The following is a 230686-nucleotide window of genomic DNA, read 5'->3' as shown; positions in this document are numbered from 1 at the left end:
GCTGCTGCTGATCATCGCGGCGATGGCGCTGTTCTTCTTCACCGCCCTCGCCGGCCGGCTGTTCTGCGGCTACGCCTGCCCGCAGACCGTGTGGACCGAAGTGTTCCTGTGGATGGAGAGCGCCATCGAGGGCGACCGCCACAAGCGCATGAAGCTCGACGCCGGTCCGTGGACCCGCGAGAAGGTCCTGCGCAAGGGCAGCAAGCATGTGGCCTGGCTGCTGTTCGCGCTGTGGACCGGCTTCACCTTCGTCGGCTTCTTCACCCCCATCAAGGACCTGGCCGCGCGCGCGCCGGCGGGCTGGGGCGGCTGGGAAACCTTCTGGGTGTTCTTCTACGCGCTGGCCACGTGGGGCAACGCCGGCTTCCTGCGCGAGCAGGTATGCAAGTACATGTGCCCGTACGCGCGCTTCCAGAGCGCGATGTTCGACCGCAACACGCTGATCATTGCGTATGACCCCATGCGCGGCGAGCCGCGTGGCCCGCGCAAGCGCGGCCTGGTGGCCAGCGTGCTGGAGCGCGGCCGCGGCCTGCTCGACCAGATCACGGCCTACGACTACGTGTTCCGCGCCAGCCGCCACCCCAGTGCGGCCGACCAGCAGGCGCAGGCTCGCGGCACCATCACCCTGGCCGGTGCCGGCGCCGAAGCAGTGCCATTGCCCAAGTTCGCTCCCGATGAACTGGGCGACTGCATCGACTGCACCATGTGCGTGCAGGTGTGCCCCACCGGCATCGACATCCGCAATGGTCTGCAGTACGAGTGCATCGCCTGCGGCGCCTGCATCGACGCCTGTGACGAGATCATGGACAAGATGGGTTACCCGCACGGGCTGATCCGCTACTCCACGCAGAACGCGATCGATGGCAAGCGCACCCGCGTGCTGCGCCCGCGCATCTTCATCTACGGCACCCTGCTGCTGGGCCTGATCGTGGCCTGGGCCTGGGGCGTGGGCACCCGCAGCCCGCTGATCGCCGAAGTGCTGCGCGATCGCAACGCCTTGTTCCGCACCGTCGGCGAGCAGACCGAGAACGGCTACACGCTCAAGGTGATCAACAAGACCGACCAGCCGCAGACCTACACGCTGACGCTGGAAACCGACACCGCCGGCATCGCCCTGCCGGGTGCGCCGGTGGCCATCACCGCCGCGCCGCAGCAGATCGTTTCGCGGGCGGTGACGCTCTCCGCGCCCGCCAGCATCCATGGCCGGCACGACGTGCGCTTCGTGGTCACGGATACCGACGACGACACCCGTGAAGTCGTCGCTTCCACTTTCTTCGGACCCCTGCAATGAGTGACAAGCGTTCCCCGTGGCGTGAGCCGATGATGTGGCTGGTGGTCGCGTTGCCCGCGGTCGCGGTCATTGGCGGCATCACGATGGTTGTCGTCTCCAACCGCGCCGGCAGCATCGACGCCGTGCCGGATGACGTGCAACGCACGGCGCAAATCCAGACGACTGACCTGAGTCCCGACGAGAATGCCCGGAAGCTGGGGCTGGGCGCGGTGTTCCGCATTGCCAAGGACGGGGTGCAGGTGTTCCCCGCCAGCGGCACCTTCGACCGCTCGCAGACCTTGCACCTGGTGTTGCAGCATCCCAACCGCAGTGAGGAAGACCTCAAGGTCGACCTCAAGCCCGACGAACTGGGCTGGAGCGCACCGCTGGAAGTGGATGCGCGGCACGACTGGCGCCTGCAGCTGACCAGCGCCAGCGGTGACTGGCGCCTGCGCGGCCGCCTGCCCCGTGGCCAGCAGGCCGCGCATTTGGGCTCCGCGCTCGCCGAGCAGTGAACGTACCCGGCAGTACCGCCTGCTACCACTGCGGTGAACCCCTTCCCCACGACGCCATCCACCAACCGGTAGCGGGCGTCGAGCGGCTGTTCTGCTGCACCGGTTGCAGCGCCGCCGCCGCGTGGATCGAAGACGCCGACCTGGGCGACTACTACCGCCTGCGCAGCGACGCGGCCTCGCGCGTGGACGCCGACGCGGCCGACTACCGCATCTGGGACCGCGACGATGTGGTCGGCGGGCACACCCGCGACGTCGCCGGTGGGCGCGAGATCACCGTACTGACCGACGGCATGCGCTGCGCCGCGTGTGCGTGGCTGATCGACCGTGCGCTGCAGCGCCAGCCCGGCGTGCTGGACGCCGGCGCCAACGCCGTGACCGGCCGCATCCGCATTGGCTGGGACCCGGCACGCACGACTTTGTCAGCACTGCTGGCCAAGCTCGCGGCCCTCGGCTACCGCCCGTTCCTTGCCTCGGGTGAGGAAAGCGAACGCCAGCGCCGCCGCGAGCGCAACCGCTGGCTGGTGCGCATCGGCCTCGCCGGACTCGGCTCGATGCAGGCGATGATGCTGGCCGAGGCGCTGTACCTGGACACCGCCAACCAGATGAGCGTGCCCACCCGCGACTTCTTCCGCTGGGTGACGTTCCTGGTGTCCACGCCGGTGGTCTTCTACTCCGGCTGGCCGTTCATCAGCGGCATGTGGCACGAGTGGCGCGGCCGCCGCCTGGGCATGGACACACTGATCGCCAGCGCCACCCTGCTCGCCTACGCCGCCAGCGTGATCGAAACCGTCCGCGGTGGCCCGCACGTCTGGTACGACGCAGCGGTGATGTTCGTGTTCCTGCTGCTGGTCGCCCGCCTGCTGGAGCAGCGGGGCCGAAACATCGCCAGCGCGCAGGTGGATGCCCTCGCCCGCGCGCGGCCCACCCTCGCCACGCGCGAGGACGCCCATGGCCATCCGGAGCAGGTGCCGGTCAACGCGCTCCAGGTCGGGGACGTGGTGCGCATCGGCGCCGGTGAGGCGGTGCCAGCTGATGGCGTGGTCCTCGACCACGTGGCCACGGTGGATGAGTCCCTGTTGACCGGCGAATCCACGCCCGTTGCCAAAGCCGTGGACGACAGCGTGTACGCCGGCAGCTATTGCCGCGACACCGCCGCACGCGTCCGAGTGTCGGCCGTGGGCGCGCAGACGCGCCTGTCGCAGCTCACGCGCCTGGTGGAGCGCGCGCAGGGCGAGCGTCCGCCGCTGGCCCGTACAGCTGACCGCATCGCCTCGTGGTTCGTCGCCGCGTTGCTGCTGGTGGCGGCGGTGGTGTACGCCGGCTGGCGCGTATATGACCCGTCGCGCGCCTTTGAAGTGCTGCTGGCGCTGCTGGTGATCAGTTGCCCCTGCGCGCTGTCGCTGGCGATCCCGGCGGCGCTGGCCACCGCCCACGGCGCGCTGGCGCGAATGGGCGTGTTGGCGCTGCGCCCCGGCGCGCTGGACACCCTGGCGCGGGTGGACCACGTGGTCTTCGACAAGACCGGGACGCTCAGCGATGGCCAGCCGGCCATCGAGCGCGTCGAGCCGCTGGCCGATGTTCCGGCGGAAGCCGCACTGCGGATTGCCGCCGCGTTGGAGCAAGGCAGCCGCCACCCCATCGCGCGGGCGTTCGACGGCGTGCCAATTCCATTGAACGCACAGCAGGTGCGCAGCGTGCCGGGCCAAGGCGTGAGTGGCCTGGTCGACGGTCGCGAATGGCGACTGGGCCGCGCCGGCTTCGCCGCCGGTGCGGCGGACGATGACGCGGTGTGGCTGGGCGATGGCCACCAGGCCGTGGCCCGCTTCCACCTGCGCGAACGCCCGCGTGCTGATGCCGCGGCCGCCTTGGCCCAACTGCGGGCGCAAGGCCTGACCGTGGGCCTGTGCAGCGGCGATGCCGCGCCCCCCGTGCAACGATTCGCGGACGCCTTGGGCATCACCCAGCCGCTGGCACGGCAGACGCCCGAGCAGAAGCTGGCCCACGCGCGCGCCCTGCAGCAGGACGGCCATGTGGTCGCCATGGTGGGCGATGGCCTGAATGACGCGCCGGTCCTCGCGGGCGCCGACGTGTCCCTGGCCATGGCCGACGGCGCCGCGCTGGCGCAGCGTGCCGCCGACCTGGTCATCACCGGCGGGGCCCTGCAGCGCATTCCACAGGCGATCGAACTGGCACGCCGCACGCGCCGCATCATCCGCCAGAACCTGGCGTGGGCCATCGGCTATAACCTGCTCGCCCTGCCCCTGGCTGCCGCGGGCATGGTGACGCCGTGGATCGCCGCACTCGGCATGGCGCTATCCTCGCTGCTGGTGACCCTCAACGCGCTGCGGCTGGCCCGCGGAGTCCGGCAATGACCATCCTCCTCCTGCTGATCCCCATCAGCCTGGCGCTCCTTGGCGTGGCCGTGTGGGCCTTTGTGTGGGCGGTGCGCCGCGGCCAGTTCGATGACCTGGACAGTGCCGCACTGGACATCCTGGCCGATGACCGGGCGCCCACGCCCGTCTCGACCCCGCGCGCACCCACCCCGTCACCTTCCGTACCGCCGCCCGCGGTTTCGACGTCTGACAACCATGCCGATTGACTGGCTGGCGGTAGGTGCCGCCTTCCTCACCGGTCTGCTCGGCAGCGGCCACTGCGCGGCCATGTGCGGGGGCATCGCGACAGGCTTCTCGGCCACGGCCAAGCGTGCCAGCTGGCCTCACGCCCTGCAGACCAACCTGGGGCGAGTGCTTGGCTATGTCGTGGCCGGCATGGTCGCGGGCGGCATCGGCCACGGCATCGTCCGGGTGTTTCGCATCGAGTGGCTGGCCACCGGTCTGCGCATGGCGGTGGGCGCGGTGCTGGTGCTCGCCGCCCTGCGCCTGCTGGATCGGCAGGGCAAGCTCGCGTTCCTGTCACGCCCGGGGGCTGCAGTGTGGCAACGCCTGCGCCCACTGCAACAGCGGCTGCTGCCGGCCAACAGCGCCCCCAAGCGCGTTGGCCTCGGCATGCTCTGGGGCTGGTTGCCGTGTGGCCTGAGCGGCACGCTGCTCGCGGCGGCTTGGCTGCAATCCAGCGCACTGCACGGCGGGCTGACCATGGCCGCCTTCGGGCTCGGCACGCTGCCGATGATGGTGCCGCTGACCTGGTCCGGCGCTCGGTTGGGCGGCTGGCTGGCCCGGCCGGGCGTGCGTTACGGCGCTGCGCTGCTGGTACTCACGGCAGGCGTGTTGACGCTGGCCGCGCCTTGGCTGATGCAGGTGCCGCAATTGCACGGTCTGCTGTCCGCGCTCGGGTGCCGGAGCCTGCCCGGCTGATCGCCCCGCTGCGGGCAGGGCGCCAACTCAGCGGCGCCCTGTGGTCCTGATCCCATGCACCTGTTGCCTCCGCGCGCGGACCGATGCGGGTGCCGCGTCTCAACCCTGCGAGCGCGCCGCACACCGGCGGCCCGCGGACGGCGGGGTCTGCTCGCCATGGGCACACGCATCCAGCGCATCGGCATTCAGCACTTCAATGCTGCGCCCATGCACGTGGATGATGCCGTCGTCCTGCAAGCGACCGAACGCGCGGCTGACGGTTTCCAGCGCCAGGCCGAGATACGCCGCAATGTCCTCGCGGCTCATCGGCAGGCGGAAGACGTCGTTGCGCTGGCCCAGGATCTCCAGGCGCTCGCGCAGGCCCATCAGGAACATCGCAAGCCGCTCGTGCGCCTGCCGGCGCAGCAGCATGGCCATGTGGTCCTGGTCGCGGCTCACGCTCTGGCCGATGACACGCATCAGCTGGAACTGCAGGCCGGGGATGTGGCTGGCGATCTCGGTCAGGCGGTCGAACGGGATCTCGCACACGCTGGAATCCACCAGCGCTATAGCCTCGCAGCGGTGGTGGCCATCGCCCAGCGCATCCAGCCCGATCAATTCACCGGGCATGTGGAAACCCACGACGGTCTCATCGCCTTCGCGCGAGATGCTGATGGTCTTGAAGGCGCCTTCGCGGGCGACGAACACGCAGTCGAGCTTGTCGCCGTGGTGGAACAGGCGCTCGTTGCGGCTCAGTGGCCGGCGGCGACGCATGATGCTGTCGAGCTCGGCCAGCTCGTCACCGGTAATACCTGCCGGCAGGCACAACTCCTGCAGCGAACAGTGCGCGCAACTGCGGCGCAGGCGCGCCAGGTCGACGACGTCGGATTGGCTCATGCGTTGCGGTCGCCCGATGCGACCCTTCTCCGTCATGGATGCGTGATTTGGTTCCCGGGCATTTTGCCGGGATTGCGTGACAAATGCCCGCCGAAGTCTCATTGGCCAGGCAAGTGCTTGATTTTCAATGTTCAGCCAGCCCAATACGCGCCGTCAATCCGGCTTTGGTGCGATACCAGTTGGGCCGTTGGCGCAGGTCAGCCCTGCAAGGCGGCCACGACTTCCGCATCCCCGACCGACTCGAACTGTTCATAAAAGGCGCCCACGGCATAGAACGGGCTGGGCTGGGCCAGGCACACCACCTCGTCGGTCAGCGGTGTTATGGCGGCGAGGCTCTCGCGGGCCGCCACGGGCACGGCGCATACAAGACGCGCGGGGGCCGCCTGCCGCGCCGCCTGCAGGGCCGCAGCCATCGTGGCGCCAGTCGCGAGCCCGTCGTCGACCACGATGACCGTACGGCCGGCCATCGGCATGGGGGGACGGCCGCCGCAGTAGGTCCGCCGGCGTTCACGGATCACGGCCAGCTGACGTTGGATCTCGGCGTCCAGATAGCCCTTGTCGACGCCTTCCATCAACATCCCCTCGTGAGCCGGGGTCACGTGCCCGGCCTCGTCCACCGCGCCGACCGCCAGTTCGGGGTTGTAGGGGGCGCCCAGCTTGCGCACCAGCACCACGTCCAGATCGCCGCCGAGCGCAGTCGCGATCAGCCGCCCCATCGGCACCGCGCCGCGAGGAATCGCAAGCACCAGCGGTTGCGCGTGGGCAAAACGCGCCAAGGCCGTCGCCAGCCGGCGCGCGGCGTCCTCCCGGTCACGGAACGGTAGCCTGCCCATGGTGTGATCTTGCACCTCTTGGGGGTGCCGTGCATTGATGCCCATCAAGCGGCCCGCCCGGACGTCGTGGATACTGCAGACACCAGGACCATGACTGAGGCCATGCCGGGACTGACCGCCACCGAAGCGGCCGCGCGCCTCAAGCGCGACGGGCCCAACGCCCTACCCGAGCCTGCGCGCAAACGGCGCTGGGCGATCCTCGTGGACGTGCTCCGCGAGCCGATGCTGCTGCTGCTCGTGGCGGCCGCCGGCATTTACCTGTTCCTGGGCGACCCGCAGGAAGCCGCACTGCTGGCTTCGTCGGTGGTGCTGGTGATCGGCCTGACCGCCTACCAGGAGTACAAGTCCGAGCGCGCCCTGCAGGCGTTGCGCGACCTCAGCAGTCCGCGCGCGCACGTGCTGCGCGACGGGGTCGCCACGGTGGTGCCGGCCCGCGAGTTGGTGGTGGGCGACGTCATCCTGGTTGCCGAAGGCGACCGCGTGCCCGCTGACGCATCCGTGCTGGAAGGCGCCGACCTGCACGTCGACGAATCACTGCTGACCGGCGAATCCGTGCCGGTCGCGCGCACCGCCGGCGGCGATGCACTGCTGCATGCCAGCACCCTGGTCGTACGCGGGCGCGGCAGCGCCGAAGTCGTGGCCATCGGCGCGCAGACCGCCGTGGGCCGGATAGGAACGACGCTGGCCACGCTGCAGGTCGAGCGCACGCCGCTGCAGCGCGAGATGCGCCACACCGTGGCCGTGTTCGCGCTGCTCAGCCTGGCGACCTGCGTGCTGATGGTGGTGCTGTACGGGCTGTTGCGCGGCGACTGGCTGCAAGCGGTGCTGGCCGGCATCACCCTCGCGATGGCCAACATCCCCGAGGAGTTCCCGGTGGTATTGACCGTGTTCCTCGCACTGGGCGCCTGGCGCATGGCCAAGCACAACGCACTGGTCCGGCGCGCCCCCGCCATCGAAGCGCTGGGCGCGATCACCGTGCTGTGCACCGACAAGACCGGCACGTTGACCGAGAACCGCATGGCCGTCGCCGAACTGGACGACATGGCCTCCGGTGATCTGCTGCTCACGGCGGCGCTGGCGTGCCCACCGATGTCGCACGACCCTGTCGATCGCGCGGTACTCGACGCTGCGCAGCGCGCCTCCGTGGCCAGCGAGCCTACCGGGTGGCACCGGCTTCGCGAATACCCGCTGTCGAGCCGTATGCCGGCCTACGTGCAGGCATGGCACACCGACGACGGGCGCCGGGTGGTGGCCGCCAAGGGGGCCCCGGAAACCATCGCCCAGTTGTGTGGGCTCGATGACGCGGGCCGCGCCGCGTTGCACGCCCGGATGGAGGCGATGACCGCCCGGGGCCTGCGCGTGCTGGCCGCGGCGGTGGACGACCGCGCGGCATCCGGCGCGCCCGATTTGCCAGACAGTGCGGAAAACCTGCGCCTGCAATGGCAGGGGCTGATCGCCTTCGCCGATCCGCTGCGCGACGCCGTGCCCGAGGCCGTGGCAGAAGCGCAGGCGGCCGGCGTGCGCGTGGTGATGATGACCGGCGACCATGCGGGCACGGCGCGCGCCATCGCGGCGCAGGCAGGCATCTCGCAGGGCGATGGTGTGGTCCGCGGCAGCGATGTCGACGAATGGGATGACGGCACCGTGGCCGAGCGCCTAGCGGGCGCGCCGGTATTCGCGCGCGTACGCCCCGAACACAAGCTGCGCCTGGTGCAGGCACTGAAGCAGCGGGGCGATGTGGTGGCCATGACAGGCGATGGCGTCAACGACGCGCCCGCGCTGATGGCGGCGCATGTCGGCATCGCCATGGGCGGCCGCGGCACCGACGTGGCCCGTGAAGCGGCATCCATCGTGCTGCTGGACGACAATTTTGTCAGCGTGGTCCGTGCCATCCGCCTGGGTCGAAGCATCTACGACAACATCGCGCGTGCGGTTCGCTACATCCTCGCGGTGCACGTTCCCATCACGGGATTGGCCTTGCTGCCGCTGCTGTCGGGAGGCCCGCCCGTGCTGCTGCCGCTGCACGTGGTCTTTCTCGAACTGATCATCGACCCCGCCTGCACGATCGTGCTTGAACGCGAACCGCCGGCCGGCAACCTGATGAGACGACCGCCCCGCCCGCCCGGGCAACGGCTGCTGGATCGAGCCACGTTGCTTGGCGCACTGGGCCACGGCGCGGTGATGTTTGCCACGGTGGCGGCGACATACGCGATTGCCGCGCGCGCCGGCGCGCCACACACGGAGGTGTCTGCGTTGGCGTTCACGTCCATTGTCGTGGGCAACCTGGGTCTGATCCTGCTGCACCGCTCCAGTGGATCGCTTTGGCGAGCATTGCGCACGCCCAACCCGGCGTTCTGGCTGGTGTGCGTGGCGGCCAGCGCGCTGCTGGCGTTGGCCATCCTGCATCCCGTCGCTGCGGGCTGGTTCCGATTCGCGCCGCCGCGCGGCGACCTGCTTGCCGTGGCCATCGCCCTGCCGCTCGTGGCCGTGGCGGTGTTGGACTGGCTGCAACAGTTCGCGCCACGCCAACGCACGGGCACCGTGTCAGTGGATGCCGGTTCCACTTGAGCCATCCACTTCGACGCGGTCGCGCCCCAGGCGCTTGGCCTGGTAAAGCGCCGCATCCGCCCGGTGCAACTGGCTGCCCAATGTCTCGCCAGGAAGGCGATACGCCACGCCGGCACTGAGCGTGGCGCCCACGTCGGCCGCGACCTCGGCGAACTCGTCGCGGACACGATGACAAAAGCGTTCGACCGCCTCGGGCTGTGCGTCCAGCAGCAGCACGACAAACTCTTCGCCGCCCATCCGCGCCGCCCAGACGCGGTCATCCTGACGGGCAAACAACACGCGACCCAGCGCCTGCAGCACTTCATCGCCCCGCTCGTGGCCCCACGTGTCGTTGATGCGCTTGAAGTGGTCCACGTCGAAGAACACCAGCGACACGTTACGTTTGGCCTCGACGGCGGCGTGGTAATGCGCAATCACCTGCCGGTTCCAGCCCGCGCGGTTGAACACGCCGGTCAGTGCGTCGGTGTTCGCCTGCTCCCACAGTTGGTGGCGCACGCGGTTGGCATCAATGGCGAATCCCGTGCGGTAGCCACGCAACATCAGCCCAAACGCCACGATGGCGGCGATATAGATCCAGTACAACCACGGACCGCCCTCTGGCGTGCCGTGCAGCACCACGCGCAGCAATGCCACCAGCAGCACCACCCCAACCAGCGCCCATGTGGCCAACGGCCGGACAATCAGCGCCAGCAGCGTGATGGGCAGCAGGTTGAACAGCCCGATGCGCGAATGCGGATCAACGTCCGAGCCCGGCAGGGGCACGGATAGGAAAATGCCGGTGAGGAACGTTGCAAGCAGCGCCAGCGACAGCCGAAGGGGCCACGCCTGAAGCCGCCACAAGGCCACGGATATCGCCCACACGGCGCCAGCGGCGCCCATTGTCAAACCGGGGCCATAACCGATCCCGGGTGTCGCGCCCGCGGCCTCCAGCAGCCCTGCCAGGAACAGGATCACCCCGCTGATGCCCACCACCGCCGTAAAGGCCGGTCGCGTGGCCTCGACCTGGGCCGCGATCAGCGCGTCGCGCATGTCTGGCGTCAGGGCACCCAATCCGCCGCCAAACCAGAACCGCCGCGGCTGGCGCAACGCCGCCCAGAACGTCTGGCGCCCCGTATCCTCCCACCAACGGTCGCGTCGGCTGTCACGACTGGGCATGGATGTGGGCCATCACGGCATGCCGGCAATGACCGGCAAGACAAGAGTACACACGCGCGGGGGCACGTCCACTACCCTGCGTGCAGATGGATCGGCGACCAGCCCGGGGTTACCGGTCGGGGTCGACGTCGCGCGGAGGGCCTCCCGCCCTTGGCAGGCTCCAGCCACGCCAGATCGCCATGAACCGCAGGCCAAAGGTCAGCAGTGCGCCGACCAACAGCACCGGGGCGCTGGGCCAGGCCAGCCAGTGTCCGATCACCACCACCGATGCACCGGCAATGGCGGCCACCGCATACAGTTCCGAGTGCAGCACCACCGGCGTGCGCGCCACCAGGACATCGCGCGCGATGCCCCCGCCGATCCCCGAAAGCGTGCCGAGCAATACGGCAGACACCGCGCCCAATCCATACGTCAACGCCTTCTCCGCACCCAGCACGGCAAACAGGGCCAGGCCCGCGGCATCAAACAGGCGGACCGGATTACGCAGTCGCTCAATCACCCCGAGGCGGTAGAACGTCACCAGCCCGGCGAGGCCGCAAACGGCCACGTAACGCCAGTCCGCCAGTGCCGCAGGCGGATGCGCGCCAATCAGCGCGTCGCGCATCAGGCCGCCCGACGTGGCCGCGGCGAACGACAGCACCATCACGCCGAAAAGATCCAGCCGATGGCGCACACCGACCGTCGCGCCGCTGAGCGCGAACACGAAGGTGCCGAACAGATCGAGGATGAGGATCAGGTCCATGTTACCGGGGCATTGCGCGTTGGGGATGGCAAGCAAAGGCGAAAAATGCAACGCGTCGAGATTGCGATGGTACGAGCGCACTCGCATGGTGCGCAAAAAGCAAAAAGCGCGGCAGGTTCCCTTCGCACGCCCTCCTCTCTGACTTCCGCTCTTTGCACTTGGGCATGGATTTGCTGACGCAGTCCCAAGCCGCGGGACCATTTTTCCTCACTCACGGATATCCGGCCCCCGGGCCCCGGGCCCCGGGCCAGTTGTCCCACTGGCCGTGGCCACTTGCAACCGGCAGCCCGACGAATAAGATAGTAATTGGTTACTCACCTTCAAGATCATGACGAGCCTCTCAAAACACCTGCCCGCGGAAGAGCGCCGTGCCGCCACCGTGGAGGCCGTCGTCCAGCTGGCGGCAGAGCAGAACCCGAGCGACATCACGACTGCGGCCATTGCCAGCCGCATGGGCCTCACCCAGGGCGCCCTGTTCCGCCACTTTCCCAGCAAGGAAGCGATCCTGCAGGCCGTGATGTCCTGGGTGGCCGACCGCTTGCTTGCCCGCATCGACCGGGTGTCCCAAGGTACGGCGTCGCCGCTCGCAGCGCTGGAAGCGGTCTTCCTGGCCCATGCCGAGTTCGTAGCCGAGCATCCAGGCGTGCCTCGGATGCTGTTTGGCGAACTGCAACGGCCCGGCGACACCCTGCCCAAGCAGATTGTGCAGGCCATGATCGGCCAGTACGGTCAACGCCTGCGCGAGCTGTTCGTCGCCGGAAAGGACTGCGGCGAACTGGATCCCGCACTCGACGTGGATGCCGCAACCGTGCAGTTCATCGGCACCATCCAGGGCCTGGTCATGCAATCACTGCTGTCGGGCGAGGTGGACAACATCCGGCGAAATGCGCCCCGCGTGTTCGCCATCCTTCGACGCGGTATCCGGAGCGCGCCATGAAGGTTCCCACGATGCAGCGCCGGACGCTTGCACTGATCGCAGTGGTCACGCCCCTGGCAGTGCTGTTCGCCTATGTCGCGCTGCGCTCGGGACCGCTGGCACCGGTGTCGGTGACGACGACGACGGTGGAGTCACGAGCGCTGACCCCCGCGTTGGCGGGCATTGGGACGGTCCAAGCGCGCTTTTCGTATCGCATCGGGCCGACCTACGCCGGGCGCGTCCGTCAGCTAGAGGTCCACGTCGGGGATGCGGTGAACGCCGGGCAGGTGCTCGGGGCCATGGACCCGGTCGATCTGGACGAACGCATCGGTGCGGCACAGGCCGCCCTGCGCAGCGCCGAAGCCGGCCTGCGCCAAGCCCAGGCACGGCAGGCCTTTGCACAGACGCAGGCACGTCGCTACGAACAACTGCTCGCCGCGCGCGGCGTCAGCGAAGAAAGCGTCGGCGCCAAGCGCCAGGAGCGGGACGTGGCCGACGCCGCCCTCGGCGCCGCTCGCGAGGACATGCATCGCCTGCAATCCGAACTGCAGGCGCTTCGGGCACAGCGCGGCAACCTGCAGCTGGTCGCGCCCGTCAACGGGCTGGTGGCGGCGCGCCACGTTGACCCCGGCACCACGGTGGTGGCCGGCCAAGCGGTGGTCGAACTCATTGATCCGGCCAGCCTGTGGGTCGATACCCGTTTCGACCAGGTCAGCGCCACCGGGCTCGCTGCCGGGCTGCCCGCGCAACTGGTCCTCCGCTCACGACAGGACAGTCCCATGGAAGGTCGCGTTCTGCGAACCGAACCGGTCGCCGATGCCGTGACCGAGGAAATCCTTGCGAAGATCGTCTTCTCGACCGCCCCCTCGCCGCTGCCACCGATTGGCGAGCTCACCGAGGTCACGGTACAACTCCCACCGCTGCCACCCGCCCCCACCATCCCCAATGCCGCCATCCGCACCGTCAATGGACAGCGCGGCGTGTGGAAACTGTCCGACGGCGATCTTGAGTTCGTGGCGCTCACGATTGGCCGAAGCGACCTCGGCGGCCACGTGCAGGTCAAGAAAGGCCTAAGCGCGGGCGACCGCGTCGTCGTCTACAGCGAGAAGGCACTGACCGCCCGCAGCCGCATCCACGTGGTCGATCGCTTGCCCGGAGCCGCGCGATGATCAGCCTCGCCGGGCGCGACATCCTGCATGCCTGGGGCAAGTTCATGTTCACAGGCATCGGGCTGGGCCTGCTGATCGGCGTGACGCTGACCATGGCCGGCGTCTACCGTGGCATGGTCAGCGACGGCAAGGTCCTGCTCGACAACAGCGGCGCAGACCTGTGGGTGGTGCAGCGCGACACCCTCGGCCCCTATGCCGAGTCCTCCAGCATCCCCGACGACCTGTGGCGTGGCATCCGCACGATGGACGGCGTGGCCGAGGCGGCCAACGTCACCTACCTGACCATGCAGGTTCGAAGGGGTGACCAGGACGTGCGCGCCATGGTGGTCGGCATGGCTGCCGGCGGGCCGGGCACCCCGGGCTGGCCCCCCCAGCTGATCGAAGGGCGCCAGGTGACCCGCAGTCATTACGAGGCCGTGGTCGATGTGGCCACCGGATTCAAGATCGGCGACGTGGTCAAGGTCCGCCGCAACCACTATGCCGTGGTCGGACTGACCCGTCGCATGGTGTCCTCAAGCGGCGACCCCATGGTGTTCATCCCCCTGAAGGACGCGCAGGAAGCGCAGTTCCTGAAGGACAACGACGCCATCCTCATGCAACGCCGCCGCACCGCGGCCAACCCGGCGTTCAACCGCCCCGCCGTACCCGGCCTGCTGGAGGCCGTCACGGCCGCCCAGACCACCAACAGTGCGGTGAATGCCGTGCTGGTGCGCCTGCAGCCGGGCTCCGCCTCCGAGGACGTGGCGACCTCAATCGCACGCTGGAAACGGCTCACGGTCTACGACCGGGCGCAGATGGAACGCATTCTGGTCGGCAAATTGATCGCGACGTCAGCCAAGCAGATTGGCATGTTCCTGGTGATCCTCGCCGCCGTCAGCGCTGCCATCGTCGCCTTCATCATCTACACGCTGACCATGGACAAGATCCGCGAGATCGCCGTGCTGAAGCTCATCGGCACCCGCAACCGCACCATCGCCGCGATGATCCTGCAGCAGGCGCTCGCGCTGGGCGTGATTGGCTTCGTGGTCGGCAAGATCACCGCCACGTTCGCGGCGCCGCTGTTCCCGAAGTACGTGCTGCTGGTTCCGGGCGATTCGGTGCTGGGCTTCTTCGCCGTACTGGCGCTGTGCGTGCTTTCCAGCGTGGTTGCGATCCGCATGGCACTCAAGGTCGATCCGGCCGAAGCGATCGGGGGTTGAGGTGGCCGGCAATGGCATCCGCATCGAGGGGCTGCGCAAGTGCTACGGCAAGGGTGACACCGCCGTTGATGCGCTCAAGGGCGTGGACATGCACGTCGCGCCGGGCGAGGTAGTGGGCCTTATCGGCCCCTCAGGCTCGGGCAAGAGCACCCTGCTCAAGTGCCTGGGGGCTGTCATCGACCCGACCGGTGGGCGCATGGCACTCGGCGACGAGGTGATTTTCGACGAAGGCTGGAAAGTGCGCGACCTGCGCGCCCTGCGCCGCGACAGGATCGGGTTCGTGTTCCAGGCGCCTTATCTGATTCCGTTCCTGGACGTGACCGACAATGTGGCGTTGCTGCCGATGCTGGCAGGCATGGCCAACGACGAAGCACGCCGGCGTGCGCATGAGTTGCTCACCGCTCTCGACGTGCAGCACCGCGCGCGGGCAATGCCGTCCCAGCTGTCGGGCGGGGAACAGCAGCGCGTTGCGATTGCGCGTGGCTTGGTCAACCGTCCCCCCGTGATCCTCGCGGACGAGCCCACTGCCCCGCTGGACTCGGAGCGCGCGATGGCGGTCATCCGCATCCTCAACGACATGGCACGGCGCTTTGAGACCGCGGTGATCGTGGTCACCCACGATGAGAAGATCATTCCGACGTTCAAGCGCATCTACCATATACGCGACGGCGTGACCCACGAGGAAGCTGGCGAGGGACGCGGCTTCGACTGAGTCCATCGCTTCCAGCCCACGCCGGTGGGCGCGCATCCGATGTCCGCGGCGAGTCCCACACAAGGCGCAGCTGCGCCGGAACCGTTGGATCTCCCGTATCCGAAGTTCATCGACTTCGCCGTCCCCGGTGTCCGCGCGTGGGGGGGGTAGGCCGAATCTCTCCTGAAGGCGTCGCGAGGTTACTGCCCGCAAATGGCAGAAAGCTCCCACGGCTGACAGGGGTCTTCCCGCGACACACCCAACAGAGGGATGTTGGGCCCCTACTCGTCTTGCGCGCGGCTTGGCACGCCCCCCAAGGGCTGGATTTCTTGGTTGCCGTACAAAGCGGCCGGGAGCGGAGTGAGCAGGTGAACCCCCGTCATGTCGGGTTGGGCGGGTCCCTTTGCAAGGTTATCCGCCACGACCGAGCAGGCGTCGCGCACCGCATCGTCATGTCCATGGATGACAGCGACTGCTTCCACATCGAAGCTACCAACCCGTTTCGGCTGGCGCGCGTACCAGTATCCAGCTATGCGGTACTGGCCATCGGGCTTAAGTGGCTGCCAGTCCTGCCGACCAAATTGCTGCACCTGCACGTTCGACACGCGCCCCCCTTTGGACCCGGAAGGATCAAGGTCGAAGCGCAAACCGGCATACGCGTCTAGCCAGCCGCCCGTCCATGAGAACGGGTCAGGATTGAAGACGCCGTCCGCACTACGTTCCAGGTCGCGGGAAATCGCTGCGCCTGTTGCGACGCCCGTTGCCAGTTGCGGGCCGACGGGCATGAAGTGGTACAGGTCCTCCAGTCGGACGGGGCCGGGGGCAACATGGGTGCCATAGCGGAATCCGCGCATGTGGCCCACGTCGGCACGGCCCTGCTGCCGGAAGGCCTCTGCCAAGTACTGGCTGGACGTGCCGTGCACCACCGCCGGAACGGGCTCGTGGGCGAAGCCGCTTCGATGCAATCCGGTGCAGGCATGCCCCACCACGGTGTCGATGGGCGTACCCAGGGTGGCCCCACTGATCGGATCCACGTGCGGTCGGAACCCCGGTCCGGACACGAAGGGGCGGCGCACGTGGGCCACCTGTGCAGCGATTGCTTCATCCTCGTCGATGGTGTCATCCACCGTATGCAACCGATAGCGCCAGTCGCGAACGCGCCCGTGCTCCAGCACCAAGTCGAACTGGCCCAGGCGGGTCCCGTCCTGTCCGACCTCCGAGACCAGGACACCCTGGGCGGTGACCACCGGTTCGCGGGTCTCCTCGTGCATGTCCGAGGAGAGCACCATCGAGAGCTCAGGATGACGTTGTGCGATCAGGACGTTCTTGGCCAGCCCGAATTCGGAGAGCAGGACGATTGCATCCGGCCTGCCATTCGCGCAAACCTCCTCGATCAAAGGCCCGATTTCCGCCGCGTCGCTGCTGAAGCGGATCCCTTCCGTGACCCATGCGCCCAGCGCATTGATCGCGCGCTCGCTCGACAGCGCGAGTACGGCGATGCGCGCCCCACCGATCTCCAGCAGGCGCGAACCTGGCAACAGTCGCTTGCCTGTGTCCGCGTCGTACACGTTTGCGGCCATGGCACCCCAGCGGCAGCCTTGGACGCCGTCGCTGCCAGGACCGAAGAGTTCGAGGAACCGGGCCTTGCCGTACAGGTAGTCCCAATTCCCGGGCGCAAAGCCGTCGATGTCGAAACGGTCGAGCACGTCCACGAGGGCCTGACCCTTCGTGAACAATGCTTCGGCGCTGCCCTGCACGGTGTCGCCGGTGTTGAACAACAGGGCGTGCGGCGCCTGCTGCCGCAGGCGCCGCACGAGGGTATACAGGCGTGCCAGTCCGCCCTCCGGCCGGCCGGTGCCATCGCTGCGCAAGTGGGCTCGGGGCATCAGGTGACCGTGGAGATCACCCATGTGAAGAACGCGCAGTTGCATGCAATGCCTCGTCGGTTCGGGGGGCGCGTGGCGTACGCGCAGCGAACTCCGCGTGTAGCAGTTCCAGGATCAGGGTTGGATCAAGGCGCCGCGGCAGGCTTATCGAGGGCCGAGCACGGTCGGCAGGTCGCTGGCCGAGGGCATGCCCGAACGGCGCTGGACCAGCCCCTTGGCATCGCGGAACAGGATGCCCGGGGTGCCCTGGAATCCCAGCTCGACCATCAGGCGCTCATTCGCGTCCAGCTTGGCGCGCACTTCGGGCGGTACTGCCGCCGATCCGGGTATCCCTCCCGTGGCGTAGGCCCGTTCGTTGCGCGCCAGCATGTCTCCCGGTGACGCCGCCGTCAGGATCGCCGCCGCCTTGTTCGCGCTGTCCTCGCGAATCACGCCGACCAGAACATGGCGAAGTTGCACCTTGCCCGCCTCTACCCACGGGCGGGCCGCCTGCCAGAAGCGGTTGCAGAACGGGCAGTTCGGGTCGCTGAAGGTGTAAATGATGCGCTGGGCGTCGTCGCGACCGTCCCCGACCCAATGGCTCTTCTCCAACTGGGCCCAGGTGCGCTGGGAAACGGGTTCAGCGACCAGGCGTTGCAGATGGGCGTCGCCCACATCCTTGCCGCGTGCGTCCACGAGCATGCCCACGACCGCGTGCTCGCCGTCGGGCGTCACGTAAACCGCCATCGGACGCTGCCCCGCAAGCCCCGCGAATCCGCGCAACCCGCCGGGCGCCTGGAACTCGCCGAATACCTCCAGCCCTTGGGCCTGGACCGCCTTGATGACCTCTGGACGTGCCTTGTCGGGCTTGACTGCCGGCTCCTCGGCGCGGGTGCAGGCGGTCATCCCGCCGAGCGCCAGCGTGAGCGCCAGGAGCGTGGGAGTGGATGCTTTCATCGGCTTCTCTCTTCTGTGGGGAATGGATTCAGGCCCGCTGCGCGTGCGGAGCCCAGACGCTGCAGCTTTTGTGCAAGACCGGCGCGGGTGAGCTCGCCCATGTGAACGTCGGCAAGTCGCCCCTCGGCATCGAAGAACAGGGTGGTCGGCAGGCCACGGGCCCCAGTCGCCTGGGACACACCCGAAAAGGGATCGAGCACGACGTTGCGCAGTTGCAGCCCGCCTTTTTCCAGGTAATCGCGGACCACCTGTTCGCCCTCGCCCTGGTTGACGAACACGAACTCGACGGACGGGTTTCGCGCCTGGCCGTCGGCCAGGACGGGCATCTCGCGCCGGCACGGGGGGCACCAGGTCGCCCACAGGTTCACGACCATGGGCCGACCCGTCATCTCCGACAGCCGCACCGTGCCGCCTTCCAGACGGTTCAACTCAGTGGTGGGCAGTTGCACTGCGGCGCGCTGCATCAGCAGCATCGATCCGGCAAGCAGTGCCCAACTGGCAAGACCAGCCGCCGCCCCCGACAACAGGGGGCGGCGCAGCGCTGGCGTACGCCGCGCCCGCCAGATGCCGAAGGCCAGGCCCCCGAGCACCGCCGCCCAGATGGAGTAGCCGCCATCGCCCGGCCGCAGGATTGACCAGGGGTCCGCCGCGTACTGCGGCCACCACTGCAGCACGAACACCAGACGGCCGGCGAGGAGCGCGACCAGTAGCATGTCGAGAAACGTGCCTGCGACAGCGATGCGGGGCTCATCGCCCCGGGGTGCCGCCGCCCACCGACCGACGCCTGCGGCGATGAGCAGTGCGATCAGAATCAGCACCACTGGCATGGGAACGGGACCGATACTGGCCATCAGGACCTTCCGGCGCGTGCGCGCTCGAGGCGTTCGAGGAACTGCGCCGGGCCGATCTCGCCCGTCGTGCGCAATGCCCTGCGCTCACGGCCGTCGGGCCCGATCAGCAGCAGGGTTGGCGGGCCGACGACCTGCCATGCGTGCATCAAGGCCTGGTCGGTCGCATCGTTCGCGGTCACGTCGGGCCTCAGGACCTGCATGCGCGCGAGCGCGGCCGCCACCGCCGGGTCGCCGAACACCTCGCGCTCGATCACGTGGCAGGACACGCACCAGTCGGCATAGAAGTCCACCAGCGTCCACTGCCCGCGCTTGCCGGCTTCCGCCAGCCGAATGGCAACGTCCTGCTTCGACTTGACGTCCACGTAGACGGGGGCCGGCTGCGTGGTCGCTGCGCTTGCGGCGCGTCCACCCCATCCCTGCAGGGGACGCCACGGATCTTGGGCCCCGGCTGCGCCTCCGAGCATCAGCGCCATCGCCCAGACGGACACCATCGCCGCCAGCGAGCGCGGCGCCCAGCGCCAGAGTGGACTGTGGCCGTCGGTGGCGGCCATCGCCAACAATCCCGCTGCAACGGTGAACAGCCAGGCGCCCCACAGGGCCAGCGTCATCGGTGCAGGCAAGGCCCGCCCCGCCATCGAGACGGCCAGCGCGAGCAACAGGAAGCCGAACCCCGCCTTCACCCGCGTCATCCACGGGCCCGGCTTGGGCAGGATGCGCGCCCCGAATACCGCGATCAGCAGCAGCGGCACCCCCATGCCCAGGCCAAGCGCAAACAGCGCCAGTCCGCCGGTCAACGGGTCGCCGGACTGGCCAATGAAGAGCAGCGCACCTGCCAGGGGCGCCGTCATGCACGGCCCCACGAGCAGGGCCGACAGCAGGCCCATCGCCGCCGCGCTCGCCAACGTGCCGCCAGATCGGTTGCGCCCGGCGCGGTCCAAGCGGTTTCGCAGCCATGCCGGCAGTTGCAGCTCGAACGCGCCGAACATCGCCAATGCCAAGACGACGAACAACCCTGCGAAGCTTCCCAGCAACCACGGCTGCTGGAGCATCGCCTGCAAGTTGGCACCGCTGACGCCGGCCGCCACGCCCAGTCCGGCATAGGTCATCGCCATGGGCAACACGTAGGCCACGGACAACGCCAGCGCGCGACGTGGCGAGGGGCGACCGCCCAGCACGAGGCTGGAGATGATCGGGACCATGGGCAACGTGCATGGGGTGAACGCCAGCAACAGACCCAGGCCAAAGAACACGGCGACCGCTGCAGGGAGTCCGCTGCCGGCCAGGCGACGTGCGAGGGCTTCGTCGTCCGCCAGCGTCGGCTGCGTGCGCTCGGCTGGCGGCAACGCCGGTGCTTCGGCGCGAGGCGCGGGTGTCGGGGACACCGAAGCGGATGGCGTCTGGGCCAAGGGCCGCGCGATCTGTCCCGGGTCCGTGTTTCGGGCAGCGCCCACCACCGGTTCTGATGGTTGTGCGGCCATGGCCGCCAGTGGCGCGGCCGCCGCAGGCACAGTGGGCACGGCGACCGCAGCCCGCGGCGCCGGCGCGGATGCCGCGGCGGGCAGCGATAACGCCAGCTTCTGCGGCGGGTAGCAGATGCCGGCGTCCGCGCAGCCCTGCCAGTGCAGCGTGACTGTCGTCGCGCCGGCGGGGCGCGCGTCGAACTCGACCGCGTCGCGGTAGACCTCCGTCGTACCGAAAAACTCATCCGTCTTGGACTGCCCCCGTGGCAGGTCCAGGGGGATCGCGGTGCCGCCCGCCTCCAGCTTCAGGCGGTGGCGGTATACGTAATAGCCAGGCGCGATGTTCGCGCGCATGCGGACCGCGTCGCCCGTGACGCCTGCTACTTCGACACGGAACACGTCCCGCGCCTCCAGGAACTCAGGCTCGTCTCCGAAAATGCCTCCGGCTGCGTGAGCCGGCATTCCGAAAGGAAGAATCGCGCAGGCAATCAGCAATGCGCTCAGCAGTGTCTTTCGCATGGCCCACAGGCTGACGGCGCCGGATTAAGTGGGAATTAAGAGCGGCGCCCCGCCCAGCGACGATAAAGCTCGCATACAGGCGCGCAGGCGCGTGTTCTGCTCGCGCCAGTATTCAGGTCCGACGCTCTGATGCTGGACCCGCTGCCCGCACCCGGACTTTTGCCCCGGGTGTCAGCAATGCATTGGGCGACAACACCACACGCTCGCCCGGTGCGATCCCCGACAGCACCTCGGTCCGAGTCCCCAGGTCGCGGCCTAGGGCAACGTCCCGGAACTCAACCCGCTCAGCTTCGACGACGGCCAGGCGGCTGCGGCCCGCGTCGCGAATCAGCGCGGTGTTCGGGACCAGCGCGGCCGGCCGTGTGCGTGGAATGCGCAGGATCATCGTGCCCGCCATGCCCGCCGGGATTCGCGCCTGTGGGTTGGGCAGGCGCAGTTCGGCGCGCATGCTCCCCGCCCCGGCCGAGATCGTGCCCGACGTCCGCTCTACCAGCGCGTACATGGTTTGCCCAGGCAATTCGGGCAAGGTCACATCCGCCTTCATCCCGGACCGCACCTGCAAGGCCACGCTCTGCGGAAGATCAACGACCACTCGCAGCGGGTCGATCGCCTGGAGTTCGAACAGCGGCGACCCGGCTGCCGCATCGCCTGTCACGCGATCACCGCGCTCGATATTGCGTGCCACGATCCGGCCTGAAAACGGCGCGCGGATCGTCAGAAACGACTGCCGTTCGCGGGCCGCTGCCAATCGCGCGCTTGCCGCTGCGCGGCTCGCGGCGGCAACCTCCAGGTTCGCCCTGCGATCGTCGTACATCTGCCTGGACACCGCGCCCGACTCCACCAGTGCCCGCGCACGGTCGTGATTCGAGCGAGCCAAGGCTTCGTCGGCCTGCGCCTTCGCTAATTGCGCCCGCGCCTCCCGCACGGCCTCGTCTACTTCGGGGCTCGAGATCACCGCGAGCACGGCACCGGCCTCCACCGGGTCGCCGATGTCCACATGGCGACGCTCCACGAAACCGGTCGCGCGTGAATGGATTCGAGCCGATTCACGCGGCTGCGTGAACGCGGGCAGACGCAGCAGTTGGACAGCTTCGGCGGGGGCTATTCGCACCGTCAGGACTTCCGGAACAGCCTCAACAGATACGCCGTCGCCGCCATCGGCCCCACAGGCAGCAAGCGCGGCCGCCACGACGAATTTCGCGGTAACGCGGCCGGGAGTGGCAGGGAAATGCTTCATCGGGAAACTCCTTTAGGAAAACTCTCGCTGGGTTGACGGCCTTTGGCATCGCTCACGGGCAAGCCATCACCGAACGCGGCCGACAAACGTCGTCCGCGAAGCGCGAAGAGGGTCGGAACCACCAACAACGTGGCCGGCGTGCCGAACAACAAGCCGCCAATCACTGCTCGACCCAAAGGTGCGTTCTGCTCTCCCCCTTCCCCAAGGCCAAGCGCCATGGGGACGATGCCGAGCATCATCGCCACGGCCGTCATCAGCACCGGGCGAAGACGCACGGACGCGGACTCGTAGGCCGCTTGCGCGGCCGACCGTCCCTCGGCCACGAGATCTCGCGCGAAGCTGGTGACCAGCACGCTGTTCGCCGTCGACACGCCGATCACCATCATCACGCCCATCAGTGCGGGCACGCTGAGGGGCGTACCGGTTACCGCCAAGCCTGCAGCTGCCCCGGCGATTGCGAACGGCAGTCCGGACATTGCGATCAAGGGCTGGGTCCACGACTGGAAATTGATCACCAGCACCAGGAACACGAGGACCGCTGACATCACCAACCCCGCAGCCAGTTCGCCGTAGGCGCGCTGCATTTCGCCGGCCTGCCCGCCGATCTCGATACGGTTTCCGGGCTTCAGTCGGACTGAGAGCTTCTCGGTGAGCAACTGGAGACGATCGTGGACTGCGCCCAGGTCGGTGCCCTGGACGTTCGCCAACACACTGAACGTCGGCGCCAGCGTGGTCCGCGCCAGGCTGGCGGGAACCTTGCGCAGCGTGACAGTGGCGATGTTGCGTAGCAGGACGGCCTGGCCGCCCTCGCCGATGCGAAGCGGCATGTTGAGCAGCGCCTCTACGGAGGTCACCCGGTCAACCGGCGCCTGCACCTGCACCGTGTATGCCAGCGCGCTGGCGGTGTCGGTCCAATACACCGGAGTCACGGTGCCGGCCGCGCCCAGCACGGTCAGCACCGCCCGCGCGGCTTCGCGCGAATCAAGGCCGAGCTGGGCGGCGCGCGTGCGGTCGATGCTGACGCGATACTCAGGCAAGTCGAGCACCTGACGCAGCGCCACGTCCACGGCCCCTGGCACCTCCCGCAGTCGCGCTTCGAGCTCGCGTGCCAAGGCGAGGTTCCCGGCGCGGTCCCGGCCAATGAAGCGCACCTCGAAGGTAGCGGCCGCCGAACCGGCAAGCGTTCGACTGGTGGCGTCCGGCGGGCGCTCGAACAACTGCACGTCAGGAAAGCGCTCGGCGATGCGCTGCCGGATGTGCGCCAGGTACTCCGCGCTTGGAAGATGCGGCGCCCGCAGCTGCAGCATGAGCTCCGCTTCAAACCCTCCCACCACGGCGCTGTCGACCTGGGCCAGGTTCGGCGCATCGGGCACCCCGACCTGCTCGTAGACGGTTTCCAGTTCCTGCGCCGGGATGATCCGCCGAATTTCCCGCTGGATATCGGTGAGGCGTGAGGTGGTTTCCTCCAGTCGCGTGCCGGCAGGCATCCGAACCTGCAGCCGGAGCTGGCCCGCATCGACCTGCGGGAAGTACTCCCGACCCAACGACAGCGCCGACAGCGCGCCGATCACCAAGACCGCCGACGCCGCCAGAACCAGTAGGGCGCGGCGTTGCCCGATTCTCGCCAGCAGCCGCTCGTGCCGCTCGCGTAGCCCGTCCAGCGCGTGTTCGAGCCCATGGTTGACGGCCATCAACCGCCGCTCTGCTGCCCAACGCGGCGCCTGTCGGCTCCGCATGTCCGCGGGCAAAAGCAGGTAGCAGAGCACGGGCACCAACGTACGCGACAGCAGGAACGAAGCCAGCATCGCGAAGATCACCGCAAGCGCGAGTGGCGTGAACACCCAGCCCGACAGGCCCGTCATCAGCAGGATCGGCGTCAGCACGATGCAGATGGAAACCGTGGAGACGAGCTCTGGAAACACGACCTCACGTGCGCTGTCGATAATCGCGGTATGCACGGGCTTGCCCATGGCCAAGTGCCGGTGGGTGTTTTCCACGTCGACCAGTGCGTTGTCGACGAGAATCCCGATCGCCAGCGCCAGTCCGCCCAGGGTCATCACGTTGAACGTGTACCCAAGCAGGTCGAGCATCGTGATCGACGCGAGCAACGCCAGCGGGATGGCCGAGAGCACGATCAGGCTTGACCGCCAGGAGCCGAGGAAGAGCAGCACCACCAGTGCCACGAGCAAGCCGACGATCAGTACCTCGTGCTGGATCGAACCGATGGCGTTGTCCACGAACACGGACTGGTCAAACAAGGCCGTCACGCGCGTCCCCGGGGGCGCGGACGCCTCGATCTCGGGCAGTCGCGCCCGCACCGCACGCACGATGTCCACTGCCGAGGCGCCGCCAAGCTTGATCAGCGCCACGGCCACCGCGCTCGACCCGTTGGTCCGCGCCATGTTGGTCTGTAGCGCGTCACCGTCGCGCACCGAGGCCACGTCACGCACGAAGACCGTCGTCCCGCCACGGGATGCGATCGGCAGGTCCAGGAAGGCCTCCACCGACTCCGGACTGGTCTCCAGCGACACCTGCATTTCACGCGCGTTTTCGCGAATCGACCCGGACGGCAGCGTCGAGCTTCCGCGTTCAAGCGCGGCGGCAACGTCGGCAGGCGTCAGGCCGTAGGTCTGCAATGCCACGGGTTCCAGGTCCACCATGATCTGCCGCGGCGCTCCCCCGTAGGGCAGCGTCATGCGGATTCCCGGAATCGTCTGGATCTGCGAGCGAAGCTGGAGCCGCGCATAGTCGTAGAGCTGGGCCTGCGAAAGCGTGTCCGATGACAGGGCCAGCATCAGTACCGGCGTACTCGACGGGTTATTGCGGACCACAAGCGGGGGCGACGTGCCGGGCGGCATGCGCCGGAGGATCGTCTGCGACACGGCCGTGACCTGCCCCAGCGCGCGATCGAGGCTCACCGAAGGCTGGAAGTCGATCTGGATCAGGCTCACTCCGTTGAGCGTGGTCGAACGCACCTCCTTGAGGTCGTCGACGCTGTTCATGATCGCGACTTCGGAAAACGACGTCAGTTTGGCGGCCATGTCGGCGGCCGGCAGGCCGTTGTAGGTCCAAACCAGGTTGATCGAAGGGATACCTACCTCAGGCAGGATATCGGTGGGCATGCGGCGGGAGGCGAGCACGCCGAACAGCAGGATCAGGACCGCGAGCACGCCGATCGTGTAGCGGCGGCTCAGGGCGTACTGGACAATCCACATCGTAGTTTCGACCGGCTCAGGAGAAAGTGGGCGTCGATGACGGGCATCGCCAAGCGGACGGGCAGGCCCGTCCACACGCGTCCTTTCGGCATCGGGCAGGCACCGTAACCGGCATGGATTAAGCGAGAATTAAGCGATGTCGCGCGCAGCCATGAGGCGTCTTTGCAGTATCGTTCCGCTCCTGATCCCGCTTACCGGAACCACTGCGGAGCACCAATGCGCATCCTGGTTGTTGAAGACGATGAGCTCATTGCACGTGGCATCGTCGCCGGGCTTCGCGCTTACGGCTTGACCGCCGACACCGTGCCGACGGCTGCCCAGGCCGAGCTCGCCCTCGCGCACGCGGACTGCGACGCGGTCGTGCTCGACCGCGGACTGCCCGACGGCGACGGCCTGGACCTGCTCTCGCGTCTTCGCAAACAGGGCAACACGGTTCCTGTGTTGCTGCTGACGGCAAGGGACGCCGTGGGTGATCGCATCCAAGGCCTGCAGACCGGCGCCGACGACTATCTGGTCAAGCCGTTCGACCTGGGCGAGCTCGTTGCACGCCTGCATGCCCTGATGCGACGCTCCAGCGGGCGTGGCTCCAACATCGTCGAGGCCGGCGCACTGCGCTTCGACCCGACCAGCGCAGAGGCGTGGTTGGGCGACGAAGTCGTGGAATTGTCGCGGCGCGAGGCCACGTTGCTTGCCAGCCTGATCCAGGCCGATGGCCGGTGCCTGACCGGCGAACAGATCAAGGACAGGCTGTACGGCCTGGACCAGGACGTGGGAAGCAACGCGATCAACGTCCACATCCACAACCTGCGTCGCAAACTCGGTGCAGACGTCATCATCACCGTCCGTGGGCTCGGCTATCGCTTCGGCTGGGCCAATCCATGAGCCTGCGCCTTCGCCTGCTTCTCGCGATCGGACTGTCGGTGGCGGTGCTATGGACCGGCGCGGCACTGTGGATGCTGCGTGACCTCGACCGCGGCCTGCAGCGGACACTGGACGATCGCCTGGCGATGTCGGCGCGGATGGTGGCTGGCCTCCTGGTGCAATCGGGCGGCGGCAGTGGCTCGCTGATCTCCACGCAAGGAGCACTGTCCGTTCCCGGCTCGCGCGGCATGGCCTGCCAGATCCGCTCATTGCGTGGTGAGGTCATCGCCACGACCCGCGGGGGCGACCGTGCTCCGATCTCGACATCGGCCCCGGGCTACCGCACCACGGTGGTGGATGGGCAGGCATGGCGGACCTACACGCTGCGTACCGACAATTTCGACATCACCACGGCCGATCGACTCGACGAGCGCGCCCTGCTGCGAAAGCGGGTCGCCTTGGCCGCCGGCGTTCCCTTCCTGATCGCGGCCGTGGGCGGTCTGCTCGCACTGTGGCTCGGCGCGGGCCGCGCCCTCGCGCCGCTGGCCGGGTTGAGGCGCTCGTTGTCAGCCAGGAGTCCGGAGGCGACAGACCCGATTGACGGTAGTCGCCTGCCGGCCGAGCTGCAGCCTCTCATTGCGGCGTTGAACGACCTGCTCGAAAGGATGTGCCAGGCCCTGGAGCGAGAACGCAACTTCACGAACGACGCCGCGCATGAACTGCGCACGCCGCTCACGATCATCGACACACACCTCCAGGTCGCAAGACTTTCCGCCGGCGATGCCGCGCTTGGCTCAATTGCCGATGCCACCACCGGCGTGGCGCGCATGCGGGCCACGCTTGAACAGTTGCTGATGCTCGCACGGGTGGAAGCGCACGTATCGTTCGACGACGGGACTCATGCCACGGCCGACGAGGCCTTGGCACGCGCGGTGGATTTGTGCGGCGAAGCCGCTTCCCAGCGGGTGAAGAGCTACTGGGACGGAGGCGGAGCCATGGTCCTCGAAGTGCCGCCCCCACTTGCCGTCGCCGCCCTGCGGAACCTTATCGACAATGCCCTTCGCTACTCACCACCTGATCACAGCGTCGAGATCAGCACGCAATGCGATGGACGGCACGTGTCGTTTATCGTCTCTGATCATGGGCCAGGCATGACGGACCTACAGATTCAGTCGGCCACGCGAAGATTCTGGCGGGGTCGTGAAGCCCAAAGTGGCAGCGGCTTGGGCTTGGCGATTGCCGACGCGATCGCGCGTCGCTTTGGTGGCTCGCTCGCCCTCCAATCTAGCGAGCGCCGAGGCCTGCGCGCGACCCTGCGGCTGCCGGTCCGATGAACACGGAACAGTTGATTTCTGCAGCCATGCAATCATGGTAATTCAGTGGGCGCATCAGCTGGAATAACGCCAGCTCCACCGTGGACACTTGAATGGCGAAGGCTTGAACAAATGCCTGTCTCGCCACGTCCTCGCTAGCCTTCGGCGTGCAATGGTCGCCATGACTGCCTTAGGCGACCGAGATTTGGATTGATACCGTGGCGCCCTACGTAGCGCCTCCTATCCCTCACAGGTGTATGTCCGCGTCCTGCACTCGCAGGGGCTATCCGAGGAACAGCCCAGAATCAAAATGCAAAAAAGCCGCTGAGGTCAGCGGCTTTTCTGCTTTATATGGCGCGCCCGGAAGGAGCCAAGCGTAGGAATCCTTAGTCGGCATTAGCAGGGGTAACTGGCAATTTACGCCTTTATTTTCCGTGACTTACGGCGCGCAACCCGACTAGCGCCGCCTAACCCAAACCAATACAATCCAGCTCATGTAGGGGGGTTTTTAGGGGGGTAGAAATGCCGAGGATCCCAACACGCCTAGGCTCGGACCTGGCGATCAGAAAACTGAAGCCAGCTGCAGGGCAGAAGCACCCTGTTCGCTTCGCTGTGGCAGGGGAGCCGTCGGGGCTTTACATCCAAGTTACCCCAAACGGGGCGAAGTCATGGCTGCTGCGAGTCACCACCGGGACGAAGCCCCATGCCACGATCCCCGGGGCGACGATCCAGGTCCGTCGTGAGTTCGGGCTAGGCAAGTATCCAACCGTTGGCCTGCAGGCAGCTCGCGAGAGGGCCGCAGACTACCTTTCGAGGACGTCACAGGGGATAGACCCGAAAGCGGAGCGTAAAGCAGCCCTCAGCGCGGCCATTGCCGCTCAGGCAAAGTTGCGCACGTTCAGAGACTGCGAGAAGGAGGCGATTGACGCAAAGGCCGCTGGATACAAGAACGAGACAAAGTCGAAAGGCGGCTGGCGAACCCGGATGGATCTGTATGTCCTACCCGTTATAGGTGACCGCCTAATCTCGGACCTGACCGCAGAAGACGTCGCCGCGGTGCTGGAACCCATTTGGCGCACGAAATACCCGACGGCAAAAAAGCTGCTTCACGACCTCGCCGCGGTGTTCCGCTATGCCAAGGTCAAGAAGCTCATTACTGGCGACAACCCAGCCCAAAGTGAGACGCTGGAGCCTCTCTTGGGCAAAGCAAGCCACAGCAAGCGTCACTTCCCCTCACTCCCCTATCAACGCATGGGCAGCTTCATGAAAGCCCTTCGGGCCCAGGAGGCCGAGGCTGCACGTGCCTTGGAGTTTGTGATCCTGACCGCCGCGCGATCCGATGAGGTGCGTAGCGCATCCTGGACCGAGTTCGACCTGAAGAAGAAGATTTGGACGATTCCGGCCATCCGGATGAAACGGGGCCGTGATCACTCGGTTCCTTTGTCCGACCGAGCGCTGGAACTGCTGAAACACCAACAATCCAATGGCCATCCCTACCCATTCACCAACAAGAGCGGCGCACCGCTAAGTGACATGGCACTCAGCGCTCTGGTGAAACGAATGCATGAATCGAGCATTCGAAACGGCGGCAAAGGCTTTCTCGACCCTGTCTATAGGAAAATCGCCGTGCCGCACGGGTTCCGCAGCAGCTTCAAGGATTGGGCTCGAAATCTCACGCTCCACCCAGATGAGGTATCCGAACTGGCCTTGGCGCACGTAAACAGTGACTCGACCCGAGCGGCTTACGCCCGCGACGCACTACTCGGACCACGGAAGCTGCTCATGCAGGAATGGGCAGATTACTGCCATTAACCACGTGAGCACAGATCACTTCCTGCGTGCCTTACCGCCCGCTGACCCAGGCGCTACCGACCGCTCAGTACTCGCATGCCGCCCGGTCGCCTTTTCCCCAGTAATGATGCGCCTGAGATGTTTCACCTGATTTTTTCTGAAACCCAATTCCTCGAGATACGCATCCAACCCAGAAGGCATATAGAGCCGTCCCCGAATGGACTCACGCTCAGCCATTTCAAGTTGGAGCAACTCTTTCTCAAGTTGCGTTATACGACTAGGACGCGTCTTGGGGTCTTTACGAGCGACTTCCAACTCAGCACGCTTGTTGACCGAGCCCGTTTTCGCTTGGTCACGCAAGGCACGATCATGAATCCAACAATCTGTCGCTAGCAGGAGCAAGCTCATGCGTTTTGACAGAGACGCATCTGAATAGTCTTTTCCAACCTCGTTGTTCGTTATCTTCTTGACCGCAATACCCTTCACCGCATTGCCGCGCACATCCTGCTTGATGATCATTGCGGAGGCTTCCGCACCTGCTTTGGTGAACACGCCGCTTTGATCCTTCAGTAGCTCAATTTGAATAGCCTCCGAATCGTACTCACGCTGCGAGCACTGATAAACGCGAAACACGCTCGGCGCCTCTACTTTGTGCCCCCATTTATCCGGGACCTCAGATTGCAGAAGGCTACGAAGCGCGGCCCCGTCTTCGGCCGTCACGAGCACGTCCTTCAATCGAATATTCTGGACAACAGGGTAAACCAGCCCTTCCAACAGGCGCTCGCGAAGCATTCGGCTGCCCGCGACAAATGGATTGTGGCGATCCCTTTGAATGACGCAATACTTGATTGGCCAGGGGAACAGTCCTGCGTTCCAGCTAGCGAAGCCGTCATTGATAAATGCTTCAATGACGGCTTCGCCAGAGTCTCGCACTTCGCGAAGATCCGCCTTGTCCAAACCGACGTACTTGACCTGTCTATCAATGGCCGGGCCGCTCTTGTACGTGATCACAGTGCGCTCAGGCTCAAACAGCGCTCGTTCGGATTGCTTGTTTACGTGCTCGTACACTACTGCCACATGGCCTGGAGGGACACGCGCAAAGCCATGGACTGATCTTTCAATACAGAGCGCCAACAACCGGTCGTTGACTTCACGGTCGTCTACGCCCTCTCCCGCACTAACCAATGGCACCAACCGGATTGGGCCCTGGTCCTTATCCTGCGTCATGTCTTCACCCAACTAGCGCTGGCCCAGCCAAAGGGCCGCCACATGCAGCGTCTAGTTAAGCAGATGTGGTCTCTGCGCCCAATCCCGGAGAAAGATCGAAGCCTGAGAAAGGTTCCGGGTCGCCTGCGACCCGTCGCCCCCCCTATGATTGGCGCTATGGCCCAGCACTAGTGGGGCCGGCGGCGGGGAGCCGCCTCGAAACCAACCGAAAGGGCAAAATGAGCAAGAACAAGCACGTGACCTTGTCGCGGAGCGAGCGGACTCGGCAAGCCGAGGCCCCCAAACCCAGCGACACCACCTTGGCAGCCTTTATCTGGAAGAACGCCGAAGACCTTTGGGGCGATTTCCGACACACCGACTTCGGCAAGATCATCCTGCCCTTCACCCTGCTCCGGCGACTGGAATGTGTACTGGAGCCCACCCGGGAGTCAGTCCGGGCCATGCACGCGAAGGTCAAGGACAAGGGGATGGACATCGACTTGGTCCTGCGCCAGACCGCGGGCCTGCCCTTCTACAACACGTCGCAGTACTCGCTGGCGACCCTGGGCGCGACCAAGACCAAGTCCAACCTGGAGGCCTACATTGCCGGCTTCTCAGACAATGCCCGCGTCATTTTCGATCAGTTCAACTTTTCTGACACGATTGCGCGCCTTGCCCGCGCAGACAACTTGTTCAAGATCTGTCAGAACTTCGCTGGCACCAACCTGCACCCCGACGTAGTCCCGGACCGCGTCATGTCCAACATCTACGAGCACCTGATCCGCCGCTTCGGTTCGGAGGTCAACGAAGCGGCCGAAGACTTCATGACGCCGCGCGACGTGGTCCACTTGGCCACGACCCTGCTGCTCGACCCGGACGACGCGTTGTTCCGTAACAACCCTGGACTGATCCGTACGCTCTACGACCCCACCTGCGGCACGGGCGGCTTCCTCACGGACGCGATGAACCACGTCGATGCGCTGCGTTCCCGCGACAAGGCGCCACCGGTCCTCATCCCCTTCGGCCAGGAGCTGGAGCCTGAGACCCATGCGGTCGCCTTGGCCAACATGCTGCTGCGGCGCCTGGAAACTGAACCCGCGCGCGACTTGTCGGCCAACATTGCCGGCCCCGCGTCCACGCTGTCCAAGGACGCCTTCGCGGGCAAGCACTTTCATTACTGCCTTTCCAACCCGCCCTTCGGCAAGAAGTGGGAGAAGGACCAGGCTTTTGTCGAGCGCGAGGCTAAGGAAAAAGGCTTCGAAGGTCGCTTTGGTGCAGGCACGCCGCGCGTGTCCGACGGCTCCATGCTCTTCATCCAGCACCTGGTCGACAAGTTGGAACGCCCCGCCAAAGGCGGAGGCCGCGCGGCCATCATTCTGTCGGGCTCACCCCTGTTCACGGGCAACGCAGGTCAGGGCGAAACCGAAATCCGTCGCTGGCTCCTGGAAAACGACCTGATCGACGCCATCGTCGCCCTTCCCACCGACATCTTCTTCCGCACGGGCATCGGCACCTACATCTGGCTGCTGTCCAACAACAAGCCAGAAGTCCGCAAGGGCAAGGTCCAGCTGATCGACGCCACGGGTATCCACACGCCCATGCGCAAGTCCGAGGGCAACAAGCGACGTTTCATCAACGATGATCAGATCCACGACATCGCCCGCCTTTATGCCGACTTCCAGGAAGGCGAGACCGTCCGGATCGTCGACTACCGTGATTTCGGGTACCGCAGGATCAAGGTCCAGCGCCCACTGCGTCTGGTCGCCAAGGTCACCGAGGAAGGGTTGGCAACGTTGCAGGCCAGCAGGGCATTCGCCAAGTTGGACGACACCGAGCAAGCCAATTGGCTCTCCCTGCTGCGCAAGGGTCTGGGCCAGACCCACCCCTACTCCTGGTTCGGCTCCTTGGCCGCTGTTGCCAAGAAGGTGGGTCTACCCAAGATCGCCAAGCCGCTTGCCACAGCCCTTGAGGCTGCATTCGGCGTTCGCGACCCCGACGCCCCGGAAGTGCGCGACGCCGACGGAAACCTGATCCCTGACAAGGAACTCGAAGACTTCGAGAGCGTCCCCTTGGACCAATCAATCGACGCCTACATGGCCGCCGAAGTCCTCCCCCATGTAGCCGACGCTTGGGTAGACGCCAGCTTCGTGGACGACCAGGACGGCGAGCGCGGCAAGGTTGGCTACGAGATCAACTTCAATCGCTATTTCTACAAGTACGTGCCACCACGCGACTTGCACGATATCGATGCGGAGCTGAAGGCTGTGGAAAAGGAAATCGCCGCTCTACTGGATGAGGTTGCGGAGTGAGTAGGCAGATGAAGGACAGCGGGGTCGAGTGGCTGGGCAAAGTGCCAGCACACTGGAAGATAGTCCCTCCTGGAGTTCTCTTCACGGACAGCAAAGAGCGCGCCCATTGTGGAGACCAGATGCTGTCTGCGACGCAGAAGTACGGGGTCATTCCTCTTGCAGAATTTGAGTCTTTAGAGCAACGACAGGTTACGAAGGCCTCCACGAATTTCGACATGCGCAAGCACGTAGAGATCGGTGATTTCGTTATCAGCATGCGGAGCATGGATGGAGGACTTGAACGTTCCCACGCTGTTGGCAGCGTGCGCTCGTCCTATTCTGTATTGAAGGCAAGCCAACAAGTGCATGGCCCATACTTCGGGGCACTCATGAAATGCAGCCTCTACGTACAAGCTCTGCGACTGACCTCAAGCTTCATACGCGACGGACAGGATCTAAGTTTCAACCACGTCAAGAAAATCAAGCTGCCGCTGCCTGACTTGGAAGAACAGGTTGCCATTGCCGAGTATCTCGACCGCGCTATGGCACGCATTGACGCCTTGGTCGCGAAGAAGACTCACTTCATCAATCTTCTACGCGAAAAGCGTCAGGCAACGATCACGCATGCAGTGACCAAAGGACTGGATGCTCGTGTTGCGATGAAGGACAGCGGGGTCAAATGGCTGGGATACGTGCCGAAAAACTGGTCCGTAGCAAAGCTAAATTTCAGATTCTCTGTTGATTTGGGGAAAATGCTCGACGAGAAACGTATGAGTGGGAAACATCCGGTTCCCTACCTGAGAAACAGGGACGTCCAGTGGACGGGCATAAATACACAAGACCTGCCCGTTATGGATATTCATCCGAATGAGATTGAACGGTATACCGCGATTCGCGAGGATCTGCTCGTATGCGAGGGCGGCGAGGTGGGAAGATCCGCAGTTTGGATGGGTGAGCGAATTGGGTATCAAAAAGCACTTCACCGGCTCCGCCCGCGAATCGGCGACTCCCCCAAATTCATGTATTACGCCCTCATGGCTGCCTCTGCGTCCGGCGCATTCAACGAGGGTGATACGAAATCGACGATATCCCATCTTCCTGCAGAAAAGTTTCGGACCTACAGATTTGCATTCCCCCCGAAGCATGAGCAAATAGTCATTGTTGCGCACCTCGATCGGGCCACTTCGCGTATCGACGCCTTGATTGCTAATACGGAACGATCCATCGAGCTGCTACGCGAACACCGCACCGCCCTCATCACCGCTGCCGTCACCGGCAAGATCGACCTGCGCGACGCGGCCTAAGGACACGCCATGCACCCTGCCTTCACCGACACTGCCCACCGCGAGCGCTACTTCGAGGAGTACATCGTTAAGCAGCTTGCCGCGCGTGGCTGGCGGGTAGGCGAGACCTCCGGCTACGACCAGAACCACGCGCTCTACCCCGCGGATCTGGTTGAGTGGGTGAAGGCGACCCAGCCCAAGCGCTGGGAGAAGCTGGTCGCCAGCAATGGCGACAAGGCCACGGCAACGCTCATGGACCGCGTGGCCCAGGCCCTGGAACGCGAGAGCACGGTCAACGTTCTGCGCAAGGGCATCAAGGTGGCAGGTGCAGGCGAGATTGCCCTGAGCGAAGGCCTGCCTGAGGATGAGCGCGATCCATCGGCGTGGGAGCGCTACAACGCGAACATCCTTCGTGTGGTGCCGCAACTCATGTACCGCCCTGGCAGCAAGCTGGCCATCGACCTAGTGTTCTTCATCAATGGCTTGGCCGTGGCAACCGTCGAGGTCAAGACCGACTTCACCCAGTCCGCGGACGCCGCCGTCGAGCAGTATAAGAACGACCGGCTGCCAAAGGACCCGACCACCCGGCGCGTCGAGCCGTTGCTGACCTTCAAGCGCGGCGCGGTCGTCCACTTCGCGATGTCAGACAGTGACATCCAGATGGCCACGAAGCTGGACGGCACAAACACCTACTTTCTGCCTTTCAACATGGGGCGCGACGGCCACGCCGGAAACCCGATCCGTGAGGACGGGGAGTATCCGGTTGCCTACTTCTGGGAGCAGGTCTGCCAGCGAGACAACTGGCTGCGCATCTTCCACAGCTTTGTGTACACCGAAAAGAAGGACGTGGTGGACCTGGCCGGCAACCACCACCGCAAGGAAACGCAGATCTTCCCGCGCTTCCACCAGTGGGACGCCGTTACCCGGATGATTGCCGATGCTAATGCGAACGGTCCTGGCATGACCTACCTCTGCGAGCACTCTGCAGGTTCCGGCAAGACCAGCACCATCGCATGGACCGCTCATGACCTGATCCGGCTGCGCACGCCGGATAACGGCGATCCCTACTTCCACTCGGTCATTGTGGTCACCGACCGCACGGTGCTGGACAAGCAACTCCAGGATGCCATTCAGCAGATCGACCACCAGCAGGACCTGATTGCCGCCATCGGCGACAAGGACACGGGCCGCAGCAAGTCTGCGGAGCTGGCGGAGGCCATGGAGCGCGGCACACCCATCATTGTGGTCACGTTGCAAACGTTTCCCTACGCCATGGAGCAGGTGCTGACCAATGGCAAGCTGAAAGACCGCAACTTCGCCGTGATCATCGACGAGGCCCATACCAGCCAGACCGGCTCAGCCGCCTCCAAGCTGCAGGCCACGCTGGCCCTGCGCGATGCCAAGGAGATGGAAGGCCTCACAGTGGAGGAGCTGCTGGAAAAGATCCAGTCCTCGCGCGTGCGCCCAAACAACGTCAGCTATTTTGCGTTCACGGCCACGCCTAAGCACGCCACCATGACCCTGTTCGGTCGTCCCGCCGACCCCACCCGACCGGCCAGCAAGGACAACCTGCCGCAGTCCTTCCACAAGTACCCCATGCGCCAGGCGATCGAGGAAGGCTTCATCCTCGATGTGATGCAGGGGTACTTGCCCTACAAGACCGCATTCAACCTCGCTGAGCCCGTGAAGGACGGCAAGCGTGTCTCGCAGAAGGCCGCCAAGCGCGCCTTGGCCAAATGGCTCAACCTGCACGCCACCAACGTCACCCAGAAGGTCGAGTTCATCGTCGAGCACTTCGCAGCCAACGTGGCGCCGCTTCTGGGCGGTACGGCCAAGGCCATGATCGTGACCTCGTCGCGTGCGTCCGCGGTCCGCTACAAGCGCGCCTTCGACGCCTACATCGCCGCTCACCCCCAGCACAAGGCCTATCAGGCCCTGGTGGCGTTCTCGGGCGCGCTGTCGGGCAAGGAAGTCGTCCATACCTCCGACGATAAGCTGAAGGACGATCCATTCGTTGCCCAGGACGACGAGCAGTTCACCGAAGCCTCGATGAACCCGCGCCAGTACGGTACCGATCTGCGCAAGGTTTTTGACCGGCCTGAGTTCCGCGTGATGATCGTGGCCAACAAGTTCCAAACCGGCTTCGACCAGCCCAAGCTGTGCGCGATGTACCTGGACAAGAAGATCGCCAACCCGGTCGAGATCGTTCAAACACTGTCTCGCCTCAATCGCACAGCGCCCGGCAAGGACACCACCTTCGTCGTCGACTTCGTCAACGAGCCCCAGGCCATATTGGACGCCTTCGCCAAATACGACGCTGGCGCTCGCATCGTCGATGTCCAGAACCCCAACGTCATCTACGACCTGCAGGCCGACCTGGACAAGGCCGGGATCTACACGCCGGAAGAGGTGACCGACTACACCGCCGTGCGCTTCAAGTCCGCCGCGGCCTATGCGGCGGGGGAGCAGGCGCTGCACAAGGAGCTGTACGCCGCAACAAGCTTCCCAACACAGCGCTTCAATGACAGGGTCAAGGCCGAGCGTGCCGCCATCCAGGCAGCGGAAGCTGCGTTCGAGGTAGCCAAGGTTCAAGGCAACGAGGCCGGCATGAAACAGGCCGACGCGACCCGGACGGCGCACGCCGAAAGCCTGCAGCATTTGCTGGACTTCAAGTCCGGCCTAACCCGCTTCGGTTCGCTCTACACCTACATCGCCCAGACCATCGACCTGGGCGATGCGGGCCTGGAAGCCTTCGCCAGCTTCGCTCGCTTGCTGGCCAAGCGGCTACACGGCGTGCCACCCGAGCAAGTCGATGTATCTGCGCTGGTCCTGACCGGCTTCGACCTTAAGGCACAGAACATGCCCGGTTCGGATGAGCCGCCGAAGGACACCTCGGTCATCCTCAAGCCCGTCGGCCCCGGCGGTGGGGGGCAGGCCCCGCTGCCCGTCTACCTGCGTCAGGTGATCGCCCGCCTCAATTCGATCTTCGGCGAGGCCACTCCGCTCGCCGACCAGGTGGCCATGGCCAACCAAGTCGCCGATATCGCGCGTGAGGACGTCAACACCATGGCGCAAGTTGCCAACAATCCCCGCGACGTTGCCATGAATGGCAACATCCAAGGGACGGTCCAGGCAGCCGTCGTTCGGGCAATGCTTTCGCACCAAGCCCAGGCCGAACATCTGTTGAAGCAGGACCATCAGGCCTTGGCCCCCTTCACCGCATTGATCTACGAAATGCTCAAGTCTGGGAAAAACATTGACCTGTCTGGCCTCAGTGGCTAGCCCGTCTTTGTCGGCTTCACTGCCGTAGTGGGACGCACCTGCCCCAGAAGTACCTGGCGAGCCAGCGACAGATCGTCATCCTTCAGGCGTGGGGCCCCTAGGCGGACGTAGTTCTTATCCTCGACCCCGCGTCGAAAGTTGCGTGAACGCTCCCCTGTCGCAATGAGTTGCACTTCGTCTTTGCACAAGTAGCGCGTTGCGTAGTACAGACCGAGCAGCTTCTCGCCATCGGTGAAATGAATGATGCCGATGCCCAGGTGCTTGTACTTGTCCGCCAAGGCAAAGCAGTTGAAATAGCTACCGAGCTTGTCGGATCCGACACACTCGTTGACCCAGTACTCGCCGAGCATGCGGGTGAGGTTCGCGCCCGCGTGGTGCTTGTGACCGTCCAGCACCGCTAGCACGTGGTAATGCCGACCGCGCTCTGCCCCGTTTTCACGGGCGCTCATCCATCCAATCACGTCAGGGACGATTTGGCTGCTGGACAGCGCCGCAGCGAACTTGTCGAACGCTTCATCAGCCTCCTCCGAGTAGCTCCATGCCCTGCCTTCTTCCCGGACGTACAGGTCGACCCGGAGCACCAGCAAGCGGGATCGCTTCTTGAACAGGCTCAAAAGGTAGCGCAACGCCCTCGCCAGCTTTGCCTCGGCGTTGCGAACGAAGTTCTTGACCTCCGCCTTGAATCGCGGGTCCTTGCACCGTGTCCGGATGGCCACAGCCAACTGATTTATTTCCTTAGCCAAGGCCTCGTAGTCCTTGAAGGCCGCGGCGTCATTCACAGTCGCTTCTACGCCCGAAATCGCCTCAGCAGCGACGTCCAGGTACGGGTGGAGCCTGTGCTCCCTGTACCTGGACCGCTCGTCAGCCCCGAGACCAACGTGGAAGAATTCACGATAACCTTTGCAGGCTAGGAGTAACTCCTCGCCTAGACGAGTCAGACGGGGAACCTGATGCCCTCCCCTGGCCTTCACAAGGGTTGACACGTCCTCCTGCGAGGACGCGATCTTTTTGGCAATAGCCATCAGTCGCTCAAGGTAAAGAGCCGAGTCGAACTCCCTGGTAATCACCCGCGTCCCATCGGGATAGTGGGTACAACGGTTTGCGATGAGCTCGTGCACGCGCTCAGCTTTCTTCGCCATCTTGATATCTTCTTCGGTAATCGTGTTCACGTAACGCCTCTACTTTGGCCTTGCTAAAGCAATCCAATTGATTGAATGGAAATGTAAAAACATAAGAACCGGAACTACTCGCCACACGCACCGTATGTATCGATCAAGTTCAGGTGGGCATACTGGGCTCAGCCCCAGATCGGCCTCCTGATATTTCCCAATAACCACTGATCTGCATGTCGACTGAGTTAGTGTTCAAACCAGCCATCAGCGCGACGGGACGCCTTCCAGCCAATCGGCGATGCCGACGGTGCGAAAGATCACTGGAACACCGTTCTCGGCGTCGCCCTCGATTGCCACTTGGGCTTCCACCAGGCGACGATCAAAGCTGCGGTGCCGTGGGTTGCGCATGTTGTCGATCGTGGCCCTGCTCTTCTTGGCCTCGAAGCAAACCTCCTTCTTGTTCATCCGGAGGCCATAGCGGCTGAGCAGGTACCCCCTGCTGTCGAACGTGTCCATTTTCGTCTTGCTCAATACGTTGGCGCGGTGCTGGGTGATGTGGTCCGGGCTCCGTAACTTCGGAGCGCCGCCAGCTTGCCGCCAGCGCCCAGGGTGGCGCGAAGGTTCTTTTGGAAGTGAATTGCTTCGCGGCTGCCTGCCGTGCGGCTCGTGCCGACCGCACTGCCAGCATCAGGGCAGAATCAAGAAGAGGACAGGCGCGTCGGCGTAACGCCCTGCATTGCTGCGGGAATATTTTTTTCGACGCAAGTGATTGATTTCATTAAGTGCGAACTAAGTCCCTGCAAAAAAAAATCCGCAGGGACGCATTGCAATGCGCAGAACCGAGCCAAGAAGTCGCAAGGCCCGACCGACAGCCCGTTAGCGAGGCCCCAGACGCTGCCGTCCCATATCGGGGTGTGAAGGGAAAGTAATTGGCTTCCAAGAGAAGCAATGCGCCGCGCAAGAAATTGCCCCAGGCTCGCGCCGGTCGAATGAGCTACTGCTGCTCAACGACCCACCAGTGCCAACGGGCGCCGGTGCGCATGACACGACGGCAGAGGGAGCCACCTGGCTGCCGAAACCCGTGCGACCTAATCAACTGCGAGCCCTTCTATGCAAACCTTCAACTCTCAATTTTCCAGTGCACCACACCTTGGCGTCGCGCCTTCGTTCCAGCCCATGTGGGGCGCGAACCATACGCAGGGATATACCCTCCCTGACGTCCTCGCGGGTCTCCCGGATTTCCTCCGGACGTGGGTGAACGCAATTGCCATCAAGCTTGACGTGGATCCGGGCATGGCCCTTGGAACGCTTCTTTCTGGAATGAGCGCAGGCCTCAACGGCGGCGCGGTGATCAAGCGACCCGACGATGGGGTGGAGCCGCTTGCTTGCTTCACGGTCGTGCTGGGTGGCCCGACGACGGGCAAGACCCGGACGCACAAGCTGGTGCACTTTGCCCACAACCAGCACGACATCCACTGCTATACCAACTACCAGCAGCGCAAGAAGCGGATGGTACGAGAGTACGGGGCGGAGGAAGATTGCTCGGCCCATTCCATGGGTGTCCGCCGACTGCGGTCCGTCATTCTGCAAGACACCAGCAACCGTGGATTGCTGGAAGCCCTGGAAGGCGTAGGCGAATCCACTGCCATCTCGGTTCACGAGGGGCAGAAGGTGCTGGAGAGTGTCCTGTTCCGCAAGCATCTGGATACGCTGAACGTGCTCCATGATGGAGAAGGCAGGGCGATGATCACGCGAGGGAAGGGCGACCGCGTGATTGCACACAACGCCATGCTGACGGCCCTCATCATGGTCCAGCCCGACATCTTCGGGACCTACATTGAAAAGTACGGTGACATGGCACGGTCAATCGGGTTCCTCGCTCGCTGCCTCTTCGTCGTGGTTCCCACGTTTCGCGGCGCCGTTGACTACTCGATAAACGATCCGGACGAGCACCTGAAGGCGTACCACGCCAAAGTCGAGTCTTTCCTCAGGGAACGGCACGAGCGGCTTGAGCGCGGGGAAACCGATCCAGAAACCTTGGCTTTCTCACCAAAGGCAATTCAACTGTGGCACGAGTTCACCGCCGAGCACCGCAATTTGACCTTCCGTACGTACTGGCCGGTGCAGGACGCCGCGAATCGCGCAATGCAGAATGTCGCGCGCATCTCGGGAATCATCCATTCCTACAGCGACGAGGTAGGAGAGGTTTCTGAGCGCACCTTGGAAGCGGCGTGGATGATCGTGCAATGGCACATGGCCCAGTTCGCGGAACTGTTCCCTCCCAAGCCTCTCCCCGCCCCTCCGCCCATTCGCCTCACGACCCAGCAAAAGCAGCTCCAGCGGGAGATCGAGGACGGAAAGGCCATCGTCCATTGCATCAGCGAGATGTGCTGGCGCAACCAGGAGCCCGACGCTTTGAAGGCTAAGGTATTTGTCCGCAGCGGCCTCTATAACGCGCGCTTCCGGACCGCCTTGATGCGATTGGTGGATGAGGGCGTGGTACTTGAATCAGGTGAGGGGGCGCAGATGCGACTCAGCATGGTTCCTGTGCGTGAGGCTATCTCGCCGGTTCAACAAGCTTGGAACGACGGGTTCCAAGGTCGGATTTGACCAGGGAGGTTGTCTGGTTGGGCGACCTACCCAAAAGAAAAAATGACGAACGGCGTCCATCCCGCCAGCCCGCCATCGAGCGGGCTGGCGGGTTTCTTCATTGCCGTTCAGTTCGTCCACGGCTGACGTGTACACGGTGCAGATATACGCCCAAGCCGAACATCGCGAACCCGTAGACGACGATCCCGCCCACGATCGTCAGCATTGTGACCCCCTCGGGCCGAGGCGAAGCGGCCCCTCGCCTTTGCGGATTATCCGGGTCAAATAGTCGCCACGGTGGTGGATGACCGACTGGGCCTGCATCCGCGTCAGTCCACCGCGGATGAAGTACCTGACCAGTTCGTGGTCGTCGCTGTTCTCATCGTTGGACATCACGTCTTCAACCCAATCTGCCTCTTCCGAGGTCAGCCCGTACCTGATGGCCTTCATCAGCCCTCCTTTAGCCATGTGCCAGGCGGCTGACCTTTCCCGCCAGCTTTTCCCGCAGCTCGCCGGGTCCCCCAATGGTCGACGGGCTCTGGCCTGCAGGCACTTCCTCCTGGGGGAAGAACTCCTCCACGACGGCCGGCACGTCTTCAGCCAGATCCTCGAACGCGCCGTTGGCGAACCCCTGTCGGGCCGCCTCATCCAAGGCCGCCTGGTCCACCCCGGCCTCCTCCGACGCCCCACCCTTTTCAATCGCCTGGCCAACGGCCTGCTCCAACGTGAGTCCGGTCCGAACGACCAGGTCCACGTAGTAGATGGCCGCCCGGTGGCTCATGGCGGTCGACTTGCCACGGAGCTTGAGTTCCAGCGGCATGTGGGCGAGCCGTCCGCCGGAGACCGCACTAAAGTACTGGAGACGGGCGGCCAAGGTCCGGATAGTGTTGTACGACGTGGTCCGGAGCACGAAACTGCCCAACGCGTCCTCCTCCCCGTCGCCGACCAGGACATTCAGTCGGGCGTACGCCTTACAGTCACCCATGGCGTACGCGCAGGTATCCGGCCCCGGACAGGGATGCTGCACCACGCCCTCCTTCTCCAAGCGCCGGCACGATTCCCCATTGCCCACACAGCGCGGCCGACCGCTGTTCCGATCGAACAGTGAATAGTCCGCCCGCAGGTTCAGTGACGGATCGTTGAACAGCATCCGCACGGGGATCGATCGCAGCTTCTGCCCGTCCGCCGCCCGCCTCAACTGTTCATCGAGCGGGTGCAGCACCCAGCCCTCCCGGTTCTGGACCTGCGAGGTCAGGGTGAACTGGTCGTCCTTTTCCGGCAGGCGCTTCCCGTTGCGCTCTACCACCCGCCCAATCGAGATGCGTCCGACTACCGGCGGGGTTATCACGAGGCCCTTCAGCACGTTGCGCTCCTTGGGGTAGTTGGCGGTTGTGGGGACAGGACAAAGCGGCGGCTACCCGGCGTTGTGACGGTGTAGCGAGTCGCCAGATCCGGATGGTCGGCGGCCAGTGCCTTGGTATCGATCCGGGAGCCGTCCTTGGATCGCCTGAAAGTGACCAGGCCGTTGGCAAAGGTGGCTTTCGAGGCATCCCCCATGGCCTGTTGCAGGGTTTGCTTCAGCCGCTCGGCCTCACGTGTCTTGGCTGCGAGCTCCTCATCCAGCGCCGCCAGGGCATCGAAGGTGTTGCCCAGCACCGCATCCTCGGTGAGGTCCAGGGTCGTGTCATTGCCCCGGTACAGATGGCGCAACGTCTTGGCAGCGGACTCGCTGCCGTCGGCCGGCGGCGGAGTATCGGACTCCACGTAGCTCCAGAAGTGGCTTTCCAGCACCATCAGCCGGGCGATGACGTCGTCGTCGCGCTCAATCCGGTGGATCTCCAGCTTCTGGCCGCAGAGCAACACAGCCACGTCGGCTGCGCCCTTGCCGGTCACCGCCAGCTGGTGCTGCACCTGGAGGTGGACGTACTCCGGCACCCCGCCTTTCCAGAGCCGTGAGCCGAACTCCCCCGCGGTTTTGCACTCCAGAATCTGGACCTCGGGGCTGCCGACTACTTCCCTGTCGATGTTGGCCAGCATGAACGGCAACGTCGGGTGCTGGAGCACGGCGTTGAGTTTCCTGACCCTGCGGCTGGTCATTTGCTGGTACGCCACCGCCACGTAGGGCTCCAGCAGCGTGCCCCAGAAGCGAGGATCGTTCATGCCCTGGTGCTCTCCGGTCGCCTCGGTGCGACCGGTTTTCTCCAGCCACAGTTCCAGTTGGCTCTTGTAGGGGTTGAGCCCTACCGCCGCAGCCGCGTCCGAACTGCCGATGCCACCTTTGCGAACTTCCAGCCATTGCTCACGGTCAAGCGCCCGGGTGTCAGCCAGGCGCAATGCGCTTTGCGTCTTCATCTCAATTCTCCAAAAGCAAACGCCCGGCCGAAGGGCCGGGCGTTATGGCGCGTTGGTCAATGTCGGGAGCCTCAGGACACCAGTTCGAGAACCTCTTCCCAGGCCTTCTGTTTGATCTGGGCACCTTGCCCAAACCACGCCGCGTCACGGCGGTGGTCGTCGCTGCGTGCCCGACGATGGTGGTCCACGAACTCCGTGACGCTGTTGAGCAGACCCCACGCCGTTCCTCGGCTGGAAGCCCACATCGCGCCACGACCGCCGCCCTCGTACAGCGCACGAACGTTCGCAAACGCCTGCTCGTTGACCACGTTGGCCTTGCCGTCCTGAACCTGATACGTCAGCACACGACGCAGCAGCCCCTCAACGGTATCCGGGTCGACTGGACATTCCACCAACGCCTTCATCCGGGCAACGAAGCCATCCCACGACGAGACCGTGATCCCGAGCTGGCGTTTCACGATGTCAGCGTCGAAGCGGCTGCGGTGAGGCACCTTGATCGCACCGCTGGCGCCGCCCAACGCAACCCGCAACGTGTTGTTGCAGACCACCCGAACGGACGTGAACTGAGCCGTGGTGGCCAGCGTGCCGTCGCACGCCGTGGCCAAGAGGAGATAACCATCCACCCGGTCACGGCCCTTGAGCACCGTGCTTTGCCCGGTCTTGGCCAGGGCCCAGAACTTGCGCCCCTCACGCAGCACTCCGGCCGTTTCCAACTCGAAACCGCTATGGGCCGTCAGGTCCCGGTAGAACTCCAGAATCTCCCCAGGCTGGACGACCTTGAAGCGCTTGCTGACCACCGCCAAGGGGGCCTTGGTATCCGAGCGATAGAGCACTTTGTTATCAGGGTAGGCGTTGATGATGCCGAGGTTGTTGCTGCCTGTGATGTAGCGGACCTCCGACTCTTCAATCGTCCAGTCCATACCCGCCTGTTCCTTCCAGCTCTCAATCGGCTGCTGGGGGGCCAATTTGTTGCCAAGGCCGTGCCAAGCCTTCTCCCCGGTATAGGCCATCGTTTGTACCAAGTGCATGTCGAACTTCCTCGATTGACGGCATAAACGCAGAAGGCCCGCCGGTGAGGGCGGGCCTTCTGTGATGCCAACTAACTGGCTACGGCAGACGAGGATCGCGCTTTGTCAGCAGGCTAGCTAGAACAACAGCCGCCAGTGTCAGAAGCTGGATAATCGTCTCCTTGGTGTCATCGCGCATGGCTCTGACCTTGCCGTGAGCGCTTGGGACGTAGCGCTCGGCCGTGAAGCGAAGGACTCCCCCGCTTCAGGTAGGTATTAAGGGTTTGAAAGATATTCGGATCGTGGCGGCCGGCTGCCGGTGGCGGTGGACTTCCGCCGGATTGGCTCTTTTCCGGGTCCGCCAGCAGCCGCATACAACCAGTTGCCCCCGATTTGATCTGTGTCAAAATCCGTCCGGGTCCCGGGTGTAGAGTCTGACCCAATGCTCCGCTCTCTCCGCCCCCGTTGGCGTACCCGGATCGCGCTGGTCGCGGTAGCGGCCCTGCTCTGGTCGCAGGTCGCGCTGGCTGGGCATGCGGGTTGCTTGAGGATGCTGGCACACGCCGCCCCGGCAGAAGTCGCGGCCATGGACCACGATTGCGGGGCCAACATGCCCGCTCCCGATCAACCGGTCTGCGCCGCTCATTGCAGCCAAGGTGACGCGTCCGCCGAAAGTGGGCGCATTCCGCCGGTGCCGCCGATGTTGGCCGCACCCGCGATTCCGTTTATCTCGATCGTCGTGATTGCACACGGGGTGGATAGTGGCGTGCCAGCCCGCAACGACTGGTCTCCGCCGCCTTCCTGGCACCGACCTACCGCCCACCCAGCGGCTCTGCTGTTGATCTGATGCCCGAGCACCTGCTGCCCGCACCCACCGGTGCGGCGCAGTGCTGCGTGTTCGCGCCGTGCCTCTTGCACGGGATCCCCCTTGCCCTTGTGCTGCCGCGCTGTCGCTGCAGCCGAAGCAGATCCGACATGGCATTCCCCTCAGATGAATCGCGGGCCGGGCGCCTGCCTTACCGACTCGCTCTTGGCTGGCGAGGCCTCCCGTCACGCCGAGGCCTGCTGCTTGCCGGGGTCTTGTGCCTATGCGCCAACCCCGTGCTCGCGGCCGAAACCTTGCCGGGGCGAAGTGTCGAATCGATCCGTACCTGGCTGGTGGAGCACAACCAGGAACTGCGCGCGCTAGGGCTCGAAGCCGAGGCCGCACGGGCGCGGATCCTCCCGGCGGGGGCCCTGCCGGACCCATCCGCTGGGATCGCACTTCGTGGCTTGGACCCAGGGCGGCCTTGGCGTGGCGCCGAGATGGGCAGCGAGATTATCTACTCCCTGCGTCAGCAGTTTCCCCTTTGGGGCAAGCGGGATCTTGCGCGGACCGGGGCTCGCGAGGAGGCCCATGCCAGCGAACTCGACCGCGATGCCGCGGCGCGCGACCTCATCGCCGAGGCGGAGTCGGCCTACGTACGCTATTGGCACGCCGACCAAGCGGTGGCGGTGCTTGATCGCCGCATCGCGCTCCTGCGCCAGGTCGAGGAGATGGCCGGCGTCCGCTATGCGCTGGGCGCGGCGGCCCAGCAGGACGCGATCCGTGCGCAGGTCGAGCAGACGAACATGCAGCGCGAACGCATCGAGCGACTGGCAGCCAAGCGCGAAGCGATGGCGATGCTCAACACGGTGCTCGGCCGCCCGAGCGACGCGTCCCTGGCGGCACCCGAGGCCGCCCCGCTACTGCCTGTGTCCGCGGTTGCACGGCCCGACTCGCAGCAGATCGCAGATCACCCCGCCGTGCTCGCGCAGCAGGCGCGCGCCGATGCCGCACGCACCAACGCCGTGCTTCAGCGTCGCAAGCGCCTTCCGGACGTGACGCTCGGGGTCGGCGTGATGCAGCGAGGCGGCGGGCTCGACAGCGTGGAACTCATGCTCGAGGTCGAGATCCCGTTCCAGCGGCGCGCCCGACGCGAACGCGAGCGTGAGGCCAATCTGCTCCAGGAGGCAGCGCTAGCCAGGGTGGAGGCAACGCGCCGCACCCTGGATGGTCGCGGCGCCGCGGCCCGCGCGCAGTGGACCGGTGCGCGCGAGCGCCGCCAGCTCACCGAAAAAACCCTGCTGCCACAGGCCGATGCGGCCTACCAATCGGCGCTCGCCAGCTACCAGGTCGGGGAAGTCGACTTCGGCACGCTGCTCGAAGCGCTCAACGAATGGCAAGGTGCGAACCTCGCGCGGGTCGACGCATTGCGTGACGAATTGCTCGGCGCTGCCACCGTGCGCGCCATTGAAGGAGAAGCACCATGACGCGTAACCAGACCCTGTCGTTGGCGATTGCCGCCACACTGGTCGCCTTGGCCGTTGGCTGGATGCTCGGTCGCGGCACGCGCAGCGAAGCGCCAGCTACCGAAGCTGTAGCGGCGCAGGGCGAGCGCAAGGTGCTGTACTACCGCAACCCCATGGGCCTGCCCGACACCTCGCCGGTGCCGAAGAAGGACTCGATGGGGATGGACTACATCCCCGTCTATGCAGGCGAGGAACCTTCAGCGACTCCTGGCACGGTGGTTCTACCGCCGGACAAGGTGCAGGCCTTGGGCGTGCGCACAGAACTTGTCCGTCGCGAGCCGCTGGCCAGCGTCGTACGAGCCAGCGGCACCGTCGAGGTCGACGAGACCCGGCAGTACGTCATCGCGCCGCGCTTCGAAGGCTGGGTGGAACGGCTGTATGCGAACCAGACCGGTATGCGCGTGCGCGCCGGACAACCGTTGCTGGCGGTGTACAGCCCGCAGCTGGCCGCCGCGCAGAAGGAGTACCGGCTCGCCGATGCGGCCGCGCGCAAGTTGGCGCAGTCGGACCCGGCCAGTGCCGCGTCGATGGCCCGCCTGCGGGATGCGGCCCGCGCGCGCCTGCGCAACTGGGAGATCAGCGACGCGCAGTTAGCGCGCTTGGGACGCGACGACGGCACCCACAATCTGGTATTGACCTCGCCTGCCAACGCGGTTGTCATCGAAAAACCGGTCATCCAGGGCGCCCGGTTCGAGCCGGGCGATACCATCCTGCGTCTGGCCGACCTGTCCACCGTGTGGGTGATGGCGAAGGTGCCGGTGGCGCAAGCGGCCGGGATTGCCACCGGGCAACCCGCACGCTTCGAGTCCGTGGCCCTGCCGGGTCAGTCGTTCAGCGGTGAGGTGACGTTTGTGCAGCCGGTCGTGGATGCCGAGACCCGCACGATCGACGTCCGGATTGCGTTGCCCAATCGCGAAGGCGATCTGCGTCCTGGCCTGTTCGGCACGGTGCTGCTCGCGCAGCCGGCCGCACAACCGGCCCTCGCCATTCCGCGCTCGGCCGTGCTCGACACCGGCACCCGCCAGATGGTGCTGGTGCAGACCGCACCCGGCCGGTTCGCGCCGCGCGAGGTCACGCTGGGTCGCCGGGCCGGTGATCGCATCGAGGTGCTGACGGGACTTTCCGACGGGGAAGCGGTGGTTGTCGCCGCGAACTTCCTGATCGATGCCGAAAGCAACCTGCAGTCGGCGTTGCAGGGGTTGAGTGGGCACGCGGACCATCCCGCGCCGGCCGCCGATGCCACCCCCACGTCCAACCCAGACGCCACCGGGGATGCGCAAGCCGGCCACGATGCATCCACTGCGCCGGATCCGCATGCGGATCACGGGGCCGCGCCGGCAGCCCCTGTCCCAGCGCAACGCCCGACCGCGCGGCCCCCACCCGGAACCAAGCCCAAGCCAGAGCCGATTGATCCGCACGCCGGACACGGTCCGATGCCCGCAGCACTAGCCGACCCCGCGACGCCGACAGTCGACGACGCCCACGAGAACCACGACCGCCACGAGGGACACTGACATGCTTGGCCGCCTCATCGAATGGTCGGTCCGCAACGTCTTCCTGGTTCTGGTGATGACGCTCGCCATCGTCGCCGGCGGCATCTATGCGGTGATGCGGACCCCGCTCGACGCCCAGCCGGACCTGTCCGACGTGCAGGTGATCGTGTTCACCGAGTACCCCGGCCAGGCCCCGCAGGTGGTCGAGGACCAGGTCACCTACCCGCTGACCAGCGCGCTGCTGTCGGTGCCCAAGTCCAAAGTGGTGCGCGGGTTCTCCTTCTTCGGCGCCTCGTTCGTCTACGTGATCTTCGAGGACGGAACCGACCTGTATTGGGCGCGTTCGCGCGTTCTCGAAAACCTCAACTTCGCGGCAAAGAACCTGCCGGCTGGCGTGACGCCGGCGCTTGGCCCCGACGCCACTGGCGTGGGCTGGGTCTACCAGTACGTCCTCAAGAGCGGCAAGCACTCGCTCGACGAGCTGCGCGTGATGCAGGACTGGTACCTGCGCTTCCAGCTGACCAAGGCGCCTGGCGTCGCGGAGGTCGCGAGCGTGGGCGGCTTCGTGCGCCAGTACTCGGTCACGGTCGACCCGGTGCGACTGCGCGAGTTTGGCATTCCGCTATCGCGGGTTTCGGAAGTCATCGCCACCAGCAATCGCGACGTCGGCGGCCGCGTGATCGAAATGGCCGAAACCGAGTACATGGTGCGTGGCCGCGGCTACCTGCGCGGAATCGAGGACATCGCGAATCTGGTGCTGCGCGCCGAGGGTGGCGCGCCAGTCCTGATCGGAGACATCGCCCAGGTGGAACTGGTGCCCGACGAGCGGCGCGGCCTGACTGACCTCGACGGCGAGGGTGACGTCGTCGCAGGCATCGCGGTGGCGCGCTACGGCGAGAATGCGCTATCGGTCATCCATGGACTGAAGGAGAAGCTCGCCGAGATCGCCAGTGGGCTGCCCGAAGGCGTCAGCGTCCAGGCGGTCTACGACCGCTCCGATCTCATCCACCGCGCAATCAAGACCCTGCGCACGACGCTGCTCGAGGAAAGCCTCATCGTCGCTCTGGTGTGCCTGGTGTTCCTGTTCCACGCCCGCAGCGCCCTGGTGGCGATCGTAATGCTACCAGTGGGCGTACTGATCGCGTTCGGCGCGATGCGCCTCCTGGGCATGAACTCGAACATCATGAGCCTGGGCGGCATCGCCATCGCGATCGGCGCGATGGTGGATGCGGCGATCGTGATGATCGAGAACGCCCACAAGCACATCGAGCGCGACGACGGTTCGCGCAGCCGCACCCAGCTGATCATCGATGCCTGCCGCGAAGTCGGCCCGGCACTGTTCTTCAGCCTGATGATCATCACCGTCTCGTTCCTGCCGGTGTTCGTGCTGGAGGCGCAGGAGGGTCGCCTGTTCAAGCCGCTGGCGTTCACCAAGACGTTTGCGATGGCCGGCGCCGCGCTGCTGTCGGTCACGCTGGTGCCTGTATTGATGCTGCTGTTCGTGCGCGGCAAGATCGTTCCGGAACAGAAGAACCCGGTGAACCGCTTCCTAATCGCCGCCTACCGGCCGGTGATCGACGTAGTGCTGCGTCACAAGCTCGCCACGATGGCGTTTGCGCTCATCGTCCTGCTCATGACGCTTTGGCCGGCTTCGCGTCTGGGCAGCGAGTTCATGCCGACGCTCAACGAGGGCACGCTGCTGTACATGCCGGCGTCACTGCCGGGCATGTCGGTGACCAAGGCCTCCGAGTTGCTGCAGCAGCAAGACCGGATCATCAAGGGCTTTCCGGAGGTCGAGTCGGTATTCGGTAAGGCCGGCCGCGCATTGACCGCGACCGATCCGGCGCCACTGGAGATGTTCGAGACTGTCATCAACCTCAAGCCGGAAGACCAATGGCGCAGGGGCATGACCACCGACAAGCTAATCGCGGAGATGGATGCTGCACTGAAGTTCCCAGGCGTCGCCAACTCCTGGACGATGCCGATCAAGGCGCGCACCGACATGCTCGCGACCGGCATCCGCACGCCGGTGGGCGTCAAGGTGTTCGGCCGCGACCTGACGCAACTGGAAACGCTGGCCAAGCAGATCGAAGCCGCCGTGCGCGAGGTGCCCGGGACGGCGAGTGCGTACGCCGAACGCCTGACCGGTGGTTATTACCTGGACATCGATCCCGACCTGCCGCGCCTCGCCCAGTACGGCATCACGCTGGGCGAACTGCAGGATGTCGTGGCAGCCGCGCTCGGCGGCGAGATGGTCACGACGATGGTCGAAGGCCGGGAGCGTTTCGGAGTGATCGTGCGCTACCCGCGCGAGCTGCGTGACGACCCGCAGCGGATTGCCACGCAGGTGCTGGTTCCCACGCCGGACGGCGCCCAGGTGCCGCTGGGCGAACTCGCGAATGTCCAGGTCCGAAAAGGCGCGCCAAGCATCCGTACTGAGAATGCAATGCTGGCTGCGTACATCTACGTCGATACCCGCGAGAGCGACCTCGGCCGCTACGTGCGCACCGCGCAGGACGCGGTCGACCAGCAGGTGCGGTTTCCGCCCGGTTACTACGCCACTTGGAGCGGGCAGTACGAATACATGCAACGCGCAGCCGCGAAGATGCGCATCGTCGTGCCGGTGACGCTGGCGATCATCTTCCTGCTGCTGTATCTGAACTTCCGGCGCGTCACCGAGTCGCTGATCGTGATGTTGTCGGTACCGTTCGCGCTGGTCGGTGGCGTCTGGTTGCTGTGGCTTCTCGACTACAACGTCAGTGTCGCGGTGGCCGTCGGCTTCATCGCGCTGGCGGGCGTCGCGGCGGAAACCGGCGTGGTCATGCTGATCTACCTCGACCACGCGCTCGAGGAGCGCGCGGCACTACGCAGCACGGAAGGACGGGCGCTCGACGCCCGGGACCTGCAGGAAGCCATCATCGAAGGCGCGGTCGAGCGCGTGCGGCCGAAGATGATGACGGTGGTCGCGATCATGGCCGGCCTGCTGCCGATCATGTGGAGCACGGGCACGGGCTCGGAAGTGATGCGCCGTATCGCCGCGCCGATGGTGGGGGGAATGGTGTCGTCCACCGTGCTCACGCTGATAGTGATCCCGGCCCTTTATGCCCTCGTGAAACAGCGCGCCCTGGCAAGGAAAACCTTCGGAACGTCGCCATTACGTGAGAGCCGGCCGTGATTCCGCGCAGTCCGCGATCACGATGGAACTCTCTCTTCCGGCTGGCTCATCCGGATCAAAGCAGAGCGTCGGACAGGCGCCTACGGTCTGGATACGAGCATTGCCGGCAATGGTTCTCCCCGTGGAACCACTCCTCCCGGTCGCTGGCGGCGCGACCAGGAGCTATCCCGCCGCCATTCCTGGAGGCATCGACATGACTTCCACCCGCACGCCTGTCCCATCACGCCGCTGGGTCTTCTGGGCTTTCCTGGGCTTGGCTGCTTTCTACCTGATCGTCGAGCACCGCGCCCACCTCGCGGGCTCACTGGGCTGGTTGCCGCTCGGCTTCCTGTTGCTGTGTCCCCTGATGCACGTGTTCGGGCATGGAGGACATGGCAGTCACGGTGGGCACCATGACGATGGCGCCTCGGATCATGCCCGCGGGCCCCGTTCCCCACCGACCGAGACTGACGCGGCGCCGGACGATGACTCCAACACGTTTCCGGGAGGGCGCTGACATGGATGGCTCAACCAACGGTTATGGCCTGTGGCTGCTTGCCGCAATCAACGCAGCTTTCTTCATTTTCTTCGCCTGGAGCTTCTACAAGCCCTTGACCCGCTGGGACTGGCGGGGATTCGGGATGTTCTCGGCCTTCATCGTCGCGCTGTTTGCCGAGATGTATGGCTTCCCACTCACCCTGTACCTGCTGTCCGCCTGGCTCAGTTCGGCCTACCCCCAGGTTGACTGGCTCAGCCACGATGCCGGACATCTCCTTGAGATGTGGTTCGGCTGGCGCGCCAACCCACACTTCGGGCCTTTCCATATCGCGAGCTTCGTACTGATCGGCGGCGGGTTCTGGCTGCTGGCTGCGGCTTGGCCGGTGCTCTACCAGGCGCAACGGGAGGGACGGGTTGCTCGCGAAGGGGTGTATGCCCGCATCCGCCATCCGCAGTACGTGGCGTTCATCCTGGTGCTGACGGGATTCCTGCTGCAGTGGCCGACGTTGATTACCGTCGCCACGTATCCCGTCCTGGTGTGGGCGTATGCGCGGCTGGCGCGCCGCGAGGAACGCGACAGCCTGGCGCGCTTCGGTGGCGACTACGCCCGATACATCCGCGAAGTACCTGCCTTCCTGCCCAGTCGCCGACGTCCCATGCCCGCTTTACCTGATAGCCGAGGAGGTGTGTCATGACCGCCCTGCCCGCTCTCCGCCAAGGGGTCGCGTTCGCTGCCACGGCAGGCCTTCTCTACCTCGCCTGCGCCATGGTTGCGATGATCTCGCCAGGCGCAATCCCCGGGGCCCTCGATGTTGTCGTGCACGGCCTGGAGATCGGGCCACTGACGCGCGATGTGCCGCCCACGACGGCGGGCGAAGTAGGCGCAGGCCTGTTGTACGTGATCGCCTACAGCTTTGTCGCCGGCACCCTTTACGGCGCCATCCGCAATGCACTCTCACGCCGCGCATGAGGAGCCTCACCGTGGATAAGCCAACGCACAATCTCGAGCAACGCCACGCCTGGCCAATCGGCAACATGCTCGGTCCCGGCTGCGCGCGTACGCTTCAGGCCACCGTCGCTCGGTTGCCGGGTGTCCGGCAGGTGGATGCAAATTATACCGCCGGCCGCTTGGCCGTCGATTACGACCCGCACACGGTGGATCCGGCGACCATTTCGGAAGCCATCCGCGACTGCGGTTTCAGCTGCGGTCGCGGTGAGGCGATGCCTCCGATAAGTCACGCTCACCACCATCCACCATCGGCAGACGGACCAAGCCCAAAAGGTTCTGCACCAAGCCATGTCCATGGTGGCTCGGCCGCGCACCCGGCTGCGGAGCACGTCAACGACGCGCATGCCGGCATGCACCACGGCGGCGACCTGCACGCGGCCGCGCGCGACATGCGCCGCCGCTTCCTGGTCGCGCTCATCTTCGCGATCCCGGTATTCGTGTGGTCACCGATGGGGATGATGGAACCTCCGCCGGTTCCGTTCGGCCTCAGCGCCAACCTCTGGCTGTTCGTGTTGGCCACGGGCGCGGTGGTGTATCCCGGCTGGCCCTTCTTCAGCGCGGCGATTCGCTCCCTGCGGCGTGGCGTGCTGGACATGGCGGTACTGGTGTTGCTCAGCGTCGGCACCGGTTACGGATTCAGCATCGCCTCGACGTTCTTTTTCCGTGGCCCCAACTTCTTCGAGGCCTCCGCGGTCCTGCTCACCTTCGTACTGCTCGGCCACTGGCTGGAGATGCGGGCGCGCGCCGGCGCCTCGGACGCAATGAGGGCGCTGCTCAAGCTGTCACCACCCCGCGCGGTGGTGCGTCGCGACGGACGCGAAATCGAACTCGCCACGGCCGACGTGCGGGTTGGCGATGTCGTCGTCGTGCGACCGGGCGCAAAGATCCCAGTCGACGGGACGGTGACGGAAGGCAGCTCCCAAGTCGACGAGTCCATGCTGACCGGCGAATCCATGCCGGTGCGCAAGGATCCTGGTGCCGCCGTGGTCGGGGGCTCGATCAACAAGAGCGGCGCCTTCGCTTACACGGCGACCAAGGTCGGCAGCGATACCGCTCTTGCCCAGATCGTCAAGCTGGTACAGGACGCACAGAACTCCAAGGCCCCCGCGCAGTTGCTCGCCGATCGCGCATCGCAATGGCTGGTTCTGGCAGCCATCGTGATCGGCCTCGCTACGTTCGCGGTCTGGTTCTGGTGGCTGGGCCAGTCGCTGCTGTTCGCCCTAACCCTGACCATCACTGTCTTCGTTATCGCCTGTCCCGACGCGCTCGGCCTGGCGACGCCGATGGCCATCATGATCGGCACCGGCCTCGGTGCACGCCACGGCATCCTGTTCAAGCATGCCGAAGCCATCGAGCAGAGCGCCCGCCTCAGCGTGGTCATCTTCGACAAAACCGGCACGCTGACCGTCGGTGCGCCGGAGGTGGTTGAGTTGGCAGTGACTCCCGGCTGGACGTCCGAGCGCCTGCTCGCTACTGCCGCCGCGGTAGAAGTGCATTCGGAGCACCCACTGGCGCAGGCCATTCTCAAGCGCGCCGGGCCGGTGCCCGTCCGCGCCACGGCGTTCACCAACATCGATGGACAAGGCGCTACCGGCATTCTCGATGGTGTGCCAGTGCTGCTCGGCAACCGCCTGCTCATGGGCGAGCACGGGGTCGACCTGGCGGCACTCGAAGCCGACGCGCTGCGGCTTGCCGGCGCGGGACGCACTGTGATCTTCGTCGGTGTTGGGGGCCAGCTCGCCGGGCTGATCGCCATCGCCGATGCAATCCGGGATACCTCCCGCGCAGCCATTGACGAACTGCATCGGCGTGACGTCAAGGTCGCGATGATCACTGGTGACAACCGGCCGACCGCCGAACGCGTGGCGCGTGAACTGGGGATCGACATCGTGCTCGCTGACGTCCTTCCCGGTGGCAAGGCCGACGAAGTGAAGAAGCTGCAGGCGCAGGGGCACAAGGTTGGCATGGTCGGGGATGGCATCAACGACGCGCCCGCATTGACCCAGGCGGACGTCGGCTTTGCTATCGGCGCTGGCACCGACGTGGCCATCGAGAGCGCCGACATCGTACTGATGCGCAGTGACCCGTATGACGTCGTCCGCGCGATCACCATTGCGCGGGCCACCCTGCGCAAGATGCATCAAAACCTGGCGTGGGCAGTCGGCTACAACGTCATCGCCTTCCCGCTCGCGGCTGGGGTGCTCTATCCCTTCACGTTGTCGCCGGAGATCGCGGCGCTGTCAATGTCGGGCAGTTCGGTGATCGTGGCTGCCAACGCGCTGCTGCTGCGGCGTGTCCGGCTGTCTCCGCGCACGCAACCCACCCCTGCTTCTCCCACTCATCAGGCCGTGGCCTGAGCGCCGTCCTCTCAATGGAGTCCCCATGAGCAACGCAATCGGGTCCACCCTGCAGTTCCTTGGCGCCGCTGGCACCGTAACGGGCTCCCGCTACCTGATCGAAGCTAATGGCCACCGTGTACTGGTCGACTGCGGCCTGTTCCAAGGCTACAAGCAGCTGCGCGAGCGCAACTGGGCACCATTTCCCGTGGAGCCCGCCTCCATCGACGCAGTCGTGCTGACTCATGCGCACCTGGACCACTCGGGCTATTTGCCAGCACTGGTCAAGCAGGGATTCCGTGGCCGGATCCACTGCACCGCAGGCAGCGCGGCCCTTTGCGGCCTGCTGCTTCCGGACAGCGGACACCTGCTCGAAGAGGAAGCGAGGTTCGCCGCGCGCAAGGGCTTTTCAAAGCACAAGGAGCCGCTTCCGCTGTACACCGAGCGCGATGCAGAACTGAGCCTGCGCCGCCTGCAGGCGCATGACTACGAACGCGACGTACCGGTGGTGCCCGGCATCGAGGCCAAATTCCATCCGGCCGGACACATCCTGGGCGCTGCCCATGTCAGCCTGGCCGTGCACGGCCAGCGCCTGCATTTCAGCGGCGACCTCGGGCGGCAACACGAGTCTCTGATGAACCCGCCTTCGCCGCTCCCGGCATGCGATGTCCTGGTCTGCGAATCCACCTACGGCAATCGCGCACATGTGGCCATCGATCAGGAAGCCGAACTCGCGCCGATCATTCGTCGGGTGGCCGCCCGAGGTGGCGTGATCGTCGTTCCCGCCTTCGCCATAGGCCGCGCGCAAGCCCTACTGCTGCACTTGGCACGCTTGCGGCAGCGGGGCGAGATCCCGGCGGTGCCGGTCTACCTCAACAGCCCGATGGCGGTGAATGCCACGCGGCTCTACCACGCCCACCATGCCGAACATCACGTCACGGACGAGGACTGCCAGCGCATGTACGAGCTGGCAACCTTCGTCAATAGCGTTGAAGAGTCCAAGGCGCTCAATCGTCGGCGTGGACCCATGATCATCATCTCGGCCAGTGGCATGGCTACCGGGGGACGCGTTCTCCACCACCTCGAGGCCTTCGGGCCGGATGAGCGCAACGCGATCCTGCTCTCGGGCTACCAGGCGGGCGGCACCCGGGGTGCCAAGCTCGCGAGCGGTGCGCGCACGCTGCGCATGTTCGGTCGCGAGATCACCATCCGCGCCGAAGTCGTGCAACTGGAGGGGTTCTCCGGACACGCCGATGCCGGCGAACTACTCGACTGGATGCGCACTGCGCCGTCGGCGCCGCGCATGGTCTACGTGACCCATGGCGAGCCCGATGCCGCGGACGTGCTGCGTGGACGCATCGAGCACGAACTGGGCTGGCGCGCCCGCGCGCCCGAACATCTGGAGCGCGTGCCGCTGGCGGAGGCGTAAACACCATGGACGCACCCTCCCATGCACGCCTGCGCGTCATTCGCGCCGGAATCGATACCTACCAGCAACCCGTCGTGTACATGCACCGCGACTGCGAGGTGTGCCGCTCCGAGGGATTCGCGGCCATGACCCGGGTACATGTGCAGGTTGGCACGCGGTCCGCGATCGCGACGTTGAACGTTGTGGTCGGTGACTTCGTTGCCGTGGACGAAGTGGCGCTGTCCGAAGCGGCTTGGCGTGCCCTGCGGCCGGAACCGGACGCGCTGGCCAGTTTCCGCCATCCCGAGCCCGCCGCCTCGGCGGGAGCGCTGCGCTCCAAGGTGTTCGGTGCGCGGCTGGACGATACGCAATACCTCGCCCTGATGGAGGACACCGTGGCGAGTCGCTTGTCCGATCTGGAGCTCGCCGCCTTCGTCACCGCCTGCGCCGGCGAGCGCCTGGATCACGGGGAGACCACCGCTCTTACCCGGGCGATGGTGGCCGTGGGCCAACGCCTCGACTGGGGCGACGGCGCCGTGCTGGACAAGCACTGCGTCGGCGGCCTGCCGGGCAATCGCACCACGCCCATCGTCGTCGCCATTGTGGCAGCGCTCGGCTATCGCATCCCCAAGACGTCGTCACGCGCAATCACTTCACCGGCCGGCACCGCCGACACGATGGAAGTGATGGCGCCGGTCGCGCTGGATCTGCCAACGATGCGTCGCGTGGTCGAGCGCGAAAGTGGCTGCATCGTCTGGGGCGGCAATGTCCGCCTGAGCCCCGCCGACGACATCCTCATACGGGTAGAGCGCCCCCTGGACTTTGACAGTGACGGACAACTGGTCGCGAGCGTGCTGTCGAAGAAGATCGCCGCCGGCGCCACGCATGTGCTGATCGACATGCCCGTTGGGCCGACGGCGAAAGTGCGCAGCGACGCTGCCGCCGCCAACCTCACGGCGCGCCTGCGCGGCACCGCCGGGGCGCTCGGACTGCAACTCGGCGTGCATCGCTCGGACGGCATACAACCGGTGGGGTCCGGCATCGGTCCGGCGCTGGAAGCAAGGGATGTGCTCAAGGTCTTGCGCAACGATACGGACGCACCCGTCGACCTGCGCGATCGCGCCCTGGTGCTGGCGGGCGCATTGCTGGACCTGGCGACCACTGGCTTCGCGGGTAGCGGCCTGGAACGCGCGCGCGCAGCACTGGATTCGGGGAGAGCGCTGGCGAAGTTTCTGGCGATCTGCGAGGCGCAGGGAGGTTTCCGCGAACCCGCGCGGGCGCCGTTCACGGCGGAGGTCACTGCCACCGGCAGTGGGCGAATCGCCGCGGTCGACAACCGCCGCCTGGCGCGCATTGCCAAGCTGGCCGGCGCACCCGGCTCGCCCGAGGCCGGTCTGGAGACGGCACTGCGCATCGGGGACTTGGTGGAGCGCGGGGAATCTCTGTTCACGGTGCACGCGCAATCGCGTGGGGAACTGGCCTATGCGCTGGAATACGCTGCGGCGAACGCGCCCTTCGACATCACCCCGGAGCCGACATGAATCGCGTACTGATGCCTTTCCCCGCCGATGCTGCGCTGGCTGCCACGGTCGCTCCTGCCTTGCAGGCGCGCCTTGCGCCGATCGCATGGCGCCACTTCCCGGACGGCGAATCGCTGGTCTCCCTCGATGAATCACTGGGCGGTGCGGACGTTGCGATCGTGGCCAGCCTGCGCAACCCGGACCCGCTCGCCCTGCCGTTGCGCTACGCGGCGCAGACCGCCCGCGAGTTCGGTGCGCGCTCTGTCGGTGTGATTGCTCCGTACCTGGCCTACATGCGGCAGGACACTCGCTTCCATCGTGGCGAAGCCGTCAGTGCGCCACTGTTCGCCCGCTTCCTGGAAGAGAGCTTCGACTGGCTGGTCACCGTCGACCCGCATCTGCACAGGTTCGAGCAATTGCAGTCGCTGTATCGCATGCCGGCGGCCCACGTGTCGGCCGTGCCGGCCATTGCAGGCTGGATCGCGCGGGAAATCCCCGACGCCATGCTTGTCGGTCCCGACAGCGAAAGCGAGCAGTGGGTGGCTCGCATGGCCGAGAAGGCTGGTGTGCCCTACCAGGTCTTGAGGAAGGAGCGGCGCGGCGATTACGACGTGCGCGTGAGCTTGCCGGATGCCAAAGCCGCGGTGGGACGCACGCCGGTGCTCGTGGACGACATCGTCTCGTCGGGGCGCACGATTCTGGAAACGCTGGCTCACCTGCGGCGCTTGGCGATGCCGCCACCGGTACTGGTGGCCATCCATCCGGTGTTCGCCGGCGATGCCTACGCACAGCTGCAGGCCGCAGGCCTCTCGCGCATCGTCAGCACCGACACCATTGCCCACGAGTCGAATGCGATCGCCCTCGGAGCGGAGCTCGCTACGGCCGCATCGGCGCTGATCGCATCCACACCGGTCTCCGCGGAGGGGCCATGAACCTGCATCTCAATTGCTGCACCGCCGACCAGCTATCGGCGGCCGAACGCCAGCGGATATTGGAGTTGGCGGCTGCCCACCGGCAGGCCGACCCGGACTTCGCGAGCTGGTCGACCGGCTACGGTGTGATCCGCCACGACCCGCTGACCCAGTTGCGGGTTCACCAAATGGTCGACGAGCTGGTCGCCTATGACCGTACGCCCGATGCCCAAACGGCTTGGCAGCGGCTCGCCGCCGCCGACCGCCTAACCAGTGCCGGCATGTGGCTGGTGGCGCACATGACCTACAGCCAGCGGGTCCGCACCGACGGCGCGCCGCTGGAGGTCGATGATTTCAAGACCACACCCGAAGGCCACACCGGCGGGTCGCTGAACATGGTGCCCGCCTACGCCGGCTACCTGCTGATGGACGCGCTCGACGGCGTGACCCGCGCATGGATGATGGGCCAGGGGCACTGCGTGGCCGCGATCGATGCGCTGAACCTTCTGGTCGGTAACATGACGTCGACCCATGCCGCGCGCTACGACCGTTCGGACGCGGGGCTGAGCCGGTTCGTGAGTGATTTCTACGCCTACAGCCTCAACGCGGATGGGACCCCGGCATCGCCGTTGGGTTCGCACGTCAATGCGCACACCGCGGGGGGCGTGCTCGAAGGCGGCTACCTCGGCTTCGCCGAACTGCAATACGTGCATGCACCGCTTAAGGGCGAGCGGATGGTGGCGTTCCTCAGCGACGGCGCCTTCGAGGAACAGCGCGGTAGCGACTGGGCACCGCGCTGGTGGCGTGCCGAGGACAGTGGACTGGTCAGCCCGATCATCATCCTCAACGGACGTCGCATCGAGCAGCGCAGCCAGATCACCCAGCAGGGTGGGGAACGGTGGCTGGACCAGCACCTGCGGCTGAACGGCTTCGACCCCGTCGCGCTCGACGGCCGCGACCCTGCCAGTATCGCGTGGGGCATCCACGTGATGGAGACGCGGCTGCAGGCCGTCGGCAGTTCTCCCGAGGTTGAAGTCCGTCTGCCCTACGGCATCGCGGAAACCGTCAAGGGTTACGGGTTTCCCGGGGCCGGGACCAACGCTGCGCACAACCTGCCCCTACCCGGAAATCCGGCATTCGACACGCAGGCGCGCGCACTTTTCAACGAAGGCGCCGCTGCGCTGTTTGTTGCAGCGCCAGAGCTCGACGCAGCCATTGCCGTTCTCAATAGCCATGATGCCCAGCAGCGGGTGCGCGAGCGGGATCACGCGCTCGCCGACCGGCAGGTGGCGCCGCCACGGATACTGCCGATCGCGGATCGCGCTCGCGGCGGGTCCAGTTCGCCGATGTCCGCACTGGATGAGCAGTTCGTGGCGATCGCCGAGGCCAACCCGGCGTTGCGCGTGCGCGTCGGGAATCCGGACGAGTTGCGCAGTAACAAGCTTGACCTCACGCTTGATGCATTGAAGCACCGGGTGCACGAGCCGGAGCCCGGTGTCGCCGAATCGACTTCCGGCGCGGTCATCACCGCGCTCAATGAAGAAGCCGTCGTGTGCGCGGCGCTCGGCAACAAGGGGGGGCTGAACTTGGTGGTCACCTATGAGGCATTCGCGCCAAAGATGCTCGGCGCCGTGCGGCAGGAGCTGATCTTTGCACGCCACCTGGCCCAGGCAGGGCGGCCCCCGGGCTGGCTGGGAGTGCCGTTAGTGTTGACCTCGCACACTTGGGAGAACGCCAAGAACGAGCAGTCGCACCAGGATCCGACGATGGCCGAGGCGATGCTGGGCGAAATGGCGGACGTCGCACGCGTGGTGTTCCCTCCGGACGCCAACGGCGCCGCGGCAGCCTTGTCGCACGCGTACGCCCAGCGCGGCACCATCACCGCGCTTGTCGTGCCCAAGCGGCCGGTGCCGCACGTGCTGACACGCAACCGGGCGGAGGAACTCGCGGCCATGGGCGCCCTGCCCCTCGCGGGCAATCCGACGAAGGCCGCGGTCCTGCTGGTCGCCACGGGCGCCTATCAGTTACAGGAAGTGTTGCGCGCGCACGCGCGGGTGACCGAACGCGGCATTGCCGCCGCAGTCATCTATCTCGGTGAGCCCGCCCGTTACCGCACGCCGCGTGACGCGGAGGAGGCCAGCTACACGCACGACGACGCGCAGCTGCAGGCGCTGTTCCCGCCGGGTCGACCGCGGGTGTTCCTGACCCATACCCGCCCGGAACCCTTCCTCGGCGCCTTGCGCCGGCTCGATACCGGGCCGGCGTCCACCGCCGCCTTGGGCTTCATCAACCGGGGCGGCACGCTGGACGTCCCGGGGCTCTTGTTCGCCAACCGCAGCACCTGGGCGCACGTTGTCGATGCAGCATTGCGCGTGCTCCACGTGGCGCGCGATGGTCTGCTGTCCGTGGAGGAGATAGCGGCGATCAACGGCCACGGTGAGCCAGCCACGCTCCTTAGGCCCATGACCGAGTCGACGCCATGAACGTCCCGCTGCGTGCACGTAAGCGCGCCGACCTGCTCTCCCTCACCGGCGCGGTGGTCGCAGGCATGGCGGCCGGTGTATGGCTCGCTGATGCGCTTGAGCCCATGCTCCTGCCGATGCTCATTGCCGGCGTGCTCGCCCACGCCGTGGGAATGACGGCGCGACATCGTCTGGATCGGCAGGCCGGCCCCCTGCCCGCGGTATGGCAGTGGCTCTACATCGGATGCTGGATTGCGATCGCTGCGCTTGCCATCATTGGCGCGCTGCGCTGGTTCGGAGGCGTGCTCTGATGGCTGGCACGATCCGGCGGGGCCTGCAGATCGCTTGGGCAGCACTCGGTCTGGGAATGGATTTCCTGCGCCTGCGTCGGCGCGCCCCCGAACAGCTGCCAGGACGCGTCGGCGCCACGCTGGTGGGCTTGGGCACGACCTTCGTCAAGCTCGGACAAGGTCTGAGCCTGCGTTGGGATCTCCTACCGGCCCCCTACCGGGAGACGCTCTCGCGCCTGCACAGCGACGTACCCCCCTTTCCCGCGAAGGACGCCATCCGCACCATCGAAGCCGCATTCGAGACGTCGCTCGACCGATTGTTCGCCAGCTTCGACGAAACCCCGCTGGCCGCTGCATCGGTCGCGCAAATCCACGCCGCCCGGCTGCACGATGGGCGCGACGTGGTGGTCAAGATCACCCGACCTGGCATCCATGCCCAGGTGCAGGCGGACTTGCGCCTGCTGCGACGAACGGTGCGCGTCGCCCAGTGGCTGTGGCCGCCTCTGCAGCGCCAACGTCCGGTAGAGCTCGTGGACGAACTGGCTGGTTTCATGCGCGACGAGATCGACATGCGGCACGAGGCGCAGAACATGCGGCGCATGGCCGTCGTCATGGACGACTTGCCCACCATCACGCTGCCGCACGTCATCGACCCGCTCGCCGCGCGCGAAGTACTGGTGCAGGAGCGCAGTCATGGCACGCGCCTGGAATCCGCATTCGGCACACCGGCCGCCCCGGCGCTCGCCAGCGCATTGCTGGACGCCTACTTGCACCAGCTGTTTGGAGCTGGTGTGTTCCATGCCGACCCCCATCCTGGCAACCTGTTCCTGCTCGACGACGGTCGCCTGTGCCTGCACGACTTCGGCTCGATCGGGGTACTCGATCCTGCGTCCCGCCTCGCGCTGGGAGGCATGGTCGAGGCGATCGCCGCGGACGATGCCACCGCCGTACTCGACACCGCCATCGCGCTTGGATTCTTCCAGCCATACGTGGACCGGCGCACCCACGAGCGCGAGATCCACCTGATCCTCGCCGAGATGGCGAGTCGCCCGCTGGCGCAATGGTCGATTGCCGAAGCGATCTGGCGGGTGGCCCGCATCGGGCACGGCGAGGGATTCAGACTACCGCCGCATCTGCTGGTGTTGATGCGCACCTTGTTCCTCGTCGAGAACACGTTGCGGGCGCTCGATCCGGCGCTCGACCTGCTTGGCACGCTCACCTCGCGCGCAGCTGACATCGCGCGCGTCATCGACGCCAGCCGTCCTGCCGGGCGCCCGCTGGCCTTGCGGCTGACGCGCGCCGCGCGCCAGCTGCCGCAGCTCGCAGCAGATCTGTTGCGGCAGGCCCAGCTGAGCGACGGCCGTCCCGCCTTTTCAGTCCACCATCACGGACTGCACTCGACTCAGGAGGCAGTTGCCCGTACCGGCAACCGACTCGCACTGGCATTGGTAACGCTTGGCCTGTACGTCAGCGGCGCGTTGCTGACGCTGCATGCGGATGGGCCGCAGCTACTGGGCCACCTGCCCTTCCTCGCAGTCGTCGCCTTCGTCGCGGCGGGCCTGCTGTCGTTGCGACTAGTGATCGCCATCAGCCGCTCGGGACACCTGTGATGGATCGCTCCCTGCTTGCCCTCAATGTCGGATCCACTACGCTCAAGGGCGCTGTCTATGGCCTTGGGGCGGCCGAAGCGGGCAAGCCAGCATTGGTCGAATACTCGCGAGCCGAGATCAAAGGTGGCACCGAGCCGCAGGAACGCCTCGCAGAACTGATCGAGTCGCTGGCAGCGCCGAAGCAAGCCCCTGACGTGGTCGTCCACCGGCTCGTACACGGCGGTGACCGCGGGCATGGGCTCGAACTCGACGATTCCTTGCTAGCCGAGCTCGACGCACTGGCACCGCTGGCCCCGATGCACCAGCCGGCCGCGCTCGCCTACGTTCGCGTGGCGCGCGCCCGCTGGCCTGGAGCCAGACACGGTGTGGCGTTCGATACCAGCTTCCACGCCTCGCTAGCGCCGTGGAGTCGACGCCTGCCGATTCCAGCAGAATGGGACGCAATGGGCGTGCGCCGCTATGGCTTCCATGGTCTCGCCTTCGCCTCCGCACTTCGAACGGTGGCCGGTCAGGACGCAGGCATTCGCCAAGGCCGTGCCGTGTTTGCACATCTGGGTGGCGGGTGCAGCGTCTGCGCCGTGGAGAACGGTCTCAGTCGTGACACAACGATGGCACTGACCCCACTGGGTGGGGTCCCGGGCCCCACGCGTTCTGGAGATCTCGACCCCGGCGCCTTCCTGTACGTGCTGAGGGAATGTGGCCTGGATGCGAATGCCATCGAGGATCGCCTTTCCCATCGGGGAGGACTGGCCGGGATCGCCGGCCATGGCGACATGCGCTTGCTGATCGGGGACGCCGGGCCCCAAGCCCGATTGGCCGTCGACCTATTCGTCGTACGTATCGCACAGTCGATTGCCGCGATGGCAACGGGAATCGGCGGCCTCGAGCACCTGGTCTTTTCCGGTGGCATTGGCCACCGCGCGCCGGGCTTGCGCGAGCGCATCCTCGCTCGGCTGGCATGGCTCGGTTTGACGGCAGACCTTGGTCACAACGAGGCAGGTGCCTTGCGCATCGACCGCGGCACGGGACCGCGGATATGGAATGTGGCCATCGATGAGGAGCGCGAGCTGGCCGACTCAGCGCTATCTTGGCTCTAGCCGACAGCCCAAGGGGGGCACCAGCGATGGAACCATGCAGCCACGGCTGACGTGGTCAGCACAGCTGCGAACCCTCCGCTTGGCGTGCGCATGTTCGTAGTATGGCCCTAGTAAAGCCCGGCAGCGAACAACCCTACGCCCGATGGGGATGCGCCAGGAACGCTTGGACTTAGAGCTCGCGCGCACGGCAAAAACAGGTTCGCGTACCTTGCTGGATCGATCGCTCGGGAAACAGACAGACGCGCCTCCTGGTCGTCGCGCAAACGCCCGATATCGACGACCTCGCAGGTGGAGCGTTTGTTGTCCTACGGCTACTGCTTGGTGATTTTCGTAATGGCGTAGCCGTCCTTCTGCGCTACGAGCTCAAACGCGACGTGATCTCCTTTGCGGAGAGCGGCCAAGTCGACATTCGGTGCCTTGAACGCCATGGTCATGGCGGGCCACTGCAGGGCATCGATAGCACCGTGCGCAAGCGTCACCGTTCCGGCGCCGACGTCCACTGCCTCGACCGTGCCAGTCGCTGACACCGTGGCTGCCGCTGTTGCCGGCACTGACGCAGTCGGCGCTGCCGCCTCGCTGGGAGACGGCTCGCTCTGTGACTTGCTGGTCGGGTCTGAGGGTGAGGAACAGGCCGAGAGCAGTACCAACAGCATGGGAATAACCAGTTTCATTTGCTTCACTCCTGGATGATCAACGTAGAGCGTTTGAAGTCAACAGCACATTGGGATTTGGCTGGAGCAGCAAGTCAAGCACGGTTCGCAGAGATGCCCCTCGCGCCCTGGAAACCGGTCCCGTCGGCGTTGCGCCCGACGGGACCGACCGGCCTACATCGCCTCCATCGTAGAACAGCTTGCCGCGCAGCGCCTGCAAATGTCCGCGCAACGCTTCATCTCAAGGTCATCCCCATGGCATCGCAGGCCGCGGCATTGATGGCGTGATAGCTGGTAGTACGTGCTTGGTGTCCATGGCTAACTCACTTGGCCTTCTGCGGCCGCGAAGACCAGTGGATATGAACGATGCGCCAGTCGGCACCGGTCTTTCTCAGCACCATCGTATCGGTGTTGAGCAACGTCAGTGGCTTGCCATCCTTGCTCGCGTGCAACTCGCTCTCGCTGCCAACCCACGCCAGGCCGCCATCGATGCGGGCGCGCCGGCGCTTGAGCTCGCTGTGCGTTCCCTTGAGGAACTGCGAGTCACTGATCGCGTGATGACCTAGATATTCCGCGCGGCTACGTTCTGCACCGCCGGCTTCAAGGATCAGTACGTCCGCATCGAGCAACGTCTCGACAGTCTTCAAGTCGCCAGCAGCAAGGGCCTTGCCGAAGCGATCGACGACGGCTACCGCGGCCTGGGTCGCCAGGGGCACATCGAACTTCGCGTCGGACTTGGCGGGCTGCGGATGGTGTGCGTGCGGGGTCGTCTGTGCGCCGGCCGTTGTGATGGCGCCGAGCGCGAGGGCGAGGGCGAGGGAGAGCGCGAGTGGCGTGGCGATCGATTTCACGGGCAGACTCCTGGTTCAGTGTTCGTGGTCATGGCCGTCATCGGCATTGGCGGGTTGCGGTGCGGGATGCGATTCGACCTTGCCATCGGCATGGCGATGCTCGACTGTCTCCGGCGCCGGCTTCGACTCGGGTGGAGGCGTGGATGGCTTGTGATGATCGGGAGGGGTGCCAGGCGGGTGTGCGTGTGACTTCTTAGCTTCGGCGGCTGCACTATTCGCCTTGTCATGGTGGGCAGGCGTCCCCGGCGGATGGGCGTGCGGCTTGGGCTCGTCCGCGGCCATGCTTGTCGGCATTTCGTGATGATCCTCGGCCACGCCTTCGCCATGGTCGTGCGCTTGGGTTTCCCCGCCGCCATGGGAATGGCCTCCGCTGCTGGCCACCATCGCTTGGTAATCGTCCTCGCTCAGCGTGGGCAGCTTTTGCAGGAACGCGACCATGTTCCAGATGTACTCGTCGTCCATGCTCTTGCCCCAGGCAGGCATCCCCGAGGCTTTGATCCCGTGCTTGATCACCCAGAAGGCTTCTGCCGGATCGACCGCCTTCTTCGTCAGCTCTGGCGGTGCCGGGTACAGTCCCTTGCTCAGCTCGGTTGCGGCCATGCCGGGAGCGAGATGGCAGCCCATGCACATGGCGTTGTAGTTCCCGGAACCCTGGACGATGCGTGCCTGCTCGCCAAGGTCCGGCAGCGTGAGCTTGCTCGCCCGTACTTCGATCGAGCGTTCGCGCAGGGATTCCATCAGCGCATGGACCGGTCGGGTGTGCTGGTCGTCGGCGCCGACGTTGTAGATGCCGGAATAGACGAATCCCGCGACCGCTACTACGGCGACGCCGGACAGGATGCTCAAGGTGAGCAAGGACTTTCGTGTCACGAACGGCATGAAATGATTTCCCCTATCAGAACCAGATGCGGATGCCTGCGACCAGGCGGGTGTCGTTGACGACTTCGCCTTCGTCGCGGCGGAAATCCGCGGTGCGGCCCAGCGCCCACTCACGGACGATGCCGATGTACGGGGCGAACTCGCGTCGGATCTCGTAGCGCAGGCGCATGCCAGCCTCGGCCGTGCTCAGCCCGGAACCGATCCCAAGGCGCTCATCGGCCTTTCCGTAGAAATTCAGCTCGACGAGCGATTGCAGGATCAGGCGGTTGGTCAGCAGCGTGTCGTACTCAGCCTCGAACCGCGCGGCGGTCTGGCCGGACTGACCGATGTAGGCCGTGGCCTCCACCTCGAACTTGTAGGGCGCCAGGCCGATGACACCGATCGCGGCGAAGTCCTGCGAGTCGCCGGGTTCGAAGTCGTGGCGAATACCGGCGACGAGATCCCACCACGGCGCGATGGCGCGTCCGTAGAGCACTTCAAGGTCCGCGGCTTCGGTGTTTCCGCCGACACGCTCGCCCTCGCTGCGCAGCCAGACCTTGTTGAGGTCGGTCCCGATCCAGGCCTGCGCTTCCCACTCCACTCCGCTGCTCTCATCGGTATCGAAGGCTTCCAGGCGGTCGAGCAGCACGAAGTTCTGGATGGTGTTGTCGTGCACGGGGTGATCGTCCGGCGGCGGCACGGCCGCAGCACGGTCTTCCTCGGTCACGACCGGGATCGGCGTGACGGGCTGATCGGCTGGCCGCGGCATGGTGTGGCCCACCGCGGAATGGTCCACTGGTTCCGCCGGCGCGGGTTCAGGCGTCCGGTGACCCATGGCCTCGTGGTCGACCGGCGTCGCCGGTTCCTCCGGCGGCATGTCGTGGCCCATGGCCGAATGGTCCATCGGCTCGGCTTTGGGTTCCGGGGGTGACGGAGCCGGTTTCGGTCTCGGCTTCGGAGCCGGCTTCGGCTTTGGCTTTACCGGTTGATGCTGCGTGTGATCCTGCGTCACCGGCATCTGATGCTGGGAATGGTCCTGCTTGGCCGGCGTCGGCATCTGGTGCTGCGAGTGATCCTGCGCAGAGGCGTTGAAGGTCAGCAGCAGGCCCGCGGCGAGTGGCGCGAGTGTCATGGTCATCTTCATTCCTCGACCCTCACCGTGCGCATCATCCCCGCCTCCATGTGGTACAGCAGGTGGCAGTGATACGCCCAGCTCCCCAGCGCATCGGCACGGACGCGGTAGCTGCGCTTGCTGCCGGGCGGCATGTCGATCGTGTGCTTGCGGACAAGGAAGTTGCCCTGCTCGTCCTCCAGGTCGCTCCACATGCCGTGCAGGTGGATGGGATGCGTCATCATCGTGTCGTTGACCAGCACGATGCGCATGCGCTCGCCGTAGTTCAGTCGGATGGGCTCGACGTCGGAGAACTTCTGCCCATTGAAGCCCCAGGCGAAACGCTCCATGTGGCCGGTCAGGTGCAGTTCGATCTCACGACCCGGCTCGCGTCCGTCCGGATCGTTGAACACGCTCTTGAGCATCGAGTAACTCAGTACCTTGCGCCCGTTGTCGCGCAGGCCGATGCCGGGGTCATCGAGCCTAGGGGCCGGAGACATGGCCTGCATGTCGACCAGCGGGTTGTCGGTTTCCGTGGCGGGGTGTTGTTGCATGCCGTTGCCATCCGCCATGCCTGGCATCGCGCCGTGTTGCATCGCCGCCATGTCGTGGCCGCCGTGGTCCTGCTGACCCGTCGCCGGCTGCGCAGGCGCGGCGTGCTGCGTTCCGGCGTGGCCCATGCTGGCGCCGCAGCCGCCTTCCATGCCTTTCATGCCGGACATGTCGTGCCCCATGCCGCCGTGGCCCATGTCGGCCATGGTGAGGATGGGCCGCGGATCGACTGACGGGACCGGAGCGCGAAGGCCTTCGCGCACGGCGAGCGTGCCGCTCACGTACCCGGTCCGGCCCATGTCCTGGGCGAAGATCGTGAACGCATCCTGCCCCGACGGTTCGACGATCACGTCAAAGGTTTCCGCCGTCGCGATGCGGAACTCGTCGACGATGACCGGATGCACGTACAGGCCGTCGGCCGCGACCACTGTCATCTTCAGGCCGGGAATGCGCACGTCAAAATGCGTCATCGCCGAGCCGTTGATGAAACGCAGGCGGATCTTCTCGCCGGAACGGAACAACCCCGTCCAGTTACCCAGCGAGGTGTCGCCGTTCATTAGGTAGGTGTAGGTGTTCGCATTGACGTCCGACAAATCAGTCGGTGTCATGCGCATCTCGCCCCACTTCTTGCGATCCTCGACGGTCGCGGCAGATCCGTTGTTCTGCGCGTCGCGAAGGAAGTCGCCGACGGTGCGCTTGTAGTAATTGTCGTAACCCGGCATCTTCTTCAGCCGCGCGAACAAGCGCGCGGGATCCAGATCCGTCCAGTCGCTCAACAGCACGACGTAGTCGCGGTCGTAGCTGAAGGGCTCGGGCTCGATTGGATCGATGATCAGGGGGCCGTACAGACCTGCCTGTTCCTGGAACGCCGAGTGGCTGTGATACCAGTAGGTTCCGCCCTGATTTACGGCGAAGCGATAGCGATAGGTCTCGCCGCGTTGGATGCCGGCAAAGCTCAGGCCGGGCACGCCGTCCATGTTCGCGGGCAGGATGATGCCGTGCCAGTGGATCGAGGTTTCGTGGCCGTGGATGGAGCCGGCGGGTAGTGCGTTGGACACGCGCAGACTCACCGTGGTGCCTTCGCGCCAGCGCAGCAACGGCGCCGGAATCGATCCGTTGACGGTGATCGCCGTTCGGGTGCGGCCGGTGAAATTCATCGGCGTCTCGCCGATGGTCAGATCGAACTCAGTACCGGAGAGCACATTGGGATTGCCAGGGGCCTTGAGAGCCCAGATGGGCTTGGGCCATAGCCCGAGACCGGCGACCGCGCCACCCGCAGCCAACCCTTGAACGAAATGGCGGCGCGAGGGTGTGAACGGCTTACCCGCCCCGCGCCCGGAAGAATCGGAAGACATGAGAACTCCGTGGAAAGCGTCGCCGGCTCTGAATGAGCCGCCATGCCTGCGCTGGCTGCGACAAATGCAGCGGCCAGGCGCAGGCGGATAGGCGCCGAGCGGCGCCATGTGGACGCTTAGCCGATGGGAGGTCGGATCAAGTGTGGCGATTCCGCGTCGGCATGGCCCGGGGCCATCGGTCGCACGCTCTCCGCGTGCTCAATAACGGACGCAACAACGCCCGGGTCCATGATCGCTACGGGCGTGCTGTGCACACAGGCACAGCGGCACGCACCGGACTCACAACAGTCGGACGTGCCCGGGTGCTCACCCGTCGCGGGTGGCTGGTCGGCATACCCCGCTTGGTGATGCTCGTGGCAGGACAACTCCGCTGCGGGGGCCGCTACGGGCGGGGCGACCATGTGGCCTGCATGGACAGCAGCCACTGCCGGCGCAGCCCCGTTGAACACGAGGGCTACGGCGACCAGTAGTCGAAGTAGGAGGGACCAGACCGGCATGTTCGTTAGTCTACCTCGGTGAGCATGAAGGTTCCGCAAAGGAGCAATCTCGCGGTGGCAGGACAGCAGCATCGCGCCCAGGCCGGAGGGCCGATGCATTGGCGTGGCCCTTCAGGCACTTGACGAGGAAGGCAGTCACCCGTCCGACTCCCCGATCAGGCCCGAGGTGCAAACGCGATTACTGCCATCCCACTCAGGGCGAGCGTGCCACCGAGCAGATCCCAGCGATCTGGTCGAATCCCTTCAACCGCCCAAAGCCAGACCAAGGCGGTGGCCACGTACACGGCACCATATGCCGCGTAGGTGCGGCCGGCGGCGCTTGGATGCAGGCTCAATAGCCAGACGAATGCGCCTAAGGCGGCGACCGCCGGGAACAGGACCCAAACATCCGCACGGCCGCGAAGCCAGAGGTACGGCAGATAGCAGCCAACGATTTCAGCGACGGCCGTCAGGACAAACAATCCGATTGTTTTTCCAATCATGCTTCGCCTCCTGCTACATATCGCCTGGACTACAGGGGTTGACCAAGGTCAGGTCGCCGCTGGAGGCGACTCATCGCGGTGAAGCCATCGATACAGCACTAGCAGTACCAATAGCGTGAGCAGCGTTGACGGAATGCCCCCCCAGACAGCGCAATGAATCCGACGCCGGCGGAGATTCACAACGGAATGCCCCGCAAGGCCAGTGCGATCACACCACCAGTGAGCGCCACGGCACACCACTGAACACGATAGCGGCGTCCTTGGCCGAGCCAAACGCCCAGAACAACAGCGCGAAGATGATCGCGAGCGTCACCGGCACCACCACCGATAGGCGTTGGCTGGCCAAGTTAAACTGCTCGAATGTGCCACCGTAGTCGATCCAATAGCCCGGCGGCACCTCGACTTCGCTGCCGATGCGCTGCTGCGGCTCTGTTTCTGACGCATGTGCCGAATATTCCAAGATGTCGAGTCTCGACAGCAAGTTCACAATCCTCTGGGTTTCCAGGGTGACCGTGACTACGCGCTGGAACAGCTCCAGCGAGTAGCGCGGGTTGCCCATCGCCGCCCAGTCGTTGGCGTCGTTGATGATACCGCTTGCCTTGTCCACACGCACGGCTTGCCGCTCCACCACCCAGTCCAGTGCGACCTTGCCGTTGACCACGTACTCCCAGGCGGCCTCGGGGATGCCGCGCAGTGTGATCTTGGTGTTGTAGATCACGGTGCTGCGGTCATCGACGTTCTTGCCGGTGTCGGGGTCCTTCTTCTTGGCGAACCTCATCTTCTCGACGCGGTAGTCAGCGTCGATAAGCGGGCCCTTTGCCTTACTAGCGGGTGACGTGTCGTCGAATACGGGCCATACATTCCGACGCTGGCGCGGCTGCTCGAAGAGGGGTGTTTCGAGTAGGGCCTCTACCCATCTCACAAGGCCCGAAGCTTCGAGTGTTGACTCTGCTGATGAAGCCGAGGAAAAGTGCCTGAATGCTTGGCAGGTCTCAGGTCTCTACCCCGCGCAGCAAGACAGCTGTTTCACATCTTTGGTGAAGGTCTGAGCAGCGAGCTTCAGTCCCTCGACCATGGTTAGGTAAGGGAACAACTGGTCGGCCAACTCGTGCACTGTCATTCGTGCCCTAATGGCTATCGCGGCCGTTTGAATCAACTCGCCCGCCTCAGGGGCCACTGCCTGGACGCCGATCAGGCGGCCGGTGCCGGCCTCCGCCACTAGCTTGATGAAGCCGCGCGTATCGAAGTTGACCAGTGCTCGGGGCACGTTGTCGAGCGTCAGCGTGCGACTGTCGGTCTCGATGCCTTCGTGGTGCGCTTCGGCTTCGCTGTAGCCGACGGTAGCCACCTGTGGATCGGTGAACACCACCGCCGGCATAGCTGTCAGGACCAGTTCCGCAGTCCCGCCGGTCATGTTGATCGCGGCGCGGGTGCCGGCCGCTGCGGCGACATAGACGAACTGCGGCTGGTCGGTGCAATCGCCAGCGGCATAGATGTGCGGCACGGCAGTGCGCATCGCGGGGTCGATGGTGATGGCACCTTGTGCATTGGTGGCCACACCGACCGCGTCGAGGTTAAGCGTGCGGGTATTTGGAGTGCGGCCGGTGGCGACCAACAGCCGGTCGACATGCAGTTCGCCGTGCTCGGTGGTGAGCACGAATTCCCCATTCGCATAGGCGACCTGGCTGGCTTGCGTGTGATCCAGTACCTCGATGCCTTCGGTGCGGAACACGGCCGTCAGGGCATCGCCGATCACGGGGTCTTCGCGAAAGAACAGCGTGCTGCGCGCCAGAATGGTCACCTTGCTGCCCAGCCGAGCAAAGGCCTGCGCGAGCTCGACGGCCACCACCGACGAGCCGATCACGGCCAGTCGTTCGGGGATCGTATCGCTGACCAGCGCTTCGGTCGACGTCCAGAAGGGCGTGTCTTTCAAGCCCGGGATCGGCGGAGTCGCCGGACTGGTCCCGGTGGCAATGAGGCAGCGGTCGAAACTCACCTCGCGCATGCCGCCGCCAGCGGGCGCCACGGTCAGTGTGTGCGCGTCCTTGAACCGGGCGTCGCCGCGCAGCACGGTGATGGCCGGGGTGCTCGCCAGAATGCTCTCGTACTTGGCGTGGCGCAGCTCATCGACGCGCCCCTGCTGCTGTGCCAGCAGGCGCTCACGCAGGATCTTCGGCGAAGAGGCGGAAATGCCGCCATCGAATGGGCTCTCGCGCCGCAGGTGAGCGATGTGGGCAGCGCGGATCATGATCTTGGACGGTACGCAGCCAACATTGACGCAGGTGCCGCCGAGCGTGCTGCGCTCGATCAGCGTCACGCGCGCCCCTTGCTCAACGGCCTTCAACGCCGCTGCCATCGCCGCACCGCCGCTGCCGATCACGGCCACGTGCAGCGCAGCGCGCTTTGGTTCGCGACCCCGCCGCTCTTGAGCTTTGTTCAGCAGGTCGCTGGGTTGTCCCGGCGCATCGGCAAGCTGCGCTCGGTAGCCGAGAGCGGACACCGCCGCGACCAGCGAGGTCACGTCCGCGGCGGTACCCGCATTTGCCTCGATATCGGCTTGGCGCTGTGGGTAGGACACCGAGGCCGAACGCACACCGGGCACCTTTTCCAACGCCTGCTTGATGTGTTCGGTGCACGCCCCACAGGTCATGCCGTCGATGCGCAGTGTGATCGCCTGGGTCATGAGAGTGCGCTCACTTCTTGACGGTGGACGGGTAGCCGGCGTTCTCGGTGGCCTTGGTCAGGGCGGCCGGCGTGGTCTTGGCATCGTCGTAGGTCACCACCGCCTCTTTGGGCTCCCAGGTCACCTTGGCCTCGATCACGCCTTCGACCTTGGACAGCGCCTTCTTGACCGTGATCGGACAGGTGGCGCAGGTCATGCTCGGCACCGACAGCGTGACGGTTTTGGTGGCGGCCCAGGCGGGAGCGCTCAGCGCAATGGTCAGAGCGAACAGTGCGACAAGTTTCTTCATGGCGAATCTCCGTTCAGTAGAACAGGGGCATGAGGTAGGGAAACACGAGGGCGATCAGCACCAAGGCGGCGACGATCCAAAAGATCACCTTGTAGGTCGTCCGCACCTGGGTTACGGCGCATGCGTCGTCCGGCGCACAGGCGCGAGCCGGGCGGAAGATGCGACGCCACGCGAAGAACAGTGCAATGAGCGCCACGCCAATGAAGATCGGCCGGTACGGTTCCATCACGGTCAAGTTGCCGATCCAGGCACCGGAGAAGCCCAGCGTAATCAGCAACAGCGGGCCGAGGCAGCAGGTCGAGGCGAGGATGGCGGCGAGTCCGCCGGCGGCCAGTGCGCCGCGGCCGTTGCTGGGGTCTGCCATGGAGGATCTCCTTCCGGGACTTCGCGTGATGCGCTAACCTTATTTCCGTAGTCAGGTACGGAGTCAAGCACGATGGTGAACGATCCGCAAACCCTGACCATCGGGGCTTTCGCCAAAGCTGCGGGGGTCAACGTGGAGACCATCCGGTTCTATCAGCGCAAGGGCCTACTGCCGGAGCCAGATCGTCCTATGGGCGGCATCCGCCGTTATGGGTCAGCGGACGTGGACCGGGTGAAGTTCGTGAAGTCCGCCCAGCGACTGGGATTCAATCTGGACGAGGTTGCGCAGTTGCTCAGGCTGGAGGACGGCACCCATTGCCACGAAGCCGCGGACCTAGCGGCAGCGCGCCTGGCGGACGTGCGCTTGCGGCTGACCGACCTTCAGCGCATGGAATCAGCTCTGTCCCAGCTGGTAAAGGCGTGCGGTTCGAGCCGGGGCAAAGTGACTTGCCCACTGATTGCCTCCTTACACCGGCAAACTCCAGCAGACAAAACCCACGTTGAAGGCTAGACGCAGGCAATTAAACGAGACCGCAAACCCACAAGCGAAAGCTGCCAAGCAAGAAGGGCTGGCGCGTCCTTCGCTTCTACATGAAGACTCCCCATGGCCTAGATCGGCCTTCTCGTAAGGGTCCGTGAAAACGGGGATGAACCCTCAGAAATCCGTTTGAATCCGCGTTCGTTGCAACTCAATCGGGCGACTCTCCGCCAGAAGCAGGCATGCACTTCTATCACGCTAGCTTCTCCTGGTACGCGAGCAACCGCAGAGCGTTGAATACGACCAGCAACGTTGATCCTTCATGAATAACCACTGCTGCGCCGATGCCCAAGCCAAAGATCGTGGCAGGAACGAGGACCGCCACGATGCCAAGACTGACGATGACGTTTTGCAGGATCACGGAGCGGGCGCGTCGACTCAGTCCCACGGCAAAAGGTAGATTCGTCAAGTCGTCTGCCATCAAGGCGACGTCCGCCGTCTCCATTGCGACGTCGGAGCCGGCTGCGCCCATGACGATGCCCACGGTGGCGCTCGCCATCGCCGGAGCGTCGTTCACGCCGTCTCCGACCATGGCGACCTTGGCCTCGGCACGCAGTTTCTTGATCGCTTCGACCTTGTCCTGTGGCAGCAGATCGCCCCACGCCTCATCGAGCCCTACTTTTCCGGCGATCGCGTCAGCGACTTTCTGGTGATCGCCAGAGATCATGATCATCCGGCGAATGCCCATGGCTCTTAGGCGCGCGAGCGCGGCTTTTGCGGCCTCGCGCGGCGTATCCATCAGGCCGATGGCGCCTAGATCGCTGGCACCACGGCGTACAATCATGGTGGTGCGACCTCCATCCCGCAGGGTCGCAATGGCTTCGATCATCGCGGGTGACAACGGTGCGATGCCTTCGACACCGAACATCTCGGCCTTTCCGATCAACACGGTGTCGCCATCCAGCCTGGCTCTTACCCCACGCCCGATGAGATTCTCAAGGTCGGTTGCCAGCGCTACTTGAGTAGATCCCAGCCGCTCGCGACCGTCGACTGCAATCGCACGTGCGAGCGGATGGTCGCTCAGACTTTCAACCGCGACGGCCACACGCAGCAGCTCAGTCGCGTCTACACCTTGGGCAGGCACGACGTCCGTGATCCGCGGTTTCCCCTCGGTCAGCGTACCCGTCTTGTCGAAGGCAATCGCCGACAGGGAACCGAGATTCTCAAGCGGCCCTCCGCCCTTGACCAGCACGCCGCCACGAGCAGCGCGCGCGATCCCGGATAGCACCGCGCTCGGGGTTGCGATCGCCAACGCGCAGGGGCTCGCCGCAACAAGAACCGCCATCGCCCGGTAAAAGCTGTCGCGAAACGGCTCGTCAACCACGACCCATGCAAACAGCAGCAGCACGGCCAACGCCAGCACTGCCGGCACGAAAATGCGCTCGAACCGGTCAGTGAAACGTTGGGATGGCGACTTCTCCGTCTCCGCCTCGCTCACCATCCGCACGACCCTGGACAGCACGCTGTCCGTGGACTTGCGCGTGACCTCGACCTCGATCGCGCCGCTGCCGTTGATGGTGCCGGCGAACACGCGATGCGAGGCTTCGATGGCTTCAGGATTGGCGCGGGCTGCCGCGGGGTCCACTACCGCGCGCTTGTCCACCGGGATGCTCTCGCCGGTCACCGGCGCCTGATCGACGCTGCTCTCGCCCGCGACAATGAAGCCATCCGCAGCTAGGCGGGTATTTGGCTTCACCACGATGATGTCGCCCACCGCAAGTTGCTCGACCGGAACCTCGATCAATCCCACGCCTCGGCGCACGGTCGCGGTACGAGGCGCCAGCTCCGCCAATGCCTCGATGGCGCGCGTCGCGCGACCCATCGCATAGTGCTCAAGCGCATGCCCGAAGCTGAATAGGAACAGCAACAACGCGCCCTCGGCCCATGCACCCAGCGCTGCCGCACCTGCGGCCGCGACAAGCATCAACGTATCGATTGCGAACCGTCTCAGGCGCAGGTTGTCGAGCGCCTCGCGCAGCGTGAACCAGCCGCCGAACACATAAGCCCCCAGGTATGCCGCGAGCGGCAACCACTCCGGAGCCACAAGGAAGCGCTCGACCGTATACCCGATCAGCAGGAGCGCGCCGCTTGCCAACGCGAACCTGAGCTCGGTACCCGACCAGAAGCCTTCATGCGCGTGGCCCGCCTCGACCTCTTCGGCGGTTGTCTCACTGGTGCGGCCCTTCCTTTCCAGCTCGTGCTTGATCTCCTCTTCTGAGGTTATAGATCGATCGAACTCGACCCGGACGGCGCCGCTCGCGCTGACGCCCGCCTCAAGAACGCCGTCGATGGTTCGAAGCATTTCTGTCAGGGTGCGCGTGCGCCTGGCGTGCGGTTCCTCGACAGCCCACGATGCATGTCCAATCTTCTCGGCCACTCCTGCTCCCGCCGCTGCGACCAATTGGCGTATCCGTTGCAGCGAGAGCAAGGAACGATCGAAGTGGATGCACAGCTGTGCCGGCGTGACGGCAGTGGCGGCCAGAACGTGCACTTTATCCACACCTTGCCGCCCTCGCAGCTCAGAGAGCAGCCGCTCGACACATTGATCGGCTACATCCGTAACGTCCGGCAAGAGCAGCGGTATGTCTATTCGCAACGGGTCAGTCATGAAATCACCTCCTTTCCCGGAAGCTTGTGGTCTGCCTTGTGAAGCCAGCGATAGAGCACAGGCAGCACCAGCAGCGTCAACAGCGTCGAGGACACGATGCCGCCGATCACCACCGTTGCGAGCGGCCGCTGCACTTCCGAGCCGGCGCCGACGTTGAGCGCCATCGGCACGAAACCCAACGACGCCACCAGTGCTGTCATCAGCACCGGTCGCAGGCGGCCTAGCGCACCGTCGACAATCGCGTTGTCGAGGGGATCGCCCTGTTCGCGCAGCTTCTTGATGAACGCGATCATGACCAAGCCGTTGAGCACTGCCACGCCCGACAAGGCGATGAAACCCACGCCAGCAGAGATTGACAACGGAATGCCGCGCAGTGCCAGCGCGACCACGCCGCCGGTGAGCGCCAGCGGCACACCGCTGAACACGATTCCCGCGTCCTTGGCCGAGCCGAAGGCCATGAACAACAGCCCAAAGATCAACAACAGCGTCACCGGCACGACGATCGAAAGCCGCTTGCTCGCCGAAACCAGCTGCTCAAACGTGCCGCCATAGTCAATCCAGTAGCCCTCCGGCACGCGCACCTGAGCGTAGATTTTCGATTGCAGTTCACTCACGAATCCGCCCAGATCCCGGTCGCGCACGTTGGCGGTGACCACGATTCGTCGCTTGCCGTTCTCCCGGTTGATCTGGTTTGGACCGAGTTGGGGCTCAATCCGGGCCACCTCGCGCAGCGGGACGGTGCGTGGCGTTCCAGCCTGCCAGTTCGGGTTGAGACTTGATTTGTCCGGTTGGGTGGCATTGCCGAGTGCAATCGGCAGGTCGGCAAGGGCCGCCGGGTCCTCGCGAATAGCCTCCGGTAGGCGCACAACCAGGTCGAAGCGCCGGTCGCCCTCGAACAGCTGCCCGGCCTCCTCTCCGCCGATTGCAGTGGCCACCGTCTCCTGCACCTGCGAGGGATTGAGCCCGTAGTTGGCAAGCGCCGCGCGATTGGGCTGCACGGTGAGCAGTGGCAGGCCAGTGACTTGCTCAGTCTTGACGTCCGCCGCACCTGCTACGGACGCCACCACGCGCTGCACCTGCTCCGCAGTGCGCACAAGCTGCTCCAGATCGTCGCCGTAGATCTTTACCGCTACATCCGCACGCACGCCCGAGATCAACTCGTTGGTGCGCATCTGAATGGGCTGCGTCACTTCGTAGTTGTTGCCCGGCAGTGTGGCCAGGACGGCCTGGACCTCTTCAAGCAGCTTCGCCTTCGGCTTGCCTGGGTCGGGCCAGTCGTCTCGATCCTTAAGCATTACGAATGTGTCTGAGATGGACGGGGGCATAGGATCGCTCGCGACTTCAGCGGTGCCGATCTTGGCGAACACCCGCTCGACCTCGGGCAGTTCGGCCAGGCTCGTCTCCAGCGCTTCCTGCATCTGCACCGACTGGGTCAGACTTGTGCCGGGAATTCGTAGCGCCTGAACGGTAATATCGCCTTCGTCGAGGTTTGGAATGAACTCGCTGCCAAGCCTCGTGGCGAGCAGGCCAGACGCGACGACGAGCAGTGCCGCGCCGGCAATCACCGTCAGCCGATGCCGAAGCGTCCAAGCGAGCATCGGTGCATAGCGGCGCTTGCACCACGCCATCACCTTGTTCTCCTGCTCGTCGACTTTGCCGCCAAGGAACATCGCTATGGCAGCGGGCACGAACGTCAGGGACAACAGCATCGCGCCCGTGAGCGCCAGCACGACCGTGATCGCCATCGGATGGAACATCTTTCCTTCGATCCCGCTGAGCGCGAAGATCGGCAGGTACACGGCGGTGATGATGCCGACCCCGAACAAGCTGGGGCGGATTACTTCGGCGGTCGCTACGGCGGTCTCGTCAAAGCGTTCCTCGTCAGTCATGACTCGGCCGAGGCGGTGCTGCAACTCGCCGAAGCGGCGCAGGCAGTTTTCGATGATGATCACCGCGCCATCGACGATCAGGCCGAAATCGAGAGCGCCCAGGCTCATCAGGTTGCCCGACACGCCGCCGCGCACCATGCCGATGATCGTGAACAGCATAGCCAGGGGAATCACCGCGGCAGTGATCAACGCCGCGCGGAAATTGCCTAGTAGCAGGAACAGCACCACGATCACCAGCAGCGCACCCTCGATGAGGTTCTTGCTGACGGTTGCAATGGTGCGATCGACGAGCGCGGTGCGGTCGTAGACAGCAATCGCACTGACCCCCTTGGGTAGGCTTTGATTGGCTTCCTGCAGCTTTGCCGCCGCCGCCTGGCTCACCTCACGGCTGTTCGCGCCCACCAGCATCACGACGGTACCGATCACCACCTCGTGGCCGTTCTGCGTCGCCGCACCGGTCCTCAACTCCTTGCCCTCGGCCACGATCGCCACGTCACGCACCCGGATAGGCACGCCTTCGCGTCGGTCAAGCACTATGTTACGAATTGCGTCCAGGTCACCGACCTGGCCCGGCACGCGCACCAGAAATTGCTGTCCGTTGCGCTCGATGTAGCCAGCGCCCACGTTCTGGTTGTTGGCGGATACCGCCTGCACAACATCGTGCAAGGTGAAACCCAGTGCCACGAGACGGGCCGGATCGGGGGTGATATGGATCTGCCGCTCGAAGCCACCGATCGTGTTCACCTCTGTCACGCCCGGCGTGTTGCGCAACTGCGGGCGGATCACCCAGTCCTGCAGCGTTCGCAGATCGGTGGCCGTGTAAGCTGTTCCGTCGGGCTTTCGGGCCTTGGGGTCGGCCTCGACCGAGTACATGAAGATCTCGCCCATGCCGGTCGCGATTGGGCCCATCGCCGGTTCCAGCCCGGGAGGTAGTTGCGACCTTGCCTGCTGCAGGCGCTCCGACACCTGCTGGCGGGCGAAGAAGATGTCAGTGCCGTCCTCGAACACCACGGTGACCTGCGACAGGCCGTAGCGCGAAAGCGATCGGGTGTAGTCGAGCTTGGGCAGGCCGGCAAGCGCGGTCTCGATCGGGAAAGTGACGCGCTGTTCAGCCTCCAGCGGTGAATAGCCGGGGGTTTCAGTGTTGATCTGCACCTGGACGTTGGTGATGTCGGGAGTCGCGTCGATCGGCAGTTTGGTGAAGCTCCACACGCCCAGCCCCAGGAGGGCGAGCGTGAGCAGCAACATCATCCACCGATGCGTGATCGCGAATCGAATGATTCTCTCGAGCATCGCGGCGGCCTCAGTGGTCGTGCTCGGCGGTCGACTTTTCGATGTCCGCCTTGATCAGGAAGCTCTGCTCAGTCACGACTTGCTCGCCGGTCTTGACGCCTGAGAGCACTTCGACGTGGGTCGCATCGCGCTGGCCCAGGCGCACCTTACGCTGGGTGTACGTGTCGCCTGACTTCACATAGACCACATCAGTTTGGCCCGCGGTCTGCACGGCGCTCAGCGGCACCCTCAGCCCGACCGGCTGCTGCGCGACTGTCACGCGAGCCTTGATCGACGAGCCAGGACGCCACAGCCCGTCCAGGTTCTGGATACGTGCGCGCGCCACCGTGCTCTGGCTCGCCGTCGCGGTCGACGGCAGGATGCGCTCGAGCACGGTCTCCGCCGTCATGGCGTCGCTCATGCGCGTGACGACGACGGGACTGCCGGCGGTGATGTGCTGCGCGTCGGCGCCGAAGATGTGCAGGTCGACCCACAGTTCTGACAGGTCGGCGATCTCGTACAGCGGCGTGCTTTCGCTGGCGACTGCGCCCACGGCGGCATCGCGTTGCAGCACGACGCCGGAGATCGGCGCAGGCACCGTGTAGGTGGTCAAGCTCAGGTTGCTTTCGATCTTGGCGAGTGGCTGTCCGGCACGCACGCGGTCCCCGACGTTGGCGTGTAGCGAGCGGATCGGGCCGGGGAAGCGGGCCATGGCCTGTGCGACGCGGCCTTCGACAGGCGTCAGCAGGCCCTGTACCTCATGCTGGTCGGCGATGGTGCCGGCGGTGACCGGCGCAGTCTGGACGCCGGAGCGGCGCGCGACCTCGGCCGTCAGGGTGGTGCTCGGCGGTCCCTCTTCGTGCTCAGCCTCAGCAACTTGCTCCCTGCCGGCGTCGTGCCCTTCGCCTTTTCCGTGTTCTTTGCGGGCGTGTTCGCGGGGGTCTCCAGGCGATGCCGGTTTGTCGCCACAGCCGGCCAGCAGCAGGGCGAGGGCCATCGTGGCCACCGAGGAACGAATCATGGGTTATCTCCTTGCACGCGCTCCGGCGCGGCGGTCACGAGGGACTCGCCGGTCAAGCGCTGGATTTCAATAAGAGCGCGCTGGGCTTCAAGCGCGGCGTCGAGTTGTTGCTTGCGGACGTTGGTGCGCTCGGATTGCAGCTGCGCCCATTCGAGATAGCTGATGGCGCCGGCGCGGTAGGCGCGTTCCGCCGCGGCCTCGGCCTTGGCCAGCTTGGGCAGCACGTCGCTGCGAAGCCGTTCCACCTCGACCTGCGCGGTGAGATAACGTCCGTGCGCGTCAACCAGCGTGGAGTACAACGACAACCCCTTGGATTCGCGCTCGATCTCCAGCGCCGCAAGTTCGGCCTCCGCCACGCGGATCCCCGGTTGGGCGCGGCGATTGGCGCCAAGCGGCATCGAGACGCTGCCGATCAAGGCGACATCGTCCGTGGCCTGCAGGCGGCGGATCCCCACTTCCCAATTCAGGTCGGCCCTGGCATCGCTCCGCGCGAGTTGCAGGCGTGCTTCGCGGATGCGGCGCTCACCGACGAACTGTACGAGCTCGGGTGTTTGCTCCAAGGTAGTTGTCAGCTGCCTAAGTGGAGCGACGTCGGGCAACGCCATGGGATCCGTGGCAACCACGTCGAACGATGGCGCTCGTTCACCCCACAACGCTGCGAGGTGCTGTCGGGCCGCCGCGAGGCGTTGCTCGGCGCGGGCGCGGTCCAGTTCCGCGCGAGCCAGCGCCGCCTGCGCGGTGAACACGACCGATTCCGGTGAAGCACCCGCTTGCAGCCGATGCCTGGCCCCGGCGACGGTGCGCTGGCGCTGGGCGATGTCGAGATCGGCGATGGCGCGCTGGCGGTGGGCCGCGACCATCGCCAGATAGCGGCGTGCCACCTCCGCCAATAGGTCGAGCCGGCGCGCTTCACGTTCCACTGCCAACGCGTCGATACGGCTTTGCACCAACGTCCGGCGCGCATCGAGTTTTCCGCCGCGCTCCAGCACTGAGGCCAGACTCAGAGTGAGCTCGGCACTTTGCAAGCCGCTGGCCTCGCCGGTGCCGAAGGCGTTCTCGACGCTCGCGCCGGCAACCAGCGCTGGTCGTAGTGCCGCCCGGTCGAACTCGGCGACGAGGACATCCTGTCGCGTACCGAACAGGCGGAGATCGGGATGGGATTGGGCGACACGCGCGAACGCGTCGTCCAGAGAGAGGCGGTCAGCCGCGTGCGCCGGCCATGCGATGGCGGACACAGCGACCAGTGCGGCCAACGCCGCAAGTCGGAAGGACATGGAGACACTCCAATCGGAAAGGATCAGCGATCCGGCGGCAAAGCCGGTGGATCGTCAGGCCGCGATTGGAGGTCGAAAGGGCGCAAGCCTTCGCCTAATGGGTAGAAACTGCGAATCCGTCAGGTTCAGAGGCTCGCTTTGGCTGACTTCGGTCTGCACCAGTGGAGCCATCGATGATGCAACCACGTGTCCGCAACAATGGGCGAAGTGGTGCATGACGTGAAGCGTGCCGGCCGTATCGTTTTCCTCTCCGGGCGCCTCGCTGTCGACGGATCCATGCACGCTTGCCGAATCATGGGTGAGCTCGTGCAGCTCGCTGATCGAAGCGAGCACTGGCTGCAGGATCACGCTCAATGCCAAGGCCGCCAGCATCAGCCAGCGATAAAGGGACGGCATAGATCGGCGCAAGGTCATGTGGAAGATGTCGAAGCAGCCCGAGCTCGGCGCGCATCGCCGAGAATCTCGATAGCCTCCTTGATCACGTACAGGCCGATCAAGGTGCCGATGAGGTAGTCCGGATAGGGGGTTGCGAGCCAGAGTACCATCACGCCTGCCAAGATCACGCCGATGTTGGCCACCACATCCGCACGTGTGAACAGCCAGGTCGCCCGCAGGTGCACCTCGCCCGCCTTCAACGGCGCGAGCAGGCGCAGCACGGTGAGATTGACCATCAGCGACAGCAGGGCTGTGCCGATCATCCACCCGCTCGATGGCTCAGCGCCGTAGATGACACGGCGACCGACTTCGGCCAGCACACCGACGCCCAAGACCAAGAGCACGCTGCCGCTTAGCCAGGCCGCATTCGCCTTGAAGCGGGCTGTTCGGCCGATGGCCACCAGCCCGATGGCGTACGCGCTGGCATCGGAGAGCATATCCAACGCGTCGGCGAGGAGGCCGGTCGACTGGGCAATCGAGCCCGCGACCCCGCCAATGACCGCCATGGCAGCGTTGAGTACCAGGGCAATGCGCAAAACGCGGCGCTCTAGCTCGTTCTTCGGGTCGTGGTGGCAGCCGCAGTCGCTCATCGGGGTCAATAGCCAACAGGCGTCGGCACCCCGCTGGGTGGCGGGGCAGATCCGTGCAGGATAAAGTCCGTAGCTACTACGGAGTCAAGCCATATGAAGATCGGCGAAGCTGCGGCCGCCAGCGGCTGCCATCTGGAAACCATCCGCTACTACGAGCGCGTCGGGCTGATCGCAGCGCCCGATCGCACCAGCAGCGGTTACCGCGCTTACCGCCAGACCGACGTCGACCGGCTGCGCTTTATCAGCCGGGGGCGCGAACTCGGCTTCAGCCTGGAGGAGATCCGCAGCCTGCTGCGCTTGAATGACGATCTATCCATGTCGTGCTGTGATGTGGACGCCATCGCGCGTACGCACCTCACCGATGTGCGCGGCCGCATCGCTGAGCTCGAGCGCATCGCTTCGGAATTGGAGCGGGTTATTGCGAACTGCGTCGGCGGCGAGCGCGACAGTTGCACCATTCTCGGCGCACTGAAGCAGGTTGCCTGAGGGCCAAATCGGCTGATGGTGAGTTTTGCACGCTTCATTCCGTGGCAGGGGGCCTTCACAATCGAGCTCGTGCCTCCCGAGGTTAAGACTTGATTGGGCACTGCGGCCAGACCCGGCAGGCCAGACAGTCGTTGCGCGCTTCGCGATGGCTGGCAACTAACTCGTGGTGCGCGCAGAACACCGTGGCCTACAGCGCGGCGTTCTTTCTGCTCAAATTTCGTAGGGGGGTATTTAGGGGGGTAGATTAGACCAGAAAAAACAAAAAGCCGCTGAATTCAGCGGCTTAGTTGCTTCATATGGCGCGCCCGGAAGGATTCGAACCTCCGACCCCCAAGTTCGTAGCCTGGTGCTCTATCCAGCTGAGCTACGGGCGCGTAGTTGAAAAAGTATGACGTGATCTTTGGGATTCGTCAACAATTTCGTTACCGCGTTTTTCCGTTGCCTGATGCAGAAAGCTTCGGAAAAAACCATCGTTGGACGATGGGTGGAACTGGCGGAGACTGAGGGATTCGAACCCTCGATAGAGCTTTTGACCCTATACTCCCTTAGCAGGGGAGCCCCTTCGGCCTCTCGGGCAAGTCTCCGCGACAAACACTCTCTCGCGGGGCGCAGAGCATAAACGCTCGGCCCGCATAGATCAAATTTTTTTATCAGGCGTTGTCGTCGCCGGCGCCCGCGCTGCCTGCATCGCTGCCCTGCTGGATGCGCTGGTAGATCTCTTCGCGATGCACCGCGACGTCCTTCGGCGCAGTGATGCCGATGCGGACCTGGTTGCCCTTGACCCCCAACACAGTGACGGTGACCGAGTCACCGATCATCAGGGTTTCGCCAACACGGCGCGTCAAGATAAGCATTTGTCTTTCTCCTAGGCCAGTTCCATTCCGGGAACCGGCGCGTTATGCCCCACGATCCGGGGCTTTCCAAAATCCGGGCAAGTCCTCAATTATCAGTCGCCGGGCCCACTCGGACAAGCGGCCGGGGTCGGGACCAGTCAGTTCAACCGATCATCCACCCAATTCGGCACTGCCGCCAATGCGGCCACCAATGCGGGGCCATCATCACCGCCACCCTGGGCCATGTCCGGGCGTCCGCCGCCCTTGCCATTGATCTGACTGGCCACGTGCGCCAGCAGTTCCCCAGCCTTGATTCGACCAAGGGCCCCGCCTGCCACGCCGGCCACCAGCGCCGCCTTGCCGTCGCTTGCTCCTGCCAGGACGATTACGGCATCACCCAACTGTTGCTTGAGCCGGTCCATCGCATCGCGCAAAGCCTTGGCATCGAATCCCTCCAGTCGCGTGGCTATTACCCGGACTCCACGCACGTCCACGGCCGAACCGGCCAAGTCCGCGGTCGCGCCCGAAGCGGCCTTGGCCTTGAGGGCCTCGACTTCGCGCTCGAGCTTCTTCTGGCGGTCCAACAAAGCCTTGAGCTTGTCGGTGACGTCGGCCGCATTGCCCCCCAACAGGCGCGCTGCTTCCTCCAGGCGCTGCTCCTCGGTGGCGATGTAGTCCAGCGCTCCCTGCCCGGTCAGCGCCTCGATACGACGCACGCCGGCGGAAACACCGCCTTCGGACACGATCTTGAATACGCCGATGTCGCCAGTGCGTGAAACGTGGGTGCCGCCGCACAACTCGGTCGACGTCTCGCCCATGCGCAGCACGCGCACTTCGTCGCCGTACTTCTCGCCGAACAGGGCCATCGCGCCGAAGTCCAGCGCGTCCTGCATGCCCATGTGGCGCACTTCCGCCTCGTGGTTGCGGCGGATCTCAGCGTTGACGCGGCGCTCGATCTCGGCGAGTTCGGCGGCGGTCAGCGGCTGGAAGTGCGAGAAGTCGAAACGCAGGCGCTCGGGCGCGACCAGCGAGCCCTTCTGGGTCACGTGGGTGCCGAGCACGCTGCGCAGCGCGGCGTGCAGCAGGTGGGTGGCCGAGTGGTTGAGCACGGTGGCGCCGCGGCGGGCGGCGTCCACGGCGCCCATCACGCGGTCGCCGCGCTTGAGGCCACCGTTGAGCTGCTTGCCGATGTGGCCGTGGAACTGGCCGGCGAACTTCAGCGTGTCACGCACCTGGAAGCGGCTGCCCTTCTCGTCCAGTTCGCCGGCATCACCCACCTGGCCGCCACTCTCGGCGTAGAACGGGGTGCGGTCGAGGATGACCACGGCTTCGTCGCCTGCCTCGATTGCGTCGACGGGGCGGCCGTCCTTGAGCAGGGCCACGACTTCGAGGCCACCATCGGTGAGCTTGTCGTAGCCCAGGAACCGCGTCGGCGCCAGTTGCGCCGCCAGCTCGGCCGGCATGGTGGTGGCGTTGCCGAACTTGCCGGCAGCACGCGCGGTTTCGCGCTGGTGTTCCATGGCGGCCTCGAACCCGTCCATGTCCACCGACAGGCCGCGCTCGCGGGCGATGTCGGCGGTGAGGTCCACCGGGAAGCCATAGGTGTCGTACAGGCGGAAGGCGTCGGCGCCGGCGATCACCGGCTGCGCGCCGCTGGCCGCACGGGCCTTGTCGGCCACTTCGTCGAAGATGCGCATGCCCGAGTCCAGCGTCTCGGCAAATCGCTCTTCCTCGGCCAGCAGCGCCTTCTCGACGAACTCCTGCTTGGTGGCCAGCTCGGGGTAGGCCTCGCCCATGACCTCGACCAGCGGCGCGACCATCCGGCTGAAGAACGGACTCTTCTGGCCCAGCATCCAGCCGTGGCGCAGCGCGCGGCGGATGATGCGGCGCAGGACGTAGCCGCGGCCTTCGTTGCTCGGCAGCACCCCGTCGACGATCAGGAACGCGCACGCGCGGATGTGGTCGGCGATGACGCGCAGCGACTTGTTCTGCAGGTCAGCGGTGCCGGTGAATTCGGCGGCCTTGCGGATCAGGTGCTGGAACAGGTCGATGTCGTAGTTGCCGTGCACGCCCTGCAGCACGGCGGCTAGGCGCTCCAGGCCCATGCCCGTGTCGACGCACGGCGCCGGCAGCGGCACCAGGGTGCCATCGGGCTGGCGGTCGAACTGCATGAAGACGTTGTTCCAGATCTCGATGTAGCGGTCGCCGTCCTCGTCCGGGCTGCCCGGGGGGCCGCCGGCGATGTGCTCACCGTGGTCGTAGAAGATCTCGGTGCAGGGGCCGCAGGGGCCGGTGTCGGCCATCTGCCAGAAGTTGTCGGAGGCGAACGGCGCGCCCTTGTTGTCGCCGATGCGGATGATGCGGTCCGCGGGCAGACCGATCTTCTTGTGCCAGATGTCGAAGGCTTCGTCGTCGGTGTGGTAGATCGTGACCAGCAGGCGCTCCGGGGCCAGGCCCCACACCTTGGTCAGCAGTTCCCACGCCCAGGCGATCGCCTCTTCCTTGAAGTAGTCGCCGAACGACCAGTTGCCCAGCATCTCGAAGAAGGTGTGGTGGCGGGCGGTGTAGCCCACCTGGTCGAGGTCGTTGTGCTTGCCGCCAGCACGCAGGCAGCGCTGGACGTCGGCCGCGCGCACGTAGCCGGGCTTCTCGCTGCCCAGAAACACGTTCTTGAACTGAACCATGCCCGAGTTGGTGAACAGCAGGGTCGGGTCGTTGGCCGGGATCAGCGGCGCCGACGGCACGATGGTGTGGCCCTTGCTGCGGAAGAACTCGAGGAAGTCGCGGCGAATGTCGCTGGTGGTTTTCATGCCTGGCACGCTGAGTCGAATGCTGGGGCGGCGCCGGATCGGCCCGCCAATACCGCCACAATGGGGCAGTGGATTCGAGCAGGCAACCAAGGCCGGAGTAGCCGACTAGGGTAGCAGGTTGGGGGTTGGCTTGAGGGGGCGCCCCCGGGCAGGTGCCGCAAGTCGCGGCCCGTTATCCGCTTGGTTGCGACACCTGCCCGGGGGCGCTCGGGACGTTGTCGGAGTGTTGTGGAGCAGTGCGCGGCGGTGGTGGGTGCCCGAAGCTGGAGCTCGGGTGCGCCGGGGTGCCTGAGGGGCGACTGCGCTCGCACTCGCTTGAGGGCCGGAAAATGTGAGGTCCGATGGCCGAGGAGACTGACCGGACCGGTGAGACCGATGGGTCCGCACGCTATCGGGGGGAGCCCGCCATGCCTATCAATCCAGCTCGTCGGGGTCGTAGCGGGTGGCGGCGCGGATGGTGTCGGCGTCGAAGCCGCGACGGGCCAGGAAGTCGGCAGCCTTGCGGCGTGCGCCCAGTTCGGCCAACGCCTCTGCCGCGTAACGGCGGCGGACCAGGTCGCGGGCGTTGGCGACCCAGTCGCCGTCGAAGGTGTCCAGGGCGGCGGCCACGGCCTCACGGTCCAGGCCGTGGGTGCCCAGCTCCGCCCGGATGTGTAAGGGACCGCAGCCGCTGGATGTGCGGCTGCGGACCAGGCTTTCGGCGAAGCGGGCATCGTCCTGCCAGCCATCATGGGTGAGGCGATCCACGGCCGCCTTTGCGGCCTCGTCCTCCACGCCCCGCACCTTTAGCTTGCGGGTGAGTTCCCGACGCGAGTGCTCACGCCGGCTCAGCAGCCCAATCGCCCGCTGCACGGGGGTCGGCTCGGGCCGCTTGCGGCGGCCGCGCGGTGGCCGCGCGCCCTCATCGCCATTGTCGTCCATGCCCATGGCACCTCAGCTCCCTAGGGAGCCAAGGTGCGGCCCCTTGGACTCAGTCGTCCGAACCGGCGCCATCTTCTTCGTCACGACGCGCCTCGGCCGGCACGAACTTCTCGCGCAGCGATGCCTCCAGGCGCTGGGCCAGGGCCGGATTGTCCTTGAGGTACTGGCGGGCATTTTCCTTGCCCTGCCCGATGCGCTCATCGCCCATGCTGTACCAGGCGCCGGACTTGTCGACCAGCTTGGCCTCCACGCCCATCTCGATCAGCTCACCCTCACGGGAGATGCCTTCGCCATACAGGATCTCGGTGACAACCTGCTTGAACGGAGGCGCCATCTTGTTCTTGACCACCTTGATGCGGGTCTGGTTGCCGATGATCTCGTCGCCCTTCTTGATCGCGCCGATTCGGCGGATGTCCAGACGGACCGAAGCGTAAAACTTGAGCGCATTGCCGCCGGTGGTGGTTTCGGGGCTCTGGCCCGGCATCATCACGCCAATCTTCATGCGCAGCTGGTTGATGAAGATCACCAGACAGTTGGAACGCTTGATGTTGCCGGTCAGCTTGCGCAGCGCCTGGCTCATCAGACGGGCCTGCAGGCCCGGCAGCTGGTCGCCCATCTCGCCTTCGATTTCGGCCTTGGGGGTCAACGCCGCCACCGAGTCGACCACCACCATGTCCACCGCGTTGGAGCGGACCAGCATGTCGGCGATTTCAAGGGCCTGCTCGCCCGTATCCGGCTGCGAAACCAGCAGGTCGTCCAGGTTGACGCCCAGCTTGGTGGCGTACACCGGGTCAAGCGCGTGCTCGGCGTCGATGAAGGCCGCGGTACCGCCCTGCTTCTGGCATTCGGCGATGGCCTGCAGGGTCAGGGTGGTCTTGCCCGACGATTCCGGCCCGTAGATCTCCACCACGCGACCCTTGGGCAGGCCACCAATGCCCAGCGCGATGTCCAGCATCAGCGAACCGGTGCCGATCACCTCGGCGGCCTCTACCGCACGGTCGCCCATGCGGATCACCGAGCCCTTGCCAAACTGCTTCTCGATCTGGCCCAGGGCAGCGGAAAGGGCGCGCTTCTTGTTCTCGTCCATCGTCAGGTTCCTTGGTGGCATGTCGTATGTTGGGATCACTGTAAGGGCCGCGGGTCGCAGAGGCTGAGACTTCGCCGGCCCTGGAAAACTTTAGGGAGAGGGCGCCATCCTGGGCAGCAGCGGCAGGCGCATGGCGGCGTAGGAAAATGCCCCGCTCGCATACGGGAACCGCGGAACCGGAGCCCCCCCCCCCGGTCCCTCATCGGTTGGGCCTCACCAGGCCGCAATACAGGCCTTCGATAGCGAACTCCTGGTCGGGAGACACCTCGATCGGCTCGTAATCCGGGTTGCGGGGGAGCAGGCGAATACGATCACGCCCGATCTTCAGGAGCTTCACCGTGATCTCGTTGTCGATACGCGCCACGACGATCTGGCCCGAATGCGCATCAGGCGTACGGTGGACGCCGATCAGGTCGCCATCGAAGATGCCTTCGTCAATCATCGAATCGCCCTTCACCTTCAGGAGGTAATCGGGGGCGGGCGAGAAGAAGACCCGGTCGAGCAGCACGTAGTCGTCGGATCCGATGTCGGCACCGATGGGACGCCCCGCCGCTACCTGCCCCAGCACCGGCAGACGCAGGGCGTCGGAAGGCGCAGCCTGGGCATCGCCGCCTGCCACAATGGACGAAGAGACGGGCTCCGTGGGCACTCCGGCATCGCCCTCTCCCTGCCCGATCGCGGCGAGACCCGCATCGGTCAACCGCAAGCCACGGGCTTTGCCGGGCACCTTGCGGATGGCGCCCGCCAGCTCCAGGGCCTCGAGATGGTATTGAGCCGCCCGGACACTGCTGAAGCCCATGGCTGCGGCAATTTCGGTCTGCGACGGGGGCATGCCGTCCCGCGCGATGCGGGCGGCCACCAGTTCCAGGATCGCTTGCTGGGTGTCGGTGATCTGCATGTTAGTAGTATTACTACTAACAATAGTCGAGCGCAAGCACTACCCGCTGCCGGTGCGCGCGAACCCTGCCCTGCCGATCAGTTCATCAGGTCGAGGAGCCCGTGGAGCGCCGCCGCCACGGTCTGCCGGCGTACCGCTTCGCGGTCACCATCGAAGTGGAACACCACCGCGGTGGGATACCCGCCCCGCTTCTTCCACGCGATCCACACCGTGCCGACCGGCTTGTCGTCGGTGCCGCCGCCGGGGCCGGCAATGCCGGTGACCGCCACCGCCACAGTGGCGCCCGAGTGAACCAGCGCGCCGGACACCATTTCGATCACGGTTTCGCGGCTGACGGCGCCGTGCTCTTCCAGCGTCTGCGGCCGAACGCTGAGCAACGCCTGCTTGGCCTCGTAGCTGTACGCGGCCATGCCGCATTCAAACCAGACCGAGGAACCGGCAATGTCGGTCAGGGTCTTGGCAATCCAACCGCCGGTACAACTTTCAGCGGTGACCAGGGTCTGGTGGTTGGCCAGTGCATTGCGCCCGACCTGTTCGGCCAGGTCCCGCAGCGCGCCATCGGATACGTCGACGTTCATGCGGCGACTATACCGGCTCCACCGCCACGACCGACACCCGTCTTGGGCCGGCGGCCCATCCCGACGCGGCCGGGACATCCACCGAGCTATCGCGGGTACCCCACCCGACCGCAACCCGACATGCGCGCAGTCGGCCGGATGCATTGGCATCCGGCCGAACCTGACTCAGTACTCGAAGCGGAACGTCACGCCATACGTACGCGGCGCACCCAGGAAGGCGTTGTACGAGTTGAACGGGTTGCCCGGCACCGGCGACACGTTCTGCAGCGGCGCGTCGAAGCCCACCTGCACGTATTCCTCGTCAAACAGGTTCTGCGCCCAGAACTCGACCATCCACCGGTTGTCGTCCCGGCCAAACCCGATCCGCGCATTCACCACGGTGAAGGCATCCTGCGCTTTCTCCACGTCGAGGTCGGAGCCGGTGTTGTAGTCGGACATGTACTTGGCGCCGATGTTGAACCGCCCGACCAGGCCACCACCGAAGCCGTGCTCGTACGTCATTGCCAGCGAGCCCGACCAGTCCGGCGCGAAGCTGACCTGCGCCCCCGGCAGCTTGTACAGCGCGCCGCCCGGGGCCACGAAGTCAGCCCCCGGGATGGAGTCGGCGTACCGCGTGCGGGCATACGTCAAGCCGCCCTGCACCAGCAGCCGCTTCGTCGCCTGCCACATCACCTCCGCGTCCAGTCCCTTGGAGGTGACCTCCGGAATCGAGCGCACCACGAAACTGGTGCCGAGGAAGCTGTTGAGCTGGAAGTCGTCGTAGGTCTGGTGGAACAAGGTGCCGTTGAGCAGCAGGTTGCCGCCCAGCCAGGTGGTCTTGGCGCCCAACTCGTAACTGTCGACGAACTCACCCTCGAAGGACGTGTCGTTCACCGGAACGATGCCCGAGGTGCCACTCGACAGCCCGGTGTTCGATTGCACGCGGTCGAGGTTGAAGCCACCGGCCTTGTAGCCGCGCGCGGCCGAGGCATAGGTCATCAGATGCTCGTTCCAGCGGTACGCCGCCTTGAGCGTGCCGGACCACTCCTTTTCCTCGCGCTCCTGGTGGGTGGCCCGGCCATTGTGGAGCGGGTTCGCCCACGGCAGGCAGCTGAAACCAATCACCGTCGGGGCCGCCGCCGTGGCCTGCGCCACGGTGAGTCCGCGTGCCACGAGGGCACCCACGACCCGCGCCGGGTTGGCGAGCATCGAGCCGCAGCCAGCGCCACCATTGGGATTGCTGTAGACCGACTGCAGCTCCTTCGTTTCCCGCGTGTAGCGCAGGCCGACGGTCACATCGAGCGCGTCGGTCGCATGCCAGGTGTTGTTGGTGAACAGCGCGGCGCTGGTCGCGTTCTGCTTGTAATGGTCATCGGCGCCAAAACCCGCGAACACCGTGCCATACGGGCGGCCACTGGCTTGGGAGAGGAACAGCGGCGCCGTTGGCGACGCCCCGAGCGCGGGATTGATCATCGACAGCAATGCGATCGACAGATAGGGCTCGTAATCCGGCCCGATGCGATAGGTCTCGTTACGGGTCAGGTCTTCGTCCGCATAGAACACGCCCACCATCCAGTCGACACGGTCGGTCGAACCGGTCAGGCGCAGTTCCTGGCTGAACGTTTCGAAGCCGGTGAACGACTCGTCCTTGCGCGGGTCGCGATACAGGATGTCCGCGCTGGTGAAGTCGAAGTCCAGGCCGTTGATCGCCCCCCACTCACGCCATGCGGTGATGGAGCTCAACGTGGCCTCGCCAAACCATGGAGTGATCCAGTCGACGTGGGCGGCCACCCCCTTGTCCTTGATGTCCTGCTCCGTGCTGCGGTTGCTGTACGCCACCCGCGCGAACGGGTCGGCCTCGCGCACCACGCCCTCATCCGTCGCCAATGCGTCGACGATCGCCGCGGTGCCGCCGCGCACGACGGTCATACCCACGCAGCAGTTCTCCTCGCGGCTGGTGAAATCCGCGCTCAAGCGCACATCCAGGGTATCGGTGGGCTCCAACAACAACTGGCCACGCAAGGTGTGGAAGTTCTGATCGCCGTCCTCGTCCTCGCGTCGCGGGCCTTCGCCGGTGCGCACTTCACTGAAGCCATCCCGTTTGCGCTTGGCCCCGTACACACGGAAGGCGGCGTTGTCGCCGATGGCCGTGTTGAAGCTGCCGGCGGCGCCGACCGCGCCGTAGTTGCCAAACGTCAGCTCGCCATCGATCGAAGTCTCGTAGTCGGGCCGCCGGGTGATGACATTGATGACGCCGGCCGAGGTGTTCTTGCCGAACACGGTGCCCTGTGGGCCCTTGAGCACCTCGATGCGCTCCAGCTCGCCGAGGTCGCCAAACCCGACGCCGTTGCGGGGTCGGTAGACGCCATCGATCAGGACGCCCACCGACGACTCCAGACCGGCGTTGTCACCCACCGTGCCGATGCCGCGAATGCGTGCGGTCGTCTGGGCCTCGCTCTGGGTGCTGGTCACCGTCAGGCCGGGCACCAGCACCTGCACGTCCTTCACGTCGCGCACGCCGGTGTCGCGCATCAGCTGTTCGGACAGTGCCGTGACCATGATCGGCACGTCCTGCATCGCCTCCTCGCGCTTCTGCGCGGTCACGGTGACGGACGCGAGCGTCACGGCGTCCTCGTCCTCAGCCTGTGCGGGAGGTGGCTCCTGCGCGATCGATGGCGTGACAATCGCCATGAGCAGAACGGCGGTCACAGCCTTCGCCAGGCCATGACGTTGCGGCTTGCGTGCTGACATTGTGGCTCCCCTTGTTTTTCGGGTCCCAGAGCCCCCGCCCCGGATACCCAGTCCCCGATGAAAGCCGGTATCGCGACGCTCCGGTCGAATTCCGGCCACTTGCGCCGAACCTAGCATGGCGCCATTGGTTTACACGCTGCATAGCAGCAATGCTGGACGGGCCGTTCGCCCCCTCCGCGTGGGGACTTCCCCGCCACCGGACGGGACGGGCCCCGCACTCGTTACAATCAGCCGCCGGCGTGTGCCCGCAGGCCCCGCCCCCCGCATTGCAGACGCCCCATCGAATGACCCAGACCGCCGAGAAGACGCCCGAACACACCCCGCTGATGAAGCAGTTCTTCGCAGCGAAGTCCGAGCACCCCGACGTGCTGTTGTTCTTCCGGATGGGCGACTTCTACGAACTGTTCTATGACGATGCGCGCAAGGCCGCGCGCCTGCTGGACATCACCCTGACCCAGCGCGGCAGTTCGGCCGGCCAGCCGATCCCGATGGCCGGCGTGCCGCACCACTCGGCCGAGGGCTATCTGGCTCGGCTGGTGGCCCTGGGCGAATCGGTGGCCATCTGCGAGCAGATCGGCGACCCCGCCCTGGCCAAGGGCATCGTCGAGCGCAAGGTCGTCCGCATCGTCACGCCTGGCACCGTCACGGACGAGGCCCTGCTCAACGAGCGGCGCGACACCCTGCTGCTGGCCATCGCTCGAGGCAAGAGCGGCTATGGCGTGGCCTGGGCCGATCTGGCTGGCGGCCGCTTCCTGGTCAACGAGGTGGCGACCGAGGACGCCCTGGAAGCCGAGCTCGCCCGGTTGGAGCCGGCGGAGACGCTGGTCGCCGATGAGGAGGGCTGGCCGGCCTTTGTCGATTCCCGGCTGGGCGTGCGCCGCCGCCCGCCGTGGCTGTTCGATGCCGACAGCGGCCGCCGCCAGTTGCTGCGCTTCTTCAATCTGCACGACCTGACCGGCTTCGGGCTGGAGGATAAGCCGTTGTCCGTGGCCGCCGCGGCTGCGCTGTTGGGCTACGTGGAGGAAACACAGAAGCAACGACTGCCGCACCTGACGTCCATTGCGGTGGAATCGGGGGATGGCGCGATCGCAATGAACGCCGCCACGCGACGCCACCTGGAGTTGGACACCCGCATCGACGGCGACAGCAAGCACACCCTGCTGGGCGTGCTGGACAACACCATCACCCCGATGGGCGGACGGCTGCTGCGCCGGTGGCTGCACCGTCCGCTGCGCGACCAGGGTGTGCTGCGTGAGCGCCACCACGCCGTGGCGACCCTGCTGGAGTCACGCGCCGGCGATGAACTGCGGGACGAATTCCGCGCCATTGGCGACCTGGAGCGCATCCTGTCGCGCATCGCATTGCGCAGCGCGCGGCCACGCGACTTGTCCACCCTGCGTGACGGCCTGGCGATGCTGCCAGCGCTGCGCACGCAACTGGCGCGTCTGGATTCACCGCGGCTGGCCGCGCTTGCCGCCGAACTGGGCGAGCACGACGAGCAGGCCCACCTGTTGCAAAGCGCCATCGTGCCGCAGCCGCCCGTGCTTGCTCGCGATGGTGGTGTCTTCGCCGAAGGCTACGACCACGAGCTGGACGAACTGCGCCGCCTCTCGACCCACGCCGACCAGTTCCTGGTGGACCTGGAAGTGCGCGAGCGTGAGGCCAGCGGCATTCCCACGCTGAAGGTGGGCTACAACCGCGTCCACGGCTACTACATCGAAGTCAGCAAGGCACAGGCCGACAAGGCGCCTACGCATTACACGCGTCGGCAGACGCTGGCCAATGCCGAACGCTACATCACCGAAGAGCTGAAGCAGTTCGAGGACAAAGTGCTCTCCGCGCGCGAGCGTTCACTGGCGCGCGAGCGGTTGCTGTACGAAGGCATCCTGGACGCGCTCAACGCGCGCCTGGAGCCGCTCAAACATTGCGCCGCTGCGCTCGCCGAGCTGGACGTGCTCGCGTGCTTCGCCGAGCGCGCACAGACGCTGGACTGGTCGCAGCCGCAGCTCAGCGCCGAGCCGGGGCTGCGCATCGAACGCGGTCGCCACCCAGTGGTGGAAGCGGTGCGCAAGGATCCGTTCGAGCCCAATGACCTCGTCCTGGGTGACACCGATGCGCTTGGCCGGCGTCGCATGCTGGTGATCACCGGCCCCAACATGGGCGGCAAGAGCACCTACATGCGGCAGAACGCCCTGATCGTGCTGCTCGCGCACATCGGCAGTTTCGTGCCTGCCGCACGGGCCGAGATGGGCCCGATCGATCGCATCCTGACGCGCATTGGCGCCGGTGACGACCTCGCGCGCGGCCAGTCCACCTTCATGGTGGAAATGAGCGAGACCAGCTACATCCTGCATCACGCCACCGACCAGTCGTTGGTGCTGATGGATGAGATCGGCCGCGGCACGTCCACGTACGACGGCCTCGCCTTGGCCGAGGCGTGCGCCCGCCACCTGGCGCAGGCGAACCGGGCCTTCACCCTGTTTGCGACGCATTACTTCGAATTGACCGCCCTGGCCGAACCCGGCAGCGGCATCGCCAACGTGCACCTGGATGCCGTGGAGCACGGGGACCAGTTGGTGTTCATGCACGCGGTGAAGGAAGGCCCGGCGGACCGCAGTTTCGGCCTGCAGGTCGCGGCCCTCGCTGGCCTGCCGAAGACGGTGGTGAAGCAGGCCCGCGGGCGCCTGGCCGAACTGGAGCGCCAGAACCGCGACGCGCCGGCCCCGACGATGTCGGCACCGGCGTTGGACCAACCGCAGCAGTTCGGGCTGTTTGCGCCGAACGCCGCGGCACTGGATGCGTTGGCATCCATTGACCCGGACGAGCTGACCCCCAAGCAGGCCCTGGAAGCGCTCTACCGCCTCAAGGCGCTGGCCTGACCGGCGATTAGGCCGCCTTGGCGGAAACGCCCGCGCACGCAAGCGCTTGGGCAAGGTCGTTCCACAGGTCATCGACGTGCTCGATGCCAGCCGACAGGCGCAATAAGCCCGGCGTGATGCCCGTGGCCGCCCGGGTCGCGTCGTCCAGGACCCGGTGGGTCAGGCCGGCCGGGTGCTGGATCAAGGTATCGACCGACCCCAGGCTCACGGCCGGCGTCATCAGCCGCACGGCCGCCATCACGGCGGCGGCGGCGGTGTGCCCGCCATGCATTTCGAACGCCAGCAGGGCGCCCGGCCCACGCATCTGGGTGCGCACCAGCGCGCTGTTGCGAACCGTGCCCAGACCCGGGTAGCACACCTTCGCCACCGCCGGGTGCGCGGCCAGCCTTTCGGCCAATGCGATGGCGTTGGATTGCGCACGTTCCACGCGGAGCGACAGCGTCGGCAGGCCGCGATGCAGCAGATAGGCTCCCAGTGGATGCAGCAGCCCGCCCGTGGCCGCGCGTACCTGGCGCAGGGCCGCGGCATCGTGTTCGTTGCAGCAGACCACGCCCGCGATCACGTCGCCATGGCCGCCCAGGAACTTGGTGGCGCTGTGCAGCACGTAGCGGGCACCGAGCGCCGCCGGTTGCTGCAGCACGGGCGTTGCGAATGTCGAGTCCACCACCACCGGCACGTTTCCGGCGGCAGCGACCACGGCACGGATGTCGACCAGGTCGAGCGTCGGATTGGCCGGGGTCTCGATCATCACCAGGCCCGTGTCGGGGCGCAGGCGCGAAGCGATTTCGGAAGCCTGTACAAACTCGGCTTCCAGCCCAGTGACCCCGCAGGCCAGCAGGTGGTCCGAGGTGCCGTACAGCGGGCGGACGACCAGCACGTGGCGCGCGCCCTGCATCCGTACCGCCATCAGCAACGCCGTCAACGCGGCCATCCCGGATCCGTAAGCGACGCAGGCCTCGGTCCCTTCGAGATCAGCCAAGGCCCGTTCCACACGCGCGACCGTCGGGTTGAACAGCCGGGCATAGATCGGGTTGGTCGCGGTGGCCTCACCCCCGACCAGCGCGTCGAAGCTGGCGGTGCCCACGGCCAGATCCGGCACGGGATAGGTGGTCGACAGGTCAATGGGCGGGGCATGCACGCCCAGTTCGGCGAAGTCCTCGCGGCCCGCGTGGACGGCCCGCGTGTCGAAAGCACTGTTCTGATGGCTCATGGCGCACCCTGTTCAACGGAATGACCCAAGCCTAGAACCTTGTGCGGTGCACCAATGTTGCGCCGAATATTATTTCGTGAAAGGCTGTTTTCATGCATCTGGACCGAACAGACTTCGCCCTCCTCCGGCTGTTGCGGAAGAACGCACGGCTACCCAACAAGGATCTCGCGGAACGTGCGGGGATCGCCCCGTCGACCGCCCTGGAACGGGTACGGCGGCTGCGCGACTCAAACGTGCTGCTGGGGTTCCATGCCGAGATTGCCCCGGAGGCGATCGGCATTGGCTTGCAGGCGCTGGTGGCAGTGCGGATGACCCGCCACTCCCGGGAGTTGCTGGACAGCTTCCAGGCGCACCTGCGCGCCCTGCCGGAAGTGCTGGCGTTCTACCACGTGGCCGGTGCAGACGATTTCCTCGTGCACGTGGGCGTGCGCGACAGCGCGCACATGCGGGACTTCACGGTGGCCGCCTTTACCGAGCGGCCGGAAGTGGCGCACATCCAGACCCACCTCATCTTCGACTTCCACCGCAACGACAGCCTGCCCGAGTTGCTGTCTGGTGCGGATTCATCCAACGAGCGCTGAGCGCGCGCCGCGATTCCGGCGCTTCAGGTCGCCCGGGATTCCAGGATCGAGACCTCGCCGGCGGTGTCCACTTCGCGCAAGAGCAGGAAGCCGGCACTGCGCAGCAGGTAGGCACATTCGTCCCGCGTGCGCTGGCGCCCGCCAAACAGCACCAGGCGATGGATATCCAGCAGGTGCGACCAATCGCCGCCTTGCAGCTCTGACATGACGGCCTCCACCAACAGCATGGTCGCGCCCGGAGGCGCCGCACGCCGCACCGCCTTCAGGGCGGCAATGGCCTGGTCGTCGTCCCACTCCTGGAGCACGTCCATGAGCAGGTAGGCACTGCAGCTGGGCAACGGGTCGCGGAAGCAATCAACGTCCTGGGTTTCCAGGCGCGACTGGGCAGCGCCGGCTTCGATTTGGGCAGGGGTGCCCAGCAGAATGCCCTTGGTGTTGGGGCTGGCATGCAGCACGGCGCGCAGCAGGCGCCCACCGCAACCGTCGATGGCACCGATCAGTTCGAAGCCAGAGAAGTCATAGGCCGACAGCACCGCTGCGACCTGCCGCCGCGCATATGCGGACTTGGCCGCCTCCAGGATGGTCGCGGCTTCGGGGGCGTGTCCGAGCCAACCGTGCAGCCCCTGCGGCTGCAGCAATTCGGTGGAGGGCCGATCGGTGCGCAGCGAGTGCCCCAGCACCCCGTACGCATCCCAGAACAGGGGCAGGCCGAAGAGGCGGACGAGCGGACGCATCGATTCCGGGTGGTCCTCTCGCAGCAGGCGCGAGGACGCGGTGTGGCTGAAGCGGCCGCGCTCCAGTTTGAAAACGCCGTGGGCGGCCAGCAATCGCAGTACGCGCGACAGGGCGTCCCGGTGCGCCCCGACTGCCTCCGCGAGCGTGCCGGCATCCGTCGGCTTGTCGCCCAAGACATCGGCGACGCCGAGTTCCACCACGCCATGCAGGCACCGGGCCACGCAGTAGCTTCCGGCCATCTGCTGCAACATCCCTGCGGGACCGCGGTCTGCCATGGCGCCACCGTTGATTGCGAGTCCGGGCATCCGATCGTCGACAACGTCGCTAAATCCGACGCCAAATTGTCATGTGGGCGGCCATGCCGCTGAACGGGACAACCCGAACGGGTGGCCGTCACGGGCTTTGACGGTGCCTGGCGGTAGCATCGGGCCAGCATCCGAAGGCAGACGAAGATGAGCCCATCCCTCGCAAGAGATCTTCTTGGCCAGTTGCAGGGCCAACCCATCCAACAGATCAGCCAGCAACTTGGACTGCCGCAGGCGCAGGCGTCCGGCGCGGTGGAGGCCGCACTTCCGTTGCTGCTCGGAGCATTGGGGCGGAATGCCGGCCAGCCTGCGGGCGCGGACGCCTTGTTCGGCGCTCTCCAACGCGACCATGCCGGCGCCGGGAACCTGGGTGGCCTGCTCGGCAGTGTGTTGGGCGGCGACGGTCAGGGCGAGAAGATCCTCGGACACATCTTCGGCGCGAAGCAGCCCGTCGCGGCTGAAGGCCTCGGGGCTGCCACCGGGCTACAGGGCGACAAGGCCAACCTGCTGCTCAAAATCCTCGCGCCGATTGTCATGGCCTACCTGGCCAAACGCATCTTTGGCCAAGCCCAGGGCGGCACGCGCGACGCGCAGGGGCTGGGCCAGATTCTCGGCGAGGAACAGCAGCAGATCCGGCAACAAGGCGGCGTGGGCGGAGGCCTGCTCGGTGCCGTGCTGGACCAGGACGGTGATGGCCAATTGGGCCTGGGCGACCTGCTGAAACTTGGCGGGGGCGTGTTGGGCGGCAAGCGCTGAGCGACGGACGGGGTTCCCCCGCTACATCGCGTCGATATCGCCCAGCGCCCGGATCAAGCGCCGTGCGCGCTTGTCCGGCTTGGTTTCCGGCGCCTGGTACCCGTTGCGTTCGGCCATGCGCTGTGCTCGCGCCTGTTCGCGCTGGACCCGGGATTCTTCCGTCTCCGCGTACAACTGCTGGGCGACGGTCGCTGGGCCACGCACGTCACTGAGCCCCTGCACGCCGACCACGAACACTTCTTCGGCGCGACTGATCCTCAAGGTGTCTCCCAGGCGCACCGACCGCGACGGCTTGGCGCGCTGCCCGCCAATCTCGACCTTACCGGTCTCAATGGCGTGCTTGGCCAAGGCGCGGGTCTTGTAGAAGCGCGCAGCCCACAGCCATAGGTCGAGGCGGACGGTTTCAGTGGAGGCAATGGCGTCGGTCACGGGCACGACATGGTGGCGTGATTGCTGGAAACAAAGCTGGGCGGTCGACACGGAAGGTGCATTTGTTCACCTTGGCCTGCTCGCGATGACCGGGGGCATCCCAAACGAAAACGGCCGCCCGGAGGCGGCCGTTCACTGCGCGGTGGACCCGGTGGGTCACACCATGCGGATTACTTGGCGGCAGCAGCAGCAGCGGCCGCAGCGGCCTTGGCCTTGGCGTTGCCGGCCAGGTCTTCCTTGATGCGCGCCTTCTTGCCTTCCAGGCCACGCAGGTAGTACAGCTTGCCGGCGCGGACCTTACCGCGGCGCTTGACCTCGACCGAGTCGATGGTCGGGCTGTGGGTCTGGAACACGCGCTCGACACCGTAGCCGTGCGAGATCTTGCGCACGGTGAACGAGGAGTTCAGACCGCCGTTCTTGATGGCGATGACCACGCCCTCGTAAGCCTGCACGCGCTCACGGTTGCCTTCCTTCACCTTGACGTTGACGATGACGGTATCGCCTTGGGCGAAGTCCGGCAGCTTGCGCTGGATCTGTTCGGCTTCGAAGTTCTGCAGCAGCGTGTGGATCGAGGGCTTGTTCATGGTCCGGCCTGTTGGATTCGTTGTAGCGCGAGTGCACGTGGACCCGCGTCTGGCATGTGGATGGAGCTTATGGGTGACGCAAGGGTGGAGCTAAGCCGCGCATTATAACGACGTTTTTCTTTTGCTGGCTAGTAGTTAGCCGGCGGGAGGCGGTTCCGGCACACCGGGCGCGGTTGCGGCCAGGGCGCCGTTGCCGGGCGCCCCCCCGGGTTCCACTTCGGGTGCCGCGTCGCCAGAGGCAGGCCGGGGCTGCGCCACCGGGCGCACAGAGCCAGTCTCAGAGGGCGCGGAGACGGGCGTTTGCGCGACCCGAAAGGCTTCCAGCAGCTTGCGATCCGACTTGGACAGGGCCGCCTCGTCCAGCAGGTCCGGGCGACGCAGCCAGGTGCGGCCCAGCGACTGCTGCCGGCGCCACTTGGCGATCTCGGCGTGGTTGCCCGACAGCAACACCGGCGGGACGTTGCCCAGCGCATGCTCGACCGGGCGGGTGTAATGCGGGCAGTCCAGCAGGCCGTCCTCGAAACTGTCCTGCACGGCCGACTCGGCATCGTTCAGGGCGCCTTCCTGCAGCCGGGCCACGGCATCCAGCACCACCGCCGCCGCCAACTCGCCCCCCGACAGCACGTAGTCGCCGATGGAGACCTCCTCGTCGACTTCCGCCTGCAGGAAGCGCTCGTCCACGCCTTCGTAGCGGCCGCACAGCAGGACCAGACGGGGATGGGCGGCCAGTTCACGCACCTTGGCCTGGGTCAGGGGGGCGCCTTGGGGGCTCATGTACACCACACGGGCCGGCGTGGGGTCGGCGGCGCGGACGTCGGCCAGGCAGGCACGCAACGGCTCGATCATCATCACCATGCCGGGACCGCCGCCGAAGGGGCGATCGTCCACGCGGCGGTAGTTGCCTTCGGCGTAGTCGCGGGGGTTCCAGCCGTGCACCGACAGCAGGCCGCGCTCCCCTGCCCGCCCGACCACGCCAAAGGCGGCGCACTGGGCGACGAACTCGGGAAACAGGCTGATGATGTCAAAACGCATGGAATCGGGTGCCTCGTGGAACCGTGCGGGCAGGCAGGTCGGTGCTGGGGCTTGGTGGGCACCTGTCCAACCGGGACAACCGACCTGCTCCGCCAGAGGGATGCGCCTTCACGCGCAGATGCCCCCGGCTCAGAAATCCGGGTCCCAGTCGACGGTGATCACGCCGGTGTCGAAATTGATGTCGGTGACGAACTGCGGCTGCACGAAGGGAATCATGCGCTCACGCTCGTCATCGCGAACCACCACCACGTCGTTGGCGCCGGTGGAGAAGAGATGCGAGACCGTGCCCAGCGCGACGCCTTCCAGATTGACCACGCGCAGGCCTTCCAGATCCACCCAGTAGTATTCGCCGGGCGTGGGCGGCGGCAGCGCGGAGCGCGGCACGAGAATCTCGGTACCGCGCAGCGCCTCGGCGGCATCGCGATCGGCCACGCCCGGGACCTGGGCGAGCACGTGCTTGCCGGTGTCGCGGCCGCGGATGCCGGACACGACATCCTGCGTGCCCTGCGGCGAGCGCAGGACCCACGGCTGGTAGCGGAAGATGGTTTCGCGGGGATCGGTCCAGGACTCGATTTTCACGTCCCCACGTAAACCAAGGGCGCCAATCATCCTGCCTAGCAGGATGTGGCGCCCAGGGTCTTTCATCGCCATGGCTACGCGCTCGGGCGCAGCCAGGGGATCAGGCCGAGGCAGCGGCCTTGGCCGCTTCCTTGTACAGCGTGGCGACCTTGTCGGTCATCTGCGCGCCGTTGGCGATCCAGTGCTTCACGCGCTCGACGTTCAGCTCGACCGGCTTCTCGTTGCCCTGGGCAACCGGGTTGTAGAAACCGACGCGCTCGATGTTGCGGCCGTCGCGGGCGCTGCGGCTGTCGGTAACGATGATGTGGTAGAACGGACGCTTCTTGGCGCCGCCGCGGGTCAGTCGAATCTTGACCATGAGGTTGCTCTCTGTGTTGCCCAGCTGCCGGGATGGCAGGGTAAGCCGGCGATTATAGAGGGAATTCCCCTCCCGCGGCAAGATGAACAGGCCGCAGCGCCAAGCAACGGAGCGCTACGGCCCGGGCGCCGGGCTCTGATCGGGCAGCCCCGGAGGAGCCGCCGCCTCAGCGGAACGGCATCGGCCCGCGGCCGCCCATCATGCCCTTCATGCCGCGCATGAGCCCCTTCATGCCGCCACCGGCCAGCTTGCTCATCATCTTTTCCATCTGCTGGAACTGCTTCATGAGCTTGTTGACGTCGGCCGGGGTCATGCCCGCGCCCTTGGCGATGCGCGCGCGGCGGCTGCCGTTGAGCAGGCCGGGGTTGCGGCGCTCCTTCTTCGTCATCGAGTTGATGATGGCGATCATGCGCGGCACTTCCTTGCCGGTGACCTGGCTCTTCACCTCGTCCGGAATCTTGCCCATGCCCGGCAGCTTGTCCATCAGGCCGCTGATGCCGCCCATGTTCTGCATCTGCTCGAGCTGGTCGCGCATGTCGTTGAGGTCGAACTTCTTGCCCTTGGCGACCTTCTCGGCGAGCTTGGCGGCCTTGTCCTTGTCGACCTGCTGCTCCACCTGCTCGACCAGCGACAGCACGTCGCCCATGTCGAGGATGCGGCTGGCGATGCGGTCGGGGTGGAACACGTCCAGGCCGTCGGGCTTCTCGCCCACGCCAATGAACTTGATCGGGCGCTGGGTGATGTAACGCACCGACAACGCGGCGCCGCCACGGGCGTCACCGTCGGTCTTGGTCAGCACCACGCCGGTCAGCGGCAGCGCCTCGCCAAAGTGCTTGGCGGTGACGGCGGCATCCTGGCCGGTCATGGAGTCGACCACGAACAGGGTCTCGACCGGATTCACGGCGGCGTGCAGGGCCTTGATCTCGGCCATCATCGCGTCATCGATGCTGGTGCGGCCGGCGGTGTCGACCAGCAGCACGTCGACGTACGACTTGCGTGCGTCGTCGATCGCCGCCTTCACGATGGCTTCGGGCTTCTGGTCGGCGGACGACGGGAAGAACAGCACGTCCACCTGCTGCGCCAGCGTCTTGAGCTGCTCGATGGCGGCCGGACGGTACACGTCCGCCGACACCACCATCACTTTCTTCTTGCGCTTTTCCTTGAGGTGCTTGGCCAGCTTGCCGACGGTGGTGGTCTTGCCCGCGCCCTGCAGGCCGGCCATCAGGATGACCGCCGGCGCCGGCACGTTGAGGTTCAGGTCGGCGGCCTGCGAGCCCATCACCGCGGTCATTTCGTCGCGGACGATCTTGATCAGCGCCTGGCCCGGGGTCAGCGACTTGAGCACTTCCTGGCCGACGGCGCGCACCTTGATGCGCTCGATCAGGGCCTGCACCACCGGCAGGGCCACGTCGGCCTCCAGCAGGGCGATGCGCACCTCGCGCAGGGACTCGCGGATGTTCTCCTCGGTCAGCCGGCCGCGGCCGCGCAGGCGCTCGATGGTGCCGGAGAGGCGCTGGGTGAGGGATTCGAACATGCGGGCAGGACCTGGAAATGGGGGAACAGCGGACTGCCAAGTATAGCGGTTGACCTCCGTCAGCCGGGCCGGTGGACAAACGCGCTAGACTCGCCGCGAACACGGCAGGGAATGAGGCAGCATGCGTTTTGCACGGGTTCTGGCCGTCCTCGTGGCGCTGGCCGGCGGGATGCCGGGCGCCGGGATGGCCGCGCAGGCCCGCGTGGCGGTGGCGGCCAATTTCGCCGATGCCGCGCGCCAACTGGCTGCCGACTATGGCCGCCAGAGCGGGCACCGCATCGATGTCAGCGCCGCTTCGACCGGCAAGCTTTATGCGCAGATCCGCAACGGTGCGCCCTTTGATGTGCTGCTGGCCGCCGATGCCGCCACGCCGCGCCGGCTGGTGACTGAGGGGTTGGCCGACGGCGCCACCCTGCACGATTACGCGATCGGCCGGCTGGTGCTGTGGAGCCGCGCCCCGGACAGGGTGAAGGACGGGGAAGCCCTGCTTCGCCGCGGCAAGATTGACCGACTGGCCATCGCCAACCCGGAACTGGCCCCGTACGGGACAGCGGCCCGTGATGTGCTGCGCCACGTGGGACGCTGGGACGCGCTCAAGCCGCGCCTGGTCATGGGCGAGAATGTCGGCCAGGCCACGCAGTTCGTGGTGACTGGCGCGGCGCCGCTTGGCCTGCTGCCACGATCGATGGTGCTGGAGGCGCGCAAGTCCACGCCCGGCTCAGGCTGGGACGTGCCGGCGTCGTGGCATACACCGATCGTGCAGAGCGCCGTGCTGCTATCGCGCGGTCGGGAGAACGCCGCGGCCCGCGGATTCCTGCAGTACCTGCGCAGTCCGCTGGCGCGGGCGCGCATCCGTGCGCTGGGTTACGACTGACGCCGCGGCATGGACGCTTCCGTCGCCACCTCCGCTTGGAACTCCACCCCGTGGATCGCGGCCACGTGGGTCACGCTGAAGCTGGCCGGACTGACCACCTTGATCCTGCTGGCGCTGGGCATGCCGTTGGCGTGGTGGCTGGCGCGCACGCGCTCGGGGTGGCGCGTGCCGATCGGGGCCGTGGTGGCGCTGCCGATGGTATTGCCGCCCACGGTGTTGGGTTTCTATCTGTTGATCGGTCTGGCACCGCAGAGCCCCATCGGGCAGATGACGAACGCACTGGGCCTGGGAACGCTGGCCTTCACCTTCGAGGGTCTGCTGCTGGCCTCAGTGCTGTACTCCCTGCCCTTCGTGGTACACCCGCTGCAGGCTGGCTTTGCCGCCGTCCCACGCGCAGTGCTCGACGCCGCGGCCACGCTGCGCGCATCGCCGCTGGACCGCTTCTTCAGCGTGGTGCTGCCGTTGTCGCGGCCGGCGCTGGTGACCGCCACCCTGCTCGGCTTCGCCCATACCGTCGGCGAATTTGGCGTGGTGCTGATGGTGGGCGGCAACATCGAGGGCGAGACGCGCGTGCTGTCGGTACTGCTCTACGACCAGGTCGAAGGCATGGCCTACGCCGATGCGCATAGATTGGCAGCGGGGCTGCTGCTGTTCTCTTTCGCCTTGCTGTTGGTGATGCAGTGGTTGGGCCGGCGCACGGCGGTGGCGCATGACTGAGGCCGCGAACGATCTCCTCGTCCGCCTGCGCGTCACGCGACGTGACTTCCGTCTGGACGTTGACCTGACCCTTCCCGGCCAAGGCACCACGGCCGTGTTCGGCCCATCCGGCAGCGGCAAGAGCACGCTGTTGCGCGCCGTTGCGGGGCTCGACCCCGATGCAGTCGGAACGGTGCAAGTGCAGGGAGAGACGTGGCAGGACGGCCCGGTCCGGTTACCCGCCCACCGGCGGCAAACTGGGGTTGTCTTCCAGCACACGGAATTGCTGCCGCACCTGAACGTGGACGACAACCTGCATTATGGCTGGCGCCGCGCGGGGTCACCGCGGGGCCTGCTGGAGGCTTGGACGGCGCGGCTGGGTCTCGCCCCGTTACTGCAACGCCGTCCGGATTCGTTGTCCGGCGGTGAGCGCCAGCGTGTCGCGCTGGCGCGCGCGCTGGTCACCCAACCGCGCTGGCTATTGCTGGATGAGCCGCTGAGCGCACTGGATGCCGAACGGCGCGCGGAGATCCTGCCCTACCTGGATGCCGTGCGTCGCGATGCAGGCATTCCGGTGCTGTACGTGACCCATTCGGTCGAAGAAGTGGCACGCCTGGCGGACCACCTGGTGCTCCTTGACTCGGGAACAGTCACGGCGACGGGGCCCGCCCTCGACGTGCTCAATCGCGCTGACCTACCCCTTGCCCTGCGCGACGACGCCGGCGTGGTGTTGACGGCGCGCGTGCGCGAATGCGACGCGCATGGGCTGCTCACCCTCGACACGCAGGCCGGAGCCCTGCATGCGCATGGGCGTGACCATGCCGCAGGCACGCCGCTCCGCGTGCGGGTGCAGGCCCGCGATGTCAGCCTGGCGCTGCAGCACCACGACGACTCCAGCGTGCTGAACGTGTTGCCGGCCACCCTCGTGGAACTCGTGGAATTGCCCAGCGGGCAGGTCCAAGCCCGGCTGGACGCCTCGGGGGCACCGCTGTTGGCGCGGGTGTCTCATCGATCGGTGGCGCGCCTGGCCCTGCGCCCCGGCATGTCGCTCTGGGCGCAGGTCAAGGCGGTGGCGCTGCTGGTCTGACGCGTTCAGCGCGCTGCGGCATGCCGTTGGGCGTTGATGATTTCGGGCAGATCCGTCTCGTGATCGATCTGCGGGAACTTGCGACGCTCCATCCGGCGGATGGCGAAGTGCATCCACACCAGTGCAATCGACACCAGGACGAACAGCAGCATGAAGCAGCTGGTCCACACGCCGACCACGTCATTCATGAAGCCAAAGGCGATGGGCAGGACGAAGCCCCCCAGGCCGCCGATCATGCCGACCACGCCACCCACCGCGCCCACGTGCTGCGGGTAGTACACGGGGATGTGCTTGTACACGGCCGCCTTCCCCAGCGACATGAAGAAGCCGAGTACGAATACCAGCACCGTGAAGGGCGCGAGGCCGATTGCCAGGTGGAAGGTGATGTCTTCCTTGATACCGCGGATCGTGTAAGTGGTGTCGGGATAGGACAGGAGGAAGGTGCAAATCACGGACACGCTGAAGGTCAGGTACATGACCCTGCGTGCGCCCCAGCGGTCTGAAAGCCACCCACCCACCACGCGGAACAGACTGGCCGGGATGGAGTACGCCGCCGCGATCATGCCGGCGGTGGCCACGTCCATGCCGTACGCGCCGATCAGGTAGCGAGGCAGCCACAAGGCCAGCGCCACGAACGCGCCGAACACGAAGAAGTAGTACAGCGAGAACCGCCACACCTGAAGGTTGCGCAACGGCTCCATCTGCTGCCGGAACGGGATCGGCTTCACGCCCGTGCGGCGCCGCTCGGCCAGGGATGGATCATCCTCGCTGAGCAGGTAGAACAGAATGCCGACCACGGCCAGCCCCACGGCCCATATCTTGGCCACGGTCATCCAGCCGTAGGCCACCATCACCATCGGCGCCAGCAACTTGGTCACCGCCGAGCCGATGTTGCCGGCGCCAAAGATGCCGAGCGCGGTGCCCTGCTTCGAGGCCGGGAACCATTTGGACACGTACGCCACGCCCACCGAGAATGAGCCCCCGGCGATGCCCACCAGCAAGGCGCCGATCAGAAACTGCGGGTAGGTTTTCGCCCAGGTGAGACCCCACGTGGCGGCGGCCGCGGCGAGCATCACCAGCAGCAACACGCGCCGGCCACCGAACTGGTCGGACCACACGCCCAGGAACAGGCGAATCAAGGAGCCGGTCAACACCGGGGTGGCGATGAGCAGGCCGAACTGGGTGTCGTTCAGGCCCAGCTGCTGCTTGATCTGGATGCCGATGATCGAAAAGATCATCCACACCGCGAAGCAGGTGGTGAAGGCGAAGGTACTGAGCCACAGCGCGCGCTGCTGGCGGGCTCCGCTTATCTGGGAAAGGTCCTGCATGGACGTGCTTCCGGTCGGGATTGGGAATCGTTGCGATGCCTGCCGCGCCCCTTGCGGCAGGCGAGCTCCGCCACCGGATGCACGTCCGTCGCCGGCCAAGGCGCCGTGGCGTGCGACCGGCGACGACGCCGGTGCATCAGTGGGCTGGACTCAGGCCGCTTCGGCCTCGATGGCATCCAGCCCGCGTACCTCATATCGCTCCTGCAGCTCCAGCAGGTACTGCTGCAATTCGCGCTGCCTCACTTGCAGTTCAAGGTAGTCGGAAATCCGCTCGCGGACTTGATCGAACGCAAGCGGCTCGCCTGCGGCAAGCGCATCCACGCAGACCACGTGGTAGCCCCAGCGCGACTCCACCGGGAAACCGGCCAGGCCTTCGCGCAGGCGAAAGACTTGGCGGTCGAACTCCGGCGTGGTCTGCCCCCGTTCCAGCCAGCCCAGGTCACCGCCCTCGGTCTTGGAAGGACAGTCGGAATGGCGCAGGGCGAAGTCGGCGAACAGTACCGGGTTGTCCTTCAGCTCCGCGATCAGCTGCTCGCCTTTGCTGCGCGCGTTGAAGCGGCCGGTAATGTCGTCGACCGACGCGCCCAGCAGGATGTGGCGGAGCCGGATGCGGTCGGGGGAGCGGAAGCGCCCGGGGTTCTGCTCGAAATACCTGCGGCAGTCTTCCTCGTTGGGCACACGGTTCTCCACCTCGCGCTCCAGCAGGACGCGGATGCGTGCCTCCTCCACCGGCTCACCGCCGGAGGGTTGCACCTCGTCGTCCAGCCCCAGCCGCCCTACCTCGCGCCGCAGCAGCTCGCGCACCACCAGCGCCCGCGCCGCCGACGCGCGCGACTGTTCGGGCTTCATCGCGCGGTGATGCTGCATCTCACGGGCGATGTCGGCCTCGCTGATGGCCGTGTCGGCCACGAACAGCAGGCACGGCGCGGGTTGCCCCAGCGAACGCGGGCCCTCCTCCGCATGATCGTGGTGGTGGGCGTGCGCCTCCTCCGCTACTGGCTTCTGCGAGTCGATGACGGTGATGGGCAGGGCGCGCAGGGTCGGCTTGTCGTCGCTCATGGATCAGGCCCTCGGGCCGTAACGCAGGGCCGGCTGGCGGCGACGCACCACCTGGTAGGGGCGCCACAGGTAGCTGACCGGGATGCTCCACACGTGCACCAGTCGGGTGAACGGCGCGATCAGGAACAGCGTCATGCCGAGGAACACGTGGGCCTTGTAGATCCAGTGCACATCGGTGATGAAGTTGGCGGCGCCCCAGCGGAAGGTCACGATATGCTGCGCCCACTCGCTCAGCAGGATCATCACGCTTCCGTCCATGTGGCCGGCCGACACGGCAATGCTGAACATGCCGAGCACCAGTTGGGCGAACAACAATACCAGCACCAGCGTATCGCCAAAGGTGCCCGTGGCGCGGACGCGCGCGTTGGTCAGGCGACGCACCAGCAAGATGCTGATGCCGATGAAGCACAGGGCGCCGAACACGCCACCGACCACCATCGCCATCAACTGCTTCTGTGGTGCGGTGATGAAGTGCTCGTACACCGCGTGCGGCGTCAGCAGGCCGACCAGGTGGCCACCGAGGATGGCCAGCACGCCCACGTGGAAGAGGTTGCTGCCCACGCGCATGCCCTTGTCGGACAGCAACTGGCTGGAACCGGTGCGCCAGGTGTACATCGACTTGTCGAAGCGCACCCAGCTGCCGATGAAGAACACCGCCAGTGCGATGTAGGGAAAGATCTGGAAAGCGAACTGGTGGAGATAGTTCATGGCTGCACCTGTCGGGTGGCGGCGGAGCGTGCGGGACTGCGGCTGGGCGGAGAGCAATTTTCGTCCGGTGCTTCGGCACCGAAGCGGACGGCCTCCTCCTCCCACAACCGGTCCATCACCTCCGGTGTGTCATCGCGGGGTTCCTCGCTGGCGCGCTGGCGCAGGGCGCCCAGATCGAGCTTGCCATCGGCGAACTCGACGAGGATCTCGAACAGAACCGCGTATGGGCTCTTGCGCTCGCCGGCGCGGGCGGCGAGCAGGCCGACGATGTGGCTGACGTGGTGCAGCCAATCCCGGGCCTCCGCCTGCGGCTGCTGGTCGAGGTACTCCAGAAGCAGCGGCAGATAGTCCGGCAGCTCCTTGGCCGACAGCTCGAAGCCGTTCTTGCAGTAGGCCTCGATCAGGTCGACCATGGCTTGCCCGCGGTCGCGCGATTCGCCGTGGATGTGTTCGAAGAGCAGCAGGCTCATCGAACGGCCACGGTCAAAGAGGGACAGCCACTGGTCCTGCGCGGCCAGCGGGTCCTGCGCCAGCAGTTCGCGGGTGAATGCAACAAGCTGCTCGCGGCGTGCGCCCTTGAGCGCGGGGTCCGCAGCCGCCGCCAACAGTTCATCGCCGTGCTGCCACAGCTCGTCCTGGGGGTAGTCCAGCAACACCCCCACCAGCTTGAGCAGGCTCATTCGACCACCTCATGCTTTTCCTGGCGGTTGGGATGTACCGCGTAGGCGGTGGTCTTGCGCTGACTGAACAGATCCGCGGGGCTGTCGCCGCTGCAGCCGTTGCCGAAGGTGAAGCCGCAGCCACCGCGCTCACCGAAGGCATCGCTGGCGTACTCGCGATGCGCTGACGGAATCACGAAGCGGTCCTCGTAGTTGGCGATGGCGAGGTAACGGTACATGTCCTCGGCCTGCGCCACCGTGAGGCCGGCCTGCTTGAGCACGGCGAGGTCCTCGACGCCATCCACGTTCATCGCGCGGCGCCAGGCGCGCATCGCCATCATCCGTTCCAGTGCGCGCACCACCGGAGCCTCATCGCCCGCCGTGAGCATGTTGGCCAGGTAGCGCACTGGGATGCGCAGCGACGCGACGTCCGGCAGTTCGCCATTCATGCCCACGCGGCCACGCTCGGCGGCGGACTGGATCGGCGACAGTGGTGGCACGTACCACACCATCGGCAGCGTGCGGTATTCCGGATGCAGCGGCAGCGCCAGCTTCCAGTCGATCGCCAGCTTGTACACCGGCGATGCCTTGGCGGCCTCCAGCCAGCTGTCGGGGATGCCTTCCGCACGCGCGGCCTCGACCACCTTGGGATCGAACGGGTCGAGGAAGATGTCCAGGTGGGCTTGGTACAGGTCCTTCTCGGCCGGCACCGATGCCGCGGCTTCGATGCGGTCAGCGTCGTACAGCATCACGCCGAGGTAGCGGATGCGGCCCACGCAGGTCTCCGAGCACACGGTCGGCTCGCCCATCTCGATGCGCGGGTAGCAGAAGATGCACTTCTCGGATTTGCCGCTCTTCCAGTTGTAGTAGATCTTCTTGTACGGGCACGCCGACACGCACATGCGCCAGCCGCGGCACTTATCCTGGTCGATCAGGACGATGCCATCCTCCTCGCGCTTGTAGATGGCGCCCGATGGGCACGCCGACACGCACGCCGGGTTGAGGCAGTGCTCGCACAGGCGTGGCAGGTACATCATGAAAGTCTTCTCGAACGCGCCGTATATCTCCTTCTGCACGTTGTCGAAGTTGCGGTCCTTGGAGCGCTTGGCGAACTCGGTGCCGAGGATCTCTTCCCAGTTCGGACCCCAGTGGATCTTCTGCATGCGCTCGCCGCTGATCAGCGAGCGTGGCCGGGCCGTGGGCTGGTGCTTGCTGTCCGGCGCCTCGTGCAGGTGCTGGTAGTCGAAATCGAACGGCTCGTAGTAATCGTCGATCTGCGGCAGGTCCGGGTTGGCGAAGATCTTCGCCAGCATGCGCCAGCGGCCGCCAGCGCGCGGCACCAGCTTGCCGGCCTGGGTACGGACCCAGCCACCGTTCCACTTGTCCTGGTTCTCCCACTCCTTGGGGTAGCCAACGCCGGGCTTGGTCTCGACGTTGTTGAACCAGGCGTACTCGACGCCCTCGCGGCTGGTCCAGACGTTCTTGCAGGTGATCGAGCAGGTGTGGCACCCGATGCACTTGTCCAGGTTCAGCACCATCGCAATCTGTGCGCGGACTTTCATCACACCACCTCCTGGGCGTTGGCCGGCACCGGCTCGCCATCCAGCCAATCAATCTTGTCCATCTTGCGCACGATCACGAACTCATCGCGGTTTGTACCGGTGGTGCCGTAGTAGTTGAAGCCGTAGGCCAACTGCGCGTAACCGCCGATCATGTGGGTGGGCTTGACCACCACGCGGGTGACCGAGTTGTGGATGCCGCCGCGGGTACCGGTGATCTCGGAGCCGGGCGTGTTGATGATGCGTTCCTGTGCGTGGTACATCATCGCCATGCCGCTCATCACGCGCTGGCTGACCACCGCGCGCGCCGCGATGGCGCCGTTGACGTTGAACAGTTCGATCCAGTCGTTGTCCTCGATGCCGGCCTCGCGCGCATCGGTCTCGCTCAGCCACACGATGGGGCCGCCGCGCGACAACGTCTGCATGATCAGATTGTCGCTGTAGGTGCTGTGGATGCCCCACTTCTGGTGCGGGGTGATCCAGTTCAGCACGATCTCCTTGTGACCGTTGGGCTTCTTGCCGAGGATCGGCGCGATGGTCTTGGTGTTGACCGGCGGGCGATAGCCCATGAAGCCCTCACCGAATGCCACCATCCACTCGTGGTCCTGGTAGAACTGCTGGCGACCTGTCAGCGTGCGCCACGGGATCAACTCGTGCACGTTGGTGTACCCCGCGTTGTAGCTGACGTGCTCGTCCTCCAGCCCCGACCAGATCGGCGAGGAGATGATCTTGCGCGGCTGCGCCTGGATGTCACGGAAGCGGATCGCCTCGTGCTCCTTGCCCACCGCGAGATGGGTGTGGTCGCGGCCGGTGAACTCGCCCAGTGACTCCCATGCCTTCACGGCGACGTGGCCGTTGGTTTCGGGCGCGAGGTGCAGGATCACCTCGCAGGCATCGATGGCGCTGTCGATGGCCGGGCGGCCTTGACTGACGCCTTCGTCGCGCACGCGGTGGTTGAGGTCGCCGAGGAAGTCGACCTCATCCTGCGTGTTCCAGCTCATGCCCTTGCCGCCGTTGCCCAGCTTGTCCATCAGCGGACCAAGCGAGGTGAACTTCTTGTACAGGTTCGGGTAGTCGCGTTCGACCACCACCATCGACGGCATGGTCTTGCCCGGCACCGGCTCGCACTCGCCCTTCTTCCAGTCGGCGACGGAGAACGGCATGGCCAGCTCGTTGGGGGTGTCATGCAGCGTCGGCACCAGCACCAGGTCCTTTTCCACGCCCAGCACGCCGGGCGCGAGGCCGCTGACCGTGCGCGCGATGCCCTTGAAGATGTCCCAGTCACTGCGCGATTCCCACGCCGGGTCCACCGCCTTGGAGAGCGGGTGGATGAACGGGTGCATGTCGGAGGTGTTGAGGTCGTTCTTCTCGTACCAGGTGGCCGTGGGCAGCACGATGTCCGAGTAGAGCGCCGTGGTGCACATGCGGAAGTCGAGCGTGACCAGCAGGTCGAGCTTGCCTTCCGGCGCCTCGTCGCGCCAGGTCACATCCTCGGGCTTGATCGCGCCGCGCTCGCCCAAGTCCTTGCCTTGCAGGCCATGCCGGGTGCCGAGCAGGTGGCGCAGCATGTACTCGTGGCCCTTGCCGGACGAGCCCAGCAGGTTCGAGCGCCAGATGAACATGTTGCGCGGGAAGTTCTGCGGCGCATCCGGGTCGGAGAAGGCGAAGTCCAGCGAGCCCTGCTTGAACTGGGACACCGCGTAGTCGACGGGTGCCATGCCGACCTTCTCGGCAGCGCGCACCACCTCGATGGGATTGCGATCCAGCTGCGGGGCACTCGGCAACCAGCCCATGCGCACCGCGCGCAGGTTGAAGTCAACGAGGCTGCCGCTGTACTTGGAGGCATCCGCCAGCGGCGACAGAATCTCCTTCACGTCCAGCTTTTCGTAGCGCCACTGGTCGGAGTTGAAGTAGAAGAACGACGTGCCGTTCATGTGGCGCGGCGGGCGGTTCCAGTCCAGCGCGAACGCCAGCGGCTGCCAGCCGGTCTGCGGACGCAGCTTCTCCTGGCCCACGTAGTGCGCCCAGCCGCCGCCGGTCTGGCCGATGCAACCGCACATGACCAGCATGTTGATCAGGCCGCGGTAGTTCATGTCGTTGTGGAACCAATGGTTCATCGCGGCGCCGACGATGATCATGCTGCGACCGTGCGTCTTGTCGGCGGTGCGCGCGAACTCACGGGCAATCTCGATCACGTCTTGGCGCGGCACGCCAGTGATCGTCTCCTGCCAGGCCGGGGTGCCCGGCACTTTGTCGTCGAAGCTAGCGGCCACGTTGCCGCCGCCAAAGCCGCGGTCCACGCCGTACTGCGCCAGCAGCAGGTCGTAGACGGTGGCCACGGCCCATTCCTGACCGTCAGCCAGGGTCATTCGGCGCACGGGAATGTTGCGCTCCAGCACCTCGTCGAACTTCGAGGCCGTCCACTTCTCGTGCTCGATGCCGCCGAAGTACGGGAAGCTGACCGCCTCGATGCTGTCGTTGGCGTCCTTCAGGGTCAGCCTCAGGCGCGTGTCACGCCCAGCGCTCTCCTTCTCCTCGATGTTCCACTTGCCCTTCTCGCCCCAGCGGAAGCCGACCGAGCCATTGGGCACCACCATCTCGCCGGTGGCCTCGTCGTACGCCAGCGTCTTCCATTCGGGGTTGTTGGTTTCGTTGAGGCCGCCCAGGTCGCTGGCACGGAGGAAACGCTCCGGCACGAGGCGCCCGTCATCGCGCTTCTCCAGGCGCACCAGCAGCGGCATGTCGGAGTACTGGCGGCAGTAGTCGGTGAAATACTGCGACGGGTGGTCGACGTGGAATTCCTTGAGGATCACGTGGCCCATCGCAAACGCCAGCGCGGCGTCAGTGCCCTGCTTGGGGTGCAGCCAGTGGTCGGTGAGCTTGGCGACCTCCGAGTAGTCCGGGGTAATCGCGACGGTCTTGGTGCCGTTGTAGCGCGCCTCGGTGAAGAAGTGCGCGTCGGGCGTGCGAGTCTGCGGGACGTTGGAGCCCCACGCGATGATGTAGCGGCTGTTGTACCAGTCCGCCGACTCGGGCACGTCGGTCTGCTCACCCCACACCTGCGGCGAGGCCGGCGGCAAGTCGCAGTACCAGTCGTAGAACGACAGGCAGGCGCCGCCCAGCAGCGACAAGTAGCGCGCGCCGGCGGCGTACGAAACCATCGACATCGCTGGAATCGGCGAGAAGCCGACCACGCGGTCCGGGCCGTACTGCTTGACCGTGTACAGGTTGGCGGCCGCGATCATCTCGTTGGCTTCGTCCCAACGCACGCGGGCGAAGCCGCCCATGCCGCGACGGGACTTGTAGTCCTTGGCCTTGGCCGGATCGTTGACGATGCTCGCCCATGCCTCCACCGGCGACTTGGTCTTGCGCGCCTCGCGCCACATGCGCAGCAGCGCGCCGCGCACCAGCGGATACTTCAGACGGTTGGCGCTGTACAGATACCACGAATAGCTGGCGCCACGGGGGCAGCCGCGCGGCTCATGGTTGGGCAGGTCGGGTCGCGTGCGCGGATAGTCGGTCTGCTGGGTTTCCCATGTGACCAGCCCGTTCTTGACGTAGATCTTCCAGCTGCACGAGCCCGTGCAGTTCACGCCGTGGGTGGAGCGGACGATCTTGTCGTACTGCCAGCGGGCGCGGTAGCTGTTTTCCCACTCCCGGCTTTCCGTCTTGGTAACGCCGTGGCCGTCGGAGAATGTGTCCGGGCTGCGCTTGAAGAACTGCAGCCGGTCAAGGAAATAACTCATGGGAAAACCCTCTTGGCAATCGATTGCATCGCGGTGTCACGCATCCTGTTGAAGGGGCCGGCGATGCCGGCCCCGGTTACCTTGCGACGGGTCAGCACGGTGTTTCGGCGCCGCGGCGGTAGTACCACCACCACGTGACCACCAGGCAGCTGACGTAGAAGGCGATGAACCCATACAGCGCCATTTCGGGGCCGCCGGTCATGGCGATCGATGAGCCGTAGCTCTTGGGAATGAAGAAGCCGCCGTAAGCACCGATCGCCGAACTGAAGCCGATCACGGCCGCCGATTCGATGCCCGCCTGGCGCGTCGCCGCGGCCTTGCCCTCGGCATCGGCGTTGGCCGACCAGCGCTCATGCAGCGTGCGGAAGATCACCGGAATCATGCGAAACGTGGAGGCGTTGCCGATGCCTGTCAGCACGAACAGCGCCATGAAGCTGGCCAGGAAGCCCTGGAAGTTGCCGCCCTGCCCGCCACTGGGCAGGAAGTGCAGCACCGCGAACACGCCCGCCACCATCAGCGCGAACACCCAGAACGTCAGGAGCGCGCCGCCCAGCTTGTCGGACAGCCAGCCGCCCACCGATCGCATCAGCGCGCCCACCAGCGGCCCCAGGAAGGCATACGTCATCGGGTTGACGTCGGGGAACTGGGTCTTGATCAGCATCGGGAAGCCAGCCGAGAACCCGATGAACGAGCCGAAGGTACCGATGTACAGCCAGCACATCAGCCAGTTGTGCTTGCGCTTGAAGATCACCGCCTGCTCGGCGAACGACGACCGTGCGGCGGAGAGGTCGTTCATGCCAAACCAGGCGGCGATGCTGCACACCACCAGGAACGGCACCCAAATGAATCCCGCGTTCTGCAGGAACAGCACCTTGCCGTCGGCGGTCACCTGCGGCACACCGGCCAGCGTGCCGAACAGCCCGAAGGTGATGACCAGCGGGATGACGAACTGCGTGACCGACACGCCCAGGTTGCCCAGCCCCGCGTTCATGCCCAGCGCGTAGCCCTGCTTCGCCTTCGGGTAGAAGAAGGAGATGTTGGACATCGACGAGGCGAAGTTGCCGCCACCGAGTCCGCACAGCATGGCGATGGCGACGAATTGCCAGTATGGCGTGGTGGGATCCTGTACCGCGAAGCCCAACCACACGGCGGGAATCAACAGCGAGGCCGTGGCGATGGCGGTCCAGCGCCTGCCGCCGAACAGCGGCACCACGAATGAATAGAAGATGCGCAACGTGGCACCGGACAGGCCGGGCAGTGCAGCCAGCCAGAACAGCTGGTCGGTGGTGAAGGTGAACCCCACTTGCGGCAGGCTCACGGTCACCGCGGAGAACATCATCCAGATCGCGAACGCCAGCAGCAGCGCGGGGATGGAGATGGCGAGGTTGCGATTGGCGATGCGGTTGCCGGTACGCGCCCAGAACGCGGCGTCCTCCGGTTTCCAGTCATGGATCAGGGAACCAACGCTGCGAGGCTTGCTGGCCATCTGGGCGTTCATGGGACGTACCTGCGGTAGGGAAAGCCGGATGTGCCGACGGCCGCCTCTTGGGAAGCGCGGCGTCTTCACTGCAGCGCCAGCGTGCTCCCGATCGCCCGACCCTAGATTGATCGGGATCAATTTCAGCTGGGGCCTTCACACCCTCTTGACGTAGATCAACCGGAGTCCCGGTCAGCTCCCCCAGGGGATTGCGCGCCCCGCCTGGACGTGCCGCGGCTGCGGACGCTGTCCCGCACGTCCACCTCGAAGGCGACCTCCAGGTCGGGCCCTATCCCCACCGCGAGCCGGAAAGCCAGGCCCTCCCGACACGGCAGCCGGGCCACGTATGGGTCCAGCTGCCCGCGCGACAGGCTGAGCGTCCAACCGCCCTTGCCCGCCAGCAACGTGGGCTCATCGCCCCCTACCACGCGCACCTCGTGCCTGCAGCACTCGCCGCCCGGCAATCGGGTCAGATTGTCGATGGCCTCGCCAGCCAGCAGTCGTGCCAACTCAGCTTCGCTGATCCGCACCCGAAGGGACTGTCCCTGCATCTGCACTTTCATGAGCTCACCGCCTGCCATTCATCGGGCGTGTTGCAGTTGACGAGTTCTGCTCGCTGCGCCGGCGATAGGTCGATGGATGCGCCCTTGAGCGCGTGGCGCAATGTCCGCAGCGATCGCCGGCCCGCCGGGTCGCCCAGCAGCCCGGCCAGCACCGCGCGGCTATGGGCATCTACCTGCAGACGCACCGGCAGGACGTGGTCACGAAATGTCACGCATGCCGACGCGCGTGCGCTCGCCAGCGCGCGCAGAAGGCCCGGCGTCACCAACGGCATGTCCACGGGCATCAACAGCAGCACTCCGTCCGGCACCGCTGCGAACACACTGGCCAAGCCGCCCAGCGGACCGAGGTCAGGCGTGGCGTCGGGAAGGCCGTCCCACTCCGGGTAGTCGCCGCTGACCACCACTCTGGCCGCACCAGCCGCCATCATCGTGGCGCAGGCGTGCTCCACCAGCGTCTGGCCACGCCACGTCAGGCGCGCCTTGTCCTGCCCCATGCGGCTGGAACGGCCACCGGCCAGGACCACGCCGATCCAGACCGGTGGCTCAGTGTCCGTGGTGTCCATGGGGATGGCTGCAGCCTTCGTCGCCATGGGCAGTCGTCGGCATCGGGCTGCCGGCCTCTGCGTGCGGCACCGCCATCTGGACGCCCTCCGCTGACACCGCCGCCTCGTCAGCCGATGCGACCGCCACCGACGTCGGCATTTCGGAATCTTCCCCACACAGCGAACACCCCTCGCTCCAGATGCTGTCGCCGTCCTCGTAGTGTTCCTGCTTCCAGATCGGGCTGGTGTGCTTCACCGCCTCGATCACCTGCCGACAGGCACGGAAGGCCTCGTCGCGGTGTGGCGTGCCCGCCGCGACCACCACCGCCAGATCGCCCACCGCGAGCCGCCCCTTGGCGTGGGCGATGTAGAGCTTCAGCGTCGGACCGAAGTCGCCATCGGCGCGGGCCGCGATCTCGCGAAAGCCATTTAGCGCCAACGGTACGAACATGTCATAGCTGACGCCGGTGACCACCCGTCCGTGGTTCAGATCGCGTACCCGACCGACAAACATCGTGATGCCGCCGAAGCCGGGATCGGACACGAACTCGAGTGCCGCCGCTGGATCGAGCGGACCGTCAACGATGTCGACGACGCTGCAATGATGCCGTTCCATGTTCAACCTCCACTCACCGGCGGCAGTACCGCCATTCGGCCGTCGGGCGGCAGCGCATCCGCCTCGCGCAGCACCGTGGTCTCGCTGGCGAAGGCCGAGCGGCGCAGCAGCGCCGGGTTGAAGCCTTGCCAGTGTGTGCAGCCGTAGTGCTCCAGCGCCTGGCGCAGCTCTGACACCCGTGCGCCGTCCGGGACATCGATCACGACCTGCGCACCCGGATCAAAACTGCGGAAGGCGCCAAACAGGCTCACCTGCACCTTCATGCCCTCACCTCGTCCATCCGCGGGGCCTCCAGATGCCCCAACCCATACACCTCCACCAGGTCGCCGGCCTCCGGGGCTTCGGCGTCCTCCGCTATTACCACCCAGGCATTCGCCGCCAGCAGCGGCAGGATGCGGAACGACTCCTGGCCAGGCAGCACGCGCGCCTGCAGGCGTCCCGCACCGTCGACCTCAAGCCGCCCTTTCAGATGAAACCTCAGTGGCGCGCGCTTGCGATAGGCCGCGGCCAGCGGTACGCGCAGCGGTCGCTCCGGCGCCAGCCCCGTCATTGCGCGCAAGGCCGGTTCGACGAAGAAGCGAAGCCCTACCGCGCTCGACACCGGATTGCCCGGCAAGCCGAAATACAACTGCCCGCCCGCCAGCCGCGCAAACAGCAGCGGCTTGCCCGGACGAATACGCACCTTGTGGAAATACGTCGTCGCACCAATCCCGCGCAGCGTGTCGGGCACGAAATCGTAACGCCCCATCGAGACCGCGCCGGTACTCAGCACCACATCCGCGCCGGCCTCGATTGCACGCTCGAGTGCCGACAGTAACGCCGCCGGATCGTCGGTCACCGTCTCGCGGAGCACCACGTCAGCGCCCGCCTCGATGGCGCGCGCCGCAAGGAATGGGCCGTTGCTGTTGCGGATTTCCCCGGATGCAAGCGTTCGCGTCGGGTCATCGACCAGTTCGCGCCCGGTGGTGATAACCGCCACGCACGGGCGTCGCACCACATCAACCACCTGCACCCCGAGAGCCGCCATCATCATCAAGTGTTGCGGCGCAACGCGCGTGCCGGCATTAATCACCGGTGCGCCGCGCACCACGTCTTCGCCACGCAGGCGCACGTGCTGGCCGGCCTCGACGTCGGCCGCCAAGCGGATACGCGTCGGACGGCCATCGGCATCGCGTGCCAGCACGTCCACCTGCTCCACCGGCACCACGGCATCCAAGCCCTCCGGCATACGCGCGCCGGTCATGATCTCCCACGCGCCAGGCGTCGCCTCCACACGCGCGTCGCCTGCGGCCTGCGCGCCCGCGACATCGAACTCGGTGCCGACTCGCAAGGTCGCACCACCCACGTGCAGCGCAAAGCCATCCATCGCCGAGTTGTCGAAGGGCGGCAGGTACTCCCCGCTCGCCACGGGCGCGGCCAGCACGTGGCCCAGTGCCTGCTCGGGCGTGCAGCGGCGCACGTCCAGCCGCGAGGCTTCGCGCAGGATGGTGGCCAGCGCCTCGTCGTAACCGATCATGCGTGCGCCTCACCGTCGATCATCGCCAGCGCGTGTGCCAGCAACGGCGCGAGGATGTCCATGCCCTGCTGCGCCGCACGCGGGCTGCCCGGCAGCGCGAACACCAGCATGCGCCCCACCTGCACCACCTCGGCACGGCTGAGCCACGCCAGCGGCGTGTGTTTGGCGCTTTCGCTGCGGAACATCTCGGCCAGCCCGTCCACTTGCCGGTCCGCGACCAGACGCAGCGCCTCAGGCGTCACGTCTTGCGGCCCCAGGCCGGTGCCGCCGGTGCACAGGCAGATGCGGACGCCGTGCGCCGCCAAGGCACGCAAGCGCTCGGCCAGCGGATCGATGCCATCGGGCAGTACTTCAACATGGTCCACGCGCGCGCCTAGGGCGCGCAGGCCCTCTACCAGCACCGGCCCCGAACGGTCCTCGTACTCACCGCGGCTGGCGCGGTCGCTCAGCGTGATCACCGCGCACGGCACGTCGCGCAGCCGCGCCATGTCGCGCGGGCGGTAGTGCTCGCGCTCGTCGTCGGTCATGCCCTCGGGGTGCAGCCACAGGCCGCTCTTGCCACCCTCCTTGAACAACAAACGGATGGCGCCGATCCCCAGCGCGGGCTCCACCGGCTTGCTCAGGTCATACAGGGTCAGCAACGCGGCATTGACGCCGGCCAGCGCTTCCATCTCCACGCCGGTGCGCGCCTCAGTGGCGCATTCGCAGTACACGCGGATGGCGTGGCGCTCGGGCACCGGCTCGCAGCGCACGCGCACCAGTTCCAGCGGCAGCGGGTGGCACAGCGGCATCAGTGCGGAGGCCATCTTCGCGCCCTGCAGCCCGGCCACTTCGGCCATCACCAGCGCGTCGCCCTTGGGCAGGCGCCGCTCCACGATCAGTGGGTAGGCCACCGGCCCCGCCTTGAGTTCGCCCACCGCCACCGCGCGCCGCCGCGTGGGGCGCTTGTTGCGGATATCGGCCATGTAAAAGGCCGCGGCACGTTCCGTCGTCATGCGTTGCTCATCCTCCAATCGATGCCAGGTGCGGGGTGATGCCCGTCTGCCCCTGGTGCAGGCCGTGTCCGGCCGCCTTGAGTCCCAATTGCGTGGCGATACGCGCCACCAGCGCGTCGTGGTCACCATCCGACTGCAGCAACGGCCTCAGCGCGACGCCAAAATCGCCGAACAGGCACAGCCGCAGGTCGCCGCGCGCGGTGACGCGCAGGCGGTTGCAGCCCGCGCAGAAATCCTTGGAATACGGTGCTATCACGCCGATGCGCCCGCGGTAGTCCGGGTGCGTGTATTCGCGCGCCGGCCCGGCATCGTCGGCACGCGGCCGCAGCGACCAACCCGCGTCCACCAGTTGCTGTTCCAGCGTCTCGCCGCGCACGTGATGGCGCTCGAAGTACGCCGCGTTGTCGCCGGTGCGCATCAGCTCGATGAAGCGGATGGCCATGTCGCGCTCGCGCAGGTAATCGCACCAGGCCGGCAGTTCGTCATCGTTGAGCCCGCGCAGCAACACGGCATTGAGCTTCACTGAGTCGAAGCCCATCCCAAGCGCCATCTCGACGCCTTCAGTGACTTCGGCAAACCGGTCGTGGCCGGTGATGGCCGCAAAACGCGCCGGGTCCAGGCTGTCCAGGCTGACATTGAGCGCGGTCAAGCCCGCCTCGCGCCAGGTGCGCACATGGCGCGGCAGCAGGCAGCCATTGGTGGTGATGGCAATCTTGCGGATGCCCGGCACCGCCGACACCGCGGCGATGATCGAAGGCAGGTCCTTGCGCAAACTCGGCTCGCCACCGGTCAGGCGGATCTTGCTCATGCCCAGCGCGGCGAAACCGCGCACCAGGCGCTCGATCTCGTCCAGCGTCAGGAACGTGGGCCGGCCGTCGGCATGGTAACCATCGGGCAGGCAATACCTGCACCGATAGTTGCAGGCCTCCGTCAATGAAAGACGCAGGTACGGGAACGCCCGCCCGAAGCCGTCAACGAGGGTCTGCATGTTGTCACTCCAGTCCGATACAGGGAGGCCGACCCGTTTCCAGTCCGACCCGGTGACTCCGCCAGGCGGAGTCACGGCCCGGTCGCCATATCCGTGTGGACACAGGCGGCCGGGCTTGGAGATGTCACAGGGGCGAACCCCTGCTTGGGACGTAGCTTAGACCCATGCGGCGGGCTCGTGCTTGATTGGGGTCAAGACCGGCCTGATTACCGCCGGCGGATGGGCCCAGGCGGGGCATGGCGCCCCCATGGACGTGATAGCGTCGCGCCACTCCCCTCGAAGCCCACCCCATGAGCCTCGCCACTTTCCAGGACCTGCTCGACGCCGCCACCCGCCAGCCTGAACCGCAGCGCCTGCTGTTTGTGTTCGCCCGGGTGGACCTGCCCGAACACGCCACCGACGACCAGCGCGAGCGTTATGAGCAACGCGAGGGCGGCACCCTGTCGCCCTGCCTGTGCGTGGACAAGGCGCCCGCCGAGGTCGCCAGCTTCGATGCCCTAGCCGCCGAATCGGCCAACACAGGCCAGGACTGGGACATCGTCTTTGTAGGCAGCTTGTCCGGGCGTGCCGGCATCGCGCCGAGTACGGACGAAGCGGCACAACCGCTGCGTTTCATGGTCAACGCCATCAACAACGGCCGCGTGTCGGACTTCGCGGCCTTCGACCGCAGTGGCGCGGTCCTGCAGTTCGGCTGACGCTCAGCGCAGCAGCGGCAGGCCGAGGAAGAACACCAACAACACGGTGTTAATAGCCCAGGCCACGGTCAGCGCCCGGGCCAGCACACCGTAGCGGGGATCGTGGGCCTGCGGCGCGGCGCGCCAGACGGCCACGAGGATCCAGGCGGTGTAGACCAGCAGGAAGGCCAGCAACCCCAGTGTGGCGCTGGGCGTTCCGCCGCCCGTCATCAGCCACAGCACCCCAATCCACAGCAGGTTGCTGGGAATCACTCCGTACAACCAGAACACCCTCCCCAGCGGGCTGGCGTTGCGGGAAGACGGCGTCGCGTGCGAAGCGTGCATGACTTGCTCCTCCAGACGGTGCTAGGGCCGAGCATACGCCCCGCCCAGCGTCCGCGCGACATGGCCGCACCCGCGGCCACACGGCTATGCGACACTTTGCCGATGACACTCGTTCTCGTTTCCACCCTGTCCTACCTGTTCGCCACCGGACTGCTGGTCACCGGCCTGCAAGGCAACCGTGCCCCCTCGCGCCATTGGGCGTGGCCGGCCATCGTCGGCCTGATGGCGCACGCTCTGGTGCACGTAAACACTTGGCAGGCCAGCGGCGGCACTGACATGCACTTCTTCGCCGCACTCTCGCTGGTGGGCCTGGGCATGGCGTTGCTGACCACGGCCGTAGGCCTCAATGGGCGGATGGCCGCACTGGGTGTCGTGGTGTACCCACTGGCATCGACCATGCTGTTGCTGTGCGCGGCCAAGGGCCATGGGACGACCACAGGCCCCATCCTGGACTGGCGGCTGCAACTGCATGCCTGGCTCGCGCTGCTGGCCTACGCCACCTTGGCCGTGGCGGCGTTGCTGGCGATGATGCTGTGGCTGCAGGAGCGCGCCCTGCGCCGGCGCGAGTTCCACCGCTGGCTGCGGGCGTTGCCGCCACTGGTGGCACTGGAAACGCTGCTGTTCCGCACCATCAGCGCGGGCTTCGTATTGCTCACCGCGACCCTGCTGACCGGCATCCTCTTTGTCGAAAACCTGCTGGCCCAGCACCTGGTGCACAAGACCGTGCTCAGCGTGCTGTCGTGGCTGACCTTTGGTGCGCTGCTGGTGGGACGCTGGCGGTACGGTTGGCGCGGCGCCACCGCGGTCCGCTGGACCTTGGCGGCGATGGCGCTTCTGGTGCTGGCGTTCTTCGGCAGCAAGTTCATGCTGGAGCTGGTGCTGGGCCGAAGCGCCTGATAGCCGTTGCGCGCGAGGGTAAGGCTCCGCCTTCCGGTTCACCGGGCGCCGCCATCGCCAGCATTCGACGATCGAGGAGGGCTGCGCAGGTCACTCCCGCGCGGCGTCCAGCGCCTCGGCCAGCCGCTCCACGGCAATGACCTCCATCTCACCGATGCGCCCGGACTTGGGCGCATTGGCCTTGGCGACGATGGCGCGCTTGAAGCCATGCGTGGCGGCTTCCTTCAGCCGCTCCTCGCCGTTGGGCACCGGGCGGATCTCACCGGACAGGCCTACTTCACCGAAGGCGATCGTGCGCTCGGCCAGCGGCCGGTCGCGCAGCGACGACAACACCGAGAGCAACACCGGCAGGTCAGCCGCGGTCTCCTGCACGCGAATGCCGCCGACGATGTTCACGAACACGTCCTGGTCGCCGACGCCCACCCCGCCGTGGCGGTGCAAGACTGCCAGCAGCATGGCCAGGCGGTTGCCTTCCATGCCCACCGCCACCCGGCGCGGATTGGACAGCGGCGAGGCATCCACCAGCGCTTGCACCTCCACCAGCAGCGGGCGCGTGCCCTCCCGGGTGACCATCACGCAACTGCCCGGCTGGGGGCGCTCGCTGCCGGACAGGAAGATCGCCGACGGATTTGGCACCTCACGCAGGCCCTTGTCGCCCATCGCGAAAACACCGAGTTCGTTGACCGCGCCGAAGCGGTTCTTGAACGCACGCAGCACTCGGAAACGGCTTCCGCTCTCGCCCTCGAAGTACAGCACCGCATCGACCATGTGCTCCAGCACGCGCGGGCCGGCGATGCCGCCCTCCTTGGTCACGTGGCCCACCAGGAACACCGACGTGCCCGTCTCCTTGGCGTAGCGCACCAGCCGCGCCGCGCTCTCGCGCACCTGGCTGACCGAGCCGGGGGCGGCACTCAATTCCTCCGTCCACAGCGTCTGTACCGAGTCGGCCACGATCAACCGCGGCTGCATCGCCGCCGCGTGCTCGAGGATGCGCTCGATACCGGTTTCGGCCAGCGCATGCACGCCGTCCAGCGGCAAGCCTAGGCGCGCACCGCGGCCTGCGACCTGCGCCAGCGACTCCTCACCGGTGACATAAAGCGCCGGCAACTCGCCGGCCATCTTGACCACCGCCTGCAGCAGCAGCGTGGACTTGCCGATGCCCGGGTCGCCGCCGACCAGCACCACCGCGCCATGCACGAGCCCACCGCCCAACACCCGATCCAACTCACCGATGCCAGTGCTGACCCGGTTGTCCTCGGCATGGCGCACGTCCTTCAGGGGCGTCACTGCAGGCGCATCCGCCTTGCCCGCCCAGCTGCTGCGCCGGGAGGCCGCCACCCCGCCCTTGGAAGCCGAAGCCGCCGGCTGCACCACGAACTCACTCAGCGTGTTCCACGCGCCGCACTCGGCGCATTGGCCCTGCCACTTGGTGTGGTCGGCGCCACACTCGGAGCAGACGTAAGCGGTGCGGGACTTGGCGGCGGACTTGCTGGAGACGGCCATGGCGACGTGCGTGGTGGATTGCCGACACTGTAGCCCGTCCGTGTCGCGCGGGACGAGACAGCATCCGCCGCTCGCCCCGCGCCTTCCCTGCATGCCTCGCCGTGACCGCCGGTCGCCACCGGGTAGCGCGCCGCCCGCGCAAGGACGAAGATGGTCGTGGATGGGCTGCCGGCATGCGTGGACGACGACACTTCCTGCAGGTTTCGACCCGCCTGGCGCTGGGCATGGCGACGTCCGGGCCCGCCGCCACGCTGCTGGCCGCCGCCACAAGACCCTTACCGGGGAGCGCTCCCATGTCGCACCCGATGCGCCTGTTCCTGTGCGGCGACGTCATGCTCGGTCGAGGCATCGACCAGATACTGCCGCACCGGTCGGATCCAACCTTGCATGAATCCCACGTCCGCGATGCGCGCCGGTACCTCGCGCTGGCAGAGCGTCACAGCGGCGGGATTCCACGCCCGGCCCCCTGCACCTATGTCTGGGGTGATGCGCTCGCGGAGCTGGAGCGACAGCGCCCCACCGCCCGCATCATCAATCTGGAAACCGCCGTCACCCGAAGCGACCGGCACTGGCCCAAGGGCATCAACTACCGCATGCACCCCGGCAACGTGGCCTGCCTGACGGCGGCCGGCATCGATTGCTGCGTGCTGTCCAACAACCACGTGCTGGACTGGGATCGCGAGGGACTGAGCGAGACCCTGTCCACGCTCCGCCGCGCCCGGATCGCGACCGCCGGCGCAGGCGGCGACACGGCGATGGCCCAGGCCCCGGCGATCCTGCCCGTGGGCGACAACGCGCGCATCCTCGTGTTCGCCGCCGCCACCGGCGACTCCGGCGTGCCAACGGCCTGGGCGGCCACGCCATCCCGACCGGGGGTAAACCGCCTGCCCGACCTGGCGGCTTCCACCGTGTCGCGGTTGGCCGCGTCGGTGCGACACCATAAACGCGACGGCGACCTGGTGGTGTTCTCGCTTCATTGGGGTGGCAACTGGGGCTACGCGATCCCGCCCGAGCAGCGCGCCTTCGCCCATGCCCTGATTGACGAAGCCGGCGTCGACCTGGTCCATGGCCACTCCTCGCACCACGTGAAGGGCATCGAGGTGCACCACGACCGATTGATCCTGTACGGCTGCGGCGACTTCCTCAACGACTACGAGGGCATCGAAGGCCACGAGGAATACCGCGGTGAACTGGGCCTGATGTACTTCCCGGTGTTGGAACGCGGCAGCGGGCGTCTGCTGGAGTTGGTGATGACGCCGACACGCATCCAGGTGTTCCGCGTTCTTCTGGCAGCGGGGGACGACCGTCGTTGGCTGGTTGACCGCCTGCGCCGGGAGTGCCGGCAGCATGGGAGCGACGTGGCCCTGGGCGAGGACGGCCGGTTCTCATTGCGCTGGAGGTGACCTCGCGCATACTGCGCCCCGCATGCCCCAAAACGACAAAGTCCCGCCGGAGCGGGACTTTGAAGATGGTGCGGAAATAGGCACCGCACTATTGGCCTATGTATCTGATTTATTGTGATTGTTTTTCATTGATCTGAGAAAGTACCCCCAGAAATACCCCCACATTTGCCCGGCTACCCCGGCACCGGAGGAGACGCCATGGGCCGGCAAATCCCGAAATTGTTCCGATATAGCATCGCTCGCCGGGGCACGCGGTCAAGGGCTGAGATCACCAGACTTTGGAGGCGCCCCCGGTGACTTTCCAGCCGGACCTTTTGGTGAGAATCTTTCCTCCGCTACGCGCCGGCTTTCCCTGATAGGTTCGCCCCCGCCCACTAGCGGTGGCACCCCGTCAAACCACGAAGCTTTTCAGAATGGACGCTCAAAAGATTCTCGCTCTGCTACTAGCCGCAGCCGCCGCAGGGGACACAGGCGCCCTTGCTTTCCTGCCGGTGTACCGCTTTTGGGCCCAAGCTGTCTGACCCGCCCCCATCCCGCACCTGACCATAGAGGGTTTGAATCCCGCCATGGATCTACGCTTGCACTCGGTGTTGCGTCCTATTTTGGATGCTTTGGATGATCTGGAAGTCATGATTCCGGAGCTGCGTGCCGCTTACACGGATTCGGGCGCGCGCTTGGCAGCGTTCGCTGCTCTCGCGGGTCCCATCAGAAACGAGGCAGCGCGAATGGAGCGGACCCATGACCTCCATGGATGCTGTGACATGGTTTCTCATCGCATCGACAGGATGCTATTAGAGGCAGGCTGGATGGATGAAGCCGGCACCGCCATCGACTCGCCGGGCTAACACCTCCGTTTGACGCTGCCGGGGAATCCTTTCCGCGCCGCCACCCAACAGGCCAGGAATCGACGGCCTTGCGCCACGCTCGCCGCTGGGGCTGTGTGGTGAAAGTCCCGCCATTGGATCGTGACCTCTGCACCCGTGCCGGTCGGCTTGACCCAGCCCACCGTTCCCGCGTGCCAGCGCAAATACGCGCCAGTCTCGGTTTCGATCCAGTGGCAGGCTGGGGGCAATCGTCGCATGGCCACACTCTGCGACCGTCCCATCGCAAGCGCTGCGAACCGCCCCGCCATCACCCCGTCGCACTTGGCCACACTGTGCGATACAGGGCGCGAATGGCGTCCCCGTAGCGTCCCCCTTGCCGATGGCCTGCAATGCCCGCACACGTCGCAGCCGGCACGCTGGCGACCTTGCTGCAACCTTGCCCCAATCTTGCTGTGACCTTGTGGCGATCTTGGGGCCGCGCCTTTTTACGGCGTCACCTAACCCGTTGCCGCTGCCGCCCCCCTTTTACGGCGTCGGAAAACCCGGCAGCAACTAGGGCCAGGATCACGCGCGCGGCGTCTTTCCCTTCACTAAAGAAATGGCCCCCACCACGGCAGCAGCAGGGGCCAGCCTTTTTAGAGTGTCCAAAAAGTCCGCAAACCGCCAGCGGTCTATTTCCCTCTACTTTAGGCAATGGTCGCCGGTGGGCTCTCCCTCTCCATCCCTCACCCCTTCCTTTCCCTGTTATCTACATAAGGGGTACAGATTTGACCCCTATCCCTACGATGCATAGGGGGCAATTTGACCCCTATCACGGCAGGAACAGCAGGCGGAAACGGTCGGGGGTAGCACGGTGTCCGGGGGTCGCAGACTTGCCGCGCTCTGTGCATTCGATCAAGCCCGCATCCTCCGCAGCCCGCAGGCCGGCAGTCCGTCGCCGCTTGTCCAAGCCCCAGCGCGCCGCATCGCTTCGCGTGAACGTCAGCCGCCCATTGATTGCAGGGCCGTAGTTTCGCAACAGCCCAAACATTACCCGCGCGCCTGCATCCGGCAACGTTCGGAACGCCTCGCTATCCATCACGTCGTGGGGAAGTTTGGCGAACCCCTGTGCGGGGGCCTTCCATGCGCTCTCGAAAATGCCCGCGACCTCCGCACCATCCAATGGCGTCTTGCATCGCTCCGCATTGGCGACCGTCACCCGTCGCAACGCCTCGGCATGATCTAGCCCCTTGTTCCGCAGCCCGCAGGCAAACCGGTACAGGGCCAGGTTGCGTTCACCATCGGCCCATTCCCCCTCATCGTTCGCCGCGCGCGTTGGAGTGAACGGCAGCGCCATCACCTCGGCAAAGTCTGGCCACCGCCACGGCTGCACCGGATCACAATGCAGCAGCCGCGACGTGAACGGATCGCGTTTGGCGTGAACGTACCCCGGCAGCCGGATCACGCGCGGCAAGTCCGCCATTGCCCGGTCGCCTTGGAATCGCTCGGCTAGGGCCAACTGTGCCGGCCGGAAGTCCGATAACGGCATCCCTGCCACGGGCCACAACGCATGGAACCGGGACGGCGAGGATTCGCAGACGATAGGGGGCGGGATTGGCGCGGCTTGCACGGGCTCCAATGGCGCGCCGTCCAAATCCAGAAAGACAGCCCGGACGGATTGCACGTTGCCCGTTCGCCGCCCCTTCCCGTCGCCACGGTTCACCATAACGAAACAGCCCGCACCTTTTTCGTTCTGCCCCGCCAGCCACCGTGCACAACTCGCATACGTTCCGCTCCGGTGCCGGGCTAGCTCGCGCCTTTCCTTGCGGTCATCAAACGTTTGGAACGTCAGCCCACCATCTGGGGCCAACGCCGACAAAAACCGCACGGCATCCGGTTGCCGGTAGTCAGCCGCCATGGGTGCCCCTTCGCACCCCGCAGGGTGCCGGGTACACGGTCACAGCCTTGCGCGCGGGCTTGTCTGGGGCTGGGGTAGCGGATCGCCCCGCATCGCCCCGTGTACGGGCTTGGCCGGCAGCGTCTAGGGCATCCATCACCCAAAACCCCGCCGCGTTACGTCGCCACCCGCGCGCCTGCATCTCCGCAGGCGTTAGGCATCGCCGGCTATGCGCCCACTCGCCGCGCTTCGCGTACTCGCCCACCCTATGACGGTCAAAGACCCGCGTTCGGTTGAACAACTCCCCGCAGGCCGTGCACTGGCAACGTGCACTCCCCAAGCTCGGGCCGGTCATGCTGTCACCCCCTGCGACAGCAGCAGGCGCGCGGCGTGTAGCAGGTCGGTCGCCTCCACAATGCCGGGGCCAGGATCATCGGTCACGCGCGCGTATACGTCCAAAAACTCCGCCGCCGTGCCCAGCATCGCCACCGCCTGCGATAGCGCCAACGTCGGGCGCGCGATATGCTCCGCCGTGCCGACGCCACCCGCGTTTGCACCTGCGCCCTGATTCCCGTCTGCCGCCAAGCTCGCCGGGATTAGGGCGTTTTCATTGGGCCTTGTCATGCCGCCGCCTTTGCATCGCGCGCGGCAATGCGGGCTTGGCACCACTCCATGACTTCGTGCTCTGGCCATGCGCTGGCACGTTCACCCAGCTTCACGGGCTGCGGGAAGTCGCCGGACTGCACACGGCGGTAAATCTCAGAACGGCTTAGGCCGGTTCGGGCTTTGACTTGGGGAAGTCGCAGCAGCGTATAGGCCAGACTCGCCGGGGTACCTTGTCGCATTGTTTGCCCTCCACAACGCGCGCCCTGCGACTTGCTGGGCTGCACCGCGCCGTGTCGGGTATCTATTAACTACCACGCTCCAAAGACTTCAACGGTTTTTTGATGGCGGTCACGTGTTGACTGCGCTGAAATGCTGCTGCTGCGCGGGTTACAGCGTGCGCGTGAGTTTTTCCCCAACGGGCTTGCATCCCTGAAATGCGCGACCATTCGCCGAACGAACTGCGCGAAAAAACGCCTCATTGGAGCGTGGTCAGATCATCAAGGTGGCGTGAGTCCGAACGCCGGAACCGTCGCCTGATGGCAGACAAGTCGCAGAAAAGCGTTAGCGGGCTTTGCGCTTAATCGGAATGATCTTGGCACCCGTCCGCAGGCCGTCCAAGTAGTCCGCCCATGCCTGCATCATCTTGGTTCGTTCCGCTATGTACTGCGCCCGGTTGTATGCCGCGCGCACCTTGTTCCGCTCCGCATGGGCTAGCTGGCGTTCGATAACGTCCGGTGCCCATCCAAGTTCGTTTAGGCGCGTGCTGGCCATGGCCCGGAAGCCGTGGCCCGTCATGGTGTCTTTGTCGAATCCCAGCCGCCGCAGGGCCGCGTTTACCGTGTTCTCGCTCATTGGCCGGTCGGCCGTCTGCAAGCTCGGGAAGCAATAGCGCCCGCGCCCCGTCAATGGCTCTAGCTCCCGCAGGATCGCCACTGCTTGCGAGGACAGCGGCACCGCGTGAGCCTCGCGCATCTTCATGCGGCCGGCAGGGATGCGCCACAGTGCACCGTCTAGGTCTAGCTCCGCCCACTCCATGGCGCGAAGCTCGCCGGGCCGGACAAACAGCAGCGGGGCCAGCCGTAGGGCGCAACGCGTGGTGAATTGGCCCGAGTAGTCATCGATGGCCCGCAGCAGGTCGCCCACCTTGGCCGGGTCGGTTATCGCCGCGCGCGAACGTGACACTACCGGGGCCAGCGCCCCCCGCAGATCAGCCGCAGGATCGCGCTTCGCTGCGCCGTGTGCGATGGCGTAGCGAAATACCTGGCCCGCCCGTTGCTTGGCCCTATGCGCCGATTCATGCGCCCCTCGGGCCTCTATGCGCTTGATCGTGGTCAGTAGTTCCGGCGCGTCAATGTCGCCAATCGGCCGCGAGCCCAACCATGGGAACAGGTCATTCTCAAAACAAGCCAGCGCCTTGTCATAGGTGGCCTTCGCCATGCTCCGCTTTTGCTTGGCCAGCCATTCGCGCGCGATGGCCTCAAAGCTATTCGCCGCTGCGACTTTGGCCGCCAGCTTGGCCGCGCGTTTGCTCGCTGCGGGGTCGCCACCGTCACGGATCGCCGCGCGTGCTTTGTCACGCTCTCGCCTCGCCTCGGCTAGCGAAACCTCTGGATAGGAACCAAAGGACAGAAGGCGCTCCCTGCCTGCATTGCGGTACTTCATCCGCCATAGGCGCGCGCCGCTGTCTTTGGTCAGCAGGAACAAACCGCCACCGTCCGCCAGCTTGCCGGGCTTGCCCTCGCTGGCCTTGATAGCCGCCGCTGTCAGCTTTCCAGTGTTCGCTGCCATGCCCGATACCCCCGCTTTTGGGTGCCGATACCCCCAGAGGGGGCCGGATACCCCCAACGGTACCCCCACGTTTGCGGGGCTGCAATGGGACGATTGGGAACCTTACAGGCACAAAAAACCCCGCCGTAGCGGGGTTTCCTGTCTTTCGTGGGGGTATTTGGGAAGCCCTGAAACCCTCATTTGGTGCCGGAAATAGGAATCGAACCTACGACCTACGCATTACGAATGCGCCGCTCTACCAACTGAGCTATTCCGGCGAAGACCGGCAATTGTAGGGATCCGCCCCGCAGGGGTCAATCGACCAGTTGCAGCCGCAGCTCCTTCGGGAGGGCGAAGACCATGTCCTCGGGCTCGCCATCCAGCTCGCGCACCAGCTTGGCGCCCAGCTCGTGCAGGCGCTCGATCACGCCGCGCACCAGCACTTCCGGCGCCGAGGCGCCTGCGGTGATGCCGATGTGGCGCTTGCCCTGCACCCACGTCGGATTGATCTCCGGTGCGCCGTCAATCAGGTACGCCTCAACCCCCTCGCGTTCCGCCAGCTCGCGCAGGCGGTTGGAGTTGGAGCTGTTGACCGAGCCCACCACCAGCACCAGATCACAGGTCCGGGCCAGCTCCCGCACGGCGTCCTGGCGGTTCTGGGTGGCGTAACAGATGTCGTCGTGGCGAGGTCCGACGATGGCCGGGAACTTGGCGCGCATCGCCTCGATCACCGCCTTGGTGTCGTCCACCGACAGCGTCGTCTGGGTGGTGTAGGCCAGATTCTCGGGCTGATCGACGACCAGCGCCTGCACATCGGCCACGTCCTCGACCAGGTAGATCTTCCCGGTGCCCGCCTCGCGCTGCCACTGGCCCATCGTGCCTTCCACCTCGGGGTGGCCTTCGTGCCCGATCAGGATCACGTCACGGCCGGCGCGGCAGTGGCGCGAAACCTCCAGGTGCACCTTGGTCACCAGCGGACAGGTCGCGTCGAAGATCTTCAGACCACGACGCTCGGCCTCGGCGCGGACCGCCTTGGACACGCCATGCGCGCTGAAGATGACGGTGGCGCCATCGGGCACCTCGTCCAGTTCCTCGACGAACACCGCACCGCGGTGCTTGAGATCGTCCACCACGAAGCGGTTGTGCACCACCTCGTGGCGCACGTAGATCGGCGCACCGAGCATCTCGATGGCGCGCTTGACGATCTCGATGGCCCGGTCGACGCCGGCGCAGAAACCGCGGGGATTGGCGAGCAGGACGTCCATGGGCCGATTTTACCCCCTGCGGCCCGGGTCGGTCTTGCCGCCCTGCCCGCCCAGCAGGCCAAACAGGGCGATGCCGATGGCACCGCCGACGATGGCCATGTCGGCCACGTTGAAGGCCGGCCAGTAATGGTCCCGGTAGTGCCACTGGATGAAGTCCACCACGTGGCCGTGCAGCAGCCGGTCGATGACGTTGCCGATGGCGCCGCCGATCACCAGCGAGTACGGCAGCGCCGACTTCCAGTCGCCCCGTGCCGTACGGCTCAGCCACCAGCCCAGCATGCCGCTGATGCCGACGGCCAGCACCACGAAGAAGTACTTCTGCCAGCCGCCCGCATCGCTCAGGAAGCTGAACGCGGCGCCTGTGTTGTAGGTGCGGTACCAGTTCCAGAAGCCTTCGATCACCGGGATGGCGGTGTATTCCGGCAGGTCGGCCAGCACCCAGGCCTTGGTGGCTTGGTCGAGCACGATGACCAGCGCGGACAGCGCGAGCCAGACGAGGGCGTTGGGCTTGGGACGGGAAACGGTCAAGTGGTCATTCCGGTTAAGTCAGGGAAAGTGGCGACGGCGGGCTCAGAACCAGCGACGGTCCTCGCCCGCGCCGTCCACGTTGTCCACGCAGCGGCCGCACAACTGCGGGTGCGCGGCAATCAGGCCCACGTCGTCACGATGGTGCCAGCAGCGCACGCACTTGGACTTTGCCGTGGCGGTGGCTTCGACCGTGATGTCCTTCGCGGCGTCGTCGGCGATCAAGCGTACGTCACCGCTGATGAAGAGGAAGCGCAGCTCATCCACCAGCGGCGCAAGCCAGTTCTGGTCGGCCACGCTGCAGCGCAGGCCGATCTCGGCCTCCAGTGCCGCACCAATGGTGCCCGCGGCGCGCAGCGGCTCCAGCGTCTTGCTGACCTGCTCGCGCAGCGCCAACAGCCGCTCGAACTCCTCGGCCGACAACTCGGCATCGCCGGTGAGCGGCGCCAGACCCTCGTACCAGGTGGTGAACAGCACGTGCTCGTCACGCTGGCCCGGCAGGTAGGCCCACATCTCCTGCGCGGTGAAGGTCAGGATTGGCGCCACCCAGCGCACGAACGCCTCGGCGATGCGGTACATCGCGCCCTGCGCCGAACGGCGCCCGCGCGAATCTTCCTGCATCGTGTACAAGCGGTCCTTGGTCACGTCCAGGTACAGCGACCCCAGGTCCACGCTGCAGAAGTTGGCCAGCGACTGCACGATCTCGGCGAAGTCGTAGCGCTCATAGGCGGCCTTGATCTTCTCCTGCAGCTCGTGCGCGCGGTGCACGATCCAGCGGTCCAGCGCGACCATCTCCTCCAGCGGCAGCAGGTGCTGCGCCGGGTCGAAGCCGTGCAGGTTCGCCAGCAGGAAGCGCGCGGTGTTGCGCAGGCGGCGGTACACGTCGCCGCTGCGCTTGAGGATCTCGTCGCTCACCGCCATCTCGTAGCGGTAGTCGGCCGATGCGATCCACAGGCGCAGCACGTCGGCGCCCATCGCATCGACCACCTTCTGCGGCGCGATGACGTTGCCGAGCGACTTGGACATCTTGCGGCCGTCGGCATCGACGGTGAAGCCGTGCGTCAGCACCTGGCGGTACGGCGCCACGCCATCCATCGCCACGGCCGTCAGCAGCGAGCTGTGGAACCAGCCGCGGTGCTGGTCGGAGCCTTCCAGGTACAGGTCGGCGGGCTTGTGCAGGCCGTCCTGCGGACGCTGCGCCAGCACGCATTCATGGGTCACGCCGGAGTCGAACCAGACGTCAAGGATGTCGGTAACCTTGTCGTACTGCGCGGCCTCGTCACCGAGCAGTTCGGCGGCGTCGAGGTCGTACCACACGTCCACGCCGGCCTGTTCCACGCGCTCGGCCACCTGGCGCATCAGTTCGGGCGAACGCGGATGCGGCAAGCCGGTCTCGCGGTGGATGAACAACGCAATCGGCACGCCCCAGGTGCGCTGGCGCGAAATGGTCCAGTCCGGGCGTCCTTCGATCATCCCGTAGATGCGCGCCTCACCCCACTCCGGCACCCAGCCGACCTTGCCGATGGCGGCCAGCGCGTCGCGACGCAGATGCGCCTGCTCCATGGAGATGAACCACTGCGGCGTGGCGCGGAACACCACCGGCGTCTTGTGGCGCCAGCAGTGCGGGTAGCTGTGGTTGAGCTTGGCCAGCGCCAGCAGGTGGCCGTTGCCGCGCAGCATCTCGACAAGCGCGTCGTTGGCTTTCCAGATGTGCAGGCCGGCCAACTCCACGCCGTCGGCGGCGGGGGTGCTGGGCAGGTACACGCCGCGGCCATCGACCGGGTTCATCTGTGCGGCGGTGTAGCGCTCGATCAGGTGGTACTTCTGGCTGACCGCGAAGTCTTCCTGGCCGTGGCCCGGCGCGGTATGCACGGCGCCGGTGCCGTCCTCGGCCGACACGTGGTCGCCTACGATCAGCGGGATGTCACGCTCGGCGTAGAACGGGTGGCGCAGCAGCTCGCCTTCCAGCTCGCTGCCCATCGCGGTGCCGTGCACCACGACGTCCTCGACGCCGTAACGCGCCAGCGCCTGGGTCGCCAGCGCCTCGGCCAGCACCAGCAGGCGGCGGCCGCCGTCGGCGCGCTTCGGGCCTTCGACCAGCGCGTATTCCAGCTCGGGGCCGATGCTTACCGCCAGGCTGGCCGGCAGCGTCCACGGCGTGGTGGTCCAGATCGGCACCGCCACCTCCACGCCCGCATCAAGCGCCATGCCGAACTGGGCAGCCAGCTTGGCGCCATCCTTCGCGCTGTACGCCACGTCGATGGCCGGCGACAGCTTGTCGGCATATTCGATCTCGGCTTCGGCCAGCGCCGAGCCGCAGTCAAAGCACCAGTAGACCGGCTTGGCACCGCGCGACAGGTGCCCACGGTCCACGATCTTCGCCAGCGAACGCAGCATGTCCGCCTCGAAGCGGAAATCCATGGTGCGGTATGGGTTGTCCCAGTCGCCCAGCACGCCCAGGCGCTTGAAGTCCTTGCGCTGCAGGTCGATCTGCTCGGCGGCGTATTCGCGGCACTTCTGCCGGAATTCGGCGGCGGTGAGCTTGTCGCCCACCTTGCCGAACTTCTTCTCCACCGCGATCTCGATCGGCAGGCCGTGGCAGTCCCAGCCCGGCACGTAGGGTGCGTCGCAGCCGTCCATCAGGCGCGACTTGACGATGATGTCCTTGAGCACCTTGTTGACCGCGTGGCCGATGTGGATCGAGCCGTTGGCGTACGGCGGGCCGTCGTGCAGCACGAAACTGCGCGCGCGACTCCTGGTCTTTTCGCGGACGCGCTGGTACAGGCCGTCCTGCTCCCACTGCGCCAGCGCAATGGGCTCCCGCTTGGGCAGGTCGCCGCGCATCGGAAAATCGGTCGCCGGCAGGTGCAGCGTGCTCTTGTAGGGATTGACGTCAGCGGTCACGCGTAGGCTCGTTGTTGGTCTTGTTCAAGAAGGGCACGCGCCTGCACGGCGTCGTGTTGCATCTGCGCGGTCAACGCCGCCAGATCGGAAAACTTTTCCTCGTCGCGCAACTTGGCGACGAACTCGACTTCGATGCGGCGCCCGTAGAGGTCGCCCGCGAAATCGAACAAATGGGCCTCCAGCAGCGGCTCTACGCCATCCACCGTGGGCCGGGTGCCGAAGCTGGACACCGACGGCCAACCGGCCGCGGCCTTGCCCGCATCCACGCCCGGCAGGCCTTCCAGCCCATGCACGCGCGTGGCGTAGATGCCCTGCAACGCGGGCACCTTGCCGGCGAAGCGCAGGTTGGCGGTAGGAAAGCCCAGCGTGCGGCCGAGTTGCTTGCCGCGCACCACCCGCCCGCCGATGGCGTAGCGGCGACCCAGCAGACGCTCGACGCCTTCGAAGTCGCCGTCCAGCAGCAGCTTGCGGATGCGGGAGGCGGACACGCGCTCGCCATCCACCACGATCGGCGCGATCTCCCCGGCCGTGAAACCGTGCTCGCCGCCCAAAGCCTGCAGCAGCGCCAGATTGCCGTCGCGCCCCTTGCCGAAGCCGAACTCCGGCCCGACCCAGACCTCACGCGCGCCAACGCGCTCCACCAGCACCCTGCGGATGAACTCCGCACCCGGCAGCGCGGTCAGCGCGGCATTGAAGCGCAGCAGGCCCACCTGGTCCGCGCCCAGCCGGCACAGGCCTTCCACCTTGGCATGCGGCAGCAAGAGCCGCGGCGGCGGCGTGCCCCGCGAGAAGAATTCACGCGGCAGCGGCTCGAAGGTCAACGCCACCGCCGGCACGCCCAGCAGGCGTGCGCGGGCCACAGCGTGGCGCACCAGCGCCTGATGCCCCAGGTGGAGGCCGTCGAAGGCGCCGATGCAGACCACACTGCCGTGCGGGCACCGGGGCCCGCCCTCGACGTCACGAAACAGCCTGCTCATCACCTTGAAGTATAGCCGCCGCGCGCCGGCTCAATGGCCGCGAAGGTCGCGCGGGCGGATGCCCTGCAGCCAGAGCATGGCCCCGTAGACCAGGCCGCCGGCACCGACCATGACGCCCAGCCGCATGCCGCGCTGCCACCACGCCCACGCCGTCCAGTCCTGCCACAGCCACAAGAACACGCCAACCACCAGGGTCATGGCCACGCTCGCCAGGCCCACCTGGCGCAGGAAGCGCGCCCATCCCGGCTGCATCTGGTAGACGCTCGCGCGCCGCAGGTACCACCACAACTGCAGCGCGTTGGCCCAACCCGCGATGGCGATGGCCAATGCCAGCAGCGCATGCGCGCCCGGAATGCGGCCCAGCGCCTCGATCGGCTGGCCGCCGGCCGCTGCCAGCGCCTGCTGGCCGACCGGGGTGAGGTACACCAGCCCCGCCATCAGCGACACCGTGCACACAAGGTTGATCACCACCGACGCCACCGCCGACTTCACCGGCGTCTTGGTGTCCTGCCGTGAATAGAACGCCGGCGCCAGCACCTTGACCAGCAGGAACGCGGGCACCGCGATCGACTGAGCAATCAGGCTCAACTGCGCCATGCGGGTGTCGTCCGCACTGAAGCGCCCGTATTGGAACAGCGTGGCAATCAGCGGCTCGGCACACAGGATCAGGCCTAGGCAGGCCGGCACGCCGATCAGCAGGCACAGCCGGAAACCCCAATCCAGCCCTTTCGAATAACCGGCGGGATCCGCGGCGGCGTGCCGGCCCGACAGGTGCGGCAGGATCACCGTACCGATGGCCACGCCGAACATCCCCAGCGGGAACTCCAGCAGGCGGTCGGTGTAATACAGCCAGGTCACGCTGCCGCCGATCAGGAACGACGCCATCACGGTGTTCATCAGCAGGTTGACCTGCACCACCGACGAGCCGAACAGGGTCGGCACCATCAGCTTCATGATCTTGCGCACGCCGGCGTGCGCCACGCCCCAGCGCGGCCGCGGCAACAGGCCCAGCTTTGCCAGCGACGGCAACTGAAACACCAGCTGCAGCACGCCCGCGGCAAACACGCCCCAGGCCAGCGCCAAAACCGGCTGCTCCATCCGCGGCGCCAGCACCAGCGCGGCGGTGATCATCGAGATGTTCAGCAGCACCGGCGACAACGCCGGAATGGCGAAGCGATTGAAGCTGTTGAGGATGCTGCCGGCCAGCGAGGCCAAGGAAATGAACAGCGCATACGGGAAGGTGATGCGCAGCATTTCCACGGCGAGGTCATGCTGCGGGCCATCCGGCGCGAAGCCCGGGGCGAACACCTGCATCACCCATGGCGCGCCGGCGATGGCCAGGCCAGTGACCACCAGCAGCGCCGCGGTCAGCGTGCCGGCCACCCGGTCGATCAGTTCCTTGACCGCCGCCTGGTCCCCCTTGGCCTTGTACTCGGCCAGCACCGGCACGAACGCCATGGCGAACGAACCCTCGGCCGACAGACGACGCATGAAATTGGGGATGCGGAAGGCCACGACGAAGGCGTCCATGGCCGGGCTGGCACCGAACACCACCGCATACACCTGGTCCCGGATCAGGCCGGAGACCCGGGAAATGAACGTCATTACACTGAAAATGCTGGCAGATCGGAGCAAGCCCTTAGCCATGGGCCATACTCCACCCCGGAACGGCAGCCCCACCCCACTTGACACCGGCCCACTTGACATCGGCCCAGTTGACGCAAGCTACTGAAACGGCCATACTTTCCCGTCTGATTTTCCGTTTCCCCATTTTACCCAGCTTCAACTACAAAATTTCAGGAATTCGCCGTGGCAAACATCAAGTCCGCCAAGAAGCGCGCCAAGCAGGCTGTCGTGCGCAATGCCCGTAACGCCAGCCAGCGTTCGATGCTGCGCACCGCCGTGAAGAAGGTGCTCAAGGCCCTGGGCGAGAACGACGCCGCCGGCGCCGAAACCGCCTTCGCCGTGGCCCAGCCGGTCCTCGACCGTCTGAGCTCGCGTGGCCTGATCCACAAGAACAAGGCCGCTCGCCACAAGAGCCGTCTGACCGCTCGCATCAAGGCCCTCAAGGCTGCTTGATCGCACGGTTACTTGTGTCTTGTGTGACGCGAAAAACCCGGCTCCGGCCGGGTTTTTTGTGTCCGGGGTCCGCGAAGCGCCTATCCGCCACGCCCAACTCACCCCATCCGCCCCATCCGCCCCGACCTGATCCGACCTGATCCGACCTGATCAGAGCGCCCCTAGGTCGACACCGGCCGGCTGATGGCGGGAGCAACGCCGCCGCGCGGCCCCAATGCAAAACAAGAAGGGCCAGCATTCGCCAGCCCTTCGTCCAACAGCCCGCGCCCTCAGGCAACGACTCAGATAGGCGAATGATCGCCGCTGGCCTGGGCTTCCAGCGCGTCCTCACGCTGCCGGTCGAAGAAGGCCATGATGTCCTTCATGATCGGCCAGGTGCCCTCGCGACTGATGGCCGACACCACGTACCAGCGGTCGGTCCAGCCCAGCTCGGCGATGATTGCCTCGGCGACTTCCTTCTGCTCTTCCTCCAGCAGCAGGTCGGCCTTGTTCAGCACCAGCCAACGCGGCTTATTCAGCAGCTCGGGGTCGTGGCGCTCCAGCTCGCGCTCGATGGCGCGCACCTGGTCGGCCGGGCTCATTTCCACCCCGCCCTCCATCGGCGCGATGTCCACCAGGTGCAGGAGCAGGCGGGTGCGCTGCAGGTGCTTGAGGAACTGCGTGCCCAGCCCGGCGCCTTCGGCCGCGCCTTCGATCAGGCCCGGGATGTCGGCGATGACGAAGCTGCGGTGCGGCTCCACGCTGACCACGCCCAGGTTGGGGTACAAGGTCGTGAACGGGTAGTCCGCGACCTTGGGCGTCGCCGCCGACACGGCGCGGATAAGGGTGCTCTTGCCGGCATTGGGGAAGCCCAGCAGGCCCACGTCGGCCAGCAGCTTCAACTCCAGCTTGAGCGTGCGCTCTTCGCCCGGCAGACCCGGCAGCGCCTTGCGCGGCGAGCGGTTGATCGAGCTCTTGAAGTGCATGTTGCCAAGGCCACCCTTGCCACCCTTGGCCACGAGCAGGCGCTCGCCGTGGCGGGTCAGGTCGCCAATCACCTCGTCGGTCTCGACGTTGATGACCACGGTGCCCACCGGCACGGTGACGGTCAGGTCGCTGCCACCCTTGCCATAGGCCTGCCGACCCATGCCGTTCTCGCCACGCTGGGCCTTGAACTTGGTCTGGTGGCGGAAGTCGACCAGCGTATTGAGGTTCTCGTCGGCAACCAGCCACACGCTGCCGCCATCGCCGCCGTCGCCACCATCGGGGCCGCCCAGCGGGATGAACTTCTCACGGCGGAAACCGATGCAGCCGTTGCCGCCATCGCCCGCGGTGACCAGGATTTCGGCCTCATCGACCAGCTTCATGCAAACCTCGGATGTGTGTTCCAGAAAGCAAAAGGCCCCGCAGGAAGCGGGGCCCTTCGCAGCCAGTGCGTCGCGATTACGCGGCGACGACGCTGACGGTGCGGCGCTTCTTCGGGCCCTTGGTCGAGAACTCGACCTTGCCATCCACCAGCGCGAACAGGGTGTGATCGCGACCGAGGCCGACGCCGGCGCCCGGGTGGAACTGGGTGCCGCGCTGACGCACGATGATGTTGCCGGCTTCGATGGCCTGGCCGCCGTAAATCTTGACGCCCAGGTACTTCGGGTTGGAATCGCGGCCGTTACGGGTTGAGCCTACGCCCTTTTTCTGTGCCATGGCGGCTTCTCCTGTTTAGCCGGCGATGCCGGTGATTTCGATTTCGGTGAAATGCTGACGGTGGCCCATCTGCTTGCGATGGTGCTTGCGGCGGCGGAACTTCACGATACGCACCTTGTCGGCGCGGCCGTGGCCAACCACCTTGGCGGAGACAACGGCACCCTTCAGGGCGTCGCCGACCTTCACGCCATCGCTGCCGCCCAGCATCAGGACGTTGTCCAGCTTCAGCTCGCTGCCGACTTCGGCATCGAGGAGCTCGACGCGCAGGGTCTCACCCTGCATCACGCGGTACTGCTTACCGCCAGTGACGATTACTGCGTACATTGACCAGATTCCTCTGTAGTTATTTTGGTCGCCTGCGCCGCCTTCATGGACGGACAGAAGCGGAATTGTAGGGGTTTCAGCGGGTTACGGCAACCACCCCTATCGCCCGCCCGGGCGTGACCGGCCTGCAACGGTCGCAACGTTGGTCTCGGTCGGCGGCCTGGCACCCAAGTCAACCGGCGAAGGCAGCCAAAATCCCTTTCCCAACAGGGGCTTGTGGCATGTACGAGCAGCTGGTCCAACGGACGGCCGCCGAGTTCGGCGCCAACCCGCATGACGTGAAAAAGGTGCTGGGCGAGTTGATCGGGCTTGCCTTCAGCCCGAGGCATGGCGGCCCCGAGGGCTTCCTCCAGGCGTTCCGGGAGGTCGGCCTGGGTGATGCGGTGACTTCCTGGTTGTCCCACGGGCCGAACCGCCCGATCACGGTCCTGGAACTGGAAACAGCCCTGGGCCCCGGGACGGTCGAAGCCATTGCCGACCGGGTGGGGGTTTCCGCGCAGACCGCGGGTGCCTTGGCGGCATCCATGCTGCCGGACGCGGTCGATGCCCTCAGCGAGCAGGGCGTGCTGCCATCGATGGGCTTGCTGGACAAGCTCCGCGAGTGGTTTGGCGACATGGGGGAAGGCTGGGGCCATATCGAACGCTGGCGCCGGGGCGGAATGTAACGCTTCCGCCGGAGCGCAGCGGCAGGATTCCGTTTGCTTAACGCGCCCTGTGATTCACTGGCGTGGGCATTTGAACGCCCGTCTCCCCTTAGGTGGAGCACCGCCATGAAGCCGCACATCATCGAGCAGATCCAGCGCCGGCTACGCCACGAGCGCCCGATCCCGCCGCCCGACGCCGCCGCCCAGCCCCCCAGGAGCCGCCGCGAACGCATGCGGGCCTGGATCAACGAGTTGAGCGAGGACCTCGCGAACATCGACCGCTCTCGCAAGGAACCGCCTTCGCGCAAGGATTGAGTCGGGTCGCGAGCGACGACCCGGCGCGTGTGCCCACGCGGCCCAGCCGCCGTGCGCGGTTTCGCTTGGCCTGCATTTGCTAGTGTCACCCCCACCCGATACGCTCATCGGTTCGCCGTCGCCTTGACGGCCGCCCTCCCCCAGGCAGAGAACCGATGGCGCTGGACTACATCCGCATCCGTGGCGCACGGACGCACAACCTCAAGAACGTCGACCTCGACCTGCCGCGCGACAAGCTGATCGTGATCACCGGCCTGTCGGGGTCGGGCAAGTCGTCGTTGGCGTTCGACACCATCTATGCCGAAGGCCAGCGCCGCTATGTCGAGTCGCTGTCGGCCTATGCACGCCAGTTCCTGAGCGTGATGGAGAAGCCCGATGTCGACCACATCGAAGGGCTGAGCCCGGCGATTTCGATCGAGCAGAAGTCGACCTCGCACAACCCACGGTCCACCGTGGGCACCATCACCGAGATCTACGACTACCTGCGCCTGCTGTATGCGCGCGTGGGCCTGCCGCGCTGTCCGGACCACGGCTACCCGCTGGAAGCACAGACCGTCAGCCAGATGGTGGACCAGGTGGTCGCGCTGGCCGACAAGCCCGAGACGGCGGAGCAGCGCTACATGCTGCTGGCGCCGGTGGTGCGCGAGCGCAAGGGTGAGCACGCGCAAGTGTTCGAGCAATTGCGCGCGCAGGGTTTCGTGCGCGTGCGCGTGGACGGCGCGCTGCACGAGATCGACGCGGTGCCGCCGCTGGCGCTGCGGGTCAAGCACACCATCGAGGCCGTGGTGGACCGCTTCCGTCCGCGCGAGGACATGAAGCAGCGTCTGGCCGAATCGTTCGAAACGGCGCTCAAGCTGGGCGACGGGATGGCCTCGGTCATGTCGATGGACGCACCGGATGCCGCGCCGCTGCTGTTCTCGTCCAAGTACAGCTGCCCGGTGTGCGAGTACTCGCTGCCGGAACTCGAGCCGCGACTGTTCTCGTTCAACTCCCCGGTAGGTGCCTGCCCCACCTGCGACGGCATCGGCGTGGCGCAGTTCTTCGACCCGGCGCGCGTGGTGGTGCACCCCGAACTGTCGCTGGCGGCCGGTGCCGTGCGCGGCTGGGACCGCCGCAATGCCTACTACTTCCAGTTGATCCAGTCGCTGGCCAAGCACTACGACTTCAAGGTGGACACGCACTGGCAGGACCTGCCTGAAGACGTGCGCCAGGCCGTGCTGTTTGGCAGCGGCGAGGAGCAGATCCAGTTCACCTACCTCACCGAAGGCGGCAGCAAGCACCAGCGCAAGCACCGCTTCGAAGGCATCGTTCCCAACCTGGAGCGACGCTACCGCGAAACCGAATCGCCGGCGGTGCGCGAGGAGTTGTCCAAGTACATCAGCGAGCGCGCCTGCACCGAATGCGGTGGCGCACGCCTGAACCGCGCAGCGCGCAACGTGTTCGTCGCCGAACGGCCGTTGCCGGACATCGTGGTGATGCCGGTGGACGAGGCGCTGGCGTTCTTCCGCGGGCTCAACCTGCCGGGCTGGCGCGGCGAGATCGCCACCAAGATCGTCAAGGAGATCGGCGACCGGCTGCGATTCCTGGTCGATGTCGGCCTCGATTACCTGACACTGGAGCGCAAGGCCGACTCGCTGTCCGGTGGTGAAGCGCAGCGCATCCGCCTGGCCAGCCAGATCGGCGCGGGCCTGGTCGGCGTGATGTACGTGCTGGACGAACCGTCCATCGGCCTGCACCAGCGCGACAACGAGCGACTGCTGGGCACCCTCACGCGCCTGCGCGACCTCGGCAACACGGTCATCGTGGTCGAGCATGACGAGGACGCGATCCGCCTGGCGGATTACATCGTCGACATCGGCCCCGGTGCGGGCGTGCACGGTGGCGAAGTGGTGGCGCAGGGCTCGTTCGAGGACGTACTGAAGGCGCCGCGCTCGCTCACCGGGCAGTACCTCAGCGGCGCCAAGCAGATCGAGATCCCGGCCAAGCGCCACAAGCCCAACCCGAAGGCGATGCTGCACCTGCGCGGCGCCAGCGGCAACAACCTCAAGGACGTCGACCTCGACATCCCCTCGGGCCTGCTGACCTGCGTCACCGGCGTGTCCGGCTCGGGTAAGTCGACGCTGATCAACGACACGCTGTTCACCCTCGCCGCCAACGAGCTCAACGGCGCCGCGCACACCGTGGCGCCGCACCGCTCGGTGGAGAACATGGACCTGTTCGACAAGGTCGTGGACATCGACCAGTCGCCCATCGGGCGCACGCCGCGTTCCAACCCCGCCACTTACACGGGGCTGTTCACTCCACTGCGCGAACTGTTCGCGCAGGTGCCGGAAGCACGCGCGCGCGGCTACGCGGCCGGCCGCTTCAGCTTCAACGTGCGCGGCGGCCGTTGCGAGGCCTGCCAGGGCGACGGCCTGATCAAGGTGGAGATGCACTTCCTCCCAGACGTCTACGTGCCTTGCGACGTGTGCACGGGCAAGCGCTACAACCGCGAGACGCTGGAGATCCTCTACAAGGGTTACAACATCAACGACGTCCTTGAGATGACCGTCGAGGATGCGCTGACCCTGTTCGAGGCGGTGCCGGCCATTGCGCGCAAGCTGGAAACGCTGATGGATGTGGGCCTGAGCTACATCAAGCTCGGCCAGAGCGCGACCACGCTGTCGGGTGGCGAGGCGCAGCGCGTGAAGCTGTCGAAGGAACTGTCGCGCCGCGATACAGGCCGCACCCTGTACATCCTCGACGAACCGACGACCGGCCTGCACTTCCACGACATCGAACACCTGCTGGCGGTGCTGCATCGCCTGCGCGATGACGGCAACACGGTGGTGGTGATCGAGCACAACCTCGACGTGATCAAGACCGCCGACTGGGTCATCGACCTGGGTCCGGAAGGTGGCCACCGCGGCGGCACCATCCTCGCCACCGGCACGCCGGAGGACATCGCTTCCCTGCCCCACTCGCACACCGGTCGCTTCCTGGCACCCATGCTGGGCGTGCAGCCCGGCAGCGGCAAGACCAAGGCGGAGAAGCCCAAGCCATCCGACGCCAAGGCCTCGGAACCCAAGCCTTCGGAACCCCAGCTTTCGGAACCCAAGGCCGACAAGACCAAGCCCAAGCCCGGCAGCCGTGCTGGCGCCGGGCGCAAGACCAACAAGAAGACATCCGCCGAATGAGCGACAACACCCCCACTGACGCCGGCAAGCCGGCCCGCAAGCCACGCAAGTCCGCGCCGCGCCGCCGCAAGCCCGCCACCAAGGCCGCCGCGAAAGCGGAAACCATCGCCCCGGATGCAGCCCCCGAGACTCAGGTGACCGACACGGACGCCCCTTCGCCGCAGGCGTCTCAGCTCCTCACTGAAGCACCCGCGCCCGAGGCGGCGCCGCCACAAGCCCGGCGGCCTAAGGCGGAAGGCCAGGGTGCGTCGCCATCGCCCAGGCAGGCCACGCCCTCAACGGCCGCATCGCCGGGGCCGCGCGTGCTGATCCACGTTCCGTTGGGGGTGCGTTGGCGCGATCTGGACGCCTTCAATCACGTCAACAATTCGAAGTACCTGAGTTACCTCGAAGAAGCCCGCCTGCAGTGGATGTTGACGATGCCCGGCCAGGGGCTGGACGACCATGTCGCGCCGGTCGTGGCGGCGGCCAACCTCAACTACCGTCGCCCCATCGAATGGCCGAACGAGGTGATGGTGGAGCTGTTCGTGGAGCGGCTTGGCAATACCAGCGTGACCATCGGCCACCGCATCGTGGCCCGCAACGACGCCAGCGTGCTGTACTGCGACGGCAATGTCGTGCTCGTCTGGATCGACCGCGGAACAGGCGCCGCTGCGCCGCTGCCCGCCGAAGTGCGTACCGCTTGCCGCTGAGCCTCAGCCGGTAGGCTTGCGCACGGTGAGTTCGCCCCGAAGGACGCCACCGCCCTTCAGCGCGAACTCGATGACGACCTTGCTGCCTTCCTTGAGCGGCGCCCGAGGCTGCATCAGCATCAGGTGCAGCCCGCCGGGCTTGAGCGTGGCTGCGCCTTCGGGCGCAATGCGCAGCTCGGGCAAGTGGCGCATGCGACTGACGCCATCCACGACACGGGTTTCGTGCAGCGACACATCGCCAAAGGCCGGGCTGGAGGCTCCGACGATCGCGACCGGTGCCGCGCACGGGTTCTCGATGATGCCAAAGCCCGCCATCATCGGCATCGACACCGGGGGCAGGCGTACCCAGCCTTCTTTCACCCGCGCGGTGCACTCGCCCGCGTGCGCGGGGGAAAGGGACATCGCGACGGCGGCCAGACAGGCGGCAAGCAAGGGACGGATTGCGTTCATGCGCCTATGATAACCGCGCATGCCTGACCCACGGGCACACCCGGGAACCCACGCCATGAGCCTTGTCGAGACCACGTTCCACGATGGCATCGCGGAGATCCGACTCTCGCGCGCCCCTGTCAATGCGATGAACCCGGAGCTCTGCGACGCCGTCCGCGAAGCGCTCGGCGCGGCCATCGGCACGGGCGCGGCAGGCATCGTCCTGGGCAGCAACGCCAAGGTGTTCTCCGCAGGTCTGGATGTCCCCCACCTGATGTCGCTGGGCGAGGACCGCGACGCGCTCCGTTCCGCCTGGCAATCGTTCTTCGATACCGCCCTGGCCATCGCCAATTCCCCGATTCCGGTCGTCGCCGCCCTCAGTGGCCACGCCCCGGCCGGTGGGTGCGTGTGGGCATTGTGCTGCGACTACCGCGTGATGGCGTCCGGCCCGTTCCGCATTGGCCTCAATGAAACGCAGGTGGGGCTCGTGGCACCCGAGGGCATCCAGCGCCTGTTGCGGCGGATCGTCGGCCCGCACCGGGCCGAGCGGCTGCTCGTGTCCGGCGACCTGGTGGAATCCCAGCAGGCCCTGGCCTATGGGCTGGTCGACGAACTGGTCGACGTGGACAGCGTGTCGGCCCGCGCCCTCGTGTGGCTGGAACAGCTGCTGGCCTTGCCGCGGAGCGCAATGCTGGCGACCCGGACCATCGCCCGGGCCGACGTCGTGGAGGCGCTCCAGCCGCACCACATCCAGCTCGACCGGTTCGTCGGAGCCTGGTACTCGGAGGGCACGCAGGCGGCGCTGCGTGACCTCATGGCCAAGCTGGGCAAGTGAGCGCCCCCACTGCCGGAGGTCAGTTGACCCAGACCTCGACGCGGTCATTGAGGTAAACCGCCTGCGGATGCGTGGGCCGCACCAGCGGCCGCAGGGCGCCCAACCCAACGGAGCGACGCACCACCACGCCTTGCCCTTGGAGGTAGTCCGCCACCATGTTGGCGCGGTCGGTGCTGACGATGGTCGAGACCAGGGTGCCCGCCGGGTCCACCGCCCCAAAGGCCAGGACCGTCGCCTGGCGATTGGCATTGGCCGGCAAACGCATGAACGCGACGATGCGGTCGAGGTCACGCTGGGCCCTGCTCTCAAACAGTGACTGCAGGCCACCGGGATTGAAGCGCAGGCTCAGGGGCAGACGCTCCGCGCCCGCCACCACGTTCTGGTAATCCAGCGCGCCCACCGGCAGCGGCTGCTGCACGGCCGGACGCAGGGTCACGGCGATATGACCCGATGCCGCCACCGCCGCCTGCGCGTGCCGTCCTATGGAAAACAACGCGAAGCTGCGACCCAGCGCCGACATCATCTGGCCGCCGTAGAGGCTGTAGCGCTGGACGAGGGGGTAATCCTCGCTCTGGACGTTGATCCGGGTGGGCAGCAAGGCGGCACCGCCCTGGCCAATGGCCAACGGTCGTGTCAGCGGCGCCACCGGGCTGCGCAGGCCCATGATGCCAATCGCACCGCGTTCGCCAGCCACCGCCGCGGAAATGCGCCCGACCGGCACCGTGCGACGCGACCCCGTCAATGCGGCGCCTTCCATGACCCGTTGCTGGAGGAACTCCAGCTCGCCGCCATGGTTCGGCGTGAACACACTGATCGCACCCGGGAGTCCACCCAACTGTTGCCAGTCGGTAATCCGCCCTGAGAGCACGTCGCGCAGCTGGGCCATCGACAGTCCGCGCACCGGGTTGTCACGGTGCACCATGACCGCCAGCCCATCGAGTGCAATCACGAACTCCTGCTCGGCTGAATGCAGCTCACCCAGTTGCCAGGCGGCGTCCATCTCCGCGGCATTCGGCGGGCGCGCCATCATCGCAAGTTCCGTGTTCCCGGCCACCAGCGCCATCATGCCCGCGGCCGAGCCGTTCTTTGCGATCTCCACCACCAAGGGTTCGCCGTCACGGATGCCGCGAACTTGTGTGATGGAGACGCCGCGCTCGATGCGCTCGATCTCCTCATACCCCAGCGACTCCATCCAGGCATGCACCAGCGCGGGCATCAACCCTGCACCGATCGTGTTCGAGCCATGGATGCGCAGTCGCTCCGCATTGGCGTACTGGGCTGAAGCGGGATTTGGAAACACCACCAACATGCACACCACCATCGCGGTGCGCAGCAAATTCGTCCACATTGAATTAATCCCCGAAAAACGCGGGGAGTTTCGCGGTGCGCTGTTACGCCCGCATTACATTGCGAACCGGATCACGCTTCCCCGGTCGCAACGGCGCGCGATGGGTGGGCAATCCAGCCGCTCCACGAGCCGGTGAACAGCTTCGCGCCGCCCAGGCCTGCGCGCTCCATGGCCAGGAGATGGTGACAGGCGGTGACGCCCGAACCGCACATGACAATGGTCTGGCCGGGGGCATGGTCGCCCAGCAATGCGCGGAATTCCTCTGCAAGTTGCACCGGCGACTTGAGGCGACCGTCGGCCGTGTTCTGCGTCCACGGCCTGTTTCGCGCGCCTGGCACATGCCCTGCCACGCGGTCGATGGTCTCGTTCTCGCCGCGGAAACGGTCCGCCGCGCGCGCGTCGATCAGGAGGTCACCCGCCGCCAGTCGCTCCTGCACTTGGGCGGCATCCAGCAGGCGATCGGCCTGGAACGCACCGACATACCGTGCCGGCGCCGACTTGGGCGGATGCGAGTCCACGGGATGCAGGCTGTTGGCCGTCCATCGACGCCAACCGCCATCCAGCACCGCGACCTTCTCATGCCCCAAGGCACGCAGCAGGAACCACAGGCGCGCGGCCTGTGCGCCTTCGCCATCGTCGTAGGCGACAACCTGATGCTGCGGACTGATGCCCCATTCGCCCAGTTTGGCGGTGAACGTCGCGGCGTCCGGCCAAGGGTGACGCCCCATGCCGGCCTTCCCCATGTCGGACAGGTCGCGATCCATGTGCGCGAACACCGCGCCGGGGATGTGCCCCTGCTGGTACATGACCTCGCCGGCACCCGGATCTACAAGCGAATGGCGGCAATCCACCACGACGAGGTCGTCACGCCCCAGCGCGATGGCAAGCGTTTCGGGTTGTACGATCGTGGTCCAACCTGGCATGGCGCGATCTCCGTTGCGTACGACGGCGCCTGCATGGCGCCGTCAATCCGGCACTGTACCCAAGCGCTCGCGTAGGTTGTACAGGATGGAGGCGGTGACGCCCCAGATCCTGCGACGGGTGGGGCTGTTCTCGACGAACTCGAGTATGCGCCTTGTCCGGCCCTGCACGTCGACCTCGCGGGCGACGAGATTGCCCGGCGCCATCAGGAAGGCGAGCGGCACCTCGAACACCTCCGCGACTTCGCCCGGGTGAGGCAGGGGCTCGTAGGTGGGTTCGATCCGCGCGACCACGGGCATCACGCGGAACCCCGTGATGGTGGCCAGCGGGTCCAGGAAGCCCAATGGCGAGACCAGTTCCGGGGCCACGCCGATCTCTTCCCGCGTCTCGCGCAACGCAGCACCCACCGGGCCTTCGTCTTCCGGCTCAAGCCGCCCACCGGGAAAGCTGACCTGCCCTGCATGGTGGCGCAGGATGTCGGTGCGACGCGTAAGCAGCACTTGTGCCCCTTCCGGTCGATCCACCAGCCCGACCAGCACCGCCGCTTCCTTCAACATGGCGCCGGGATCCAACAGGCCATCCATCTCTTCGAGGTTCCACGCCTGCGCCTTCGGCGGCGCCGCAAGTGCATGGAGCGCGCGCTCCAGACGTGCCAGCGCGGGCGCATCGACCCTCACCCGCGGGACGCCTCGCGCTCAGGCAGGACCACTTCCATCAGGTGCAGGCGCTCGTCGTCGCCCATATGGATCCAGCGTGCGATTTCCGCGCCGGTGCGGTGGCAGCCTTCGCACAGTCCTTGGGCATCGAGGCTGCATACGCCGATGCAAGGACTGAGGACGGCACGAAAGGAACTCATGACAACACGACTCCAGATACAACACGGGCGGCCTGCATGATCGCGCCCTACAAACGGATTGCGCCGGGCAAGCCGGCGCAATCGTTGTTACCCAATCATTGAATGGCGCTTACTTGACGCTGACCAGCTTGAGCTCGAACTGCACGGCGACGTTCGGCGGGAAACCGGTGCGCGGATCGGCGCCATAGGCCTTGTCCGACGGCAGGGTCACTTCCCACTTCGAGCCGCTCGGCATCTGCAGCAGCACTTCGCGCATCGCGGCCATTTCGACTTCGCTGACCTTGATGGCCGGGATCGTCTGCGCCGGACGCGCCTGCGCCGGACGCTCGCCCCACGGGAACGGACCGGCAACCTGAAGCTCGACGGTGCTGGCCTGGGTCGGCTTGGCGCCGTTGCCAGCCTCGATCACGCGGTACTGCACGCCGCTGGGCAGCGACTTCACGCCCGACTTGGCCTTGTTGGCGGCGATGAAACCTTCGCTCTTGGTCTTGTTGGCGGCCGCCGCCTTTTCCCATTCGGCCTTGGCCTTTTCGGCCTGGCGCTTCTGCATGTTCTGCACGGCCGTACGCAACTGCTCAACCGGCACGGCCGGCTGCTTCTTCGCGTAGCCGTCCTGCAGGCCCTTGATGATGGCGTTGACGTCCACCGCCTCGCCGCTCTCGATCGCATTGCGGCCGAGGTCATAACCGAGCGCATAGCTGAGCTTGCCCTTCTCGGTCGAAGTGTCCTGCGCGACGGCGTTGCCGGCGGTCAGAGCCAAGGCTGCAACAGCGGCAGCGATCAAACGCAACTTCATTCGGTGGAATCTCCGGATATATGGCTCGAGCGACAGAGGTCGCCCGGGTTGGTAACGCCCGCCGGCCACAGGGACCCAGGGGACGCGCTAGGATAGCGGCGCCCCGGCTTAACCGCCACTGACGCCAACCCCTAAGACAATGGGAGTGGCGTGGAGTTCCGGAAAGCCTTCAGATTCCGTTATCCCCAGCCTTTTTGCCCTCATGACCGACTCCCCCCTTCAGATTGCCGACCAAGGCGCCGTCCGCCGCATTACCGTCAACCGCCCGGACAAGCTCAACGCCCTGAACGCCGCCACGCTGGACGCGCTGCACGAGGCGTTCCGCGCCGCAGCGGCCGATGATGCGGTGCGCGTGGTGGTGCTTACCGGCGCCGGCCCCAAGGCCTTCGTCGCCGGTGCCGACATCGCCGAGATGAACACCCTGACCCCGGTGCAGGGCCGCGACTTCGCCCTGCGGGGCCAGCGCATGATGCGGTTCGTGGAAAAGATGCCCAAGCCGGTGATTGCCATGGTCAATGGCTTCGCCCTGGGCGGTGGCCTGGAACTGGCGATGTGCTGCCACCTGCGTGTCGCCGCGGACACGGCGAAGGTCGGGCAGCCGGAAATCAACCTCGGCCTGATCCCCGGCTTCGGGGGCACGCAGCGCCTGCTGCGGCTCGCGGGCCGCGCCGCCACGCTGGAACTGTGCCTCGTGGGCGCGCCGATCGACGCACAGCGCGCCTTTGCACTGGGCATCGTCAACCGCGTCGTGGCGGCGACCGAACTGGAAACCGAAACGATGAAGCTGGCCGAGCAATTGGCCAATGCCGCGCCGCTGGCACTGCGCGGCTCGCTGGACTGCATCAACGTCGGTGGCGAGTGCGGGATCGAGGAAGGACTGGAGTACGAGGCCGCGCAGTTCGGGCTGATGTTCTCCACGCAGGACATGCGTGAAGGGACGACGGCTTTCCTGGAGCGGCGCAAGCCCTCGTTCCAGGGCGCGTGACCCCAAAAGGATGAGCGCCCCCCTGCCCTGCCCAGGCTGCATCTGTGCCAGTGCTTGCCCGGTCGGCCTGCCCACGTCAGCGCTTCTGGCTGCCCTTCACGATGACGACATCGACCAGGCACTGACCCTGGGGCTGCTGGAGTGCACCGGCTGCGGCGCATGCAGCCGTGCGTGCGCCGCAGGCACGCCGGTGGCGGAAACGCTGGTACTGGCCCGCGACGAACGCCGGCAGGCACTTGCCGCGCGTGAACGGTTCCGGGCCCGCACCCTGCGCCTGGAGCGAAGGGCCGCCGAGCGTGCCGCCAAACGCATGCCCGCGGTACATGCCGAGACCGTGCCGGTCACCCCGCAGCCCACGGCCCTGCCAAGCGCTGCGGCGGCGGCCCTTGCCCGAGCCAAGGCGCGCGCCGCGGAGCGGCACAAGCCGTGACGCGCAAGGCATCGCCAACGCCGCTGAAAAAGCGGGGGGCCAAGGTGGGTACGGCACTTGGCACGGGCAGGCCCGGCTCCGCCGCGACCGCCGCTCGCTCCCAGCCCGCCACGGGCCGCAAACCCTCAGGCCGGATGCCCCCGACGGATGTCGCCGAGATGTTCACGCGCCTCCAGGCGCTGAATCCCGCGCCCCGGACGGAACTGGAATACAGCACGCCCTACGAACTGCTCGTGGCCGTGACCCTGTCCGCTCAAGCGACCGACGTGGGTGTCAACAAAGCCACCCGCAAGCTGTTTCCGGTCGCCAACACGCCAGCGACGATCGCGGCGCTGGGCGTCGAAGGGCTCAAGCCCTACATCGCGACCATCGGCCTGTACAACACCAAGGCCGTCAACGTGGTCGCCATGGCGCAATTGCTGTTGGAACGCCACGCGGGCGAGGTGCCGCGCGACCGCGCCTCCCTGGAAGCACTGCCGGGCGTGGGCCGCAAGACGGCCAACGTCGTCCTCAATACCGCCTTTGGCGAGCCGACCATGGCGGTGGACACCCACATCTTCCGCGTGGCCAACCGCACGGGGCTGGCCGCGGGCAAGACCGTTCGCGCCGTGGAGGATGGGCTGCTGAAGGCCATTCCTGCCCAATTCCTGCAGGACGCCCACCACTGGCTGATCCTGCATGGCCGGTACGTCTGCAAGGCGCGCAAGCCGGACTGTCCCCATTGCGTCCTCCGTGACCTTTGCCGCTTCAAGGACAAGACGCCCGGCGAGCCGGATCCGGCACGCGCATAGTTCGCCGTCTTCGCCCGGGTTGACCCCACGGTTGCGGCGCATGCGCCTCCTGAGCGGCTGCACGCCCCCGCCCCCATCCCAAACGAAACGCCCCCGGCCACATGGCCGGGGGCGCTGGCTTCAGACCAGGGAGAGAGTCCGGTCTATCAGAAGCTGAACTGCGTGCGCAGCGCGTACTGGCCGGTCTCGTCACCGGTCACTTCGTTCTCGCCGCGGGTGTAGTTGAACATCAGGCGCACGTTGGAGTTGATGTAGTAGTTCAGACCCAACGTGGTCGAGGTGGCCTCGCGGTTCTCGATGTCCTTGTTCTCGATCGTGTCGTAGCGAGCCGTCAGCTCCCACGCACCCTTGTCGGTCAGCTTGGGCGAACCGAACACGCCCGAGGCGGACTTGTAGGGCTTGTGGTGACCGGTGAGCATCCAGCTGCCCATCACGTAGAAGGTCTCGACGTCCTGGTCGCCGCCCAGCGGCGCACCGTAGGTAGCGCGGGCGTACTCGGACTGCAGGAACATCGGGCCGAACGACGCAGCGGCTTCGAGACCGAATGCATCGACCGAATCACCGCTGGCGCCGGTGGTGGTGGCGATGGTCTGCGAAGGGCCGCGGCGACCGGCGTAATTGGCGACGGCGCTGACATTGGCCGAGCCCTGGTTGAGGTTCTCGGTGCTGCCCGACAGGCCCAGGTGCAGCGTGGTGTTGTCGTTGTTGATCGGCGCAAAGGTCACGCGAGCGGCGGCACCGGTACCTTCGTTACGGGAGCCGGATGCATTGCGCAGGTTGAACACGGTGGCGCCGAAGGTGTAGTTGTCGCCGGCGCGCATGTAGCCGATGCCCTGGTTGAACTGGCGACCGCTGTAGATGCCGGTGGCCGAAGCAAACGGGCGCTCCATCATGGTGATTTCGTTGGAGCTGGTCAGCTCCTCCATCGAGCGGTACGGCTTGAACTGACCGATCGTGACCTTGCCGCCAAATGCGCTCTTGGCGATGAACACATCGCGGAAGCCGCCGGTGGGGGAGCTGTCGGAGAAGTCGTTCTCCAGCTTGTATTCCCAGCCCAGCGCCTTGCCGGCCAAGGTCAGGCGCGTGCGGCGGAACTCGGTGGTGCCGGTGGTGTGGGCCAGGTCGCGATCAAAGGCATAGGCGTCGAAGTGGATGCGACCACCAACCGAGGCTTCAAACTTCTTGTCGGCCGAGGTCACCTTGATGCCACCCTTGGTCTCGATCTTGGGAGCGCCGGTGGCCAGCTTGTCGAGCTGGGCAGCGGTATCGACGTTGACATCGGACTGGGCGTCGGTGCGCTCTTCCAGTTCAGTGATCTTGGCCTGCAGGGCCTCGATCTGCGCCTTCAGCTGGGCGAGTTCGACGTCGCTGGGTGCAGCAACCGCGCCGAAGCTGGCGCCGCCGATGGCAACCGCGATGGCGGCGGTAAGGATGGAGGAACGCATGGGTCAAACTCCCTTGGATGGTTGGATGGCGTAGGCGGGCCGGAGGCCGCAGGGCGGCACGAGGTTAAGGCCCCGTAAAAACGACGCAAAGGTTGCCGCTGAAATCTGACAGTCACATGTGACTTATGTGACAACGGGATTACGGGGCGCATTACACCACCCGGCCGGGCCGGCGACGATGCGGCGAGGCCTTCGGCCGACGACCGGCAGCCACGCCTCGCCCCAAGGGACGTGCGGGCGCCTCGCGCGCACGCGTGGCTCTTTGTTAACAACCCGGCCTCCCCCACTCGCCGGGATCGATGTCTTCGTTTCGTCACACAACAGACGCGGCAGTGCAACCAAACCGTTATGGAATGCGCTCCGGGCGGGCTACGCCCGTATCGACTTTTCCAGGAGCCCTACGTGTTCAAGTCCCTCAAACTCCGCGTCGCCGCTGTCGCACTCGCGTCAGTCGTCACCGCCAATGCCCAAGCTGCCGACATCACCGGCGCTGGCGCCACGTTCATCTACCCGCTGCTGTCGAAGTGGTCGGCCGACTACAACGCCGCCACCGGCAACAAGATCAACTACCAGTCGATCGGCTCGGGTGGCGGTATCGCCCAGATCAAGGCCCGCACCGTGGACTTCGGCTCCTCCGATGCCCCGCTGAAGCCGGAAGAACTGGCCAAGTACGGTCTGGCCCAGTTCCCGTCGGCCATCGGCGGCGTGGTGCCGGTGATGAACGTGCCGGGCCTGAAGGCCGGCGCGATGAAGCTGGACGGCCCCCTGCTGGCCGACATCTTCCTCGGCAAGGTGGCCAAGTGGAATGACCCGCGCATCGTGGCCCTGAACGGCGGCGTGCAGCTGCCCGACATGAAGATCACCATCGTGCACCGCTCGGACGGCTCGGGTACCACCTTCAACTTCGTCAACTACCTGTCCAAGGTCAGCCCGGCGTGGAAGTCGGAAGTCGGCGAAGGCACCTCGGTCAAGTGGCCGGTGGGCATCGGCGGCAAGGGCAACGAGGGCGTGGCCGCCTACGTGAAGCAGATCAAGGGCGGCATCGGCTACGTCGAGCTGTCGTACGCGCTGCAAAACAAGATGGCCTATTCGCGCCTGAAGAATGCCGCTGGCAACTATGTCAATCCGAACGCCGAGACCTTCCAGGCCGCCGCAGCCAGCGCCAACTGGGGAGCCGCCAAGGACTTCCATCTGGTCATGACCAACGCCCCCGGCCAGAACGCCTGGCCGATCGCCGCGACCAACTTCATCCTGATGTACAAGAAGGCCAAGGTCGCCCAGCGCTCGCGCAACGCCCGTGACTTCTTCAAGTGGGCCTATGCCAATGGCGACGCCCAGGCCGAAGCGCTGCACTACGTGCCGCTGCCGGACAGCCTGGTGAACCAGATCCAGACGTACTGGACCAAGGAAATGAAGTTCTGATCTCAGGCATGACTGAGATCAACCAAAAGCGGGCCTTCGGGCCCGCTTTTGCGTTTGGGGAGGAGTGAACGCTACAGAAAGATGACCGTCTGATGTCATTCGGCTGTAACAAAAACATCATTTCATAGCCCCACCCGCCGGCGACCTCGTCGGCACCTCCTTGGAGACGCCATGAAGACCCCGGCCCGCCTCGCTGTCCTGTCCCTCGCCATTGCCCTGACCATGGCCGCCTGCAAGCCGGCCGGAGACACCCAGGCACCGGCCACCGACGCCGCCCAGCCGTCCGCCAGCGAAGCCCCGGCCGCCGGCGACAAGGTCGCCGTGGAAATCACCGGCGCCGGCGCCACCTTCATCTACCCGCTGCTGTCCAAGTGGTCGGACGTCTACCACAAGTCCACCGGCGCCAAGATCAACTACCAGTCGATCGGCTCGGGTGGCGGCATCGCCCAGATCAAGGCCGGCACGGTCGACTTCGGTTCGTCCGACAAGCCGCTGTCCAGCGACGAGCTGGCCGCCGCCGGACTGGGCCAGTTCCCGTCCGCCATCGGCGGCGTGGTGCCGGTGGTCAACGTGGAAGGCATCAAGGCCGGCCAGCTGCGCCTGACCGGCGCGCTGATCGCCGACATCTACCTGGGCAAGATCAAGACCTGGAACGACGCGGCCATCGCCGCGGTGAACCCGGGCGTGCCCCTGCCGGCCACCAAGATCAACGTGGTCAAGCGCTCCGACGGTTCGGGCACCACCTTCAACTTCGTCAATTACCTGTCCAAGGTCAGCCCGGAGTGGAAGGCCAAGGTCGGCGAAGGCACTTCGGTTACCTGGCCGACCGGCATCGGTGGCAAGGGCAATGAGGGCGTGGCCGCCTACGTGAAGCAGATCAAGGGTTCGATCGGCTACGTCGAGCTGGCCTACGCCACCGAGAACAACATGGCCTACACCGCCATGCAGAACGCGGCCGGCAACTGGGTGCAGCCGAGCGTGGAATCCTTCCAGGCCGCGGCCGCCACGGCCGACTGGGCCAGCGCCAAGGACTTCAGTCTGGTCATCACCAACGCCCCGGGCGCCGACGCGTGGCCGCTGACCGCGACCAACTTCATCCTGATGTACAAGCAGCCCAAGGACGCCCAGCGCAGCAAGGCCGCGCTGGACTTCTTCAAGTGGTCGCTCGAGAGCGGCCAGCCGCAGGCGCAGGAACTGCACTACGTGCCGCTGCCCGCGGACCTGGTCAAGCAGGTCGAAGCGTACTGGGCGGCTGAAATCAAGGCCTGATGACCTCCGCTCGCCGGCCGCGCCCGATCTCTCCCGGGTGCGGCCGGCGCTGCGCTTATCGCTATCGCACGGATCCGCCTGCCGATGAATGCCACTACCCTCCCCGCCGCTCCCCTGAGCGACCGTGACCTGAAGGATGCCCGCGCCGACCGCGGGTTCCGCATGCTGGTCACGGCCGCAAGCATGTTCGTCCTTGTCTCGCTGGTCGCCGTCGCGTTCTCGATGGTGTGGGGCGGGCGCGAGGCGCTGCAGAAGTTCGGCGTGGGATTCCTGTTCTCGAAGGAATGGAACCCGGTCGAACTGACGTTTGGTGCGCTGGTGCCCATCTACGGCACCATTGTCACCGCGCTCATCGCCATGGTCATCGCAGTGCCGGTGAGCTTCGGCATCGCCATGTTCCTGACCGAGATCGCGCCCAAGTGGCTGCGCGGCCCGGTGGGCGCGGCCATCGAGCTGCTGGCGGGCATTCCTTCGATCATCTACGGCATGTGGGGCCTGTTCGTGCTGGTGCCGGTGCTGAGCGAGCATGTGTACCCCTGGATCGACGCGCACATGGGCCAGTGGCCTGTGGTCGGCGCGCTGTTTGCCGGTCCGCCGATTGGCCTGGGCATGCTCACGGCGGGCATCGTGCTGGCGATCATGGTGATTCCGTTCATCTCGTCGGTCATGCGCGAGGTGTTCCTCACCGTGCCGGGCCGATTAAAGGAATCGTCATACGCACTGGGTTCCACCCGCTGGGAAGTGGTGTGGGACGTCGTGCTGCCCTACACCCGCTCGGCGGTGATCGGCGGCATCTTCCTCGGCCTGGGCCGCGCGCTGGGCGAAACGATGGCGGTGACCTTCGTGCTCGGCAACGCGCATGAGCTGACCGCGTCGCTGCTGATGCCGGGCAACTCCATCGCCGCGACCATCGCCAACGAGTTCGCCGAAGCCGACTCGGACATGTACCGCTCGGCGCTGATCCTGCTCGGCTTCGTCCTGTTCCTGGTGACCTTCGTCGTGCTGGCCGCGGCCCGCCTGATGCTGCGCCAGCTCGCCAAGAAGGAGGGCAACTGATGTCCCTGTCCTCGAAAAACGCTTCGCTGTACGCCTACCGCCGCGGCAAGAACATCCTCGCGCAGGTGCTGGCGGTGGCCGCCACGGTGTTCGGCCTGTTCTGGCTGGTGTGGATCGTGTGGACCACGCTCAGCAAGGGCATCGCGTCGATCAACGCCGACCTGTTCACGCAGATGACGCCGCCGCCGGGCGAGACGGGCGGCATGCTCAACGCGTTCTTTGGCAGCGCGGTGATGAGCCTGCTGGGCATCGTGCTGGGCGCGCCCATCGGCGTGCTGGCCGGTACGTTCCTGGCCGAGTACTCGCAGAAAAGCTGGATCGGCAACACCGTCCGCTTCGTCAACGACATCCTGCTGTCGGCGCCGTCCATTGTCCTGGGCCTGTTCGTGTATGCACTGGTGGTGGCCCAGATGGGGCACTTCTCGGGCTTGGCGGGCGCGATCGCGCTGGGCTTCATCGTGCTGCCGGTCGTGGTGCGCACCACCGACGAGATGCTGCAGCTGATCCCGGCGCAGATGCGCGAGGCGGCGCTGTCGCTGGGCATCCCGCAGTGGAAAGTGACGCTGCAGGTGCTGTACCGCTCGGCGCTGCCGGGTATCGTCACCGGCATCCTGCTGGCGCTGGCGCGCATCAGCGGCGAAACGGCCCCGCTGCTCTTTACCGCCCTCAATAACCAGTACTGGACGAGCGACATCTTCGCGCCGATGGCCAACGTGCCGGTGGTGATCTTCCAGTACGCCATGAGCCCCTACGAAAGCTGGCACTCGCTGGCCTGGGCCGGCGCCTTTGTCCTGACCCTGTTCGTGCTGGTCGTGAGCCTGGTTGCACGTGCGATCGTGGCGCGCAACAAGGTGGCCCATGACTGACCTCCCTTACTCCATTGCCAAGACCCCGGACATGAACGACGCACGCATCCACCTCGCCACGGCCCACCACGCGCCGTCGGCCGACACCGCGCCGGTCAAGCTGTCGGCCCGCAACCTGGACTTCTACTACGACCAGTTCCGCGCGCTGAAGGGCATCAACCTCGACATTCCGGAAAAGCGCGTGACCGCGCTGATCGGCCCGTCGGGCTGCGGCAAGTCGACCCTGCTGCGCATCTTCAACCGCATCTACGCGCTGTACCCGAAGATGGAAGCCAAGGGCGAGGTACTGCTCGACGGCCAGAACGTGCTGGACCCGAAGTACCCGATGAACCGCCTGCGCAGCAAGGTGGGCATGGTGTTCCAGAAGCCGGTGCCGTTCCCGATGACCATTTTCGAGAACGTGGCCTACGCGATCCGCCACCACGAGCGGCTGTCGAAGGCCGACATGGCCGTGCGCGTGGAACAGGCCCTCACCCAGGCCGCGCTGTGGGACGAAGTGAAGGACAAGCTGGGCCAGAGCGCGCTGGGCCTGTCGGGTGGTCAGCAGCAGCGCCTGTGCATCGCGCGCGCGGTGGCGTTGCGCCCGGACGTGCTGCTGCTGGACGAGCCGACCTCGGCGCTGGACCCGATCTCCACCAGCCGCATCGAGCAGCTGATCGAAGAGCTCAAGCACAACTACACCATCGCCATCGTCACCCACAACATGCAGCAGGCGGCCCGCGTGTCGGACTACACCGCTTTCATGTACCTGGGCGACCTGGTCGAGCATGGCGCCACCGAAACCATCTTCTCCAACCCGACCAAGCAGCAGACCGAGGATTACATCACCGGTCGCTTTGGCTGATCGAGGACAACCCATGAGCCCGCCCCCAATGAACGAGCACATCGTGAAGAGCTTCGACGACGAACAGCGCCGCCTGCTCAATGAAACCCTGCGCATGGGCGAAATGGCCGCCGCGCAGCTGGAGTCCGCGCTGGACGTGCTGGTCCGCCGCGACGACAAAGCCGCCGAGCGCATCATCGCCAATGACGAAGCGATCGACGCGCTTGAGAACGAGATCAGCCACGACGTCATGAAGCTGGCGCTTCGTGGCCCGATGGCGCGCGACCTCCGCGAGATCCTTGCGGCGATCCGCATTGCGTCGGACATCGAACGCATTGGCGACTATGCGGCCAATGCCGCCAAGCGTTCGACCGCGCTGAACCTGCTGCCGCCGCTTCCGCAGATCGTCAGCCTGCAGGCGCTGGGCACGCTGGCGGTCAAGCAGCTGCGCGCCGTGCTGGAGGCATACCGCACCAACGACATCGAGCTGGCCCAGTCAGTCCGCGCCGGCGACGCCACGGTCGATGCCGCCTACACGGCGCTGTTTCGCGAACTCCTGACCTACATGATGGAGGATCCGCGCAACATCACCCCATGCACCCACCTGCTGTTCATCGCCAAGAACCTGGAGCGCATTGGCGACCACGCCACCAACATCGCCGAGAACGTCTGGTTCCTGGTGCGGGGGGAAGAAGCGCTGCCGCCGCGCGAGAAGCGCGACCTGAGCAACACCGCGACCTGACCGGCCGGGACCACGGGCGGCAGCCCAGACTTGGCGGCTCCACGATCAGCCGGGGCCGCCCTCTGGCCGTCGCGGTGAAAGGGTCGGTTCCGCCCCCTGCCCCTCGGCGGAGCCGGGACGGGCAGCACGCTGCCCCGAGGCCGGGAAGCGGAGTAGCATTGGGCTCCCACCGCGGCAGAAGCCGCATCTATGGAGAGCGCATCATGTCCCGCAGCAAGAAGCCAATGCTGTCCGCCACCGCCCTGGCCGGCGGCCTGATCCTTGCCGGCTCCACCTTCGCCGCCACGCCGCTGGCGCAGGGTTACATGCTCGGCACCCAGAGCACTGCCGCCGCGGAGAAGGCCGGCGAGGCCTCGTGTGGCGCCAAGCATGCCGGAGGCAAGTGCGGCGGCATGATGCGCGGCGCCGAGGGCGGCTGCGGCATGAACATGATGGACGCGAACAAGGATGGCAAGGTCACGCGCGCCGAGTTCGACGCCGGCCACGCCGGGATGTTCACCCGCATCGACACCAACAAGGACGGCGCCATCGACGCCGCCGAGATGAAGGCCCATCGCCAAACCATGATGGGCGGCCCGAAGGCTGCTGAAGGCAAATGTGGCGAGGGCAAGTGCGGCGAAGGCATGTGCGGCGCTTCTGCCGACAAGAAGCCCACCGAAGGCAAGTGCGGCGAGGGCAAGTGCGGCTCGATGTAAGCCGCGCGTTTTGGGCGTGACCATGGCGGCATCTCACCTGCTAGCTCCGGACGCCGCAGGCCTTGGCCTGCGGCGGTCGTTGCTGGGCCCCATGCGCGCCGCTCCCGCGGGCTGTTTCGATTTCCTTGAAGCTGCCCCGGAGAACTGGATGGGGGTGGGCGGCCACTTGGGCGAGGCCTTTGATGATCTTGCCACCCGCCACCCCGTCGTGTGCCACGGCCTGTCGCTCTCCCTGGGCGGCACGGCTCCACTGGATGACACGTTCCTTGCTCGGCTGCGGCACTTCCTCGACCGCATCCATTGCCCGCTTTACAGCGAACACTTGAGTGCCTGCAGCGATGACCGCGGGCAGCTGTACGACCTGATGCCCCTGCCCTTCAACCGAGGCGCGGTCGAGCACGTGGCTGCACGCATTCGCCAGGTGCAGGATGCGCTTGGGCGGCGCATTGCGGTCGAGAACATCTCGTATTACGCCACCCTGCTGCCCGAAGGCGACTCGGGCGCGTTGCGCGAAAGCGACTTCATCAACGAAGTGGTGGCGCGCGCGGACTGTGACCTGTTGCTGGACGTCAACAACATCATCGTCAATGCCACGAACCACCGCTACGACCCCGTCGATTTCCTGCATGCCATGCCAGGCGAGCGCATCGCGTACCTGCACGTGGCCGGCCATTACGACGAAGCCGTGGACCTGAAGATCGACACCCATGGCGCGCCGGTCAGCGATCCCGTGTGGGACCTGCTGGCGGAAACCTACCGTCATTTCGGGCCGCGCCCGACGCTGCTGGAGCGCGACTTCAACCTGCCGCCGCTGGACGAACTGCTGGGCGAGCTGGCCGTCGTGCGCCATCACCTTGCCGCCGACCACGGCACCCGGCGTCATGCGGCCTGAGTCGAACGACCCCGTGGCGATCGACGCCGAAGCCGCCTCCTCGTCGGCCGACCCCTTGGCGACGCTGCGCGCGCTTGCGGATCACATCCGGGACCCGGAGAACCGCCCCGCCCCCCAGAGCATCGAGCCACGGCGCCTGGAGGTATACCGCGAGCTGTTCTTCAACAACGTCCAGAGCATGCTCGCGGGCAACTTCCCCGTCGTTCGTCGGATCTTCGATGACGAGGCGTGGACAGCACTACTGCGCGACTTCTACCGCGAACACCCCGCACGCACGCCGCTGTTTCCCGAGTTGCCTCGCGAGTTCCTGCACTATCTGGACACCCGCGCCGAACAGCGCCGCCCTGATCCGGCATGGCTGCGCGAATTGGCCCACTACGAATGGGTCGAACTGGCGTTGCAGCTGCACGAGACCACGCCGGCTGACGTGCCCCACGACCCGACTGGGGATCTTCTCAGCGGCCGCCCGCTGGTGTCGCCGCTGGCTTGGCTGCTGGCCTACCTATGGCCGGTCCACCAGCTTGGGCCGGACTACCTGCCCGATGCGGCACCGACGGCGCCGACCCTGCTGCTTCTGCTGCGCCGCGACGACGGCCAAGTCGCCTTCCAGGCCCTGAGCCCACTGACCTACCGACTGCTGGAACGCATGGAAGCGCATCCGGGGATGAGCGGCCGGGAGCAACTGGAGGCGCTGTGCGCGGAAGCCGGCGTTGATGACGTGGAGGGCTTCATCCGCCAAGGGACCACGATGCTGGAAGAGCTTCGCCGCGACGGCGTGCTGATCGGGACCCAGCCCGACTGAGTCCCCTCCCGCGCATCGGTCGCTACGGCGCCTCTGCTACGCTATTCCCGATGAATGACGCCAGCAACGCCCCTGCCGCCACCTCGTTTCCCAGCATGGCCTCGCGTTTCCGCGGCTTCCTGCCTGTGGTGGTGGACGTGGAAACCGGCGGCTTTGACTGGAACCGCCACGCGCTGCTGGAAATCGCGGTGGCGCCTCTCGACCTCGATGCGGACGGCAATTTGGTCGTCGGCGAGGTCACCAGCAGCCACGTGATCCCTGCGGCCGGCACGGAGATCGATCCGAAGTCGCTGGAAGTCACCGGCATCGACATCGACAACCCGTTGCGTGGCGCGCTGCACGAACGCGCGGCGCTGGATGCGGTGTTCGCACCCGTGCGCGAGGCAGTCAAGAAGCACGGCTGCCAGCGCGCCATCCTGGTCGGCCACAACGCGCACTTCGACCTCAACTTCCTCAACGCGGCGGTGGCGCGCTGCGGGCACAAGCGCAACCCCTTCCACCCGTTCAGCGTCTTCGACACGGTGACGCTTGCCGGCGTGGCGTATGGACAGACCGTGCTGGCCCGTGCCGCGCAGGCCGCTGGCTTGGACTGGGATGGGACCTATGCCCATTCCGCGGTGTACGACACCGAGCGCACCGCGCAGCTGTTCTGCCGCATCGTCAACGCGTGGAGCGCCGGGGCGACGGGGTCAGCGACGTAACTTTCGCCGCAACAACCAGGCGGCATACACGCTGAACGCCACGGCCACCACGCCCAGGCCGACCAGCCACCAGCCCTCGCGACGGACCACGCCTTCGCCCGCCAGCACGGTGCCCACCGCGTAGGGCAATTCCGCAATGGCCAAGGCCGAGAGATACACCGGAAAGCGCACGCCCAGCAGACCGCACAGGTAGCCGGGCACCTCCGAGGGCAGCGCGAACTGCAACAGCAGCACGACGGGGAAATGCGCCTCTCGCGGCACCTTGTCGGCGTAGAAGTCGACCAGCCGGGCCGCGCGCTTGGAGTGCACGAGTGGGCGGCGGAACACGCGCCCCATCCAGTACGCGCTCATCCCTCCCAGCAGCCAGCCCAGCCACAGCAGGCCGATGGTGGACGGCACGCCCCAGGTGTACACGGCGACCGGTACCAGCAGCGCGCTTGAGAAGAACGCCAGCATCGCCGACGCGGCGGAGAGCGCCACGAACAGCAGCCCGCCGGTTACCGGATGCGCGGCGATTACCGGTTCGGCCGCTGACAGCAGCCGATGCAGCGCGGCGTTGGTGCCCTCCATCGACAGCAGCACGGTGACCAGGGCCAACCCCAGCAGGACCGTCAACGCCTGCCGCCAATGCGATGCCAGCCGTTGCTGCAGCGGCGTCATGCGGCCAACTTCAGGCCGACCAGGCCCGCGACGATCAGCACCACGCTTGCCAGCCGCAGGGCACCCATCGGCTCATTGAACAGCAGCACGCCGAGGATGACCGTGCCCACGGCCCCCACCCCCACCCAGACCGCATAGGCAGTACCCACGGGCAACGACTTCATCGCCAGCCCCAGCAGGCCCAGGCTGACCAGCATCGCCGCGGCGGTGCCGAGGGAGGGCCAGAGGCGGGTGAAGCCTTCGGTGTACTTCAGGCCGATGGCCCAACCGACTTCAAACAAACCGGCCACGATCAGGAGAATCCACGCCACGACACACACCTACACAATGCATGGGGCCGTCCCCGGATGAACATGGAGCGGCGGGGTCGTCCCCGCTTCCTGAGTCTGGTGGCGATACGTGGTGCAGTCGTGTTGACTGGCCGCGTACCGCGGGGCCTTCAGGTGACAGCGCGCTGCCGAACGGCCTCGAACAGGGTTACGCCGGCGGCCACCGACACATTCAGGCTTTCCACCTCGCTGCCGCCGGGCATGGGAATCTTCACGAGCTGGTCGCAGTTCTCGCGGGTCAGGCGGCGCAGGCCATCGGACTCGCCGCCCAGCACCAGCGCGACGTTGCCACGCAGGTCCAATGCATACAAAGACGCTTCGGCCTCGCCAGCCAGACCGTACAGCCACACGCCCTGCTTCTGCAGGTCGCGCATGGTGCGGGCCAGGTTGGTCACCGGCACCACGGGAATGCTGTCGGCCGCGCCAGCGGACGTCTTGCGCACGGTGGCGTTGACCTGCACCGACTTGTCCTTGGGGATGATCACCGCGGTCGCGCCGGCCGCGGCGGCACTGCGCAGGCACGCGCCGAGATTGTGCGGATCCTGCACGCCGTCCAGCACCAGCAGCAGCGCGCGCCCCTCGGCGCCATCGACGAGGCCTTCCAGGTCGTTCTCGCCGTAGGTCTTGGCCGCTGCATAACGCGCAACCACGCCCTGGTGGCGCAGGTTGCCGACCACACCGTCCAACGCCTGCGTCGCGACCTTGCGCACGGCAATGTCCAGCCGCTGGGCACGGTTCTCGATCTCGGCCAGGCGGGGGTTCTTGGCGCCGGCTTCGATCAGCACCTCGCGCACATGCTCGGCGTCGTGCTCAAGCGCGGCCGAGACGGCATTGATGCCGGCAATCCACTGTTTCTGGCTCATTCGGGTTCCGGAGGCGGGCCGCGGCAGGGCGCTGCGGCAATGCAGGGGGTGCCGCACAAGTCGGCAAGGCCCGCCATTTTCCCACATTCTCCCGAGGGCGGCCCGCATCCAGCGCCCGCTGCCACAACGGAGGCAGCGGGGCCGTCTGCGCTGGCCGCCCTTGCCGGCCGACCGCGGTGGGGCGAGGCGGCCGGGCCCGCCTCAGTACTTCTGCTTCACCCGCTTGGCCGGCTTGCCACGCGGCGGCAGGGGTTTGGCACCCCGCTCCTCCACCAGTCGGAAGTCGATGCGGCGGTCCTCCACGCTGGCCTTCAGCACCACGATGTCCACCCGGTCACCCAGGCGGAACTCGCGGCCCATGCGCTCGCCGCTCAGCGTGCGGCGGATGGGGTCGAAGTGGTAGTAGTCGTAGGGCAGTTGGGTCACGTGGATCAGGCCGTTGACCTTGGAGTCGTCCAGTTCCACGAACAGGCCGAAACTGGTCACGCCGCTGATCACGCCGGAGAACTCGCCACCCACGTGGCGCTCCATCCACGCCGCACGGTAACGCTCGTCCACCTCGCGCTCAGCCTCGTCGGCACGGCGCTCGCGCTCCGAGGACTGCAGCGCCAGCTGCGCCATCTCGCTGGGTGAGTACTTGAATTTCTCCGGGCGCGCGCCGCTGAGCGCGTGCTTGATGGCCCGGTGCAGCAGCAGGTCCGGGTAGCGGCGGATCGGCGAGGTGAAGTGCGCGTAGGCCTCCAATGCCAAACCGAAATGCCCGGTATTGCCGGTGGCGTACACGGCCAGGCTCTGGCTGCGCAACAACACCGATTCGAGCAGGGCGGCATCGGCCCGCTCGCGGATCTTCTTCAGCAACTGGGTGAAATCGCGTGGTTCCACCTGCCCCCAGGCCGGCATCCGCAGGCCGAATTCCTTCAGGAACTCCTGCAGGTCGGCGTACTTCTGCTCTGGCGGGCGTTCATGCACGCGGAATGGCGAGGGCACGTCAGCCCCCATCACGAACTTCGCCGCCTCCACGTTGGCCGCGATCATGCATTCCTCGATCAGCTTGTGCGCGTCGTTCCGCTGCAACATGCCGGCCTGCACCACCTCGCCCTTGGGGCCCAGGACGAATCGCACTTCGCTCGATTCGAACTCGATCGCGCCGCGGCGCTCGCGTGCCTTCGACAGCACCTGGTACAGCTGGTGCAGGCGCTGGACCTGCGGCAGCAACGAGCCAATCACGCCCAGCGCGTCCTCGTGGGCCTCCTCCGCAATGCCCTCGCCCACCGCATTCCATACCTGCGTGTAGGTCAGGCGCGCATGCGAATGCATCACCGCCTCGTAGAACTCGGATGCGGTGACCTCGCCCTTGCGGTTGATCTGCATGTCGCAGACGAAACACAGGCGGTCGACCTTCGGCTTGAGCGAGCAGATGCCGTTGGACAGCGTCTCCGGCAGCATCGGCACCACGAAGCCGGGGAAATACACCGACGTGGCACGTTTGAGGGCCTCGTCGTCCAGTGGGGTGCCCGGGCGCACGTAGTGCGAGACGTCGGCGATGGCCACCACCAGGCGGAAACCGTTGCGCGTGGGTTCGCAGTAGACGGCGTCGTCGAAGTCCTTGGCGTCTTCGCCGTCGATGGTCACCATTGGCAGGTGGCGAATGTCGACGCGGGATGCGGCCTCGGCAGGCTGCACCTCCACCGGCACGGCGGCCGCCTCGGCCAGCACGGCGGCGGGGAATTCATGCGGAAGTTCATGGCCGTGGATCGCAGCCTGCACCGCCAGCGAGGCGGTCAGGCGGTCGCCCAGCACCGTCAGCACGCGGCCGATCGGCGGGCGGTTGGTGTCGGGCGCATGCACCAGTTCGCACACCACCAGCTGGCCATTCTGCGCGTCCATCCGCGCATCGGCCGGAATCATCACGTTGCGCTGGATGCGGCGGTCGTCGGGCACCACGAAGCTGATGCCCGCTTCGACGGTGAAGCGGCCGATCAGGCGATTGAGCCGGCGCTCCAGCACTTCGACGATGGAGCCTTCGCGGCGGCCGCGGCGATCCACGCCCGTCACGCTGGCCAGCACGCGATCACCGTGCATCGCCTTGCGCATCTCGAACGGCGGCAGGAACAAGTCGTCGCCACCGCCCGCATCCGGGCGCAGGAAGCCGAAACCGTCGGGGTTGGCGATGACGATGCCGGGAATCAGGTCCATCCGCTGCGCCGGCACGAAGCCACCGCGGCGGTTCTGCAGCAGCTGGCCGTCACGCAGCATGGCGCGCAGGCGGTTGCTCAGCGCCTCGAAGCGGTCGGCATCGGTCAAGCCGAGGCGCTCTGCCAGCATGGACGCGTCCATCGGGCCATCGGCGGCGGTGATGAGTTGCAGGATCAGTTCGCGACTGGCAATGGGGCGCTCGTAACGGGCCGCCTCGCGATCCGCGTGCGGATCACGGTTCACCGGGCCGCCTGCGGCGCGCGATGCGCGTGCGGGCGATGTGGGCGACGTCCGCGGTTTGAAGCCACTCGGCGCCGGCTCCGGCATCCAACCCGGTCGCTTGGCCGCCGGCTTGCCCGAAGTGGGCTTGCCGCCGCCCGCGGCGCGCGCGCCCTGGCGCTTGCCACCCGCCCCGACCTGCTTGCCTGCGCCCGTGAAACCTGCGCCGGACTTGCCGGCGCCACCCTTGCCACGTCCCGTGGTTTTTCTGGTCATGGCGGGGATGGTCTCACATCACCATGAACGTCGCGTCGCGGCCGATGACGAATGGACGGCGTCGCGGTAACCGGGGCGGGCACGCGGGACCGTCGGAGTTGCCGCAAATCAAGGACGGCGCGCGCCCGTCGCCCTAGCCTGCCCGGATCAACCCCGCGATGCGTGCCATGCCCCTCATCGAACCTTCCGCCCGCGACTTCGCCCGGCGCCTGCTGCCCTTGCTGGACCTCACCCGCTTGGGCGACGACGACACGCCGTCGCAGGTGGAAGCCCTGTGTGCCGTGGCGCTGGCGGCCGATCCTGCGCCCGCCGCCGTCTGCATCTACCCGGAGCACGTCACCACCGCGCGCCGTTCACTCGGGAACGCCGGCATCCGCGTCGCCACCGTCGTGAACTTCCCGGAAGGCGAAGGCCGCCCCGCGCGCGTCCAGCGCGAAGCACGCCGCTCCATTGCGGCCGGCGCGGATGAAATCGACATGGTGTTTGACCATCAAGCCTTCCTCCGCGGGGAGATCACGCGGGCCCGGGACGGCGTGGTCGCCTGTCGCGAGGCCTGCGGCCGCGGCGTCACCCTGAAGCTGATCCTGGAATCGGGTGTGTTGGACGATGCCGCCCTGATTCGCCGGGCCAGCCAGATCGGCATCGATGCCGGCGTCGATTTCCTCAAGACCTCAACGGGCAAGACGGCGGTGGGCGCCACGCTGCCCGCGGCGGCGGCCATGCTGGACGCCATCGAGGCATCCGGCGGGAACTGCGGACTCAAGATTTCCGGTGGCCTGCGCACGCTCGATGATGCCGCGCCCTACCTAGATTTGGTGGACGCACGGATGGGGGTGGACTGGGCGAACGCCGACCATTTCCGCATCGGCGCCAGCGCGTTGTTCACCGCGCTCCTGGATGCCCTGCACGGACACGACGCCGCATGAGCACGCCCCACCTGGACGCCGAACCGGGCCAGATCGCCCCCACCGTGCTGCTGCCGGGCGACCCGCTGCGCGCCCGCCACATCGCCCGCGAATTCCTTACCAACGCCATTGAGGTGAACACCCGCCGCAACATGCTGGGGTACACCGGCACGCACCGGGGCCAGCGCATCTCGGTGCTGGGCAGCGGCATGGGCATTCCCTCATGCGCAATCTACGCCACCGAACTGGCACGCTTCCACGGCGTCAGGCGGATCGTGCGCGTGGGCACCTGCGGCGGCGTGGGCGAGGTCGCGCTCGGCGACATCCTGCTGGCGCAGTCGGCCAGCACCGACTCGCGGTTCAACCGCCTGCAGTTTGGCGGACACGATCTGTCGGCCTGCGCCGATTTCGGGTTGTTGCGCGCGGCCGCGGACAGTGCTTTACGCCTGGGCATTTCCGCCACCGTGGCCGGCATATTCAGCACGGACAGTTTCTACGGGGGTGACCCGCACCTGGTGGGGCACCTGCTCCGCCATCGGATCGCGGGTGTGGAGATGGAATCCGCTGGCCTTTATGGCCTCGGCCTGCGCGAAGGCTTCCGCGCGCTGTCCGTGCTCGCCGTCAGCGACCACCTGCAGCGCGACGAGCACATGGCAGCCGAACAGCGGGAACAAGGTTTGTCGACGATGGTGAGGCTGGTGCTGGAAGCACTGATCACCGACACGGCCACCTAGCCACCCCGTTTCAGCGCGCGATCCTGGGACGCGCCCCAGCAACGCCGCGCACGGCCACGGACGCCAGATACACAAAACCCCGCACGTTGGCGGGGTTTGCGAAGGGGTGTACCCTTTGAGTTTGGTGCCCAGGAGAGGACTCGAACCTCCACGGTTTTACCCGCTAGTACCTGAAACTAGTGCGTCTACCAATTCCGCCACCTGGGCATTTCGTTCGGCGATGTTGCTGCCTTGCGAGCCGCGTATTCTGGGACCATGCCCCCACCCTGTCAACAGTTTTTTGTCGTCTTGAAGAAGATTCCGTTCGCGGATACGGTTTGGGCACAACCAGTGAACCTGCGGGCGGTGCGCACGGCGCGTCGCCCGCTTCTACTTTTGGAGAAGAGCATGACCAAGCCCACCCCACCGCCCCTTCTGATTTCCCGCTTCGACTGCGAGCGCCTCGAAGCGCTGCTTGAGACGCCCATCGCACGCGGGCACGACACCCAGGCGCTGCAGGCCGAACTGGAGCGCGCCGAGATCATCGAGCCGGCCAACATGCCCGCCGACGTCATCACCATGAATTCCACCACCCGCTTCCTCGACGAGAACAGCGGCGAAGAACGCGAAATGACCCTGGTGTTCCCGCGCGATGCCGATGGCAGCGCCGACAAGGTGTCCATCCTCGCGCCCGTTGGCAGCGCCCTGCTCGGCCTGCGCATCGGCGACAGCATCCAGTGGCCCATCCCGGGCGGCCGCACCATCCGGCTGCGGGTGCTGTCCATCCAGTACCAGCCCGAGGCCGCCGGGGACTTCACCCGCTGACCGGCGCGGGGGCGCCCACGGTTCGCCCCAGCGACTGCGCTGGAGGCGAGGCCAGGGGCCGCGCCTCCCCGCCTGGCCGCCCCCGAGCGGCGCCCCCCTGCCCTGGCGGCGACCACGGCGGTCGCATCCTTTGCGACCGCCGCCGCATATCGTGCCGCCCCCGGCCCAGCCGCCGGGCCGGCGGTTAGAATCGCCCGGACCCTCCGAATGAGCGCGTAGCCGCGCATGACGTTTTTCGCCATGAAGTCCGCCCATGAATGATTCCGTAAGACCGGCTTTCCACGGCTTCGAACAGATCCCCCTGCGCGAGTACGCCGAACGCGCCTACCTCGACTACTCGATGTACGTGGTGCTCGACCGCGCCCTGCCGTTCCTCGGCGACGGGCTCAAGCCGGTGCAGCGCCGCATCATCTATTCGATGAGCGAGCTGGGCCTCAACGCCGGCGCCAAGCCCAAGAAGTCCGCGCGCACCGTGGGCGACGTGATCGGCAAGTACCACCCGCACGGCGACAGCGCCTGCTACGAGGCGATGGTGCTCATGGCACAGCCGTTCTCCTACCGCTACCCGCTGGTGGAAGGCCAGGGCAACTTCGGCTCCACTGACGACCCCAAGTCGTTCGCGGCAATGCGCTACACCGAGTCGAAGCTGACACCGATCGCCGAAGTGCTGCTGGGCGAGCTGGGCCAGGGCACGGTCGACTGGACGCCCAACTTCGACGGCACGCTGGAAGAGCCCTCGTGGATGCCGGCGCGCCTGCCGCACCTGCTGCTCAACGGCACCACCGGCATTGCGGTGGGCATGGCAACCGACGTGCCTCCGCACAACCTCAATGAAGTGGTCAGCGCCTGCGTGCGCCTGCTCGATGACCCGGACGCGACCACCCGCGACCTGTGCGAGCACGTGCTGGGCCCCGACTACCCGACCACCGCGGAGATCATCACCCCGCGCGCCGACCTCCTGCAGATGTACGAGACCGGCCTGGGCAGCGTGCGCGCCCGCGCCGTGTACGAAAAGGACGGCAACAACATCATCGTCACCGCGCTGCCGTACCAGGCCTCGCCGGGTAAGGTGATCGAGCAGATCGCCACGCAGATGCGCGCGAAGAAGCTGCCGTGGCTGGAGGACCTGCGCGACGAGTCCGACCACGCCAACCCGACCCGCATCGTGCTGGTCACGCGCAGCAACCGCGTGGACACCGACCAGCTGATGGGCCACCTGTTCGCCACCACCGACCTGGAAAAGAGCTACCGGGTCAACTTCAACGTGATCGGCCTGGACGGCCGCCCGCAGGTGAAGGGACTCAAGGCGTTCCTGACCGAGTGGCTGTCGTTCCGCACCGACACGGTCACGCGCCGCCTCAAGCATCGCCTCGACAAGGTCGAGCGCCGCCTGCACCTGTTGGCCGGCTTGCTGGTCGCGTACCTCAACCTGGATGAAGTGATCCGCATCATCCGTACCGAGGACGAGCCCAAGGCCGTGCTGATGGCGCGCTTCGGCCTCAGCGAGGACCAGACCGACTACATCCTCGAGACCAAGTTGCGCCAACTGGCGCGCCTGGAAGAGATGAAGATCCGCGGCGAAGAAGCCGAGCTGCTGGCCGAGCGCGACCGCATCGTCGCCACGCTGGAGAGCAAGGCCAAGCTGAAGAAGCTGGTCAAGGACGAACTGCTGGCCGATGCGAAGAAGTTCGGCGACGCGCGCCGTTCGCCGCTGGTGGCACGTGGCGCCGCGCAGGCGATCTCCGAGACCGAGCTGGTGGCCAGCGAGCCCATGACCGTGGTGCTCAGCGAAAAGGGTTGGGTGCGCGCGGCCAAGGGCCACGACATCGACGCCGCCGGGCTGAGCTACCGCGAAGGCGACGCGCTGCTGGCCTCGGCCAAGGCGCGCAGCACGCAGCAGGTGGCGTTCCTCGATTCGACCGGCCGCGCCTACTCCACCGTGGTGCACTCGCTGCCATCGGCGCGCGGCAATGGCGAACCGCTGACCGGGCGTTTCTCGCCGGCGGCGGGCGCGGCGTTCCAGACACTGGCCAGCGGCGACAACGACACGCGCTTTGTGCTGGCCTCCTCGCACGGCTACGGCTTCGTCACGCGCTTCGAGAACCTGACCGGGCGCAACAAGGCCGGCAAGGCAATGCTGTCGCTGACCCCGGGGGCGAAGGTCCTGCAGCCGGCACCCGTCGGTGCGGTAGATCAGGACCGCGTGGTGGCGGTGACCAACGTCGGCCACCTGCTCGCCTTCCCGGTAAGCGAGCTGCCCGAGCTGGACAAGGGCAAGGGCAACAAGCTCATTGATATTCCGAAGGCCAAGCTGGGCACCGAGCGCGTGGTGGCGGTGGCGGTGGTGCCGGCGGGTGGCACGCTGACGGTGAAATCCGGCGCACGCACGATGTCGTTGTCGTGGAAGGAACTGGAAGCGTACGTGGGTGCACGAGCGACGCGTGGTGGGTTACTGCCGCGTGGATGGCAGAAGGTGGATGGCCTGGATGTCTGATTGCTGGGCCGAGACACGCGCTGCGGCGCATCGACACCGCGCCGCTAACGAGGATTGAACGATGGAACCGGAGTTCTGGCACCAGCGCTGGCAGGAAAAACGCATCGGCTTCCACCAGCCCAAGGCGACACCGCTGATGCTCAAGCATTGGCCGTCCCTGGGTGTCGCCCCTGGCTCGCGTGTGTTTGTGCCACTGGCAGGCAAGTCGCAGGACATGCTCTGGTTTGCCGCGCAGGGTTACCGAGTGCTGGGCGTGGAGCTGTCGCAACTCGCGGTTGAGCAGTTCTTCGGCGAAAACGACTTGCCTTACACCATCACCCAATCGCCATACGGCCGGCATTACCGATCGGGGGAGATCGAACTGGTGTGCGGCGACGCATTCGCACTCGACACCCGGTTGCTCGAGGAATGCGACGCCGTGTTCGACCGTGCGGCGCTGATCGCGCTCCCGCCCGCGATGCGCGAGCGCTATGCAACTGAACTGTACGGCAAGCTGCCAGGCCGGTGCCGCGGACTCCTGATTACGCTGGAGTACCCCCAGCATGAGATGCCGGGACCGCCGTTCTCCGTTCCGGAAGACGAGGTTCGGCGCCTGTACGGCAAGCGCTGGACCGTGGACCTGCTGGAGCGCCGCGACATCCTCGAACAGGATCCCGGCTTCGCCGAGCAGGGCGTCACCGCGCTTCACACTGCGGTCTACAGGCTGGGCGCCCCGGCTTGAGCCCGGCGCCCTAATGGTGGCGCCACGCGGCCCATTCCGACGCAGGCCGCGCCGGCGAGAACAGGTAGCCCTGCCCCAGCTGGCACCCCATCTCCATCAGATAGTCGCACTGCTCCCGGGTCTCGATGCCTTCGGCGATCACGTCCATGCCCAGCGTGCCGGCCATCGCCAACACTGCACGCACCACGGCTTCGCTGCCGGCCTGCTCATCGCGACGCAGCGCGGCGACGAACGAGCGGTCGATTTTGAGCGCATGCAGCGGAAACCGATGCAGGTAGCTGAGCGAAGAGTAGCCCGTCCCGAAGTCGTCCAGGGCCGCCACCACACCGGCCTCGCGCAGGACTTCCAGGGTCGTCTGTACCTGTTCGGGGTTGTCCAGCAGCGCTCCTTCCGTGACTTCCAGGCGAATGCGCTCGTGCGGCAGATCGTGCGCATCGAGCATGTCCAGCACCTGGTCGGCCAACGCGGGGGACCTGAAATGCCGAGGTGAGACATTGATGGTGACGTAGCCCATATCCTCCCGCTGGGCCCGCACCATTCGGCAAGTCTTCTCGAACATCTGCCAGTCAATCTGCTCGACGCTGCCGCTCTCCTCGGCGGCCTCAAGGAACTCACCGGGCGCCAACACGCCGCGCCGCGGATGCCTCCAGCGCAGCAACGCTTCGTATCCCACCACGTGCCGGTCCTTGAGGCGCACGATGGGCTGGAAGTACGGAATGAACTCCGATCGGCGCACCGCGCGTCGCAGGTCACTTTCAAGCTCAAGCAGTTGCAATGCCTCGCCGTGCAGTTGCTCGTCGAAGATCTCGAAACGCTGCCGTCCGTGGGCCTTCGCCCGGTACATGGCCACATCCGCATCGCGCAGCATCTCCTCCGCGCGGAGGTAGCGCTCGTTCCCCAGTGCAATACCAATGCTGGCCGACGTGAACAGTTCCTTGCCATCAATGTGCATGGGTTTGCCCAGCGCGTCGATCACGCGTTGCGCCAGATGACAGGCCTCTTCCGGCAGGTTGACCTCCTCCAGCAACATCGCGAATTCGTCCCCTCCCAAGCGGGCGACCACGTCGGACGGGCGCACACAAGCCGCCAGGCGCGCTCCGGCCTGTTTCAACATCTCGTCCCCGGCATGGTGGCCAACACTGTCGTTGATGATCTTGAAACGGTCCAGGTCCAGGAACAGCACGGCGAAACTGTGATTGGGATTGCGGCTCCGCCGCGCCATCGCACGCTCGAGTGCGTCGTACAGGAAACTGCGATTGGGCAAGCCGGTCAGGGAGTCATGCAGGGTCTCGTGCATCAGTTGCTGTTCGACACGCTCCCTTTCGCGAATCTGCTCCCTCAATTCGCCCACCACGGACGCCAGCTCGCGCGTGCGACGCTCCACCCGGCTCTCCAACTCCGCCTGGGCCTGTTTCCGGTCCAGGGCGGTGAGGATATGCTGCGCCACAAAGGCCAGCAGCGCCCGGTCGTCCCGATCGAAACTCACGGACGGGTCGTAACTCTGCACGAGGATCGCGCCCCGAACGACGCCCTCAGCCACCATGGGCACGCCCAGCAGGTCCTCTGCCAAGGCGCCGACGAAAACCCCTTCGGGGATCCCCAGTTGCGCGCTCACCTGTTCAGGCGGCCCCATCACGGACTTGCCATGTCGGATGAGGCCAAGGGTGATGGTGTTGTCCATCTGCTCGGCAGGCACCTCCACATCGGTGTCGACCAAGCCCGGGTCCTTTTCGTCGGCGTGATAGATGAAGCGCAACGTGTCCCGCTGGGCGTCGTGCAAGGCGATCAGAAAGTTGCGCGCGTACATGAGGCTGCCGACGACCCCATGGATCCGCCCCAGCATCTCGTTCATGTCCAGCTCGGAGCTGGCCAGGTCCGCGATCCGGAACAGCGCGGCCTGCAACTGCTCGCCCCGCTCGCGCTCACGGACTTCTTCGGTCAGTGCGTGGGTGCGTTCCTCTACCCTCCGCTCCAGCTCTTCGTGCGCCTGCTTGCGCTGCAGGGCGGTCAGGATGTGCTGGGCCACGAACGCCAGCAGAGCACTGTCGTCCTGCGTGTAACGGTTGTTGGCGTCGTACGACTGCACCACGACTGCGCCACGGACCTGTCCCTCGGCAATCATGGGGACGCCAAGCCAGTCGACGCTGTCCGGTCCGTGTTCACCTGCACCGCCCAGCCCCATCTTTTCCCGCAACTGCCGCGACGGCCCCATTGCTGTCCGACCGCTGCGGATCACCGCCATGGTCAGGCTGTCACCCATGGCCGATGCCGGGAATTCCTCGTCAGCGCGGATGGGACGCGGATCGGCCCCGTCCGCGAAGTAAACGAAACGCACCGAATCCCGTTCCGGGTCGTACAGTGATATGTAGAAGTTCTCCGCGTACATGAGCCCAGCGACGACCGTGTGGATGCGGCGCAGCATCTCGGGCATGTCCAGCTCGCTGCTCGCCAGGTCCGCAATCAGGTAGAACGCACTCTGCAGCTTGGCGGCCTTTTCCATTCGCCCCGCGGCCCGGCGCGCGGCCGCCAACTCCACCTCGGCCCGCATGCGAGCCGCCAACAGGATCAGGAATGCGCGAAAGCCTGGCGGAAAGGTCTCCGGGAATCCCTCCGTTCCCGGCCAATCGGCCATGAACACCGCCTGCGCGAAACCCAGCGGAAATGCGACCCGCCGTTCGCCGGTGACCGCCATGTCGTCGACCGCGTGGCTTCGTTGGCGCCGGGCCAGGTCGATCAACCTCGTTTCGCCTTGCGACAGGGGCGTCGTCGGCCATTGGTGACGAAGGGGTAACCCGCCGCGGGTATGACCCGACACCCACACCAGGCGTGCATTGAGGCAACCGAACGCGGCCTCCGCGAGTTCCACCACGAGGGCATCCAGTTCCGCCAGGTTTGTCGGCACGGTCAGGAAATGGGCTGGTTGCGCGAGATCCGCTCCGATTCCGGCGGTGGAGTCGCCATTGTGACGGGGACCGGGATGCGACGTGGCCATTGCCTGAAGATGCAACGGCGCGGGCGACCGGAAACGGCCGCCCGTCGCCACCCCACGCTCACCTCAGGCCAGGGCCGCCTGATGCACGCCCGTCACCGCACGACCCGACGGATCGGCCATGGCGGCGAACGCGGCATCCCACGCAATCGCCGCCGGGGACGAACAGGCGATGGATTTGCCACCAGGCACGGTCTGCGCGCAGGCATCGCCTGGGAAGGACTGCTCGAAGATGCGGCGGTAGAAGTACGCCTCCTTGGTCTGCGGCGGGTTGATCGGGAAGCGCTTCTCCGCCTTTGCCAGGTCGTCGTCGCTGACGTGGGCTTCGGCGTGCGCCTTCAAACCATCGATCCAGCCGTACCCCACCCCGTCGCTGAACTGCTCCTTCTGGCGCCACAGGATCTCTTCCGGCAGGTATCCCTCGAACGCCTCGCGCAGTACCGCCTTCTCAATCCGGACGCTGCCGTCGCCGCGTGCGCCGGCCATCTTGCAGGCGGCGTCCATGCGCATGGCCACGTCCAGGAACTCGACATCGAGGAACGGTACGCGCGGCTCGACGCCCCAGGCCATCATCGACTTGTTGGCACGCAGGCAATCGTAGCTGTGCAACGCGTCCAGCTTCCGGACCAGTTCCTCGTGAAATTCACGGGCGTTGGGCGCCTTGTGGAAGTACAGGTAGCCACCAAAAATCTCGTCGCTGCCTTCTCCCGACAGCACCATCTTCACGCCCATGGCCTTGATGCGGCGCGCGAGAAGAAACATGGGCGTGGACGCACGGATGGTGGTCACATCATAGGTTTCGATGTGGCGGATCACCTCGGGCAGCGCGTCGAGCCCCTCTTCGAAGGTATAGGTGAACCCGTGGTGCACCGTGCCGAGCGCGTCTGCGGCAACCTGGGCGGCCTTGAGATCCGGCGAGCCGTCCAGGCCGATCGCGAACGAATGCAGCCGCGGCCACCAGGCTTCCGACTGGTCATCTTCCTCCACCCGACGGCGGGCGAAGCGCGCGGCGCAGGCGGCCACCAGGGATGAGTCCAATCCACCGGAAAGCAGCACGCCATACGGCACGTCGCTCATCATCTGGCGATGCACGGCACGCTCGAAAGCCTCGCGCAGTTCCAGCTTGTCCACCGCAACACCTTCGACAGCCTGGTAATCCCGCCAGGCACGCTCGTAATACCGGATCGGCGTCCCCGCGGCGCAGCGCGGATCGGCGCTGTCGTAGTAGTGACCCGGCGGGAAGGGCGCCACGTCGTCGCACACCCGGACCAGCGCCTTCATCTCCGAGGCCACCCACAACCGGCCGTCCGCGTCGTGACCCCAATACAACGGGCAGATGCCCATGTGATCGCGGGCGATCACGGCGCGCTGGCGGGCGCGGTCCCACAGGGTGAAGGCAAAGATGCCGTTCAATTGCCCCAGCCACGCGCCAATGTCCTGGCCGTCGCGGTACAGCGCGTTGACCACTTCGCAATCGGACCCGGTCTGGAAGGCATAGGGCCTGGCAAGCCGGCGCTCCAGCTCGCGATGGTTGTAGATCTCCCCGTTAACCGCCAGCACCAGCTCGCCGTCGGCCGAACGAATGGGTTGAGCGCCGCCGGCAGGATCGACGATGGCCAGGCGCTCGTGCACCAGGATGGCGGCCGCATCCACGTGGACACCACTCCAGTCCGGCCCACGATGCCGCTGCCGCGCAGACAAGGACAACGCAAGCGGGCGCAGCGGCGCGAGGTCCACGCCAGGACGGAGGTCGAAGACACCGAGGATGGAACACATGGCAGAAGTCCTTGGGAGGGAGGAAAGAAAAAGGCCCGCACTTCGCAGTGCAGGCCTTGGAGAGAGCGAGTAGCGGTTACGCGTGCTAGTCGCCGGCCTGCGGGAGGCTGGCGTTGTTATTCAGGTTATTGCCACGTACCGACACGCAACCGCACCCGAAACGGGCGAAGTGAGCGTGGGCGTGGGTGGCAACGGAGGTCATGGGTCGATCCTGCTACAACACCCTGCGGCGGTGCAAGGGACGTTTTCACCTGAAACGATGACGCCCAAGCCGGCAGCGCCCACCTCCGCTAAGCTGGGCAACGGAGGGGCCAATGATGAAATGGGTTGTCCGTGGGTTCCTGATCGTCGTGTCCGCCGCCACACTGTTGCTTGTGCTGGCGTGGGCGCTGCTGCGTGGCAGCCTGCCCCGGCTGGAGGGGGACCTGGCGCTGGCCGGTTTGTCCGCTCCGACCACGGTGCAGCGTGACGCACTGGGCACGGTGACCATCGACGCCGCCAACGAGGCCGATGCCATGCGTGCGCTGGGCTATGTGCACGCGCAGGAGCGCTATTTCGAAATGGACTTGATGCGCCGAACGTCGGCCGGCGAATTGGCCGACCTGTTCGGCCCGCGCGCCGTCAAACTCGACAAGTCGCGCCGCGTCCATCGCATGCGCGCCCGTGTCCAGCGTGATCTCGCGATCATCGCGGGTGACAAACGCGACGTGCTCCAAGCCTATGTCGAGGGCGTCAACGCCGGCGTATCGGCGCTGCGCGCACGGCCCTGGCCTTACTTCCTGTTGCGCACGCAGCCGACGGCGTGGCGCGCCGAGGACAGCGCGCTGACGGGCTACGCGATGTACTTCGACCTGCACGATGACAGCAACGCGCGCGAACTGGCGTTGTGGCGTCTTCAGGCGCGCGTGCCAGCCCCGTTGTTCAACCTGCTGGCGTACGACGGCAGTCGATGGGATGCGCCGGTGGCAGGCGCCTCGCGCGGCGATGCCCGCTTGCCCTCGGCCAGCGAGTTGAACCTGCGGGCGTTGCCGGGCCTGGTCTCCTCACCGACCCGCCCACTCGACGAACCCGCCGCCACCGGCAGCAACAACTTCGCCGTGGCCGGCGCATTGACCCGCGACGGCCGTGCCATCGTGGCCGATGACATGCACCTCGGCCTGCGCGCACCCAACTTGTGGTTCCGTGCGCGACTGCGCTATGCCGATGCGAAAGCACCTGGCGGTCGCGTCGATGTCACCGGGTTCACCCTGCCGGGGTTGCCGACCGTCGTGGTCGGCAGCAACGGGCACGTCGCCTGGGGCTTCACCAACGGCTACGGTGACTGGCTGGACTGGCGTCGCGAACGCCCCTGTCGCACCGGGTCGTCCGTGCACCCGTGTGACCCCATTGCCAGCCATGTGGAAACCATTGCCGTCGCGGGAGGCGACCCGGTGCGCTTCACGGTGGAGGAGTCGGATTGGGGGCCAATCCTGCATCGTGAGCCCGACGGCAGTGCGCTGGCACTGCGCTGGACGGCCCACCTGCCGGGTGCGCTCAACTTCGGACTCAGCCATTTCGCACGTGCCGGCTCGCTCGACCAGGCCCTGGCATTCGCCGATACCGCTGCGGTACCGGGCCAGAACCTTGTGATCGGCGACCGCGACGGCCGCATTGCATGGCGCATGCTCGGCCCGATGCCGCTGCGCGGCGAGGGCTGTTCGACCCGTCACCTGATGGAATCCAGCACCGCCTGTCGCCCATGGCCGGTGTCGACCGCCGGCGCCCCCACCGTCATTGACCCGCCGACCGGCCGCCTCTGGACGGCCAACAGCCGCGTGGTCGACGGAGCCGCCCTAGACCGCATCGGTGACGGCGGCTATGTGCTCGGCACGCGAGCACACCAGATCCGCGATGCGCTGTTCGCCAAGGAACGTTTTGATGAGCGGGCGTTGCTGGCCATCCAACTGGATGACCGCGCCATGCTGTTGACCCCGTGGTGGCAACTGCTGCGCGACAGCGCCGCCCGTACCCGCAGGCCGGCCCTGACCGCCGTGGCCTCCGCGGCGTCCCACTGGGAGGGGCGCGCGGCACCGGATGCGGTCAGCTACCGGCTGGTGCGCACCTGGCGGCTGGCCGTCAACCGCCGCATTGAGGACGGCCTGCTGGCGCCGGCCCGTAAGGCACTGGGACAGGACGCGCCACTGCCCGCACTCCCCCAACTGGAGGGCGTTGCTTGGCCGATGGTGACGGAGCGACCGCCGCACCTGCTGCCGGCAGGCTACGACTCGTGGGACGCGTTGCTGGAAGCCGCGGCCATCGAAACGCGTGACACGCTCCTGCGCGAAGGACCGCTCGAGCAGCGCGCCTGGGGTGAGCAGAACACGGCCAATATCTGTCACCCGCTGGCCGGCGCGCTTCCGTCCTTTGCCAAGCCTTGGCTGTGCATGCCGTTTGACCGGTTGCCGGGGGATACCGCCGTACCCCGCGTACAGACCCCGGACAAGGGCGCGTCGCAGCGAATGGTTGTCGCGCCCGGCCGGGAGGCCGAGGGCCTCACGCACATGCCCGGGGGCCAGAGCGGTCACCCGTTGTCGCCGTTCTGGGGCGCAGGACACCAGGACTGGGTCAAGGGACGCGCGTCCCCGTTCCTGCCTGGGACGACGGTGTTCACGCTGAAGCTCGCGCCCACTACGCCGCCCCAGCACGCAGAACTCTAATCGGGCACGACACCGTGCCCCGATTCAGGCGATCAGCATTCGTTTGATCAGCGCGAGGTACAGCGCGGGCAGCGCCTCCAGGTCCGCCACCCGGACATGCTCGTCGACCTTGTGGATGCTGGCGTTGACCGGCCCAATTTCGATGCACTGCGCGCCCAGCGGCGCGATGAAGCGTGCATCCGAGGTCCCGCCGCCGGTGCTCTCTTCCGGCGTACTACCAGCGAAGGCCGCCAACACCTCGCGGGCGTTGGCGCGCAACGCGCCTTCGGGCGTGTAGAAGGGCTCGCCACTGCGATGCCAGTGCACCGAATAATCCAACCCATGCGCCTGCAACACCGCTTCGCATTCACGCTCCAGCTGTGCCGCCGTCCAGCTCGGGTTGTACCGCAGGTTGAACAGCACCTGCAGCTCGCCTGGAATGACATTGTTCGCACCGGTGCCTGCATGGATGTTGCTCACCTGCAGGCTGGTCGGTGGAAACGTCTCATACCCCTCGTCCCAGCGTCGCGCGGTCAACGCGGCCAGCGCGGGCAAGGCCAGGTGAATGGGATTGCGCGCCTTTTCCGGGTACGCGACGTGTCCCTGCACACCTCGCACGGTCAACGTGGCGGAAAGGCTGCCACGGCGTCCGACGCGCAGCAGATCGCCCAGCACCGCCTTTGAGGACGGTTCACCGGTAACACACCAATCGATGCGCTCCCCGCGGGTGCGGAAGACGTCGGCAACCTTACGCACGCCGTCGATCGCGTCGCCCTCCTCGTCCGAGGTCAAGAGCACGGCGATGCGCCCCGGGTGCGTCGGATGCTCGCGCGCAAATCGCTCGGCCGCGACCACGAACGCCGCGACGCTGCCCTTCATGTCCGCCGCGCCGCGACCGTACAGCACGCCATCGCGAATCTCGGGCACGAAGGGATCGCTGGCCCACGCGTCGCGAGGCCCCGGCGGCACCACGTCCGTGTGGCCAAGCAGCACCAGGGTGGGGCCGTCGGTGCCGTGCACCGCCCAGAGGTTGTCCACCTCACCAAATGGCAGATGCTCGCAATCGAAGCCCGCGTGTTTCAGGCGCTGTGCCAGCAATACTTGGCAGCCCGCATCCTCGGGCGTGACCGAAGACCGGCTGATCAACTCGCGGGTCAGCGCCATCGTCTCGGCGCCCATGCCCTCGTCGCGCGTGCAGTCGTGCGTCACGCTGCCCTCCCTCTCCGCGTTGCTCACGCGTCCACGCCGAATCGCTTCTTGAAACCGTTGTCGCTGAAGCCCTGCGTGACCATCCCGTCCGCGGTGACCACCACCGGACGCCGGATCAGCTGCGGGTACTCCTTCAACAGCAGCTTCCACTCCGCGTCGGATCCCGGTGACTTGCGGTTCTCCGGCAACGTGCGCCACGTCGTGGACGACTTGTTGATCATGGCGTCCCAACCGCCAAGCTGGTCTTTCCAGGCCAGTAGCGTTTCCGGCGCCTGATGCTCGTCCCGGTAGTCAACGAAGCGGTGCGCCACGCCAAACCGTTCCAGCCACTTCATGGCCTTGCGGCAGGTATCGCAGTTCTTCAAGCCGTAAAGGGTGGTCATGCCGCTCAGTCCGCCAGGCCGCGGAGCAACTCATTGATGCTGGTCTTTCCAATGGTCTTGGCATCGACCTGCTTCACGATCACCGCGCAATACAACGAATGCGTGCCGTCCTTCGCCGGGAGCTGGCCCGATACCACGACACTGTACGGCGGCACGTAGCCGTAGCTGACTTCGCCAGTCATGCGGTTGTAGATGCGGGTGCTCTGGCCAAGGAACACGCCCATGCCGATCACGCTGTGGTGGCCCACGACCACGCCTTCGACGACCTCCGAACGCGCGCCGATGAAGCAGTGGTCTTCGATGATCGTCGGTGTCGCCTGCAGGGGCTCGAGCACGCCACCAATGCCGGCACCGCCCGAGAGATGGCAGTGCTTGCCCACCTGCGCGCAGGAACCCACCGTGGCCCAGGTGTCGACCATGGTGCCCTCGCCTACATGGGCGCCGATATTGACGAAGCTGGGCATCAGCACGACGTCCTTGCCGATGTAGGCACCCCGGCGGGCAATCGCGCCCGGCACCACGCGCGCGCCGAGCTTGCGGAAATCATTCTCGCCGTAGCCAGCGAAGCGCGCGGGCACCTTGTCCCAGAACGGCGCAGGCTGGGCGTCCACCACCTGCATCTCGTTGACGCGGAAGTACAGCAGCACCGCCTTCTTCAGCCACTCGTTGACCTTCCAGCCACCGTTGCCATCAGGCTCGGCCACGCGGAACTGGCCGTCTTCAAGCCCGCTGACCACGCTCTCCACGGCCGGGCGCAGCGAGCCGTCGATCTCGTCCAGGGTCAGCATGGTGCGGCGTTCCCAGGCGCTGTCGACCATGAACTTCAGCTCCTCCACCCCCGGCCCCTTGGGCACGGCCTTCTTGCGGGTGGACTTGCGAACGGTCTTCTTGGCAGGGCTCATCGGTTCTCTCCATCTAGGCAGGCCAGCAGCGCTTCACGGAGCGCCTGCTGCTGGTGGTCGTCGAGCGGCAGGTCGCGCCCGTCGGTAATCTGGAATACGTCCTCGGCGCGTTCGCCGAAGGTGGCAATGCGGGCATCGTGAACGCGCAGCCCTTGGTCGCGCAGTGCGCAGGCCACGTCGGCCAGCAGCCCGGGCCGGTCGTTGCACACCAGGCTGAGCACCGTGCGTGGCCTGCCGTTGGCGTCGATCGTGTTGAAGGCGACCTGGGGGGCGATGCGGAAGTGGCGCAGGTGGCGCGGCTGCGCACGACGGGCCGGACGGATGGACTGCAATGGCCCCGCCAATGCGTCTGCCAACCGACGCTCGATGTCCTCGGCCGACGGCGTGCTCCGCGGGTCGGCCGGCACGACTTCGAAGCTGTCGAAAATCGTGCGGTGCGGGCCATCCAGCACGCGAGCCTGTTGGATCGCGAGCCCACAACGGTCAAGCGTCGCCACGATGGCCGCGAACAGTCCATCCCGGTCCGGTGAATGCACGAACACTTCCAGCGCGCCTGCATGCGCCGACACCGGACGCACGCGCACGCGCGTGTCGCCCACCGCCACCCCACGCAGCGAGGCCGCCTGCCAGGCGATCTGGTCGGGGCGCCCGCGTTGGAAGCCCACCTCGGGCATGCGCGCGAACAACGCCTCCACGTCCTCGTCGCTGGCACCAAAGGCGCCCAGCATGGCCCGGGCGCCCGCGCGCGTCTCGTCGCTGCGCTCGGCCGCGGCCACCGGATTCTCCAGACCTCGGCGCAGGGCCAGGCGCGTGGCGGTGTACAGGTCGGCCAGCAATCGATCTTTCCACGCGTTCCACAACTTGGGCGAGGTGCCGGCAATGTCAGCGCACGTCAGCAAGTACAGGTGGTCGAGTCGCTCTCGATCCGCGACCTTGCTGGCAAACCGATGGATCACGTCTGGGTCGGCAATGTCCTGCTTCTGCGCGGTGACGGACATCAGCAGATGCTGCCGCACCAGCCACTCCACCAGTGCCGTGGCGCCTTCCGAGAGGCCCATCGTCTCGCAGAATGCCCGGGCATCCACCGCACCCAGCTCTGAATGGTCCCCGCCGCGCCCCTTGGCAATGTCGTGGAACAAGCCGGCCAGCAGCAGCAACTCTGGCTTGTGCAGGCGCGGCCAGACTTCATGCGCCAGTACGAATCGTTCGTCCGGAATGCCTGACGCGAACGATGCCAGGTTCTTCAACACCGCCAGCGTGTGCTGATCCACCGTGTAGACGTGGAACAGGTCGAACTGCATGCGCCCGGACACGTTGGAGAACGCTGGAATCCAGCGCCCCAACACGCCCAGTCGGGCCATGCGCGAAAGCGTGTCGACCGGCTTGGCGCCGCGAAGCAACTGAAGGAACCGGTTGCGCAGCGTTGGCGTCGCCTCGTCGTACGGCGGCACCATTGGCAGGGTTTCCGCCAGCGCCCGCGCCGTGCGCGAATGCAGTCCGCGAACGTCGGCGCGCTGCGCCCACACCGCGAACAACGCGAACATCGCGTCGGGCGTGCGCGGCCAGACCGGGTCACGGGCCGCTAGATAGCCGCGACGCAATTCGAACAGGTCATCGATGGGTTCGGGAACGGCCTCGCCCTCGAGCTGCTCCTCGAACCGCTGCAACAGGCGTTCGCCGATCCGCAGTACCAGCGCGGCACTGCGGTAGAAGCCCTGCATCATCTGCTCGACGCCGAGGTTGCCCGCGCTGTCCTCGTGCCCCAATCGCGCGGCGAGCAGCTTCTGGTAGTCAAAGCGCAGCCGCTCCTCGCGCTTGCCTGCGACCAGGTGCAGGCCCCAACGCAATCGCGACAGCGCCTGCCGTTCCCGGCGAATCGTCCCCACCTCGTCGGCACCCAGCAGGCCGATCGCGACCAAGGATTCCATGTCGCCCGTGCCGAGGATACGCAAGGCCATCCAGCGCAGGGTATGCACGTCACGCAGGCCACCGGGGCCTTCCTTCAGGTTGGGCTCCAGGTTGTCGGCGGTATCGCCATAACGCGCATGGCGCAGGCGCAGTTCCTCGCGCTTGGCGGCGAAGAATTCCCGCGCAGGCCAAACCGCCGCAGGGTTCACGGCGTGCTGCAGGGCGCGCGCTGCCGCTTCGTCCGCCATCAGCGGCCTGGACTCCAGCAGCGCCGTCATCACCGTCAGGTCGGCCGCGGCTTCGGTGCACTGAAGCGCCGAACGCACGGCATGCCCCGCCTGCAGCCCCGCATCCCACAGCAGCGCGACGAAGCGCGCCAGGGCATCCGCGTGCGCGGCCTGCGCCTCCGGTTCAGCCAACACCAGCAGGTCGATGTCCGATTGGGGGAACAGCTCGCCGCGGCCATAACCGCCCACGGCGAACAACGCCAGGCCTTCGCCCGCGCCGACACAGCGCTGCCAGGCGGCGACCACCTGCGCGTCCACGCCGGCGGTTCGCGCCTTCAACAGGCGGTCAATGTCGCACTCGGCCTTGAACGAAGCCGCCAACGTGGCATCCAATTGCGCCACCGCGGTACGCGCCTCGGCCGCCCACGTCGCGTCATCCAACGGCGAGGCGAACTGCGAAAGGCCGGCCGTCGGCGCCGGTGCGGGGGCCTCGTCGGCGCCCTCGGCACTCATAGGTCGTTGTCGTCGCCCGGCAGGCGGGTCAGGATCTCCACGCCGTCCTCGGTCACCGCCACGGTGTGCTCCCATTGCGCCGACAACTTGCGGTCCTTGGTCACCACGGTCCAGCCATCCGGCAACAGACGGGTGTGGCGCGCGCCCTCGTTGATCATCGGCTCGATGGTGAAGGTCATGCCCGGCTTGAGCACCACGCCCTCGCCCGGGCGGCCGTAATGCAGGACCTGTGGGTCCTCGTGGTAGACCCGGCCGATGCCATGGCCGCAGTACTCGCGCACCACGCTGAAGCGCTCGGCCTCGGCGTACTCCTGGATGGCCGCGCCGATGTCACCCAGCGTCACGCCCGGCTTGACCATGCGGATGCCGCGGAACATCGCCTCGCGGGTCACTTCGACCAGGCGCTTGGCCATGACCGAGGGCGTGCCCACGTAGTACATGCGGCTGGTGTCGCCGTGCCAGCCGTCCTTGATGACGGTGACATCGATATTGACGATGTCGCCTTCCTTCAACACCTTGCCGGGGCTGGGAATGCCGTGGCAGATGACGTTGTTGACCGAGGTGCAGACGGTCTTCGGGAAGCCCTTGTAACCGACGTTGGCCGGGATGGCCTGCTGCACCTTCACGATGTGGTCGTGGCAGATGCGGTCCAGCTCCTCGGTGGTCACGCCCGGCTTCACGTGCGGGGCGACGATCTGCAGCACTTCGGCGGCCAGGCGGCCGGCGATGCGCATCTTCTCGATTTCTTCGGGGGTCTTGAGGGTGATTGCCATTTGCACATTATCCCTGATCCGCAACGGGGCTGCCTGTTGGTTGCTGGGGTAAGTGCGCTTGGCGCTGCCGGACGGGAGCGGGCGATGGGCTTGGGGTTGTTCCAGCCCTCCATCGCGGCATCCTGCCGCGAGTCGGGCCGCGGGCCATCCCTGGCCCGCTTTTCCACAACCCCAAGCCCATCGCCCACTCCCTCGCCACCAGCCCCAACGCCCCAAGTTGCCCTGAAGGGGTGTCCGGGCTAAACTTCCGCGGCTATGTGTCCGGGTTGTCCGGCCGCATACCGCCCACGCCGGGCGTCAGTGATGGGATCCCACCCCTTCCCAGGCGAATACACACCTGCCGCCACAGCCCGTCCCGGGGTGCCCTCAAGTCCTTATGGATCAAGGGGTTCGGAGACGGAAGCGACAGGGAGGCCCAACCCCGGAACCCTCGCCCCGCCCCGTGCGCGGGCAGGCCGCCCACATTCCCGCGGCCGGGTTCCACTGCCTGGAGTTTCAAGCAATGCCCCAGATCACCATGCGCCAGATGCTGGAAGCCGGCGTCCACTTCGGCCACCAGACCCGTTACTGGAACCCGAAGATGGGTCCGTACATCTTCGGCGCCCGCGGCAAGATCCACATCATCAACCTCGAGAAGACCGTTCCGCTGTTCAACGACGCGATGAACTTCATCTCGGGCGTCGCCCAGAAGCGCGGCATGATCCTGTTCCTGGGCACCAAGCGCTCGGCGCGTGATGCCATCAAGGAAGAGGCTGAGCGCTGCGGCATGCCGTTCATGAACCAGCGCTGGCTGGGCGGCACCCTGACCAACTTCCGCACCGTGAAGCAGTCGGTCGCCCGCCTGAAGGAGCTGGAAGCCGCTGAAACCGACGGCACCTTCCAGAAGCTGGTCAAGCACGAAGTGCTGGGCCTGCGCCGCGAGCGCGACAAGCTGGAAGCCTCGCTGGGCGGCATCAAGGACATGAACCGCCTGCCCGACGCCATCTTCGTGATCGACATCGGCCACGAAGACATCGCGATCAAGGAAGCCAAGAAGCTCGGCATCCCGGTCATCGCCGTCGTCGACACCAACTACAACCCGGAGCTGGTTGACTACGCGATCCCGGGCAACGACGACGCCATCCGCGCCGTGCAGCTGTACGCCCGCGCCGCCGCCGACGCCGTGCTGGAAGGCAAGGCTGCCGCTCCGCAGGCCGGCGTGCGCGAGGAAGAGTTCGCCGCTGCCGCCGAGGGTGAGGAAGCTGGCGAGGCCCCGAAGGCCCGTCGCGCTCCGGCCAAGAAGGCCAAGGCCGACTCGGCCGAGTAAGCGTGTTGTAACGCCGCCGCGCCACATTGGCCGGCGGCGTTCACCGCGGTGGCCGCGCGCCACCGCCCACTTTCGCCGGTCCGGACGCAGCGGGGAGCCTGTGCCCCGCCCCTTCCGGCCCCACGCAGCCTGCCCGCTGCGCCCGGCCCGGCCACACATCGAGGTAAATCCCCATGGCAGAAATCACCGCCTCCCTGGTCAAGGAACTCCGCGAGCGCACTGGCGCCGGCATGATGGAGTGCAAGAAGGCCCTGACCGAGAACAACGGCGACATCGACGCCTCCGCCGAGTGGCTGCGCAAGTCGGGCCTGGCCAAGGCCGACAAGAAGGCTGACCGCGTGGCCGCTGAAGGCCGCATCGCGGTCGCCCAGGACGGCGGCAAGGCCGTGCTGGTCGAGATCAACTCCGAGACCGACTTCGTCGCGAAGGACGAGAACTTCATCGCCTTCACCAACGCCGTCGCCCAGGCCGCCCTGGCCGCTGGCGCCGCCGATGCCGAAGCCGTGAAGGCCGCCAAGGTCGCCTCCGGCGAGACCGTCGAGGAAGCCCGCGCCGCCGCCATCTCCAAGCTCGGCGAGAACATCCAGGTCCGTCGCCTGGCCGTGGTCAACACCGACAACAATGTCGCGGCCTACGTGCACGGCGGCAAGATCGGCGTGCTGGTCGAGCTGAAGGGCGGCGATGCCGACCTGGCCCGTGGCATCGCCATGCACGTCGCGGCGATGAACCCGCCGTACGTCAAGGCCGCCGACGTTCCGACCGCCTTCGTCGAGAAGGAAAAGGAAATCGAGCTGGCCAAGATGAGCGACAAGGACAAGGCCAAGCCGGCTGACATCCTCGAGAAGATCATCAGCGGCAAGATCAACAAGATCGTCAACGAAGTCACCCTGTACGGCCAGCCGTACGTGCTGAACGGCGACCAGACCGTCGAGCAGGCCGTGAAGGCCGCCGGCGCCGAAGTCATCGGCTTCCAGCGCCTGGTGGTCGGCGAAGGCATCGAGAAGGTCGTGGAAGACTACGCTGCCGAAGTGGCGAAGGCGATGCAGGTCTGATCCTGCCGCGTCACGACGTCGCAGTACCGAAAGGTCGCGCTCTGCGCGACCTTTCTTTTTTGGGGCCTGCCAGACGCACCAGAGCCCGGCGGGCGGCATCCCACCCCTGCGATGCGACCACCGCCCACGAGCGCGGGGCGCGTCAGTTACAATTCCATCCGCCCACGCCACTGCCAGAGTCTCCCCATGTCCGAACTCGCCTACCGCCGCGTCCTCCTGAAACTTTCCGGCGAGGCGCTGATGGGCGACGAGGACTATGGCATCGACCCCAAGGTCATCAGCCGGCTGGCCCGCGAGGTGATGGAGGCCCGCGAAGCCGGCGCCGAGGTGGCCCTGGTCATCGGCGGCGGCAACATTTTCCGCGGCGCAGGCCTGGCCGCCGGCGGCATGGACCGGGTCACCGGCGACCAGATGGGCATGCTGGCCACGGTCATCAACGCGCTCGCCATGCAGGATGCGCTGGAAAAGCTCGGCGGCAAGGCCCGGGTGATGAGCGCCATCAAGATCAACGACGTGTGCGAGGACTACATCCGCCGCCGCGCCATCCGCCACCTGGAGAAGGGCCGGCTGGTGATCTTCGCCGCAGGCGTGGGCGCCCCGTTCTTCACCACCGACTCCGGCGCGGCCCTGCGCGCCGTCGAAATCGGCGCCGACCTGCTGCTCAAGGCCACCAAGGTCGACGGCGTGTACGACAAGGACCCGAAGAAGCATGCCGATGCGGTCCGCTACGACCAGCTGACCTACGACGAGGTCATCGCCCGCGACCTGCAGGTGATGGACACCGCCGCCTTCGCCCTATGTCGCGACAGTGATCTGCCACTGCGCATCTTCGACATGAGCCAGCCGGGCGTGCTGCTGCGGATCCTGCGTGGCGAGAGCATCGGTACGCTGGTGCGGGGCCGCAACGGCACGCAGGCCTGACGCGACGCGCCCCAGGCCGCCCATGTCGCTCCACCACCACGGCAATGACGGTCACGGCCACGGGCATGACGGCACCCGCGCTTTCGCCGCGGTCACGCTGATCAACCTGCTGTACACGATGCTGGAAGCCGGCTACGGCTTCGCCACCAATTCGCTGGCATTGCTGTCGGATGCGCTGCACAACTTCGGCGATGTGCTGGGGCTGGGGTTGGCGTGGGGCGCCGCCGTCATTGCCCGGCGCCCGCCTAGCGGCCGCCATACCTACGGCTGGCGCCGCGCCACCCTGCTCTCACCACTGGCGAACGCCACGCTGTTGGTCGGGTTTTCCGGCGCGCTGGCCTGGGAGGCGATCCGCCGCTTCACCGCCCCGCCCGACGTGCCGGGCGTCCCGGTCATGGTCGTGGCCTCCATCGGCATCGCCGTCAACCTCGGGGCCGCCTGGCTCGTGCGGGACGGCCACGCCCACGACCTGAACCGGCGCGGCGCCTTCCTGCATCTGATCGCCGACGCCGCGGTCTCCCTGGCGGCCGTGCTCGCCGGCCTGGGCATATGGTGGCTTGGCTGGGCCTGGCTGGATCCCGCCATTGCGCTGCTGGTGGGCCTGGTGGTGGCCGTCAGCGCCTTCCTGCTGCTGCGCGAAAGCTTTGACGCGGCAATGGACGCCGTCCCCAAGGCCATCAACCAGGACGCGGTCACCGCTTTCCTGCAGGAGCAGCCCGGGGTGATCGCGGTGCACCATGTGCATATCTGGTCGCTGGGCGCGGGCGAAGTCGCCATGACCGCCCACCTCGTGCGCCCCTACGACGAACACCACGACAGCTTCATCGACGCGCTCAACCATGCGCTTGATGAGCGCTTTGGCATCAACCACCCCACGTTGCAGGTCGAACACGGGCAGGCCTGCGAGCACGACCAGCACGAACGGGCGCCGCACGGGCACCACGGGCACGGGCACGGGCACACTCACTCCCACGACCATTGAATCGGCCGGGAGCGACCATTCCTCGCCGCAGCGGGCCTCGGGGTCATGCCAATGGCCGCCGCCACGGATCCCGCGATCGCCGCCTTCATGGCCCGTAACCCCCCTGCTCCCTCTATAATCCCGCGATTACCGCTACAGGATCGGAGCCGGCGATGCTCAACGACATCAAGAAAGACGCCCAGACCCGCATGGCCAAGAGCGTGGAAGCCTTCCGCCACGACCTGACCAAGCTGCGCACGGGCCGCGCATCCCCCGCCATTGTCGACCACCTGAAGGTCAACTACTACGGTTCGGACATGCCGCTGACCCAGGTCGCCTCGGTCACCGTCAGCGATGCCCGCTCGCTGGTCATCACCCCGTGGGAGAAGCAGATGGTGGCCGCCGTGGAAAAGGCGATCATCAACTCCGACCTGGGCCTGACCCCGACCACCGCCGGTACGGTCATTCGCATCAACCTGCCGCCGCTCACCGAGGAGCGTCGCAAGGACCTGACCAAGGTCGTGCACTCCAATGGCGAGGATGCCAAGGTCGCCATCCGCAACATCCGCCGCGACGCCAACCACCAGGTCAAGGAGCTGCTCAAGGAGAAGCTGGTGACCGAGGACGACGTGCGTCGCGCCGAGGACGAGATCCAGAAGATCACCGACAGCGCCATCAAGGACGTGGACGAGGTGATCAAGGCCAAGGAACAGGAACTCATGGCGGTCTGACGGGTCTGTACCGTCTCGCATGAGCTCCGACACCACGCCACCCGCAACGAACGCCGGCCGCGTCCCGCGCCACCTTGCCATCATCATGGACGGCAACGGCCGCTGGGCCGAACGCCGTCGCCGCCCGCGCATGATCGGCCACCGCGCCGGCGCGAGGGCGGTCAATGCGTGCATCGACTTCTGCCTGGCCCGTGGCGTCCAGGCGCTGACCCTGTTCGCCTTCTCCAGTGAGAACTGGGGCCGGCCGGAGGACGAAGTCGGCGCCCTGATGAAGCTGTTCCTCAACGCGCTGGAAAGCGAAGTGCAGGAACTGCACCGCCGCGGCGTGCGCGTGCGCTTCATTGGCGAACGCGAACGCTTCAACGAGGCCATCCGTGCGCGGATGCACGCCGCCGAGGCCCTGACCGAGGCCAACTCCGCGCTGCACCTGAGCATCGCCGCCAGCTACGGCGGCCGCTGGGATATCACCGAGGCCGCACGCGCACTGGCGCGGGACGTGGCCGACGGCCGGCTGCGCCCGGAGGACATCGACGAGGCCGCCATGGGCGCGCGCATCGCGCTGTCCGACCTGCCCGCACCCGACCTCTTCATCCGCACTGGCGGCGACCTGCGCATCAGCAACTTCCTGCTGTGGCAGCTGGCCTATACCGAGCTGTGGTTCACCGATACGCTGTGGCCTGACATGAACGCCACCGTCCTGCAGCAGGCGCTGGACGACTATGCGAACCGCGAGCGCCGTTTCGGGCTGACCGGCGCACAGGTCGCCGGTCGGCAAAACGAGACTTCCTGATGACCCAAACCCGTCTGCTTGCCGCCCTGGTGATGGCCCCCGCCGCCATCGCCGCGATCCTGTTGCTGCCCACGCCCTGGGTGGCCGCACTGTCGGCCGTGATCTTCCTGGCCGGCCTGTGGGAATGGTTCGACCTGGCCGAAATCGAGGACACGCTGGCGCGCACCGTGCTGCTGGTCGCGCACGTGATGATGATCGCGGCGATCGTCTGGGCCTCGCGCACCAGTGCCGGCACCACACTGGCCCTGTACCAGCTTGCCTCGGTGATTGGCGTGATCTGGTGGCTGCTGGCGCTGGCATGGCTGGGCCGCTATGAGTTCGCCAGCAACCACGAAACTTATGCCCGGGTGTTCAAACTGGCGGCCGCGGCGCTGGCGATGATTCCTGCCTGGTGCGCGCTGGTATGGATCCATGCCGGCGAGCCCAATGGCCACCGGTGGTTGCTGACCGCACTCGCCATCGTCTGGGCCGCCGACTCGGGCGCGTATTTTGTCGGCCGCAAGTTCGGCAAGCGCAAGCTCGCCCCCCGCATCAGCCCCAACAAGACCGTCGAAGGCCTGGTGGGCGGACTGGTCTGCGGCCTGCTGGCTGGCATCGGTTTCGCCCTGCTGGCGGGCGCGAGCCTTGGACAGCTGCCCGCCGTGGCGCTCGTCGCCATCGTCGCCGCGCTGTTCTCGGTGATCGGCGACCTGTTCGAAAGCCTGCTCAAGCGCCATGTGGGCGCCAAGGACTCCAGCCACCTGATCCCGGGCCATGGCGGCATCCTCGACCGGGTGGACGGCGTGATCGCCGCGCTGCCCGTGTTTGCGTTGGGCAAGGCCCTGCTGGGCTTCTGAGCATGCGCAACGTCGCCGTCCTCGGAGCCACGGGATCGATCGGCGCATCGGCGCTGGACGTGATCGCGCGCCATCCGGACCGGCTGCGCGCCTCCGTGCTCGCTGCCGGGCGCAATGTCGAGGCACTCGTCGCGCTCTGCGCCGCGCACCGCCCCATGCATGCCGTGATCGCGGACCACGCGGGGCTGCCGGCCCTGCAGGCCGGCCTGCGCGCGGCGGGACTTGCCACCCAGGCGCATGCCGGCGATGACGTGCTCGACTCGCTCGTCGCATCCGACGCCTGCGACACCGTGGTGGCCGCGATCGTCGGCGCGGCCGGCCTGCCTTCGACGCTGGCCGCCGCCCACGCGGGCAAGCGCATCCTGCTGGCCAACAAGGAGTCGCTGGTACTGGCGGGCGAGCTGCTGATGCAGGCCGCGCACACGGCGGGCGCCACCATCGTGCCGGTGGACAGCGAGCACAACGCGATTTTCCAGTGCCTGCCCGACGCGCACGCGCATGCCGGGCTTCGCCGCATCGTCCTGACCGCTTCCGGCGGACCGTTCCGGGGCCGTCGCCGCGAAGAGCTTGCATCGGTGACACCGGCGCAGGCAGTCGCGCACCCCAAATGGTCGATGGGTCCGAAGATTTCGGTCGACTCGGCCACGCTGATGAACAAGGGGTTGGAGGTCATCGAGGCCCACCACCTGTTCGGCGTGGATGGCGACCGTATCGGTGTCTGGGTGCACCCCCAGAGCCTGGTGCACTCGCTGGTGGAGTTCGTCGACGGCTCGACGCTGGCACAGCTTGGGCTCCCGGACATGCGCACGGCGCTGGCGGTGGGCTTCGGCTGGCCCGAGCGGATCAGCTCCGGTGTCTCCGGCCTGGACCTGCTGGCCCAGGGCGGCCGCCTGGATTTCGAAGCGCCTGACTTGGACGCGTTTCCCTGCCTGCGCCTGGCCTTTGAGTCGCTGGCGACCGGAGGCACGGCGCCGGCCATCCTCAATGCGGCCAACGAGGTGGCGGTTTCAGCCTTTCTTCAGGGGCGAATGGGTTTCCTTGCGATACCGGCGCTGGTCGAAGAGACCTTGTCGGCGCTTCCCGCCACGGCTGCCGCTTCGCTCGAGGCGCTGCGCGAGGCCGACCGACAGGCGCGGCACCTCGCCGAGCAGTCGATTTCCCGCCTGGCCACCCACGCATGAAGCCGAACCGCGCCACCGCCCTGATCGCACCGTGCCGAACGGAGGCATGCGATGTCTGAGTTCGTCGGATCCGTCTGGTGGCTGATCGTCAGCCTCGGCGTGCTGGTCACGTTCCATGAGTTTGGCCACTACTGGGTGGCGCGCCGCGCCGGCGTGAAGGTGCTGCGCTTCTCGGTGGGGTTCGGCAAGCCGCTGTGGCTGCGCCGGGGTGACGACGGCACCGAATACGCCGTGGCCGCGATCCCGCTGGGCGGTTACGTGAAAATGCTTGACGAGCGTGAGGGGGACGTCGCCCCCGCGGAAGCCGGGCAGGCGTTCAACCGGCAGAATGTGTGGAAGCGCATCGCGATCGTTGCCGCGGGCCCGGTCGCCAACCTGCTGCTCTGCGTCGCGCTGTTCTGGCTGATGTTCGTGATCGGACGCCCGGATTACGCGCCGGTGGTGGGCCAGGCCGAAGGCATCGCGGCACAGGCCGGACTGCAGCGTGGCGACACCCTGCTGGCGGTCGGAGACCGTGAGACGCCCACCTGGAGCGAAGCGCAGCTGGCGCTGATCCCGGCGGCGCTGGACCACGCCGATGTCACCGTCCGCGTCCGTACCGCCGAGGGCGCGGAGCGCACGCGCACCCTGCCCCTGTCCCGCCTGCCGCAGGCCTTCGACGAGCGCCGCGCGGTCGACGCCATGGGGCTCCTGCCCCGGCACCTGCTGGTTCCGCCGGTAGTGGGCAGCATTGCGCAGGACATGCCGGCCTGGGGCGTGCTTGCGGAAGACGACCGCATCACCGCCATCGATGGCACCCCGGTCAACGATTGGGCCGACATCGGCCCGATGGTGCAGCAGCTCGGCGAGCGCGGCGGTCCGGCCATGGTCGAGGTGCGTCGCGGCGACGAACGACTGGCACTGGAACTGACGCCCCGCCGGGTCACGCCGGCCTCGGGCGAGCCCTACTGGGCGCTGGGCGTCGCCGCCGCCCGCCCCGCCGAACCGGCCAAGGACGCCCTGCTCCAGCACGGCCCCCTGGCCGCCGTGCCGGCCGCCTTCCGCGAGACGGCGCACCAGGCCCGCGAACTGTTCGCGATGATCGGCCGCGCATTCACCGGGCGGGTCTCGGTGGAGAACACCGTGGCCGGGCCGATCACGATCGCGCGGGCCGCCAATGCGTATGCCCATCACGGCGCGGCGTGGTTCCTGTCCATGCTCGCGATGCTGTCGCTGAGCCTGGGCATCCTGAACTTGCTGCCGATCCCCGTCTTGGACGGCGGTCACCTGCTGTATTACCTTATCGAGCTGGTCAAGGGCAGCCCGGTGAGCGATCGCACCATGGCGGTCGGCCAGTACATCGGACTGGCGCTCATCGCCGGCCTGATGGGGCTGGCGTTTTACAACGACATCCTGAACAACCTGGTCCGCTGATGCTGACCAGCCCGCCTGCCCTGTTCCTGAACGGCAACGCCCCCAACCGGACGTGATGATGACGCGCACCCCCAATCGCCGCCTGCTTGCCCTCGCCCTTGCTGCTGCCATGGCGCCCGCCGTGCCAGCTTTGGCCCAGTCCGGAACCCCGTTCTCGCTGGGCGGCGCGCGGCCAGACGCTCCGACGGCCGGCAGCTTCACCGTCACCGATATCCGCGTGGACGGGCTCCAGCGCATCGCCGCGGGCACCGTGTTCACCTACCTGCCGATCGAGCGTGGCGACACGGTCGACTCCGCGCGGATCGGCGACGCCATCCGCGCGCTGTACAAGACCGGCTTTTTCGAGGACGTGGCCGTCGGCCGCCAGGGCGACATCCTGGTGGTGACCGTCACCGAGCGCCCGGCCATCAACAAGCTGACGCTGACCGGCAACAAGGACATCAAGACCGAGGACCTGACCAAGGGTCTCAATGACATCGGCCTGACCGAGGGCGGCACCTTCGACCGCCTGGCGCTGGACCGCGTGACCCAGGAACTGACCCGGCAGTACAACAACCGCGGCAAGTACAACGTCGAGATCACCCCGACGGTGACCCGCCTGGACCGCAACCGCGTCGACCTGACCATCAACGTCAAGGAAGGCAAGGCCGCGAAGATCCGCCACATCAACCTCGTGGGCAATGAAAAATTCGCCGACGAGCAGATTCTCGACACCTGGGAGTCGCGCGAGCACAACTGGCTGAGCTGGTACCGCCGCGACGACCAGTATTCGCGCGAGAAGCTCTCGGGCGATCTCGAGAAGCTCAACAACTATTACCTCGACCGCGGCTACGTGGATGTGTCGATCGACTCCACCCAGGTGTCGATCAGCCCCGACCGCCGCGACATGTTCATCAGCGCCGGCATCACCGAAGGTGACCAGTACAAGGTCTCGGGCGTGCAGGTGACGGGCGACACCGTGCTGCCGAAGGACCAGGTGGAAAAGATGGTCCTGGTGCAGAAGGACCAGATCTTCTCCCGTCGCCTGCTGGAGATCAGTTCGGATGCGATCGTCGCGTCGCTGGGCAACGTGGGCTATGCGTTCGCGCAGGTCAACCCGATCCCCGACGTGAACCGCGAGGACAAGACCGTCGCCATCAACATGCAGGTGGTGCCGGGGCCGCGCGTCAACGTTCGCAACGTCGTGTTCAAGGGCAACTCGCGCACCAGCGACGAAGTGCTGCGCCGCGAGATGCGCCAGTTCGAGGGCAGCTGGTATTCGCAGGCCGCGATCGACCGCTCCAAGATCCGCCTGCAGGGCCTGGGCTACTTCGAGACGGTCGACGTGGAATCGCAGCCGGTGGCCGGCACCAACGACCAGGTCGACGTCGTGGTCAACGTCAAGGAGACCCAGTCGGGCAGCTTCATGTTCGGCCTGGGCTACTCCCAGCTGACCGGCCTGACCACCTCGATCCAGTTGTCGCAGAACAACTTCCTCGGCAGCGGCAACCGCATGTCGGTGAACGCGCAGCGCAATGACTACCTGCAGCGCTACGACTTCTCGTACATCAACCCGTACTTCACCGACAACGGCATGTCGCTGGGCTACAACCTGTGGTGGAAGGAGTACAACAGCTCCGACTTCAACACGGCCCAGTTCTCGACCACCAGTGGTGCGGCGCAGACGGTGCTCGGCATTCCGATCTCGGAAACCGACACGATCACGGCGCTGTTCGGCGTCGACAGCAACGAGGTGCTGACGTTCGCCGGCGCCACCCCGCCGAGCATCATCGACTACATCAATGCGGTCGGTCAGCGCACGTTCCACGCCTGGCGTGGCGAGATCGGCTGGGGCCGCAACTCGCTCAACCACGGCCTGACGCCGACCGCCGGCATGTCCCAGCGCGTGTGGCTGGAAGCCACGCTGCCGGGTTCGACGGTCGAGTACTTCAAGATCAACTACAACGTCTCCAAGTTCTGGCCGCTGTCGCGCCACCTGGTGCTCAACACCCGCGCGGAACTGGGTTACGGCGATAGCTACGGCGACGCCTTCGTCCGTGACATCTGCTACACCCCGCAGGCGGGGCCGGTTGATCATGACAATGACCCGACGACGCCGCCGGTGGCTTCGCCGCCTCCGCCGCCGCCCAGCGATCCGTGCATCCCGGGTACGTCGGCGGACTACCTGAAGACGGTCACGGCCGATGGCCTGCCGTTCTTCGAGAACTTCTACGCGGGCGGCACGCGCTCGGTGCGCGGCTTCCGTGACAACACCCTGGGTCCGCGTGAGGCGCCGTTCGCCGGCAGCAATTACACGCAGCCGATCGGCGGTTCGCTGAAGACGGTGGGTTCGGTGGAAATGTTCTTCCCCACCCTGCTCGACACGCCGGCCGCACGCGTCTCGGCGTTCGTGGACTTCGGCAACGTGTTCCGCGACCTGGACGCGTTCGACGCCGGCGAGTTGCGCGCCTCCTCGGGCGTGGCGCTGATGTGGCGCTCGCCGATGGGCCCGATCTCGATCAGCTACGCCATGCCGATCCGCAAGGAAGACGACGACGAGCTGGAGCGCCTCCAGTTCACCTTCGGCGGCAACTTCTGACGACGTGATGGCCGTGGGTCATCATGATCGCCCCGTGTTCCGCGCCGCCGACCTGGCGGCGCGGTTCAATCTGGAGTTGCGTGGTGACGCCGGGACGATGCTGGACGGCGTCGGCACCCTGGCGGCAGCGGGTCCCGCCCAGCTCGCGTTCCTCGCCAACCCCCGGTATCGCAACCAGCTGGCCAGCACCCGTGCGGGCGTGGTGGTGCTGCGCGAGGGTGACGCCGACGGCTATGCGGGCACCGCCCTCGTGGCGCGCGATCCATACGTGGCCTTTGCACGCATGGCCGCGCTGTTCGAGCCGCAACCGGCCCGCGAGTCTGGGATCCATGCCTCCGCGGTCGTCCACGCCACGGCCGAGGTGGCGCCGGATGCCCAGATCGGCCCGTTCGTGAGCATTGGCGCCCGCAGCCGGATCGAGTCGGGCGCGGTCATCGGCCCTGGCAGCATCATTGGCGACGACTGCGTGGTGGGCGCGGGCAGTGAACTGATCGCGCGGGTCACGCTGGTCACCCGTGTCGTGCTGGGAGAACGGGTGCGGGTGCATCCCGGCGCGGTCCTCGGCGCGGCCGGCTTCGGCCTGGCCATGGAGGCCGGCCACTGGCTCAACGTGCCGCAGCTGGGTGGCGTACGCATCGGCAACGACTGCGAGATCGGCGCCAACACCACCATCGACCGGGGCGCCATCGAGGACACGGTTCTCGAGGACGACGTGCGCCTGGACAACCAGATCCAGATTGGCCACAACGTCCACATCGGCGCGCACAGCGCGATGGCGGGCTGTTCCGCGGTGGCCGGAAGCGCGAAGATCGGCCGCTACTGCCTCATCGGCGGTGCCGCAGGCGTGCTGGGGCACCTGGAAATCTGTGACAAGGTGGTGGTCACGGCCATGAGCCTGGTCACCAGTTCGATCCGGGAGCCGGGAGAGTATTCCTCGGGCACCCCATTGATGGACAATCGCAGCTGGCGCAAGAATGCCGCCCGCTTCAAGCAGCTCGACCGGATTGCCAGGCGCGTGGGGAACGCGGGCCAGGGCCACGACTGAGTCTTACACACACAAGGAACATCCTCGCACGGAGGCGCGGATGGACGCGAAGGATCGCCCAGAGGATTGATGATGACCGAAACCGAATCCACCGCGCTGAAGCTGCCGATCGACGTGCCGATGATCCAGCAGCTGCTGCCGCACCGTTATCCCTTCCTGCTGGTCGACCGCGTGGTCGAGCTGGAGCCCAACAAGCGCGTGCTGGCGTACAAGAACGTGAGCTGCAATGAGCCGTTCTTCCAAGGCCATTTCCCGGGACACCCGGTGATGCCGGGCGTGCTGGTCGTGGAGGCGATGGCGCAGGCCGGCGGTCTGCTGACCCAGCTGTCGGCGATGGCGATCACCGGTAAGCCCAGCACCGACAAGCTGTTCTACCTGGTGAAGGTGGACGGCGCGAAGTTCTCCCGCATGGTGGTGCCGGGCGACCGTCTGGAACTGGAAGTCACGCTGACGCGTACCATCCGCAACATGGCGTTGTACTCGGGCGTGGCCCGGGTGGACGGCGAGCAGGCCGCCTGCGCCGAGATCCTCTGCGCAGAAGCGAAGGCCTGAGCATGGACACCGCGCCGATCATCCACCCCTCTGCCGTCGTGGAGCCGGGCGCCCGACTGGGCGCGGGCGTGCGCGTCGGCGCGTTCTGCTACCTCGGCGACGAGGTGGTGATCGGTGACGGCACCACTTTCGGCCCGCACTGCAGCGTGAACGGCCCCACCAGCATTGGGCGGGACAACCGTTTCGTCGGCCATTGCGCCATCGGTGGCGAGCCGCAGGACAAGAAGTTCAGGGGCGAGCGCGTCGAACTGGTGATTGGCGACCGCAACACGTTCCGCGAGTTCTGCACCGTCAACCGCGGCACCGGCACGGGCGGCGGCATCACCCGCATCGGCAACGACAATTGGCTGCTGGCCTACACCCACGTCGCACACGACTGCATCGTTGGCGACCACTGCGTGTTGTCCAACAACGCCACGCTGGCCGGCCACGTGACCGTGGGCGACCACGTGATCCTCAGCGGCTTTGCCGGCGTGCACCAGTTCTGCCGGATCGGCGCGCACGCGTTCATCGGCATGGGCGCGTTCGTCAACGGCGACGTGCCGCCGTTCACCATGGTGGCTCAGGAAAGCTACGGTAGGCCGCGCGGCATCAACAGCGAAGGCCTCAAGCGTCGCGGCTTTGACGCAGAGCGGATCGCCGCCATCAAGCGTGCTTACCGCGCGCTGTACGTGTCCGGTGCGCCGCTGGCCGAGGCCCGCCTCGCGCTGGCGGAATTGGCGGACACCACGGGCAGCCAGGACGTACAGGCCTTGATCGAGTTCATCGACAGCGCCGAACGTCCGCTGCTGCGCTGAGGCACCCGCCGTGCCCGCCACGGACACCGCCGCACGTCCCAAACGCATCGCGCTGGTCGCCGGCGAGGCCTCTGGCGACATCCTCGGGGCGGGTCTGATCACCGAACTGCGCCGCCGCTTCCCCGATGCCGAATTCGCCGGTATCGGCGGGGACGGCATGCGCGCGGCGGGGCTGGAGGCCTGGTTCGACGCCAACGAGTTGGCGGTCATGGGCCTGGCCGAAGTGCTGCGCCACCTGCCGCGGCTGCTGCGCCTGCGTCGCCTGTTGCGCGAGCGTTTGCTGGCCTGGCAGCCGGACGTCTACATCGGCATCGACGCGCCGGACTTCAACCTGGGCGTGGAGCGCTGGCTGAAGCAGCGCGGCATCCGCACCGTGCACTACGTCAGCCCGTCGGTGTGGGCATGGCGCGAGAAGCGGGCGCAGAAGATCGGACAGTCCGCCGACCGCGTGCTGTGCCTGTTCCCGATGGAGCCGGCGATCTATGCGCGCCACGGCGTGGACGCGCGCTTCGTGGGCCACCCACTGGCGGACGAGATGCCACTGGTCCCGGACCGCGAGGCGGCGCGCGCGGCCCTCTCGCTGGATGTCAGCCGCCCCTTGCTGGCGGTGCTGCCCGGCTCCCGCACCGGCGAGATCCATCGCCTGGCAAACGATTTCCTTGCTGCCGCCGCGCGCGTGCTCGCCGCCGAGCCCCGACTGCAGATCGTGGCACCGATGGCGAGCGCACACGCACGACGGGCCTTCGAGGACGTGCTGGCGCGCCATCCCGATGCGACCGCACTGGCGCCTGCATTGACGCTGATCGACGGTCAGGCGCGCACGCTGATGCGCGCCGCAGACGTGATCCTGCTGGCCTCTGGCACGGCCACGCTGGAGGCGATGCTCGCCAAGCGCCCGATGGTGGTGGCCTACAAGGTCGCGCCGATGACCTACGCGCTGGTCAAGGGCCTGGGCATGCTCAAGGTGGCGCACTACTCGTTGCCCAACGTGCTGGCCGGCGAGCCCGTGGTGCCCGAGTTGATGCAGCACGACTGCACGCCCGACAAGCTCGCGGCGACGACCCTGGCCCTGCTTCGCGATCCGACAGCGGAAGCGGCCCTGGGTGAACGCTTCCGCGCGCTGCATGAACAGTTGCGCCAGGATGCCTCGGCGCGCGCCGCCGATGCGGTGGCAGAACTCATTGCGCCGACGGCGGCGGGAGCGGCATGAACATGAGCCGCGATAAGGGTTGGATCGCCGGCGTTGACGAGGCTGGTCGGGGTCCGTTGGCCGGTCCGGTCGCCGTGGCCGCGGTCATCCTCGCCCCCATGCGCCCCATCGACGGCCTGGACGACTCCAAGCGCCTCACCGAGGCCCGGCGCGAAGCGCTGTTCCCGCTGATCCAGGCGCACGCAATCGCGTGGCACATCGAACTGGTCGAGCCCGACGAAATTGACCGCATCAACATCTTCCAGGCCACGATGGCCGGCATGGAACGCGCGCTGCGCGGGTTGAGCGTCGCGCCGTCACTGGCCCGCATCGACGGCAACCGCCTGCCCCGCCACCTGCCCTGTGCGGCCGAAGCGCTGGTCGGCGGTGACCGTATCGAGCCGGCCATCATGGCCGCCTCGATCCTGGCGAAGGTCGCCCGCGACCGCATCATGCACACCCTGCACGCGCAGTGGCCGCACTATGGGTTCGACGCGCACAAGGGATATCCGACGCCGGCACACCTGGAGGCACTGCGGGCGCATGGCCCGTGTGCGCAGCATCGGCGAAGCTTTGCGCCGGTCCGGGCCTGCGTCGCCCACGACGATGAACGGGTTCCGGCGTTCGAGCTCACTTGTCAATGATGATGGCAGGATCCGACATGCGGCCGCCGGCACGGACCGCGTAGGTATACCGCTCGGACTGCGACGCCTGGGCCTGCGAAGCCCCCGCGGAGGCGGGCGTCGCAATGATCGACGCACGGTAAGTGCCATTCTCCCTGCGCGCATCCAAGCGCTTGCGCGGCGGGCCCGGCTCCGGCACGCGGTCATCGAAATCAAGCTGGAACTCGCGGTCCTGCGCCGGCGCATTCGCCCAAGTGATGCGCGTGCCTGGCTTGACGTGCAACTCCGGCGGATCAGCGACCGGGTTGTCCTCTTCGTCATACCGGATGGTGACGAATGCTTCCTTGTCCAGTTGCGTCTGGCTCATTGCGGCGTCCTCTCTGTCAGGGTCAGGCCTTGGAAGGCGGGGCCGAGGAACCCGGAGACGCCGGACGGGACGCCCCTTCGGCCTCCATGCCCCGCAGCAGGGGTGACGTACGAATCCGCTGCAAGGGGACACCGGCCTCCAATGCTCGCCGCACTCGCTCGCGCGCCCCGTCCCGGTCGCCGATCCGCGCCAGTGCCTGCGCGGCGAAGTACTCGACTTCGGCCGTCTCGGTGCCCAGCGCGTCGGCGCGCGCCAGCAGGCCCCGCACTTCGCCCGCTCGACCCAGGTTGGCCCGGTACCACGCCAGGTGCGCCGGGCCCATTGCGTCATCCCCTTTGAGCTTGATGTAGGCCTCAGCCATCGACGCCGCCCGCGCATAGGGCGAGCGTGCCTGCGCAGCAGTCTCGGGATCCGCGGACAGGGCGTCACCGATGTTGCCCCATAACCGGTAATCATCGGGATCCAGTTGCGCGGCCCGACGATAGAGGCTGGCGGCCTCGGCATAGGCGCCGTCTTCGAAGCGAAGGCTCGCGTAATTGCTCAACGCGCCGGGCGTAGGCTCCAGTGCCAGTGAGCGGGTGAAGGCGTTGGCCGCCTCGCGACGGCGGCCCGCCACGTAGTAGAGCCCGCCCAGGCTGTTCCACAATTTCGCGGCATCGGGCTGCAATGTGGTGGCGATGCGATACGACGCGATGGCCTTGTCGAGATTGCCGTTGAGATAGTGGTGGTATCCCAACTCGGCATGGATGGTGGCATCACCGGGGCGCAACTGGTGCGCGCGCTCGTAGTAGTCCAACGCCAACGGGTTGTTGCCAAGCGCGGCGTGCGTCGCCGCCAAGCCGACGTAGGCCTCGGGGCGGAGTGCCACGTCATTGAGCGCACGCGTGTAGTGCTCGATCGCGCGGGGATATTCGCCACGCGTGCGATCCAGGTCGCCCATGGCCAGGCTGACATCGAGCAGCTTGGGATCCATGCGGGCCGCACGTTCGCACGCCGTGCGCGCGCGGGTAAAGGCCGCCGCATCGCGTGCGGCTTCGAAACGCCGGATTTCCGCGCGGCAGATGCCCGCCTGGGCGCGCGCGAAGCCTGCGTCCTCCTTCAGCGCCTGATTGAAGAAAGCCACCGCACGACCGAGCGCCTGCTCGCTACGCGGCACGAGCAATTGCTGCACGCCCTTGAGGTAAGCATCGTACGCGGCTGCGCTGAGCGTTGGCTTCAGGCGGCGCGCCAGTTGCGACTGGTTCGCAGGCAACACGCCCATCAGCGAGTCGACCACTTTTTCGGCAATTTCACTCTGCACATCGAACACGCCCGACGCCTCGCGTTCGTAGCTCTCCGCCCACAGCGTGTAACCCGATTGGCTGTCGGTGAGGCGCGCATTGATCCGCACGCGCTGGCCTTCACGACGGACGGTGGCATCCAGCACCGTGGCCACCCCCAGGCGTCGCCCGAGCGTGGCAGGGTCGCGTTCGGCGCGCCCGCCCGAAGAGGGCGCGAGGTGCGCGGCCACCTTCAGGCCGGGGACGCCGGCCAACGCGTCATGCAGCTCGCTGGCCAAGCCTTCCGCGAAATAACGGTCATCCACATCCTGACCCAGGCTGGTGAACGGCAGCACGGCAATGGATGGCTCGCTCGGCGCCGTTGGACGTGTTCCCGGCCCGGCCAACCAGAACCAGAGGGCGAGGCCGACGGCAGCGACTACCGCGGCAACAACCCCCCAACGCCACGATAACGCCCGTCTTTCCGCCGCGCCCGCCCTGACGTGCAGCCCGGAATCGGCGGCGGCACGTCCTGTGTCGCCCGGAACGATGAGACTCCATGAGCGATGCGATTCGCTGCCCGCGCTGGCGACTTCGGGCACCGGTGGGCGGGCGGCCTCGGCTTCGTGGCTGTACAGCGCATCGACGGGCATCCCCAAGGCGCCTGTCGCCGCTGGCGCGGCTCCGTGTGCCATGGGCGCACCGGCTGATCCGGTGTCCCCCTCCAGCGTGGCGATGAACCGGTAGCCGAGCGCGTGCTGGGTCTGTATGTAACGGGGCTGCTGGGCGTCATCCCCCATCGCCGCACGCAGTTGCGCAATGGCCCGGGTCAGTACCCCGGGGGTGACGTGGCGATGGCCCCACACCGCATCGAGCAAGTCGTCGCGGGGCACCAACGCGCCGGCATGGCGCAGCAGGACCAGCAAGACCGCGAACGCCTTTGGCTCCACCTGAACCACTGCGCCGGCCCGGCTCAGGGTGTGGGCGCCCGCATCGACCTCGATCTCACCGAAACGGTAGCGCTCGCCGGGCCGTCCTTGACCCACCAAGGCTCCAGGCTCGTCCATCACGAAAACCTCATGAGGCCCTCATCCACCGCTTGGAACGCGGAGAGAAGGCATCGGCAGCCATCATGACCCTCATGGGCCCTCCGCCGCAGGATGACCTCACGCCGGAACCCCGGCGCCATCCCCCGCAACGAGAGCCACGACCATGAACGCCATGACCGCCATCGCCGCCATCAGCGCCCCCCGTTTTGCCGCCGCCCGCGCCCGCCGTTTTGAACGGCGCGTCGAGGTCCAGGTGCCGGCCATCGAGCGTCGCCGGGACATCGCGGAGCGCCGAGCCTCCCTGGCGCTTGAGGCCCACCTGCGCGAGGTGCGCCATCACAGCTACCTGTTCGCCCCCTGCCCCCGGTTCAGGATCCACTGAGCGGCGTCGGGCGAAGGCGCGACTGGCCATGGCCGGTGACGCCGCTCGTCTTCACCTAGCCCCCTGGACAGGACAACCGCCCCGCAACGGCGCATAGTGACGATGCAGCGACCGGCCCCTCCGGGCCGGCCGCGGTCGCGCCAGGCGCCGGCCGCCGCGCGAACGTCCGCCCCCCACTGGCCGGATCGACGAGGTGTGCCATGCGCCTGTCCACCCCTACCCCCACCCCGGATCCGTTGCCGTATGACACCTGGATGGGTGCCAGCGGTGATCCGCGCGCCAACATCGCGCTCACGCCGACCGCCATCGCGGGCTTCGATGCGTTGCTGCACGAATTGCACCCAGATGCCGCTCGCGTGGAGCCTGACCGGCTGCACCGGCTGATCAACTGGCTGCTCACGTTGCCCGACGATACGGCGCGCGACGTGCTCGACCGCCGGCTTCAGCGCATGGACGAACTGCGGATGATGCTGCTGGACCCGGACTGGGACGCGAACGCGGCGATGAGCGCGCGCGTGCGAAAGCTGCTGGATTACATCGATCGCGACGACGACCTCATTGCCGACCACGAGCCGCTGCTGGGCTTGCTGGACGACGTATTGCTGATCGAGCTGGCATGGCCCGCCTTTGCCGATGAGGCGGAGGAATACAAGGACTTCAGCAAGTACCGGCTCGAGGAGCGCCCGTTGGGCACCGGAGACGAGCAGCGGGCAGCCTGGATTCGCGACCGGCTGGCCGAGCTCGCGCTGTGGCGGCACAAGCTGCGCGTCAACGACAGCCATTACGTGCATCGTGGCCACCCCGAGGACCCGTTCAAGGTCGTCTGACGGCGCTGCGATCCCACCGTTCCATGGATCGAGCTGCGCGCCGGGCCAACCGGGTGCGGTCACCATCGGCATCGTCAGCGGCACGGAGGCGTTGCCCGCGCTGTCAAGGTCTTGCCCGAGCGGCTGGGCCTGATACCCTGCGGGTTGCACCTCCGGTTGCCGCATGTCCGCACGCTTCGTTCACCTGCACCTCCACAGCGAGTACTCGCTCGCCGACTCGACGATCCGTATCGGCGAGCTGGTGAAACGCTGCGCGATGCTGGGTCAGCCGGCGGTGGCGCTGACCGACATCAACAACCTCTTCGCCGCGGTGAAGTTCGTCAAGGCGTGCGAAGGTGCCGGTATCAAGCCGATCCTCGGTGCCGACATCGGCCTGGCCGACGGCAACGAGACGCCGTCCCGGATGACCCTGCTGTGTCGGGACCGCGGCGGCTACCTCACCCTCTCGCGCCTGCTCACCCGCATGTGGATGGAAGGCCACCGCACCGACGGCGTGGCAATGCGCCCGGAGTGGCTGCGCGAGGACAACGAAGGCCTGTTCGCGCTGGTCGGCCGGCACAGCCTCGCCGGCCGACTGGCCACCAGCAACCGCCACGAGCTGGCCGAAGCCTGGTTGGCCGACTGGAAGGGCGAGCTGGGCGACCGCCTGCACCTGGAGCTGACCCGCACCGGCCGTGAAAGCGAAGAGGTCTTCAACAGCTTCGCGCTGCACGCCTCCACCACGCGCGGCATCCCGGTGGTGGCCAGCAACGATGCGCGCTTCCTCGACCGCGAAGGCTTTGAGGCGCACGAGGCGCGCGTGTGCATTGCGTCGGGCCGCGTGCTCGACGACCCCAAGCGGCCCAAGGACTACAGCCCGGAGCAGTACCTCAAGTCGTCCGAGGAGATGGCCGAGCTGTTCGCCGACGTGCCGGACGCGATCGACAACGCGATCGCGCTGGCCACCCGCTGCAACGTCGAGATGCACCTGGGCACGTACTACCTGCCCGCGTTCCCGGTGCCAGACGACCACACCATCGAATCGTGGTTGCGCAGTTCCGCGCGCGAAGGTCTGGAGAAGCGCCTGCTCAAGCAGCCGCTGGCGCCGGGCAAGACGCGCGAGGACTACGACGCACGCCTGGAAACCGAGCTGGACGTCATCATCAAGATGGGGTTCCCCGGCTACTTCCTGATCGTGGCGGACTTCATCAACTGGGGTAAAGAACACGACATCCCCGTCGGCCCGGGCCGCGGTTCGGGCGCCGGTTCGCTGGTGGCCTGGGCGTTGGGCATCACCGACCTGGACCCGCTGCCGTACGACCTGCTGTTCGAGCGCTTCCTCAACCCCGAACGCGTGTCGATGCCCGACTTCGACATCGACTTCTGTATGGACCGCCGCGACGAGGTGATCGACTACGTCGCGCGCAAGTACGGCCGTGACCGCGTCAGCCAGATCATCACCTACGGCACCATGGCGGCCAAGGCGGTGGTGCGCGACAGCGGCCGCGTGCTCGGCCACCCGTACGGCATGGTCGACGGCATTGCCAAGCTGATCCCCAATACGCTGGGCATCAGTCTGGACGACGCGCTGGGCGAGAGCGAGGCCGCACGGAAGAACCCGGAGCTGGCCTCGTCCGACCTGATCACGCGCTACCAGACCGAAGACGACGTGCGCGACCTGCTCGACCTGGCGCGCAGTCTCGAAGACCTGACGCGAAACGCCGGCAAGCACGCCGGTGGCGTGGTGATCGCGCCGTCACCATTGAGCGACTTCTGCCCGCTGTTCGCCGAACACGATGGCGAAGGCCGCGGCAAGAGCCCGGTCACGCAGTTCGACAAGGACGACGTCGAGTCGGTCGGCCTGGTCAAGTTCGACTTCCTGGGCCTACGCACGCTCACGATCATCGATTGGGCGGTGAAGGCGATCAACAAGCGCCGCAGTGCCGCCGGCGAAGAGCCGCTCGACATCACCGCGCTGCCGCTGGACGATGCCGACACCTACAAGCTGTTCGCGCGTGGCGACACCGTCGCGGTCTTCCAGTTCGAATCACGCGGCATGCGCGAGCTCCTGAAGCGCGCCATGCCCGACGTGTTCGAGGACATCATCGCGCTGGCCGCACTGTTCCGCCCCGGCCCGCTGGGTTCGGGGATGGACAAGGAATGGTGCGACCGCAAGCACGGCCACACCGAGGTCAGCTATCCGCACCCGTCGCTGGAGCCGGTGCTGGGGCCGACCTACGGCGTCATCGTGTACCAGGAACAGGTGATGCAGATCGCCCAGGTGCTGGCCGGCTACACGCTGGGCGGCGCCGACATGCTGCGCCGCGCGATGGGCAAGAAGAAGCCCGAGGAAATGGCGAAGGAACGCGCCAAGTTCGAGAGCGGTTGCGCCGAACGCGGCATCCCGGCGAGTCAGGCCACGCCCATCTTCGACTTGATGGAGAAGTTCGCGGAGTACGGCTTCAACAAGTCGCACTCGGCGGCATACGCACTGGTCGCGTACCAGACAGCGTGGCTGAAGAACTACTACCCCGCCGAGTTCATGGCCGCGACGTGTTCGTCGGACATGGACAACACCGACAAGGTGGTTAACTTCCTCGACGAGGCGCGGGTGATGGGGCTGGAAGTCCTGCCGCCGCACGTCAACGCCTCCGAGTACATGTTCGAAGCGGTGGAGCCGCGCGTCATCCGCTACGGCATCGGCGGCGTGAAGGGTGTGGGCCGCGGCGTATGCGAGGCGATCGTGGATGCGCGTCGCGCCGCCGGGCCGTTCAACGACCTGCTCGATTTCTGCAAGCGCGTGGACAGCACCAAGCTCAACCGCCGCGCGCTGGAGGCGCTGGTCAATGCCGGTGCGCTGGACGGCCTGGCGAAGAACCGCGCCAGCCTGATGCTGCAGTTGCCCGAAGTGCTCAAGGCCACCGACCAGCTCGCCAAGGAGAAGGCGGCCGGACAGGTGTCGCTGTTCGGCGGCATGGAAGCAGCCGCGCCCGCCTTGCACCTGGACCTGCCCGAGACTGACGAGATGCCGCTGGGCCAGTTGCTGGCAGGCGAGCACGCCACGCTGGGCCAGTACCTCAGCGGCCACCCCTTCGACCCGTACCGCGAAGAAGTGCGCGGACTGATCGGCCACGACTTAGGTGGGCTGGAAGCGATTTGGGCCAACCGGCCGGAACCGGCGCGCGGCAGCTGGCGGCAAGAGGTCGAGACAGTGGTCGCGGGCCAAGTGGTGGGCCTGCGCAAGAAGGGCGACAGCCAGATGTTCGTGCAGATCGAGGACGGCCGCGGCCGCGTCGAATGCGCCTTCTTTGGCGAGACCTATTCCGAGTTCGCGCAGATGTTGGTGCGCGACCGCCTGCTGGTGATCCAGGGCGGGCTGCGCGAGGACAGCTTCAGCGGCGGCTTCGCGCTCAAAGCCAATCGCTGCTGGGACTTTGCGCAGGTGTGCAGCAAGCATGCGCAACGCCTGTCGCTGCGGCTCGACTTGCGCGTGCCCGGCACCTGGCAGCGGGTCAACGCGCTGCTCGACAAGCAGCGCCCCGGGCAGACGCCGCTGCGACTGGACCTGCTGGTCCCGGGCGCGGCCGGCATGGTGGACATCAACGGTACCCAGTCGATCCGCGTGGATGCCGACCTGGCCGGCACCCTGCGCGCCACACCGGGCGTGCGCACGGTCAAGGTGCAGTTGGCCAAGCCGTGGGCCCATTGACGCAATGACTGCGGGGTCCGGCGTTCGCTGACAAGATTGGTGGCGCCGCGAACATTCGTCCGCTGTCCCCATGCCATTGGGCCACGTGCGCCTTCCATCACGGATGCCCTCCACACGCCTCGGTACGTTGCCCCCCCTTGGGCTAGACTGTCGGCTTTCCCGGCAGCCGGCCTGCCACGAGCATGGCCCACCGCATGAATCCGAACTACCTCGATTTCGAGCAGCCCATCGCCGACCTTGAATCCAAGATCAAGGAATTGCGCGATTCGGCCCACAACGGCGCCTCGGTCAATGTGGACGCCGAAGTCCACGCCCTGCAGGAAAAGCTCCGCAAGCGCACCGCGCAGATCTTCCGCGACCTGAGTCCGTGGCAAGTCTCGCAGCTCTCGCGCCACCCTGCGCGGCCGTACACGCTGGATTACCTCCGGCAGATCTGCGACGAGTTCCAGGAACTCGCCGGCGACCGTGCCTTCGCCAACGACAACGCCATCGTCGGCGGCCTCGCACGCATCGGCGGGCGCAGCGTGGTGGTGATTGGCCACGAGAAGGGTCGCGATACCAAGACCAAGATCAGGCGCAACTTCGGCATGCCCAAGCCGGAAGGCTACCGCAAGGCGCTGCGCCTGATGAAGCTGGCCGAGCGCTTCAAGTTGCCGCTACTGACCTTCATCGACACCGCCGGCGCATGGCCGGGCATCGACGCCGAGGAGCGCGGCCAGTCTGAGGCCATCGCCCGCAACCTGCTGGAGATGGCCGAACTCAAGATTCCGGTGATCTGCACCGTGATCGGCGAAGGCGGCTCTGGCGGCGCGCTGGCGATCGGCGTGGGCGACCGCACGATCATGCTTGAGTACAGCACCTATTCGGTGATCACGCCCGAAGGCTGCGCCTCGATTCTGTGGAAGACCGCCGAGAAGGCCAAGGACGCCGCCGAGCAGCTGGGCATGACCGCCCACCGCCTGCACGCGCTGGGCCTGGTGGACAAGGTGGTGCGCGAGCCGACCGGCGGCGCGCACCGCAACCCCAAGCAGATGGCCAAGCGCCTGAAGGCCGTACTGCTCAACGAGTTGGACGCGCTGGAGACCGTGCCCGTGCCCGAGCTACTGCAGCGTCGATACGAGCGCCTGCGCGGGTACGGTGCGTACGAGGCGGCCTGAGCCCACCTCGTCTCCGCTTCGACGGCAGAAAAAACCGCGCCCTGTGGCGCGGTTTTTTTGTTACCAGCCCCGCTGGTATTGCGGCGGCGCGGGCAGATCCGCACCCAGCGCATGCGCCGCGCGGCGCGGGAAATACGGATCGCGCAGCAGTTCGCGCCCCATCAGCACGATGTCGGCCACGCCATCGGCTACCAGCGCTTCGGCCTGCGCCGGCTCGGTGATCAGCCCCACGGCGCCGGTGGCGATGCCCGCCTCCTCACGGACGCGTTGCGCGAAGGGCGCCTGGTAGCCCGGCTCAAGCGGGATGCGGGCATTGGGCACCAAGCCGCCGCTGGACACGTCAATGAGATCCACACCGCGTTCGCGCAGGCGCCGGGCCAGCTCGACACTCTGCGGCACATCCCAGCCCCCTTCGGCCCAATCGGTGGCTGAGATCCGCACCCACAGCGGCAGTTCCGCCGGCCAGGCGGCACGCACCGCATCGACCACCTCCAGCAGCAGGCGCACGCGGTTGTCGAAGCTGCCGCCGTACTGGTCCGCTCGCCGGTTGGTCAGCGGCGACAGGAACTCGTGCAGGAGGTAGCCGTGCGCGGCATGCACCTCCACGATGCGGAAGCCCGCCGCGTAGGCACGCCCGGCGGCCGCGACAAAATCGTCGACCACCTTGCGCAGGCCGGCCTCGTCCAGCGCGTGCGGCACCGGAGAGCGTTCGTCGAAGGCAAGCGGCGAGGGCGCCACCGGCGTCCAGCCGCCCAAGGCCGCGGGCACCGGGCCATGGCCGCGCCAAGGCGCATCGGTGCTGGCCTTGCGTCCGGCATGCGCGAGCTGCACGGCCGGAATCGCCCCGTGCTCCGCGATGAAGGCATTGATCCGAGCCCACGCCGCCACCTGTGCGTCGTTCCACAGCCCGGTGTCGTGCGGGGAAATCCGGCCCTCCGGCGACACCGCCGTCGCCTCCGCGACCACGACGGCCGCGCCGCCCACCGCGCGGCTGCCCAGATGCACGAGGTGCCAGTCATTGGGCACGCCATCGTTGGCCGAGTATTGGCACATGGGCGAGACAACGATGCGGTTGCGCAGGTGCAATGACCGCTGCGCCAGCGGCTCGAACAGTTTGGACACGGAATGGCTCACTGGGTCGGGGAAGTAGTCGTGGGGTCTGGCGCGTCCATTGGAAGCTACGGCCATGGGCCACTGTTTTCCAATACCGTCAACACTGGCGGTCGCGCCGATGTCTGGCACCATCCCCGGATGCCCGCACCCGCCGCCCCGCTGCCAGCATCGACCTTCCACGACTTGCCGAAGGCGCCGCTATGCGTCGGCTTCAGCGGCGGGCTGGACTCCACAGTGCTGCTTCATGCACTGGCCGCGCGGCCCGAGGTGCGTGAACGCGGATTGCGCGCCCTCCATGTGCACCATGGCCTGCATGCTGACGCCGACCAGTGGACGGGGCATTGCGTGGCGATTTGCCAGGCGCTCGGGGTGACGCTGGCGGTGGAGCGGGTGCAGGTGCCCCTCGCCTCCGGCGAAGGCCCAGAGGCCGCCGCTCGCCACGCCCGCCGCGCCGCCTATGCCCGCCATCTGGACCTTGGCGAAGTTCTGGTGCTGGCGCATCACCAGGACGACCAGGCCGAGACGTTCCTGCTGCGTGCGCTGCGCGGCTCCGGCCCGGACGGACTGGCGGCCATGCGCCGCTGGAGCGCGCTGGGCGACCACCGCCTCTGGCGCCCTCTACTGGCGACGCGGCGCGATGCGCTGCACGCCCACGCGCGGGCGCATGGACTGCGCTGGCTGGAAGACCCCAGCAACGCCGACACCGCGTTTGACCGCAACTTCCTGCGCAACCGGGTGATGCCGTTGCTGCGCGAACGCTGGCCTGCGGCCGACGCCGCGTTCGCGCACGCCGCCGCTCATTGCGAGGGCGCAACGGCACTGTTGCACGACGAAGACGAGCGGCATCTGGCGGAAGCCGCCACCGCCGACCCCGCGACCCTGTCGCGCACGGCGTTGCAAAGGCTCACACCGGCGCGCCGCGCCCGCGTACTGCGCCTGTGGATCGCACGACTGGGCCTGCCGCCACTGCCGGCGGAAGGCATCACCCGGATCGAGCACGACGTGCTGCCCGCGCGGGCCGACGCGCGCGCGCTGTTCGCGTGGGAAGGGTTCGGCCTGCGCAGTTGGCGGGACCTTCTGCACGCCGCGCCGCTGATCCCACCGCCCCCTGCCGACTGGCAGGCCACTTGGACGGGAGACACGCCTTTGCCCATTCCGGGCGGTGGCTCCCTGCATCTGGAGGGCGCCGCGTGCCTCCCGCAGCCGGTCATCGTCGGCCTGCGCGACGGCGGCGAGCGCATCAGCCTGCCCGGCCGCACTCATTCGCACGCACTCAAGCACGTGCTGCAGGACCTGGGCGTGCCGCCGTGGGAGCGCGAACACCTGCCGGTGCTGCGGTCGTCGGAGGGCGAGGTGCTGGCGGCCGGCGACCTGGCCTACTCGGCGACCTTCGATGTGTGGCTGAGGCAGCACGGCGCGCGCCTGCACTGGCAGCCGCCGACGCGTGCATCGCGCGATTGACCGCCCGCAAGCCGCGCCGCACACTTCACCCATGGCCCGCAAATCCGCATCCGAACCGTCGCCGGTCGCCGACTTCGAGACCTCGCTGGACGAGCTGGAACAGCTTGTCGAGAAGATGGAACACGGCGACATGAGCCTGGAAGACTCCCTGGCCGCTTACGAGCGCGGCGTGGGCCTCTACCGCCGCTGCCAGACCGCGCTGGAGCAGGCCGAACTGCGCGTGAAGCTGCTCAGCGACCCGCAGGATCCGGCCAGCGCCGAACCCTTCGCCGCCGCGCCCGATGCTTGAAGACCGCCTGATCGGTTGGCGCCACCGCGCCGACGTCGCGTTGGCGCGCGTGCTGCCCGACCCCGACCACTCGCCCCAGCGCCTGCATGCCGCCATGCGCCACGCCGTGCTGCTGGGCGGCAAGCGCATGCGCCCGTTGCTGGTGCATGCCAGCGGCGCACTGTTCGGTGCCGATGAAGCGCTGCTGGACGCGCCTGCCGCAGCGGTGGAGCTGATCCACGCCTATTCGTTGGTGCATGATGACCTGCCGGCCATGGACGACGATGCCCTGCGCCGCGGCCAGCCCACCGTGCATGTCGCGTTCGACGAGGCCACCGCCATCCTCGCCGGCGATGCGCTGCAGACGCTGGCATTTGCCGTCCTCGCCGAGGCCCCCGCCACCGATGCGGTACGCGTGGGCCTGCTGCGCACTCTGGCCGAAGCCGCCGGCGCCGCCGGCATGTGCGGCGGCCAGGCCTTGGACCTGGACGCCACCGGCAATGGCACCGCGCTCGACGTCACCGCACTGGAGCGACTGCATGCGCTCAAGACCGGGGCGCTGATCCGCGCCGCAGTGCGCATGGGCGCGCTGTGCGGCAGCGCCACGGACACCGACCTCGCGGCGTTGGACCGTTTCGCCACCGCGCTCGGCCTGGCCTTCCAGGTACGCGACGACATCCTCGATGTCGAAGGCGACAGCGCCACCCTCGGCAAGACGGCGGGCAAGGACGCGGCGCAGGACAAGGCCACCTTTCCCGCACTGATCGGGTTGGAGGCGTCGAAGGCACGCCTGCAGCAGTTGGCGGCGGAGATGGCGAACGCCTTGGCCCCCTTCGGCGCGAAAGCCGATGCCCTGGCCGCGCTGGGAAAATTGGCGATCGAGCGCCAACACTGAGGTCGCCACTCGGCGTTCCGAGAAGCAACCCAGCCTAAGGCGCTCCAAAAAGAAACGGCCGCAAGATGCGGCCGTTTCCCATTCAACGCCGCGCGTACGCGAGCATCACTTCAACAATCGGATCGTCAGCGGATAGCGGTAGCTCTCACCGTTGTAGGCCTTGAAGGTGGCGATCACGCTGCACACCAGCCACATCACCGCGATGGCGCCAATGGCCAACAGCAGCACGATGCCGGCGGGGGCGGTCAGGATGATGCCCAGGCCCAGCGTGAGCACGGTGGCCCCGACCAGCAGGAAGCCGATCAGGCCTGCCGCGCAGGCATAGATGAACATGCTCAGGTTGAAGTTGACGGCTTCCTTGGCGTGTTCGGCGACAAATGCCGAATCGTCACGCTTGATCATCCAGATGCCGAGCGCGCCGAGTGCACCGGCAATGCCGGCCACCCAACTCGTCAGCAGCGCCAGCGCCAATGCGGCCAAGTGCGCCCCGGCCGCCCACAGGCGTTCGTTCTCGGTCAGGTTGACGGGGGGCGGATTGGTATAGGCCTCGGTCATGACGGACTCCTTCCGGAAACGCTCCGGTCTCGACACCGATATTGAGGCATCGGCCGTAGGGTGCAAGTCAACTGACGGCACCCCTGCCGTCACTCGCCCGCGACGGTCATCGCGCCGACCAGGATCGAGCCCGTACGGATGTGCGAGCGCGGGTCCACGTCGCGACCCACCGCCTCGATGGCACGGAACATGCGCTTAAGGTTGCCGGCCACGGTCACGCCATCGACCGGGTATTGCAGCTTGCCGCCCTCCACCCAGAAGCCGGACGCGCCGCGCGAATAATCGCCCGTGATGCTGTTGACGCCCTGCCCCATCAACTCGGTGACCAGCAGGCCACGGTCCATGCCCCGCAGCAGGGACTCCAGGTCGCCCGCATTGCTCGCCACCTCCAGGTTGTGCACGCCGCCGGCGTTGCCGGTGGTCTGCAGGCCCAGCTTGCGCGCTGAATAGGTGCCGAGGATGTAGCGCTGCAGCACGCCGGCGGTGACCAGCGGTGACTCGCGCGTGGCCACGCCATCGGCATCGAACGAGGCAGAACGGAAACCGCGCGGCAGGAACGGCCGCTCCTCGATCGAGAACCAGTCGGGGAACAACTGCGTGCCCACGCTGTCGAGCAGGAAGCTGGCCTTGCGGTACAAGGCGCCCCCGGACACCGCCCCCAGCAGATGGCCGACGAGCGATCGGGCGATTTCGGCGCTGAACAGCACGGGGTACTCGCCGGTGGGGACCTGGCGCGGTGCCAGGCGCGCGGCGGCGCGTTCGGCGGCCTTGCGACCGATCGCGGCCACGTCTTCCAGATCCGACGCGGCCAGGCCGATGCTGTACCAGCCGTCGCGCTGCATGGCATCGCCCTCGCCGGCAATCAGGGCGCAACTGATGCTGTGCTGCGTGCTGCGTTCACGGCCCACGAACCCATGCGAGTTCGCGTACACGCTTACGCTGGTGCCGGTGCCCAGCGAGGCACCGTCGGAATTGCCAATGCGGGGGTCAGCATCGCGGCCTGCCTGTTCGCACGCCAGGGCGAGATCGATCGCACCGTCGGCGTCGATGGCCCACGGGTGCCAGCTGTCGAACTCGCGCAGATCTGTGGCCATCAGTTCCGCCTCGGCCAAGCCGGCCGCGTCGTCGTCCTCGGTATGGCGGGCGATGGCGCAGGCCTGCTCCACGGTGGCCTCCAGGCTGTCCTCGCGCAGGTCGGCCGTGCTGGCGCTGCCCTTGCGCTTGCCGAAGTACACGGTGATGGCGATGCCGCGGTCACGGGTGGATTCCACCGTCTCGACCTCGCCCATGCGCACGTTCACGTTGAGGCCGGCATCCTCCGAGCAGGAGACCTCGGCCTGGCTGGCGCCACGGCGGCGGGCACTGGCCAGCAGGCGCTGGGACAGGTCGGCCAGTGCATCCAGGCGCGACTGGCTGTCGACATGAAGGGCCGGTTCGGGGATCAGGGCGTTCAATGGCTTATCCTTGCAGCGTTGATTCCGCGGGCCACGCCGGCGGAACTGGAATGACGGAAACGGCCGCGCGCCACGACGCGCCGGCCGGCGAAAGAGGAACGATCAAGATGCGCGGCATTGACCCCGAAACCGGCGAATACCTGAGCCCCAGCCGTAGCGAGAACCGGCGCGAAGCGCTGGAAGTGCTGGCCTTGGGCGAAAAGCTGGTGGCGCTGACCGAAGCCCAGCTGGCCAGGCTGCCGGTGCCCGAGTCGCTGCTGCCGCACATCCGCGAGTGCAAGCGCATCACCTCGCACATCGCGCACAAGCGCCAGCTGGCCTTTCTGGCCAAGCAGATGCGCCGCGAGGACGACGAGGCGCTGGAAGCGCTGCGCGACGCCCTCGACGAGAACGGCGAGGCCGCGCGTCGCGAAGTGGCCGCCCTGCACCGCGTGGAGAAGTGGCGCGATCGCCTGCTGGACGAAGGTGACGCCGCGCTGGCGCAGCTGCTGGCCGAGTTCCCGGGCGCCGACCGCCAGACGCTGCGTCAGCTGACCCGCAACGCCTTGGAAGAGCGCAAGCGCAACAAGCCCCCGCGCGCGTTTCGAGAGCTGTACCGCGAGCTGCGCGAGCTGATCGTGGAAGGCAAGCACGGCGACGAGGATGGCGGCGAGACGCCGCTGTACGACATCCCGCCCGACGACAACGACGACTGAGCGTCGCAGCATCACGCCTGGGTTCCACCCACGGTCAGGCCGTCGATCAGCAGCGACGGCTGGCCCACGCCGACGGGAACGCTCTGCCCGTCCTTGCCGCACACGCCCACGCCCTCGTCCAGCGCGAGGTCGTGGCCGATCATGCGCACCTTCTGCATCGTTTCCGGACCGTTGCCGATAAGGGTCGCGCCCTTCACCGGCGCGGTGATCTTGCCGTCCTCGATGAGGTAGGCCTCGGTGGCGGAGAACACGTACTTGCCACTGGTGATGTCGACCTGGCCACCGCCAAAGTTGACCGCGTACAGGCCCTTCTTCACCGAACGGATCATCTCCTCCGGGTCATGGGTGCCGGCCAGCATGTAGGTGTTGGTCATGCGCGGCATGGTGATGTGCGCGAACGACTCGCGGCGACCATTGCCGGTCGGGGCCATGCCCATCAGGCGCGCGTTGAGCGTGTCCTGCATGTAGCCGACGAGGATGCCGTCCTCGATCAGCGTGGTGCACTGGGTCGGCGTGCCTTCGTCGTCGATGTTGAGTGAGCCGCGGCGGCCTTCGAGCGTGCCATCGTCAACGATGGTGACGCCCGGTGATGCCACGCGCTGGCCAATGCGGCCGGCGTAGGTGCTGGTGCCCTTGCGGTTGAAGTCGCCCTCCAGGCCATGGCCCACGGCCTCGTGCAGCAGCACGCCCGGCCAGCCACTGCCCAGCACCACCGGCATGACGCCGGCCGGGGCATCCACGGCTTCGAGATTGACCAGGGCCTGGCGCAGCGCCTCGCGCGCCCAGGCCTCCGGCTTGCCGCCAGCCAGCAGCTCCGCATAGGTGTAGCGTCCACCGCCGCCGGTGTAGCCCATCTCGCGGCGGCCGTCCTGCTCGACGATCACTTGGACGTTCAGGCGCACCAGCGGACGCACGTCGGCCGCCAGCACGCCATCACTGCGCGCCACCAGCACCGTGTCCACGCCGCCCGACAGGCTCACCACCACCTGCTGCACGCGCGGGTCGGCGGCGCGCAGCATGCGGTCGATGCGGCGCAGCGCCTCGACCTTGTCCTCGTTGCCGAGTGAATCCACCGGATCGACCGCGGGGTAAAGCGAACGCCCGCCGCCGCGCACCAGCGCATGCGGCGCCTGGCTGCGGCCGTCGCGCGCGATCGCCCGCGCCGACTTCGACGCGGCAATCAGCGCCTCGCCATTGATCTCGTCGGAATAGGCAAAGCCGGTCTTCTCGCCGCTGATGGCCCGCACGCCCACGCCCTGCTCGATGGAGTGGGCACCGTCCTTGACGATGCCGTCCTCCACCGTCCAGCTCTCGCGACGCGCGTGCTGGAAATACAGGTCGCCAAAATCGACGCCCGGGCCGAGCAGTGTGCCGAAGGCGCGTTCAAGCCCTCCCGCATCGAGGCCCGCGGGCAGGAGGAGACGGGATTCGGCGAGCTGGAGTGACTGGGTCATCGGGAGATCCGGTTGTGGGCGCCACGGGGCCGGTCATCGCGGGGGAGCCGGCCATCGGGTCGCCGGGCTGCACCCGGCGCGAGGGCGTGGATTGGCGCCGGAGCCCTATGGGCGCACGGCGGCATTGAAAACACTATATGCGGGCCGGGGCGTGCCACTTCAACCGGATGCCGCTGGCGCCAAGGGATGCGGGCCTGACAAGCCGACGCGCCCCGTCAGCCTCATCCACCATCGGCGGTGGTGCGCTCGCCGGCCGGCCTGCGCGCCTGCTCCCGGATCACATCCACCTTGGGGTCCTTCCACGGCCCGGTCACCCGGTAGGTCTTGGCGGTCATTTCGCCCAGCGGCTTCTGCAGCACGGCATTGGCCGCCGCGCCAATCGCCGCCCCCACCGGACCGCCGGCGATGGCGCCCACCGCGGTCAGCAGGTTGCCGGCCTTGGGGTGCACCTCGATGGTCTGGTTGAAGGTCTGGGCACGCAGGTTGGTGGTGCCACGGATGTCGATGTCCGCCGCCGGGCCCTGGATGCCCAGGTCATCGCTTCGGGCGGTGCCGTTGGCGAACTGCACCGTGCCACCGGCGCGATTGAACGCGAAACCCTTGGAAAAGAAGTCGCGGAAGTCGAGCGTCAATCGCCGCGGCAACTGGGCGATGCTCAACAGCCCCAGCACACGGCCCGCACCGGGTTCGACTTCCAGTAATTGGCCCTTGCGAACATCGACGGTGAGCTCGCCTTCCAGCGATCCCAATGAGAAGCCCGCGGGACTGCCCTCCCACAGCGCATCGAACCGCGCGGTGCCCTCGCCCCCCGACAACTGGCCGCGCATGCCGAAGCCGTCCAGCAGTGCGCCCACGTTGTCGCTGGCGATACGGATATCCATCTGGGTGCGTTCGGCCGCGCCTTGCCCGGACCACTCGCCGGTGAGGTCGATGCGTTGGCCGGGGGCGCGGGACTGCACCTGCTCGAAGCGCATGCCGCGCGATGTCGGGCGCGTCCGCACGGTGGCCTTGCCCAGTCTGGCCTCGCCCACGCGCAGGTCGTCGATTTCGAACAGCAACGGCGGGATGTTGGCCGGATTGACCGGCGCACTGCTGGCCGGTGGCGCGGTCGACGCCTGCGTCGCCTCGGGGGCACGCGCGATGGTGGTCCGGGCATTGGCCGGCACCGAGGCGACCGACGTACTGGAGTCGGCCGCGCGCCAATAGGCGCGCTCGAACCTTCCGGCAATCGTGGCGCCGTCGCCATCGGGCACCAGCAAGGCGCCTTGCAGCGCACGGCCGTCCGCCCGAACCGCGATGGCCTTTCGCTCGGCAGGTGAAACCACAACCCGGGTGTCGGGGAACACGCCCCCCAGCAGCTGCAGCCGGGAGGCAGTGACGTCGATGCGCTGCAGCGGGAATCCGCCGGCATCGCCAGACCCGCCGCGCGCGATAGCCACCCAATCGATCGCGTCCAGCCGATCGGCGCGACCGCCCACGACCAGTCCGTTCATCGGTGCCGGCGCGTCGGGCAGCCCGCCGCCGAGCTGGACACGCACCCCGGTGCGCCCGTCCTGGACCCGCGCACGCAGTGCCGCCCGTGATCCGAGCACCACCTTCACCTCGCCCGAGCCCAGCGGCAATGGTGTGTCGATGGTCGTGGCCAGCGTTTCGCCCGCCGGCTTCTGCAGGGGTTCGGGCAGCAGGATCGACGTGCCCTGCAGTTGGGATGCCAGTTGCAGGCGCGTGGCGGCCGGCCGACCGCCGCGCGCCGGCTGCACGCCCACCGCGACGGTCCACGGCGAACGCCCGCGCATGTAGGGCTTGAGCCATCCCAGGTCCGGCGCCTGATCCAACAAGGCCTCGGCGGCCAGCGTGGCGTCCAGCGCCGCCTCGAAAACATTGCCGCGCTCCTGCACGTAGGCATCGCCCACGCGCAGCGACAGATGACCGGGTTGGCCTTCATGGCGAACCGCCAGGCGATCGACCTTGAAGCCCTTGAGCGAGTAGTCCGCCCGGCCATTGACCCGATCGAACGCCAGCTTCCACCGCGAGTCCGCGAGGCGGGCATCGATGAGCCGCACCGCACCGTCCACGCGTGTTTCCGCCCCGTGGCCCAGGGGCATCACCAGGCCAAAATCCACTTCGGCCGGACCGCTCGCACTGACTTTGGCAAACGTCTCGGGGTCGAGCTTCTGCAGCGGGCTCTGGCGGAGCACGTCCAGCATATTGGCGGCGTCGCCCGTGGCCTCCGCGCGCACTTCAAGCTTTCCGCCGCGGTAGCTGTCGATGCCGGCGTGCAGGCGCTTGATCGCCAAGCCGCCCACCTTGCCGGTGCCATCCACGGTGAAACCATTGCCGATGAAACTCGCGTCGGCCTCCACGGCCTCGGCCGCCGGCCAGTCGCGCTGGAACTTCAGCACGCCGTTGGTGATGTGCGCATTGGCCTCGAAGCGACCGTTATTCTGATCGAACGGCCATTCGTCGAGGTCGCCGGACACGACGGCGCGTCCATTACTCAGGTGCCCGGAGACCAGCGCCATGTCCAGCCATTCGACGACCGGCTTGGCCATCAGGTGGTGGATCCAGAAGCCCTTGGCGGCCGGCAGCGTCGCCTCTTCGATGTCGGTGGCGAGATCGATCCACGGTCGCGTGCCGTCGCCTTGCCACCACAAGCCGCCACGGGCGGTGGCGGCGTAACCATTGCCATCCACGCGCAGCCCGGGCGTGCCGATGCGCCAGCCCTTGCCCTCGCGCCATCCACCAATGCGTCCGTCGAGTTTGACGTCGTGCACGACGCCGAAGCCCGCCGGCCAGTTGAAACGCAATGCGGTACCAGGATCCAACTGGACGTCGAACCCGTCGCCATCGCCATTGAACGCGCCGGCCAGTCCGTCCAGCCCCGGGGCGGTACCCACCGGATCGAAGCCAATTGATTGGATGCGGGCCCGCGCGTGCACCGGCCCGCCGCGTCGACCTTCAATTGCGATGCGCTGCAATGCGGCACGTGGCTTGGCGGCCAGCAGCCAGTGTCGCAGCCCGGGTGCCACGCGTTCGCTCAAGGCCAACACTTGGAACAGTGGTGCGGCGTCCAGCCGATCCGCGGCGAGGGCGTACTGTTGACCGCCGGCGATCAGCAGTCCATCCAGGACCTGCTGGGACGCACCCGACCCGATTCGCAACGTCGGAGCATCCAACCGCCAGCCTCCGCGAACCAGGCGCCAGCGCGCGTTTGCCTGCAACTGGTCGAACGCCACGCGCGACGTAGTGTGGCGGCCGTCTGCCGCGGCCAGCGGGGCGCCACGCAGCCGCACACCGCGAAGCTGCGCATCGGCCGTCACCAGCACGATGCGATGGCCGCGCAACTCGCCCCACGCTTCGGCGCGGCCCCGGCCCGCCTCGCCCACGACGCCGGCCAGTCGCAGCAATGACGTCCACGCTGCCAGGTCGGCATCGCGCGCGCCCGCATAGACCCGGCCATCGCCGCGCTTGCGGTCGAAATCAAGCATGCCATTGAGCGGCGTGGCATCCAGTCGGGGCCAGATGCGTGCACCCACGCGCACCCGGTCGCCGTTGACCTGCAGGCGCAGGTTGATGCGCGGAATGCGCGCATCCAAACCGTAAGCCGGCGCGATGACAGCAAGCTTGCCTCCGATTACCTGCAGTTCGCCCAGTCCCTCCAGCGCGGCGAACGGGTCACCGCCAGGCTTCTGCTGCCCAGGCAGGCCCCGCACCTGCCAACGGCCGTCCGCCAACCGTTCCAGGGTCAGGTCCAGCCCACGCAGGCGAAGTTCGGAGAACGAACGCCCCGGCAACACACCAGCGTACAACGACACCAGCATTTCGGTGTCGCCCACCACGAACGCCTGCCCGCCCTGGCCCACCCGCAGGTTGTCCAGCTTGAGCAGTGGACCGCGCCGGGTCCAGGCCGTCTCGACGCGGTCAAAGCGGATCGGTCGCCCCGCACGCTCGCTCAGCCAAGCCGCGACGCGCGCCGGGTTCTGCTCCGCCATCGGCAGCACCTGGCTCACCACACCCAGCGCCAACGCCACCAGCACCAGTGCGATCGCAATGGTGTAACCAAGGCCCCGTCGAGCGAGGCGCAGGCGGCGGCGCAGCGGCGTGGGCATCAGCCGGCCCTGCGGACGTCAGAGCAGCACGACATCGAACTGCTCCTGCGCATACTGCTCGTCGGCCTGGAAACGGATCGACTTGCCGAGGAATTCCTCCAGCTCGGCCACCGCCGCCGATTCCTCGTCGGTGATGCGCGCGACCACCTTGGGCGAGGCGATGACGAGCAGTCGTTGCGCGTCGAACTGGCGCACCTGGCGCACGATGTCGCGAAAGATCTCGTAGGTCACCGTTTCCGGCGTCTTCAGCGTGCCGCGGCCACCGCACTCGTGGCAGGGCTCGCTGAGCTGGCGCTGCAGGCTTTCTGTGGTGCGCTTGCGTGTCATCTCGACCAGCCCCAACGGCGAGAAGTCGTACACCGTGGTCTTGGCGTGGTCGCGGGCCAGCGCCTTTTCCAGCTGCCGCAACACTTGGCGCTTGTGCTCGGCATCAGTCATGTCGATGAAATCGATGATGATGATGCCGCCCAGGTTGCGCAGGCGCAGCTGGCGCGCCACCGACTGCGCGGCCTCCAGGTTGGTGCGGTACACCGTCTCTTCGAGGTTGCGCTGTCCGAGGAACGAACCGGTGTTGATGTCCACCGTGGTCATTGCCTCGGTCTGGTCGATCACCAGGTAGCCACCGGACTTCAGCGGCACCTGCTTTTCCAGCGCGCGCTGGATCTCATCCTCCACGCCGTACAGGTCGAAGATGGGACGTTCACCGGTGTAGTGCTCGATCTTCTCGGCCAACCCCGGCATGTAGGCCGCGGCGAAGCTGCGCAGGCGCTCGCAGGTCTCGCGCGAGTCGACCTTCACCTTCTCCACGTCGCGGCGCATCAGGTCGCGCACCGCGCGCAGCGGCAGGCTGAGGTCCTCATAGACGCGCTCGCCCACGCGCGACGTCTTCGATTTCTCCTCGATCAGCGCCCACGCGCGGTTGAGGTAGGCCACGTCCTCGGCAATGGCCTCCTCGGGCTGGCCCTCGGCATTGGTGCGCACGATGTAACCGTGCATCGCATCGGCCGGCGCCATCGCGGTGACGTGCGACTTCAGCCGCATGCGTTCGGCTTCGTCCTCGATGCGTGCCGACACGCCGACCACGCGCGTGCGCGGCAGCAGCACCAGGTAACGCGATGGAATGCTGAGCTGGGTGGTCAGCCGCGCGCCCTTGGTGCCAATGGGGTCCTTGACGACCTGCACCACGATCTCCTGGCCGTCGCGCAGCAGTTCGGTGATCGGCCGGGTGGTAGTCGGTGGCAACGGTGCCTCGCCACCCTCCTCGCTGCTGATCTGCGCCGGCTTGACGACGTCGCCGGCATGCAGGAACGCGGCGCGCTCCAGGCCGATGTCGACGAAGGCCGCCTGCATGCCCGGCATGACCCGCTGCACCTTGCCCTTGTAGATGTTGCCGACCACGCCGCGCGACCAGCCGCGCTCGATGTGCAGCTCCTGCAGCATGCCGTTCTCGACGACCGCGACGCGGGTCTCGCGCGGGGTGACGTTGACCAGGATCTCTTCCGACATGCCCGCGCCTCAGCCGTGCGCCGCGGCGGAGGCCGGCACGCGTGGGCAGTCAATACCGAACTCGCGCAACAGGCGCGCGGTTTCGTACAACGGCAGGCCCATCACCCCGGAGTAACTGCCGGACAGGTGGCTGATGAAGGCCTCACCGCCGCCCTGGATGGCGTAGGCCCCGGCCTTGCCGAACGGCTCGCCGGTGGCGACGTAAGCTTCGATATGGCCTTCCGAGAGGGGCGCAAAGGTCACCTCGGACACCGACACCGCCTGCGCCTCGCGCGAGGCGCTCACCAGCGACACGACGGAGATGACCTGGTGGGTGCGGCCGGAAAGCCGGCGCAACATCGACGCCGCGTCGTCCGCATCCCGCGGCTTGCCGAAGACCTCGTCATCCAGCACTACCTCGGTGTCGGCGCCCAGCACCACGGCACCCGGGGTGGCCACCACCTTCAGGAGTCCGGCGCCGGCCTTCTCGCGCGCCACCCGGCGCACGTAGTCCTCGGCCGGCTCGCCGGGCTGGCGCTGCTCGGGAATGTCCAGATCAAGCACGCCGAAGTCCAGGCCAAGGCGGCCCAGCAGTTCGCGGCGACGGGGGGATTGGGAGGCAAGATGCAGCATCGCCCAAGGATAGCGTGCCGCTTGCATCCGCAGCCGCTCGCCAACTGAACCGATGCACCACGAAGCCTTCAAACCGGGTGACCGGTCGCGGTCCGCAATGGCAACCTTGGCTTAACGCCAGGGCGGCCACGCAACCCCAAGCCGGCTCACGGGCCGTTAACCGCTTGCGCAAGACCCTCCCCACACCCACAAATGGAGTTGAGCATGTTCCGAACCCCCTTCCGGTCGACCCTGCGCCCGTTGGCGCTGGCTGCGGCCCTTGCCCTGGGAACCACCGCCACGATGACCGCTTCCGCCCAGATGGCACCGCACATGGCCACCACCGACGGCACCCTGCTCTCGGTATCGGCGCAGGCCGAAGCCAAGCGAGTGCCCGACATCGCCACTGTCTCCACCGGCGTGGTCACCCAAGCCGTCGACGCGAACAGTGCCATGCGGGCCAACGCCGAACAGATGGCCAAGGTCATCGCCGCGATCAAGGCCGCCGGGGTGGCCGAACGTGACATCCAGACCAGCGGCGTCAACCTCGGGCCGCAGTACCAGTACGCGCCCGACAAGCCGCCGGTCATCACCGGCTACCAGGCCACCAACACCGTGACCATCACCGCGCGCGACATCGGCAAGCTGGGCAAGCTGCTGGATGCGCTGGTGGCCACCGGCGCCAATCAGGTCTACGGACCCAACTTCGACGTGGACGACAAGGAGTCCGCCTACGACGAGGCGCGTCGCAACGCCATCAAGAAGGCGCAGCAGCGCGCCGAGATGTACGCCAAGACCCTGGACATGCGCGTGCGCCGCATCGTCAGCATCAGCGAAGGCGGCGGTGGCGGGCGTCCCGGCCCGATCCCGATGATGGCCATGGCGCGCGCCGAGAAGGCCGCCGACACGCAGATCGAACCCGGCGAAACCACGCTGTCGGTCAACCTCGACGTGGTGTTCGAGCTCGGCCGCTGAGCCACGCGGTTTGCGCAATGAGAGGCCCGCCACGTGCGGGCCTCTCGCGTTTCAGGGCTTCGCAAAGACCGCCCATCGCCAAGCGCACACCGCTCCTCCGCCAGCCATCATCCGTTCAGGTCCATACGAGCAGCGTCAAAACCAGGCGCCGCGCATGGCGTAACCCCATCGGTGGCGTCCAGGCGTTGTGATCTGTGCAGACCAACCAGGAGGTGGACCATGGTGTACGCGAATGCTCCCCACGCTGTAGTCGCCCACGCCCACGCGGCCCCGCACCCTCGACTCGATGGCACGCGCATCACCGCCGGCGCGGGCGCCATTGCCGCCAACGCCGCCGTCCTGCTCCTGATGCTTGCGCCGATGGCGGTGCCGCAGCTGCAACCGGGCCTGCCCAAGGTGCAGGACATCGTGTGGATCCCGCGCGAGCGGCCCACGCCACCGCCGCCACCGCCCATCGAAGTGCCGGTCCGACCAGTGCAGGCTGCGGTGCGCCCCGCTCCTGCGTCGCGCCCTATGCCGCTTCCGCAGACACCCGCGGAGACAGCACCTGTGGAGGGGGACACCCTCGCACCACCGCTTGCAGAGGCGCCCAACAACAGCCTCGTCGAGCGCGAAGGCAGCGGCATCGCCGGCGAAGGTGAAGTGCTGACCGGCGCGGTGCTGCAGTACGCCAATGCGCCACCGCCCAGCTATCCGCGCGAAGCCCTTCGTGATGGCTTGGCCGGCACCGTGGTGCTGGAGGTGTTGGTGGGCGTGGATGGCCAGCCCCTGCAGGCCGAGGTGGTGAGCAGCAGTGGGCACCGCATGCTCGACCATGCGGCTCGCCGGCAGGTGTTGGCGCGCTGGAAGTTCAAGCCTGCGCTGCAGGCCGGCGTGCCGGTGCAGGCGATGGGCCGCGTGCCGGTCGAGTTCCGGCTGGATCGTTGATGCCAGTGGGGCGGGCGGCGACAACCGCCCGCCCTGGCTTGGCGTCCTTTGGCGCAGTTCGTGGCGGGGTGCCCGTTGTTGGTCAACACCGCCCACTCACCAGACCCGCTACCGACGTACCCCAATTGACCCAACGCATATCCGCCCTGCCGTTGCGCCGGTAGCATGCGCGCATGAGCGAATCCACGCTGCCATTCGTGCGCACCCTCTGCCTGCTGCGCTGGGTGGCCGT

General features: G+C 66.6%; 194 protein-coding genes, 4 tRNA genes, 5 pseudogenes and 1 riboswitch (2 of these 204 only partly in view). Of the genes and pseudogenes, 94 read left to right on the top strand and 109 right to left on the bottom strand.

Annotation, left to right across the window (positions count from 1 at the left end):
• The 5 genes in view from ACYVBS_RS08160 to ACYVBS_RS08140 are tightly spaced (each overlapping or abutting the next) and all read left to right on the top strand, a layout consistent with a single transcriptional unit that may run on beyond the window.
• Positions 1-1291, top strand: partial view of a 4Fe-4S dicluster domain-containing protein gene (locus ACYVBS_RS08160; protein ID WP_460822961.1) — the 3' portion only. Its footprint begins 260 nt before the window's first position; only the last 1291 of its 1551 coding nucleotides appear in the window; its start codon lies beyond the left edge, outside the window; it ends in the stop codon at positions 1289-1291.
• Positions 1288-1785 (top strand): FixH family protein, encoded by a 498-nt coding sequence (locus tag ACYVBS_RS08155; protein ID WP_460822960.1) that lies wholly within the window; start codon positions 1288-1290, stop codon positions 1783-1785. Before ACYVBS_RS08160 ends, ACYVBS_RS08155 begins: the two co-directional genes overlap by 4 nt.
• On the top strand, positions 1782-4157 hold the full coding sequence (locus ACYVBS_RS08150; protein WP_460822959.1) for a heavy metal translocating P-type ATPase: 2376 nt from the start codon (positions 1782-1784) through the stop codon (positions 4155-4157). The genes ACYVBS_RS08155 and ACYVBS_RS08150 overlap by 4 nt, the downstream gene beginning before the upstream one ends.
• Positions 4154-4384, top strand: a complete 231-nt coding sequence (gene ccoS, locus ACYVBS_RS08145; protein WP_460822958.1) for a cbb3-type cytochrome oxidase assembly protein CcoS — start codon at positions 4154-4156, stop codon at positions 4382-4384. Before ACYVBS_RS08150 ends, ccoS begins: the two co-directional genes overlap by 4 nt.
• Entirely contained in the window at positions 4374-5099 is a 726-nt protein-coding gene (locus ACYVBS_RS08140; RefSeq protein WP_460822957.1) for a sulfite exporter TauE/SafE family protein, read from the top strand. Before ccoS ends, ACYVBS_RS08140 begins: the two co-directional genes overlap by 11 nt.
• Before the next feature lie 99 nt (positions 5100-5198).
• Here the strand turns inward: ACYVBS_RS08140 and ACYVBS_RS08135 are convergent, their stop codons facing one another.
• Both ACYVBS_RS08135 and ACYVBS_RS08130 read right to left on the bottom strand, forming a co-directional pair.
• Positions 5199-5975: a helix-turn-helix domain-containing protein gene (locus ACYVBS_RS08135; RefSeq protein WP_460822956.1), complete on the bottom strand. Its 777-nt coding sequence runs from the start codon at positions 5973-5975 to the stop codon at positions 5199-5201.
• A gap of 197 nt (positions 5976-6172) precedes the next feature.
• A complete protein-coding gene (locus ACYVBS_RS08130) occupies positions 6173-6808 on the bottom strand; it encodes a phosphoribosyltransferase (RefSeq protein WP_460822954.1) in 636 nt (211 codons plus the stop codon).
• A 90-nt stretch (positions 6809-6898) separates the two neighbouring features.
• On the opposite strand from ACYVBS_RS08130, the gene ACYVBS_RS08125 reads away from it, so the two are divergent.
• Positions 6899-9376, top strand: coding sequence for a cation-translocating P-type ATPase (locus ACYVBS_RS08125; RefSeq protein ID WP_460822953.1), 2478 nt, complete (start codon positions 6899-6901; stop codon positions 9374-9376).
• Here the strand turns inward: ACYVBS_RS08125 and ACYVBS_RS08120 are convergent.
• Positions 9353-10531, bottom strand: coding sequence for a GGDEF domain-containing protein (locus ACYVBS_RS08120; protein WP_460822952.1), 1179 nt, complete (start codon positions 10529-10531; stop codon positions 9353-9355). The genes ACYVBS_RS08125 and ACYVBS_RS08120 overlap by 24 nt on opposite strands.
• Before the next feature lie 109 nt (positions 10532-10640).
• The gene (locus ACYVBS_RS08115) at positions 10641-11273 is read right to left on the bottom strand and encodes a trimeric intracellular cation channel family protein (protein WP_460822951.1); all 633 of its coding nucleotides are present in this window, start codon (positions 11271-11273) and stop codon (positions 10641-10643) included.
• 328 nt (positions 11274-11601) lie between these two features.
• Between ACYVBS_RS08115 and ACYVBS_RS08110 the strand changes: the two genes are divergently transcribed.
• The 4 genes from ACYVBS_RS08110 to ACYVBS_RS08095 are packed head-to-tail and all read left to right on the top strand — an operon-like array spanning position 11602 to position 15269.
• Positions 11602-12210 (top strand): TetR/AcrR family transcriptional regulator, encoded by a 609-nt coding sequence (locus tag ACYVBS_RS08110; protein ID WP_460822950.1) that lies wholly within the window; start codon positions 11602-11604, stop codon positions 12208-12210.
• Positions 12207-13358, top strand: a complete 1152-nt coding sequence (locus ACYVBS_RS08105; protein WP_460822948.1) for an efflux RND transporter periplasmic adaptor subunit — start codon at positions 12207-12209, stop codon at positions 13356-13358. Before ACYVBS_RS08110 ends, ACYVBS_RS08105 begins: the two co-directional genes overlap by 4 nt.
• Complete coding sequence (locus ACYVBS_RS08100; RefSeq protein WP_460822947.1) at positions 13355-14557, top strand: ABC transporter permease; 1203 nt, start codon at positions 13355-13357, stop codon at positions 14555-14557. The genes ACYVBS_RS08105 and ACYVBS_RS08100 overlap by 4 nt, the downstream gene beginning before the upstream one ends.
• Position 14558: 1 nt before the next feature.
• Positions 14559-15269: an ABC transporter ATP-binding protein gene (locus ACYVBS_RS08095; protein WP_460822946.1), complete on the top strand. Its 711-nt coding sequence runs from the start codon at positions 14559-14561 to the stop codon at positions 15267-15269.
• A 260-nt stretch (positions 15270-15529) separates the two neighbouring features.
• On the opposite strand, the gene ACYVBS_RS08090 is transcribed toward ACYVBS_RS08095, so the two are convergent.
• The 6 genes from ACYVBS_RS08090 to ACYVBS_RS08065 form a co-directional block, all read right to left on the bottom strand.
• Positions 15530-17179 carry a bifunctional metallophosphatase/5'-nucleotidase gene (locus tag ACYVBS_RS08090; RefSeq protein WP_460822945.1) on the bottom strand — a complete coding sequence of 550 codons (1650 nt, stop codon included), beginning with the start codon at positions 17177-17179 and terminating at the stop codon, positions 15530-15532.
• A 99-nt stretch (positions 17180-17278) separates the two neighbouring features.
• Entirely contained in the window at positions 17279-18070 is a 792-nt protein-coding gene (gene dsbG / locus ACYVBS_RS08085) for a thiol:disulfide interchange protein DsbG (RefSeq protein WP_460822944.1), read from the bottom strand.
• Positions 18067-18921, bottom strand: a complete 855-nt coding sequence (locus ACYVBS_RS08080; protein WP_460822942.1) for a TlpA family protein disulfide reductase — start codon at positions 18919-18921, stop codon at positions 18067-18069. Before ACYVBS_RS08080 ends, dsbG begins: the two co-directional genes overlap by 4 nt.
• Entirely contained in the window at positions 18921-20900 is a 1980-nt protein-coding gene (gene dsbD / locus ACYVBS_RS08075; RefSeq protein ID WP_460822941.1) for a protein-disulfide reductase DsbD, read from the bottom strand. The genes ACYVBS_RS08080 and dsbD overlap by 1 nt, the downstream gene beginning before the upstream one ends.
• 112 nt (positions 20901-21012) lie before the next feature.
• Positions 21013-22137, bottom strand: coding sequence for an efflux RND transporter periplasmic adaptor subunit (locus ACYVBS_RS08070; RefSeq protein WP_460822940.1), 1125 nt, complete (start codon positions 22135-22137; stop codon positions 21013-21015).
• Positions 22134-25352: an efflux RND transporter permease subunit gene (locus tag ACYVBS_RS08065; protein ID WP_460822939.1), complete on the bottom strand. Its 3219-nt coding sequence runs from the start codon at positions 25350-25352 to the stop codon at positions 22134-22136. Before ACYVBS_RS08065 ends, ACYVBS_RS08070 begins: the two co-directional genes overlap by 4 nt.
• 216 nt (positions 25353-25568) lie before the next feature.
• Here ACYVBS_RS08065 and ACYVBS_RS08060 point away from each other — a divergent pair, with 216 nt between their 5' ends.
• The 3 genes from ACYVBS_RS08060 to ACYVBS_RS08050 all read left to right on the top strand — a co-directional run bounded on the left by ACYVBS_RS08060 (position 25569) and on the right by ACYVBS_RS08050 (position 29338).
• The gene (locus tag ACYVBS_RS08060) at positions 25569-26234 is read left to right on the top strand and encodes a response regulator (protein WP_460822938.1); all 666 of its coding nucleotides are present in this window, start codon (positions 25569-25571) and stop codon (positions 26232-26234) included.
• Entirely contained in the window at positions 26231-27547 is a 1317-nt protein-coding gene (locus ACYVBS_RS08055) for an ATP-binding protein (protein ID WP_460822937.1), read from the top strand. The genes ACYVBS_RS08060 and ACYVBS_RS08055 overlap by 4 nt, the downstream gene beginning before the upstream one ends.
• A 501-nt stretch (positions 27548-28048) precedes the next feature.
• Positions 28049-29338: a tyrosine-type recombinase/integrase gene (locus ACYVBS_RS08050; RefSeq protein ID WP_460822935.1), complete on the top strand. Its 1290-nt coding sequence runs from the start codon at positions 28049-28051 to the stop codon at positions 29336-29338.
• A 15-nt stretch (positions 29339-29353) separates the two neighbouring features.
• On the opposite strand, the gene ACYVBS_RS08045 is transcribed toward ACYVBS_RS08050, so the two are convergent.
• Entirely contained in the window at positions 29354-30544 is a 1191-nt protein-coding gene (locus ACYVBS_RS08045; protein WP_460822934.1) for a hypothetical protein, read from the bottom strand.
• Between the two features lie 218 nt (positions 30545-30762).
• Here ACYVBS_RS08045 and ACYVBS_RS08040 point away from each other — a divergent pair, with 218 nt between their 5' ends.
• The 3 genes from ACYVBS_RS08040 to ACYVBS_RS08030 are packed head-to-tail and all read left to right on the top strand — an operon-like array spanning position 30763 to position 37376.
• On the top strand, positions 30763-32832 hold the full coding sequence (locus ACYVBS_RS08040) for a type I restriction-modification system subunit M (RefSeq protein WP_460822932.1): 2070 nt from the start codon (positions 30763-30765) through the stop codon (positions 32830-32832).
• A gap of 8 nt (positions 32833-32840) precedes the next feature.
• A complete protein-coding gene (locus tag ACYVBS_RS08035; RefSeq protein ID WP_460822931.1) occupies positions 32841-34115 on the top strand; it encodes a restriction endonuclease subunit S in 1275 nt (424 codons plus the stop codon).
• A 9-nt stretch (positions 34116-34124) separates the two neighbouring features.
• On the top strand, positions 34125-37376 hold the full coding sequence (locus ACYVBS_RS08030; protein WP_460822930.1) for a type I restriction endonuclease subunit R: 3252 nt from the start codon (positions 34125-34127) through the stop codon (positions 37374-37376).
• Here ACYVBS_RS08030 and ACYVBS_RS08025 read toward each other — a convergent pair.
• Together ACYVBS_RS08025 and ACYVBS_RS08020 are read right to left on the bottom strand one after the other, a co-directional pair.
• Positions 37373-38545 (bottom strand): YagK/YfjJ domain-containing protein, encoded by a 1173-nt coding sequence (locus tag ACYVBS_RS08025; protein ID WP_460822929.1) that lies wholly within the window; start codon positions 38543-38545, stop codon positions 37373-37375. The two genes, ACYVBS_RS08030 and ACYVBS_RS08025, sit on opposite strands and share 4 nt — an antisense overlap.
• 207 nt (positions 38546-38752) lie before the next feature.
• Complete coding sequence (locus ACYVBS_RS08020) at positions 38753-39004, bottom strand: hypothetical protein (RefSeq protein WP_460822927.1); 252 nt, start codon at positions 39002-39004, stop codon at positions 38753-38755.
• A gap of 738 nt (positions 39005-39742) precedes the next feature.
• On the opposite strand from ACYVBS_RS08020, the gene ACYVBS_RS08015 reads away from it, so the two are divergent.
• Complete coding sequence (locus ACYVBS_RS08015) at positions 39743-41098, top strand: DUF3987 domain-containing protein (RefSeq protein ID WP_460822925.1); 1356 nt, start codon at positions 39743-39745, stop codon at positions 41096-41098.
• Positions 41099-41296: 198 nt separating this feature from the next.
• On the opposite strand, the gene ACYVBS_RS08010 is transcribed toward ACYVBS_RS08015, so the two are convergent.
• From ACYVBS_RS08010 to ACYVBS_RS07995, 4 genes are all read right to left on the bottom strand, one after another.
• The gene (locus tag ACYVBS_RS08010; protein ID WP_460822924.1) at positions 41297-41527 is read right to left on the bottom strand and encodes a hypothetical protein; all 231 of its coding nucleotides are present in this window, start codon (positions 41525-41527) and stop codon (positions 41297-41299) included.
• A gap of 10 nt (positions 41528-41537) precedes the next feature.
• A complete protein-coding gene (locus ACYVBS_RS08005; protein ID WP_460822923.1) occupies positions 41538-42440 on the bottom strand; it encodes a recombination directionality factor in 903 nt (300 codons plus the stop codon).
• Positions 42434-43429 carry a YqaJ viral recombinase family nuclease gene (locus tag ACYVBS_RS08000; RefSeq protein ID WP_460822922.1) on the bottom strand — a complete coding sequence of 332 codons (996 nt, stop codon included), beginning with the start codon at positions 43427-43429 and terminating at the stop codon, positions 42434-42436. Before ACYVBS_RS08000 ends, ACYVBS_RS08005 begins: the two co-directional genes overlap by 7 nt.
• Before the next feature lie 71 nt (positions 43430-43500).
• Complete coding sequence (locus tag ACYVBS_RS07995) at positions 43501-44457, bottom strand: DUF932 domain-containing protein (RefSeq protein WP_460822920.1); 957 nt, start codon at positions 44455-44457, stop codon at positions 43501-43503.
• Positions 44458-45537: 1080 nt separating this feature from the next.
• Here ACYVBS_RS07995 and ACYVBS_RS07990 point away from each other — a divergent pair.
• The 14 genes from ACYVBS_RS07990 (at position 45538) to ACYVBS_RS07925 (ending at position 64555) form a co-directional block, all read left to right on the top strand.
• On the top strand, positions 45538-46728 hold the full coding sequence (locus ACYVBS_RS07990; protein ID WP_460822919.1) for a TolC family protein: 1191 nt from the start codon (positions 45538-45540) through the stop codon (positions 46726-46728).
• A complete protein-coding gene (locus ACYVBS_RS07985; protein WP_460822918.1) occupies positions 46725-48281 on the top strand; it encodes an efflux RND transporter periplasmic adaptor subunit in 1557 nt (518 codons plus the stop codon). Before ACYVBS_RS07990 ends, ACYVBS_RS07985 begins: the two co-directional genes overlap by 4 nt.
• Before the next feature lies 1 nt (position 48282).
• Complete coding sequence (locus tag ACYVBS_RS07980) at positions 48283-51435, top strand: efflux RND transporter permease subunit (protein ID WP_460822917.1); 3153 nt, start codon at positions 48283-48285, stop codon at positions 51433-51435.
• A 193-nt stretch (positions 51436-51628) separates the two neighbouring features.
• Positions 51629-51931 carry a DUF2933 domain-containing protein gene (locus tag ACYVBS_RS07975; RefSeq protein ID WP_460822916.1) on the top strand — a complete coding sequence of 101 codons (303 nt, stop codon included), beginning with the start codon at positions 51629-51631 and terminating at the stop codon, positions 51929-51931.
• A 1-nt stretch (position 51932) separates the two neighbouring features.
• Positions 51933-52607: a methyltransferase family protein gene (locus tag ACYVBS_RS07970; RefSeq protein ID WP_460822915.1), complete on the top strand. Its 675-nt coding sequence runs from the start codon at positions 51933-51935 to the stop codon at positions 52605-52607.
• On the top strand, positions 52604-52882 hold the full coding sequence (locus ACYVBS_RS07965; protein WP_460822914.1) for a DUF5676 family membrane protein: 279 nt from the start codon (positions 52604-52606) through the stop codon (positions 52880-52882). Before ACYVBS_RS07970 ends, ACYVBS_RS07965 begins: the two co-directional genes overlap by 4 nt.
• 11 nt (positions 52883-52893) lie before the next feature.
• Positions 52894-55278: a heavy metal translocating P-type ATPase gene (locus tag ACYVBS_RS07960; protein WP_460822913.1), complete on the top strand. Its 2385-nt coding sequence runs from the start codon at positions 52894-52896 to the stop codon at positions 55276-55278.
• A gap of 25 nt (positions 55279-55303) precedes the next feature.
• A complete protein-coding gene (locus ACYVBS_RS07955) occupies positions 55304-56686 on the top strand; it encodes an MBL fold metallo-hydrolase RNA specificity domain-containing protein (protein ID WP_460822912.1) in 1383 nt (460 codons plus the stop codon).
• A 5-nt stretch (positions 56687-56691) separates the two neighbouring features.
• Complete coding sequence (locus ACYVBS_RS07950; RefSeq protein WP_460822911.1) at positions 56692-58206, top strand: thymidine phosphorylase family protein; 1515 nt, start codon at positions 56692-56694, stop codon at positions 58204-58206.
• Positions 58203-59117: a ribose-phosphate diphosphokinase gene (locus ACYVBS_RS07945; RefSeq protein WP_460822910.1), complete on the top strand. Its 915-nt coding sequence runs from the start codon at positions 58203-58205 to the stop codon at positions 59115-59117. The genes ACYVBS_RS07950 and ACYVBS_RS07945 overlap by 4 nt, the downstream gene beginning before the upstream one ends.
• Positions 59114-61579, top strand: coding sequence for a phosphoketolase family protein (locus ACYVBS_RS07940; protein ID WP_460822909.1), 2466 nt, complete (start codon positions 59114-59116; stop codon positions 61577-61579). The genes ACYVBS_RS07945 and ACYVBS_RS07940 overlap by 4 nt, the downstream gene beginning before the upstream one ends.
• Positions 61576-61869 (top strand): hypothetical protein, encoded by a 294-nt coding sequence (locus ACYVBS_RS07935; RefSeq protein ID WP_460822908.1) that lies wholly within the window; start codon positions 61576-61578, stop codon positions 61867-61869. The genes ACYVBS_RS07940 and ACYVBS_RS07935 overlap by 4 nt, the downstream gene beginning before the upstream one ends.
• A complete protein-coding gene (locus tag ACYVBS_RS07930; RefSeq protein ID WP_460822907.1) occupies positions 61869-63458 on the top strand; it encodes an ABC1 kinase family protein in 1590 nt (529 codons plus the stop codon). Before ACYVBS_RS07935 ends, ACYVBS_RS07930 begins: the two co-directional genes overlap by 1 nt.
• On the top strand, positions 63458-64555 hold the full coding sequence (locus tag ACYVBS_RS07925) for a hypothetical protein (RefSeq protein ID WP_460822906.1): 1098 nt from the start codon (positions 63458-63460) through the stop codon (positions 64553-64555). The genes ACYVBS_RS07930 and ACYVBS_RS07925 overlap by 1 nt, the downstream gene beginning before the upstream one ends.
• 311 nt (positions 64556-64866) lie before the next feature.
• Here ACYVBS_RS07925 and ACYVBS_RS07920 read toward each other — a convergent pair whose 3' ends face one another.
• From ACYVBS_RS07920 to merT, 12 genes and pseudogenes are all read right to left on the bottom strand, one after another.
• Entirely contained in the window at positions 64867-65226 is a 360-nt protein-coding gene (locus ACYVBS_RS07920; protein WP_460822905.1) for a copper-binding protein, read from the bottom strand.
• 302 nt (positions 65227-65528) lie between these two features.
• The gene (locus ACYVBS_RS07915; protein WP_460822904.1) at positions 65529-66056 is read right to left on the bottom strand and encodes a YybH family protein; all 528 of its coding nucleotides are present in this window, start codon (positions 66054-66056) and stop codon (positions 65529-65531) included.
• Positions 66057-66071: 15 nt separating this feature from the next.
• Entirely contained in the window at positions 66072-66935 is an 864-nt protein-coding gene (locus ACYVBS_RS07910) for a c-type cytochrome (protein WP_460822903.1), read from the bottom strand.
• 16 nt (positions 66936-66951) lie between these two features.
• Positions 66952-68052: a copper resistance protein B gene (locus ACYVBS_RS07905; protein WP_460822902.1), complete on the bottom strand. Its 1101-nt coding sequence runs from the start codon at positions 68050-68052 to the stop codon at positions 66952-66954.
• 2 nt (positions 68053-68054) lie between these two features.
• Positions 68055-69932, bottom strand: a complete 1878-nt coding sequence (locus ACYVBS_RS07900) for a copper resistance system multicopper oxidase (protein ID WP_460822901.1) — start codon at positions 69930-69932, stop codon at positions 68055-68057.
• Positions 69933-70048: 116 nt separating this feature from the next.
• Complete coding sequence (locus tag ACYVBS_RS07895; RefSeq protein WP_460822900.1) at positions 70049-70429, bottom strand: CopL family metal-binding regulatory protein; 381 nt, start codon at positions 70427-70429, stop codon at positions 70049-70051.
• Between the two features lie 155 nt (positions 70430-70584).
• Complete coding sequence (locus ACYVBS_RS07890) at positions 70585-70911, bottom strand: YnfA family protein (protein ID WP_460822899.1); 327 nt, start codon at positions 70909-70911, stop codon at positions 70585-70587.
• A gap of 179 nt (positions 70912-71090) precedes the next feature.
• Positions 71091-71341: pseudogene (locus ACYVBS_RS07885) on the bottom strand (efflux RND transporter permease subunit); the annotation flags it as partial.
• A 111-nt stretch (positions 71342-71452) separates the two neighbouring features.
• Positions 71453-71725: pseudogene (locus tag ACYVBS_RS07880) on the bottom strand (type ISP restriction/modification enzyme); the annotation flags it as partial.
• A 186-nt stretch (positions 71726-71911) separates the two neighbouring features.
• On the bottom strand, positions 71912-73594 hold the full coding sequence (gene merA / locus ACYVBS_RS07875; protein ID WP_460822898.1) for a mercury(II) reductase: 1683 nt from the start codon (positions 73592-73594) through the stop codon (positions 71912-71914).
• 10 nt (positions 73595-73604) lie between these two features.
• Positions 73605-73883 (bottom strand): mercury resistance system periplasmic binding protein MerP, encoded by a 279-nt coding sequence (merP, locus tag ACYVBS_RS07870; RefSeq protein ID WP_460822897.1) that lies wholly within the window; start codon positions 73881-73883, stop codon positions 73605-73607.
• Between the two features lie 13 nt (positions 73884-73896).
• Entirely contained in the window at positions 73897-74247 is a 351-nt protein-coding gene (gene merT, locus ACYVBS_RS07865) for a mercuric ion transporter MerT (RefSeq protein WP_460822896.1), read from the bottom strand.
• Between the two features lie 72 nt (positions 74248-74319).
• Here merT and merR point away from each other — a divergent pair, with 72 nt between their 5' ends.
• Positions 74320-74757, top strand: a complete 438-nt coding sequence (merR, locus tag ACYVBS_RS07860; RefSeq protein ID WP_460822895.1) for an Hg(II)-responsive transcriptional regulator — start codon at positions 74320-74322, stop codon at positions 74755-74757.
• Positions 74758-74977: 220 nt separating this feature from the next.
• Here the strand turns inward: merR and ACYVBS_RS07855 are convergent, their stop codons facing one another.
• From ACYVBS_RS07855 to ACYVBS_RS07830, 6 genes are read right to left on the bottom strand one after another with little or no spacing between them, the layout of a single operon-like run.
• Positions 74978-77392: a heavy metal translocating P-type ATPase gene (locus ACYVBS_RS07855; protein ID WP_460822894.1), complete on the bottom strand. Its 2415-nt coding sequence runs from the start codon at positions 77390-77392 to the stop codon at positions 74978-74980.
• The gene (locus ACYVBS_RS07850; RefSeq protein ID WP_460822892.1) at positions 77389-80574 is read right to left on the bottom strand and encodes an efflux RND transporter permease subunit; all 3186 of its coding nucleotides are present in this window, start codon (positions 80572-80574) and stop codon (positions 77389-77391) included. Before ACYVBS_RS07850 ends, ACYVBS_RS07855 begins: the two co-directional genes overlap by 4 nt.
• A gap of 10 nt (positions 80575-80584) precedes the next feature.
• A complete protein-coding gene (locus ACYVBS_RS07845) occupies positions 80585-81574 on the bottom strand; it encodes an efflux RND transporter periplasmic adaptor subunit (protein ID WP_460822890.1) in 990 nt (329 codons plus the stop codon).
• Positions 81571-82848, bottom strand: coding sequence for a TolC family protein (locus ACYVBS_RS07840; protein ID WP_460822889.1), 1278 nt, complete (start codon positions 82846-82848; stop codon positions 81571-81573). Before ACYVBS_RS07840 ends, ACYVBS_RS07845 begins: the two co-directional genes overlap by 4 nt.
• A 54-nt stretch (positions 82849-82902) precedes the next feature.
• Positions 82903-83262, bottom strand: coding sequence for a hypothetical protein (locus ACYVBS_RS07835; protein ID WP_460822888.1), 360 nt, complete (start codon positions 83260-83262; stop codon positions 82903-82905).
• Positions 83259-83873, bottom strand: a complete 615-nt coding sequence (locus ACYVBS_RS07830; RefSeq protein WP_460822887.1) for a cation transporter — start codon at positions 83871-83873, stop codon at positions 83259-83261. The genes ACYVBS_RS07835 and ACYVBS_RS07830 overlap by 4 nt, the downstream gene beginning before the upstream one ends.
• A gap of 93 nt (positions 83874-83966) precedes the next feature.
• Here ACYVBS_RS07830 and ACYVBS_RS07825 point away from each other — a divergent pair, with 93 nt between their 5' ends.
• On the top strand, positions 83967-84359 hold the full coding sequence (locus ACYVBS_RS07825) for a MerR family transcriptional regulator (RefSeq protein WP_460822885.1): 393 nt from the start codon (positions 83967-83969) through the stop codon (positions 84357-84359).
• Between the two features lie 297 nt (positions 84360-84656).
• Here ACYVBS_RS07825 and ACYVBS_RS07820 read toward each other — a convergent pair.
• From ACYVBS_RS07820 to ACYVBS_RS07780, 9 genes are all read right to left on the bottom strand, one after another.
• Positions 84657-84733, bottom strand: a tRNA-Arg gene (locus tag ACYVBS_RS07820).
• 117 nt (positions 84734-84850) lie between these two features.
• Positions 84851-84943 (bottom strand) — tRNA-Ser (locus tag ACYVBS_RS07815).
• A 66-nt stretch (positions 84944-85009) separates the two neighbouring features.
• Complete coding sequence (gene csrA, locus ACYVBS_RS07810; RefSeq protein ID WP_460822883.1) at positions 85010-85213, bottom strand: carbon storage regulator CsrA; 204 nt, start codon at positions 85211-85213, stop codon at positions 85010-85012.
• Positions 85214-85350: 137 nt separating this feature from the next.
• Positions 85351-88002 (bottom strand): alanine--tRNA ligase, encoded by a 2652-nt coding sequence (alaS, locus tag ACYVBS_RS07805; protein ID WP_460822882.1) that lies wholly within the window; start codon positions 88000-88002, stop codon positions 85351-85353.
• Positions 88003-88416: 414 nt separating this feature from the next.
• Positions 88417-88923, bottom strand: a complete 507-nt coding sequence (gene recX / locus ACYVBS_RS07800; protein ID WP_460823024.1) for a recombination regulator RecX — start codon at positions 88921-88923, stop codon at positions 88417-88419.
• Positions 88924-88972: 49 nt separating this feature from the next.
• Entirely contained in the window at positions 88973-90010 is a 1038-nt protein-coding gene (gene recA / locus ACYVBS_RS07795) for a recombinase RecA (protein ID WP_460822881.1), read from the bottom strand.
• A gap of 199 nt (positions 90011-90209) precedes the next feature.
• A complete protein-coding gene (lexA, locus tag ACYVBS_RS07790; protein ID WP_460822880.1) occupies positions 90210-90908 on the bottom strand; it encodes a transcriptional repressor LexA in 699 nt (232 codons plus the stop codon).
• Between the two features lie 77 nt (positions 90909-90985).
• Complete coding sequence (locus ACYVBS_RS07785; RefSeq protein ID WP_460822879.1) at positions 90986-91486, bottom strand: CinA family protein; 501 nt, start codon at positions 91484-91486, stop codon at positions 90986-90988.
• 165 nt (positions 91487-91651) lie between these two features.
• Positions 91652-94216, bottom strand: coding sequence for a TonB-dependent receptor (locus ACYVBS_RS07780; RefSeq protein WP_460822878.1), 2565 nt, complete (start codon positions 94214-94216; stop codon positions 91652-91654).
• A gap of 284 nt (positions 94217-94500) precedes the next feature.
• On the opposite strand from ACYVBS_RS07780, the gene mutS reads away from it, so the two are divergent.
• Positions 94501-97095 carry a DNA mismatch repair protein MutS gene (gene mutS, locus ACYVBS_RS07775; RefSeq protein WP_460822877.1) on the top strand — a complete coding sequence of 865 codons (2595 nt, stop codon included), beginning with the start codon at positions 94501-94503 and terminating at the stop codon, positions 97093-97095.
• 7 nt (positions 97096-97102) lie between these two features.
• Here the strand turns inward: mutS and ACYVBS_RS07770 are convergent, their stop codons facing one another.
• On the bottom strand, positions 97103-98305 hold the full coding sequence (locus tag ACYVBS_RS07770; RefSeq protein ID WP_460822876.1) for a trans-sulfuration enzyme family protein: 1203 nt from the start codon (positions 98303-98305) through the stop codon (positions 97103-97105).
• Between the two features lie 92 nt (positions 98306-98397).
• Here ACYVBS_RS07770 and ACYVBS_RS07765 point away from each other — a divergent pair, with 92 nt between their 5' ends.
• Entirely contained in the window at positions 98398-98886 is a 489-nt protein-coding gene (locus tag ACYVBS_RS07765) for an Lrp/AsnC family transcriptional regulator (RefSeq protein ID WP_460822874.1), read from the top strand.
• 23 nt (positions 98887-98909) lie between these two features.
• Here the strand turns inward: ACYVBS_RS07765 and ACYVBS_RS07760 are convergent, their stop codons facing one another.
• The gene (locus ACYVBS_RS07760) at positions 98910-99896 is read right to left on the bottom strand and encodes a methyltransferase (protein WP_460822873.1); all 987 of its coding nucleotides are present in this window, start codon (positions 99894-99896) and stop codon (positions 98910-98912) included.
• 177 nt (positions 99897-100073) lie between these two features.
• On the opposite strand from ACYVBS_RS07760, the gene ACYVBS_RS07755 reads away from it, so the two are divergent.
• A complete protein-coding gene (locus ACYVBS_RS07755) occupies positions 100074-100682 on the top strand; it encodes a DUF937 domain-containing protein (RefSeq protein WP_460822872.1) in 609 nt (202 codons plus the stop codon).
• Between the two features lie 21 nt (positions 100683-100703).
• Here the strand turns inward: ACYVBS_RS07755 and ACYVBS_RS07750 are convergent, their stop codons facing one another.
• The 6 genes and pseudogenes from ACYVBS_RS07750 to ffh all read right to left on the bottom strand — a co-directional run bounded on the left by ACYVBS_RS07750 (position 100704) and on the right by ffh (position 105198).
• A complete protein-coding gene (locus ACYVBS_RS07750) occupies positions 100704-101111 on the bottom strand; it encodes an RNA-binding S4 domain-containing protein (protein ID WP_460823022.1) in 408 nt (135 codons plus the stop codon).
• 170 nt (positions 101112-101281) lie between these two features.
• Complete coding sequence (gene rplS / locus ACYVBS_RS07745; RefSeq protein ID WP_460822870.1) at positions 101282-101695, bottom strand: 50S ribosomal protein L19; 414 nt, start codon at positions 101693-101695, stop codon at positions 101282-101284.
• Between the two features lie 294 nt (positions 101696-101989).
• Positions 101990-102727 (bottom strand): annotated as a pseudogene (trmD, locus tag ACYVBS_RS07740) (tRNA (guanosine(37)-N1)-methyltransferase TrmD); the annotation flags it as partial.
• A 129-nt stretch (positions 102728-102856) separates the two neighbouring features.
• Entirely contained in the window at positions 102857-103372 is a 516-nt protein-coding gene (rimM, locus tag ACYVBS_RS07735; RefSeq protein ID WP_460823020.1) for a ribosome maturation factor RimM, read from the bottom strand.
• Positions 103373-103406: 34 nt separating this feature from the next.
• Positions 103407-103664: a 30S ribosomal protein S16 gene (gene rpsP / locus ACYVBS_RS07730; RefSeq protein ID WP_460822869.1), complete on the bottom strand. Its 258-nt coding sequence runs from the start codon at positions 103662-103664 to the stop codon at positions 103407-103409.
• A 166-nt stretch (positions 103665-103830) separates the two neighbouring features.
• Positions 103831-105198 carry a signal recognition particle protein gene (gene ffh / locus ACYVBS_RS07725; protein WP_460822868.1) on the bottom strand — a complete coding sequence of 456 codons (1368 nt, stop codon included), beginning with the start codon at positions 105196-105198 and terminating at the stop codon, positions 103831-103833.
• Positions 105199-105319: 121 nt separating this feature from the next.
• Here ffh and modA point away from each other — a divergent pair, with 121 nt between their 5' ends.
• From modA to modC, 3 genes are read left to right on the top strand one after another with little or no spacing between them, the layout of a single operon-like run.
• Positions 105320-106072, top strand: a complete 753-nt coding sequence (gene modA, locus ACYVBS_RS07720) for a molybdate ABC transporter substrate-binding protein (protein WP_460822867.1) — start codon at positions 105320-105322, stop codon at positions 106070-106072.
• Positions 106073-106081: 9 nt separating this feature from the next.
• Complete coding sequence (modB, locus tag ACYVBS_RS07715) at positions 106082-106789, top strand: molybdate ABC transporter permease subunit (RefSeq protein ID WP_460822866.1); 708 nt, start codon at positions 106082-106084, stop codon at positions 106787-106789.
• Positions 106782-107855 (top strand): molybdenum ABC transporter ATP-binding protein, encoded by a 1074-nt coding sequence (gene modC, locus ACYVBS_RS07710; RefSeq protein ID WP_460822864.1) that lies wholly within the window; start codon positions 106782-106784, stop codon positions 107853-107855. The genes modB and modC overlap by 8 nt, the downstream gene beginning before the upstream one ends.
• A gap of 5 nt (positions 107856-107860) precedes the next feature.
• Here modC and ACYVBS_RS07705 read toward each other — a convergent pair whose 3' ends face one another.
• The 14 genes and pseudogenes from ACYVBS_RS07705 to moaA all read right to left on the bottom strand — a co-directional run bounded on the left by ACYVBS_RS07705 (position 107861) and on the right by moaA (position 123611).
• Entirely contained in the window at positions 107861-109183 is a 1323-nt protein-coding gene (locus ACYVBS_RS07705) for an MFS transporter (RefSeq protein ID WP_460822863.1), read from the bottom strand.
• A gap of 150 nt (positions 109184-109333) precedes the next feature.
• Positions 109334-110242, bottom strand: coding sequence for a peptidylprolyl isomerase (locus tag ACYVBS_RS07700; RefSeq protein ID WP_460822862.1), 909 nt, complete (start codon positions 110240-110242; stop codon positions 109334-109336).
• 3 nt (positions 110243-110245) lie between these two features.
• Complete coding sequence (gene narI, locus ACYVBS_RS07695) at positions 110246-110950, bottom strand: respiratory nitrate reductase subunit gamma (protein ID WP_460822861.1); 705 nt, start codon at positions 110948-110950, stop codon at positions 110246-110248.
• Positions 110947-111630, bottom strand: a complete 684-nt coding sequence (narJ, locus tag ACYVBS_RS07690; RefSeq protein WP_460822860.1) for a nitrate reductase molybdenum cofactor assembly chaperone — start codon at positions 111628-111630, stop codon at positions 110947-110949. Before narJ ends, narI begins: the two co-directional genes overlap by 4 nt.
• Positions 111627-113171, bottom strand: coding sequence for a nitrate reductase subunit beta (gene narH / locus ACYVBS_RS07685; protein ID WP_460822859.1), 1545 nt, complete (start codon positions 113169-113171; stop codon positions 111627-111629). The genes narJ and narH overlap by 4 nt, the downstream gene beginning before the upstream one ends.
• A complete protein-coding gene (locus ACYVBS_RS07680) occupies positions 113171-116914 on the bottom strand; it encodes a nitrate reductase subunit alpha (protein ID WP_460822858.1) in 3744 nt (1247 codons plus the stop codon). The genes narH and ACYVBS_RS07680 overlap by 1 nt, the downstream gene beginning before the upstream one ends.
• A gap of 91 nt (positions 116915-117005) precedes the next feature.
• Complete coding sequence (locus tag ACYVBS_RS07675) at positions 117006-118412, bottom strand: NarK family nitrate/nitrite MFS transporter (protein ID WP_460822857.1); 1407 nt, start codon at positions 118410-118412, stop codon at positions 117006-117008.
• A 155-nt stretch (positions 118413-118567) separates the two neighbouring features.
• Positions 118568-118954, bottom strand: a complete 387-nt coding sequence (locus ACYVBS_RS07670) for a hypothetical protein (protein ID WP_460822856.1) — start codon at positions 118952-118954, stop codon at positions 118568-118570.
• The gene (locus ACYVBS_RS07665) at positions 118951-119517 is read right to left on the bottom strand and encodes a molybdenum cofactor guanylyltransferase (protein ID WP_460822854.1); all 567 of its coding nucleotides are present in this window, start codon (positions 119515-119517) and stop codon (positions 118951-118953) included. Before ACYVBS_RS07665 ends, ACYVBS_RS07670 begins: the two co-directional genes overlap by 4 nt.
• A gap of 139 nt (positions 119518-119656) precedes the next feature.
• A pseudogene (locus ACYVBS_RS07660) lies at positions 119657-120112 on the bottom strand (molybdenum cofactor biosynthesis protein MoaE); the annotation flags it as partial.
• 2 nt (positions 120113-120114) lie between these two features.
• Complete coding sequence (locus ACYVBS_RS07655) at positions 120115-120375, bottom strand: MoaD/ThiS family protein (protein WP_460822853.1); 261 nt, start codon at positions 120373-120375, stop codon at positions 120115-120117.
• Positions 120372-121628 (bottom strand): molybdopterin molybdotransferase MoeA, encoded by a 1257-nt coding sequence (locus ACYVBS_RS07650; RefSeq protein WP_460822851.1) that lies wholly within the window; start codon positions 121626-121628, stop codon positions 120372-120374. Before ACYVBS_RS07650 ends, ACYVBS_RS07655 begins: the two co-directional genes overlap by 4 nt.
• A complete protein-coding gene (gene moaCB, locus ACYVBS_RS07645; protein WP_460822850.1) occupies positions 121625-122623 on the bottom strand; it encodes a bifunctional molybdenum cofactor biosynthesis protein MoaC/MoaB in 999 nt (332 codons plus the stop codon). Before moaCB ends, ACYVBS_RS07650 begins: the two co-directional genes overlap by 4 nt.
• 7 nt (positions 122624-122630) lie before the next feature.
• Complete coding sequence (moaA, locus tag ACYVBS_RS07640; protein ID WP_460822849.1) at positions 122631-123611, bottom strand: GTP 3',8-cyclase MoaA; 981 nt, start codon at positions 123609-123611, stop codon at positions 122631-122633.
• Positions 123603-123744: riboswitch (molybdenum cofactor riboswitch) on the bottom strand. Its footprint overlaps the gene before it by 9 nt.
• Positions 123745-123901: 157 nt before the next feature.
• Between moaA and ACYVBS_RS07635 the strand changes: the two genes are divergently transcribed.
• A complete protein-coding gene (locus tag ACYVBS_RS07635) occupies positions 123902-124306 on the top strand; it encodes a ribonucleotide reductase subunit alpha (protein WP_460822848.1) in 405 nt (134 codons plus the stop codon).
• 3 nt (positions 124307-124309) lie between these two features.
• Here the strand turns inward: ACYVBS_RS07635 and ACYVBS_RS07630 are convergent, their stop codons facing one another.
• Positions 124310-124630, bottom strand: a complete 321-nt coding sequence (locus ACYVBS_RS07630; RefSeq protein ID WP_460822846.1) for a hypothetical protein — start codon at positions 124628-124630, stop codon at positions 124310-124312.
• A 102-nt stretch (positions 124631-124732) separates the two neighbouring features.
• On the opposite strand from ACYVBS_RS07630, the gene ACYVBS_RS07625 reads away from it, so the two are divergent.
• Positions 124733-125527 carry a cytochrome C assembly family protein gene (locus ACYVBS_RS07625; RefSeq protein ID WP_460822845.1) on the top strand — a complete coding sequence of 265 codons (795 nt, stop codon included), beginning with the start codon at positions 124733-124735 and terminating at the stop codon, positions 125525-125527.
• A gap of 90 nt (positions 125528-125617) precedes the next feature.
• Here ACYVBS_RS07625 and radA read toward each other — a convergent pair whose 3' ends face one another.
• Entirely contained in the window at positions 125618-127030 is a 1413-nt protein-coding gene (radA, locus tag ACYVBS_RS07620) for a DNA repair protein RadA (protein ID WP_460822844.1), read from the bottom strand.
• Positions 127031-127203: 173 nt separating this feature from the next.
• Between radA and ACYVBS_RS07615 the strand changes: the two genes are divergently transcribed.
• Positions 127204-128433, top strand: a complete 1230-nt coding sequence (locus ACYVBS_RS07615) for a CapA family protein (protein WP_460822843.1) — start codon at positions 127204-127206, stop codon at positions 128431-128433.
• A gap of 566 nt (positions 128434-128999) precedes the next feature.
• Positions 129000-129278, top strand: a complete 279-nt coding sequence (locus ACYVBS_RS07610; RefSeq protein WP_460822841.1) for a hypothetical protein — start codon at positions 129000-129002, stop codon at positions 129276-129278.
• Positions 129279-130068: 790 nt separating this feature from the next.
• Here the strand turns inward: ACYVBS_RS07610 and ACYVBS_RS07605 are convergent.
• The 11 genes from ACYVBS_RS07605 to murJ all read right to left on the bottom strand — a co-directional run bounded on the left by ACYVBS_RS07605 (position 130069) and on the right by murJ (position 140824).
• Positions 130069-131154: a primase alpha helix C-terminal domain-containing protein gene (locus ACYVBS_RS07605; protein WP_460822840.1), complete on the bottom strand. Its 1086-nt coding sequence runs from the start codon at positions 131152-131154 to the stop codon at positions 130069-130071.
• Positions 131144-131488 (bottom strand): FDXHR family putative zinc-binding protein, encoded by a 345-nt coding sequence (locus ACYVBS_RS07600; RefSeq protein WP_460822839.1) that lies wholly within the window; start codon positions 131486-131488, stop codon positions 131144-131146. Before ACYVBS_RS07600 ends, ACYVBS_RS07605 begins: the two co-directional genes overlap by 11 nt.
• Complete coding sequence (locus tag ACYVBS_RS07595) at positions 131485-131757, bottom strand: hypothetical protein (RefSeq protein WP_460822838.1); 273 nt, start codon at positions 131755-131757, stop codon at positions 131485-131487. Before ACYVBS_RS07595 ends, ACYVBS_RS07600 begins: the two co-directional genes overlap by 4 nt.
• Positions 131754-131978 (bottom strand): helix-turn-helix transcriptional regulator, encoded by a 225-nt coding sequence (locus ACYVBS_RS07590; protein WP_460822837.1) that lies wholly within the window; start codon positions 131976-131978, stop codon positions 131754-131756. The genes ACYVBS_RS07595 and ACYVBS_RS07590 overlap by 4 nt, the downstream gene beginning before the upstream one ends.
• A gap of 322 nt (positions 131979-132300) precedes the next feature.
• On the bottom strand, positions 132301-133527 hold the full coding sequence (locus ACYVBS_RS07585; RefSeq protein WP_460822836.1) for a tyrosine-type recombinase/integrase: 1227 nt from the start codon (positions 133525-133527) through the stop codon (positions 132301-132303).
• 181 nt (positions 133528-133708) lie between these two features.
• A tRNA-Thr gene (locus tag ACYVBS_RS07580) sits at positions 133709-133784 on the bottom strand.
• Between the two features lie 36 nt (positions 133785-133820).
• On the bottom strand, positions 133821-134771 hold the full coding sequence (gene ispH / locus ACYVBS_RS07575; RefSeq protein WP_460822835.1) for a 4-hydroxy-3-methylbut-2-enyl diphosphate reductase: 951 nt from the start codon (positions 134769-134771) through the stop codon (positions 133821-133823).
• Between the two features lie 9 nt (positions 134772-134780).
• On the bottom strand, positions 134781-135299 hold the full coding sequence (gene lspA, locus ACYVBS_RS07570; RefSeq protein ID WP_460822834.1) for a signal peptidase II: 519 nt from the start codon (positions 135297-135299) through the stop codon (positions 134781-134783).
• Positions 135300-135341: 42 nt separating this feature from the next.
• Positions 135342-138140: an isoleucine--tRNA ligase gene (gene ileS, locus ACYVBS_RS07565; protein WP_460823018.1), complete on the bottom strand. Its 2799-nt coding sequence runs from the start codon at positions 138138-138140 to the stop codon at positions 135342-135344.
• A 56-nt stretch (positions 138141-138196) separates the two neighbouring features.
• A complete protein-coding gene (locus ACYVBS_RS07560) occupies positions 138197-139177 on the bottom strand; it encodes a bifunctional riboflavin kinase/FAD synthetase (RefSeq protein ID WP_460822833.1) in 981 nt (326 codons plus the stop codon).
• A gap of 30 nt (positions 139178-139207) precedes the next feature.
• Positions 139208-140824 (bottom strand): murein biosynthesis integral membrane protein MurJ, encoded by a 1617-nt coding sequence (gene murJ, locus ACYVBS_RS07555; RefSeq protein ID WP_460822832.1) that lies wholly within the window; start codon positions 140822-140824, stop codon positions 139208-139210.
• A 162-nt stretch (positions 140825-140986) separates the two neighbouring features.
• On the opposite strand from murJ, the gene rpsT reads away from it, so the two are divergent.
• Positions 140987-141256 carry a 30S ribosomal protein S20 gene (gene rpsT, locus ACYVBS_RS07550; protein ID WP_460822831.1) on the top strand — a complete coding sequence of 90 codons (270 nt, stop codon included), beginning with the start codon at positions 140987-140989 and terminating at the stop codon, positions 141254-141256.
• 281 nt (positions 141257-141537) lie between these two features.
• Here the strand turns inward: rpsT and cgtA are convergent, their stop codons facing one another.
• The 3 genes from cgtA to rplU all read right to left on the bottom strand — a co-directional run bounded on the left by cgtA (position 141538) and on the right by rplU (position 143260).
• Positions 141538-142602, bottom strand: coding sequence for an Obg family GTPase CgtA (gene cgtA / locus ACYVBS_RS07545; protein WP_460822829.1), 1065 nt, complete (start codon positions 142600-142602; stop codon positions 141538-141540).
• Between the two features lie 76 nt (positions 142603-142678).
• The gene (gene rpmA / locus ACYVBS_RS07540; RefSeq protein ID WP_460822828.1) at positions 142679-142936 is read right to left on the bottom strand and encodes a 50S ribosomal protein L27; all 258 of its coding nucleotides are present in this window, start codon (positions 142934-142936) and stop codon (positions 142679-142681) included.
• 15 nt (positions 142937-142951) lie between these two features.
• Entirely contained in the window at positions 142952-143260 is a 309-nt protein-coding gene (gene rplU, locus ACYVBS_RS07535) for a 50S ribosomal protein L21 (protein WP_460822827.1), read from the bottom strand.
• Positions 143261-143376: 116 nt separating this feature from the next.
• On the opposite strand from rplU, the gene ACYVBS_RS07530 reads away from it, so the two are divergent.
• The 4 genes from ACYVBS_RS07530 (at position 143377) to ACYVBS_RS07515 (ending at position 148087) form a co-directional block, all read left to right on the top strand.
• The gene (locus tag ACYVBS_RS07530; protein WP_460822825.1) at positions 143377-143925 is read left to right on the top strand and encodes a YidB family protein; all 549 of its coding nucleotides are present in this window, start codon (positions 143377-143379) and stop codon (positions 143923-143925) included.
• 105 nt (positions 143926-144030) lie between these two features.
• Positions 144031-144219, top strand: a complete 189-nt coding sequence (locus ACYVBS_RS07525; RefSeq protein WP_460822824.1) for a hypothetical protein — start codon at positions 144031-144033, stop codon at positions 144217-144219.
• A 155-nt stretch (positions 144220-144374) separates the two neighbouring features.
• The gene (gene uvrA, locus ACYVBS_RS07520) at positions 144375-147395 is read left to right on the top strand and encodes an excinuclease ABC subunit UvrA (RefSeq protein WP_460822823.1); all 3021 of its coding nucleotides are present in this window, start codon (positions 144375-144377) and stop codon (positions 147393-147395) included.
• Between the two features lie 302 nt (positions 147396-147697).
• Positions 147698-148087 carry an acyl-CoA thioesterase gene (locus ACYVBS_RS07515; RefSeq protein ID WP_460823017.1) on the top strand — a complete coding sequence of 130 codons (390 nt, stop codon included), beginning with the start codon at positions 147698-147700 and terminating at the stop codon, positions 148085-148087.
• A gap of 3 nt (positions 148088-148090) precedes the next feature.
• Here ACYVBS_RS07515 and ACYVBS_RS07510 read toward each other — a convergent pair whose 3' ends face one another.
• Positions 148091-148537, bottom strand: coding sequence for a copper chaperone PCu(A)C (locus ACYVBS_RS07510; protein WP_460822822.1), 447 nt, complete (start codon positions 148535-148537; stop codon positions 148091-148093).
• Positions 148538-148592: 55 nt separating this feature from the next.
• Between ACYVBS_RS07510 and ACYVBS_RS07505 the strand changes: the two genes are divergently transcribed.
• Entirely contained in the window at positions 148593-149351 is a 759-nt protein-coding gene (locus ACYVBS_RS07505; RefSeq protein ID WP_460822821.1) for an enoyl-CoA hydratase/isomerase family protein, read from the top strand.
• 19 nt (positions 149352-149370) lie between these two features.
• Here ACYVBS_RS07505 and ACYVBS_RS07500 read toward each other — a convergent pair whose 3' ends face one another.
• From ACYVBS_RS07500 to ACYVBS_RS07485, 4 genes and pseudogenes are all read right to left on the bottom strand, one after another.
• Positions 149371-150699 (bottom strand): substrate-binding domain-containing protein, encoded by a 1329-nt coding sequence (locus ACYVBS_RS07500; protein ID WP_460822820.1) that lies wholly within the window; start codon positions 150697-150699, stop codon positions 149371-149373.
• Positions 150700-150770: 71 nt separating this feature from the next.
• A complete protein-coding gene (locus tag ACYVBS_RS07495) occupies positions 150771-151622 on the bottom strand; it encodes a sulfurtransferase (protein WP_460822818.1) in 852 nt (283 codons plus the stop codon).
• Between the two features lie 42 nt (positions 151623-151664).
• Positions 151665-152476: pseudogene (locus tag ACYVBS_RS07490) on the bottom strand (NUDIX hydrolase).
• Positions 152477-152585: 109 nt separating this feature from the next.
• Positions 152586-153272, bottom strand: coding sequence for an FKBP-type peptidyl-prolyl cis-trans isomerase N-terminal domain-containing protein (locus ACYVBS_RS07485; protein WP_460822817.1), 687 nt, complete (start codon positions 153270-153272; stop codon positions 152586-152588).
• Positions 153273-153474: 202 nt separating this feature from the next.
• Between ACYVBS_RS07485 and ACYVBS_RS07480 the strand changes: the two genes are divergently transcribed.
• The 3 genes from ACYVBS_RS07480 to nth all read left to right on the top strand — a co-directional run bounded on the left by ACYVBS_RS07480 (position 153475) and on the right by nth (position 155478).
• On the top strand, positions 153475-154257 hold the full coding sequence (locus ACYVBS_RS07480) for an enoyl-CoA hydratase/isomerase family protein (RefSeq protein ID WP_460822816.1): 783 nt from the start codon (positions 153475-153477) through the stop codon (positions 154255-154257).
• Between the two features lie 10 nt (positions 154258-154267).
• Positions 154268-154687: a hypothetical protein gene (locus ACYVBS_RS07475; RefSeq protein WP_460822814.1), complete on the top strand. Its 420-nt coding sequence runs from the start codon at positions 154268-154270 to the stop codon at positions 154685-154687.
• A gap of 134 nt (positions 154688-154821) precedes the next feature.
• Positions 154822-155478 carry an endonuclease III gene (nth, locus tag ACYVBS_RS07470; protein WP_460822813.1) on the top strand — a complete coding sequence of 219 codons (657 nt, stop codon included), beginning with the start codon at positions 154822-154824 and terminating at the stop codon, positions 155476-155478.
• 146 nt (positions 155479-155624) lie between these two features.
• Here the strand turns inward: nth and ACYVBS_RS07465 are convergent, their stop codons facing one another.
• A complete protein-coding gene (locus ACYVBS_RS07465) occupies positions 155625-156923 on the bottom strand; it encodes an OprO/OprP family phosphate-selective porin (protein ID WP_460822812.1) in 1299 nt (432 codons plus the stop codon).
• A gap of 402 nt (positions 156924-157325) precedes the next feature.
• Between ACYVBS_RS07465 and pstS (ACYVBS_RS07460) the strand changes: the two genes are divergently transcribed.
• The 10 genes from pstS (ACYVBS_RS07460) to rnt all read left to right on the top strand — a co-directional run bounded on the left by pstS (ACYVBS_RS07460) (position 157326) and on the right by rnt (position 166191).
• Complete coding sequence (pstS, locus tag ACYVBS_RS07460) at positions 157326-158345, top strand: phosphate ABC transporter substrate-binding protein PstS (protein ID WP_460822811.1); 1020 nt, start codon at positions 157326-157328, stop codon at positions 158343-158345.
• A gap of 171 nt (positions 158346-158516) precedes the next feature.
• On the top strand, positions 158517-159614 hold the full coding sequence (gene pstS / locus ACYVBS_RS07455; protein ID WP_460822809.1) for a phosphate ABC transporter substrate-binding protein PstS: 1098 nt from the start codon (positions 158517-158519) through the stop codon (positions 159612-159614).
• 84 nt (positions 159615-159698) lie between these two features.
• Positions 159699-160670, top strand: a complete 972-nt coding sequence (gene pstC, locus ACYVBS_RS07450; protein ID WP_460822808.1) for a phosphate ABC transporter permease subunit PstC — start codon at positions 159699-159701, stop codon at positions 160668-160670.
• Positions 160670-161536: a phosphate ABC transporter permease PstA gene (gene pstA, locus ACYVBS_RS07445; RefSeq protein WP_460822807.1), complete on the top strand. Its 867-nt coding sequence runs from the start codon at positions 160670-160672 to the stop codon at positions 161534-161536. Before pstC ends, pstA begins: the two co-directional genes overlap by 1 nt.
• A gap of 31 nt (positions 161537-161567) precedes the next feature.
• On the top strand, positions 161568-162380 hold the full coding sequence (gene pstB / locus ACYVBS_RS07440) for a phosphate ABC transporter ATP-binding protein PstB (protein ID WP_460823016.1): 813 nt from the start codon (positions 161568-161570) through the stop codon (positions 162378-162380).
• Between the two features lie 28 nt (positions 162381-162408).
• Positions 162409-163101, top strand: coding sequence for a phosphate signaling complex protein PhoU (gene phoU / locus ACYVBS_RS07435; protein WP_460823014.1), 693 nt, complete (start codon positions 162409-162411; stop codon positions 163099-163101).
• A gap of 203 nt (positions 163102-163304) precedes the next feature.
• On the top strand, positions 163305-163796 hold the full coding sequence (locus ACYVBS_RS07430; protein WP_460822806.1) for an HvfA family oxazolone/thioamide-modified RiPP metallophore: 492 nt from the start codon (positions 163305-163307) through the stop codon (positions 163794-163796).
• Positions 163797-163818: 22 nt separating this feature from the next.
• Complete coding sequence (locus ACYVBS_RS07425; RefSeq protein WP_460822805.1) at positions 163819-164688, top strand: HvfB family MNIO-type RiPP peptide maturase; 870 nt, start codon at positions 163819-163821, stop codon at positions 164686-164688.
• Positions 164678-165490, top strand: coding sequence for an HvfC family RiPP maturation protein (locus tag ACYVBS_RS07420; RefSeq protein ID WP_460822803.1), 813 nt, complete (start codon positions 164678-164680; stop codon positions 165488-165490). Before ACYVBS_RS07425 ends, ACYVBS_RS07420 begins: the two co-directional genes overlap by 11 nt.
• 50 nt (positions 165491-165540) lie before the next feature.
• Positions 165541-166191, top strand: a complete 651-nt coding sequence (rnt, locus tag ACYVBS_RS07415) for a ribonuclease T (RefSeq protein WP_460822802.1) — start codon at positions 165541-165543, stop codon at positions 166189-166191.
• On the opposite strand, the gene ACYVBS_RS07410 is transcribed toward rnt, so the two are convergent.
• The 4 genes from ACYVBS_RS07410 to rnr all read right to left on the bottom strand — a co-directional run bounded on the left by ACYVBS_RS07410 (position 166180) and on the right by rnr (position 170734).
• Positions 166180-166851, bottom strand: a complete 672-nt coding sequence (locus ACYVBS_RS07410; protein WP_460822801.1) for a VTT domain-containing protein — start codon at positions 166849-166851, stop codon at positions 166180-166182. The genes rnt and ACYVBS_RS07410 overlap by 12 nt on opposite strands.
• Positions 166848-167162 carry a quaternary ammonium compound efflux SMR transporter SugE gene (gene sugE, locus ACYVBS_RS07405; RefSeq protein WP_460822800.1) on the bottom strand — a complete coding sequence of 105 codons (315 nt, stop codon included), beginning with the start codon at positions 167160-167162 and terminating at the stop codon, positions 166848-166850. Before sugE ends, ACYVBS_RS07410 begins: the two co-directional genes overlap by 4 nt.
• Before the next feature lie 128 nt (positions 167163-167290).
• Positions 167291-168043: a 23S rRNA (guanosine(2251)-2'-O)-methyltransferase RlmB gene (gene rlmB, locus ACYVBS_RS07400; RefSeq protein ID WP_460822799.1), complete on the bottom strand. Its 753-nt coding sequence runs from the start codon at positions 168041-168043 to the stop codon at positions 167291-167293.
• A 201-nt stretch (positions 168044-168244) separates the two neighbouring features.
• Positions 168245-170734 (bottom strand): ribonuclease R, encoded by a 2490-nt coding sequence (gene rnr / locus ACYVBS_RS07395; protein WP_460822798.1) that lies wholly within the window; start codon positions 170732-170734, stop codon positions 168245-168247.
• Between the two features lie 167 nt (positions 170735-170901).
• On the opposite strand from rnr, the gene deoC reads away from it, so the two are divergent.
• Positions 170902-171660 carry a deoxyribose-phosphate aldolase gene (gene deoC, locus ACYVBS_RS07390; RefSeq protein WP_460822797.1) on the top strand — a complete coding sequence of 253 codons (759 nt, stop codon included), beginning with the start codon at positions 170902-170904 and terminating at the stop codon, positions 171658-171660.
• Positions 171657-172373 (top strand): purine-nucleoside phosphorylase, encoded by a 717-nt coding sequence (deoD, locus tag ACYVBS_RS07385; RefSeq protein WP_460822796.1) that lies wholly within the window; start codon positions 171657-171659, stop codon positions 172371-172373. The genes deoC and deoD overlap by 4 nt, the downstream gene beginning before the upstream one ends.
• A 122-nt stretch (positions 172374-172495) precedes the next feature.
• Here deoD and ACYVBS_RS07380 read toward each other — a convergent pair.
• Positions 172496-172580: transfer RNA gene (locus ACYVBS_RS07380), tRNA-Leu, on the bottom strand.
• A gap of 180 nt (positions 172581-172760) precedes the next feature.
• Here ACYVBS_RS07380 and rnk point away from each other — a divergent pair.
• The 3 genes from rnk to ACYVBS_RS07365 all read left to right on the top strand — a co-directional run bounded on the left by rnk (position 172761) and on the right by ACYVBS_RS07365 (position 176392).
• Positions 172761-173177, top strand: a complete 417-nt coding sequence (gene rnk, locus ACYVBS_RS07375) for a nucleoside diphosphate kinase regulator (RefSeq protein ID WP_460822795.1) — start codon at positions 172761-172763, stop codon at positions 173175-173177.
• Between the two features lie 253 nt (positions 173178-173430).
• Complete coding sequence (gene parC, locus ACYVBS_RS07370) at positions 173431-175671, top strand: DNA topoisomerase IV subunit A (protein WP_460822794.1); 2241 nt, start codon at positions 173431-173433, stop codon at positions 175669-175671.
• A gap of 61 nt (positions 175672-175732) precedes the next feature.
• Positions 175733-176392, top strand: a complete 660-nt coding sequence (locus ACYVBS_RS07365; RefSeq protein ID WP_460822793.1) for a thiopurine S-methyltransferase — start codon at positions 175733-175735, stop codon at positions 176390-176392.
• A gap of 10 nt (positions 176393-176402) precedes the next feature.
• Here ACYVBS_RS07365 and ACYVBS_RS07360 read toward each other — a convergent pair whose 3' ends face one another.
• On the bottom strand, positions 176403-179294 hold the full coding sequence (locus tag ACYVBS_RS07360; protein WP_460822792.1) for a bifunctional diguanylate cyclase/phosphodiesterase: 2892 nt from the start codon (positions 179292-179294) through the stop codon (positions 176403-176405).
• 153 nt (positions 179295-179447) lie between these two features.
• Complete coding sequence (gene asnB, locus ACYVBS_RS07355; RefSeq protein ID WP_460822791.1) at positions 179448-181157, bottom strand: asparagine synthase B; 1710 nt, start codon at positions 181155-181157, stop codon at positions 179448-179450.
• Positions 181158-181471: 314 nt separating this feature from the next.
• On the opposite strand from asnB, the gene ACYVBS_RS07350 reads away from it, so the two are divergent.
• Positions 181472-183853: a penicillin acylase family protein gene (locus tag ACYVBS_RS07350; RefSeq protein WP_460822789.1), complete on the top strand. Its 2382-nt coding sequence runs from the start codon at positions 181472-181474 to the stop codon at positions 183851-183853.
• A 24-nt stretch (positions 183854-183877) separates the two neighbouring features.
• Here ACYVBS_RS07350 and dapE read toward each other — a convergent pair whose 3' ends face one another.
• The 5 genes from dapE to map form a co-directional block, all read right to left on the bottom strand.
• A complete protein-coding gene (gene dapE, locus ACYVBS_RS07345) occupies positions 183878-184996 on the bottom strand; it encodes a succinyl-diaminopimelate desuccinylase (protein WP_460823012.1) in 1119 nt (372 codons plus the stop codon).
• 68 nt (positions 184997-185064) lie between these two features.
• A complete protein-coding gene (locus ACYVBS_RS07340; protein ID WP_460822788.1) occupies positions 185065-185424 on the bottom strand; it encodes a Spx/MgsR family RNA polymerase-binding regulatory protein in 360 nt (119 codons plus the stop codon).
• Between the two features lie 5 nt (positions 185425-185429).
• The gene (gene dapD / locus ACYVBS_RS07335; RefSeq protein ID WP_460822787.1) at positions 185430-186326 is read right to left on the bottom strand and encodes a 2,3,4,5-tetrahydropyridine-2,6-dicarboxylate N-succinyltransferase; all 897 of its coding nucleotides are present in this window, start codon (positions 186324-186326) and stop codon (positions 185430-185432) included.
• Positions 186323-188974 (bottom strand): [protein-PII] uridylyltransferase, encoded by a 2652-nt coding sequence (glnD, locus tag ACYVBS_RS07330; protein WP_460822785.1) that lies wholly within the window; start codon positions 188972-188974, stop codon positions 186323-186325. The genes dapD and glnD overlap by 4 nt, the downstream gene beginning before the upstream one ends.
• Positions 188971-189747, bottom strand: coding sequence for a type I methionyl aminopeptidase (gene map / locus ACYVBS_RS07325; protein ID WP_460822784.1), 777 nt, complete (start codon positions 189745-189747; stop codon positions 188971-188973). The genes glnD and map overlap by 4 nt, the downstream gene beginning before the upstream one ends.
• Before the next feature lie 502 nt (positions 189748-190249).
• Between map and rpsB the strand changes: the two genes are divergently transcribed.
• The 15 genes from rpsB to rnhB all read left to right on the top strand — a co-directional run bounded on the left by rpsB (position 190250) and on the right by rnhB (position 205743).
• Positions 190250-191053: a 30S ribosomal protein S2 gene (gene rpsB, locus ACYVBS_RS07320; protein ID WP_460822783.1), complete on the top strand. Its 804-nt coding sequence runs from the start codon at positions 190250-190252 to the stop codon at positions 191051-191053.
• Positions 191054-191226: 173 nt separating this feature from the next.
• Complete coding sequence (gene tsf, locus ACYVBS_RS07315; protein ID WP_460822781.1) at positions 191227-192105, top strand: translation elongation factor Ts; 879 nt, start codon at positions 191227-191229, stop codon at positions 192103-192105.
• A gap of 186 nt (positions 192106-192291) precedes the next feature.
• The gene (gene pyrH / locus ACYVBS_RS07310) at positions 192292-193026 is read left to right on the top strand and encodes a UMP kinase (RefSeq protein WP_460822780.1); all 735 of its coding nucleotides are present in this window, start codon (positions 192292-192294) and stop codon (positions 193024-193026) included.
• A 22-nt stretch (positions 193027-193048) separates the two neighbouring features.
• Positions 193049-194008, top strand: a complete 960-nt coding sequence (locus ACYVBS_RS07305; protein WP_460822779.1) for a cation diffusion facilitator family transporter — start codon at positions 193049-193051, stop codon at positions 194006-194008.
• A gap of 152 nt (positions 194009-194160) precedes the next feature.
• Entirely contained in the window at positions 194161-194718 is a 558-nt protein-coding gene (frr, locus tag ACYVBS_RS07300; RefSeq protein ID WP_460822777.1) for a ribosome recycling factor, read from the top strand.
• Positions 194719-194737: 19 nt separating this feature from the next.
• Positions 194738-195508, top strand: a complete 771-nt coding sequence (gene uppS / locus ACYVBS_RS07295) for a polyprenyl diphosphate synthase (protein ID WP_460822776.1) — start codon at positions 194738-194740, stop codon at positions 195506-195508.
• Positions 195508-196344 carry a phosphatidate cytidylyltransferase gene (locus ACYVBS_RS07290; protein WP_460822775.1) on the top strand — a complete coding sequence of 279 codons (837 nt, stop codon included), beginning with the start codon at positions 195508-195510 and terminating at the stop codon, positions 196342-196344. The genes uppS and ACYVBS_RS07290 overlap by 1 nt, the downstream gene beginning before the upstream one ends.
• A 2-nt stretch (positions 196345-196346) precedes the next feature.
• Positions 196347-197525 (top strand): 1-deoxy-D-xylulose-5-phosphate reductoisomerase, encoded by a 1179-nt coding sequence (locus ACYVBS_RS07285; protein WP_460822774.1) that lies wholly within the window; start codon positions 196347-196349, stop codon positions 197523-197525.
• Positions 197526-197576: 51 nt separating this feature from the next.
• Positions 197577-198938 carry an RIP metalloprotease RseP gene (rseP, locus tag ACYVBS_RS07280; protein ID WP_460822772.1) on the top strand — a complete coding sequence of 454 codons (1362 nt, stop codon included), beginning with the start codon at positions 197577-197579 and terminating at the stop codon, positions 198936-198938.
• A gap of 58 nt (positions 198939-198996) precedes the next feature.
• The gene (gene bamA / locus ACYVBS_RS07275; RefSeq protein ID WP_460822770.1) at positions 198997-201516 is read left to right on the top strand and encodes an outer membrane protein assembly factor BamA; all 2520 of its coding nucleotides are present in this window, start codon (positions 198997-198999) and stop codon (positions 201514-201516) included.
• Between the two features lie 7 nt (positions 201517-201523).
• Entirely contained in the window at positions 201524-202561 is a 1038-nt protein-coding gene (gene lpxD, locus ACYVBS_RS07270) for a UDP-3-O-(3-hydroxymyristoyl)glucosamine N-acyltransferase (protein ID WP_460822769.1), read from the top strand.
• Positions 202562-202633: 72 nt separating this feature from the next.
• On the top strand, positions 202634-203113 hold the full coding sequence (gene fabZ / locus ACYVBS_RS07265; RefSeq protein WP_460822768.1) for a 3-hydroxyacyl-ACP dehydratase FabZ: 480 nt from the start codon (positions 202634-202636) through the stop codon (positions 203111-203113).
• A gap of 2 nt (positions 203114-203115) precedes the next feature.
• Complete coding sequence (gene lpxA / locus ACYVBS_RS07260; protein ID WP_460822767.1) at positions 203116-203910, top strand: acyl-ACP--UDP-N-acetylglucosamine O-acyltransferase; 795 nt, start codon at positions 203116-203118, stop codon at positions 203908-203910.
• Positions 203911-203920: 10 nt separating this feature from the next.
• Positions 203921-205120 carry a lipid-A-disaccharide synthase gene (gene lpxB / locus ACYVBS_RS07255; RefSeq protein ID WP_460822766.1) on the top strand — a complete coding sequence of 400 codons (1200 nt, stop codon included), beginning with the start codon at positions 203921-203923 and terminating at the stop codon, positions 205118-205120.
• A gap of 2 nt (positions 205121-205122) precedes the next feature.
• The gene (gene rnhB, locus ACYVBS_RS07250; RefSeq protein ID WP_460822765.1) at positions 205123-205743 is read left to right on the top strand and encodes a ribonuclease HII; all 621 of its coding nucleotides are present in this window, start codon (positions 205123-205125) and stop codon (positions 205741-205743) included.
• Here the strand turns inward: rnhB and ACYVBS_RS07245 are convergent.
• Both ACYVBS_RS07245 and ACYVBS_RS07240 read right to left on the bottom strand, forming a co-directional pair.
• Positions 205730-206089: a hypothetical protein gene (locus tag ACYVBS_RS07245; RefSeq protein WP_460822764.1), complete on the bottom strand. Its 360-nt coding sequence runs from the start codon at positions 206087-206089 to the stop codon at positions 205730-205732. The two genes, rnhB and ACYVBS_RS07245, sit on opposite strands and share 14 nt — an antisense overlap.
• A gap of 22 nt (positions 206090-206111) precedes the next feature.
• Positions 206112-208415: a tetratricopeptide repeat protein gene (locus ACYVBS_RS07240; RefSeq protein WP_460822762.1), complete on the bottom strand. Its 2304-nt coding sequence runs from the start codon at positions 208413-208415 to the stop codon at positions 206112-206114.
• Between the two features lie 145 nt (positions 208416-208560).
• On the opposite strand from ACYVBS_RS07240, the gene ACYVBS_RS07235 reads away from it, so the two are divergent.
• From ACYVBS_RS07235 to ACYVBS_RS07220, 4 genes are all read left to right on the top strand, one after another.
• Positions 208561-208779, top strand: coding sequence for a hypothetical protein (locus ACYVBS_RS07235; RefSeq protein ID WP_460822761.1), 219 nt, complete (start codon positions 208561-208563; stop codon positions 208777-208779).
• A gap of 200 nt (positions 208780-208979) precedes the next feature.
• Entirely contained in the window at positions 208980-209606 is a 627-nt protein-coding gene (locus ACYVBS_RS07230; protein WP_460822759.1) for a hypothetical protein, read from the top strand.
• A 163-nt stretch (positions 209607-209769) separates the two neighbouring features.
• The gene (dnaE, locus tag ACYVBS_RS07225; RefSeq protein ID WP_460822758.1) at positions 209770-213294 is read left to right on the top strand and encodes a DNA polymerase III subunit alpha; all 3525 of its coding nucleotides are present in this window, start codon (positions 209770-209772) and stop codon (positions 213292-213294) included.
• A gap of 194 nt (positions 213295-213488) precedes the next feature.
• On the top strand, positions 213489-214451 hold the full coding sequence (locus ACYVBS_RS07220) for an acetyl-CoA carboxylase carboxyltransferase subunit alpha (RefSeq protein ID WP_460822757.1): 963 nt from the start codon (positions 213489-213491) through the stop codon (positions 214449-214451).
• Between the two features lie 60 nt (positions 214452-214511).
• Here ACYVBS_RS07220 and ACYVBS_RS07215 read toward each other — a convergent pair whose 3' ends face one another.
• Positions 214512-215639 (bottom strand): NADH:flavin oxidoreductase/NADH oxidase, encoded by a 1128-nt coding sequence (locus ACYVBS_RS07215; protein WP_460822756.1) that lies wholly within the window; start codon positions 215637-215639, stop codon positions 214512-214514.
• A 63-nt stretch (positions 215640-215702) separates the two neighbouring features.
• Here ACYVBS_RS07215 and tilS point away from each other — a divergent pair, with 63 nt between their 5' ends.
• From tilS to ispA, 3 genes are read left to right on the top strand one after another with little or no spacing between them, the layout of a single operon-like run.
• Positions 215703-217025: a tRNA lysidine(34) synthetase TilS gene (gene tilS, locus ACYVBS_RS07210; protein ID WP_460822755.1), complete on the top strand. Its 1323-nt coding sequence runs from the start codon at positions 215703-215705 to the stop codon at positions 217023-217025.
• A gap of 31 nt (positions 217026-217056) precedes the next feature.
• On the top strand, positions 217057-217314 hold the full coding sequence (locus ACYVBS_RS07205) for an exodeoxyribonuclease VII small subunit (RefSeq protein ID WP_460822753.1): 258 nt from the start codon (positions 217057-217059) through the stop codon (positions 217312-217314).
• On the top strand, positions 217307-218188 hold the full coding sequence (gene ispA, locus ACYVBS_RS07200) for a (2E,6E)-farnesyl diphosphate synthase (protein ID WP_460822752.1): 882 nt from the start codon (positions 217307-217309) through the stop codon (positions 218186-218188). Before ACYVBS_RS07205 ends, ispA begins: the two co-directional genes overlap by 8 nt.
• Before the next feature lie 105 nt (positions 218189-218293).
• Here ispA and ACYVBS_RS07195 read toward each other — a convergent pair whose 3' ends face one another.
• Positions 218294-218743, bottom strand: coding sequence for a DUF4870 domain-containing protein (locus ACYVBS_RS07195; protein WP_460822751.1), 450 nt, complete (start codon positions 218741-218743; stop codon positions 218294-218296).
• A gap of 89 nt (positions 218744-218832) precedes the next feature.
• On the bottom strand, positions 218833-220197 hold the full coding sequence (gene pmbA / locus ACYVBS_RS07190; RefSeq protein WP_460822749.1) for a metalloprotease PmbA: 1365 nt from the start codon (positions 220195-220197) through the stop codon (positions 218833-218835).
• Positions 220198-220304: 107 nt separating this feature from the next.
• On the opposite strand from pmbA, the gene yjgA reads away from it, so the two are divergent.
• The gene (gene yjgA, locus ACYVBS_RS07185; RefSeq protein WP_460823011.1) at positions 220305-220892 is read left to right on the top strand and encodes a ribosome biogenesis factor YjgA; all 588 of its coding nucleotides are present in this window, start codon (positions 220305-220307) and stop codon (positions 220890-220892) included.
• An 11-nt stretch (positions 220893-220903) separates the two neighbouring features.
• On the opposite strand, the gene tldD is transcribed toward yjgA, so the two are convergent.
• The 4 genes from tldD to ACYVBS_RS07165 form a co-directional block, all read right to left on the bottom strand.
• Positions 220904-222346, bottom strand: coding sequence for a metalloprotease TldD (gene tldD / locus ACYVBS_RS07180; protein WP_460822748.1), 1443 nt, complete (start codon positions 222344-222346; stop codon positions 220904-220906).
• A 221-nt stretch (positions 222347-222567) separates the two neighbouring features.
• Positions 222568-226455 carry a YhdP family protein gene (locus ACYVBS_RS07175; protein WP_460822747.1) on the bottom strand — a complete coding sequence of 1296 codons (3888 nt, stop codon included), beginning with the start codon at positions 226453-226455 and terminating at the stop codon, positions 222568-222570.
• Between the two features lie 18 nt (positions 226456-226473).
• Positions 226474-227961: a ribonuclease G gene (rng, locus tag ACYVBS_RS07170; RefSeq protein WP_460822746.1), complete on the bottom strand. Its 1488-nt coding sequence runs from the start codon at positions 227959-227961 to the stop codon at positions 226474-226476.
• A 9-nt stretch (positions 227962-227970) separates the two neighbouring features.
• On the bottom strand, positions 227971-228573 hold the full coding sequence (locus ACYVBS_RS07165) for a Maf family protein (RefSeq protein ID WP_460822745.1): 603 nt from the start codon (positions 228571-228573) through the stop codon (positions 227971-227973).
• Between the two features lie 204 nt (positions 228574-228777).
• Between ACYVBS_RS07165 and ACYVBS_RS07160 the strand changes: the two genes are divergently transcribed.
• From ACYVBS_RS07160 to ACYVBS_RS07150, 3 genes are all read left to right on the top strand, one after another.
• Positions 228778-229527 carry an SIMPL domain-containing protein gene (locus ACYVBS_RS07160; RefSeq protein ID WP_460822744.1) on the top strand — a complete coding sequence of 250 codons (750 nt, stop codon included), beginning with the start codon at positions 228778-228780 and terminating at the stop codon, positions 229525-229527.
• Between the two features lie 219 nt (positions 229528-229746).
• Entirely contained in the window at positions 229747-230454 is a 708-nt protein-coding gene (locus ACYVBS_RS07155; protein WP_460822743.1) for an energy transducer TonB, read from the top strand.
• A gap of 173 nt (positions 230455-230627) precedes the next feature.
• Positions 230628-230686 carry the beginning of an ATP-binding protein gene (locus tag ACYVBS_RS07150; RefSeq protein WP_460822741.1) on the top strand. Its footprint extends 1201 nt past the window's final position, so 59 of the gene's 1260 nt are visible here — the first part of the coding sequence; it begins with the start codon at positions 230628-230630; its stop codon lies off the right edge, out of view.

The sequence above is a fragment of the Lysobacter olei genome, assembly GCF_054777355.1.
The sequence above is the reverse complement of the archived record's forward strand: the minus strand, read 5'-3'. Positions and strand labels throughout refer to the sequence as shown.

Bases quoted from the DNA above. Each gene is read 5' to 3' on its own strand.
- ACYVBS_RS08155 (WP_460822960.1), top strand. From the start codon at position 1,288: ATGAGTGACAAGCGTTCCCCGTGGCGTGAGCCGATGATGTGGCTGGTG.
- ccoS (WP_460822958.1), top strand. From the start codon at position 4,154: ATGACCATCCTCCTCCTGCTGATCCCCATCAGCCTGGCGCTCCTTGGC.
- ACYVBS_RS08140 (WP_460822957.1), top strand. From the start codon at position 4,374: ATGCCGATTGACTGGCTGGCGGTAGGTGCCGCCTTCCTCACCGGTCTG.
- ACYVBS_RS08135 (WP_460822956.1), bottom strand. From the start codon at position 5,975: ATGAGCCAATCCGACGTCGTCGACCTGGCGCGCCTGCGCCGCAGTTGC.
- ACYVBS_RS08130 (WP_460822954.1), bottom strand. From the start codon at position 6,808: ATGGGCAGGCTACCGTTCCGTGACCGGGAGGACGCCGCGCGCCGGCTG.
- ACYVBS_RS08125 (WP_460822953.1), top strand. From the start codon at position 6,899: ATGACTGAGGCCATGCCGGGACTGACCGCCACCGAAGCGGCCGCGCGC.
- ACYVBS_RS08120 (WP_460822952.1), bottom strand. From the start codon at position 10,531: ATGCCCAGTCGTGACAGCCGACGCGACCGTTGGTGGGAGGATACGGGG.
- ACYVBS_RS08115 (WP_460822951.1), bottom strand. From the start codon at position 11,273: ATGGACCTGATCCTCATCCTCGATCTGTTCGGCACCTTCGTGTTCGCG.
- ACYVBS_RS08110 (WP_460822950.1), top strand. From the start codon at position 11,602: ATGACGAGCCTCTCAAAACACCTGCCCGCGGAAGAGCGCCGTGCCGCC.
- ACYVBS_RS08105 (WP_460822948.1), top strand. From the start codon at position 12,207: ATGAAGGTTCCCACGATGCAGCGCCGGACGCTTGCACTGATCGCAGTG.
- ACYVBS_RS08100 (WP_460822947.1), top strand. From the start codon at position 13,355: ATGATCAGCCTCGCCGGGCGCGACATCCTGCATGCCTGGGGCAAGTTC.
- ACYVBS_RS08090 (WP_460822945.1), bottom strand. From the start codon at position 17,179: ATGCAACTGCGCGTTCTTCACATGGGTGATCTCCACGGTCACCTGATG.
- dsbG (WP_460822944.1), bottom strand. From the start codon at position 18,070: ATGAAAGCATCCACTCCCACGCTCCTGGCGCTCACGCTGGCGCTCGGC.
- ACYVBS_RS08080 (WP_460822942.1), bottom strand. From the start codon at position 18,921: ATGGCCAGTATCGGTCCCGTTCCCATGCCAGTGGTGCTGATTCTGATC.
- dsbD (WP_460822941.1), bottom strand. From the start codon at position 20,900: ATGCGAAAGACACTGCTGAGCGCATTGCTGATTGCCTGCGCGATTCTT.
- ACYVBS_RS08070 (WP_460822940.1), bottom strand. From the start codon at position 22,137: ATGAAGCATTTCCCTGCCACTCCCGGCCGCGTTACCGCGAAATTCGTC.
- ACYVBS_RS08065 (WP_460822939.1), bottom strand. From the start codon at position 25,352: ATGTGGATTGTCCAGTACGCCCTGAGCCGCCGCTACACGATCGGCGTG.
- ACYVBS_RS08060 (WP_460822938.1), top strand. From the start codon at position 25,569: ATGCGCATCCTGGTTGTTGAAGACGATGAGCTCATTGCACGTGGCATC.
- ACYVBS_RS08055 (WP_460822937.1), top strand. From the start codon at position 26,231: ATGAGCCTGCGCCTTCGCCTGCTTCTCGCGATCGGACTGTCGGTGGCG.
- ACYVBS_RS08050 (WP_460822935.1), top strand. From the start codon at position 28,049: ATGCCGAGGATCCCAACACGCCTAGGCTCGGACCTGGCGATCAGAAAA.
- ACYVBS_RS08045 (WP_460822934.1), bottom strand. From the start codon at position 30,544: ATGACGCAGGATAAGGACCAGGGCCCAATCCGGTTGGTGCCATTGGTT.
- ACYVBS_RS08040 (WP_460822932.1), top strand. From the start codon at position 30,763: ATGAGCAAGAACAAGCACGTGACCTTGTCGCGGAGCGAGCGGACTCGG.
- ACYVBS_RS08035 (WP_460822931.1), top strand. From the start codon at position 32,841: ATGAAGGACAGCGGGGTCGAGTGGCTGGGCAAAGTGCCAGCACACTGG.
- ACYVBS_RS08030 (WP_460822930.1), top strand. From the start codon at position 34,125: ATGCACCCTGCCTTCACCGACACTGCCCACCGCGAGCGCTACTTCGAG.
- ACYVBS_RS08020 (WP_460822927.1), bottom strand. From the start codon at position 39,004: ATGGACACGTTCGACAGCAGGGGGTACCTGCTCAGCCGCTATGGCCTC.
- ACYVBS_RS08010 (WP_460822924.1), bottom strand. From the start codon at position 41,527: ATGAAGGCCATCAGGTACGGGCTGACCTCGGAAGAGGCAGATTGGGTT.
- ACYVBS_RS08000 (WP_460822922.1), bottom strand. From the start codon at position 43,429: ATGAAGACGCAAAGCGCATTGCGCCTGGCTGACACCCGGGCGCTTGAC.
- ACYVBS_RS07995 (WP_460822920.1), bottom strand. From the start codon at position 44,457: ATGCACTTGGTACAAACGATGGCCTATACCGGGGAGAAGGCTTGGCAC.
- ACYVBS_RS07985 (WP_460822918.1), top strand. From the start codon at position 46,725: ATGACGCGTAACCAGACCCTGTCGTTGGCGATTGCCGCCACACTGGTC.
- ACYVBS_RS07980 (WP_460822917.1), top strand. From the start codon at position 48,283: ATGCTTGGCCGCCTCATCGAATGGTCGGTCCGCAACGTCTTCCTGGTT.
- ACYVBS_RS07975 (WP_460822916.1), top strand. From the start codon at position 51,629: ATGACTTCCACCCGCACGCCTGTCCCATCACGCCGCTGGGTCTTCTGG.
- ACYVBS_RS07970 (WP_460822915.1), top strand. From the start codon at position 51,933: ATGGATGGCTCAACCAACGGTTATGGCCTGTGGCTGCTTGCCGCAATC.
- ACYVBS_RS07965 (WP_460822914.1), top strand. From the start codon at position 52,604: ATGACCGCCCTGCCCGCTCTCCGCCAAGGGGTCGCGTTCGCTGCCACG.
- ACYVBS_RS07955 (WP_460822912.1), top strand. From the start codon at position 55,304: ATGAGCAACGCAATCGGGTCCACCCTGCAGTTCCTTGGCGCCGCTGGC.
- ACYVBS_RS07950 (WP_460822911.1), top strand. From the start codon at position 56,692: ATGGACGCACCCTCCCATGCACGCCTGCGCGTCATTCGCGCCGGAATC.
- ACYVBS_RS07945 (WP_460822910.1), top strand. From the start codon at position 58,203: ATGAATCGCGTACTGATGCCTTTCCCCGCCGATGCTGCGCTGGCTGCC.
- ACYVBS_RS07940 (WP_460822909.1), top strand. From the start codon at position 59,114: ATGAACCTGCATCTCAATTGCTGCACCGCCGACCAGCTATCGGCGGCC.
- ACYVBS_RS07935 (WP_460822908.1), top strand. From the start codon at position 61,576: ATGAACGTCCCGCTGCGTGCACGTAAGCGCGCCGACCTGCTCTCCCTC.
- ACYVBS_RS07930 (WP_460822907.1), top strand. From the start codon at position 61,869: ATGGCTGGCACGATCCGGCGGGGCCTGCAGATCGCTTGGGCAGCACTC.
- ACYVBS_RS07925 (WP_460822906.1), top strand. From the start codon at position 63,458: ATGGATCGCTCCCTGCTTGCCCTCAATGTCGGATCCACTACGCTCAAG.
- ACYVBS_RS07920 (WP_460822905.1), bottom strand. From the start codon at position 65,226: ATGAAACTGGTTATTCCCATGCTGTTGGTACTGCTCTCGGCCTGTTCC.
- ACYVBS_RS07910 (WP_460822903.1), bottom strand. From the start codon at position 66,935: ATGCCGTTCGTGACACGAAAGTCCTTGCTCACCTTGAGCATCCTGTCC.
- ACYVBS_RS07905 (WP_460822902.1), bottom strand. From the start codon at position 68,052: ATGACCATGACACTCGCGCCACTCGCCGCGGGCCTGCTGCTGACCTTC.
- ACYVBS_RS07900 (WP_460822901.1), bottom strand. From the start codon at position 69,932: ATGTCTTCCGATTCTTCCGGGCGCGGGGCGGGTAAGCCGTTCACACCC.
- ACYVBS_RS07895 (WP_460822900.1), bottom strand. From the start codon at position 70,429: ATGCCGGTCTGGTCCCTCCTACTTCGACTACTGGTCGCCGTAGCCCTC.
- ACYVBS_RS07890 (WP_460822899.1), bottom strand. From the start codon at position 70,911: ATGATTGGAAAAACAATCGGATTGTTTGTCCTGACGGCCGTCGCTGAA.
- merA (WP_460822898.1), bottom strand. From the start codon at position 73,594: ATGACCCAGGCGATCACACTGCGCATCGACGGCATGACCTGTGGGGCG.
- merP (WP_460822897.1), bottom strand. From the start codon at position 73,883: ATGAAGAAACTTGTCGCACTGTTCGCTCTGACCATTGCGCTGAGCGCT.
- merT (WP_460822896.1), bottom strand. From the start codon at position 74,247: ATGGCAGACCCCAGCAACGGCCGCGGCGCACTGGCCGCCGGCGGACTC.
- merR (WP_460822895.1), top strand. From the start codon at position 74,320: ATGGTGAACGATCCGCAAACCCTGACCATCGGGGCTTTCGCCAAAGCT.
- ACYVBS_RS07855 (WP_460822894.1), bottom strand. From the start codon at position 77,392: ATGACTGACCCGTTGCGAATAGACATACCGCTGCTCTTGCCGGACGTT.
- ACYVBS_RS07850 (WP_460822892.1), bottom strand. From the start codon at position 80,574: ATGCTCGAGAGAATCATTCGATTCGCGATCACGCATCGGTGGATGATG.
- ACYVBS_RS07845 (WP_460822890.1), bottom strand. From the start codon at position 81,574: ATGATTCGTTCCTCGGTGGCCACGATGGCCCTCGCCCTGCTGCTGGCC.
- ACYVBS_RS07840 (WP_460822889.1), bottom strand. From the start codon at position 82,848: ATGTCCTTCCGACTTGCGGCGTTGGCCGCACTGGTCGCTGTGTCCGCC.
- ACYVBS_RS07835 (WP_460822888.1), bottom strand. From the start codon at position 83,262: ATGACCTTGCGCCGATCTATGCCGTCCCTTTATCGCTGGCTGATGCTG.
- ACYVBS_RS07830 (WP_460822887.1), bottom strand. From the start codon at position 83,873: ATGAGCGACTGCGGCTGCCACCACGACCCGAAGAACGAGCTAGAGCGC.
- ACYVBS_RS07825 (WP_460822885.1), top strand. From the start codon at position 83,967: ATGAAGATCGGCGAAGCTGCGGCCGCCAGCGGCTGCCATCTGGAAACC.
- csrA (WP_460822883.1), bottom strand. From the start codon at position 85,213: ATGCTTATCTTGACGCGCCGTGTTGGCGAAACCCTGATGATCGGTGAC.
- alaS (WP_460822882.1), bottom strand. From the start codon at position 88,002: ATGAAAACCACCAGCGACATTCGCCGCGACTTCCTCGAGTTCTTCCGC.
- recX (WP_460823024.1), bottom strand. From the start codon at position 88,923: ATGGACGACAATGGCGATGAGGGCGCGCGGCCACCGCGCGGCCGCCGC.
- recA (WP_460822881.1), bottom strand. From the start codon at position 90,010: ATGGACGAGAACAAGAAGCGCGCCCTTTCCGCTGCCCTGGGCCAGATC.
- lexA (WP_460822880.1), bottom strand. From the start codon at position 90,908: ATGCAGATCACCGACACCCAGCAAGCGATCCTGGAACTGGTGGCCGCC.
- ACYVBS_RS07785 (WP_460822879.1), bottom strand. From the start codon at position 91,486: ATGAACGTCGACGTATCCGATGGCGCGCTGCGGGACCTGGCCGAACAG.
- ACYVBS_RS07780 (WP_460822878.1), bottom strand. From the start codon at position 94,216: ATGTCAGCACGCAAGCCGCAACGTCATGGCCTGGCGAAGGCTGTGACC.
- mutS (WP_460822877.1), top strand. From the start codon at position 94,501: ATGACCCAGACCGCCGAGAAGACGCCCGAACACACCCCGCTGATGAAG.
- ACYVBS_RS07770 (WP_460822876.1), bottom strand. From the start codon at position 98,305: ATGAGCCATCAGAACAGTGCTTTCGACACGCGGGCCGTCCACGCGGGC.
- ACYVBS_RS07765 (WP_460822874.1), top strand. From the start codon at position 98,398: ATGCATCTGGACCGAACAGACTTCGCCCTCCTCCGGCTGTTGCGGAAG.
- ACYVBS_RS07760 (WP_460822873.1), bottom strand. From the start codon at position 99,896: ATGGCAGACCGCGGTCCCGCAGGGATGTTGCAGCAGATGGCCGGAAGC.
- ACYVBS_RS07755 (WP_460822872.1), top strand. From the start codon at position 100,074: ATGAGCCCATCCCTCGCAAGAGATCTTCTTGGCCAGTTGCAGGGCCAA.
- rplS (WP_460822870.1), bottom strand. From the start codon at position 101,695: ATGAACAAGCCCTCGATCCACACGCTGCTGCAGAACTTCGAAGCCGAA.
- rimM (WP_460823020.1), bottom strand. From the start codon at position 103,372: ATGAAAGACCCTGGGCGCCACATCCTGCTAGGCAGGATGATTGGCGCC.
- rpsP (WP_460822869.1), bottom strand. From the start codon at position 103,664: ATGGTCAAGATTCGACTGACCCGCGGCGGCGCCAAGAAGCGTCCGTTC.
- ffh (WP_460822868.1), bottom strand. From the start codon at position 105,198: ATGTTCGAATCCCTCACCCAGCGCCTCTCCGGCACCATCGAGCGCCTG.
- modA (WP_460822867.1), top strand. From the start codon at position 105,320: ATGCGTTTTGCACGGGTTCTGGCCGTCCTCGTGGCGCTGGCCGGCGGG.
- modB (WP_460822866.1), top strand. From the start codon at position 106,082: ATGGACGCTTCCGTCGCCACCTCCGCTTGGAACTCCACCCCGTGGATC.
- modC (WP_460822864.1), top strand. From the start codon at position 106,782: ATGACTGAGGCCGCGAACGATCTCCTCGTCCGCCTGCGCGTCACGCGA.
- ACYVBS_RS07705 (WP_460822863.1), bottom strand. From the start codon at position 109,183: ATGCAGGACCTTTCCCAGATAAGCGGAGCCCGCCAGCAGCGCGCGCTG.
- ACYVBS_RS07700 (WP_460822862.1), bottom strand. From the start codon at position 110,242: ATGAGCGACGACAAGCCGACCCTGCGCGCCCTGCCCATCACCGTCATC.
- narI (WP_460822861.1), bottom strand. From the start codon at position 110,950: ATGAACTATCTCCACCAGTTCGCTTTCCAGATCTTTCCCTACATCGCA.
- narJ (WP_460822860.1), bottom strand. From the start codon at position 111,630: ATGAGCCTGCTCAAGCTGGTGGGGGTGTTGCTGGACTACCCCCAGGAC.
- narH (WP_460822859.1), bottom strand. From the start codon at position 113,171: ATGAAAGTCCGCGCACAGATTGCGATGGTGCTGAACCTGGACAAGTGC.
- ACYVBS_RS07680 (WP_460822858.1), bottom strand. From the start codon at position 116,914: ATGAGTTATTTCCTTGACCGGCTGCAGTTCTTCAAGCGCAGCCCGGAC.
- ACYVBS_RS07675 (WP_460822857.1), bottom strand. From the start codon at position 118,412: ATGAACGCCCAGATGGCCAGCAAGCCTCGCAGCGTTGGTTCCCTGATC.
- ACYVBS_RS07670 (WP_460822856.1), bottom strand. From the start codon at position 118,954: ATGAAAGTGCAGATGCAGGGACAGTCCCTTCGGGTGCGGATCAGCGAA.
- ACYVBS_RS07665 (WP_460822854.1), bottom strand. From the start codon at position 119,517: ATGGACACCACGGACACTGAGCCACCGGTCTGGATCGGCGTGGTCCTG.
- ACYVBS_RS07655 (WP_460822853.1), bottom strand. From the start codon at position 120,375: ATGAAGGTGCAGGTGAGCCTGTTTGGCGCCTTCCGCAGTTTTGATCCG.
- ACYVBS_RS07650 (WP_460822851.1), bottom strand. From the start codon at position 121,628: ATGATCGGTTACGACGAGGCGCTGGCCACCATCCTGCGCGAAGCCTCG.
- moaCB (WP_460822850.1), bottom strand. From the start codon at position 122,623: ATGACGACGGAACGTGCCGCGGCCTTTTACATGGCCGATATCCGCAAC.
- moaA (WP_460822849.1), bottom strand. From the start codon at position 123,611: ATGCAGACCCTCGTTGACGGCTTCGGGCGGGCGTTCCCGTACCTGCGT.
- ACYVBS_RS07635 (WP_460822848.1), top strand. From the start codon at position 123,902: ATGAGCCTCGCCACTTTCCAGGACCTGCTCGACGCCGCCACCCGCCAG.
- ACYVBS_RS07630 (WP_460822846.1), bottom strand. From the start codon at position 124,630: ATGCACGCTTCGCACGCGACGCCGTCTTCCCGCAACGCCAGCCCGCTG.
- ACYVBS_RS07625 (WP_460822845.1), top strand. From the start codon at position 124,733: ATGACACTCGTTCTCGTTTCCACCCTGTCCTACCTGTTCGCCACCGGA.
- radA (WP_460822844.1), bottom strand. From the start codon at position 127,030: ATGGCCGTCTCCAGCAAGTCCGCCGCCAAGTCCCGCACCGCTTACGTC.
- ACYVBS_RS07615 (WP_460822843.1), top strand. From the start codon at position 127,204: ATGCGTGGACGACGACACTTCCTGCAGGTTTCGACCCGCCTGGCGCTG.
- ACYVBS_RS07610 (WP_460822841.1), top strand. From the start codon at position 129,000: ATGGATCTACGCTTGCACTCGGTGTTGCGTCCTATTTTGGATGCTTTG.
- ACYVBS_RS07605 (WP_460822840.1), bottom strand. From the start codon at position 131,154: ATGGCGGCTGACTACCGGCAACCGGATGCCGTGCGGTTTTTGTCGGCG.
- ACYVBS_RS07600 (WP_460822839.1), bottom strand. From the start codon at position 131,488: ATGACCGGCCCGAGCTTGGGGAGTGCACGTTGCCAGTGCACGGCCTGC.
- ACYVBS_RS07595 (WP_460822838.1), bottom strand. From the start codon at position 131,757: ATGACAAGGCCCAATGAAAACGCCCTAATCCCGGCGAGCTTGGCGGCA.
- ACYVBS_RS07590 (WP_460822837.1), bottom strand. From the start codon at position 131,978: ATGCGACAAGGTACCCCGGCGAGTCTGGCCTATACGCTGCTGCGACTT.
- ACYVBS_RS07585 (WP_460822836.1), bottom strand. From the start codon at position 133,527: ATGGCAGCGAACACTGGAAAGCTGACAGCGGCGGCTATCAAGGCCAGC.
- ispH (WP_460822835.1), bottom strand. From the start codon at position 134,771: ATGGACGTCCTGCTCGCCAATCCCCGCGGTTTCTGCGCCGGCGTCGAC.
- ileS (WP_460823018.1), bottom strand. From the start codon at position 138,140: ATGCGCGGCGACCTGCCCAAGCGGGAGCCCATTGCGCTGGCGCAGTGG.
- ACYVBS_RS07560 (WP_460822833.1), bottom strand. From the start codon at position 139,177: ATGAGCAGGCTGTTTCGTGACGTCGAGGGCGGGCCCCGGTGCCCGCAC.
- murJ (WP_460822832.1), bottom strand. From the start codon at position 140,824: ATGGCTAAGGGCTTGCTCCGATCTGCCAGCATTTTCAGTGTAATGACG.
- cgtA (WP_460822829.1), bottom strand. From the start codon at position 142,602: ATGAAGCTGGTCGATGAGGCCGAAATCCTGGTCACCGCGGGCGATGGC.
- rpmA (WP_460822828.1), bottom strand. From the start codon at position 142,936: ATGGCACAGAAAAAGGGCGTAGGCTCAACCCGTAACGGCCGCGATTCC.
- rplU (WP_460822827.1), bottom strand. From the start codon at position 143,260: ATGTACGCAGTAATCGTCACTGGCGGTAAGCAGTACCGCGTGATGCAG.
- ACYVBS_RS07525 (WP_460822824.1), top strand. From the start codon at position 144,031: ATGAAGCCGCACATCATCGAGCAGATCCAGCGCCGGCTACGCCACGAG.
- uvrA (WP_460822823.1), top strand. From the start codon at position 144,375: ATGGCGCTGGACTACATCCGCATCCGTGGCGCACGGACGCACAACCTC.
- ACYVBS_RS07510 (WP_460822822.1), bottom strand. From the start codon at position 148,537: ATGAACGCAATCCGTCCCTTGCTTGCCGCCTGTCTGGCCGCCGTCGCG.
- ACYVBS_RS07505 (WP_460822821.1), top strand. From the start codon at position 148,593: ATGAGCCTTGTCGAGACCACGTTCCACGATGGCATCGCGGAGATCCGA.
- ACYVBS_RS07500 (WP_460822820.1), bottom strand. From the start codon at position 150,699: ATGTGGACGAATTTGCTGCGCACCGCGATGGTGGTGTGCATGTTGGTG.
- ACYVBS_RS07495 (WP_460822818.1), bottom strand. From the start codon at position 151,622: ATGCCAGGTTGGACCACGATCGTACAACCCGAAACGCTTGCCATCGCG.
- ACYVBS_RS07485 (WP_460822817.1), bottom strand. From the start codon at position 153,272: ATGAAGTTGCGTTTGATCGCTGCCGCTGTTGCAGCCTTGGCTCTGACC.
- ACYVBS_RS07480 (WP_460822816.1), top strand. From the start codon at position 153,475: ATGACCGACTCCCCCCTTCAGATTGCCGACCAAGGCGCCGTCCGCCGC.
- ACYVBS_RS07475 (WP_460822814.1), top strand. From the start codon at position 154,268: ATGAGCGCCCCCCTGCCCTGCCCAGGCTGCATCTGTGCCAGTGCTTGC.
- nth (WP_460822813.1), top strand. From the start codon at position 154,822: ATGCCCCCGACGGATGTCGCCGAGATGTTCACGCGCCTCCAGGCGCTG.
- ACYVBS_RS07465 (WP_460822812.1), bottom strand. From the start codon at position 156,923: ATGCGTTCCTCCATCCTTACCGCCGCCATCGCGGTTGCCATCGGCGGC.
- pstS (WP_460822809.1), top strand. From the start codon at position 158,517: ATGAAGACCCCGGCCCGCCTCGCTGTCCTGTCCCTCGCCATTGCCCTG.
- pstC (WP_460822808.1), top strand. From the start codon at position 159,699: ATGAATGCCACTACCCTCCCCGCCGCTCCCCTGAGCGACCGTGACCTG.
- pstA (WP_460822807.1), top strand. From the start codon at position 160,670: ATGTCCCTGTCCTCGAAAAACGCTTCGCTGTACGCCTACCGCCGCGGC.
- pstB (WP_460823016.1), top strand. From the start codon at position 161,568: ATGAACGACGCACGCATCCACCTCGCCACGGCCCACCACGCGCCGTCG.
- phoU (WP_460823014.1), top strand. From the start codon at position 162,409: ATGAACGAGCACATCGTGAAGAGCTTCGACGACGAACAGCGCCGCCTG.
- ACYVBS_RS07430 (WP_460822806.1), top strand. From the start codon at position 163,305: ATGTCCCGCAGCAAGAAGCCAATGCTGTCCGCCACCGCCCTGGCCGGC.
- ACYVBS_RS07425 (WP_460822805.1), top strand. From the start codon at position 163,819: ATGGCGGCATCTCACCTGCTAGCTCCGGACGCCGCAGGCCTTGGCCTG.
- ACYVBS_RS07420 (WP_460822803.1), top strand. From the start codon at position 164,678: ATGCGGCCTGAGTCGAACGACCCCGTGGCGATCGACGCCGAAGCCGCC.
- rnt (WP_460822802.1), top strand. From the start codon at position 165,541: ATGAATGACGCCAGCAACGCCCCTGCCGCCACCTCGTTTCCCAGCATG.
- ACYVBS_RS07410 (WP_460822801.1), bottom strand. From the start codon at position 166,851: ATGACGCCGCTGCAGCAACGGCTGGCATCGCATTGGCGGCAGGCGTTG.
- rlmB (WP_460822799.1), bottom strand. From the start codon at position 168,043: ATGAGCCAGAAACAGTGGATTGCCGGCATCAATGCCGTCTCGGCCGCG.
- rnr (WP_460822798.1), bottom strand. From the start codon at position 170,734: ATGACCAGAAAAACCACGGGACGTGGCAAGGGTGGCGCCGGCAAGTCC.
- deoC (WP_460822797.1), top strand. From the start codon at position 170,902: ATGCCCCTCATCGAACCTTCCGCCCGCGACTTCGCCCGGCGCCTGCTG.
- deoD (WP_460822796.1), top strand. From the start codon at position 171,657: ATGAGCACGCCCCACCTGGACGCCGAACCGGGCCAGATCGCCCCCACC.
- rnk (WP_460822795.1), top strand. From the start codon at position 172,761: ATGACCAAGCCCACCCCACCGCCCCTTCTGATTTCCCGCTTCGACTGC.
- parC (WP_460822794.1), top strand. From the start codon at position 173,431: ATGAATGATTCCGTAAGACCGGCTTTCCACGGCTTCGAACAGATCCCC.
- ACYVBS_RS07365 (WP_460822793.1), top strand. From the start codon at position 175,733: ATGGAACCGGAGTTCTGGCACCAGCGCTGGCAGGAAAAACGCATCGGC.
- asnB (WP_460822791.1), bottom strand. From the start codon at position 181,157: ATGTGTTCCATCCTCGGTGTCTTCGACCTCCGTCCTGGCGTGGACCTC.
- ACYVBS_RS07350 (WP_460822789.1), top strand. From the start codon at position 181,472: ATGATGAAATGGGTTGTCCGTGGGTTCCTGATCGTCGTGTCCGCCGCC.
- dapE (WP_460823012.1), bottom strand. From the start codon at position 184,996: ATGGCGCTGACCCGCGAGTTGATCAGCCGGTCTTCGGTCACGCCCGAG.
- ACYVBS_RS07340 (WP_460822788.1), bottom strand. From the start codon at position 185,424: ATGACCACCCTTTACGGCTTGAAGAACTGCGATACCTGCCGCAAGGCC.
- dapD (WP_460822787.1), bottom strand. From the start codon at position 186,326: ATGAGCCCTGCCAAGAAGACCGTTCGCAAGTCCACCCGCAAGAAGGCC.
- glnD (WP_460822785.1), bottom strand. From the start codon at position 188,974: ATGAGTGCCGAGGGCGCCGACGAGGCCCCCGCACCGGCGCCGACGGCC.
- map (WP_460822784.1), bottom strand. From the start codon at position 189,747: ATGGCAATCACCCTCAAGACCCCCGAAGAAATCGAGAAGATGCGCATC.
- rpsB (WP_460822783.1), top strand. From the start codon at position 190,250: ATGCCCCAGATCACCATGCGCCAGATGCTGGAAGCCGGCGTCCACTTC.
- tsf (WP_460822781.1), top strand. From the start codon at position 191,227: ATGGCAGAAATCACCGCCTCCCTGGTCAAGGAACTCCGCGAGCGCACT.
- pyrH (WP_460822780.1), top strand. From the start codon at position 192,292: ATGTCCGAACTCGCCTACCGCCGCGTCCTCCTGAAACTTTCCGGCGAG.
- ACYVBS_RS07305 (WP_460822779.1), top strand. From the start codon at position 193,049: ATGTCGCTCCACCACCACGGCAATGACGGTCACGGCCACGGGCATGAC.
- frr (WP_460822777.1), top strand. From the start codon at position 194,161: ATGCTCAACGACATCAAGAAAGACGCCCAGACCCGCATGGCCAAGAGC.
- uppS (WP_460822776.1), top strand. From the start codon at position 194,738: ATGAGCTCCGACACCACGCCACCCGCAACGAACGCCGGCCGCGTCCCG.
- ACYVBS_RS07290 (WP_460822775.1), top strand. From the start codon at position 195,508: ATGACCCAAACCCGTCTGCTTGCCGCCCTGGTGATGGCCCCCGCCGCC.
- ACYVBS_RS07285 (WP_460822774.1), top strand. From the start codon at position 196,347: ATGCGCAACGTCGCCGTCCTCGGAGCCACGGGATCGATCGGCGCATCG.
- rseP (WP_460822772.1), top strand. From the start codon at position 197,577: ATGTCTGAGTTCGTCGGATCCGTCTGGTGGCTGATCGTCAGCCTCGGC.
- bamA (WP_460822770.1), top strand. From the start codon at position 198,997: ATGACGCGCACCCCCAATCGCCGCCTGCTTGCCCTCGCCCTTGCTGCT.
- lpxD (WP_460822769.1), top strand. From the start codon at position 201,524: ATGGCCGTGGGTCATCATGATCGCCCCGTGTTCCGCGCCGCCGACCTG.
- fabZ (WP_460822768.1), top strand. From the start codon at position 202,634: ATGACCGAAACCGAATCCACCGCGCTGAAGCTGCCGATCGACGTGCCG.
- lpxA (WP_460822767.1), top strand. From the start codon at position 203,116: ATGGACACCGCGCCGATCATCCACCCCTCTGCCGTCGTGGAGCCGGGC.
- rnhB (WP_460822765.1), top strand. From the start codon at position 205,123: ATGAGCCGCGATAAGGGTTGGATCGCCGGCGTTGACGAGGCTGGTCGG.
- ACYVBS_RS07245 (WP_460822764.1), bottom strand. From the start codon at position 206,089: ATGAGCCAGACGCAACTGGACAAGGAAGCATTCGTCACCATCCGGTAT.
- ACYVBS_RS07240 (WP_460822762.1), bottom strand. From the start codon at position 208,415: ATGGACGAGCCTGGAGCCTTGGTGGGTCAAGGACGGCCCGGCGAGCGC.
- ACYVBS_RS07235 (WP_460822761.1), top strand. From the start codon at position 208,561: ATGAACGCCATGACCGCCATCGCCGCCATCAGCGCCCCCCGTTTTGCC.
- ACYVBS_RS07230 (WP_460822759.1), top strand. From the start codon at position 208,980: ATGCGCCTGTCCACCCCTACCCCCACCCCGGATCCGTTGCCGTATGAC.
- dnaE (WP_460822758.1), top strand. From the start codon at position 209,770: ATGTCCGCACGCTTCGTTCACCTGCACCTCCACAGCGAGTACTCGCTC.
- ACYVBS_RS07220 (WP_460822757.1), top strand. From the start codon at position 213,489: ATGAATCCGAACTACCTCGATTTCGAGCAGCCCATCGCCGACCTTGAA.
- ACYVBS_RS07215 (WP_460822756.1), bottom strand. From the start codon at position 215,639: ATGGCCGTAGCTTCCAATGGACGCGCCAGACCCCACGACTACTTCCCC.
- tilS (WP_460822755.1), top strand. From the start codon at position 215,703: ATGCCCGCACCCGCCGCCCCGCTGCCAGCATCGACCTTCCACGACTTG.
- ACYVBS_RS07205 (WP_460822753.1), top strand. From the start codon at position 217,057: ATGGCCCGCAAATCCGCATCCGAACCGTCGCCGGTCGCCGACTTCGAG.
- ispA (WP_460822752.1), top strand. From the start codon at position 217,307: ATGCTTGAAGACCGCCTGATCGGTTGGCGCCACCGCGCCGACGTCGCG.
- ACYVBS_RS07195 (WP_460822751.1), bottom strand. From the start codon at position 218,743: ATGACCGAGGCCTATACCAATCCGCCCCCCGTCAACCTGACCGAGAAC.
- yjgA (WP_460823011.1), top strand. From the start codon at position 220,305: ATGCGCGGCATTGACCCCGAAACCGGCGAATACCTGAGCCCCAGCCGT.
- tldD (WP_460822748.1), bottom strand. From the start codon at position 222,346: ATGACCCAGTCACTCCAGCTCGCCGAATCCCGTCTCCTCCTGCCCGCG.
- ACYVBS_RS07175 (WP_460822747.1), bottom strand. From the start codon at position 226,455: ATGCCCACGCCGCTGCGCCGCCGCCTGCGCCTCGCTCGACGGGGCCTT.
- rng (WP_460822746.1), bottom strand. From the start codon at position 227,961: ATGTCGGAAGAGATCCTGGTCAACGTCACCCCGCGCGAGACCCGCGTC.
- ACYVBS_RS07165 (WP_460822745.1), bottom strand. From the start codon at position 228,573: ATGCTGCATCTTGCCTCCCAATCCCCCCGTCGCCGCGAACTGCTGGGC.
- ACYVBS_RS07160 (WP_460822744.1), top strand. From the start codon at position 228,778: ATGTTCCGAACCCCCTTCCGGTCGACCCTGCGCCCGTTGGCGCTGGCT.
- ACYVBS_RS07155 (WP_460822743.1), top strand. From the start codon at position 229,747: ATGGTGTACGCGAATGCTCCCCACGCTGTAGTCGCCCACGCCCACGCG.